General features: G+C 64.2%; 188 protein-coding genes, 2 tRNA genes, 1 pseudogene and 1 riboswitch (2 of these 192 only partly in view). Of the genes and pseudogenes, 91 read left to right on the top strand and 100 right to left on the bottom strand.

Annotated features, from left to right (window positions below):
- From PV760_RS03095 to PV760_RS03120, 6 genes are all read right to left on the bottom strand, one after another.
- Positions 1–4,885, bottom strand: the 5' portion of a protein-coding gene (locus PV760_RS03095) for an Ig-like domain-containing protein (RefSeq protein WP_354627118.1). It extends 1,211 nt beyond the left edge of the window; only the first 4,885 of its 6,096 coding nucleotides appear in the window; its start codon is at positions 4,883–4,885; its stop codon lies off the left edge, out of view.
- Positions 4,886–5,134: 249 nt separating this feature from the next.
- Positions 5,135–11,269 carry an Ig-like domain-containing protein gene (locus PV760_RS03100; protein WP_354627119.1) on the bottom strand — a complete coding sequence of 2,045 codons (6,135 nt, stop codon included), beginning with the start codon at positions 11,267–11,269 and terminating at the stop codon, positions 5,135–5,137.
- A 189-nt stretch (positions 11,270–11,458) separates the two neighbouring features.
- A complete protein-coding gene (locus tag PV760_RS03105; protein ID WP_354627120.1) occupies positions 11,459–12,694 on the bottom strand; it encodes an adenylate/guanylate cyclase domain-containing protein in 1,236 nt (411 codons plus the stop codon).
- 1 nt (position 12,695) lies between these two features.
- Positions 12,696–13,277: a PH domain-containing protein gene (locus PV760_RS03110; RefSeq protein ID WP_354627121.1), complete on the bottom strand. Its 582-nt coding sequence runs from the start codon at positions 13,275–13,277 to the stop codon at positions 12,696–12,698.
- Complete coding sequence (locus PV760_RS03115; protein ID WP_018777400.1) at positions 13,270–14,193, bottom strand: biotin--[acetyl-CoA-carboxylase] ligase; 924 nt, start codon at positions 14,191–14,193, stop codon at positions 13,270–13,272. The genes PV760_RS03110 and PV760_RS03115 overlap by 8 nt, the downstream gene beginning before the upstream one ends.
- A gap of 67 nt (positions 14,194–14,260) precedes the next feature.
- The gene (locus tag PV760_RS03120; RefSeq protein ID WP_354627122.1) at positions 14,261–15,139 is read right to left on the bottom strand and encodes an SDR family oxidoreductase; all 879 of its coding nucleotides are present in this window, start codon (positions 15,137–15,139) and stop codon (positions 14,261–14,263) included.
- A gap of 216 nt (positions 15,140–15,355) precedes the next feature.
- Here PV760_RS03120 and PV760_RS03125 point away from each other — a divergent pair, with 216 nt between their 5' ends.
- From PV760_RS03125 to PV760_RS03165, 9 genes are all read left to right on the top strand, one after another.
- On the top strand, positions 15,356–16,939 hold the full coding sequence (locus PV760_RS03125; protein ID WP_018777398.1) for an acyl-CoA carboxylase subunit beta: 1,584 nt from the start codon (positions 15,356–15,358) through the stop codon (positions 16,937–16,939).
- Complete coding sequence (locus tag PV760_RS03130) at positions 16,936–17,193, top strand: acyl-CoA carboxylase subunit epsilon (protein ID WP_110504490.1); 258 nt, start codon at positions 16,936–16,938, stop codon at positions 17,191–17,193. Before PV760_RS03125 ends, PV760_RS03130 begins: the two co-directional genes overlap by 4 nt.
- Before the next feature lie 65 nt (positions 17,194–17,258).
- Complete coding sequence (locus PV760_RS03135) at positions 17,259–18,941, top strand: DUF885 domain-containing protein (protein ID WP_354627123.1); 1,683 nt, start codon at positions 17,259–17,261, stop codon at positions 18,939–18,941.
- Between the two features lie 128 nt (positions 18,942–19,069).
- Positions 19,070–20,503, top strand: coding sequence for a dicarboxylate/amino acid:cation symporter (locus PV760_RS03140; protein ID WP_064721866.1), 1,434 nt, complete (start codon positions 19,070–19,072; stop codon positions 20,501–20,503).
- 104 nt (positions 20,504–20,607) lie between these two features.
- Complete coding sequence (locus PV760_RS03145; protein WP_064721867.1) at positions 20,608–21,051, top strand: YbjQ family protein; 444 nt, start codon at positions 20,608–20,610, stop codon at positions 21,049–21,051.
- A gap of 104 nt (positions 21,052–21,155) precedes the next feature.
- The gene (locus PV760_RS03150; protein ID WP_039240398.1) at positions 21,156–21,875 is read left to right on the top strand and encodes a TetR family transcriptional regulator; all 720 of its coding nucleotides are present in this window, start codon (positions 21,156–21,158) and stop codon (positions 21,873–21,875) included.
- 1 nt (position 21,876) lies between these two features.
- Positions 21,877–24,402: an MMPL family transporter gene (locus tag PV760_RS03155; RefSeq protein ID WP_306877696.1), complete on the top strand. Its 2,526-nt coding sequence runs from the start codon at positions 21,877–21,879 to the stop codon at positions 24,400–24,402.
- Between the two features lie 215 nt (positions 24,403–24,617).
- Positions 24,618–25,277, top strand: a complete 660-nt coding sequence (locus tag PV760_RS03160) for a Maf family protein (protein WP_275778711.1) — start codon at positions 24,618–24,620, stop codon at positions 25,275–25,277.
- A gap of 117 nt (positions 25,278–25,394) precedes the next feature.
- Entirely contained in the window at positions 25,395–27,209 is a 1,815-nt protein-coding gene (locus PV760_RS03165; RefSeq protein ID WP_189075860.1) for an acetyl/propionyl/methylcrotonyl-CoA carboxylase subunit alpha, read from the top strand.
- Positions 27,210–27,290: 81 nt separating this feature from the next.
- Here PV760_RS03165 and PV760_RS03170 read toward each other — a convergent pair whose 3' ends face one another.
- The gene (locus PV760_RS03170) at positions 27,291–28,700 is read right to left on the bottom strand and encodes an MFS transporter (protein WP_026267117.1); all 1,410 of its coding nucleotides are present in this window, start codon (positions 28,698–28,700) and stop codon (positions 27,291–27,293) included.
- A 294-nt stretch (positions 28,701–28,994) separates the two neighbouring features.
- Between PV760_RS03170 and PV760_RS03175 the strand changes: the two genes are divergently transcribed.
- The 4 genes from PV760_RS03175 to PV760_RS03190 all read left to right on the top strand — a co-directional run bounded on the left by PV760_RS03175 (position 28,995) and on the right by PV760_RS03190 (position 35,012).
- Entirely contained in the window at positions 28,995–30,407 is a 1,413-nt protein-coding gene (locus PV760_RS03175; RefSeq protein ID WP_018777388.1) for an MFS transporter, read from the top strand.
- The gene (locus tag PV760_RS03180) at positions 30,408–32,612 is read left to right on the top strand and encodes a molybdopterin oxidoreductase family protein (protein WP_055974980.1); all 2,205 of its coding nucleotides are present in this window, start codon (positions 30,408–30,410) and stop codon (positions 32,610–32,612) included.
- Positions 32,609–34,171, top strand: a complete 1,563-nt coding sequence (locus PV760_RS03185; RefSeq protein WP_354627124.1) for an FAD-dependent oxidoreductase — start codon at positions 32,609–32,611, stop codon at positions 34,169–34,171. Before PV760_RS03180 ends, PV760_RS03185 begins: the two co-directional genes overlap by 4 nt.
- Before the next feature lie 91 nt (positions 34,172–34,262).
- On the top strand, positions 34,263–35,012 hold the full coding sequence (locus PV760_RS03190) for an MBL fold metallo-hydrolase (protein WP_354627125.1): 750 nt from the start codon (positions 34,263–34,265) through the stop codon (positions 35,010–35,012).
- A 94-nt stretch (positions 35,013–35,106) separates the two neighbouring features.
- Here PV760_RS03190 and PV760_RS03195 read toward each other — a convergent pair whose 3' ends face one another.
- Positions 35,107–36,516, bottom strand: a complete 1,410-nt coding sequence (locus PV760_RS03195) for an NAD(P)H-quinone dehydrogenase (RefSeq protein ID WP_026267116.1) — start codon at positions 36,514–36,516, stop codon at positions 35,107–35,109.
- A gap of 116 nt (positions 36,517–36,632) precedes the next feature.
- Here PV760_RS03195 and PV760_RS03200 point away from each other — a divergent pair, with 116 nt between their 5' ends.
- The 4 genes from PV760_RS03200 to PV760_RS03215 all read left to right on the top strand — a co-directional run bounded on the left by PV760_RS03200 (position 36,633) and on the right by PV760_RS03215 (position 43,103).
- A complete protein-coding gene (locus PV760_RS03200; RefSeq protein WP_018777383.1) occupies positions 36,633–37,433 on the top strand; it encodes a purine-nucleoside phosphorylase in 801 nt (266 codons plus the stop codon).
- A 467-nt stretch (positions 37,434–37,900) separates the two neighbouring features.
- Positions 37,901–39,502 (top strand): glycoside hydrolase family 68 protein, encoded by a 1,602-nt coding sequence (locus PV760_RS03205; protein WP_354627126.1) that lies wholly within the window; start codon positions 37,901–37,903, stop codon positions 39,500–39,502.
- Between the two features lie 93 nt (positions 39,503–39,595).
- Positions 39,596–41,218, top strand: a complete 1,623-nt coding sequence (locus PV760_RS03210; protein WP_354627127.1) for a glycoside hydrolase family 32 protein — start codon at positions 39,596–39,598, stop codon at positions 41,216–41,218.
- A 139-nt stretch (positions 41,219–41,357) separates the two neighbouring features.
- Positions 41,358–43,103 (top strand): phospho-sugar mutase, encoded by a 1,746-nt coding sequence (locus tag PV760_RS03215; RefSeq protein WP_354627128.1) that lies wholly within the window; start codon positions 41,358–41,360, stop codon positions 43,101–43,103.
- A gap of 4 nt (positions 43,104–43,107) precedes the next feature.
- Here PV760_RS03215 and nirD read toward each other — a convergent pair whose 3' ends face one another.
- A complete protein-coding gene (nirD, locus tag PV760_RS03220) occupies positions 43,108–43,488 on the bottom strand; it encodes a nitrite reductase small subunit NirD (RefSeq protein WP_018777379.1) in 381 nt (126 codons plus the stop codon).
- Positions 43,489–43,769: 281 nt separating this feature from the next.
- Between nirD and nirB the strand changes: the two genes are divergently transcribed.
- From nirB to PV760_RS03235, 3 genes are read left to right on the top strand one after another with little or no spacing between them, the layout of a single operon-like run.
- Positions 43,770–46,382 (top strand): nitrite reductase large subunit NirB, encoded by a 2,613-nt coding sequence (gene nirB, locus PV760_RS03225; RefSeq protein WP_055974963.1) that lies wholly within the window; start codon positions 43,770–43,772, stop codon positions 46,380–46,382.
- Between the two features lie 12 nt (positions 46,383–46,394).
- Entirely contained in the window at positions 46,395–47,429 is a 1,035-nt protein-coding gene (gene cobA / locus PV760_RS03230; RefSeq protein ID WP_275778696.1) for a uroporphyrinogen-III C-methyltransferase, read from the top strand.
- A gap of 12 nt (positions 47,430–47,441) precedes the next feature.
- Complete coding sequence (locus PV760_RS03235) at positions 47,442–48,599, top strand: uroporphyrinogen-III synthase (protein ID WP_055974960.1); 1,158 nt, start codon at positions 47,442–47,444, stop codon at positions 48,597–48,599.
- 13 nt (positions 48,600–48,612) lie between these two features.
- Here the strand turns inward: PV760_RS03235 and PV760_RS03240 are convergent, their stop codons facing one another.
- The 3 genes from PV760_RS03240 to PV760_RS03250 form a co-directional block, all read right to left on the bottom strand.
- Positions 48,613–49,911 carry a Y-family DNA polymerase gene (locus tag PV760_RS03240; protein WP_020608514.1) on the bottom strand — a complete coding sequence of 433 codons (1,299 nt, stop codon included), beginning with the start codon at positions 49,909–49,911 and terminating at the stop codon, positions 48,613–48,615.
- A 157-nt stretch (positions 49,912–50,068) separates the two neighbouring features.
- Entirely contained in the window at positions 50,069–50,779 is a 711-nt protein-coding gene (locus PV760_RS03245) for a hypothetical protein (protein WP_354627129.1), read from the bottom strand.
- A 150-nt stretch (positions 50,780–50,929) separates the two neighbouring features.
- Positions 50,930–52,396, bottom strand: coding sequence for a sugar porter family MFS transporter (locus tag PV760_RS03250; protein ID WP_018777373.1), 1,467 nt, complete (start codon positions 52,394–52,396; stop codon positions 50,930–50,932).
- 137 nt (positions 52,397–52,533) lie between these two features.
- Between PV760_RS03250 and PV760_RS03255 the strand changes: the two genes are divergently transcribed.
- Positions 52,534–53,550 (top strand): LacI family DNA-binding transcriptional regulator, encoded by a 1,017-nt coding sequence (locus PV760_RS03255; protein ID WP_055974956.1) that lies wholly within the window; start codon positions 52,534–52,536, stop codon positions 53,548–53,550.
- On the opposite strand, the gene PV760_RS03260 is transcribed toward PV760_RS03255, so the two are convergent.
- Positions 53,541–53,972 carry a LexA family protein gene (locus PV760_RS03260; protein ID WP_018777371.1) on the bottom strand — a complete coding sequence of 144 codons (432 nt, stop codon included), beginning with the start codon at positions 53,970–53,972 and terminating at the stop codon, positions 53,541–53,543. The genes PV760_RS03255 and PV760_RS03260 overlap by 10 nt on opposite strands.
- An 87-nt stretch (positions 53,973–54,059) precedes the next feature.
- Here PV760_RS03260 and PV760_RS03265 point away from each other — a divergent pair, with 87 nt between their 5' ends.
- The gene (locus PV760_RS03265; RefSeq protein ID WP_039240372.1) at positions 54,060–54,500 is read left to right on the top strand and encodes a hypothetical protein; all 441 of its coding nucleotides are present in this window, start codon (positions 54,060–54,062) and stop codon (positions 54,498–54,500) included.
- A 17-nt stretch (positions 54,501–54,517) separates the two neighbouring features.
- Here the strand turns inward: PV760_RS03265 and PV760_RS03270 are convergent, their stop codons facing one another.
- Positions 54,518–55,111, bottom strand: a complete 594-nt coding sequence (locus PV760_RS03270) for a dihydrofolate reductase family protein (RefSeq protein WP_039240371.1) — start codon at positions 55,109–55,111, stop codon at positions 54,518–54,520.
- A 48-nt stretch (positions 55,112–55,159) separates the two neighbouring features.
- The gene (locus tag PV760_RS03275) at positions 55,160–55,936 is read right to left on the bottom strand and encodes an SDR family oxidoreductase (protein WP_354627130.1); all 777 of its coding nucleotides are present in this window, start codon (positions 55,934–55,936) and stop codon (positions 55,160–55,162) included.
- Between the two features lie 85 nt (positions 55,937–56,021).
- On the opposite strand from PV760_RS03275, the gene PV760_RS03280 reads away from it, so the two are divergent.
- The 9 genes from PV760_RS03280 (at position 56,022) to PV760_RS03320 (ending at position 66,505) form a co-directional block, all read left to right on the top strand.
- Entirely contained in the window at positions 56,022–56,453 is a 432-nt protein-coding gene (locus PV760_RS03280; RefSeq protein ID WP_354627131.1) for a hypothetical protein, read from the top strand.
- 151 nt (positions 56,454–56,604) lie between these two features.
- Positions 56,605–59,280, top strand: coding sequence for a GMC oxidoreductase (locus PV760_RS03285; RefSeq protein ID WP_354627132.1), 2,676 nt, complete (start codon positions 56,605–56,607; stop codon positions 59,278–59,280).
- The gene (locus PV760_RS03290; RefSeq protein ID WP_354627133.1) at positions 59,277–61,220 is read left to right on the top strand and encodes a hypothetical protein; all 1,944 of its coding nucleotides are present in this window, start codon (positions 59,277–59,279) and stop codon (positions 61,218–61,220) included. Before PV760_RS03285 ends, PV760_RS03290 begins: the two co-directional genes overlap by 4 nt.
- Positions 61,217–62,272, top strand: a complete 1,056-nt coding sequence (locus PV760_RS03295) for an alpha/beta fold hydrolase (RefSeq protein WP_052247136.1) — start codon at positions 61,217–61,219, stop codon at positions 62,270–62,272. The genes PV760_RS03290 and PV760_RS03295 overlap by 4 nt, the downstream gene beginning before the upstream one ends.
- Positions 62,269–63,243 (top strand): acetoacetate decarboxylase family protein, encoded by a 975-nt coding sequence (locus tag PV760_RS03300; RefSeq protein ID WP_354627134.1) that lies wholly within the window; start codon positions 62,269–62,271, stop codon positions 63,241–63,243. Before PV760_RS03295 ends, PV760_RS03300 begins: the two co-directional genes overlap by 4 nt.
- On the top strand, positions 63,240–63,722 hold the full coding sequence (locus tag PV760_RS03305) for a hypothetical protein (protein WP_354627135.1): 483 nt from the start codon (positions 63,240–63,242) through the stop codon (positions 63,720–63,722). The genes PV760_RS03300 and PV760_RS03305 overlap by 4 nt, the downstream gene beginning before the upstream one ends.
- Positions 63,719–64,132, top strand: coding sequence for a hypothetical protein (locus tag PV760_RS03310; protein WP_354627136.1), 414 nt, complete (start codon positions 63,719–63,721; stop codon positions 64,130–64,132). The genes PV760_RS03305 and PV760_RS03310 overlap by 4 nt, the downstream gene beginning before the upstream one ends.
- Positions 64,129–65,472: a patatin-like phospholipase family protein gene (locus PV760_RS03315; protein ID WP_354627137.1), complete on the top strand. Its 1,344-nt coding sequence runs from the start codon at positions 64,129–64,131 to the stop codon at positions 65,470–65,472. The genes PV760_RS03310 and PV760_RS03315 overlap by 4 nt, the downstream gene beginning before the upstream one ends.
- Before the next feature lie 160 nt (positions 65,473–65,632).
- Positions 65,633–66,505, top strand: a complete 873-nt coding sequence (locus tag PV760_RS03320) for an FAD-dependent oxidoreductase (RefSeq protein WP_354627138.1) — start codon at positions 65,633–65,635, stop codon at positions 66,503–66,505.
- Positions 66,506–66,649: 144 nt separating this feature from the next.
- On the opposite strand, the gene PV760_RS03325 is transcribed toward PV760_RS03320, so the two are convergent.
- Positions 66,650–68,203, bottom strand: a complete 1,554-nt coding sequence (locus tag PV760_RS03325) for an HNH endonuclease (protein WP_354627139.1) — start codon at positions 68,201–68,203, stop codon at positions 66,650–66,652.
- Between the two features lie 216 nt (positions 68,204–68,419).
- Here PV760_RS03325 and deoC point away from each other — a divergent pair, with 216 nt between their 5' ends.
- Positions 68,420–69,112, top strand: coding sequence for a deoxyribose-phosphate aldolase (deoC, locus tag PV760_RS03330; protein WP_354627140.1), 693 nt, complete (start codon positions 68,420–68,422; stop codon positions 69,110–69,112).
- 53 nt (positions 69,113–69,165) lie between these two features.
- Entirely contained in the window at positions 69,166–69,393 is a 228-nt protein-coding gene (locus tag PV760_RS03335) for a hypothetical protein (RefSeq protein WP_018777356.1), read from the top strand.
- Positions 69,394–69,472: 79 nt separating this feature from the next.
- Here the strand turns inward: PV760_RS03335 and PV760_RS03340 are convergent, their stop codons facing one another.
- Together PV760_RS03340 and mfd are read right to left on the bottom strand one after the other, a co-directional pair.
- The gene (locus PV760_RS03340; RefSeq protein ID WP_354627142.1) at positions 69,473–70,267 is read right to left on the bottom strand and encodes a metal-dependent hydrolase; all 795 of its coding nucleotides are present in this window, start codon (positions 70,265–70,267) and stop codon (positions 69,473–69,475) included.
- 4 nt (positions 70,268–70,271) lie between these two features.
- Positions 70,272–73,904, bottom strand: a complete 3,633-nt coding sequence (gene mfd, locus PV760_RS03345; RefSeq protein ID WP_354627143.1) for a transcription-repair coupling factor — start codon at positions 73,902–73,904, stop codon at positions 70,272–70,274.
- Positions 73,905–74,013: 109 nt separating this feature from the next.
- Between mfd and PV760_RS03350 the strand changes: the two genes are divergently transcribed.
- The 4 genes from PV760_RS03350 to nhaA all read left to right on the top strand — a co-directional run bounded on the left by PV760_RS03350 (position 74,014) and on the right by nhaA (position 77,787).
- Entirely contained in the window at positions 74,014–75,543 is a 1,530-nt protein-coding gene (locus PV760_RS03350) for an SDR family oxidoreductase (RefSeq protein WP_354627144.1), read from the top strand.
- Positions 75,544–75,590: 47 nt separating this feature from the next.
- Positions 75,591–76,088: a DUF2505 domain-containing protein gene (locus PV760_RS03355; RefSeq protein ID WP_354627145.1), complete on the top strand. Its 498-nt coding sequence runs from the start codon at positions 75,591–75,593 to the stop codon at positions 76,086–76,088.
- A 1-nt stretch (position 76,089) separates the two neighbouring features.
- On the top strand, positions 76,090–76,311 hold the full coding sequence (locus tag PV760_RS03360) for an SCO4848 family membrane protein (RefSeq protein ID WP_018777351.1): 222 nt from the start codon (positions 76,090–76,092) through the stop codon (positions 76,309–76,311).
- Between the two features lie 162 nt (positions 76,312–76,473).
- Complete coding sequence (gene nhaA, locus PV760_RS03365; protein WP_018777350.1) at positions 76,474–77,787, top strand: Na+/H+ antiporter NhaA; 1,314 nt, start codon at positions 76,474–76,476, stop codon at positions 77,785–77,787.
- A gap of 18 nt (positions 77,788–77,805) precedes the next feature.
- Here the strand turns inward: nhaA and sufU are convergent, their stop codons facing one another.
- The 10 genes from sufU to PV760_RS03415 all read right to left on the bottom strand — a co-directional run bounded on the left by sufU (position 77,806) and on the right by PV760_RS03415 (position 92,510).
- Complete coding sequence (gene sufU, locus PV760_RS03370; RefSeq protein ID WP_354627146.1) at positions 77,806–78,258, bottom strand: Fe-S cluster assembly sulfur transfer protein SufU; 453 nt, start codon at positions 78,256–78,258, stop codon at positions 77,806–77,808.
- A 36-nt stretch (positions 78,259–78,294) separates the two neighbouring features.
- On the bottom strand, positions 78,295–79,620 hold the full coding sequence (locus PV760_RS03375; protein WP_018777348.1) for a SufS family cysteine desulfurase: 1,326 nt from the start codon (positions 79,618–79,620) through the stop codon (positions 78,295–78,297).
- A gap of 79 nt (positions 79,621–79,699) precedes the next feature.
- Positions 79,700–82,195, bottom strand: a complete 2,496-nt coding sequence (locus PV760_RS03380; RefSeq protein ID WP_354627147.1) for an ATP-binding protein — start codon at positions 82,193–82,195, stop codon at positions 79,700–79,702.
- A gap of 467 nt (positions 82,196–82,662) precedes the next feature.
- Entirely contained in the window at positions 82,663–85,320 is a 2,658-nt protein-coding gene (locus tag PV760_RS03385) for an AAA family ATPase (protein ID WP_354627148.1), read from the bottom strand.
- A 41-nt stretch (positions 85,321–85,361) separates the two neighbouring features.
- On the bottom strand, positions 85,362–88,094 hold the full coding sequence (locus tag PV760_RS03390; RefSeq protein WP_026267112.1) for a helix-turn-helix transcriptional regulator: 2,733 nt from the start codon (positions 88,092–88,094) through the stop codon (positions 85,362–85,364).
- Positions 88,095–88,236: 142 nt separating this feature from the next.
- Positions 88,237–88,821: an aminoacyl-tRNA hydrolase gene (pth, locus tag PV760_RS03395; RefSeq protein WP_018777344.1), complete on the bottom strand. Its 585-nt coding sequence runs from the start codon at positions 88,819–88,821 to the stop codon at positions 88,237–88,239.
- A gap of 123 nt (positions 88,822–88,944) precedes the next feature.
- Positions 88,945–89,520, bottom strand: a complete 576-nt coding sequence (locus PV760_RS03400) for a 50S ribosomal protein L25/general stress protein Ctc (protein WP_018777343.1) — start codon at positions 89,518–89,520, stop codon at positions 88,945–88,947.
- 321 nt (positions 89,521–89,841) lie between these two features.
- A complete protein-coding gene (locus tag PV760_RS03405; RefSeq protein ID WP_011774071.1) occupies positions 89,842–90,822 on the bottom strand; it encodes a ribose-phosphate diphosphokinase in 981 nt (326 codons plus the stop codon).
- Positions 90,819–92,315 (bottom strand): bifunctional UDP-N-acetylglucosamine diphosphorylase/glucosamine-1-phosphate N-acetyltransferase GlmU, encoded by a 1,497-nt coding sequence (gene glmU, locus PV760_RS03410; protein WP_354627149.1) that lies wholly within the window; start codon positions 92,313–92,315, stop codon positions 90,819–90,821. Before glmU ends, PV760_RS03405 begins: the two co-directional genes overlap by 4 nt.
- A 123-nt stretch (positions 92,316–92,438) precedes the next feature.
- Positions 92,439–92,510, bottom strand: a tRNA-Gln gene (locus PV760_RS03415).
- Between the two features lie 276 nt (positions 92,511–92,786).
- Between PV760_RS03415 and PV760_RS03420 the strand changes: the two genes are divergently transcribed.
- Both PV760_RS03420 and PV760_RS03425 read left to right on the top strand, forming a co-directional pair.
- Positions 92,787–93,386 carry a TetR/AcrR family transcriptional regulator gene (locus PV760_RS03420; RefSeq protein WP_026267111.1) on the top strand — a complete coding sequence of 200 codons (600 nt, stop codon included), beginning with the start codon at positions 92,787–92,789 and terminating at the stop codon, positions 93,384–93,386.
- A gap of 156 nt (positions 93,387–93,542) precedes the next feature.
- Entirely contained in the window at positions 93,543–93,944 is a 402-nt protein-coding gene (locus PV760_RS03425) for a VOC family protein (RefSeq protein WP_018777340.1), read from the top strand.
- A gap of 240 nt (positions 93,945–94,184) precedes the next feature.
- Here the strand turns inward: PV760_RS03425 and PV760_RS03430 are convergent, their stop codons facing one another.
- The 5 genes from PV760_RS03430 to PV760_RS03450 form a co-directional block, all read right to left on the bottom strand.
- Positions 94,185–96,017 (bottom strand): ABC-F family ATP-binding cassette domain-containing protein, encoded by a 1,833-nt coding sequence (locus PV760_RS03430; RefSeq protein ID WP_354627150.1) that lies wholly within the window; start codon positions 96,015–96,017, stop codon positions 94,185–94,187.
- Between the two features lie 38 nt (positions 96,018–96,055).
- Complete coding sequence (locus PV760_RS03435) at positions 96,056–97,048, bottom strand: 4-(cytidine 5'-diphospho)-2-C-methyl-D-erythritol kinase (RefSeq protein ID WP_064721898.1); 993 nt, start codon at positions 97,046–97,048, stop codon at positions 96,056–96,058.
- Positions 97,045–97,926, bottom strand: coding sequence for a 16S rRNA (adenine(1518)-N(6)/adenine(1519)-N(6))-dimethyltransferase RsmA (gene rsmA, locus PV760_RS03440; protein WP_039240344.1), 882 nt, complete (start codon positions 97,924–97,926; stop codon positions 97,045–97,047). Before rsmA ends, PV760_RS03435 begins: the two co-directional genes overlap by 4 nt.
- Positions 97,927–97,952: 26 nt before the next feature.
- Positions 97,953–99,116, bottom strand: a complete 1,164-nt coding sequence (locus PV760_RS03445; RefSeq protein ID WP_039240342.1) for a resuscitation-promoting factor — start codon at positions 99,114–99,116, stop codon at positions 97,953–97,955.
- A 292-nt stretch (positions 99,117–99,408) separates the two neighbouring features.
- Positions 99,409–100,305 (bottom strand): TatD family hydrolase, encoded by an 897-nt coding sequence (locus PV760_RS03450; RefSeq protein WP_055974914.1) that lies wholly within the window; start codon positions 100,303–100,305, stop codon positions 99,409–99,411.
- A gap of 163 nt (positions 100,306–100,468) precedes the next feature.
- On the opposite strand from PV760_RS03450, the gene PV760_RS03455 reads away from it, so the two are divergent.
- Genes PV760_RS03455 through PV760_RS03465 form a run of 3 tightly spaced genes read left to right on the top strand, consistent with a single transcriptional unit; the run spans position 100,469 to position 105,561 of the window.
- Positions 100,469–101,557: an AAA family ATPase gene (locus tag PV760_RS03455; RefSeq protein WP_354627272.1), complete on the top strand. Its 1,089-nt coding sequence runs from the start codon at positions 100,469–100,471 to the stop codon at positions 101,555–101,557.
- A 12-nt stretch (positions 101,558–101,569) separates the two neighbouring features.
- Positions 101,570–103,063 carry a DUF58 domain-containing protein gene (locus PV760_RS03460; RefSeq protein WP_354627151.1) on the top strand — a complete coding sequence of 498 codons (1,494 nt, stop codon included), beginning with the start codon at positions 101,570–101,572 and terminating at the stop codon, positions 103,061–103,063.
- Entirely contained in the window at positions 103,060–105,561 is a 2,502-nt protein-coding gene (locus PV760_RS03465) for a transglutaminase TgpA family protein (protein WP_354627152.1), read from the top strand. Before PV760_RS03460 ends, PV760_RS03465 begins: the two co-directional genes overlap by 4 nt.
- Before the next feature lie 127 nt (positions 105,562–105,688).
- On the opposite strand, the gene PV760_RS03470 is transcribed toward PV760_RS03465, so the two are convergent.
- Complete coding sequence (locus tag PV760_RS03470; RefSeq protein WP_018777331.1) at positions 105,689–107,170, bottom strand: NAD-dependent succinate-semialdehyde dehydrogenase; 1,482 nt, start codon at positions 107,168–107,170, stop codon at positions 105,689–105,691.
- 160 nt (positions 107,171–107,330) lie between these two features.
- Positions 107,331–108,260, bottom strand: coding sequence for a 16S rRNA (cytidine(1402)-2'-O)-methyltransferase (rsmI, locus tag PV760_RS03475; protein WP_018777330.1), 930 nt, complete (start codon positions 108,258–108,260; stop codon positions 107,331–107,333).
- 209 nt (positions 108,261–108,469) lie between these two features.
- Here rsmI and PV760_RS03480 point away from each other — a divergent pair, with 209 nt between their 5' ends.
- Together PV760_RS03480 and PV760_RS03485 are read left to right on the top strand one after the other, a co-directional pair.
- On the top strand, positions 108,470–110,146 hold the full coding sequence (locus tag PV760_RS03480) for a dolichyl-phosphate-mannose--protein mannosyltransferase (protein WP_502921424.1): 1,677 nt from the start codon (positions 108,470–108,472) through the stop codon (positions 110,144–110,146).
- 10 nt (positions 110,147–110,156) lie between these two features.
- Positions 110,157–111,989: an AMP-dependent synthetase/ligase gene (locus PV760_RS03485; RefSeq protein ID WP_189075884.1), complete on the top strand. Its 1,833-nt coding sequence runs from the start codon at positions 110,157–110,159 to the stop codon at positions 111,987–111,989.
- Between the two features lie 208 nt (positions 111,990–112,197).
- Here the strand turns inward: PV760_RS03485 and PV760_RS03490 are convergent, their stop codons facing one another.
- Positions 112,198–113,364, bottom strand: a complete 1,167-nt coding sequence (locus PV760_RS03490) for a TIGR01906 family membrane protein (protein WP_354627154.1) — start codon at positions 113,362–113,364, stop codon at positions 112,198–112,200.
- Between the two features lie 141 nt (positions 113,365–113,505).
- Positions 113,506–114,501 (bottom strand): stage II sporulation protein M, encoded by a 996-nt coding sequence (locus PV760_RS03495; RefSeq protein WP_354627155.1) that lies wholly within the window; start codon positions 114,499–114,501, stop codon positions 113,506–113,508.
- 126 nt (positions 114,502–114,627) lie between these two features.
- Here PV760_RS03495 and PV760_RS03500 point away from each other — a divergent pair, with 126 nt between their 5' ends.
- Entirely contained in the window at positions 114,628–115,434 is an 807-nt protein-coding gene (locus PV760_RS03500) for an RDD family protein (RefSeq protein ID WP_110504572.1), read from the top strand.
- Here the strand turns inward: PV760_RS03500 and PV760_RS03505 are convergent.
- The 5 genes from PV760_RS03505 to PV760_RS03525 all read right to left on the bottom strand — a co-directional run bounded on the left by PV760_RS03505 (position 115,418) and on the right by PV760_RS03525 (position 120,068).
- Positions 115,418–116,269 carry a pentapeptide repeat-containing protein gene (locus tag PV760_RS03505; protein ID WP_354627156.1) on the bottom strand — a complete coding sequence of 284 codons (852 nt, stop codon included), beginning with the start codon at positions 116,267–116,269 and terminating at the stop codon, positions 115,418–115,420. The two genes, PV760_RS03500 and PV760_RS03505, sit on opposite strands and share 17 nt — an antisense overlap.
- A 201-nt stretch (positions 116,270–116,470) precedes the next feature.
- Positions 116,471–117,703 carry a L,D-transpeptidase gene (locus PV760_RS03510; RefSeq protein WP_026267106.1) on the bottom strand — a complete coding sequence of 411 codons (1,233 nt, stop codon included), beginning with the start codon at positions 117,701–117,703 and terminating at the stop codon, positions 116,471–116,473.
- Between the two features lie 106 nt (positions 117,704–117,809).
- Positions 117,810–119,288, bottom strand: a complete 1,479-nt coding sequence (gene ahcY / locus PV760_RS03515) for an adenosylhomocysteinase (protein ID WP_039240331.1) — start codon at positions 119,286–119,288, stop codon at positions 117,810–117,812.
- 44 nt (positions 119,289–119,332) lie between these two features.
- A complete protein-coding gene (locus tag PV760_RS03520) occupies positions 119,333–119,551 on the bottom strand; it encodes a Trm112 family protein (RefSeq protein ID WP_018777320.1) in 219 nt (72 codons plus the stop codon).
- A gap of 139 nt (positions 119,552–119,690) precedes the next feature.
- Entirely contained in the window at positions 119,691–120,068 is a 378-nt protein-coding gene (locus PV760_RS03525) for a DUF3499 domain-containing protein (protein WP_026267105.1), read from the bottom strand.
- A 141-nt stretch (positions 120,069–120,209) separates the two neighbouring features.
- Here PV760_RS03525 and PV760_RS03530 point away from each other — a divergent pair, with 141 nt between their 5' ends.
- Positions 120,210–120,728: a metallopeptidase family protein gene (locus PV760_RS03530; protein ID WP_018777318.1), complete on the top strand. Its 519-nt coding sequence runs from the start codon at positions 120,210–120,212 to the stop codon at positions 120,726–120,728.
- Between the two features lie 54 nt (positions 120,729–120,782).
- Here PV760_RS03530 and PV760_RS03535 read toward each other — a convergent pair whose 3' ends face one another.
- The 3 genes from PV760_RS03535 to PV760_RS03545 are packed head-to-tail and all read right to left on the bottom strand — an operon-like array spanning position 120,783 to position 126,443.
- Positions 120,783–122,507 (bottom strand): DUF5719 family protein, encoded by a 1,725-nt coding sequence (locus PV760_RS03535; RefSeq protein ID WP_354627157.1) that lies wholly within the window; start codon positions 122,505–122,507, stop codon positions 120,783–120,785.
- The gene (locus PV760_RS03540; RefSeq protein ID WP_354627158.1) at positions 122,500–125,886 is read right to left on the bottom strand and encodes a glycosyltransferase family 2 protein; all 3,387 of its coding nucleotides are present in this window, start codon (positions 125,884–125,886) and stop codon (positions 122,500–122,502) included. The genes PV760_RS03535 and PV760_RS03540 overlap by 8 nt, the downstream gene beginning before the upstream one ends.
- Positions 125,887–125,897: 11 nt before the next feature.
- Positions 125,898–126,443, bottom strand: a complete 546-nt coding sequence (locus PV760_RS03545; RefSeq protein ID WP_110504411.1) for a WhiB family transcriptional regulator — start codon at positions 126,441–126,443, stop codon at positions 125,898–125,900.
- 374 nt (positions 126,444–126,817) lie between these two features.
- Here PV760_RS03545 and PV760_RS03550 point away from each other — a divergent pair, with 374 nt between their 5' ends.
- Positions 126,818–127,513, top strand: coding sequence for a TIGR03089 family protein (locus PV760_RS03550; protein WP_110504409.1), 696 nt, complete (start codon positions 126,818–126,820; stop codon positions 127,511–127,513).
- A 24-nt stretch (positions 127,514–127,537) separates the two neighbouring features.
- On the opposite strand, the gene PV760_RS03555 is transcribed toward PV760_RS03550, so the two are convergent.
- Entirely contained in the window at positions 127,538–128,104 is a 567-nt protein-coding gene (locus tag PV760_RS03555) for a GtrA family protein (protein ID WP_018777313.1), read from the bottom strand.
- A gap of 178 nt (positions 128,105–128,282) precedes the next feature.
- Here PV760_RS03555 and PV760_RS03560 point away from each other — a divergent pair, with 178 nt between their 5' ends.
- From PV760_RS03560 to PV760_RS03580, 5 genes are read left to right on the top strand one after another with little or no spacing between them, the layout of a single operon-like run.
- Complete coding sequence (locus tag PV760_RS03560; protein ID WP_079581090.1) at positions 128,283–129,470, top strand: 5-(carboxyamino)imidazole ribonucleotide synthase; 1,188 nt, start codon at positions 128,283–128,285, stop codon at positions 129,468–129,470.
- Positions 129,467–130,030 (top strand): 5-(carboxyamino)imidazole ribonucleotide mutase, encoded by a 564-nt coding sequence (gene purE / locus PV760_RS03565; protein ID WP_018777311.1) that lies wholly within the window; start codon positions 129,467–129,469, stop codon positions 130,028–130,030. The genes PV760_RS03560 and purE overlap by 4 nt, the downstream gene beginning before the upstream one ends.
- Positions 130,031–130,041: 11 nt before the next feature.
- Positions 130,042–131,667, top strand: coding sequence for an LCP family protein (locus tag PV760_RS03570; RefSeq protein WP_110504404.1), 1,626 nt, complete (start codon positions 130,042–130,044; stop codon positions 131,665–131,667).
- A gap of 54 nt (positions 131,668–131,721) precedes the next feature.
- Positions 131,722–132,972, top strand: coding sequence for a mannose-6-phosphate isomerase, class I (gene manA / locus PV760_RS03575; protein WP_055974875.1), 1,251 nt, complete (start codon positions 131,722–131,724; stop codon positions 132,970–132,972).
- 3 nt (positions 132,973–132,975) lie between these two features.
- Positions 132,976–133,911, top strand: a complete 936-nt coding sequence (locus PV760_RS03580) for a lipid II:glycine glycyltransferase FemX (RefSeq protein ID WP_354627159.1) — start codon at positions 132,976–132,978, stop codon at positions 133,909–133,911.
- 166 nt (positions 133,912–134,077) lie between these two features.
- Here PV760_RS03580 and glpX read toward each other — a convergent pair whose 3' ends face one another.
- Positions 134,078–135,100, bottom strand: a complete 1,023-nt coding sequence (gene glpX, locus PV760_RS03585) for a class II fructose-bisphosphatase (RefSeq protein ID WP_018777307.1) — start codon at positions 135,098–135,100, stop codon at positions 134,078–134,080.
- 200 nt (positions 135,101–135,300) lie between these two features.
- Here glpX and PV760_RS03590 point away from each other — a divergent pair, with 200 nt between their 5' ends.
- The 5 genes from PV760_RS03590 (at position 135,301) to PV760_RS03610 (ending at position 140,686) form a co-directional block, all read left to right on the top strand.
- The gene (locus PV760_RS03590; RefSeq protein ID WP_039240321.1) at positions 135,301–135,975 is read left to right on the top strand and encodes a DUF4245 domain-containing protein; all 675 of its coding nucleotides are present in this window, start codon (positions 135,301–135,303) and stop codon (positions 135,973–135,975) included.
- 57 nt (positions 135,976–136,032) lie between these two features.
- The gene (locus PV760_RS03595; RefSeq protein ID WP_018777305.1) at positions 136,033–136,647 is read left to right on the top strand and encodes a carbonic anhydrase; all 615 of its coding nucleotides are present in this window, start codon (positions 136,033–136,035) and stop codon (positions 136,645–136,647) included.
- An 87-nt stretch (positions 136,648–136,734) separates the two neighbouring features.
- Positions 136,735–138,162, top strand: coding sequence for a class II fumarate hydratase (locus PV760_RS03600; protein WP_193589595.1), 1,428 nt, complete (start codon positions 136,735–136,737; stop codon positions 138,160–138,162).
- 185 nt (positions 138,163–138,347) lie between these two features.
- Positions 138,348–139,016 carry a TetR/AcrR family transcriptional regulator gene (locus tag PV760_RS03605; protein WP_018777303.1) on the top strand — a complete coding sequence of 223 codons (669 nt, stop codon included), beginning with the start codon at positions 138,348–138,350 and terminating at the stop codon, positions 139,014–139,016.
- On the top strand, positions 139,013–140,686 hold the full coding sequence (locus tag PV760_RS03610; RefSeq protein ID WP_354627160.1) for a DHA2 family efflux MFS transporter permease subunit: 1,674 nt from the start codon (positions 139,013–139,015) through the stop codon (positions 140,684–140,686). The genes PV760_RS03605 and PV760_RS03610 overlap by 4 nt, the downstream gene beginning before the upstream one ends.
- Here the strand turns inward: PV760_RS03610 and PV760_RS03615 are convergent.
- The gene (locus tag PV760_RS03615; RefSeq protein WP_018777301.1) at positions 140,683–141,159 is read right to left on the bottom strand and encodes an NUDIX hydrolase; all 477 of its coding nucleotides are present in this window, start codon (positions 141,157–141,159) and stop codon (positions 140,683–140,685) included. The genes PV760_RS03610 and PV760_RS03615 overlap by 4 nt on opposite strands.
- A 66-nt stretch (positions 141,160–141,225) precedes the next feature.
- A complete protein-coding gene (locus PV760_RS03620) occupies positions 141,226–141,777 on the bottom strand; it encodes a prepilin peptidase (protein ID WP_354627161.1) in 552 nt (183 codons plus the stop codon).
- Positions 141,778–141,838: 61 nt separating this feature from the next.
- On the opposite strand from PV760_RS03620, the gene PV760_RS03625 reads away from it, so the two are divergent.
- Both PV760_RS03625 and PV760_RS03630 read left to right on the top strand, forming a co-directional pair.
- Positions 141,839–142,600: a hypothetical protein gene (locus PV760_RS03625; protein ID WP_354627162.1), complete on the top strand. Its 762-nt coding sequence runs from the start codon at positions 141,839–141,841 to the stop codon at positions 142,598–142,600.
- A gap of 31 nt (positions 142,601–142,631) precedes the next feature.
- Positions 142,632–143,276, top strand: coding sequence for a GNAT family N-acetyltransferase (locus PV760_RS03630; protein ID WP_354627163.1), 645 nt, complete (start codon positions 142,632–142,634; stop codon positions 143,274–143,276).
- 101 nt (positions 143,277–143,377) lie between these two features.
- On the opposite strand, the gene phoH2 is transcribed toward PV760_RS03630, so the two are convergent.
- The gene (gene phoH2, locus PV760_RS03635) at positions 143,378–144,772 is read right to left on the bottom strand and encodes an RNA 5'-3' helicase PhoH2 (RefSeq protein ID WP_026267103.1); all 1,395 of its coding nucleotides are present in this window, start codon (positions 144,770–144,772) and stop codon (positions 143,378–143,380) included.
- Positions 144,773–145,009: 237 nt separating this feature from the next.
- Entirely contained in the window at positions 145,010–145,813 is an 804-nt protein-coding gene (locus tag PV760_RS03640; protein WP_052247135.1) for an isoprenyl transferase, read from the bottom strand.
- A gap of 107 nt (positions 145,814–145,920) precedes the next feature.
- On the opposite strand from PV760_RS03640, the gene trhA reads away from it, so the two are divergent.
- Positions 145,921–146,562, top strand: coding sequence for a PAQR family membrane homeostasis protein TrhA (trhA, locus tag PV760_RS03645; RefSeq protein ID WP_354627164.1), 642 nt, complete (start codon positions 145,921–145,923; stop codon positions 146,560–146,562).
- Positions 146,563–146,919: 357 nt separating this feature from the next.
- On the opposite strand, the gene PV760_RS03650 is transcribed toward trhA, so the two are convergent.
- Together PV760_RS03650 and mca are read right to left on the bottom strand one after the other, a co-directional pair.
- The gene (locus PV760_RS03650; RefSeq protein ID WP_354627166.1) at positions 146,920–147,228 is read right to left on the bottom strand and encodes a hypothetical protein; all 309 of its coding nucleotides are present in this window, start codon (positions 147,226–147,228) and stop codon (positions 146,920–146,922) included.
- 106 nt (positions 147,229–147,334) lie between these two features.
- A complete protein-coding gene (mca, locus tag PV760_RS03655) occupies positions 147,335–148,240 on the bottom strand; it encodes a mycothiol conjugate amidase Mca (RefSeq protein WP_039240309.1) in 906 nt (301 codons plus the stop codon).
- A gap of 73 nt (positions 148,241–148,313) precedes the next feature.
- Between mca and PV760_RS03660 the strand changes: the two genes are divergently transcribed.
- Positions 148,314–148,772, top strand: a complete 459-nt coding sequence (locus PV760_RS03660; protein WP_018777292.1) for a DUF4307 domain-containing protein — start codon at positions 148,314–148,316, stop codon at positions 148,770–148,772.
- Positions 148,773–148,924: 152 nt separating this feature from the next.
- Positions 148,925–149,419, top strand: a complete 495-nt coding sequence (gene greA, locus PV760_RS03665) for a transcription elongation factor GreA (protein WP_018777291.1) — start codon at positions 148,925–148,927, stop codon at positions 149,417–149,419.
- Positions 149,420–149,521: 102 nt separating this feature from the next.
- Here greA and PV760_RS03670 read toward each other — a convergent pair whose 3' ends face one another.
- Genes PV760_RS03670 through PV760_RS03685 form a run of 4 tightly spaced genes read right to left on the bottom strand, consistent with a single transcriptional unit; the run spans position 149,522 to position 153,681 of the window.
- Positions 149,522–150,136, bottom strand: a complete 615-nt coding sequence (locus PV760_RS03670) for a rhomboid family intramembrane serine protease (RefSeq protein WP_018777290.1) — start codon at positions 150,134–150,136, stop codon at positions 149,522–149,524.
- Between the two features lie 14 nt (positions 150,137–150,150).
- Positions 150,151–151,389 carry a threonine ammonia-lyase gene (gene ilvA, locus PV760_RS03675; RefSeq protein WP_018777289.1) on the bottom strand — a complete coding sequence of 413 codons (1,239 nt, stop codon included), beginning with the start codon at positions 151,387–151,389 and terminating at the stop codon, positions 150,151–150,153.
- A gap of 3 nt (positions 151,390–151,392) precedes the next feature.
- A complete protein-coding gene (locus PV760_RS03680; RefSeq protein ID WP_018777288.1) occupies positions 151,393–152,670 on the bottom strand; it encodes an AI-2E family transporter in 1,278 nt (425 codons plus the stop codon).
- A 60-nt stretch (positions 152,671–152,730) separates the two neighbouring features.
- Positions 152,731–153,681: an aldose 1-epimerase family protein gene (locus PV760_RS03685; RefSeq protein WP_354627167.1), complete on the bottom strand. Its 951-nt coding sequence runs from the start codon at positions 153,679–153,681 to the stop codon at positions 152,731–152,733.
- A gap of 99 nt (positions 153,682–153,780) precedes the next feature.
- Here PV760_RS03685 and galT point away from each other — a divergent pair, with 99 nt between their 5' ends.
- From galT to PV760_RS03700, 3 genes are read left to right on the top strand one after another with little or no spacing between them, the layout of a single operon-like run.
- The gene (galT, locus tag PV760_RS03690; RefSeq protein ID WP_354627168.1) at positions 153,781–154,932 is read left to right on the top strand and encodes a galactose-1-phosphate uridylyltransferase; all 1,152 of its coding nucleotides are present in this window, start codon (positions 153,781–153,783) and stop codon (positions 154,930–154,932) included.
- Positions 154,929–156,089 carry a galactokinase gene (gene galK / locus PV760_RS03695; RefSeq protein WP_018777285.1) on the top strand — a complete coding sequence of 387 codons (1,161 nt, stop codon included), beginning with the start codon at positions 154,929–154,931 and terminating at the stop codon, positions 156,087–156,089. Before galT ends, galK begins: the two co-directional genes overlap by 4 nt.
- A gap of 53 nt (positions 156,090–156,142) precedes the next feature.
- The gene (locus PV760_RS03700) at positions 156,143–157,381 is read left to right on the top strand and encodes an acetyl-CoA C-acetyltransferase (RefSeq protein ID WP_354627169.1); all 1,239 of its coding nucleotides are present in this window, start codon (positions 156,143–156,145) and stop codon (positions 157,379–157,381) included.
- 111 nt (positions 157,382–157,492) lie between these two features.
- Here PV760_RS03700 and PV760_RS03705 read toward each other — a convergent pair whose 3' ends face one another.
- Positions 157,493–158,401 (bottom strand): Bax inhibitor-1/YccA family protein, encoded by a 909-nt coding sequence (locus PV760_RS03705; protein ID WP_018777283.1) that lies wholly within the window; start codon positions 158,399–158,401, stop codon positions 157,493–157,495.
- A gap of 418 nt (positions 158,402–158,819) precedes the next feature.
- Here PV760_RS03705 and PV760_RS03710 point away from each other — a divergent pair, with 418 nt between their 5' ends.
- The 5 genes from PV760_RS03710 (at position 158,820) to PV760_RS03730 (ending at position 163,922) form a co-directional block, all read left to right on the top strand.
- Positions 158,820–160,154 carry a branched-chain amino acid ABC transporter permease gene (locus PV760_RS03710; RefSeq protein ID WP_227453511.1) on the top strand — a complete coding sequence of 445 codons (1,335 nt, stop codon included), beginning with the start codon at positions 158,820–158,822 and terminating at the stop codon, positions 160,152–160,154.
- Between the two features lie 9 nt (positions 160,155–160,163).
- Complete coding sequence (locus tag PV760_RS03715; RefSeq protein WP_018777281.1) at positions 160,164–161,132, top strand: branched-chain amino acid ABC transporter permease; 969 nt, start codon at positions 160,164–160,166, stop codon at positions 161,130–161,132.
- Positions 161,129–162,205 (top strand): ABC transporter ATP-binding protein, encoded by a 1,077-nt coding sequence (locus PV760_RS03720; protein ID WP_354627170.1) that lies wholly within the window; start codon positions 161,129–161,131, stop codon positions 162,203–162,205. The genes PV760_RS03715 and PV760_RS03720 overlap by 4 nt, the downstream gene beginning before the upstream one ends.
- Positions 162,202–162,972 (top strand): ABC transporter ATP-binding protein, encoded by a 771-nt coding sequence (locus tag PV760_RS03725; protein WP_018777279.1) that lies wholly within the window; start codon positions 162,202–162,204, stop codon positions 162,970–162,972. The genes PV760_RS03720 and PV760_RS03725 overlap by 4 nt, the downstream gene beginning before the upstream one ends.
- A gap of 92 nt (positions 162,973–163,064) precedes the next feature.
- Complete coding sequence (locus PV760_RS03730) at positions 163,065–163,922, top strand: phosphotransferase family protein (RefSeq protein WP_354627171.1); 858 nt, start codon at positions 163,065–163,067, stop codon at positions 163,920–163,922.
- A gap of 87 nt (positions 163,923–164,009) precedes the next feature.
- On the opposite strand, the gene PV760_RS03735 is transcribed toward PV760_RS03730, so the two are convergent.
- The 24 genes from PV760_RS03735 to PV760_RS03850 form a co-directional block, all read right to left on the bottom strand.
- On the bottom strand, positions 164,010–165,368 hold the full coding sequence (locus PV760_RS03735; protein ID WP_018777277.1) for an ABC transporter substrate-binding protein: 1,359 nt from the start codon (positions 165,366–165,368) through the stop codon (positions 164,010–164,012).
- A gap of 212 nt (positions 165,369–165,580) precedes the next feature.
- Positions 165,581–165,654 (bottom strand) — tRNA-Leu (locus tag PV760_RS03740).
- Positions 165,655–165,675: 21 nt separating this feature from the next.
- Positions 165,676–166,596 carry an N-acetyltransferase gene (locus PV760_RS03745; protein ID WP_354627172.1) on the bottom strand — a complete coding sequence of 307 codons (921 nt, stop codon included), beginning with the start codon at positions 166,594–166,596 and terminating at the stop codon, positions 165,676–165,678.
- A gap of 107 nt (positions 166,597–166,703) precedes the next feature.
- Complete coding sequence (locus tag PV760_RS03750) at positions 166,704–168,158, bottom strand: NAD(P)/FAD-dependent oxidoreductase (protein ID WP_018777275.1); 1,455 nt, start codon at positions 168,156–168,158, stop codon at positions 166,704–166,706.
- 38 nt (positions 168,159–168,196) lie between these two features.
- On the bottom strand, positions 168,197–169,600 hold the full coding sequence (locus PV760_RS03755) for a S8 family serine peptidase (protein ID WP_354627173.1): 1,404 nt from the start codon (positions 169,598–169,600) through the stop codon (positions 168,197–168,199).
- Positions 169,597–170,553, bottom strand: coding sequence for a Ppx/GppA phosphatase family protein (locus PV760_RS03760; protein ID WP_354627174.1), 957 nt, complete (start codon positions 170,551–170,553; stop codon positions 169,597–169,599). The genes PV760_RS03755 and PV760_RS03760 overlap by 4 nt, the downstream gene beginning before the upstream one ends.
- The gene (locus tag PV760_RS03765; RefSeq protein ID WP_354627175.1) at positions 170,550–171,230 is read right to left on the bottom strand and encodes a DUF501 domain-containing protein; all 681 of its coding nucleotides are present in this window, start codon (positions 171,228–171,230) and stop codon (positions 170,550–170,552) included. Before PV760_RS03765 ends, PV760_RS03760 begins: the two co-directional genes overlap by 4 nt.
- A 68-nt stretch (positions 171,231–171,298) precedes the next feature.
- The gene (locus PV760_RS03770; RefSeq protein ID WP_354627176.1) at positions 171,299–172,057 is read right to left on the bottom strand and encodes an FtsB family cell division protein; all 759 of its coding nucleotides are present in this window, start codon (positions 172,055–172,057) and stop codon (positions 171,299–171,301) included.
- 146 nt (positions 172,058–172,203) lie between these two features.
- Complete coding sequence (eno, locus tag PV760_RS03775; RefSeq protein WP_039240289.1) at positions 172,204–173,484, bottom strand: phosphopyruvate hydratase; 1,281 nt, start codon at positions 173,482–173,484, stop codon at positions 172,204–172,206.
- Between the two features lie 116 nt (positions 173,485–173,600).
- Positions 173,601–174,200 carry a MazG nucleotide pyrophosphohydrolase domain-containing protein gene (locus tag PV760_RS03780; RefSeq protein ID WP_354627177.1) on the bottom strand — a complete coding sequence of 200 codons (600 nt, stop codon included), beginning with the start codon at positions 174,198–174,200 and terminating at the stop codon, positions 173,601–173,603.
- A gap of 64 nt (positions 174,201–174,264) precedes the next feature.
- Entirely contained in the window at positions 174,265–175,407 is a 1,143-nt protein-coding gene (locus PV760_RS03785) for an adenosine deaminase (protein WP_018777268.1), read from the bottom strand.
- A 28-nt stretch (positions 175,408–175,435) separates the two neighbouring features.
- Positions 175,436–176,119, bottom strand: coding sequence for a DedA family protein (locus PV760_RS03790; RefSeq protein ID WP_035733481.1), 684 nt, complete (start codon positions 176,117–176,119; stop codon positions 175,436–175,438).
- Positions 176,120–176,311: 192 nt separating this feature from the next.
- Entirely contained in the window at positions 176,312–176,962 is a 651-nt protein-coding gene (locus PV760_RS03795) for a DedA family protein (protein ID WP_018777266.1), read from the bottom strand.
- A gap of 85 nt (positions 176,963–177,047) precedes the next feature.
- Entirely contained in the window at positions 177,048–178,358 is a 1,311-nt protein-coding gene (locus PV760_RS03800; RefSeq protein ID WP_018777265.1) for a thymidine phosphorylase, read from the bottom strand.
- Positions 178,355–178,759: a cytidine deaminase gene (locus tag PV760_RS03805; RefSeq protein WP_018777264.1), complete on the bottom strand. Its 405-nt coding sequence runs from the start codon at positions 178,757–178,759 to the stop codon at positions 178,355–178,357. The genes PV760_RS03800 and PV760_RS03805 overlap by 4 nt, the downstream gene beginning before the upstream one ends.
- A gap of 2 nt (positions 178,760–178,761) precedes the next feature.
- On the bottom strand, positions 178,762–180,051 hold the full coding sequence (locus tag PV760_RS03810) for an ABC transporter permease (RefSeq protein WP_018777263.1): 1,290 nt from the start codon (positions 180,049–180,051) through the stop codon (positions 178,762–178,764).
- Positions 180,048–181,397, bottom strand: coding sequence for an ABC transporter permease (locus tag PV760_RS03815; RefSeq protein ID WP_055974671.1), 1,350 nt, complete (start codon positions 181,395–181,397; stop codon positions 180,048–180,050). Before PV760_RS03815 ends, PV760_RS03810 begins: the two co-directional genes overlap by 4 nt.
- Complete coding sequence (locus PV760_RS03820) at positions 181,387–182,907, bottom strand: ABC transporter ATP-binding protein (RefSeq protein ID WP_026267097.1); 1,521 nt, start codon at positions 182,905–182,907, stop codon at positions 181,387–181,389. The genes PV760_RS03815 and PV760_RS03820 overlap by 11 nt, the downstream gene beginning before the upstream one ends.
- 133 nt (positions 182,908–183,040) lie before the next feature.
- Entirely contained in the window at positions 183,041–184,147 is a 1,107-nt protein-coding gene (locus PV760_RS03825) for a BMP family lipoprotein (protein ID WP_018777260.1), read from the bottom strand.
- Between the two features lie 243 nt (positions 184,148–184,390).
- A complete protein-coding gene (locus PV760_RS03830; RefSeq protein ID WP_018777259.1) occupies positions 184,391–185,413 on the bottom strand; it encodes an NADP-dependent oxidoreductase in 1,023 nt (340 codons plus the stop codon).
- On the bottom strand, positions 185,410–185,841 hold the full coding sequence (locus tag PV760_RS03835) for an organic hydroperoxide resistance protein (protein ID WP_018777258.1): 432 nt from the start codon (positions 185,839–185,841) through the stop codon (positions 185,410–185,412). The genes PV760_RS03830 and PV760_RS03835 overlap by 4 nt, the downstream gene beginning before the upstream one ends.
- Before the next feature lie 65 nt (positions 185,842–185,906).
- On the bottom strand, positions 185,907–186,341 hold the full coding sequence (locus tag PV760_RS03840) for a MarR family winged helix-turn-helix transcriptional regulator (protein WP_039240284.1): 435 nt from the start codon (positions 186,339–186,341) through the stop codon (positions 185,907–185,909).
- Positions 186,342–186,462: 121 nt separating this feature from the next.
- Positions 186,463–187,668: an amidohydrolase gene (locus tag PV760_RS03845; protein ID WP_018777256.1), complete on the bottom strand. Its 1,206-nt coding sequence runs from the start codon at positions 187,666–187,668 to the stop codon at positions 186,463–186,465.
- Positions 187,669–187,777: 109 nt separating this feature from the next.
- Entirely contained in the window at positions 187,778–188,875 is a 1,098-nt protein-coding gene (locus PV760_RS03850) for a mannose-1-phosphate guanylyltransferase (RefSeq protein WP_018777255.1), read from the bottom strand.
- A 289-nt stretch (positions 188,876–189,164) separates the two neighbouring features.
- Between PV760_RS03850 and sdhC the strand changes: the two genes are divergently transcribed.
- The 5 genes from sdhC to PV760_RS03875 all read left to right on the top strand — a co-directional run bounded on the left by sdhC (position 189,165) and on the right by PV760_RS03875 (position 193,575).
- Positions 189,165–189,545: a succinate dehydrogenase, cytochrome b556 subunit gene (sdhC, locus tag PV760_RS03855; protein ID WP_018777254.1), complete on the top strand. Its 381-nt coding sequence runs from the start codon at positions 189,165–189,167 to the stop codon at positions 189,543–189,545.
- 3 nt (positions 189,546–189,548) lie between these two features.
- Positions 189,549–190,010, top strand: a complete 462-nt coding sequence (locus tag PV760_RS03860) for a succinate dehydrogenase hydrophobic membrane anchor subunit (RefSeq protein WP_017197835.1) — start codon at positions 189,549–189,551, stop codon at positions 190,008–190,010.
- 100 nt (positions 190,011–190,110) lie between these two features.
- Positions 190,111–191,910, top strand: coding sequence for a succinate dehydrogenase flavoprotein subunit (gene sdhA / locus PV760_RS03865; RefSeq protein ID WP_018777253.1), 1,800 nt, complete (start codon positions 190,111–190,113; stop codon positions 191,908–191,910).
- On the top strand, positions 191,910–192,692 hold the full coding sequence (locus PV760_RS03870; protein WP_018777252.1) for a succinate dehydrogenase iron-sulfur subunit: 783 nt from the start codon (positions 191,910–191,912) through the stop codon (positions 192,690–192,692). The genes sdhA and PV760_RS03870 overlap by 1 nt, the downstream gene beginning before the upstream one ends.
- A gap of 115 nt (positions 192,693–192,807) precedes the next feature.
- Positions 192,808–193,575 carry an alpha/beta hydrolase family protein gene (locus PV760_RS03875; protein WP_018777251.1) on the top strand — a complete coding sequence of 256 codons (768 nt, stop codon included), beginning with the start codon at positions 192,808–192,810 and terminating at the stop codon, positions 193,573–193,575.
- Positions 193,576–193,647: 72 nt separating this feature from the next.
- Here PV760_RS03875 and PV760_RS03880 read toward each other — a convergent pair whose 3' ends face one another.
- Positions 193,648–194,949, bottom strand: a complete 1,302-nt coding sequence (locus tag PV760_RS03880; RefSeq protein WP_354627178.1) for an ABC transporter substrate-binding protein — start codon at positions 194,947–194,949, stop codon at positions 193,648–193,650.
- Positions 194,950–195,058: 109 nt separating this feature from the next.
- Here PV760_RS03880 and PV760_RS21450 point away from each other — a divergent pair.
- Together PV760_RS21450 and PV760_RS03885 are read left to right on the top strand one after the other, a co-directional pair.
- Positions 195,059–195,826: pseudogene (locus PV760_RS21450) on the top strand (glycoside hydrolase family 43 protein); the annotation flags it as partial.
- A gap of 153 nt (positions 195,827–195,979) precedes the next feature.
- Positions 195,980–198,175 (top strand): hypothetical protein, encoded by a 2,196-nt coding sequence (locus PV760_RS03885; RefSeq protein ID WP_502921425.1) that lies wholly within the window; start codon positions 195,980–195,982, stop codon positions 198,173–198,175.
- A 16-nt stretch (positions 198,176–198,191) separates the two neighbouring features.
- On the opposite strand, the gene PV760_RS03890 is transcribed toward PV760_RS03885, so the two are convergent.
- From PV760_RS03890 to PV760_RS03930, 9 genes are all read right to left on the bottom strand, one after another.
- Positions 198,192–198,344, bottom strand: a complete 153-nt coding sequence (locus PV760_RS03890) for a hypothetical protein (protein ID WP_018777248.1) — start codon at positions 198,342–198,344, stop codon at positions 198,192–198,194.
- A gap of 18 nt (positions 198,345–198,362) precedes the next feature.
- On the bottom strand, positions 198,363–199,448 hold the full coding sequence (locus PV760_RS03895; RefSeq protein WP_354627180.1) for a YihY/virulence factor BrkB family protein: 1,086 nt from the start codon (positions 199,446–199,448) through the stop codon (positions 198,363–198,365).
- On the bottom strand, positions 199,375–200,052 hold the full coding sequence (locus PV760_RS03900) for a 2'-5' RNA ligase family protein (RefSeq protein WP_018777246.1): 678 nt from the start codon (positions 200,050–200,052) through the stop codon (positions 199,375–199,377). The genes PV760_RS03895 and PV760_RS03900 overlap by 74 nt, the downstream gene beginning before the upstream one ends.
- A 4-nt stretch (positions 200,053–200,056) precedes the next feature.
- Entirely contained in the window at positions 200,057–201,166 is a 1,110-nt protein-coding gene (gene trpS / locus PV760_RS03905; protein WP_039240278.1) for a tryptophan--tRNA ligase, read from the bottom strand.
- A gap of 20 nt (positions 201,167–201,186) precedes the next feature.
- A complete protein-coding gene (locus tag PV760_RS03910; RefSeq protein WP_055974664.1) occupies positions 201,187–202,020 on the bottom strand; it encodes an exodeoxyribonuclease III in 834 nt (277 codons plus the stop codon).
- Between the two features lie 10 nt (positions 202,021–202,030).
- A complete protein-coding gene (locus PV760_RS03915; RefSeq protein ID WP_018777243.1) occupies positions 202,031–202,597 on the bottom strand; it encodes a hypothetical protein in 567 nt (188 codons plus the stop codon).
- Between the two features lie 139 nt (positions 202,598–202,736).
- Positions 202,737–203,570, bottom strand: coding sequence for an ABC transporter permease (locus PV760_RS03920; protein WP_039240274.1), 834 nt, complete (start codon positions 203,568–203,570; stop codon positions 202,737–202,739).
- The gene (locus PV760_RS03925; RefSeq protein ID WP_354627181.1) at positions 203,567–204,421 is read right to left on the bottom strand and encodes an ABC transporter permease; all 855 of its coding nucleotides are present in this window, start codon (positions 204,419–204,421) and stop codon (positions 203,567–203,569) included. Before PV760_RS03925 ends, PV760_RS03920 begins: the two co-directional genes overlap by 4 nt.
- On the bottom strand, positions 204,414–205,343 hold the full coding sequence (locus PV760_RS03930; protein WP_354627182.1) for an ABC transporter ATP-binding protein: 930 nt from the start codon (positions 205,341–205,343) through the stop codon (positions 204,414–204,416). Before PV760_RS03930 ends, PV760_RS03925 begins: the two co-directional genes overlap by 8 nt.
- 300 nt (positions 205,344–205,643) lie before the next feature.
- Here PV760_RS03930 and aqpZ point away from each other — a divergent pair, with 300 nt between their 5' ends.
- The gene (aqpZ, locus tag PV760_RS03935; protein ID WP_197493540.1) at positions 205,644–206,423 is read left to right on the top strand and encodes an aquaporin Z; all 780 of its coding nucleotides are present in this window, start codon (positions 205,644–205,646) and stop codon (positions 206,421–206,423) included.
- Positions 206,424–206,508: 85 nt separating this feature from the next.
- On the opposite strand, the gene PV760_RS03940 is transcribed toward aqpZ, so the two are convergent.
- The gene (locus tag PV760_RS03940) at positions 206,509–207,402 is read right to left on the bottom strand and encodes a bifunctional methylenetetrahydrofolate dehydrogenase/methenyltetrahydrofolate cyclohydrolase (protein ID WP_018777238.1); all 894 of its coding nucleotides are present in this window, start codon (positions 207,400–207,402) and stop codon (positions 206,509–206,511) included.
- Between the two features lie 133 nt (positions 207,403–207,535).
- Positions 207,536–208,834 (bottom strand): serine hydroxymethyltransferase, encoded by a 1,299-nt coding sequence (glyA, locus tag PV760_RS03945; RefSeq protein ID WP_502921423.1) that lies wholly within the window; start codon positions 208,832–208,834, stop codon positions 207,536–207,538.
- Between the two features lie 116 nt (positions 208,835–208,950).
- A riboswitch (ZMP/ZTP riboswitch) is annotated at positions 208,951–209,036 on the bottom strand.
- 35 nt (positions 209,037–209,071) lie between these two features.
- On the opposite strand from glyA, the gene purU reads away from it, so the two are divergent.
- From purU to PV760_RS03960, 3 genes are read left to right on the top strand one after another with little or no spacing between them, the layout of a single operon-like run.
- Positions 209,072–209,923, top strand: a complete 852-nt coding sequence (purU, locus tag PV760_RS03950; RefSeq protein WP_354627184.1) for a formyltetrahydrofolate deformylase — start codon at positions 209,072–209,074, stop codon at positions 209,921–209,923.
- A gap of 21 nt (positions 209,924–209,944) precedes the next feature.
- On the top strand, positions 209,945–210,604 hold the full coding sequence (locus PV760_RS03955) for a class I SAM-dependent methyltransferase (protein ID WP_039240268.1): 660 nt from the start codon (positions 209,945–209,947) through the stop codon (positions 210,602–210,604).
- 10 nt (positions 210,605–210,614) lie between these two features.
- A complete protein-coding gene (locus PV760_RS03960) occupies positions 210,615–211,133 on the top strand; it encodes a gamma carbonic anhydrase family protein (RefSeq protein ID WP_018777234.1) in 519 nt (172 codons plus the stop codon).
- Between the two features lie 76 nt (positions 211,134–211,209).
- Here the strand turns inward: PV760_RS03960 and PV760_RS03965 are convergent, their stop codons facing one another.
- The gene (locus tag PV760_RS03965; RefSeq protein WP_181423281.1) at positions 211,210–212,913 is read right to left on the bottom strand and encodes a flavin monoamine oxidase family protein; all 1,704 of its coding nucleotides are present in this window, start codon (positions 212,911–212,913) and stop codon (positions 211,210–211,212) included.
- Positions 212,910–214,424 carry an amino acid permease gene (locus tag PV760_RS03970; protein WP_354627185.1) on the bottom strand — a complete coding sequence of 505 codons (1,515 nt, stop codon included), beginning with the start codon at positions 214,422–214,424 and terminating at the stop codon, positions 212,910–212,912. Before PV760_RS03970 ends, PV760_RS03965 begins: the two co-directional genes overlap by 4 nt.
- A 110-nt stretch (positions 214,425–214,534) precedes the next feature.
- Here PV760_RS03970 and alr point away from each other — a divergent pair, with 110 nt between their 5' ends.
- Both alr and PV760_RS03980 read left to right on the top strand, forming a co-directional pair.
- Positions 214,535–215,767: an alanine racemase gene (alr, locus tag PV760_RS03975; RefSeq protein ID WP_354627186.1), complete on the top strand. Its 1,233-nt coding sequence runs from the start codon at positions 214,535–214,537 to the stop codon at positions 215,765–215,767.
- On the top strand, positions 215,757–217,364 hold the full coding sequence (locus PV760_RS03980; protein WP_055974637.1) for a PucR family transcriptional regulator: 1,608 nt from the start codon (positions 215,757–215,759) through the stop codon (positions 217,362–217,364). The genes alr and PV760_RS03980 overlap by 11 nt, the downstream gene beginning before the upstream one ends.
- Here PV760_RS03980 and PV760_RS03985 read toward each other — a convergent pair.
- Complete coding sequence (locus PV760_RS03985; RefSeq protein WP_354627187.1) at positions 217,361–218,206, bottom strand: carbon-nitrogen hydrolase family protein; 846 nt, start codon at positions 218,204–218,206, stop codon at positions 217,361–217,363. The two genes, PV760_RS03980 and PV760_RS03985, sit on opposite strands and share 4 nt — an antisense overlap.
- Positions 218,207–218,511: 305 nt before the next feature.
- On the opposite strand from PV760_RS03985, the gene PV760_RS03990 reads away from it, so the two are divergent.
- From PV760_RS03990 to PV760_RS04020, 7 genes are all read left to right on the top strand, one after another.
- Positions 218,512–219,702 (top strand): ROK family transcriptional regulator, encoded by a 1,191-nt coding sequence (locus PV760_RS03990; RefSeq protein ID WP_354627188.1) that lies wholly within the window; start codon positions 218,512–218,514, stop codon positions 219,700–219,702.
- Between the two features lie 130 nt (positions 219,703–219,832).
- The gene (mmsA, locus tag PV760_RS03995) at positions 219,833–221,389 is read left to right on the top strand and encodes a multiple monosaccharide ABC transporter ATP-binding protein (protein WP_018777227.1); all 1,557 of its coding nucleotides are present in this window, start codon (positions 219,833–219,835) and stop codon (positions 221,387–221,389) included.
- A 45-nt stretch (positions 221,390–221,434) separates the two neighbouring features.
- On the top strand, positions 221,435–222,706 hold the full coding sequence (mmsB, locus tag PV760_RS04000; RefSeq protein ID WP_018777226.1) for a multiple monosaccharide ABC transporter permease: 1,272 nt from the start codon (positions 221,435–221,437) through the stop codon (positions 222,704–222,706).
- A gap of 54 nt (positions 222,707–222,760) precedes the next feature.
- Positions 222,761–223,858, top strand: a complete 1,098-nt coding sequence (locus PV760_RS04005) for a substrate-binding domain-containing protein (RefSeq protein ID WP_035733403.1) — start codon at positions 222,761–222,763, stop codon at positions 223,856–223,858.
- Between the two features lie 287 nt (positions 223,859–224,145).
- Positions 224,146–225,597, top strand: coding sequence for an ABC transporter permease (locus tag PV760_RS04010; RefSeq protein WP_354627189.1), 1,452 nt, complete (start codon positions 224,146–224,148; stop codon positions 225,595–225,597).
- A 2-nt stretch (positions 225,598–225,599) separates the two neighbouring features.
- Positions 225,600–226,292 carry an ABC transporter ATP-binding protein gene (locus PV760_RS04015; RefSeq protein ID WP_110504333.1) on the top strand — a complete coding sequence of 231 codons (693 nt, stop codon included), beginning with the start codon at positions 225,600–225,602 and terminating at the stop codon, positions 226,290–226,292.
- Between the two features lie 108 nt (positions 226,293–226,400).
- On the top strand, positions 226,401–227,471 hold the full coding sequence (locus tag PV760_RS04020; RefSeq protein WP_354627190.1) for a Gfo/Idh/MocA family protein: 1,071 nt from the start codon (positions 226,401–226,403) through the stop codon (positions 227,469–227,471).
- A gap of 15 nt (positions 227,472–227,486) precedes the next feature.
- Here the strand turns inward: PV760_RS04020 and PV760_RS04025 are convergent, their stop codons facing one another.
- The 3 genes from PV760_RS04025 to PV760_RS04035 all read right to left on the bottom strand — a co-directional run bounded on the left by PV760_RS04025 (position 227,487) and on the right by PV760_RS04035 (position 229,432).
- On the bottom strand, positions 227,487–227,927 hold the full coding sequence (locus PV760_RS04025) for a DoxX family protein (RefSeq protein WP_018777221.1): 441 nt from the start codon (positions 227,925–227,927) through the stop codon (positions 227,487–227,489).
- Between the two features lie 69 nt (positions 227,928–227,996).
- Positions 227,997–228,668, bottom strand: coding sequence for a phosphonatase-like hydrolase (locus tag PV760_RS04030; RefSeq protein ID WP_055974627.1), 672 nt, complete (start codon positions 228,666–228,668; stop codon positions 227,997–227,999).
- The gene (locus tag PV760_RS04035; RefSeq protein ID WP_026267088.1) at positions 228,665–229,432 is read right to left on the bottom strand and encodes a GntR family transcriptional regulator; all 768 of its coding nucleotides are present in this window, start codon (positions 229,430–229,432) and stop codon (positions 228,665–228,667) included. Before PV760_RS04035 ends, PV760_RS04030 begins: the two co-directional genes overlap by 4 nt.
- A 163-nt stretch (positions 229,433–229,595) precedes the next feature.
- Between PV760_RS04035 and PV760_RS04040 the strand changes: the two genes are divergently transcribed.
- On the top strand, positions 229,596–230,686 hold the 5' portion of the coding sequence (locus PV760_RS04040; protein ID WP_354627191.1) for a TIGR03364 family FAD-dependent oxidoreductase. Its footprint extends 115 nt past the window's final position; the window shows 1,091 of its 1,206 coding nt (coding positions 1–1,091); the start codon lies at positions 229,596–229,598; the stop codon falls past the right edge of the window.

Consider the following 230,686-nt stretch of genomic DNA (forward strand, 5'->3'; position numbering starts at 1 on the left):
TGTAGGCCACGCCGTTGGTCAGGCCCGTCCAGACGTGGCTGTTGCCCGTCAGGTTCTGGATCTGGGGATTCTGTCCTGCCGGGGCCGGGGAAATCTCAAGGTCGTACGACTTGATGGGCGAACCCTTGCTGCCGGGGGGAACCCATGCAACCGACAATTGCTTGTCGCCGAACTTCAGCGTTGGAGCAACCGGCGTGTCCGGTTTCACGTCCGGCCGGACCTCGGCCGAGACCGGGGATCGTTCGGATTCGTTGATGGCGTTCGTGGCAGTGACCGCAAAGTGGTATTTCACGTTGTTGGTCAGGCCGGTCAAGGTGCACGTGTTGGCCGGGCAATCCTGTTTGAAGCCGTTCTCGCCATAGACCGTGTATTTGGTGATGGGTGAGCCGCGGTCTGCAGGGGCGTTCCACGTGAGCAACGCTGTCTGGTCACCGACGCTTTGAGCCAAGGGTGTGGTGGGCGCCGCTGGTTTGTCCTTGACGGTCAAGCGGATACGCGCTGTGGCGTAGCGGGAAATTTCGCCCGTCTTGTCCTGCACCGTGTAGGCAACCACCATGGTCCCTGTGAAGCCGCCGGCAGGCGTCACGGTCACACTGTCGCCGCTGGCCTCGGCAGTTCCCTGCCCCGTCTCCGTGACCGCCGAGACTATCTTCAGCGGGGTGTCCGGGAACGGATTCGAATCATTGGCCAGCACGTTCACGGTGACAGGCTTCCCGGACTGTGCATCCGGTTCAGCGTCATCGTTGGCAACAGGCTTGGGACGGTTGGACGCCGAGAGCGCGAGCTTGTAGGTAGCAACAGCTTCCAGGCCACGGGGGTCCTTGGCCTTCACCTGGACAGTGCCGGACTGCCCGATCTGCACGGAGTCATCCGCGGAGACCTTCAGGGTTTTGCCGTCCACCGACACCTTGAAGCCACTCGTGGCAGAACCAGTGAGCTCGTACTTCATGTTCTGGACATCGTCGGAGTCAGGATCCGATGTTAGCTTCCCAAGATCCAGGCTTGCGGAATCACCCTTGGGAACTTCCACATCGCTGCCCAGGAGGACAGGCGGGTTGTTCTTGTTGGGATCAGGCAGGACCTTGGTGCGGATGCTCAGGGTGGACTTCAAGCCATTGGGGTCATCCGGCCCGGTTCCGTCTGTAACTTCGAAGCTGATGGAGCCAGGACCCACGTATTCGGCTCCAGCAGTGTATTTCAGGCCGGTACCACCGTTGGCCACGGGATCAGCGCCGTCGGCGCCGATGAGCTTGATGCGGTCAGTCTGCGTCAGCCGTGGCGAGCGGCCCTCACGGACCTTCACCCATTCGGCCAGGTCAACGGTCACCGACTGGCCCGAAACGAGTTCAATGACCTCGTCCTTGGCGAGCGTCGGAACCTGCTGGCCGATGCCGGGAACCCAGATGATGGCCGTGGATTTCTGTCCGTCCACGTCCTCCACGGTGTAGGGCACCAACTGCGGCTGCTCGGTGAGTTCGACGATCACATTGCCCTCGGGACCCGGGCGCGCGGTTGTCACGTCGGTGCTGATCTTCAGGTTCTCCCCCACGCCGTCGGGGTCTTCGTCGTTCTTCAGGACCGGAACATCCACGGCGGTCTTGCCCAGTGTCTGTGCAGACGTCACCCGGTCATCGCGGGCGATCGGTGCCTGGAGCGGGATGTCGTTCTTCACCACCACGCGGATGCTGGCTTGTCCCACTGCGTCACGGTCATCGGCCACGGAGTAGCGGACGTTGACGGTGCCTTCAGCGGCGGGCGCGGTAACCAGTATGCGGCCGCTGGTCTTGCTGACATGGGCGTCGAGGCCCGCATCGGCTTCAATGCTGTCCGTGAGGATACGGATGATGTCACCGTCGGGATCGGTGTCGTTGGCAGTGGCATCAACGGCGATCTGCCGACCGGGGCGAACCTTGACCTCGTCATCGACGGGAGCCGGTTTCTGGTTGTTCTCCCCCCGGGGCGCGACGCCGACCGTGACAGTTCCGGTGTTGACCGCACCCTGCCGGTCAATCACTTTGTACCGGAACGTGTCCGTTCCTGCACCGTCACCAGCGGCGACGAAATCGATGAAGCTGCTTCCCGCCGTCGCGGTTCCCATGGTGGGTGTGCTGTCGATGCCGGTGAGCTGCACCGAGTCGCCGTCGGGATCGATGCCGTCCAGCGGGACCGGGATCCGGACGCTGCCTCCGGCCACGACGCGAGCGGTCAGGTTCTGCGGCTGCGGCCGCGAGTTCTGGGTGCCTTCCAGGGGAAGGATGTGGATGGTTACCGCGGCAGCACTCTTCTGGCCCTGCGGGTCCACTGCGTTATAGATGGCGCGCACCGTTTTCGGCGTGGGTCCGGCGATGAAGCGCAGGGTCTTCTCGGAAATGAAGGCCTTGCCGTCTTCTTCGGGAATGCCCTGGGCCAGGACGGGGTCCACGGAGAGCTCTTCGCCCTGCGGGTGCGTGTCGTTGTCCAGGACTGGAATGGTGACGACGTCGTTCACCCGCACGTTCACTTCGTCCGGTTTCGGTTGGGGAGCTTCGACGACGGCCGGAGCCGGCACCGGGACGACGCCCACCGTTCCGGTCGCTGAGGTGCGTCCGTTGGACATGGTGTAGCTGAAGACGAAGGGGTCCTTGGCACCGAGGACATCGGTGACACGCAGGACACTGTGGTCAATGACGCTGACCGAGGCGGACGAGCCGTCTGGGACCGTCACTGACTGCAGGACCAGTACTCCCCCGGAAGGATCGGAGTCGTTGGCCAAGGGGTCCACCAGGACGCTGCCTCCAACGGGAAGCAAGGCAACGTCATGGACGGCAACGGGAGCTCCTGCGTCCTTGCCGGACTCGACATCGACGCGGATGAGGCCCTGGCTGCTCTGCGGCCCGTTGCTGGCGATGTAAGTCAGGTAGATCGGACCCGGCGTGGTGCTCCGGAAGGTGAAAGTGCCGCCGTCGGTCACCGGTCCCAGCTCAGCGGGTCCGGCAGCCTCAACGTGGGCAACGCGCAAAGCGCCGCCGTTGGGATCGACGTCGTTCTTCAACGGCGCAATGACCAGGTCTTGCCCCACAACGGCTGTCACGTGGTCGGCGTTGACCACGGGTGCCAGCGCGCCCGGGGGCTGTACGTTGACGACGATACGGCCCGTGGTGGTGGCCCTGCCATCCCACACGGTGATGGTGACGTTCTTCTTGCCCGGTGCTGCGCCGGAATCCTGGTAGGTGAGCAGGCCATCGCGGCGAACCTTCACCTGGTCCTGGTCGTTGTCCGTCTTGGCATCGAGCAGGACGAGGTCGTCACCGTCGGGATCCATCCAATCGGTGAGGATGTTCTGGCTGACGGATTTTCCCTGCTCCACGAGCATGGTGGTGGGCTCGCCCCGCTTGAAGAAGGGAGGCTTGTTCTCTTCGGGAGCCACCACATGGAGGGTGACCTTGCCACCGGCCGACAAACTCCGTCCGTCTGCGGCGTTGTAGTCGAAGACTTCCGTTCCCGGTTTGGCATCCGCGGGAACTTTGATCTGGAAAGCGGAGCCCCCGTAGATGTTTTCCAGCGTCCCCATCTTGGGGCCGTTGGGACCCACCGAAGCGGTGAGGACGTCGCCGTCGGGGTCTGAATCGTTGTCCAGCACGCTCAAAATGGAGGTCCGGCCCGGCCTGACGCCGAATTCGTCCGGCTTGGTCTCCGGCGGTCGGTTTGGCTTGGTGCGGTCCGGGAGGACGTTGATGGTGTTGTTGTCCGCGGACTCCTGGTCCTGGTCATCGGACTGGTTCTTGGGCGGGACAACGTCGTCCCAGTTGTTGACCAGCTGCATGTTCTGGTTGACCAGCCATACGCTGCCGGAGTTCACGTCGTTAAGCACCACGAGGTCGCGGTTAACGCGGAACACATAGCTCGGGGAAGCGCTGGCTTTGGGGACGTCGTTCTTCTTGTCGTCGGCGTCGTTCTCGCAGTCGCGGACGTACTTGTTGGCGCCGGACCAGGCGGCGTGGACGCACTTGCTGACCTGGACCGGGGCAGCCGGAACTCCCTCGCCGTCGGCGTTGACTGTTGCGGCCGTGGATCCGTCCAGGGGCTGTTTCAGGAGGGCTTTGCGGGTCGCGATGGCGACGTAGCTGCTCTCCCCGCTGGTCTGCTGGAGTTTGGCTTCGCGGGCATCCTGGAGTTGGAGCTTGCGGCCACCGGGAAGGAAAAGGTTTCCGGAGGCGGCATCGAGGACAACAGGTTTGTCTCCCACCACCGAGATTTGAAGATCGCCTGCGCCCTTGAGCTCGTCCACCTTGGTGACTTCGGAGTTGGTCCGCTGGCCGTCCGCGTCCACGGTGATGGCCGTGATCTCGCCCTTGCCGGGGTCTGCGGTGTAGATGCGGTTATCCGCGCCGACTGCGGAGACGATGCCTTGATCGCCGGTCAGGACGGGTTCGGTGCCTTCCTCGTCGAAGCCGTTGACCGTGGACGGAGAAAGTGCCCACACCTTGCCACGGGCAGGATCGGTCACGGACAGGACCGTGGAACCATAGCTGACTTGCGACGACGACGGCAGCTGCTTATCGCCGCCAAGCTTCAGGTTGGCGGCGGACACCTGGTTGATGGTGGAACCGGATTCGTCATCGACGAAGACGTTGCCGTCGTGCTGCAGGACGTCGAACGTGGTGGTGGCAGGCGTTACGGCACCATCGAGGACGCGGGACGGGTAGTTCAGCCGCCCCACAGCGTTCTTGGTTTTGCTCACAACCCACACGCCGCCGTCGTTCAAGTCCACCTCGGTGGTCTTGAAGCCCGGGTACAGAACAGCACCCGCGACCAGCAAAGCCCCTGCTGCAGTGGCAGCGGTGCCCGCTATGAATTTCTTGTTTTGACGCTTTTTCAGCCCCAGCTTGCCGAAGAAAGTTGTCACAGCCCCAGAATTCCCTTTGTTTGCAGCCGCCCCCCAGTGGCTTCCAAGCCATCCGGCAGGTGCCGGCAGCCGTACAATCCGCAGTACCCCCGAACGGCGGCGGAATTTTCAGTCCCTAAGACTATCCCACGCGCCCCACGGCCAGCCAAGGAAACCCGAGACCGGGCTATCCATTGGCTTTGACAGCGTACTGTCTTGGAGCCGTGAAGCGCGATGGGGACAACTGCCCCGGCCGCGGTGCTGATGGCCTCAACATTGCGGTATCTGGTGGGGTCCGGGATCGCCCAGGGTGGTGTTGCCCTGCGCAATGAAGCGTCCGGCATTGGGACCGCTGGTCAGCCGGTACCACGCCGCGTAGTTCAGGTACGGGGTGCTGCGGTTGACGTAGCAGTTGACCGTGAAGGGGCCGTCGGTCTCATACTGCCAGGGCGCGCCGCGAATCCTGCCACCACAGGTGTGCTCAGAGGGGACTGGGTCCCAGGACGTCTGGCCCGAAGCCGCTGTATCGGTGCACGTGCGGTAACTGCCGGGAGGCAAGGTGGCATCCCACGACGTCTTCTGCGGACCACTCTGGGCACTGGCCGAAGCCACGGCTCCACCCTGGCCCACCGAGTTGAAGGTCTGGACCTCAATGGTCCGTGTCTGGTTGTAGCCGCCCGTGTTCACAACCCGGCTGCCGGAGGCGGATTCGTTGATCCACCCGGTGTCCGTTCCGCCGCCGGTGATCCTGATCTTGGTCGCGGCGACGTCGTTGCTGCCCGTGGAAGGCGAGGACCAGTTAAGGGTCAGCGTGGTTTGGTTCTGGCCACCGTTGGCACCGGACGCCGAGGGGGTGCCAGGCGAACCATACGGTGTGGTGGTGGCGGGTGCACTGGGATTGGAGCTTGGGGCCACCGTGGAAACGGCATTGACCGTGATGGTGGTGGCCTGCCCATTGGTGAAGCCGCTCACCGTCTGCCCTGGGCTGATGGGACCCGACTGTCCGGTACTGGCGACGTAGCGGTAGCTCACTTCGCTTTGGCTGGACCCATTGCGTTGACTTTGGTCGAGAACGGTGAAGTTGATGGTCACCGCACGACCTGCTCCCCCGGTGTTGGCCGGGGTTGCCGACACGTTGTTGACGGTGCCGAGCATGCCCGTGGCACGCCGGGGAGCGGAAGGCGCACTAACGCTTCCCTTTCCGGCCTTGTTCTCCGCTTGAACAGTGAATGTGTAGCCCTTTTCGTCATTCTGTGCGGTAAAGACTGCGGAGCGGACGTTGCCTGGGATCGTTTGCGTCTGGGGCACCCCATTGCCACCACTCATGGTGACGTAGTACGCCTTGATGGGATCACCATTGACATCCGGTTCAGTCCAATCGGCGCGGATCTGGTTTTGGGCTCCCACGGACTGCACCACAGCGGTAGTGGGAGCCGCCGGTGCTCCCGGGAGGCCTGCGGGGTTGTCCTCAACGGAATACATGCCCCAATCGGAGGGCCCGAGCTCATTGACCGCTTGGGCACGCACCTTGTACTTCACACCATTGGTCAGTCCCGGCCAGGTGTATGTGAGGCCTGTGACCTCGTTCTTCACGGCAATGCCGTTGGCCGGAGGCGGTGAGATTTCCAGGTTGTAGTGCTTCACCGGCGACCCCTCCGTCTTGGCAGGGGTCCAGGTGATTGCCATGTTCTTGTCCCCGGCCTTGACCGTGGGGGCATCCGGGGGCGAGGGCTTCTCATCGGGCCGGATTTCGTTGGACGCCGTGGATGCCGGCGAGTCGCCTACCTCGTTCGTGGCGTAAACGGTGAACACGTACTTCACGTTATTGGTCAGTCCGGACAGCGTGCAGGTGGTGGTCGGGCATACCTGCTCGAAACCTGCCGCCTTCACGGTGTATTTGGTGATGGCTGCGCCATTGTCCGACGGCGGCGTCCACTTGAGGACGGCAGTCCGGCTCCTGACGTCGGTCGCTACGGGGGCGGACGGAGCATCGGGCTTGTCCCGCACTGTGATGCGGACACGGCCGGTTGCTTGCCTGGAAGGGTCCTTGGTCTTGTCCAGCACCGTGTACCGGACCACCATGACACCCTTGAAACCATCGGCCGGGGTGACGGTGATCGACTCTCCTGACACCGTCGGCTGGCCGGCGGCGGACCCGGTCTCCACTGCCGCGTTTTCGATCGTCAATGGTGCGTCGTTGAAAGGATTGAAGTCGTTGGCGAGGACGTTCACTGTTTCCGAACGGCCCGCGTTGGCCTTCTCAACGGCGTCGTCGTTGGCAACCGGCCGCGGCCGGTTAGACGAGACGACGGTGGCGGTGACAGTTGCGCGCACCGCGTCGGAGCGGCCATCGGTGACCTTGAGCGGGAACGAGCCTACGGCCCCTGGATTGAGCGAGAGGTCCGGGGTGATCTTAAGGACGGTACCTTCCACTTTGGCCTGGAAACCTGCCGCTTGCTGGCCGTCGAGCTCGAACTTCAGGTTGCCTTGGTCCCTTTCGTCGACGTCCTTGGCCAGGTTGGCCAGTTCAACGTCCGTAGTCTCACCCTTGGGAGCTTCCACGGATGCTCCGCTGAAGGTCGGCGGGTGGTTGGCGTTGGGGTCCGGAATGACCTTGGTAATGATGGTCAACGTGGATTTCAACCCTTGGGAGTCGTCCGGGCCGGAGCCGTCAGTGACCTCGAAGGTGATGGATCCGGGGCCAACGTAGTCGGCTTGGGCTGCGTACCGCAGCGCGTTTCCATCACCGGAGATGACGTTTGAGGGGTCCCCGCCTTGAACGCGGATCTTGTCCGCCACGGTGATGCGGGCCTGGCGGCCTTCCCGGACGCGGACGTATTCCTGCAGCGCCAGCGTGACGTCCTTGCCGGACATCACTTCCACAGGTTCTGTCTTTGCCAGGGTCGGGTACTGGAGGCCCTGGCCTGGAATCCACATCACGGCGGTGGCTGACTGACCGTCCATGTCCGTGACGGTGTACGGGATCAGTTGCTCTTGCGGGACGAGGGTCACTACCACGTTGCCGGCGGTACCTACCCGTGCGTTTGGATTTCCATCCGGCAGTGAAATGGTGAGGTCCTCGGCGACGCCGTCGGGGTCGGAGTCGTTCTTCAATACCGGAACGTCGACGGCGGTCTTGCCCAACGTCTCAGCCAGTGTGACGCGGTCGTCCACAGCCACAGGAACATGGAGGGCTGCCGTTGGACTTGTCTGGACCCTGACCACAGCGCTGGCTTCGGCCTTTTTGTCGTCCTGGATCCGGTAACTGATGCTCTCGGTTCCGGCAACGCCGGGTGCCGTCAGCAGGATCTTGCCGGAGGCAGCTTCCACCTGGAGATCAGGATTGGCTTCGAATGAATTGACCAGGCCGATGGGGTCGCCGTCCGGATCGGAGTCGTTCTTGAGGGCATCCACCGCAATGCGGCGCCCCGGCCGGACATCAATGGCGTCATCGACGGCGATCGGCTTTTGGTTGTTGGCCTCTGCCGGAGCGATCCCCACAATGACGGTGCCTGTGTTTTCGGCGCCGATGCGGTCCCGCACGCGGTAGCTGAAGGTATCCGTGCCGGCAGACTTGCCGCCGGCGGTGAACTCCATGTAGCCGTCCCGCACCACAGCGGTGCCCATCGCGGGTGCTTTGTCCACGCCGATGAGCTGGACGGAGTCGCCGTCGGCGTCAATGCCGTCCAGCGGGACCGGGATCTTGACGGTCATCCCGGCGACGACCCGTGCGGTCAGGTTCCGGGGCTCAGGGCGGGTGTTGGTGGCGTCATCCCTGGCGCGGATGCGTATGGTCACCTGCTGCGAGTCGGTCTGCCCCGAGGAGTTGCTGACCTTGTAGATCGCATACACCGTCTTGGGGACGTCGCCCGCAATGAAGCGCAGGTAATTGCCCGCGATGAACATCCGTCCGTCGGCCGCGTCCGGCTGCTGCGCCAGGACTGGATCGAGGGTCAGCTCACCGCCGTTGGGGTCGGAATCGTTCTCCAGGACGGGGATCGTGACCACATCGCCAACCCGTACTGAAACTTCGTCGGGCTTCGCCTGCGGTGCCTGCAGCTTGCTGGGGGCGGGGACCACCTGGACCGAGATGTCTCCGGTGGCGGAGGCCTTGCCATTCGAAATCGTGTACTTGAGGGAAAGTTGCCCCGTGGCATGGATATCGGTGATCTTGACCACCGAGTGGTCCAGCACCGCCACCGTGACTGGCAGGCCGTCCGAGGCTGTCACGGACTGGACAACCAGCACGCCGCCGGCCGGGTCCGAGTCGTTGCCAAGCACGTCCACCACTGTGCTGCCGCCGCTGGGAAGAAGGGCGATATCGCGCACCGCCACGGGCGCGCCGTCGTTGCTGCCGGACACGACGTCGACGCGCACCAGCTGCTGCGCGCTGGCAGGTCCGTTGGTGACCATGTAGGTGACGTAGTGCGGACCGACACTCGTGGAGTTGAACGAGAAGGTCTGCTGGTCCGGACCTATCACGGCCGTCGCCTGGTCATCCGCCTGCGCCTGAGCCAGGCGGAGCGTGCCTCCCTGTGGATCGGAGTCGTTCTTGAGGGGTGCAATAACCGTGTCCTGGCCGGCGACGGCCACCACGTGGTCTGCGTTGGCAATGGGTGGCAGGGCTCCCGGCGCACGGACATCCACGCTGATCCGCCCCTCGGAGCTCAACGTGCCATCGGAGACCGTCACGGAAATCGTCTTCTTCCCCGGACCGGCCCCCGAGTCCTGGAACGTCAAAAGCCCGTCGGGCCTGATCCGCACCTGGTCCGCGGGATCGCTGCTGCTGGCCGCCACGGCGAACAGGTCATCGCCGTCGGGGTCGATCCAGTCACTGAGGATGTACTGGTTGGCGATCTTTCCGGCCTGCACCACCAAGGCGTTGTTCCGGTTGGGCTTCTGCTGCGGTGCGGCGTTCTCACCGGGGGGAACGATCCTCAGATCCACGGTGGTCGAGGCAGTCCCTCCTCGGCCGTCATCCACGGAGTACTTGAACGATTCGCTCCCGGACTGATCGGCAGGAACCGTGATCTGGAATCCCGTGCCGCCGTAGACGGGGGCCAACGCCCCCGATTTGAGCACCTGGTCGGCCGAGACGGTCAGGACATCGCCGTCGGAGTCGGCGTCGTTGTCAAGCACGGGCAGGAGCGTTGTCTTACCCGCCCGCACGCCAAAAGCGTCCGGCTTCGCGACAGGTGGAGTGTTCGGTTTGCTGCGGTCCGGAAGGACTGTCTGCTGGACTTCGTCCGCGGAGTCCTTGTCGGCGTCGTCGGATGTTTGCTGGGGTGGGATGACGTCGTCCCAGTTGTTGACCAGCTGCATGTTCTGGTTGACCATCCAGACGTTGCCGGAGTTGACGTCGTTCAGTACCACGAGGTCCCGGTTGACCCGGAAAACGTACGACGGCGACGCACTCGCCTTGGGGACGTCGGCGCGGCGGTTGTCAGCCTCGTTCGTGCACTCGCGCAGGTACTTGTTGGCCCCGGACCAGGCCGCGTAGGTGCAGGAGCCCAGATGGACAGGCGCTGCGGGCACGCCTTCGCCGTCAGCTCGGATGGTTTTGGCTGTGCTGCCGTCCAGGGGCTGCAGCAACAGTGCCTTCTTGGTGGCGATGGCCACGAAGTCCGCGTCAGTCCCGCTCTGTTGGAGCTTGGCGTCGCGGGCGTCGTCCAAGTGGACGGTGGCTCCGCCCGGCAGGACGATGTTTCCTGTGGCCTCGTTGAGGACCACAGCCTTGTCCCCCACCGCGGTCAGCTGGAGGTCGCCGGCGCCCTTCAGCGCATCATCCTTGCGGACCTGGGAATCCACCGACTGGCCGTTGGCATCGACTTTGGTGGCCGTCAGGCTGCCGGTCTCCGGATCCACGGTGTGGATGGTGTCGTCGGTGCCAACGACGGACACGATGCCGGTGGACTGTTCCAGGACGGGCTCGGCCTCGTCACTGAATCCGCCGACCGAACCGGCTGTGAGCGCCCAGACTTTGCCCTTGGAGGGATCGGTGACGGCCAGGACCTTGTTGCCGAAGCTTACAGCTGCCGACCCCGGGAGCTTTTGGTCTCCGCCCAGGCGCATGTTGGCGGCGCTGACGGGATTGATGGTGGCGCCGTCGGCATCATCAATGAACACGTCACTGGCCTGCTGAAGGATGTCGAAGTCCTTGCTGGCCGGAGTGACGGCACCATCCAGGGACTTGGACGGATAGTTGAGCCGGCCGGCGGCATTCTTGGACTTGCTGACTACCCAGACACCGCCGTCGTTCAGGTCCACTTCAGTGGTCTTGAACCCGGGGTAGAGAATGGCACCCGTCACGAGCACTGCTGCGGCGGCTGTGAAGGCGGTAGCCGTGATAACCCTCCGCCGCCGGATCTTGCCACGACGATTCCCGGACCCATTGGTCAGAGTCATCCAAATTCCCCACTTTTAGGCAGCCAGCACCGAACCCCGGGCCATCACAACACAAACAAGCTAAGAGTACCGGGTTAATCCATCGATTAGCCAAGAGTGCGCAACATGGGCTGCCAGGAACGCAACAGTCCGTGGGGCCCGCCCATCGATCGGCGGGGAACGTCGGGCATTGCCCGGGAACGAGCAGTCCTAGTCGAGAACCAGGCCCTTGCCACGGCCGCGGGCCAGCATGACCGGATGGATCTCGCCAAAGCCACGGACGTTCTCCGACTTCTGGGGCACCAGCACGAAGCGGTCGTCCTGGCCGAGGGCAGCTGCGGTCATGGCGTCCACCAGCACCGTCCCGGGCTGGGCGAGCGTCGTGAGGCGCGCGGCCAGGTTCACGGTGGGACCATAAATGTCGCCGAGCCGCGAAAGAATGCGTCCCCACACCATGGACACCCGGCATTGGGGCAGGATCTCGTCCTCGGTAAAGGCCTGCGCCAAAGCAAGCGAGATCTCGGCCCCGGCGGCCGGCGTCTCGGCAATGTACAGCACTTCGTCGCCGACAGTCTTGACCAGTCGACCACCGCCAACGGAGATGATTTCGGCGCATTTGTTCTCGAAGCGCTGCACCAACTGGGCCAGCGTCTTCTCGTTCATCCGGCGGGAAAGGCTGGTGTAGGAGACGAGGTCCGCGAAGCCCACTGCGCGCGCCAACGGCAACGGAGAGTCGTCCTCGTCCCCTTCGCGGCCTTCCTCGCTGGCCTGCAAACCGGCTTCGGCCCGGACAGCGAGCCGTTGGACGCCGGCGTTGAGCTGGCGTCGGTAGGAATAGACGAGGATCTCTTCCAGGGAATCCACCAGTGACGGCAAGCGTCCCACCAGTTGCTTCCGCGCGAGGGCATCCGGAATGCCCTGTTCGGATACCATGTCCTCGACCAACGCTTCGATCTGCCAGACAACCATGCGGTCTGTCATCTGGCCGATGGAGCGGGTCACGGAGATCGCGGCTTCTTCGGTCAGGATGCCGGCGCGCACCAGGTCCAGGATGCTGGACAGTGCGGCCTGGTCGCGCTCGGTGAACGCCACGTCCTCGTCATTGAAGTTCGGGAAACCCAGCGCGCGCCACACCTTACGGGCAGACAAAATGGAAACGCCGGCACCAGCGGCCACTTCACGACGACGCAGCTTCCGTTCGCCGCCAAGAAGCTTTGCCTCCAGGGCCTTGATCGCCAAGCGCTCTGCCGACATCACGCCAGTGGGCGGGCCTGTAGGAACGGAGGCCTGGGATGGCCCGGCGGCTGTGCCGTCGTCGGCTGTGTCGTCGTCCGTGTCGTCTTCTTCCGTGTCGTCTTCTTCCGTGTCGTCGTCCACTGAAGGCTCGGGTACGGCGTCGAACTCCTGGTCCAGGTCCTCGCCGGACTGCTGATCCTCAACGCTCATCTCATCCACCTTCTCTCAATTCCCACGGCAATTCTTCATAGTCCCTCAGCAGTTCACCCTCAAAAACCTCACCTTGCGGGAGTTCGTCCAACGCGTCAAGGATGAAGCCCCTGAATTTCCCCACCTCCGGGACATCTGCCAGCAGCGCTGTTCCGGAGTGCCCGGTATCCAAGGATATATTCCCTGAGTGCAATGTCCGTTGGAGCAGGCTCTGATGGACTTCCACATGGCGGATGGCCGCCAGGGAAATCTGCCAGTCGTTGCGCCTGAACATTCCGTATCTGGCAAGTATGCGTCGACTGGTGAGGGTGTATCTGATGGATCGCCATTTCAGTACCCGCTTGATGCTGTAGGCCAGCAGGAACCACGCCGCCAGCACCACGCACGCACCCACGAGCCACGGTGTCCACTCCGTTGATATGAAGGGCACCAGCCGCTGGGCGTTGCCCTTGATGACCCAGGCACAGGCATAGGCAGCGACGGCAGGAACCACAATGAAGGCCAGCACTGGAAAGAAGAGCGAGCGGGCCTGTTGACGCGTGATGGTGATGACCTGCTCCCCCGGAAGCAACTCTTTACGCATAACCGCTTTCTGTGGCGCGGAGGTGCACCACATCGCCGGCAGTTATGACGTGTTCCCGGCCACCGTGGTCCACCACCAGCAACGAACCATGCTCATCCAGGCGGGACGCGTGGCCGACCAGCTCGAGGTCGCCCGGCAGATGCGCGCGCACCTCCCGGCCCAAGGTGACCATGGCCGATTCGACCCGCTTATGCAGGGACGCTCCCCCGGCCAACCCGGCCGAAGGGTCACCCTCGGAGTTGCAGAAGCTGCGGTAGAGCCGGGCGAAACGCGACAGGTAGCTTTTCAGCAGCGTGGTGCGGTCCGTCGTCGTGGCTCCTTCCACGGCGAGCGATGTCGCAGTCGGTACGGGGAGCTCGTCCTCGGCGAGAGAGACATTCAGTCCCACCCCGAGGATCACCGCTGGGACAGATCCGTCCCCGAGAGGCGTCATCTGGGCAAGGATGCCGGCGATCTTCCGCCCGTTAACAAGGACATCATTCGGCCATTTGATGTCGGCCGGCAGCCCGGCCGTTTCCTGCAGGGCTTCGCGCAGGGCAACGGCTGCGAGAAGTGACAGCCACGAGTAGCTTTGGGTCGGAACGGGCATTCCTTGGGACGTCACGGGCCGCAGCACGATCGAGACTGAGACCGCAGAGCGCTCCGGGGCTTCCCAGTGCCGGTCCAGGCGTCCGCGTGCGGCCGTCTGGTGTTCGGCCGTCAGCACCGCGAGATCGGCCCACTTGCCCGGCTCTACCGTCACGGCCCGAACCAGGTCCGCGTTCGTGGACCCTGTGGAGTCGACAATCTTCAGTTGCGAGATGCCGGCGGAGGACAGGAAGTCCGGATCCAGCAGCGCCGCGCGGTCCAGTGCGGGCCGCTCCATGCCGCTGGGCGGGTCAACTGCTTCGCTGCTGTCTGGCTGTTCGGCATCCATAGCTGAATCCTATCCAGTTGTGCCGTCCAGGAATGCCGGCGGCCCTGAAAAGAACCCGTGAAAACGCTTAGAGGAAGATGTCAGGCACCAGGCGGTCTTCCGGCGCACCGAGGCTGTAGGGGGAAAAGTCGGAGACGCCGGCCGCTCGCAGGACCTGCTCATCCGTATAGAAGTTGCCTGTGGCTCCGGACCCCGTCAGCACTGCATGCGCTGCGTCGGCCATGATTTCGGGGCCACGGGCTGCCTGCACCATTTGACGCCCACCGGGCATGTTGCGGATCGCGGCGGTGTCGATCAGGGTGCATGGCCACAACGAGTTGACCGATACGCCGTCGTCCTTCAATTCTTCCGCGAGGCCCAGGGTCGTCAGGCTCATCCCGTACTTGGCCATGGTGTAGGCCAGGTGCATCCCCGCCCACTTCGGGTCGAGGTTCAGTGGCGGGGACAACGTGAGGATGTGGCCGTGGCTGGATTCCCGTAGGGCAGGCAGCGCCAGCTTGGACAACAGGAATGTTCCACGGACGTTGATGTCCTGCATGAGGTCGTACCGCTTCATGTCGACAGCGTCGGTGCGGGACAGGTCGATGGCCGAGGCGTTGTTGACCACGACGTCGATGCCTCCGAAACGCTTGACGGCGGCAGTGACTGCCGCGGCGACGTCGTCGTCATTGCGGACGTCCCCCACCAGCGGCAGGGCCTGGCCGCCGGCAGCGACCAACTGCTCCGCAGCCGTAAAGACCGTACCCTCCAGTTTCGGGTGGGGATCGCCGGTCTTGGCCATCAGGACGATGTTTGCGCCGTCGCGGGCCGCGCGGGTGGCGATGGCCAGCCCGATGCCACGGCTTCCGCCTGACATCAGGATGGTCCGGTCCTTGAGCGAACCCGTGGCGACGTAGGGGCTGCCACTCGGGGAAAGTGTGCTGGAAGCGTCGTTGCTTGAACTCATGGGGACACTCTAACCCAACTATGTTACCGACGGGTAACATAGTGAAGGATTTGGCTACGACGCGGAAAATTGTAGGGTTTCTACAGCGGTTCGCGACAAAGGCGTCACTAGACTGGCCTGCGGGGCCTGTTCTTTGTACGGAAGCTACTTAAGTGAGCTTCTGTCCGCACCCAGGACTGCGCCAGCGAATATCAGCTACAGAGCCGGAGACACTTGATGAGCCACGATCTGACAACGACAGCGGGAAAGATTGCCGACTTCCGCGACCGCCAGGCACGGGCAGAGCAGCCTTCCGGCCCGGAAGCGGTTGAGAAGCAGCACGCACGCGGCAAGAACACCGCCCGTGAGCGCATCGACCTCCTGGTTGACCCGGATTCCTTCGTTGAGTTCGACGCCCTTGCGGTCCACCGTTCCACAGCCTTCGGCATGGAAAAGAAGAAGCCGCTCGGTGATGGCGTGGTCTCCGGTTACGGAACCGTAGATGGCCGCCTGGTGGCCATCTACAGCCAGGACTTCAGCGTCTACGGCGGCTCGCTGAGCCAGGTCAACGGCGAGAAAATCGTCAAGGTCCAGGAATTCGCCCTCCGCAACGGCTGCCCGGTTGTCGGCATCAACGACGGCGGCGGCGCGCGCATCCAGGAAGGCGTGGCCTCACTGGCCATGTTCGCGGACATCTTCCGCAACAACGTCCATGCCTCCGGCGTGGTCCCCCAGATCTCCCTCATCATGGGCCCTTGCGCCGGCGGCGCAGCATACTCCCCCGCCCTGACCGACTACGTGGTGATGGTGGACAAGACCTCGCACATGTTCATTACCGGCCCCGACGTCATCAAGACCGTCACCGGTGAAGACGTTGACATGGAAACCCTGGGTGGCGCACGGCAGCACAACGCCACCACCGGTACCTCCACCTACCTGGCATCCGACGAGGCCGACGCGATCGAATTCGTGCGCGAACTCCTGGACTTCCTTCCGTCCAACAACCTCTCCGAAGCCCCGGTTGTTGAGCACGACCAGGAACTGGAACTCAACGACGACGACCTCGCCCTTGACTCGCTGATTCCGGACTCCGCCAACCAGCCCTACGACATGCGCAAGGTCATTGAGCAGATCGTGGACGATGCCCACTTCCTGGAGATGCAGTCGCTCTACGCGCCCAACGTGATAATTGGCTACGGCCGCGTCGAGGGACACACCGTGGGCATCGTCGCCAACCAGCCGATGCAGTTCGCCGGCACGCTGGACATCTCGGCCTCGGAAAAGGCGGCACGGTTCGTCCGCCATTGCGACGCCTTCAACGTCCCCATCATCACGCTGGTTGACGTCCCCGGCTTCCTGCCCGGCAAGGACCAGGAATTCCAGGGCATCATCCGCCGCGGCGCCAAGCTCCTCTACGCCTACGCCGAAGCCACGGTCCCCAAGCTCACCGTCATCACCCGCAAGGCCTACGGTGGCGCCTACATCGTGATGGGTTCCAAGAAGCTCGGAGCCGACCTCAACCTTGCCTGGCCCACGGCACAGATCGGCGTCATGGGCGCCCAGGGTGCCGTCAACATCCTCTACCGCCGCGATCTCGCTGCTGTCGCCGAGGCCGGTGGAGACGTAGAGGCCAAGCGCGCCGAGATCATCCAGGGCTACGAGGAAGAACTCCTCAATCCTTACCAGGCTGCACAGCTGGGCTACGTTGACGCAGTGATCGCCCCCTCGGACACCCGCCTGCAGATCATCCGCGGCCTGCGGGCCCTCCGCGACAAGCGCGCCAGCCTGCCCACCAAGAAGCACGGAAACATCCCGCTGTGACCGCACCCAAGCACCGCGCCGATTCCGCGCCGGACCAGTTGCCCGCCTCAGCAGCCGCCGAGCCCCTGTTCTCAGTGGTCAAGGGCGAACCGACGGCCGAGGAACTCGCGGCGATTGCCGCCGTCGTGGTTTCCCTCAACGCTCCGCAGGAAGCGGCTCCAACCAAGCCGAACGTCCGGCACTGGGTCCGTCGCCAACAACTGCGCCTGGACCCCAGCCCGGGTCCCGGCGCGTGGCGGCGCAGCCGGGGGTAGTTTTCCTACCGCCCAAGAGTTCAACAACCCTTTCACGTAGACGCGGACGCGGTTAGGCTCTGTGGGTGACTACTGCAAACACCCCCGTACGCCAAAAGTCCGCCATTGATGCCGTCGCTGACGCGTACACAGAAAAGCTGATCGAACTCAATCCCGGTTTCGCCACCACGCTGGGCTTGCCAGGGCACGAAACGGAGTACCAGGACTACTCGCCTGCCGGGGCCGCAGCCCATGCGGAGGCCACAAGGTTGGCCTTGGACGCCCTGGCAGGCCTTGAGCCCTCCGATGATGTGGACGCCGTCACCCTCGACGCCATGCGCGAGCGGCTGGGCCTGGACCTTGAGATCCACGAGTCCGGCTGGGATGCCGCGGACCTGAACAACATCGCCTCTCCTGCCCAGGACATCCGCGCCGTTTTCGACCTCATGCCCACGGACACTGCGGAGCAGTGGGAACACATCGCCGGCCGCGCGGCCAACGTTCCCGGGGCCATCGAGGGCTACATTTCGTCCCTGCGCGCGGCCAAGGAAGACGGCAAGGTGGCCGCAGCCCGCCAGGTCCGGATTGTCATCGAGCAGACCGGCCGGTACGCCGCCGGGGACGGATTCTTCGCCAAGATGGCTGCCAACGCGGCCATTGATGGCGCGCCGCTGCCCGCCGGGGTCCAGGACAAGCTCGACGCCGGCACCGCCGCGGCACGCGCTGCCTACAGCTCTTTGGGTGCTTTCCTGCGGGACGAACTGCTCCCCGCAGCCCCGGAAAATGACGCAGTGGGACGCGAACGCTACGCCCTCGCATCCCGGTCCTTCATCGGCGCCGAAGTGGATCTCGAAGAAACCTACGCCTGGGGTGTCCAGGAGCTTGAGAGGCTCATCGGCGAGCAGGAGAAAGTAGCCGGACAGATCAAGCCCGGCGCGTCGATCGAGGAAGCCAAGAACATCCTCAACAACGATCCTGCCCGCCAGATCAAGGGCACCGACGCTCTCAAGGCCTGGATGCAGGAGCTCTCCGATCGCGCCGTCTCGGAACTCGCCGACGTCCATTTCGACATCCCCGACGTCATGAAGACGCTTGAGTGCATGATCGCCCCTACCGATGAAGGCGGCATCTACTACACCGGCCCGTCCGATGATTTCTCCCGGCCCGGCCGCATGTGGTGGTCCGTACCGGCCGGCGAAGACACTTTCACTACCTGGTCCGAAACCACCACGGTGTTCCACGAGGGCGTCCCCGGCCACCACCTCCAGGTAGCGACGGCAACGTACCGGCGCGAACTCCTGAACAACTGGCGCCGCAACGTGTGCTGGGTCTCCGGGCACGGCGAGGGCTGGGCACTCTACGCCGAGCAGCTCATGCTCGAACTGGGCTACCTCAAAGACCCGGGCGACCACATGGGCATGCTCGATGGCCAGCGCATGCGGGCAGCCCGCGTGGTGTTCGACATCGGCGTCCACCTGGAACTGCCCGTCCCCGAACGCTGGGGCACCGGAACCTGGACCCCGGAAAAGGGCTTCGACTTCCTCAAGGCCAACCTCGACATCAGCGAAGGCCAACTCCAGTTCGAATTCGCGCGCTACCTCGGCTGGCCGGGACAGGCTCCGTCATACAAGGTGGGGCAGCGCCTCTGGGAACAGATCCGCGCTGCACTCGAGTCGCAGGAGGATTTTGACCTGAAATCGTTCCACAGCAAAGCATTGAATATCGGCTCGGTGGGGCTGGACGTCCTGCGCCGGGCATTGCTGGGTTAGCCAAAACCCGCCCGGGACGGGCGTCCGGCGAGACGCACGCCACGTCCCGGGCGGGAATAACTTTCACGCACGTAACATTTCTCAACGTCCGTTCGCTATGTTATTTGAGGTGCACCTACCGTGTTCCGGTGAGCACCTCAACCAACACCTCCCCTTCAGCTGGAAAATCCGGCTTCCGGCTCCCCAAGTGGGCCGGATCCTTCGGCGTCCAGATCATCGCAGCCCTCGTCATCGGCCTCGTTCTCGGCCTGATCGCCAAGTACACGGGCAGCACCAAGACAGCCCCCAACGGTCTCGGCGCAACCCTCCAGACGATCGGCTCCAGCTACGTCTCGTTGCTGCAGACCGCCGTCGTTCCCTTGATTTTCACCGCCGTGGTGAGCTCCATCGCGAACCTGCGCCAGGTCTCCAACGCCGCGCGCCTCGCATGGAACACGCTGCTGTGGTTCGCCATTACCTCGCTGGTTTCGGTGCTCATCGGCATCGGCCTGGGCGTGCTCCTGCAGCCCGGCGCCGCCACGGGCATCACCCAGAAAGCCGAATACGCCGGCAAGACCGGTGACTGGTGGGCCTTCCTGATCGGCCTGTTCCCGAAGAACTTCCTGGGCCTTGGTGCGAGCTCCACCGTCACGGAGAGCGCCAACGCAGCCACCACGGTGAGCACTTCCGTCAGCTTCAACGTCCTCCAGATCCTGGTGGTCGCGATCGCCGTCGGCATCGCAGCCCTCAAGGTGGGCAAGCAGGCTGAGGCCTTCCTGACCTTCAACGCCTCCGCACTGGCCGTCATCCAGAAGGTCCTGTGGTGGATCATCCGCATCGCCCCGCTGGGCACCATCGGCCTGATCGGCAACGCCGTTGCAATCTACGGCTGGGACACCATCGGCTCGCTGGGCAAGTTCACCGCCGCCATCTACATCGGCCTGGCCCTGGTGCTGTTCGTCCTTTACCCCATCCTGGTACGGGCTCACGGACTCTCCATCAAGCAGTACTTCTCCGGCGTCTGGCCGGCAGTGCAACTGGCGTTCGTCTCCCGTTCTTCCATCGGCACGCTGCCGCTCACGCAGCGCGTCACCGAACGGAACCTGGGCGTGCCCTCCGGTTACGCTTCCTTCGCAGTGCCCCTGGGCGCCACCACCAAGATGGACGGTTGCGCTGCCATCTACCCGGCCGTTGCCGCAATCTTCGTAGCGCAGTTCTTCGGCATCAACCTGGACTTCACGCAGTACCTGCTCATCGTGCTGGTCTCCGTCCTCGGTTCCGCCGCTACGGCAGGTACCACCGGCGCCGTCGTCATGCTGACGCTGACCCTGTCCACGCTGGGACTGCCGCTGGCCGGCGTCGGCCTCCTGTTGGCCATCGACCCCATCCTGGACATGGGCCGCACGGCCGTCAACGTGGCAGGCCAGGCCTTGATCCCTGCCATCGTGGCCAAGCGCCAGGGCATCCTGGACGAGTCGCTGTACAACGCGCCGCGCAACGGTGCCGCCTTCGCCGATGAGTACGCGGCAGACAAGGCAGCAGCTGAAGCCGACGAGCGTGAACTGGCCGGTTCCAAGGCCTAACGCCTGCCGTCCTCAGCGCCAGTGCGGACTGACGGAAATCCCCCGGGGAGATCTCCCCGGGGGATTTCCCCGTTAAAGGACCGAAAGCTGGATAGGCTCTGACCATGTTGATCGTCACCTCCAATGAAATCCCGGGCCACCGGATCGACGCCGTTTTCGGCGAAGTCATGGGCCTCACCGTCCGCTCGCGGGACATCGGTTCCCAGATGCTTGCCGGTTTCCGTTCCCTCGGCGGCGGCGAGCTGCCCGAAATGACCAAGGCACTCTACGAAAGCCGCCAGGAAGTCATGGCGAGAATGGTCAACGAGGCACAGCAGCGCGGCGCCAATGCCATCGTTGCCATGCGCTTTGACACCTCCGAAATGGGCACCAACTGGACCGAAGTCTGCGCCTACGGCACGGCCGTCTACGTCCTGCCCCTGGGCGAGGGCGAGCCCGGCGCCACGGGACAGTCGGTGTACCTGACAAAGACGGCCTCCCAGCAGCAGCCAGCCCCCGCGGCCCCGCCGCAGCAGCCGACTCCGCCAGCCCCGCCTCAGCAGTTCTGATCTGAAGCTCCGATAGTCCCGCCCTCGTTCGAACGAGGGCGGGACTTTCCACATTCACCACCTTCAAATTGCGCAGAGTGCAAACTTGCACTTAGTGTAATTACGTGACCCAAAGCAACACCCACGATCCCGCCGCGGATTCCCCTGCCCTTTCCGGCGCCGGCACCCCATCACGGCGCGAGCTGAACAAAGCGGCCACCCGCAGCTCCATCGCGGCCGCAGCCCTGGACCTTCTGCGCAGCCAAGGGTCCGGCAACTTCACCGTCGAAGACATCGCTGCCGCCGCAGGTGTATCGCGGCGCACATTCTTCAACTACTTCCCCACCCTCGAAGCCGCCCTCGCCTCCGTGGCGGACGGCTTCATGGACCACGCATTGGAGCAGTTCCGGCTGCGCCCGGCCGACGAGTCCATCCTCGAATCAGCACAGGCCGCACTGATGGCCCTCGCTGACCCGATGTCCGTTGCCCCCATGGCCGAGTTGTTCAGCCTCACCCAGGACAACCGTTCGCTGGCCCGCTCCGAGCTTGAAGCCTGGGACCACTGCACGGAGCAGATCATCGACGCCGCCCGCACCAGATTGGGTTCCGGCGTCAGCGAGCTGTACCTCCACGCACTGGCGGGCTCGGTCATCTCCTGCGGCAAAGCCGCCATGAATGTCTGGTTCGCCGAACGCGGACCGGACCTCTCCTCCGAATCACTGGCGACCCTGCGCCAGCACCTCATCGATGCGATGGGCCTCCTCGGCGCCGGCTTCGCGCCGCCGTCGGGCGCCTCCCGCCATCCCGTCCCCACCTCCGCCGCAACCACCACAGATCGGTTCTGACATGGCTTCGTTCCTCTACCGTCTCGGCAAGTTTTCGTACCGCCGCCGCTGGCTGGTCATCTCGATATGGCTGGCCGTCCTGGTGGCAGTGGGCGGCTCGGCCGCAGCCTTCCACGGCACCATGTCCAACAACTTCACCATCCCGGGCACCGAAACCCAACGGATGGCCGACAAGCTCAAAGAAGCGCTGCCTGACGCTTCCGGAGGGTCAGCCAGCGTGGTCTTCGACGCCGGGGATGCCGGATTCGACCAGGCCAAGAAGGACGCCGTGTCCGCTGCCCTTGAGAAGCTCAAGAGCCTGCCGGACGTCCAGGGAACGGTCAACCCCTTCACCACGCAGGAGCAGCTGGACAAGGCAGCCGGCGACATCGCCGCCGGTGAAGCCAAAGCCGCCGAAGGCAAGGCCCAGCTGGACGCAGGCCGCGCGCAACTGACCGCAGGCGAAGCACAGCTTGCCGGCGTGGAGCAGCAGCTTGCAGCATCCGGCCTCACGCCCGCCCAGATCGAAGCGCAACTGGCTCCGCAGCGCGCAGAACTTGCCGCAACCAAGGAAAAGCTCGACGCCGGGGCGAAGGAAGCTGCCGACGGCGCCGCGGCATTGGCGCTCGGCAAACGGCAGGCTGAAGCCTCCGAGGGGCTGCGTTTCGTCTCCAACGACAACAAGGCCGCCGTCGCGCAGGTCCAGTTCAAGACCTCCATCAATGCCGTCGATCCCGCTGTTCGCGAAGAAGTCCAGGAGATCGTGCACGGCGTTTCCTCGGCAGGCGTCACAGCCTACGCCAGCAAGGAGATCACCGAGGACGTCTCGGAAATCTTCGGCATCGCTGAAATCGTCGGCGTCGCCGTCGCGGCCCTCGTCCTGATCCTCATGCTCGGCACCCTTATCGCGGCCGGCCTGCCGTTGCTCATGGCCCTGATCGGCGTGGCAGTGGGCGTGGGTGGAACGTTCGCACTCACCGGCGTCATCGACATGAGCTCCATCTCCCCCATGCTCGCGCTGATGCTCGGCCTCGCAGTGGGCATCGACTACTCCCTCTTCATCGTCAACCGTCACCGCACCCAACTCCTCGCCGGCATGGACGGAGAAGAATCGGCCGCACTGGCTACCGGCACATCCGGCAACGCGGTGCTCTTCGCAGGCCTTACCGTGATCATCGCCTTGGCGGCCCTCGTGGTTCCGGGCCTGCCGTTCCTTGCTGTCATGGGTGTTGCCGCCGCAGCGACAGTTGCTGTCGCCGTCGTCGTGGCTTTGACCCTGACGCCCGCCGTCCTCGGCCTGATTGGCCGCAGGCTCATCTCCAAGCGCGCCTGGGCCAAGGCCGCCAAGCACAACGCCGAACCCGGCCACGAAGCTGCCGACCGCGAACTCGAAGAGAAGCGGAGCAGCGGCGGTTGGGGCGGCCTTGTGACGCGCCACCCATGGGTTTCCCTGATCGCAAGCGTCGTGCTGTTGGGCGCTTTGGCGCTGCCGGCTTCGCAGCTCCGCCTGGCCCTGCCCGACGGCGGATCGGAACCCGTCGATTCGCAGGCATACAAGGCCTACGACCTCACCCGCAGCAGCTTCGGCGAAGGCATGACCGGCCCGATCATCGTGGTGGGCGAATTCCCCGAGGGATTGAGCGACAACGACGCCAAGAACAAGCAGTACGACGTCGCCGACCAGCTCCGGAGCGTCGACAACGTGGTTGCGGCCGTTCCGGTTGCGCTGAGCGACGACCACCGCACCGCAGTCTTCCAGGTCATCCCCAAGGAAGGACCTGCCAGCGCCGGGACCGTCCAGGTTGTCTCTGATCTGCGGGCCAAGGGCACGGCCATCCACGACGACCTTGGCGTGACCATCGGCCTGACAGGCCAGACGGCAGGCAACATCGACGTCTCCGCCAAGCTCGGCGCGGCCCTGCCGCCGTACCTCGCGATCGTGGTGGGACTCTCCCTGATCCTGCTGCTCCTAGTGTTCCGCTCCATCGTGGTGCCGCTGCTGGCCACCGGTGGATTCCTGCTCTCCCTCGCCGCCGCCTTCGGCGCAGTGGTCGCCGTTTACCAGTGGGGCTGGCTGGGAGGAATCTTCGACGTCGCCAATCCGGGTGCCGTCCTGAGCTTCCTGCCCATCATCCTGATCGGCGTGCTGTTCGGCCTGGCCATGGACTACCAGGTGTTCATTACGTCCGGCATGCGGGAGTCCTTCATGCACGGTGAGTCAGCCAAGCACGCCGTCCGCTCCGGCTTCAGCCACGCCGCCGCAGTGGTGACCGCGGCCGCCATCATCATGGTCAGTGTGTTCTCCGGCTTCATCTTCAGCCACTTGACCATGGTCCGGCCGCTCGGCTTCGCGATGGCATTTGGCGTGCTGATCGATGCGTTCGTTGTGCGCATGACAATCGTCCCGGCCATCATGTACCTGCTCGGCGAAAAGGCCTGGTGGCTCCCCAAGTGGCTTGGCCGGATCCTGCCGGACGTTGATGTTGAGGGCGCAAAGCTGAACCGCAGCGACCGCTCAAAGGACGGCGCCGAGGAACTGGTGCACTAAACCCTTCCTCACATCACCAGTGATAACCACGGACGCTCCCTCACTTGCTTCTCGCCAGTGAGGGAGCGTCCGGTATTTAAGGCCGGGATGTGAGGGAGGGTTTACGGGAAGCACGCGGGAAGTGAGGGAGGGTCTACGGCAAGCACGCGGGATGTGAGGGAGGGTCCACGGCAAGCACGCGGGATGTGAGGGAGGGTCATATTAGGCTGGGGAGCGTGACCCGATTGATCCTTGCCTCCCAGTCCCCCGCCCGCACCAAACTCCTGGCCGAGGCGGGGATCAGGCACGAGGTCCTGGTTTCGGACGTGGACGAGGACGCCGTACAGGCAAAGTACGGCGTGACCGACGCCCACGACACCGCGCTCCTGCTGGCCAGGGCCAAGGCGGAGGCCGTCGCTGCCCTGCCTGAGGCCGAAGGTGCCCTGGTGATCGGCTGCGACTCCGTGTTCGAGTTCGACGGCGAGTCCCACGGCAAGCCCTACACCGCGGAGGTTGCCCGCGAGCGGATGCTGCGCATGAGCGGCTCCCAAGGCGTGCTGCACACAGGACACTGGCTGGTTGACTGCCGGGACACTGCCGCCAACGTGGAAAACGATGAACCCGCCGAAGGCACGGGCGCTACGGTGGGAGCTGTGTCGAGCGCCGAGGTGCACTTCGCATCGATGAGCGAGAACGAGATCAACGCCTACATCGCCACCGGTGAACCGCTCCACTGCGCTGGCTCGTTCACCATCGACGGATTGGGCGGGGCCTTCATCCGCAAGGTGGACGGGGACCCGCACGCCGTCGTCGGTCTTTCCATCTCCACCCTCCGCGACTTGCTGGTGCATGCCAAGGTGGGCATCACCGAACTGTGGGGCTCGGACAGCCAGTAGGGCAATTTGTAGCAACCCTACAAAGGAACATCACCTCACACACGGAATCCCCCATCAATATGGGCGGAACCCTCACAATCGCGCTAGGCTCCCTGAAGGACAGAAGGAGTCAACAACTTGTCAGCTAACCCGGCGCAGCCCATTTCCAGCCCTCTTACCAAGGTCTTGATTGCCAACCGCGGCGAAATCGCGGTCCGCATCATCCGAGCCGCCCGGGACGAAGGCATTGCCTCCGTAGCCGTCTACGCAGACCCGGACCGCGACGCCCTCCACGTCCGCCTCGCCGACGAAGCGTACGCCCTGGGTGGGAACACGGCCGCTGAGTCGTACCTGGTGATGGACAAGATCATCGACGTCGCCAAGCAGTCGGGCGCGGATGCCATCCACCCCGGCTACGGCTTCCTGGCCGAGAACGCCGAGTTCGCCGCCAAGGTCATCGACGCCGGAATCAACTGGATCGGCCCGTCACCTGAGGCCATTTCGGCTTTGGGCGACAAGGTCCAGGCCCGCCACATTGCCGAAAAGGTGGGCGCACCCTTGGTCCCCGGCACGGCTGATCCCGTGGAATCCGCGGACGAAATCCTCAAGTTTGCCGAAGAATTCGGCCTTCCGGTCGCCATCAAGGCTGCGTTTGGCGGCGGCGGGCGCGGCATCAAAGTTGCGCGCACCATGGAGGAAATTCCGGAGCTTTACGAATCCGCCGTCCGCGAAGCCACTGCAGCCTTCGGCCGCGGCGAATGCTTCATCGAGCGGTTCCTGGACGCCCCCCGCCACGTCGAAACCCAGTGCCTGGCCGACGCCTACGGCAACGTGGTAGTGGTCTCAACCCGCGACTGCTCGTTGCAGCGCCGCAACCAGAAGCTCGTGGAAGAAGCCCCTGCCCCGTACCTGAGCGAAGAGCAGAACAAGCGCCTCTACGAATCCTCCAAGGCCATCCTCAAGGAAGCCAACTACCTGGGTGCCGGAACCTGTGAGTTCCTGGTGGGCCAGGACGGCACCATTTCCTTCCTCGAGGTCAACACGCGCCTCCAGGTGGAGCACTGTGTTTCCGAAGAGGTCACCGGCATTGACCTTGTCCGCGAGCAGTTCCGCATTGCCCGCGGCGAGGCACTTGGCTACGAGGACCCCGAGGTCCGCGGCCACTCCTTCGAGTTCCGCATCACCGGCGAAGACCCGGGCCGGAACTTCATGCCCGCGCCCGGTACGGTCACCACCCTGAAGAACCCCACGGGCCCGGGTGTCCGCGTGGATTCCGGCATCGAGCAGGGCGACGTCATCAGCGGCAACTTCGACTCCATGCTGTCCAAGCTGGTCGTCACCGGCGCTTCCCGCGAGCAAGCACTCCAGCGTTCACGCCGCGCACTGGAAGAAATGGTGGTGGAGGGTATCCCCACCGTCATCCCGTTCGACCTCGCAGTGGTCACCGACCCTGCTTTCGCTCCCGCGGAGGGCCCCTTCTCGGTCCACACCCGCTGGATCGAAACCGAGTTCGTCAACAGCATCCCGGCCTGGTCTGCTGCGGGCGCAGACGCCGGAACGCCCGACGCCGGCGAGCGCCAGCGCGTCGTCGTCGAGGTTGGCGGCAAGCGCCTTGAAGTGGTCCTGCCGTCCGGCCTGGGTGCCGGCGTCGCCACCGCCTCCGCCGGGACGGGTACGAAGTCCGGCAAGTCCAAGAAGCGTTCCCGCTCGGCAGGTGCTGCGGCTGCCGCTGCCGGCGGCGATGCACTGACCTCGCCCATGCAGGGCACCATCGTCAAGGTGGCGGCCTCCGAAGGTGACGTGGTGGCCGAGGGCGATCTGATCGTGGTCCTCGAAGCCATGAAGATGGAACAGCCCCTCACCGCCCACAAGTCGGGCACCGTCCGGGGCCTGTCTGCCAGCGCCGGGGAAACCGTGGCCGCCGGTGCGGTCATCGCGACCATCGAGGACTAGGAACCGACGCTTAACGACGCCGGCCCCGCACCTTTCGGTGCGGGGCCGGCGTCGTTATTGGGCAGCTTGTTCTTAAGGTTCTTAGGCGACGTTGTTCTCGTAGTCCGTGTCCTTGGTCTCCCGGGTGAGGAGCAAGGCAATGAAGGTGACCACGGCAGCGGCGGCCATGTAGACGCCCACCAACCAAGTGCTGCCGTTTGCCGCCGACCACAGGGCGATGGCCACGAAGGACGCAGGGGCCGCTCCGATCATGGACGACAGGTTGTAGGCGACAGCCGAGCCGGTGTAACGCACGTTCGCCGGGAAGAGCTCCGGCAGGATCGCCGCCATCGGGCCGAACGTCAGGCCCATGAGGGTGAAGCCCACGATCAGGCCCACCATGGCTGCGGCCTGGCCGGGTCCAAACATGGTGAACCAGAGGGCACCGAAAACGAAGATTCCGGCCGTGACGCCCAGCAGGAACTTCCGGCGGCCCCACTTCTCGGCCAGCGGGCCCGAAACCACAGTGAAGATGCCGAAGAAGACGACGCCGATGATCAGCATCCAGAGGAAGTCGGAGCGGGTAATGCCCAGCCCGGGGACGAACGCGGCGACCTGCTCGGCCGTCATCGGCTTGCCGGCCTTTTCGGCTGCGGCCTGGGCGCCGGCCAACGTTGGCTTGGTGCCGTAGGACAGCGTGAACGTGGTCATGATGTAGAAGAGCACGTACGTGGCGAACATGATGAACGTACCAGCGAGGACCGGGCGCCAGTGGCTCTTGAGCGTTGCAGCGAGGGGCAGCTTCTGGACCTTCTCCTGCTCGATGACCTTGGTGAAGGACACGCTCTCCACCAGCTTCAGGCGGACGTAGAGACCGACGATGACCAGCACGGCGCTGAGGATGAACGGCACGCGCCAACCCCAGGCAAGGAACTCATCAGCACTGAGCGCCACGTTCATCCAGATGAAGATCACGTTGGCGATGATGAAACCGATCGGCGCACCCAGCTGCGGGAACGTACCGTAAATTGCGCGCTTGCCTTCAGGCGCGTTCTCCGTTGCGAGCAAGGCAGCACCGGACCACTCGCCACCCAGGGCGAGGCCTTGGAAGAAGCGGAGCACGACCAGCATGATCGGCGCGAGGATGGCCCAACCGGGCATGGAGGCGGTGGGCAGGAGGCCGATGAGGAAGGTTGCAATACCCATGGTCAGCAGTGAGGCAACCAGGGTGCCCTTGCGGCCGATCTTGTCACCAAAGTGTCCGAAGACCACTGCCCCGATGGGACGCGCGAAGAAAGCGACACCGAAGATGGCGAAGGCGCTGAGCAGCGCGTTGATGTCGGTGGCGTCCGGGAAGAAGAGCTTGGGGAAGACGAGTACCGACGCGGTGGCATAGGCGTAGAAGTCGTAGAACTCGATCGTCGTGCCGATCAGGCTCGCGAAGATCACCTTGCCCCGCGAGTTCACTGGTTTAGTGGACTCGCCTTCCTTGGATGGTGCGGTGGAAGACATGTAGTTGCAGCTTTCTTTCACGCCGGCCGAAGCCCTAAGAGCCTACCCGGCGAAGGATTATTTGAGAGTTCAATAATAGTTCCCGCCGTCCATTGACTGGACAACCAAGTCCAGTATGCGGACAAACGAGAAAATCCCACCATGTGGTCTGCGCCACATTACCTCACCGCCGTCTCACGCGCTGGTGACCCCGCCGATAGGGAAATGTCACAGGGCGTTTACAAACAGCGACCGTCCGTGAAATGCGCCAAACCTACCTTGGAAGAACAACGTCCCCCACCAAGGAGGCACTCCGTGACTGTTGATAGCACCGCAGATGCACTGGCCCCCATCCAGTCCACCACTGCTGCCACCCCCGCCCTTGAGCACCGCCCCGGCCGCTGGATTGCCAACTGGGATGCCGAGGACAAGGGCCAGTGGGAAGCCGAAGGCCGGTCCATCGCCAAGCGGAATCTGTACTGGTCCATCTTTGCCGAATTCCTCGGCTTCGTCGTCTGGCAGCTGTGGTCCATCGTGGTGGTCCAGCTCCCCGCGGCAGGCTTCACCTTCGATTCCAACCAGATCTTCTGGCTCATCTCCATCCCCAGCCTCGTGGGCGCCACACTCCGCATTCCCTACACCTTCATGGTTCCGAAGTTCGGTGGCCGGAACTGGACCATCGTCTCGGCCCTCCTGCTCCTGATCCCCACCACCGGGCTGGCGATCTGCGTGTCGAACCCCGAAACACCCTTCGGTGTCATGCTCCTCATCGCTGCCCTCGCAGGCTTCGGTGGAGGCAACTTCGCCAGCTCGATGGCGAACATCACTTTCTTCTACCCGGCGCGCGAAAAGGGTTGGGCGCTGGGCCTGAACGCCGCCGGCGGCAACCTCGGTGCCGCCGTCGCACAGCTTGTTGTCCCCATCGCCATCACCCTGCTGGCCGCCGGAACCGTCAACCTGCCCATGGCGGGCATCATCTGGATACCGCTGATCATCATCGCCGCCTTCGGCGCGTACAAATACATGAACAACCTCACCAGCGCCAAAGGTGATGTGGCCGGCTCACTGGCCGCCCTCAAGGAACCTCACCTATGGATCATGGCGTTCCTGTACATCGGAACTTTTGGCTCGTTCATCGGCTTCGCGGGCGTCTTCCCCAAACTGATCAAGGACTACTTCCCGGACTTCTCCTCAATCCACGTTGGCGCTGTGGCCTTGTCCCTGGCTTTCCTCGGCCCGCTGGTCGGTTCCCTGGCCCGACCCTACGGCGGACGCATGGCCGACCGCATGGGCGGGGCACGCATGACCATCGCCTCGTTCGCTTCCATGGCCGTCATCACGTTGACCATGATCTGGACACTGCCGCTGAAGAACTTCTGGCTCTTCCTCAGCCTGTTCCTGCTGCTCTTCCTGGCCAGCGGCTTCGGAAACGGCGCGACGTACCGCATGATCCCGGTCATCTTCGCAACGTCCAGCCGTGCTGCCCGCTCCGGCGCCAGCAGCGCCGCCACAGCACGCCTCGCAGCATCGTCACTCGGCCTGATCTCGGCGATCGGCGCCTATGGCGGCTTCGTCATCCCGCAGGTGCTCAACGCATCCAACACAGCCAGCGGCTCCTACACCCCGGCCTTCTACGGCTTTGTCGGAGCCTACGTCCTGATGCTCACCGTCTGCTGGGTCTGCTACATCCGCCCTGCCCGGAAGCGCAACACGATCGGACACATCTAGATGCCCAACGGCGCCGATACCCACTGCCCCTACTGCGCGCTCCAGTGCGCCATGACGCTGACCCCGGCTGCACCCGCAGTCCAAGGCACAGCGGCAGCGCCCGCCGCAGAACCGGCCACCCCCGTTGTCCCGCTCGAGGTTTCAGGGCGCGACTTCCCCACAAACCGGGGCGGGCTGTGCCGCAAAGGCTGGACATCGGCGTCGTTGTTGCGCCATAGCGGCCGGGTCACGGAGCCGATGCTCAAAGGATCCGACGGCGTCCACCAGCCCATCTCCTGGGACCAGGCCCTCATGCTGATCGCCGCAGCCGTCAAAGACACCCAGCAGCAATACGGGAACGACGCTGTTGGGGTCTTCGGCGGCGGCGGCCTCACCAACGAGAAGGCGTACCTGCTGGGTAAATTCGCCCGCCTGGCACTGCGCACGTCCCGCATCGACTACAACGGCCGGTTCTGCATGTCCTCGGCCGCGGCCGCCGGCAACCGGGCGTTCGGAGTGGACCGCGGGCTCCCCTTCCCCGTGACCGACCTCGATTCGGCGTCGGTCATCCTTATGCTCGGATCCAACGTCGCGGAGACCATGCCCCCGTTCGTCCAGCACCTCCAGGGCGCCCGCGACGCCGGCGGGCTGATCGTGGTGGACCCCCGCCGCTCGGCTACCGCCGCGTTCACGTCCGACGGCGGCGGCCTCCACCTGCAGCCGACGCCCGGCACCGATTTGGCACTGCTGTTGGGCATCTCGCACGTGGTGGTCCACGAAGGGCTCGTGGACGCTGAATACATCGCCGAACGCACCAGCGGATATTCAGCCCTGGTGCGCAGCCTCAACGCGTTCTGGCCGGAGCGGGTCCAGTCCATCACCGGCGTCCCTGCCAACCTCATCCGCGAAACGGCCCGGCGCCTGGCCCAGGGTGCCCGCGCGGGCGGCAGCTACATCCTTAGCGGCCGTGGCGTGGAGCAGCACGTGGACGGCACCGATACCGCCACCGCAGCCATTAATCTAAGCCTCCTCCTCGGACTGCCCGGCTCGGCCCGCAGCGGCTACGGCACCCTCACCGGCCAGGGCAACGGACAAGGCGGCCGGGAACACGGACAGAAAGCCGACCAGCTGCCCGGCTACCGCAAGATCACCGACCCCGCCGCGCGTGCCCATGTGGCCAGCGTCTGGGGCGTTGACGAGTCGCTGATCCCCGGACCCGGCCTGCCCGCCGTCGAACTGCTCAAGTCGCTGGGACAGCCCGACGGCGTCCGCTGCCTTTTCGTGCACGGCGCCAACGTGGTGGTTTCCGCACCGGACACCAACGCCGTGACACAGGGCTTGCGCAGCCTGGATTTCCTGGTGGTGTGCGACTTCTTCATGTCCGAGACGGCCGCCGAAGCGGACCTGGTCCTGCCTGTCACGCAGTGGGCCGAGGAAGAAGGAACCCTGACCAACCTGGAGGGCCGGGTGATCCGCCGTCGCAAGGCACTCACTCCTCCCCCGGGCGTGCGCAGCGAGTTGTGGCTTATGGCCCGGCTCGCCGAGATGCTCGAAGCCCCTTCTACGTTCAGCGATGACCCTGAGACCGTTTTCGAAGAGCTGCGCCTGGCCTCGGCCGGCGGCCTGGCGGACTACTCGGGCATCGACTACGCCATGCTGGACCGTGGCGAGGCAGCCTATTGGCCATATCCAACCGGCAGCACCGGCACTCCGAGGCTCTTCGGTGACGGCTTTGCCCACGCTGATGGCCGGGCCGTGATGGTTCCCGTGACGCCGTCGAAACGGGCTGCGCGTTCATTTGCGGACGACTCCCTGGCGCTCGCTACGGGTCGCCTCCTGGAGCACTACCAGTCCGGCGCCCAGACCCGCCGAGTTGCCGAGCTGCTGGCGGCCCAACCCCAGGCACGGCTCCTCATCCATCCAGGAACCGCGGCAGCACGAGGGATTTCCGACGGCGATTACGCCACAGTGACCAATGAGCGGGGAGAAGTCCTGTGCCGGGCCGAGCTGAGCACCTCGGTCCGCCCCGACACTGTGTTCCTGCCCTTCCATTTCCCCGGCCAGGAAAATGCCAACCGCCTGACTGAGTCGGCCACAGATCCCATCTCCGGCATGCCGGAGTTCAAGACCAGCAGGGTGTGGGTCCGGCGCGCGGTCTCTTCACGAACCCTGGATGGCGTTCCTGCCGGAGCGGGAATTCCACTGCACATCAAGGAGGCTTCATGAGCGAGCGCATTGTCGTCGTAGGATTCGGGCCAGTGGCTGCCCGGCTCGTTGAGGAGCTTCTCCCCGCTGTCCGGACCGGTCTCGTGCAGTTGCTGGTGGTCGGTCAGGAAAGCGACGCTGCGTACAACCGCGTGATGGTGGCAGAACTGGGTGTCGGGCGGACGAGCGCCGAAGCACTGGCCATGGCTGATGTTCCCGGGCTGGAGGCCGACGGCGTGCAGCTCCGCCTGGGCGTCAAGGTCAAGAGGATCGACCGTGCCCGGCAGCACGTGGTCCTCGCCGACGGCACCACGGAGCACTATGACCGCCTGGTGTTCGCAACCGGGTCACGACCCGTCATTCCCAACCTCACAGGGCTCAACCCGGATCCTTCCGGCCCCGTCCTTCCTCCCGGCGTCATCACGCTTCGCGATCTTCAGGACGCCGCCGTGCTTCGTGCGGCGGTTATGCAGCAGAAGCGGGTTGTCGTCCTGGGCGGAGGCGTCCTCGGCCTGGAAACAGCACTGGCAGCCTCGGAGGAGGGCGCCAAGGCCACCGTGGTCCACAACGGCCCCTTCCCCTTGGCCCGCAGCATCGACCGAGGCAGCGGGTCCGTCCTTAGCAACAGCCTGCGTGCAAGTGGCGTCCGGATGGCCGGCAATGCCCGCTCCACCGGGGTGGAGACTGCAGGTCCTGGTGGCTCATTCTCGGCCCTGCTGCTCGATGACGGATCCGCGATTGACGGCGATCTGCTGGTGTTGTCCTGTGGTGTCCGCCCTCGCCTTGAACTCGCCGAGGGCTGCGGGCTTCCCGTGGCGTCCGGCATCCTGGTGGACCACCACCTCCGGACCCATCACGAGCCTCACATGTTCGCGATCGGTGACTGCGCCGAAGTCCATTGCGCCGATCCTTCCTGCAAGGAGTGCCGGACCGCGGGCGGCCCTTCAGGACTGGTGGGGCCGGGCTGGCGACAGGCGGAATGGCTGGCGGAGTACCTGTTGGTCCTGGCCCGCGATGGCCAGTCGGCCGCGGACTCCCTGGAACCCCTGCCCTCGGAAAAGCCCGGCGTTGTGATCCTGAAGGCCCGCGGCATCAACCTGGCCATGGCAGGCGACAACCAAGCCGATCCCTGGGACGAAGAAGTCCTGGAAGCCGGCGCTGCGGCTGGACGTGCACGACGCCAGATCTCCCAATGGGCCGACCCCGAGCACGGCCGCTACGTCAAGATGACCACGCGCGGCGGAGTGCTGGAGGGCCTGGTGGCTGTGGGAATGCCCCGCACCGCCGCTGAACTGGTGATGCTCTTCGAACGCTCCTCGGAGCTGCCCGCGGACCGCTCCCTGCTGCTCCGGCTGGACGGGCCCGACCACCTCGACGCCGGTGCCTCCAGCAACGATCCCCAGCGGACCGTGTGCCGTTGTGCTGGCGTGAATGCGGCCAGCATTGAGGATTCCGTGCTGGCTGGCTGCGGCACCGTAGGAGAGGTTTCCAAGGCCACCCGCGCAGGGACCGGCTGCGGAGGATGCCATGAGGACATCAAAGGGATCATCGAAAAGCACTTCCAGGCCGCAACCGCCTGAATCCGCCATTTCGTGGCCTCGCTGCTCACAGTGCCGCGCCTTCGGCATTGTGCGCAGCGAGGCATCGAAACAGACGGTCTAAACTTCCGGAGTGAACATCTCCGAACCCGCGCCCGGCGTCCACTTCGTCGAAGGACCCGCATCCAACTGGCTCATCGTCCGTAGTGCACCGGCCCCAACGGACGACTCCGGCTTCATCCTGATCGACAGCGGTTACCCCGCCGACCGCGACCTGGTGCTGCAGTCTGTCCGCGAACTCGGCCTGGACCCTGCCGATGCCAAAGCCATGCTCATCACCCATGGACACGTGGACCACACGGGATCGGCCGCCTACTTCTCAAGAACCTTCGGCACAGCCATCCTGTGCTCCCCCGAAGAACTTGCCCACGTCCAAGGCAAGGAGAAGCACCAAGTCACCCTGGGCCAGGTCCTGGCCCAGGTGTGGCGTCCGAAGGTGTTCCGCTGGATGCTCCACGTCATCAAGGCAAAGGCCCTGCAGGCAGAGCCGGCCACGCATGCAGAAGCCTGGACCCAGGACAGGCTCGCCGGCCTTCCGGGCAAACCCACGCCGATTGCAGTGCCGGGCCACACTCCGGGCAACGTAGCGATCCTGCTGCCGGATGCCGGAGCGATTGCCGTAGGAGACACATTTGTCAGCGGGCATCCGATCAGCAGCAGGCAAGGCCCGCAGATGCTGCACAGGATGTTCCACCACGATCCTGCGGCCGCCCTCGAAGCAACCGGCCGGCTGGAGGAAGTCCAAGCACGCGTGGTCCTCCCGGGGCACGGACCCGCGCTGCACCTGCCCGTGGCCGAAGCGGTGAACCAGCTGCGCTCCTAGGAACGCAAAACCCGTTTCGATGGCTCGCTGCGGATCATGCCGCTCGTACGGCATGGCCCGCAGCGAAGCCCCGAAACGGGCGTCTGCGCTGGAATTACATGTGCACGTGAAGGCGTCGTGCAGCTTCCGAGATGGATCCTGTCAGCGACGGGTACACGGTGAAAGCGCTAGCGACGTCGTCAACATGCAGTTTCTGGGTCACGGCCACGGAGATGGGGAAGATCAGTTCCGAAGCGTTCGGCCCCACCACCACGCCACCAATGACGGTGCCGGATCCCTTGCGGGCGATGATCTTGACGAAGCCGTCCTTGGTGTTGCGCATCTTGGCACGGGCGTTGCTGAGCAGGGACAGCATCACGACATCGCCCTGGTACTTACCGGACGCGAGGTCGGCCTCCGAAACGCCCACGGAGGCGATCTCCGGGGACGTGAAGATGTTGGACGCCACCTGGTTGAGCTTGAGCGGCTTCACGCCGTCGCCCATGAAGTGTGCGATCGCGATGCGGCCCTGCATGGCAGCGACGGAAGCCAACGCGAAAACACCCGTGCAGTCGCCGGCAGCGTAGATGTTGGGGGCCGTGGTGCGGGAAACGCCGTCAACCTTGATGTGCCCGGATTCGGTCAGCGTTACGCCGGCTTCCTCGAGTCCGACGCCGGCCGTATTCGGGATGGATCCGACACATACCAGGCAGTGTGAGCCCGTGACGACGGAACCGTCACCCAAGGTGACCTTCACGCCGTCGTCCGTCCGCTCTACCGCGTTGGCCCGCGACTTGGACAAAACGCGCACGCCGCGGCGCTCGAAGACGCCTTCCAGCAGTTTGGCGGCGTCGGTGTCCTCGCCGGGGAGGACCTGGTCGCGGCTGGAGATGAGGGTGACCTTGGAGCCCAGGCCGTTGTAGGCGGAGGCGAATTCGGCGCCGGTCACACCCGAACCCACCACGATCAGTTCCTCGGGCAGTTCGTCCAGGTTGTAGATCTGGGCCCAGTTGAGGATGCGCTCGCCGTCGGGCTTTGCAGTGGGAAGTTCGCGCGGGTGGGCGCCGACGGCCAGGAGGATGGCGTCGGCGTCGATGGTCCGGGTTCCTTCGAGGGTCAGGACCTCAATGGTGTTGTTGTCCAGCAGCCGGCCGGAGCCAATGACGATTTCCACGCCCAAGCGCTCGAGGCCGGCGCGGATGTCGTTGGACTGGCCGTGGGCGAGGTTCAGGACGCGGTCGTTGATGTGCTTGAGGTCGGCGCGGGGCTTGGAGGCCGTGCCGTCGCCGTCGAACTTGACTCCCAGCTCGTCCGCCTCACCCACGCGGGTCATGAGGTCGGCGGTGGCGATCAGGGTCTTGGAAGGCACGACGTCGGTCAGCACGGCGGATCCGCCGAGGCCGGCACGCTCAATGATGGTGACGTGGGCGCCGAGCGAGGCGGCTACCATGGCAGCTTCGTATCCGCCGGGACCACCTCCCAGGATCGCGATACGGGGGGCACTGAAGTCAACTTGGGTGGTCACAATCCTCAATTCTCGCTCATTGCCTCCGTGGCTGCCAGTCAGCCCACCCTCACCTGTGCCCCTACCTGATTCGGCTGGCGGCAAGGTAGCTTGTACCAGTGAGTAACACTGAGCTGATGAACACAGACCCTTTCGAAGCCGCACAGGCCGCCGCAGACTTCATAGCCGCGGAGACCGGCGTCGAGTCCCACGACGTAGCGCTGGTGCTCGGATCCGGCTGGGCCGAAGCCGCCGATCTGATCGGCGAAACGACGGCCACACTGAACGCCTCGGAGGTCCCGGGCTTCCACAAACCAGCCGTGGTGGGGCACGTCGGCACTATCCGCTCCGTCCTCACCAAGGAGGGCAAGCGAGCTTTGGTCCTTGGCGCCAGGACGCACTACTACGAAGGCCGCGGCGTCCGCTCTGTCGTGCACGGCGTACGCACTGCGGCAGCCGCCGGATGCAAGACGCTGGTACTGACCAACGGCTGCGGCGGACTCAACGAGGATTGGACCCCGGGCACTCCGGTACTCATCAGCGACCACATCAACCTCACAGCAACATCGCCGCTGGAGGGCGCCACGTTCGTGGACCTCACGGACCTCTACTCCTCGCGCATCCGTACGCTGGCCCGTGAGGTTGATTCCTCCCTGCAGGAGGGCGTGTACGCGCAGTTCACCGGTCCGCACTACGAGACACCCGCCGAGGTGCAGTACGCCAAGCGGATCGGAGCGGACCTGGTAGGAATGTCCACCGCGCTGGAGGCAATTGCCGGCCGGCACGCGGGCATGGAAGTCTTCGGTATCTCCTTGGTTACCAACCTCGCTGCAGGCATCAGCCCGGTTCCCCTCAGCCACGCCGAGGTACTGGAAGCGGGACAGGCGGCCGGAAAGCGTATCTCCAAGCTCCTGGCGGAAATCATCGCCAAGCTCTGATCCACCAGCAACAATGCGCGGCCACCGCCTGGGTGCCCGCGCATTGTTGTTTAACCGTCAATGGAGTGTGCACGCTAACAGGCACGGCCGAAAGTAAACGCACAGTAAATTCCCGGATTAAATAAGATTTATTGCGCAACATTTGATTCCTGACGCTGGCCTGTGGCACGCGCGCCCGTTGGCAATGTAAGCGCTTGCGCATCTACCGGCGGGTAGCCCGGACGACCCACGAAACACCCTTTGATTTGCGGCCTAACACGTGTCTAGCGTGGAGTGTGCTCCGGTAAGTCGATGTGCCGGAGCCATGTGCGGCGAGCGCCCTGACGGGCTCACCGCCACCTCGAAACGATGGCGTCCCTCGAAGACGCCACCAGCGGATCGAGGGACGCCGGAGTAGAGATCCCCAACCGGGGAACAGGGCATGCGCCCCACTCCACGAAGTCCAACACTCCGCGAGAAGAGCAAGCATGAACACGCACTCAACCCCTCAACGGCCGCGGCGCCGTCTGCGACGGGCAGTAGCCGTCGCAGCAGCAGCCAGCGTGGCGGGCAGCATCCTGCTGGTCACGCCGGCGGCACAGGCAAACCTGCCGGCCGATCCGCCGTCGAGCACCATGCCGGCGCCCACGCCCGGCTTCCCGCTGCCGAGCCAGCACACCCAGCAGGCCTATGACCCGGCCGCGGACTTCACGTCCAAATGGACGCGCGCCGACGCCAAACAGATCATGGCCCAGAGCAACACGAATGTGACACCCGGCCAGAACTCCATGAGCCCCAACGTCACCATGCCGGAAATCCCCAAGGACTTCCCCGCCATGAACGACGACGTCTGGGTTTGGGACACCTGGTCATTGACTGACGAGAACGCCAACCAGATCAGCTACAAGGGCTGGGATGTCATCTTCGCCCTGGTTGCCGACCGGCACGCCGGCTACGGCTTCGACCAACGCCACTGGAACGCCCGGATCGGCTACTTCTTCCGGAAGACCAACGCCGATCCCGCCAAGGACAAGTGGAACTACGGCGGACACCTGTTCCTGGACAACACCTCCATCGGCAACACCGAATGGTCCGGTTCCACCCGCCTTATGCAGGGCAACAAGATCAATGTGTTCTACACGGCCACCACGTTCTACGACGTCGCCGAACGGAACGCAGGCGGTGGCGGGATCGCTCCCGACGCCGCGATCGCCAAAGCCCTGGGCAACATCCACGCCACCAAGAACGGCGTGACCTTCGACGGCTTCCAGCACACCAAGCTGCTGGAACCGGACGGAAAGCTCTACCAGAACAAGGCCCAAAACCCGGGCTTCGCGTTCCGTGATCCGTACACCTTCAGCGACCCTGCGCACCCGGGCAAAACCTACATGGTGTTCGAAGGCAACACCGGCGGCACCCGCGGCTCCTACAAGTGCAAGCAGGAAGACCTGGGCTACCGGCCCGGCGATCCCCACGCCGAGACCGTCCACCAGGTCAACAGCACCACCGGCGCCTGGTACCAGACCGCCAACGTGGGCCTGGCAGTAGCGGACAACAAGGACCTCACAAAGTGGACCTTCCTGCCCCCGATCCTGTCAGCGAACTGCGTCAACGACCAGACTGAGCGTCCGCAGATCTTCATCCAGAACGAGAACGGCAAGAACAAGTACTACCTGTTCACCATCAGCCACCAGTTCACCTATGCCGACGGCATGCGTGGCCCCGACGGCGTCTACGGCTTCGTAGGCGACGGCGTCCGCTCCGACTACCAGCCGGTGAACAACAGCGGGCTGGCCCTGGGCTCGCCCACGGACCTGAACATGCCGGCCAACGCACCGGAGGGTCCCGACCCCCGCCAGAACGGGCGGCAGTTCCAGGCCTACTCGCACTACGTGCAGCCCGGCGGCCTCGTCCAGTCGTTCATCGACAACGTCGACGGCGTCCGCGGCGGCTCCCTGTCACCCACCGTGAAGATGAACTTCAAGGGCGGCGTGACCCAGGTTGACCGCAGCTTCGGCCAGAACGGCCTCGGTCCGTTCGGCTACCTGCCCACCAACGTCCGCGTTGGCGGTGAAGGCCTCTACAAGTAGGCCGGCACACCCCGGCCGTCAGGCCACGGCAGGGGTGCCGGTTCCATAAGAGCCGGCACCCCTGCCACCCCCAACCCTTCAGGATTTCTCCCCATGACTTACCCCAACCCCCTCCTGTCCCGCCGCCGGATGCTGGCCGCAAGTGCCGCCGTCGTGGTCTCTTTCGCTGCTGCCTCCTGCACAGCCGGCCCGACGCCGTCCCCCACCCCGGCGGGCCGGACGCCTACGCCTTCAGACCCGTGGCGTCCCGTGGCGCACCTGACAGCCGAAAAGAACTGGCTCAACGACCCCAACGGACTGGTCTACCACGACGGCACCTACCACGCGTTCTACCAGTACAACCCGCGTGCGAACTCGTGGGGCAACATGTCCTGGGGCCACTCCACCAGCACCGACCTGGTGCACTGGGAGCAGCAGCCTCTGGCCATGGAGGCGAGCGGCGAGGAAGAGATCTTCTCCGGCTGCATGGTGATGGACACCAAGAACGCCTCGGGCCTCGGTTCGGCGGAAAATCCGCCCATGGTTGCCCTTTACACCAGCGCTTACGGCAAGAACGGCGCGCTCCCCCAAGGCGCCCAGGCCCAGTCCGTCGCCTACAGCCTTGACGGCGGCACCAAATGGCAGAAATACCAGGGCAATCCAGTCCTCAACCTCACGCCTACCAACAACAACTTCCGGGACCCCAAGGTCTTCTGGTACGAGCCGGGCCAGTACTGGGTGATGACCACGGTGGTGGCAGACGCCCAGGTGGTCAAGCTCTTCAAGTCCACCGACCTGCTCCACTGGGACTACCTCAGCGATTTCTCCGGCGCGGGTGCGCAAGGAGGACTCTGGGAAGTGCCCGAGCTTGTCAGGATGAACGTGGAAGGCTCAACCGCCAAGAAGTGGGTCATGCTGCTGAGCATCAACCCCGGCGGCATCGCTGGAGGTTCGGGCATGCAGTACTTCGTGGGCGAATTCGACGGCACACACTTCACAGCAGAGAACGCGGCAGCCCCGGACGCACCCCTCAGCGACTCACAATGGCTCGACCACGGCGCGGACTACTACGCGGCGAACTCCATTTCCGGCGCGCCAGGGGAAAAGCCCGTGCTGCTGGGCTGGATGGGCAACTGGGACTACGCCCAGCACGTTCCCACGACACCCTGGCGGGGTTCCATGGCGATTCCCAGGGAGCTGACGCTGGTCCGGGGCGGGCACCGTTACGAGCTGCGCTCGGCCATCGCCACCGCAGCCAGGGAGGCCCTGGAACGCCGCAGCGGTGAGGTCAGAAGGAAAAACCTCACCATCGGCTCCCCAGTCCAGGACCTGGGAGCGGACTTCACGGGACGCAGCCAGCTGATCGAACTGGAGCTGGACCTTGGATCGTCCAAGGAGGCCGGGGTCATCCTGCGCCAATCCCCCGACGGCACCTCCGGCTTGCGCGTCTCCTACACCAACGAAACCCGGACCCTGAAGGTCGACCGTTCGCAGGCGGGAACCACCAACTTCTCAGAGAAATTCAGCCCGTACCACCAAGTCCCGCTTCCTTCTGCCGGGAGCGACGGGAAAGTCCGGCTCACCATCCTCCTCGATGCCTCGTCCGTGGAAGTCTTCGCCCAGGATGGCGTGGCCGTCATATCGGACACGTTCTTCCCGGATTGGGACGCTACGGGATCATCAGTGTTCAGCGTGGACGGCGAATCCACCATCTCGGTGCAATCCCGTCCCCTCTAAAAGCAACGCGGGGTCGGATATGGCCCATTACGACCCTGTTTATGGGCCATATCCGACCCCGCGTTGCCCGACCCTGTTTATGGGCCATATCCGACCCCGCGTTGCCCTTGCTGTGCGCAATGAGGATAGTTTTGACCCTATGACATCCAGCGATGCCGCATTTGAACAGCTGATCACCGACGCCCGCCACTGGGCTTCCCAAGACCCGGACCCGACGACGACGGCGGCGCTCCTGGAGCTCGCCGACCTCGCCGGCGCGGGCGATGCGGGAGCTGCCCAGGAGCTGGGCGACAGCTTCAACGGCACCCTCCAGTTCGGCACGGCAGGCCTCCGCGCAGCCCTCGGTCCAGGTCCGAACCGCATGAACCGCGTGGTCGTCCGACGGGCAGCCGCGGGCCTGGCGGCCTTCCTCACCGAAACCGTCGCCGCGGCGGCCCCGGGAACCCGGCCACGCGCCGTCGTCGGTTTCGACGCCCGCCACAACTCGGACATCTTCGCGGAAGAAACGGCCGCCATATTCACAGCCGCGGGCATCGAAACGTTCCTCATGCCGGCCGCGCTTCCGACGCCGTTGCTCGCCTACGCGGTCAGGAACCTCGACTGCGACGGCGGCGTGATGGTCACTGCCAGCCACAACCCGCCGCAGGACAACGGCTACAAGGTCTACTTGGGCCGCCATGCGGTGTCCGAGAGCGGCCGGGGTGCCCAGATCGTCGCACCGTACGACGCCAAAATCGCGGCGAAGATCGAGGCCGTCGGTGCCTTGGAGTCCATCGAGTTGGCCGATTCCGGCTGGTCAGTACTGCCGACGTCCATCGCCTCGGACTACGAATCCGCAATGGCCGGGCTGGTCGACCGTGAACACTTCCCGGCGCGGGAGCTGAAGATTGTCCTGACTCCGATGCACGGGGTGGGCGGCGGGACGGCCGTCTCCGTCCTGAATGCGGCAGGGTTCAGCGACGTCACCCTGGTGGCCGAGCAGGCCGAGCCGGACCCCGACTTCCCCACCGTCGCTTTTCCGAACCCGGAAGAACCCGGAGCGTTGGACCTGGCGCTCGCTGCGGCGGCTGCTGCCGGCGCGGACATCGTGCTGGCCAATGATCCCGACGCCGACCGCGCCGCCGTCGCTGCCTTGGACCCCGCGACCAATGCCTGGCGCATGCTGCGTGGCGATGAAGTCGGAGCCCTCCTGGGAGCGCACATTGTGGCGCGTTTGGCCGCTGCCGCACCCGACGAGCCGCACGCCGGCGTATTCGCCAACTCGATCGTTTCTTCACGGCTGCTCTCGCGGATTGCAGCCGCCGCAGGCTACGCCCACGAAGAAACACTCACGGGTTTCAAGTGGATTTCCCGCGTGCCGGGCCTCACCTACGGTTACGAGGAAGCCCTGGGCTACTGTGTGGCACCGGAGCTGGTCAGGGACAAGGACGGTATTTCAGCCGCTGTGCTGATCGCCGAGCTGGCGGCAGCCGCCAAAGCTGAAGGCAGGACGATCTTCGACACCCTGGACGACCTCTACCTCGTGCACGGCCTTCACGCGAGCGATCAATTGAGCATCCGGGTTGCTGACCTGGGTCTTCTCGACGCCATGATGAACCGGCTCCGGGTCAACCCGCCTGAAGCGTTCGGAGGGTCCACGGTGGAGGTTTCCGTTGACCTGGCCGAAGGCAGCGACAACCTTCCTCCGACGGATGGGCTGCTGTACATCACTCGCGACCAGAGCCGTGTCATTATCCGGCCCAGCGGCACCGAACCGAAGCTCAAGTGCTACCTCGAAGTGATCCGCCCTGTGGAATCCGCGGCGGAACTCGCGGAAGCACGCCAAGCCGCGCGGACCTCCCTGGACGATGTCCTCAGGGATGTCCGCGAAGCACTGGGACAGTAACTTCCTAGAGCCCGACCTCAACGAAGCCGTCCACCAAGCGTGTAGCGAACGCGTCAAGGCGGAGCTCGGGATTGGTGAAGCACTCCCCCGTTTCAAGGTCGTAAACCTCTTTGTGAAGCGGCGAGGCGATGGTGGGCCGGCTTCCGCGGGACCCGATGATGCCGCGCGCCATGACGTTGGCGAGTGTCGCCGGGTCCTGCTGGGCTACGGCGAAGACTTCCGAAGGCCCGGTGCGGAACAGGGCAACCTGCCGGCCTTCGATCAGTGCTGCTTCTCCCCAGGCGGGCTCAAGTTCGTCCAGCGGGCACACACGGTGCCAGGTGGCGGCTGCGGCCGGGCCCCCGGCACTGTCAAGAGTCTCGGCACGGTCCAGAATTACGGTCATTTCAGCCCCTCTCACTGTGTCCGGGTGCTGGCATATTCGGTCATCACTCCCCGGACCGGGCCACGCTTGCAGCCACTCCTCCACGCTAGGACCGGGGTGTTTCAGCCGGGGTGCTCGTTTGTGTCCGGCGGGTAAAAGACACCTCACACGAGCTGAAACGCGTTCGTGATGCAGAAGTTAAGACCACGAAACAAAAGGGAAACTGAAGCGAAACTGCCCGTCCCTAGGCTGGGATCACAAGTTGCGGAGATCCGTCTGCAACATCTGCGAAAGGCCCACCAGTGACCGGACACACTTCAAGCACAGTGACTCCACGCCGCGTCGTCGTTATCGGCGGCGGACCTGCTGCCCACCGTTTCACCGACGCCATGGTCAATCGCGGTCTTGAAGGTTGGCAGCTCACGGTACTGACCGAGGAGGCACACCTCCCCTACGACCGCGTGGCATTGAGCAAGGCCCTCACCGAAACCGACGTCGACCTCACCTTGGGCGACGCCTCCATGTGGGACCACCAGGCGGTGGAGTTGAAGACCGGCGAGCGCGCGGTCAGGATTGATCCCGTTGCCCGGAACGTGGTGACCGCGGCGGGCAACGTTTACGGATATGACCATTTGGTGGTCGCTACGGGTTCCGATGCCGCCCGGCTCCCCATTCCCGGGTCCGAGCACACCCACGTTTACCGCACGCTTGAGGACGTTTGGTCCATCAACAAGGCCATCGAGGAATTGACCGCGAAACTCGGCCGGAAGGTCAACGCGGTAACCATCGGCGGCGGCCTCCTGGGACTCGAATCGGCTGCCGGCACGGAGCAACTCGGGGCGACGCCTGTGGTCATCAACGGCTCGCCGTGGCTGATGAACACCCAATTGGACGAAGGCGCCGGCCAGGCTTTGGGCCGCTTGATCGCGGCCAAGGGGTTCGAAGTGCACGGCGGTGTCTTCCCCTCCGAAGTGAAAACGGACGACGACGGCCAGGTCACCGGAGTCCTGATGGCTGACGGACGCACCATCGACGCCGACCTCGTGATTGTGGCCATCGGTGTCAGGCCCCGCGACGAACTGTTCCGCGCAGCCGAAGGCGAAGAGCAGCTCTTCAGCCTGGGCCAGCGCGGCGGCGTGGTCATCAACGATTTCTGTGCCACCGAAGTGGAGGGCATCTGGGCCATCGGCGAAGTGGCCAACTTCGAGGGCATGTGCCTGGGCCTCGTGGCTCCCGCCAACACCATGGCCGAGATCGTGGCGGACCGGCTGCACGGCGGTGAGGCGACATTCCCCGGTTTTGACACTGCCACCAAGCTGAAGTTGTCCGGTGTGGACGTTGCCAGCTTCGGCGATGCCTTCGCCAGGACCGAACACGCACTTGAAATCGTCTACGCCGACCCCGCTCGCGGCGTTTACCAGAAGATCGTTACTACCGACGACGCAAAGACCCTCCTGGGTGGCATCTTCGTGGGCGACGCTTCGCCCTACATGAGCCTTCGCCCGCTCCTGGGCCGCGAGCTGTCCGCCGAACCGGGTGCCTACCTGAGCGCCGCCGGTGGTGGCGAGGCTCCGGAGACTGAACTTCCCGATGACGCGATCCTGTGCTCGTGCAACAACGTGGCCGCCGGAACCATCCGTGACACCATCAACGGCTGCGGCGCCTGTGAAGGCAACGCCCCGGTGCAGGAACTCAGCGAACTCAAGGGCTGCACCCGTGCCGGAACCCAGTGCGGTTCCTGCGTTCCGATGCTGAAGAAGCTCCTGGAAGGCGAACTCACCAAGTCCGGCATCGAGGTCTCCAAGGCCCTCTGCGAGCACATCAGCCTTTCCCGCCAGGAACTCTTCGATGCCATCCGTGTCCTGGAGCTCACGTCCTTCGAAGACATCATGGCCAAGTACGGCACTGGTGCCGGTTGCGACATCTGCAAGCCGACCATCGCTTCCATCCTGGCCAGCCAGCACTCCGCCTACGTCCTGGACGCCGGGCGTGGTTCCCTGCAGGACACCAACGACCGCGCCCTTGCGAACATGCAGAAGGACGGCACCTACTCCGTGGTTCCCCGCATCGCCGGCGGCGAGATTACGCCCAAGGGGCTAGGTGTCATCGCTGCGGTGGCTGAGAAGTACAACCTGTACACCAAGATCACCGGCGGCCAGCGCATAGATATGTTCGGTGCCCGCCTTGAGCAACTGCCGGATATCTGGAAGGAACTGGTGGACGCCGGCTTCGAGTCCGGCCAGGCTTACGGCAAGAGCCTGCGCACGGTGAAGTCCTGTGTTGGATCCACGTGGTGCCGCTTCGGTGTCCAGGATTCCGTGGCCATGGCCATCGCACTGGAACTGCGCTACCGGGGCCTGCGCAGCCCGCACAAGCTCAAGATGGGTGTTTCCGGTTGCGCCCGCGAGTGCGCCGAAGCCCGGGGCAAGGACGTCGGCGTGATCGCCACCGCGGACGGCTGGAACCTTTACGTTGGCGGCAACGGTGGTGCCACTCCGGCGCACGCCAAACTGCTTGCCAAGGACCTGGACGACGAAACGCTGCTGAAGTACATCGACCGTTACCTGATGTACTACATCCGGACGGCCGACCGCCTGCAGCGCACTGCCCGCTGGCAGGAAGAACTCGACGGCGACATCAAGCACGTCGAGGACGTGGTGGTCCACGACTCCCTGGGCATTGCCGCTGAGCTCGAGGCCGCCATGGCCAAGCACATCGACACCTACGAGGACGAGTGGGCCGAGACGTTGAAGGATCCCGAGCGCCTCCGCCGTTTCCGTTCCTTCGTCAACGCCCCCAACCAAAAGGACGAGTCCATCTCCTTCGTTCCGGAGCGCGGCCAGATCCGCCCTGCCACGAACGAAGAAAAGGGCGGCGTGCTCATCGCCTCCACCATCCCGGTCCGCAGCGAATAACAAGGGGTCCCCATGCAGCTCACCATTGACCTGACCGACCGTGATGTCCTGGTCACAGGATCCGACAAAACCGCCCGCCAGGCCGTCCGCCGCTATCGGAGCGCCGGAGCCAACGTCTACCGGCTAAGCACGCCCGACGGCGCACCGGCCGACGGCCAGCTCCCCGAGCGTCCGTTCCTGGTGGCGGTAGTGGACGACGGCGACGACGGCTGGGGTGCGCTGGTGGACCGGTGCCGTGAGGCCGGCATCCCTGTTGCGTTCGAGCCGCAGCCGGGCGCCGAGGGCCACGTGACATTGGTGGGCGGAGGGCCCGGAAGCCTTGAGCTGCTTACCGTGGGCGCTGTCGATGCTTTGCGGGATGCAGACGTCGTCTTCTTCGACCGTCTGGCCCCCTACCAGGAGCTGGCGGGCCTGACCTCCGCGGACCTCGTGGATGTGGGGAAGCAGCCCGGCCTGCACAAGGTGACGCAGCGCGACATTGAGAAGCTCATGGTGGAAGCGGCGCTGCTGGGCAAGAACGTGGTCAGGCTCAAGGGCGGTGACCCCTACGTCTTCGGTCGGGGCGGGGAAGAGGTAGCCGCTTGTGTTGCGGCCGGTGTTCCGGTCCGGGTGATTTCCGGCGTCACCAGCGCCATCTCCGTGCCTGCTGCCGCGGGCATCCCGGTGACGCACCGCGAAGTGAGCCACATGTTCACGGTAGTGTCAGGGCACGCGCCCCTGACGGAAAAGGAGCACACCCACCTTGCCGGACTCGGCGGGACGATCATTGTCCTCATGGGCATCGGTACTCTCCCCCAGTTGGCCGCCGGACTGCGTCGAGCAGGGATGGATCGTGAAATGCCGATGGCTGTGGTGGAACGTGGGTATCGGCCCGGCCAACGCACCACAATTGCCGACCTCGGTAGTATCGAAACAGCAGCGACCGGCTGCAGCAACCCTGCCGTGCTGGTGATCGGCGAGGTGGTCCGGGTGGCGGAGGCCAACCGGAACCACGCCGAAGCATCCGCTGAACTGAGCCGACTCGCGGCTTCGCTTCTTGAAGCCTGAAGGTAAGAACACATGACTGTTGCACGTGCCATCGAAAGCCTGGACCCCAATGCCGCTCCGGACACTTCCGAGGCGCCCGAGGCGCCCTTGGACGGATTCCGCATCGGCGTCACCTCGCACCGCCGTTCCCGTGACCTCATCGAGGCCCTGGAGAGGCGCGGCGCCAGTGTCCTGCACGCCCCTGCCCTGAAGATCGCCCCGGTCCAGGAGGACATGATCCTCGTAGAGGACACCCGGACCATCATCGAAGCGAAGCCGGATATTTGCATCGCCACCACCGCCTACGGCATGCGCCGCTGGTGCGAGGCGGCCGATTCTTTTGGCATCGGCGAGCAGCTCCTGGAGACCTTGTCCGCCTGCCGCATGTTCGTCAGGGGGCCCAAGGCCCGCGGTGCAGTCCGCGCGGCCGGGCTTGCCGACGTCGGAATCAGCAGCGACGAAACCACCGCAACCTTGGTGGACATGCTGCTGGTGGAGGGAGTTCGCGGCAAGACCGTGGCTGTGCAGTTGCACGGGTACACGGACGTTCGCCAGCTCGAGCGGCTCCGCATGTCCGGCGCGACCGTGCTGACGGTAACTCCCTACCGGTGGGTGAAGCCCGATGGTGAGGACAAGTTGCCGCGCCTGATCGAGGCCGTGGTCAATGGGAACCTGGACGTCCTGACCTTCACCAGCGCCCCGGCAGTGGACGCCATGTGGAGCACGGCGCATGAGATGGGCCTCTACCGACAGCTCATTGAAGCGCTCAAGGGCCCGGTGACGGTGGCCGCGGTCGGGCCGGTGACTGCCCAGCCCCTGGTCGACGCCGGGCTGACGCCCCTGATCCCCGACCGTTACCGCATGGGTGCGCTTATTCGGCTTGTGACCGAGCACTTGTCCTTGAACCATGTCCGCCGCCTGGAGACGAAGAGTGCCACCATCGAGCTGCGCGGACGGTGCCTGCGGATCAACGGCGAAGTGGTGGAGCTGGCCCCCGCTCCCCTCCTGCTGTTGCGGGCGTTGCTCGGCGCGGGCGGCGCGGTCTTGTCGCGTGAGGCGCTCTCTGACCTGTTGGATCTGCGCGGTTCCGTGCACGCCTTGGACATGACGGTCAGCCGGCTTCGGTCCGCGCTCCCGGACGGCAAGCTCGTGGAAACAGTGGTCAAACGCGGATATCGGCTGCGGGCCTAGGGTTGCGGCCCTGCTACGCCGCTTTCACCAAGGGCAGTTCATCCCAGTTGGTGGTGTAGCGGGGGCTGAGCATATCCCTCTTCATTGACCAGTCCGGGCCGCCCTTGATGCCGGCATGCCCCAATCCGATGGAGCCGCGGCCATAGCGTTTGCTGACCTCCTCCAGCAAGCTTCCGATACCCCGTTCCTCGTGGCGGTTCTCGAAGATCTCCAAGGGCTTCTGGTTGCCGCTGGGACGGAGGTCGGTGACCATGATTCCGGCCTTGGCGTACCTGACGCCCTCCTGGATTTTGGGGACCAGGGCGTGCGCAGCCTTGGTGAGCAGCACGGGATCGGCGGTGGGCATGGGCAGCTTGACGTTCACAGCAGGAAACGATTTGTCGTTCGGGTTGTACACCGACGTTGCTGCGAACGCCGTCAGCAGCTTGGCTTGGAGGTCGTGCTTGGCCAGCCTGGCGCTGGCCATCTGCCCGTAGACGCTGAGCACCTGCCGCAGCTGGGCCGCCGTCGTAATCGGCGTCGAGAACGAACGCGAGAAGATCAGCTGGTCCCGTCCGATCCTTTCCTCTTCCATGGGGATGCACGGCGTTCCCTGCAGTTCCAGGACGGTGCGCATCATGACGATGGAGAACTTGTCCCGGAGGGCCACGGGATCTGCCCGAACCAGGTCCAGGATTGAAAAGATGCCCATCGCATTCAGCCGCTTGGTGAGCCTGGTAGCCACGCCCCAGATCTCGATGACGGACAGCCGGGCCATGAGCGCTTCGCGCCGGGCTTCAGGAACCGAATCCCAACGGCACACGCCGTTGAAAGCCGGATTGTGTTTGGCCCATTTGTTGGCCAGCTTGGCAAGCGTTTTGGTGCGGGCGATTCCGACGCACACCGGAACTCCAACGTTCCTGCGGCAAGCATCCTTGATGGTTCGCCCCAGCTGCAGCAACTCCTCTGGCCGGCCCTTGACGCCCAGGAACGCTTCGTCGATCGAATAGACCTCTTGCCACGCCGAGTAGCGCCGCAATAGCTCCATGACGCGCGAGCTGATGTCTCCGTATAGTTCGTAGTTGCTGGACAGCGCAATGAGCCCCCATTCCTTGGCCCGTGGAGCCAGCTTGAACCATGGGTCGCCCAGCCCGATGCCAAGCTGCTTCGCCTCCGGCGACCTCGTCACGGCGCAACCGTCATTGTTGGAGAGCACGATCAGGGGTTTGCCCTCCAACGCGGGATTGAAGGCCCGTTCTGCTGAGGCATAGAAACAATTGATGTCCACGTGGGCGATCTCCTGCATCGTGTGCATAAGGGCCGGCCTGGACATGATCCTCCTCGATTGGTCACTAACATGCGCGACCTCGGAAAATAGGAGGACACGCCGCTGATTCGAAGATATGTTCGAATAAGTCAACTGTACCGCCACCCACCGACAACGAAACTTCTTTGAGCAATTGAGCCCGCTTCAGGAGGAAAGGGCTTGGCTAATCACCCATGCGCGGCACCACGATGCCATCGGCTCCGCAGTGGAGCACAAGGTTGCTGCTTCCGTCCGTCAGTATGCAGTCATTGGGGTCGAAGACCTCTGTGGCGGACAGCCACGGGACAGTTCGTTGCCAGAGTCCCCACGATTTTTGTGAGTAAACGGAATAGGTTTGTGGATCGAAACCTGATTGTTCGACGACGACACTGTCTCCGCTGCTTGCCGTCACTTGGGCGTATGTTGCCGCCGCGGCGGCTAGCTCCATGCCGGCAGCATAAATAGACCACGGCAGAGCCGCCGTGGCACTGGCCAGAACTGCAAGAACGGCAGTCAGCCGACGGATCCGGCCGCGTGGAATCCGTGCGACCAGCGCCGGTACCAGCAGAACCAGCGCTGCCAAGGCGGCAGCCCCGCTCAGAAGGTGACCACACAGAATGAGCGCCCACCCCGGCATGACGAAGTAGACCAGAACCTCAGGCCATGAATCACTGACCCACGCTGCGGAAGCTTGGGCTGCTACTCCCAGCAGCACCGAGACGAGGGCCAACACGATGCCCCACTTGAGGCGCCGCCGCGCTGCGGTAGATCGCGCCGAGTCCGTTTCCGCGGAAACCTCCGCCCCCATCCGTGAAGCGCCCAACCGGGTCTCCGTTACATCATCGCCCGGCAACCGTTTCTGCACACCGCCATCCAACCACGCTTTTGACGTCATCGTGGAGCTTTGGCCAGCGGAGCCAACGAGGAGCCGGGGCTGTTTGCGCAGGCCTTATTGCGCACGTTACGAAACATCCCGCCCTCCGGACTGCGGAAAAGTCCGAAGAGCGGGATATTTCGCGCTATGAGATTCACACCATGAGCCCGGCTACGGGCGGGCGGCGGCGTCCTTCTTGTGCACCAGATAGATGGCCCCGGTAGTGACGTCCTCTTCAAGCGCTTCCAGGGTGCGCCCACGGGTCTCAGGGACCTGGGTGTAGATGAAGATGAGGGCCGCGATGCCCACGCCGCCGAACAGGAAAAAGGTTCCGGTGATCCCGACGCCGGCCACCAGGGTCGGGAAGAACAGGCCCAGCAGCGCGTTGGCGATCCACAGGCAGAATACCGACAGGCCGATGGCGAAACCACGGACGTGAAGCGGGAAGATCTCCGACAGCATGACCCAGACGGCGATATTCAGGAACGTCTGCATCGAGCCGACGAACGCCACCACCAGGAACAGGATCACGAATGGACGGGCCTCGTTTCCTACGGGAAGGAGGACGGAGGCGATGCCGATCAGGAAGTGGCATGCCGTGGTCAGGGTGAAGCCCAGGAGCAGGGTGGTGCGGCGGTTGACGCGCTGCATCAACGTCAGGGCAATGACGCCCCCGACCACCGCGATCACGCCGGGAGCGATGTTGGCGATCAGGGCTGCGTTGGAGTCGAATCCAGCCTCGACCAGCACTGACTGACCGTAGTACATGATCGAGTTGATGCCGGTCAGCTGCTGGGCCACACCCAAGCCGATGCCGACCAGGATGATGCGAAGGATCCACTTGTCTTTGAGTGCGCCCCACGACGTCGCCTTCGACGCCCGCTCTTCGTCGGCGAGGTGCTTGACGTCGGCCATTTCGGCCTCGGCGCGTTCCACTGACCGGATGGTCTTGAGGACAACGAGGGCTTCTTCCCAACGGCCCTTGGATATCAGCCAGCGCGGCGATTCGGGCATCCGGAGCATGCCGAAGAACAACGCGATGGCAGGCAGTGCGGCAACGGCGAGCATGAGGCGCCATACTCCCCCGAACTCTCCCCAGACGTTACCGATGATGGCATTGACGACAAACGCCGCCAGCTGGCCGATAACGATCATGAGCTCATTCCGGCCGGCCAGCGAGCCCCGGATCTCGTAGGGCGCCAGTTCGGCAAGGAAGACAGGCACCACGGTGGACGCTCCGCCGACGGCAAGTCCGAGAACAACGCGTCCGAGCACCATCACTTCAAAGTTGGGCGCGAAGACGCAGGCGATGGTGCCGGCCAGGAACAGCACCGCGAGCAGGAGGATGGACTTGCGGCGGCCCCACGAATCGGACAGGCGGCCACCTCCCACGGCTCCGGCTGCCGCACCGAACAACAGGGAGCTGGTCACGATCCCTTCCGTCAGGGGCGTCAGGCCGAGATCGGCCGTCATGGGCCTCAGGGCACCGTTGATGACACCAGTGTCATAGCCGAACAGCAGTCCGCCGAAGGTTGCAACCAGGGCTACGAGGCCAAGGCGCTTTCTGTGCGGGCCGTTGGTCAGCGGAGGAAGGGCGGCCGCTTGGGCGCCTTCCCGCTGCATTTGCGTTGCAGACATCAGGACTCCTTTGTCAGTGTGTTGCGGGTCATACTCATCCGCTCTGAGTACAGACTAACGCGCGAAAGGCTTAAATGTAAGGTCAAACTAACAAACACCCGAATTAACCCTTTCTGTGACGTGGGAAGATGGAGGACATGGCCCCCGACCGCCCACTCCGCCCAGCTACGCAAAGTGATGTCGCCCGGGAAGTAGGCGTTTCCCGAACATTGGTGTCTTTCGCCTTCCGGGGCGCTCCTGGAGTCAGCGCCGAAACCAAAGAAGCCATTTTCGAAGCCGCCCGGCGTCTCGGATACCGACCCAACGCCGTAGCCGCCGACCTGGCACGCAAGCACCGCTCCGCCGTCGGGCTTTACCTGATGGATATCCGCAACGAGGTCTATGCCGACATTCTCAGCGGCGTCCGCGTGGCCCTCCCGCAGGACGGCAACCGGCTCATCCTGAGCGTATCCCGCTCGGTTGATGGTGTTGACCGGGGCGCGCTGGAGTCGCTCATAGAGGCCCGGGCCGGGATCATCATCGCCGCCACGCTCCTGGATCCGGACGAACGCGTGCAGGAACTGGCGCAGATCGTGCCGCTGGTCAGCGTCACACGGCCGGTACCGGGCGTGGACAGCGTCTATTCGGATGACGTCGTCGGGGCCAGGGCCGCGACTGAACATCTCCTCACCCTCGGGCACCGGCGCATCGCCCACCTGGCGGGTCCTGTGTACGACGGACACACCGTCCGCAGGCGGAGCTACCAACAAACCATGCGCGACGCCGGGCTGAAGCCCCAAACGCTGGCGGCCGAGGACTTCACGCAGGAAGCCGGGGAACGCGCCACCATGCTCCTCCTCAAACAACCCGAGCGCCCGACGGCGATTTTCACGCACAACGACCAACTGGCCCTGGGCGCCCGCGAAGCCGCCTATTCCCTGGGTTTGTCCATCCCGCAGGACCTGTCGCTGGTGGGCTATGACAATTCGCGGATCGCCAAGCTTCACGGCATTGACCTCACGACAGTGGACCTCCATGCCGCAGTCTTGGGCCAAAGGGCGGGCGCGATAGCGCTGGAACGGCTCGGAAACCCGGAGGGCCCCATCGCCGACGAGCGGCTCACGCCTGAGCTGGTGGTCCGCAACTCAACAGCACCGCCGCCCCTTCAGACGTGATGCAGGCACGTGGTTGCGACGCCCCAAATAGTCAGCTCCGACAAGGCGGCCACCCTGATGTCCGGGAATGCAGGGTTGTCTGCCTGCAGCACCACGCCCGTCGGGGTGATGCGCAAGCGTTTGATGGTCAGCTCACCATCCAGGACAGCCACGACGACGGACCCATCCTTGGGTTCCAGCGCCCGGTTGACGATCAGCTCGTCTCCGTCACTGATGCCGGCGGCCTCCATCGATTGGCCGGTCACCCGGACGACGAACGTGCTGGTGACGTCCTTGATCAGGTGCTCGTTCAGGTCGATGCGGCCATCGAAGTAGTCCTGCGCCGGCGAGGGATACCCCGCGGCCACTGACACGGGAGCCAACAGCACCGACATCAAGGACAAGCCCGCATCTATCACGCGGGGGCCGACTATCACGCCCACAACACACCTTTATTCGAATATATGTTCGATAACTGAGTGTACAGCGAACTGCGGACATTCACGTCGTGGATGAATTACTCTAATGAAATGATTATTTGGCGTGGTTGGGGAATTTTGGTCCTCGTCGTGTTCGGTATTTGCGGTGGTTTGGCGGGCGGCTTGTCGCACGGCAATCCGATCGCAGTAGGTGTGGGCTTCCTGGCCGGTGCAGCCGGGATCTGGTATCTCGGAAACTGGTTCAACCGCACCAGGCCCACAGCGGGCTACGAGGCAGCGGTCAACGCCAGAAGCCAGGAATTGTCCAGAATGGTAGAGGTCGGCGCCTACCAGCACCCCGGCCTTCCCGCTCCTCAATCCTTCGAGGAGGCACGTGCCCTCGCGGATGAGCAACTGAAATACGAGGCCGAGTCCGCCCGGCGCGGGTACTTCAACCGGCACAGCCTCTTCTTCCTGCCCATGCAGTACTGGGCGTTTGTGGCGGCCTTCGCCGGCGTTGCGATGATCATCAGCGGCCTGGTCCGGGGGTGATCCAAGAAGAGACGGGTTCAGCCCACCTTGTACCGCAGATGCGAGACCAGGCTGGTACCACGGACCTCAAGGGGTTCAAGCTTCAGCTCGCCTACACCGTCCAGCAAACGCTCACCTGCGCCCAGGACGATCGGCGCGATATGGAGCCGCAACTCGTCAATGAGGCCAGCGGACAGGAATTGTCTGGCGGTTGAGGCTCCACCGGCGATGGCAACGTTCTTCCCGCCCGCAGCTTCCTTGGCGCGCGAGAGCACTGAGCCGATGTCGTCATTGACGAAATGGAAAGTGGTGCCGCCCTCCATCACCATGGGTTCGTGCGGGTGCGAGCTGAGAACGAACACCGGCGCGTGATACGGGGGTTCTTCGCCCCACCAGCCGCGCCACTGTTCCGGCCACAAGTGCTCGCCCGGCCCGGCGAACATGTTCCGGCCCATGATGTAGGCGCCGGCTTCGAGGATCCCGGCGACCTCGGCGGCGTTGGTATCCCGTTCCTTGAACTGCCAACGGTGCAGCTTCTCACCCCCTTCGCCGAGCGGTTGTTCCATACTCTGGTTCGGTCCGGCAACAAAGCCATCAAGGGACACGGTGAGGTCACACGTAACGAGGGTCATGCGCCCATCCTGCCATCGGGGCACCGGGGCCACCAGAGCACGCCGGCCTCAGGAGACGTTGAATCCGCCATTGCTGTGCAGGACCTGGCCGTTGATCCAGGAACCCGCGTCCGAGAACAGGAACCGCACCAGGTTCGCGGTGTCCGTGGGTGTACCCAGGCGTCCGGTCGGGGTCGCCCGGGTCGTCCAGCCGCGTACGTCGTCGTCCATCCAGCCGGTGTCAATCGGCCCGGGATTGATCACGTTGGCCCGCACCCCTTTGTCCCCGAGTTCGACGGCGGCCGCCGTTACGATCCGGTCCAGGGCACCCTTGCTCGCACCATATGGCAGGTTATGGACGGTGTGGTCGCTGGTCAACGCCACGATCCTGCCGGCCACTTCGCCGGGAGGTACGGCGGGCAGCTGCTCTGCAAACTCCTTGATGAGCAGCCATGGGGCCCTGGCATTGACGGCAAAATGGCGGTCCCAGCTTTCCACCGAAGTAGTGAGGATACTGCTGTCCACAGATTCGCAGTGCGAGACCACCAGCCCGGTCACGGGGCCCAGTTTCCGTCCCGCTGCAACGAGCGCCGCCGGTGCACCAGGGTCGCTGAGGTCCCCGGATACGAGTTCGACGGCGACACCCTCCGCGCGGCACCCGGCGGCTATGGCGGCGGCATCGCCAGGTGACGATTCGAGGCCAAGCCGGTCGTCGTAGGGCTTCCAGTGGTTCAGGACAAGGGACCAGCCGTCGGCTGCCAGGCCCCTGGCCAGTGCTGCCCCGATGGAGCGGCGCCTGCCTACGCCTGTGACAACGGCAACCTTGGCTTCTTTTTCCAACGTCATCCCTTGACCCTATGCCGCGGCCCCGGCGGGTTCTACGCTGGACCTCTTAGCACCCACGAATCAGCACCGCGGAAAGAAGGCGGCCATGGCACGGATACCAGGACCCACGCTTGAGCAACTGAACATCCTCGTGGGCTCGTGGGAGACCACCATCCCCAGTGCCGGAACACAGGGACGGACCACTTTTGAATGGCTGGAAGGTGGCGGCTTCCTCATCCAGCGTTCCACCGTGGCAAGGCCCGAATACCCCAACGCAGTCAGCGTCATCGGTGCAACGGGCTCGGACCGGGCATTCCAACAGCACGACTTCGACTCACGCGGCGTTGCCCGCATCTACGACATGACGCTCAGGGACAATGTCTGGACGCTTTTCAGGGACGGACCGGACTGGCCCCAGCGCTTTGTTGGCCACATCAGCCCGGACGGCAACACCATCACCGCCCGCCTGGAGCGCGGCACCTATCCGGGAGGCCCACTGGAGCACGACTTCGACATGGTTTACTCGCGGATTCATTGAACCCTGTGCACCAACAGCATTACTCCACCTCATTTACAGATCCCTTGCCCGGTGGGAACATAAGGCCCATAGTCCGCGGAGGCAACGCCCGGCCACGCCCGGCATCCTCTGCCGCTGCCATGTAGTCAGCTCTCCTCTGAGAGGAACGGCCATGGGTCGTCTGGGGACCGGGAACAGTGGGGATGCGGGTCCCGAACCCGCTGATGATCCCCGACGCCACAGCCTGGACCGCATCGAAAAGGTGGACGCGGTGGTTGTCGGATCGGGGTTCGGCGGCTCGGTGGCAGCCCTGCGGCTCGCCGAAGCCGGACAGTCCGTGGTGCTCATGGAACGCGGCAAACCGTACCCGCCCGGAAGTTTCGCCCGTACGCCGTCGGAGATGGGCAAGAACTTCTGGGACCCAGACCGTGGGCTGTACGGCCTCTTCGACGCCTGGACCTTCCGCGGGACAGAGGGGCTGGTATCCAGCGGACTCGGCGGCGGCTCCCTCATCTACGCCAACGTGCTCTTGCGCAAGGACGAGAAGTGGTTCGTCAACGAATCCCCCATCCCGGGCGGCGGCTACGAGAATTGGCCGTTTACCCGGGCCGACCTGGACCCCTACTACGACGCCGCCGAAGCCATGCTTCAACCCGTTCCCTACCCCTACCAGGACACCGCCAAGACCGTGGCCATGGAAAAGACGGCAGCGAACCTGGGACTTGCCATCACCCGGCCACCCATTGCGGTCACCTTCTCCGCTGAGCCAGGAGCGGCACCCCGGACCAACCAGGCGCTCCCGCTCCCCCACTACGGCAGCATCCACGGCCCTGATACGGTGCGGACCACCTGCACGCTCAGTGGCGAATGCGACATCGGCTGCAATGCCGGTGCCAAGAACACCCTCGACCACAACTACCTCTCGGCGGCTGCCTTCAAAGGCGCCGATATCCGTACCTTCCACGACGTCCGCGGCATCCGGCCCCTGGACCGGGACGGCGGCGGCTACGAACTCCGCTACGTCATCCACGAACCGGATCGTGGGGGCGGGCTGCTCACCGAACGCATCATCCATTGCCGCCGGCTCATCCTGGGAGCGGGCACCTTCGGCACCAACTTCCTCCTGCTTCGCAACCACGGCTCCCTGCCCGCGCTCAGCGACGCCCTGGGCACCCGCTTCAGCGGCAACGGTGACCTCCTGACGTTCATCATGGATGCCAAGACACCCGCAACCAACGGCTCGCGGCCAGGGGTCAGGGCACTCTCCGGGAGCAAGGGGCCGGTGATCACCACGGCGGTCAGGGTCCCGGATGGGAACGACGACGGTGGCGACGGCCGCGGCTACTACGTGGAGGACGCCGGGTACCCGGCTTTCATGAACTGGCTCATCGAGACGGCCCAGCTGAAGACCGCTGTAAAACGCACGGCGAAGGTGGCGGGTCAGTTGTTCAAGGACCGACTGTTCGACGCCGGCCGCTCCAACGTCTCGGCAGACCTCGCCGCCGCCCTGGGAGACGGGCGCCTGTCATCCAGTTCCGTCCCCTTGCTCGGCATGGGGCGCGACATACCCGACGGCGTCATGACACTGCGCGACGGACGCCTCGCCATCGCCTGGACCATGGCGACGTCCACCGCGTATTTCGACCGTGTCCGCCGAACGATGTCGGATATTGCCAAGGACCTCGACGGCAACTTCATCGACAACCCGCTCTGGTGGGCCAAACGCGTCATCACCGTCCACCCCATTGGCGGAGCCCCCGCCGGGCGGCACCCGGGCGAGGCAGTGTGCGACTCCTACGGTGAAGTTTTCGGCTACCCCGGGCTGTTCGTGGTGGATGGCGCCGCAATGCCCGGACCGGTAGGCGCCAACCCCTCGCTGACCATCGCCGCCTTCGCTGAGCGCACGTGCGCCCACATCGTCGAGACCAGTGACAAAGCCCGCCACAGGGGCATTACCCCCAGAGATGCGGTGACCGTTCAGCAGGAGGCGGCCGGCGCCGTCGTCGACGTCGGAAGTGTGGCTCCGCGCGCTTTGGCCCCCGACGCCACCAAGGGCAAGGCCGCGCTCCCGGAACGGCCTGCGAGCGCCGTCGCCCCGGGCACAGCGCAGCGTCCGGAGGGGCCCGGCACCCGTGGCCTGGCAATGCCCGGGAGCTCAAGGAAGGAAGCGACCTCCGTTCGGTTCACCGAGCAGATGCATGGGTGGTTCAGTCCAGGAGTCAGTGATCCGGAGAAGGGGCGCAGCCTGGGCAGGGACCGGTCCCGGCGGATCATGTTCGAGCTCACGATTACTGCCGAAGACATCGATCAGTTCGCTGCGGATCCTGAGCATCCGGCCAAGGCCGAAGGGTATGTGCTGGCTGATTATTTCGGCGGCCGGATGCCGGTGGAACGTGGATGGTTCAACCTGTTCGTCGCGGACACCTCCGACGACGGCGGGCCGGCCAGGCGCATGCTGTACAGGTTGTGGCTGCGCGACCCCGGCGGTACGCCGTTCACATTCACTGGTCACAAGCTCATCCACAATGAAGCGGGATTCGATCTCTGGCCGGACACGACCACTCTCTACGCAACCATTGCCCGGGGCCATGTCCCACCACCTGAAAGGGACGCGCCACCTGAGGTCCCTGCTGAACCCCCAAGGGTGCGGCAGGAGGGCACCGTGGGCGCCGGCATCCTCTACATCCGGCCTTTGGACTTCGCCCGGCAACTGACCACCTTCCGGGCCGAGGGCGCTGAGCCGGCCGCTGGACTGCTGACGTTCGGGAAGCTGTTCGGGGGCGAACTCTGGCAGGTTTACGGGCGAACACCCCGACGCATATCCTTTCCATTCACGCCGAAGCAATGAAGATCCGGGAGCTCGCGCAACACCACGCCGTCCTGGGTTTCACTCCGCGGACCGCGGTCCGCTGGCTCTCGCCCATGTCGCTGGCGCGTACCGCCCTGAAGGTCATGGCCGCCACCGTCTTCGCCGATTTTGGCGACAAACGAGAGTTGGAGGGCAGCTTCCCGGACGATCCGCTGAGCCTGGACAAGCTGCCCGACGCTGGCCAGCCTGCGCAACCGGTAGTCAGCGAGCGCGGCCTGCCGGATCCCGCTGGCCCGGATCCAGGCAGCCCGGATCAACCCGCCGAACTGTGGCTCGACTTCGCGGCGGACCTCGGCGACGGATTCGATGCCACGTACACGGTTGCCTCCCTGCTGGCCCAGGATGCCCTCAGCGTCGGGGGTCTGGTCCTCCCGAGGGGCCACGTCCTGGTCCTGGGCGGCGACGAGGTCTACCCCGTGGCGTCCCCGGCCGGATATAAGGACCGGATGGTCGGGCCGTACCGGATGGCGCTGCCACGAAACCAGGCGCCATCTCCCGGCATGCCACCGAACCGGGCGCCGATCATGCTGGCCCTCCCCGGAAACCACGATTGGTACGACGGCCTGACCTCCTTCATCCGGGTATTCACGCGGCAACGAAGCATCGGCGGATGGCGGACCATCCAGACCCGCAGCTACTTCGGCCTGCGGCTCACCGGACAACCACCACGGCCCGGCCATCACGGCGTTCCGGGCTGGTGGCTGCTGGGCCTGGACAGCCAACTGGGCCAGTACATCGACGAACCACAACTGGAATACTTCTACCGCAGCGTCACGTCCCAGCTGCAGCCTGGAGACGCGATCATCCTCTGCGTAGCCGCCCCCTTCTGGGTCAAAGGAACCACTGAATTCCAGCAAGTGAGCTTCTTTGAGCAGGACTATCTGCGCCGCCGCTTCAATCCGGCCACGCAGCTGTTCGAGGACACAGGGGCCAACGTCCGGCTCTGGCTCAGCGGGGACCTCCACCACTACTCCCGCTATGAACAAGACACTTCCGGCGCCGATGCAGGGAAGACACAGCTCATCACGTGCGGGCTGGGTGGGGCGTACCTGTCGGACGCCCACTGGCTGCCGGACGAACTCCTCCTGCCTGCACACGCCGTCCCGGGAGACCCGTTCAGTGTGCCCGCCGCCGGGAGCCACCCGGCAGCAGGACGCCGATTCACCAGAAGCTCCACCATCTATCCTGACCAGTCCGACTCACACCTCCTGGGACCACGCCTGGCCAACCCCTTGTCCCCTTCATGGCTACCGGTGCGCAACCCGGGCTTCGGATTGTCCATTGGCCTGCTCCATGTGGTTGCCGCTCTCACGGCATGGACGGTGTTCAGTGCTTTCCGCGGTGAATCGTTCGTGGACGGGCTCCATGGGCTCACGCGCGGAAACACCGTTCTCCTTCTTGCCGTGCTGGTCCTTGTCGTCCCCGTGCTGCTGGGCGTGACCACCCTGGCGGCCCGGACCTTCCGTATCGCCAGTTCCGGCGTTGTCGTCTTCGCCCGGGGAGCGCTCTTCCAACTCGCGGCGCTCGCGGTGAGTGCCGGCGTCGTCATCCTTGTTCCGTGGCCCGGCAATTGGCCGGACGTGGTGGTGGTGCTCCTGGCGCTGGCATTGGTCCACGTTGGCGGGTGGATGCTGGGCAGCGAAGCCTTCGCACTGTACATCCTGGCTACCCCAAGCGGGGAGGTGTCCACCTGGAAAATGTCAGGACAATCCATCGAGGACCACAAAGGCTTCCTCCGCCTCCACCTGGACGCGGACGGCTCATTGACCGTCTACCCCCTGGCCGTGGACACCATCTGCCGCGACTGGCAGCTGACCGGAAACGACGACGGCGCGCGGCTGCTTCCCGAGGCCGGCCTTCCTGCCGTCCGGCTGCTTGAACAGCCCATCACCATCGCACAGGAGGGACCCGCATCATGATCATCACCCGTGCCGGACACCGGACCGAGGTCATCCCGTTCCGTGCCCGGGACAACACTCCGCTCAGCCTGGTCCACGTGACTTCGCCGGCGGAAACCACCAAAGGGCCGGTGCTGCTGGTCCACGGATCCGGCGTCAGGGCAGAACTGTTCAGGCCACCGGTCAGGACCACCATTGTCGATGTACTCCTCGAGGACGGCTGGGACGTGTGGATGCTGAACTGGAGGGCCTCCATCGACCTCGACCCCCTGTCCTGGACGCTCGCCGACGCCGCCGTGTACGACCACCCTGCCGCCGTCGAACACGTCCTGAACGCGACCGGAGCCGAAACGATGAAGGCCGTCATCCACTGCCAAGGCTCGACGTCGTTCACCATGTCCGCCGTCGCCGGGCTGCTGCCCCAGGTGGACACGATCGTCTCCAACGCCGTCTCGCTCCACCCGGTAGTGCCACCTTTCTCCCGCCTCAAGATCGACTACCTCACGCCGGTGGTGAAAGTCTTCACCCCGTATCTCTCGCCCGCTTGGGGATACAAATCCCAGGGCTACTTCACCCGGGCCATCCGCGGCCTGGTCAAAGCGACCCACCACGAGTGCGACAACACCGTTTGCAAAATGGTCAGCTTTACCTACGGCAGCGGACGCCCGGCCCTCTGGTCCCACGAAAACCTCGACGACGCCACCCACCAGTGGCTCAGCGGCGAGTTCGCAGAGGTGCCCGTGACCTTCTTCGAAGAGATGGGCCGAAGCATCAAGGCCGGGCATATGGTGGCTGCCGGCAACCACGCCGAACTCCCCGACAACCTTGTGGCGGAAGCCCCGCAAACGGATGCCCGATTCGCCTTCATAGCCGGCCTGGACAACCGCTGCTTCCTTCCCGAAAGCCAGCAACGTACCTACAACTTCTTCCAGCACCACCGTCCCGGCAAAGATTCGCTCCATCTCATCCCCGGATATGGCCACCTTGATGTCTTCTTTGGCGACCATGCCTGGCGGGACACATTCCCCGTCATCCTCCAGGAGCTGAACGGAACCAAGGAGCCGAACACATGAAAACCCTCACCCAACTGGTCACTCCCCTGCTCAAGCTCATGCCCTCACCGGTTCCCCGCAGACAGGAACGCCTTCGCGGCCAGCATGCTTTCGCCGACGGAATCAAATATGTGATGCCGGTCAATTCCGATGACTCACCAGTGCTGATGGCAGCCTTTCCCATCAACAAACGCGCGGCCGCAGCGGTTCTTCCCGGGACTGAAATGCGCCCCTTCAGCCTGGGCGGCAAAGGGCTGCTGGTAGTCACAGTGGTCAACTACAAATCCACGGACATCGGCAAGTACATCGAATACTCCCTGGCCATTGCCATCACCCATGGCAGCCGGCCGGCGCCGCCCATCCTGCCGTTGCTGTTCCAGAGGACGTTCAAGCTGGGCCAGTTCGTGGTGGACCTGCCAGTCAGCACGGAAGTTTCGGTCAAGGGCGGCAAGGGAATCTGGGGCATGCCCAAGCACCAGGCCAACCTCGACTTCGTCGTCACAGACTCAACCGTCTCAGCGCTCTACGAGAAAGACGGGAAGCTGGGCTGTTACATCGAAATAGAGCGGCCCGCCGCTCCACCACTGGCGCTGCCCCTGAAACTCGCCGCATCCAACTACTGCGTCTTCCGGAACATGCTGTGGAAGTCCGATATCTACTTCGAAGCCATCGGAGACATCGCCCTGGGAGCACAAGCCAAGGCGCGCCTCATCCTCGGCGACGTTCCCGGCGTCGAACCCTTAAAGGAACTGCAAGTGGAGACCAAACCCGTCTTCACAGCCTGGCTGCCCGAGGCCCACGGCATCCTGGACGACCACTACGAAGCCTGGTTCCTCACCGCCCCCACCCCGTTGGAAGCAGCGGCCCTTCAAGGGGGCGACATGCTGGACAGCGTCACGGACCTCGGCCAAAGCCAGGAATGGCTCGCGCCCCCGGACCGCAGCAGGGTACCGGGCGCCGTTTCCAACCCTCATGCCGGCGGCACACCGTGAACTGGCTCCTCCTGATCAACGCCCTCTACTTTCTCTTCGGCGCCACCATGTATGTCGGCACCATGTGGGTTCTCAAGTTCTTCCTCTACCCCACCTGGCACTCGCTGGCACGGGACAACGTGGACATGCATTTCGGCATCCCCACCCGCGCCGCCACGAAGTTCTTTACCGTCGTGGTGCCTGTCATGTTCATCTCCGGAGGCATCCTGGTGTGGTCCGAATGGGGAACCATCCGCGTCGTCTTCGCCATCATCTGCCTGGCAGGAATCATTGCACTGACAGGTGTCGGGCAAGGCCTCATCATCCCCATCAACGTGAGGATCCGCGGCGGCGACTTCGCAGATGACACCGAACTCCGGTCCCTGCTCAAACGGTGGATGATGCTCAACGACATCCGTTTCTACGTCTCCACCTTGACCTGGGCCTCGATGGTGTGGCTGCTCGTTGACCGTGGCCGGCTGCTGGAGTCCTTCACATGAATGATCCCCTCCGTGCCGTCCTCGCGGTCATTGCCGCCATCACCGTCCTCACCGGCGCCGCGCAATTGCCCTTCGGCGGTCCGATCCTTCAATTGCTGGGCTCCGAGGACACTGCAACTACCCGCCAACTGTTCGGGACAGTGGGCATGTTCATGGTGGTGGTGGGCGGGCTGCTCCTCCACACACTCCTCAGCGGCGCCCCCTCACCCGACGTAGTCCTTTGGTCAGGACTGCAGAAGGCCGGAGCCTTCAGCGCGGTGGGCATCGGGGTGCTGAACGGGGTCTTTTCTCCCCTTGCACTCTGGGTCGCGTTCTTTGACCTCGCGACGGCGGGACTCCTGTTCGTCTACTGGCGCAGGATGCGCTTCGCTGCAGCCAGCCCTGGGCTGGCCGGAGGAAGAACACCGTGAAACGCTCCCTGGTCCTTGCCGGCGGAGGGATGCGGGTGGCGTGGCAGGCAGGCGTGGTCAAGGCGCTCGCCGAGGAGGGTTTGGAATTCCAGCACATCGATGGCACCTCCGGCGGCATCCTCACGGCCGGAATGATGCTCTCCGGAATTCCCGCCGAGGAAATGTGCCGCCGCTGGTCCGGCGTGGACGTCAAAGACTTCAGCTCCGCCCTGCCCTTTGCTGATTACGTCAAAGGGCCGTGGTCCCTCCCCGCGCTGGGAGACGCCGACGGCATCCTGGGCAAGATCTTCCCGGCCCTCGGCATCAACGCAAAAAGCATCCGTGACCGCGCGGCCGGACCGGACGCTGTCGAAGGCTCCTTCAACGTAGTGGAGTTCACTTCGAAACAATGCCACGCCATCGATGCCGCGCACATTGACGCCGAACTGATGGCGGCCGGAATGTCGTTGCCCATCTTCCTCAAGCCGCTGCGCCGGGACGGGAAAATCTGGACGGACGCCGTGTGGGTCAGGGATGCCAACATCGGCGAAGCCTTACGGCGGGGGGCCGAGGAAATCTGGTTGATTTGGTGCATCGGCAACTCGCCGTACTGGGGGGACGGGCCGCTGGAACAGTACGTTCACATGATCGAGATGAGTGCCATGGGTGCCCTCCTGGCCGACTTCGAAGCTGCCGCCGCCGCGGGGCGCAAGTTTGTGCTGCATGTAATTCGGCCCGAGCACCCGTTGCCGCTGGATCCGGAGTTTTACCTGGGCCGGATCGACGCCGACACACTGATTGGCATGGGGTACCGCGACGCCAGGGCATATATGGGGACGATGTCGCCGACCGGACTCGCCAAAGACCCCCTCTGCACGGCGATGACCGAGCCGTCGCCAGGTGTCCGTTTCATCGATGTCCTGCACGGCGAACTGGACGGTCAACCGCTGACATTCCGGGCCGCCGTTGTGACGCCCTCCGAGCCCGGAGAAGGACTGGCGCAGCTCAGCGGCCACCTTGACTACCCGCCGTGGGGGCGCGTCTTCCTTGCCGGCGGTCATGTGGAGACCGTGGGGAATGACATGGCCTATCGCTTCCGTTTGCGGCTGAACGGTGGGTGGCGGGATGCGGCTGTCATCCGGACCCTGCACGACGATCCCGGAGCAGATGCGTGGTCAGACAGCCGGAACGCCCGGCTCCACCTGGGCGAACAGGTGGTGGATCTCACTATGAGCCTGATCGATGCGGCCGGCCTCCTGGCTTCTGTTGAACCCGTGGGCGTACACGGCCTGGCCGGGCGGGCACAAGCAATAGCCCGCTTCACAGCCAACGGATTCCGGGAGCTGTTGCGCCGATACTAACCGCGTCCCGGCTTCAATGTGATGCACGTTATTACCGGCGGGTAAACGGCACGCTACGAATGCGCCAAAGATGGCAACAGCGGTGAAACACCCGCGAAAAACCGGCATCCTACGCTGATGAACAACAGCACAAAACAGGTCATCAGCGAAAGGGCCCACCATGTCCTCTACTTCCCTTCACATCGTCATCGCCGGCGCAGGCCCGGCAGCCCAGGCACTGGTGCGGCGATTGGCTGGCAGGACCGACACCCGTCAGCGGCCCTTCGCCGGCACCATCACAGTGCTCAGCAATCGCGACGACTGCCCGGACGCCCTCCTCGAACTTGCCGAACTGCCCCAGGTTTCCGTGCGATTCGGCCAGGCCGCCAGTTTCATCGACGCTGAGGCCAAGGTAGTCACCACGGTGGACGGCATGGAGTTCGCCTACGACCAACTGGTCATCGCCACGGGTTCGGCCCCCCTCCTTCCCCCGGTAGACGGTGCCGAGGCGGTCCTGAGCTACTCCACCATCGACGATGCCGCCTCCATTGGCGAAGCCGTCAAGGACGTCACCCGTTCTGTCGGCCGCCGTCCGCTGGGAATACTCGTCGGCAACGGTCCAGCAGCGGGCCAGGCCGAAGCGGTTCTCCGGGCACGCGGCGTACGTCCCGTCCGAACCACTCTCCGCCCCACAGCTGTGGTTGCCTCCATTGCTGATTCGGCCATCCCCGGGCAAGCCCTGTCCCCCACGGGAATCGTCTTTGAGGACGGCACCAGCATGAAGGGCGACCTCGTGGTCCTGGCCGAGGAACGCACCGCACGCAATGGCCTCGCCGAAAGTGCCGGCCTCCGGATCGCGTCCGACGGCGGGATCGCCGTGGGGCGCGACCTCGCCACGTCCGTCCCTGGCATCTGGGCGATCGGTGATGCCGCTTCCTGCGACGGCCTTCGCTTGGGCCTGCTCCTGTCCGCAGAATCTTCCGCGATGCTCTGCGCTTCCGGCATGCTGCTGGGAGCCGTGAGCAGCGAACCCCAGCCAGCCATGGCTGCGTGATTCGCCGACTACGTAGCTCCCGCCGGGTGTCGGGCATCAGGGAACAGCAGGTGACGATTTCCTACACAAGCAGTCTTCAGGCGCGACGCGTGCGACTCACGGCCTTGACACCTCGGAAACTTCACTCACGGCCGCCAGCGATAACTAATCCCGGCCATCCTTGGTCGACCTGATTCTGTCCGAGCCCCCTGGCAGCGGTGGGGCTTTGGATTCGTAGTTGTGCCCGCTGGGTGTTCGGAGTTTGAGGGTGTGGCGGGTCCTCGTGCCGGGATCTGCCGGGGTGGGGTTACCGGGCCTGGTGTTTGCGGCCTCGGTTGTTATGGGCTGGGTGGTTCCGGCCTCCGTGGTTGCTGCGGTCCAGCCAGGATGTTCTTTGGTGTGGTTGCATGCTTCGCAGAGCCCGGCGCCGTTGTCCACAGTGGTAGGTCCGCCGTGCTGCCAGGGCACCACATGATCGATGTGCCTGATGGGCGCGTCGCAGTAAGGGGTTCGGCAGGTGTAGTCACGGGTTTCGATGAAACGCCGGAGCCGCGGCGGGAACAGCCTGGATTTGGAGTCCGTGGTGAGCAGTTCCCCGGAGGTCGGGGCGGTGTAGAGCCGCCGAAGCCAGAGTCCGTACTCGGAATCCCGAACCGGCGCTACGGTTTGGGAAAGCGTTCCTGCCCGACTCATGCCACCGGTTCTGCGTCCTGAAATCCCGGCCTGTCCAGCGTCAGCGGTTGTGTTCCCCGCCGCCTTCGGGTTTGCAAGTTCGCGCGCCCATTGTGCCGGGACGACGCCATAGCCCTGCAACCGGGCGGGTTCACTGTCGCCTTGGAAAAGGGCCCGATCGGTCATGACGAGCTGGACTTCAACCCCGCTGATCCCGCCGGCCTTGCCTGTGAGACGTTCAACCAAGGTATCTGCCATGACCTGGCCCCGGCCCCGTTCCGCAGCCCATGAGCCAGCACCCCCGCGGGCCCGGACCGAATCCGCGGCACGAGACAACGCCGCGTAAGCTGCAACCCCCTGGGCCGCCGGCAGCAGGGCAGTCAAAACCGTCATTGTCTCCGGCGCCGGTCGCAAAGTCACCGTTCGGTCCGCGGCTGCACGGGCCGCACGCTGGGCAACCGAGCGCGGATCACGCTGATAGGCAGCAGCCCTGGCGGCCGCGATCACGCCCTTATCCCCCACGCCCTCAAAAGTCCCGGTATCCGCGGCCAATTCCGCATCTACCCCAGCCCGGTCCTCCACTGACAAGCACGCTGTTTCCTTCACCAACAACGTCGCCCGCCACTCATTCAACATCCCCGAGTCCAAAGCCGCCATCGTGCGCGGCATCTCGAACACCAGCGCCTTCGCCAGCCCCAGAAGCCGCGCTCCCCGGTTCGGGGATTCCCGCCGCGCCAACGCGATCTCGGCTCCCACATCATCGCCGCGTTCGGACACCGGCACCCCGGCCGCGGCCCGCTCAGCAGACCGGGCTGCCTCAAACGCCGCCGCAACTCTGGCCTGCAATCCGCAAATCGCCGACTTCATTTCCTCCAACACCCGCAACTGCCCAATCAAGTCACCACTTAGGGACCCAGGGCCCTCAACACCCGAGCCGGGAACAGCCGGCCCGGGATCACTCTCAACCACCGACGCCCCAGCAGAACCAACCGGCCCCGCCGCCGACTGTCCTTCCACCGGCTCCCGCCCCTCCCGAATCCACTCCATACCGCAACCCTTCCAGCCACCACCAACAGCCAAAAGACACCGAGCCCCCTATGTGGAAAACCCCGCTCCAGCACCCGCGGAAATCCCCGCGCCCCACCCACCAGCGACCCCCACGGGGCCGCGGGGAGCCCCGCCGGATGTGGCAAGATGGTCCTTTGACGGGCAGTGACAACCCTGCGGCCACCGGGCCGGCCACGCCCTGCACGGAAGGATCCCATGAGCAACGAAGCCGTCGCCCCTGCAAACATCGCCTCCTACATCGACCACACGCTGTTGAAGCCCGAGGCCAGCGAGGCAGACATCCTCAAGGTGTGCGCGGAGGCCGTGGAGTACCGGTTCAAATCTGTCTGCGTGAACCCCGTGTGGGTCAAGACCGTCACCAAAGCGCTCAAGGGCTCAGGAGTCCTGACCTGTTCGGTGATCGGGTTCCCGCTGGGTGCCACGCCCACCGACGTCAAGGTGTTTGAGGCCCGAGGTGCGGTGCTGGATGGTGCCAACGAAATCGACATGGTAATCAACATGGCTTCGGCCCGCGCCAATGACAGGGGCGCGTTGGTGGACGACATCCGAGCTGTGGCCGAAACGGTCCACGCAGGCGAAGCCATCCTTAAGGTGATCATTGAAACATCCATGCTCAATGACGAGCAGAAGGTCATCGCCTGCGAGGCAGCAGCGGAGGCAGGCGCGGACTTCGTCAAAACGTCCACGGGATTCAACGGCGGTGGTGCCACGGTTGAAGACGTTGCCCTGATGCGCAAGACCGTTGGGCCCGGCCTCGGCGTCAAGGCCTCCGGTGGCGTGCGCTCCCTGGCCGACGCACAGGCTATGATTGCTGCTGGTGCAACGCGTATCGGAGCGAGTTCCGGAATTGCCATCGTCAAAGGTGAACAGGGTTCATCTGCCTACTAAGGCTTCCGCTACCGCCAGAGATTTTTGAGCCCTGCGGGGCCGAGGAGGAATGAATGTCCAAGAACACCACAAGTGCCCCCATTGAAAAAGAGAACAATCTCGGCACGAGCATTGTCTTGTTCCTGGTCATGATCGTGCTCTTCCTGGGCGCCATCTACTCGCTCTCCTTCCTGAGCCTGGACAACCCGTGGCCGATGGCCGTGTGCCTTGGCCTCTTCGCCCTGGCTTTCTGGATCCCCCAGACCATTCTCGGCCGGTCGGACTCCGCCGGCGAAAGCTAAACCTCAAACAGCAACGCGGTGTGACTTACGGCCCATCCCGAAGGGGACCATGGGCCGTAAGTCACACCGCGTTTGGCTTTTAAAGCGCGAGCGCGGCAAGGAACGCGGGCCAGTGCAGCTTCGCCAGTGTCCAGGCAGCGGCCCCCATCCCCACCATGGCGTAGCCGCTCACAGGAATCAGCACCAACCATTCCCGCCGTGACCCCGCCCTGCCCAACAGCGGCAGGGAGAAAGCCCCGTTCGCCCGCCAGATTCCACTGACAACGGATTTCCGCAAAAATTTCGGTGGTTTGATGACGATCGGCCACAAGAGCGGCACCCCGCCAACGGTGATCATGTCCCCCACAATGTGGACCACCACGCCCGTCAGCATGGACAACGGGAGCCAACCCCATTGGGCCGGGGCGAACCAGGTCACCAGGCCGGCCATGAGCAGGGCGAACAGCCAGTTGGTGATCCACCCGGATTTGGGGAACAGGTTCAGCGCCTTGGCGGCCAGGTTGATCATGAACATGCACAAGAGTCCGGCACCCACCGACAGTTTTCCCACCGGCGTCACCATCTGGAATTGCGCCGCCATGGCGGCCAGCACCACGAAGGCCGAGGCGCCGAGCAGTGAGTGCGTCCCTTGCCGGTGCCCACCGCTGGCTTTCTCGATGCCCACGGCAATCACATTGGACAGTGGCGGCAGCGAGTTGGCGATGGTGCTGTGCCGGTGGTCCCAGTCGCATACCAAGGCCGTTCCCGCCGTCGCCACGGCGCCAATCAGGATTCCAGTGGCGTCCAGCGGGTACCAGCCGAGCGCGTAGGGGCCGGTTGAGGCAATAGCTATCCACGCCGCGGCTCCCGACGCGGCGTGGTGTCCTCCCATCATTCGCCTAGCCTGCCTTCACGGGGGCTTCGGCGAAGATCGCTTCAATGACGTTGTTGGCCCACTGCAGGATCTCGGCGTCCTGGAGGTCACGTCCGCCGATCCGGGCGGTCTTGGGCTTGGGGATCAGCACGGCGTCGAGCGCAGGCTTGACCTGGGAGCCCGGGTACATGCGGTTGAGGCGCATTGTTTTGGATTCGGGCAGTTGCGCCGGCGAGAAGCGGATGAAGTTGCCTTGGAGCGCGACGTCGGACAGGCCGGCTTCGCGGGCACCCACCCGGAAGCGCGCCACGGCAATGAGGTTTTGGGCCGGCAGCGGCGGCTCACCGTAACGGTCCACGAGTTCGGCCAGGACTTCATCAATGGCCTCATATGTGGTGGCGGCAGCGAGCTTCCGGTACGCCTCAAGACGCAGCCTCTCCCCGGGAACATAGTCATGGGGCAGGTGCGCGTTGACCGGCAGCTCGATCTTCATCTCGGCGGCCTTCTCTTCAGCCTCACCGCGGTACTCGGCCACGGCCTCGCCCACAAGCCGGATGTAGAGGTCGAAGCCGACACCTTGGATGTGGCCGGACTGTTCTCCGCCGAGCAGATTGCCTGCGCCGCGGATTTCCAGGTCCTTCATGGCCAGCTGCATGCCGGCGCCGAGCTCGTTGTGCGCCGCCACTGCCTTGAGCCGTTCCAGCGCCACCTCACCCAAGGGTTTCTCGGAAGGGTAGAGGAAGTAGGCGTAGGCGCGCTCACGGCCACGGCCTACGCGGCCTCGGAGCTGGTGCAGCTGCGAGAGGCCATACTTGTCGGCCCCGTCCACAATCAAGGTGTTGGCGTTGGAGATGTCCAGGCCGGTTTCGATGATGGTGGTGCACACCAGGACGTCGAAGCGTTTTTCCCAGAAGTCCACGATGATTTTTTCCAGGCGGCTCTCGGACATCTGGCCGTGGGCAACTTCCACCCGGGCTTCGGGAACCAGTTCACGGATCTGCGCTGCAATCCGTTCAATCGAGGACACCCGGTTGTGGACGAAGAACACCTGCCCTTCGCGCATGAGTTCACGGCGGATCGCGGCGGAGGTTTGCTTGTTGGTGTACGGACCTACATAGGTCAGCACCGGGTGGCGTTCCTCCGGCGGTGTGGCCAGTGTGGACGTTTCGCGGATTCCCGTCAGGGACATCTCCAGTGTTCGCGGAATAGGCGTGGCACTCATCGCCAGGACGTCCACGTTGGTGCGCATCTTCTTCAGCGCTTCCTTGTGTTCCACGCCGAAGCGCTGCTCTTCGTCCACGATCACCAGGCCGAGGTCCTTGAACTCGAAGTCCTTGGACAGCAGCCGGTGGGTACCGATCACGACGTCGACAGCGCCGCTCTTGACGCCCTCGGCCGTTTCCTTGGCTTCCTTGCTGGTCTGGAACCGGGACAGCGGCTTCACGCGCAGCGGGAAGCCGGAGAACCGTTCAGTGAAGGTTTCGTAGTGCTGCTGCGCCAACAGGGTGGTTGGCACGAGCACCGCCACCTGCTTGCCGTCCTGGACAGCCTTGAAGGCGGCGCGGACGGCGATTTCGGTCTTGCCGTAGCCGACGTCGCCCGATACCAACCGGTCCATGGGGATTTCCCGCTCCATGTCGGCTTTGACCTCGTTGATGGTGGTCAACTGGTCGGGTGTTTCCACGTAGGGGAACGCTTCTTCGAGCTCGCGCTGCCACGGTGTGTCCGGTGCAAAAGCGTGGCCGCGGGATGCCATGCGGGCAGAGTACAGCCGGATCAGTTCCCCGGCGATTTCCTTGACGGCCTTGCGTGCCCTGGACTTGGTGCTGGCCCAGTCCGCGCCGCCCATTTTGCTCAGCGCAGGCGTGTCCCCGCCCACGTAGCGGGTCACCTGGTCCAGCTGGTCCGTCGGTACGAACAGCCGGTCGCCAGGGGCACCGCGCTTGGACGGCGCGTACTCCAGCACCAGATACTCGCGCAGCCCGGCGTCGGACGACGACGTCCCGGTCACCTTGCGCTGGATCAGCTCCACAAACCGGCCGATTCCGTGCTGTTCGTGGACCACGAAGTCACCCGCGTGCAGCTGCAAAGGATCCACGGCGTTTCGCCGTTTGGACGGCATGCGCCGCATGTCTTTGGTGGAGCTGGCTGTCGCCCGTCCCAGCAGGTCGGCTTCGGTCAGCAGCCCCAGTTTGAGGCCGTCCAGGACAAAACCGCGTCCGACGGCGGCAGTGGTCACCTCGATGATGCCCGGTTGGGGTTCCTGATCCAGGGAGTCGACGCGGGAACAGGGAATCTCTGCGTCGTGGAACAGTTCAGCCAGGCGCTGCGCGGGACCCGGGCCGTCCGTAACCACTACGACGCGCCACTGCTCGCGGACACGGGAGCCGATGAACTCCAGCATCTCGGCCACATCGCCCTGGTAGCCACGCGGTTCGCGGGCACGCATGTTGAGGACATCGATGTCCAGGACCAGGTCCTCGTCAGAGGCGAGGGAGGTGATGGACCACCAGGACACGCCGTGTTCCAGCGCTGCCGAGCGGGTGTCGGTCAGTGAGCGGAAACTGGCGGCGTGCAAGTCAGTGGACGCCTGTGACGACAAATCAAGGGGCGCCGCACCGCCGTCGGACGCCGTGGACCAGGCCGCTTCCAGGAACTCTTCGTTGGTCGCCGCGAGGTCGTGCGCCCGCGTGCGCACCTTCTCGGGTTCGATCACAACGGACAGGGAGCCGGCCGGGAGCTGGTCCACGAACGGAACCATGGCATCCACCAGCACCGGGGCCAGGGATTCCATGCCTTCCACCGCAATGCCCCCTGCGATCTTCTCCAGCATGTCGGCCGCCGCGGGCATGTCTGCCTTCAGCTTCGCCGCACGGGACATTACCGAGGGTGTGATCAGGATTTCCCGGCACGGAGGGGCATGCAGTTCCGTGGGGTGGTGGATCCCGGGTGCACTCAAGGAACGCTGGTCGGCCACGGCGAACCAGCGCATCTGATCCACCTCGTCGCCGAAGAACTCCACCCGGATCGGGTGGTCCTCGGTGGGTGGGAAGACATCGAGGATTCCGCCACGGACGGCGAATTCGCCGCGGTGCGTCACCATGTCGACGCGCGCGTAGGCGGCGTCGGAGAGGGCCCGGACAACGTCGGTGAAGGAGCGTTCCTGGCCTACTTGCAGGGTGACCGGCACCAGGTCACCCAAGCCGGCCACGATCGGCTGGACCACAGCGCGGACCGGAGCCACCACCACACGCAACGGGGCCGCCGTCGAGGTTTCCGGATGGGTCAGGCGGCGCAGAACGGACAGGCGGCGTCCCACGGTGTCCGACCGCGGCGAAAGGCGCTCGTGCGGGAGGGTTTCCCAGCTGGGGAAGGTGGCCACAGAGTCCGCGGGGAGGTAGGAGCAGAGCGCCGCGGTGAGGTCTTCGGCTTCACGGCCGGTGGCGGTCACGGCCAGGACCACCGGGGCTGCCGCGTCATCGGCGCCGGTGTCCGCCAGGGCATCGGCCATTTCGGCGAGCAACACCGCACGCATCCCCGTGGGGGCGCTGATCTGGTAGTCGGCGTTCCGGTCGCTGAAGGACCGCTCCGCCTCGGTACGAACGCGCGCGAAAGTCTTGTCCTCCGCCAGTGCGCGGCGCAGACCGTTGAGGCTCATGGCAGAAACTCCTAGGGTGGGTCCAAGGGCAGGCAACACAAATGCCCGGAAATTCAGATGAATGCCGGGTCATTCCAGCCTACCTCCACCCCCAGCCACAGGAGTTCCTTTGCAGCCTTCGGAAGCTACGCATTCCAACACCACGCAGGACACCAGGACAGTACTGGTGACCGGCGCCACCGGTTACATCGGCGGTCGGCTGGTCCCCCGGCTCCTCGAAGCCGGCCACAAGGTCAAAGTCCTGGTCCGCACGCCCCAAAAAATCGCAGACGTTCCGTGGCATGACGACGTCGACATCATTGAGGACAGCCTGTCCGACGCCGACGGCCTCTCCGAGGCGCTCAACGGGGTGGACGTCCTGTACTACCTGGTCCATTCCATGGCCTCGGGCAGCGGTTTCGAGGCCAAGGAAGAAGCCATGGCCCGCCTCGTCGCCGGGGCAGCTGCGGAGGCCGGAGTGGACAGGATCGTGTACCTCGGCGGACTGCACCCGGAGAACACGGAACTGTCCACACACATGCGTTCCCGCGAAACCGTGGGCAAAGTCTTCCTCGAATCACCCGTGGACTCGATCGTGTTCCAGGCGGGCGTGGTGATTGGTTCCGGCTCCGCATCCTTCGAAATGATCCGGCACCTGGCCGACACCCTCCCGGTCATGCCCGCGCCGAGCTGGGTCAACAACCGGATTGAGGCGATCGCGGTGCGCGACGTCCTGCACTATCTCGTGGCGGCGGCGGCCCTGCCGGACAAGCTGAACCGCTCGTTCGACATCGGCTCACGGGAGGTCCTGAAGTACAAGGAGATGATGAACGAGTACGCCGTGGAACGTGGCCTGCCTCGGCGGCTGGTCATCGCGCTTCCCGTTCCCGCGCCGAAACTCGCCGGACTGTGGGTCGCCTTGGTAACACCGATTCCGCTGTCCATGTCGCTGCCGCTGGTGCAGTCACTGCAGCACGACGCCGTATCGCGGGAGCACGACGTCGACCGTTACATCAAGCAGCCCGACGGCGGCCTGACCTCCTACCGGCGAGCCGTAGCCTTGGCGCTGGGCAAGGAACGGGACGGTCAGGTGGAGACCACCTGGGCCAACGCCGGTATCGACGCCGATCCCCTGCCCAGCGACCCCGATTGGGCCGGCTACAAAGTGTTCCTGGACGAGCGGACCTTCCATAGCGAAGCCAAGCCGGAGCATGTGTGGACCATCATCGAGGGCATCGGCGGCAAGAACGGCTGGTACTCGCTGCCTTTGGCGTGGCGGGTGCGCGGCTGGCTGGACAAGCTGCAGGGCGGCGCCGGGCTGCTGCGCGGCCGCAGGCACCCCAAGACGCTGAACACCGGCGAAGTGGTGGACTGGTGGCGGGTTGAAGCCATCGACCGCGGCCACCTGCTGCGGTTGCGCGCCGAAATGCGCGCCCCGGGTGGTGCCTGGCTTGAGTTGTCGGTGGAGCCCGACGGCGACGGGAGCCTCTATAAGCAGCGCGCGATTTTCTTCCCCCGCGGCTTGGCCGGACGGCTGTACTGGCTGGGCGTGTATCCGTTCCACGGCTTCATCTTCCCGTCCATGGCCCGCAACATTTCGGCAGCCGCGACCACCCTTCAGGAGGAATCGGGTTCAAGTGTGTCCACCCGGACCCCGTAGGATGTTGGGAGCTAAAAAGCTTCACCACCACCATCCACGGAGGACCCATGGCCCTGAGTGCATCCACCACCCTGCCCCACAGCGTTGACCGCGTAGCGGCCGTCTTTGTCGACGAGGATTTCCTGCGCCACACGAGCGAATACGTGGGCGGCTCGCTGGAATCGTTCACCGTTGACGGCGACACTGCCGGCGCTTTCAACACCACCACCGTCCGCACATTGCCCACCACCCGCCTGCCGGAGATCGCCCGCAAGTTCGTCGGCGAAACCTTGAAGGTCACCCAGACCGAGCAGTGGGAAGCCCCGGCTGCCGACGGCTCGCGCGCCAGCACCATCGCGCTGAAGATCGCCGGCGCACCGTTGGATGTCACCGCGGTCCAACGGCTCGTGGCCGAGGGCGGCAGCACCCGGATCGAACTCGAAGGCAATGTGACGTCCTCGGTTCCGTTCCTGGGTGGAAAGATCGCTGACGCTGCCGAGCCCATGGTGGGCAAGGCCTTGGGCATCCAGTCGCAGCAGGCCCAGGCCTGGCTCGAAAGCCACTAGCATGCAGATTCCCGCAATCCTTGCGGTGGTCCTGATTGTGGCCGGCGTGTGGTCGCTGGCTGTGTGGCCGCAGTTCCTCAAGCGCGTCATGAAGGATCCCCGGGCCCGCGACGCCGCAGGCAAGGCCACAAAGTTCCTGACGGTCCACGTCGTCCTGGTCACCATCTCCATGGTGCTGGGACTGGCGACGGCGGTCATCGGAATCGCGGGCCTCGTCGCCTGAGCTTCGTCCCACCCGACTGGGGACGGCAAACGCTCCACTGAGCCCTCAGTGGAGCGTTTGCCGTCCCCAGGTTGGGTAAGATGGACATTGGTGTGCCGGGAAGTCTGGTCGGCGTGTATTTGCTGTACCCGCCCTATGACCGCCCACTGTTAGGAGCCCTCAGTGGCCCAACTGCCTCCCGTCCCGCCCAAAACCCCCTCCAGCAAAGTCTTCACCCGCTCCAGCTACCCGGAGTATCGCAGGATCCTCTCGATCCTGCGTACGGAAACCGTGGGCGGAGCACTTCTCCTGGCCGCAACAGTGATAGCCCTCATCTGGGCAAACTCCCCCGCAGCCGACGGCTACTTCGCACTCCGCGACCTCAAGATAGGCTACGAACCCTGGCACCTTGAGCTCAGTCTGGGCCACTGGGCCTCCGACGGACTGCTGGCGGTGTTCTTCTTCCTGGCGGGACTGGAGCTCAAACGCGAATTCGTGGCCGGGGAACTCCGCAAACCAGCGCGGGCTGTTGTTCCTGTGGCTGCAGCGATCGGCGGCGTCGCAGTCCCTGCGCTGATTTTTGTTCTCTTCAACCTCGGTTCCCCTGAAACCCTCAAGGGCTGGGCCATTCCCACCGCGACGGACATTGCCTTCGCACTGGCGGTCCTGGCTGTGATCAACACGCACCTTCCCGCCGCGCTCCGGACGTTCCTGCTGACGCTTGCCGTGGTGGACGACCTCATCGCCATCGGCATCATCGCCTTCTTCTACTCCACTGGGCTCCAGCCGCTCATGCTGCTGGCCGCGCTCGTCCCGTTGGCGCTCTTCACGTTCTTGGTACAGAAGCGGATCCGCAGCTGGTACCTCCTGGTGCCGCTGGCCCTGGCGACGTGGGGGTTCGTTCACGCATCCGGCATCCACGCCACCGTGGCAGGGGTGTTGCTGGGCTTCGCTGTCCCTGTGTTTGCCAGTGGGAAGAAGGGCGAGCCCGCCGAGGGCCTCGCCGAGCACTTTGAGCACCGCCTGCGCCCGTTCTCGGCAGGTTTTGCCGTTCCGGTGTTCGCGTTCTTCTCCGCCGGCGTGGCCCTGGGCGGGCTGGACGGCATGGGCGCGGCGTTGCGGGATCCCGTGGCGCTGGGCATCGTGGCCGCGTTGGTGCTCGGCAAGGCTGTGGGCGTCTTCGGCACGACGTTCCTGGTCACCAAGACCACGCGCGCCAGCCTGGATTCCGGCATCGCATGGATCGACCTTTTCGGGCTGGCGCTTCTGGCCGGTATCGGCTTCACCGTCTCGCTGCTCATCGGGGAGCTGAGCTTCGGTGCAGGTTCAGCCCACAACGACCACGCCAAGGTGGCCATCTTGGCGGGTTCCTTGATCTCGGCGCTGCTGGCCGCCGTCGTCCTTAAGGCCCGTAACCGGCGGTACCGGCAGGTGCAGGCGGACGAAGAACGGGACGACGACGGCGACGGCGTACCTGATGTCTTTGCCCGCAGCTGACGCGGAGGTGCCTCGGAGCTAGGCCGTTGCCTGGTTGAGGGCGTCCTCGGCAGCCACCCACGAGATCATGGCGCACTTGACCCTGGCTGCGTAGCGGGCTACTCCCTCGAACGCTGCGGCGTCGCCCAGGATCTCCGGGTCTGCCTGCACCTTCCCGCGGGAACGCAGGACCTCCCGGAAGTTGTTGATCACGGAATGCAGTTCCGCCACGGACATCCCCTCACCCATCTCGCTGAGCACGGAGGCCGAGGCCATGGAAATGGAACAGCCGGCACCGTCCCAACGGATCTGCTGGACTGTTCCGTCCGCGACGGCGAGCCGCAACGTCACTTCGTCCCCGCACACGGGGTTCAGCTGGTGCGATTGACCGGTGGAGGCACCCGCAGGGGCCAGTGTTTCGGCGAGCCCGCTGCCGTGCCGCTGCTTGGAATGGTCCAGGATGATCTGCTGGTAAAGCTGGTCAAGACTCATGGTGCTGATGCCCGTTTCTTTGCAAAGTCAGTGTGATCAGGCCTGGAAGTAGGCCCGCACGCCCGAGACGGCGTCGAGGAAAGCATCGACGTCGTCCGTGGTGTTGTAGAGGTAGGTGCTGGCCCGGGTGGTGGCCGTTAGGCCGAGGCGCCGGTGGAGCGGCTGGGCGCAGTGATGGCCGACGCGAACAGCGATGCCGCGGTCGTCGAGGAACTGCCCGACGTCGTGGGCGTGGACACCGGCGACGTCGAAGGCTGCCAAACCGATCCGCTCAGCGCCGGACGCAGGACCAACGACGCGGATACCCTCGATGCTCTCGAGTCCCTTGACCAGGCGCTGGCCCAGGGTGGCCTCCCAGGCATGGATGCGGTCGATTCCCGTTTCGGAAAGGTAATTGACGGCTGTTGCCAACGCCACAGCCTGGGAGATGCGCTGCGTTCCGGCTTCGAACCGCTGCGGCGCGGGCAGGTATTCCGCACGTTCCATGGTGACTGTGGTGATCATGGAGCCACCCGTGAGGAAAGGCGGCAGCACGTCCAGGAGCTCCTGCTTTCCATACAGCACCCCGACTCCGGTGGGAGCCAGCATCTTGTGCCCGGAGAACACGGCGAAGTCGACGTCGAGCTTTTTCACGTCCACCGCCATGTGGGGAACCGACTGGCAAGCGTCCAGCACTACGAGCGCCCCGACATGGCGTGCCATGGCCACAAGATCGGCAACGGGATTGATGGTGCCCAGGACGTTCGAGGCGTGGGTGAAAGCAAGGAGCCGGGTCCGGTTCCCGATGATCTCTCCGGCGGCATCAAGGCGAAGCGCGCCGTCGTCGGTAATGGGGATGTGCTTGAGCGTGGCACCGGTGCGGAAGGCGAGTTCCTGCCAGGGAATGAGATTGGCGTGGTGTTCCATCTCCGTGACCACGATTTCGTCGCCGGGACCGATGGCCAGTTCCTTCAAGGCGGAGCTGCCGCGGCCCTGGGCTGCCCACAGCGCCGCGTTGGACAGGGCATAGCTGATGAGGTTCAGACCCTCGGTGGCGTTGGAGGTCCATACGGTTTCCTCGTAGCGGGCACCGATGAAGTCCGCCACGGTCTGGCGTGCGTCTTCAAAGGCTTCGGTCGCTTCGACAGCCAGGTGGTGGGCGCCACGGTGTACGGCAGCATTGCGTTGCTCGTAGAACTCCTGCTCGGCTTCGATGACGCTGAGCGGATTCTGCGAGGTGGCACCGGAATCAAGGTAGATCAGCGGTTTACCGTTGACCAGTTGGTCCAGCACCGGGAAGTCGTTCCGGATCCGCAACACCTCCGCGTTGTCCATGGCATGCATGGACTGTTGCAGTGAGGCTGGAGTTGATACGGCAGTCAAGGGGCGCTCCTTGGGAATCCTTCAGGGACTCCTCATTATCCCACGTGGGCCCGGATCGGGCGGTGTGCCGTACAGCACGTCAGTTCCCGGCCCTCCCCGGAACCCAACCCAGGGGTGGCACGGCCTCGCTCTCCGTGACACCGCGGAGCCGCTCAACGAGGACCGATACCCGCCGGGCCGCCGCAGTGCGGACCTTCGCCTGGTAACCGGCAGCCGCACGTGCGTAGCAAAGTGCTGCGTGGGCGAATTGCCGGTCTGCTGACAGTGAGCGGCCGGCCGCCTCCAGCGACTTGGGGTCGTCTTCCACCATGGCGGCCGCAAAAGTCCGCAACGCCGCACCACCGGTACCTTCGACGCCGGAAGCCGCGGCGGCCAGCCGCGGCAGGATGGCCGGATCCACGACGCCGGCACGGCCTGCGTTGAGCGCCAGGAGGGACAGCGCCTCAGCTTCCAACAAGACACTTCCCGAGGATTGGGCTTCGTCCGCGAGCGCCATCAGGTGGGTGAAGGTACCGGACGAAACGTCCCTGGCCGCGGCACAGTAGAGGGCACTCATCCGCGACAGGAGATCGTCAGGCGACCCCCCAGTCAACCCTGTTTCGGCTCCCGAGGTGCTTTGCGCGGCCAGTTCCAGTGCCTCACCAGGGTTTCCGCTGAGCGCCTCGCAGTAGGCCATCATGGCCGCAGCCAAGGATCGCACCGGCGGCAGCCCGGCGTCGGACAGTTCTGCCAGTACCGCCTCAAGCGTGACGCGCGCCGCACGAGGGAATCCCTGGCCGAGCTGGGCGTAGGCCCGTGCTGTTTCTGAACATGCGGCCAGGTGGCTGGGCACCCCGTAGGCGGAGTACTCCAAGAGCGGGACCAGGGCACTCCACCCCAGATTGTGCCGCAGGCAGATCACGTGCCGAAGTGCCGCGCCCGCACGGAACGTCGCCATGGACGGATCACCACCGACGACTTTCATTGCCTCAGTGGTCTTTTCCAGGGCCTCGACGGCCGCGCCGGACAGGAGCAAGCGTTCGGCCTCCCGCACCTTTCCTGCGATCCGCGCGGCGGGGTCGGCAACCACGTCCCCTGCAGTCAGCCCGCCGTGCGCTGCGCCGAGCAGCTCCAGCGCCATGAGCCGCCCACCGGCGTCGGCCTTCACCTCCGCCGAGCTCGCCGCCGTGGCCAAGTGACGGAGGACAGGTGCGGCCTCAGCCAGTTGGCCTTCGGCAATCAATGCCCTGGCCCTGAGCATTCCTGCTTCGTCCAGGTGGCCCGGAGACTTCACAGCCGAGGCAGCCTGGAGGGCAAGTTCGGCGGTTACGGGCCGGTCGGCTGCCGGCGCCGCCGCCAGCAGGAGCTCATCCGGCAGGCCCAGCCCGCAGTCCAGGGTCCAGGTCATCCACCGCAACATGCTCGGTGCCGTCTCGAGCGTGAGCCCGGGGTCCTCGATCCGTTGATGAAGGGCAAGGCTCCGGGACCTCGGAACTGCAAGCCGGAGGCCCTCCCCCCGCAACCACGAGCCCATCCGGACCATCGGAGACCTGCCGGGCAACAGCCTGATCTGGCCTTCGGACAGTAGGTTCTCTACGGCTTTGCGACCGCAATGGCGCTCCAAAACCTCGACGGCGACCGGCTCGGCCAGCGCTGTCAGCTCCAGTGCCAGCCGCTCTTCAGGCAGCCGGGCAGCGTATTCCGCCTGGACGCGATCCACGACGCCAGGCCACTGGCAATGCGCCCGGGTGTTGATCGTCCAATACCCTTCCCTCTGCACCAGGAGCCCGGCGCGGCGTGCGTCCTCCACGGCGAGGCACAGGATGCCCACGTTGAAGCCGCTGATGACTGCCAGAAGGCTGCTGGCCCGGCGTTGGACCTTTCCGCCAAGGAGGGAAACACACAGGGCGTGCGCCTCCCTAAAGGTGAAAGGCGGAAGAAGGTACTGCTCCATGAAGCCGTCTTCCCAGAGCTGATAGAGATCCTGCGGCAGCGGGCTCCGGCTGTCAGCCGTGGCAACGAGTTTGGCACCGAATCCAGGGATGAGCTGGAGCAGCACACCCAGGGAGGCAGGATCCACGTAGTGGATGTCGTCCACCAGCAGCACCAGCTGGGGACGGGCCTGGTGGTTCCGGCGTTTGTTGCCTCGCCGCGCGACGGGAGGCGAATACAGGTAGCTGGCCGGTCCGAGTGTGCTGGTCAGGGCGCGCAGGACATGGAGCCCTGGGAGCAAGCCCTCGCCGGTCCCCTCGGTGCCGGTCCCCCCGGTGCTGGTCCCCTCGGTGCTGGTCCCCAAGACACGCGCGGCGCCACCCAGGACGCCTGTTGAGGCAGCCAGGACACCGTATTGGGTCGCCGTCAGGTCCAGGCTTCCGGCAAAGGTCCTGACATCCATGGTCCCGGGAAGTCCGGCTTTGAGGGAGAGCAACATGTGGCTCTTGCCCGAGCCCTTCTCCCCTGCCACCAGGATGCCGCTCTTGGAAGATGACCGTACGGCGGAAAAGACGAGTTCCAGCAATTGCGCCCTATCGGGCAGTGCCGGAGATCCCAGCCTGGCTGCGACGGTGTCTTCGTCCAGCCAAGGGTCCGGCAGCATGCACACTCCAATAGCAGCAGTCCCATGTCCGGGAAGTTTGATGTCCGCGATTCGCGGGGTCCCTGGCTTAGAAGCCGGCGGCGGCTGGGGGGAGAGTCTCGGTCTCAGAAGACTCTGTCGCCGCCGGCTTCGTTCAGGGCCGGACCACCTTCCGGTGGCCGGGGCATCGGCTGAAGAGACCACCGATGCGGTTGATGCGACTTTCGGAATCCCGGTGATGCTTGGGGCTGAACCGTTCTTCCAAGATCAATACTGCCGGGGGCGCAAAAGCCAAACACCAGTAATCGGTACTCGATTACTGGGGGGCTTTTCAGGGCTGGATACTGTGTTGTACTCAGTACGGGGAAGGGGCACTACTTGGTTCCGACACGAAAAACCCGCGAATTACTCCATTGATTGGTTAAATAGGGCAGGATTCCGCGTCAGAGCGCTAAAGGGAGTTTTCGGGTACTCGATCGGGCTCCGCGTCAGTGACGGACAGCAGCGCCAAGATCTTCACGACGCCGGATGCCCAGCTTCGCGTAGCTGCGGTACAAGTGGCCTTCCACGGTGCGAACCGAGACCATGAGTTTTTCGGCGATCTGGCGATCCGTGAGACCTGATACGGCCAGCGCCACAATGTCCTGCTCACGCCGGGTCAGGGGCACGGCGTGATCGGTCTCGGTGTTGGGGTCATGGACTACGGAGTCGCCCAGGCTGGCCTGGTTGACGTCCCGCATGACGGCGGCCTGCCGCGCTTCCGGACGCTTGCCTTCGGCGTCGAAGGTTGCCGCCGCCTTGTCGAACGCTGCTGCAGCAGGCCCCGGCATCCCGGCCGCGGACAGCAGGTTTCCTGCGTTCACGAAGGCCTGGCCGCCACCCTTCAATTGGGCTGCGGCGAGCGATTGCCATCCGGCCGCCCAGGCGCCCGTCATCAGGGATGCGGTCTCCTCGATGGACTCCACTGCAGCGACGTCCCCGAGTTCAGTCCTCAGGATGAGGTTCTGCAGGTGCAGGCCCGGCAACGTGTGCAAACGGCCGGTCTCCGGCAGGTCCCGCAGTTTTGGAAGTCCGGATCCTTTGCTGAGGAGTTCTTGGCCGGCCAGCGTGAACAGCCCGGCAAGCGCCTCAACGTAGTTGCTCCCCCTGCCAGGGACCTGTTCGCTTGCCAGCCGTTGTGCGAGCGCAGTGTTTCCGGTTTTGCCGGCCGCGTAGAACGCCAGGGCGTGCCCCAGGCTCCTGAGCAGTTGCGGGTCCTTCACCCGGAGGGCTTCGACTGCAGGGGTCAGGAGTTCCGTGGCCTGCTCCGTGCGTCCTTGCCGCAGCAGGGCCAACCCCTTGAGCGCCTGGATGTCTCCGCCGAAGGTGATGAGCCCCATGGCTGAGCTTGCCGCATACCGGTCCAGGGCAGCATCGGCTGCACCCCAGTCCCCCGATTCCAAGGCCGCCAACGCGTATCGGACCAAGACGAAGTCGCCGAAGTACAGCAGGTTGTCGCTGTGTTCATCCACGAGGACCATGGCTTCGCGGCCGGCGTCGAAGGCTTGCTCCGGCTGGCCCTCAACGGTGAGGAGCTCGCATTTCATGGCCAGGAGGAAAATCCGGTTCATCACGCTGTCCGGCTCGTCGGTCCGGAGTCCTTCGGCAAACAGCTCCAGCCCCTCGCGAAGTTCACCGTAACGGCCTTCGTGGGCCAGTGCGGCCAGTTCCAGGGCCGAGGCATGCCTGTTGACCTGCGCGGCCATGGGGTCCGACGGCGCTGACCCGTCCCTCAGGGATTTGGCGGCGTTGCGGGCGTCCGCTGCGATGCTGGACGCCGAATCGCCTTTGGCCGAGCGGGCGGCAGCCCACAACAAGCCTGCGCCCGTCGGTCCCAGCGGATCGGCGTCCAGGAACCCGTTTCCCTCCTCCAGCAGACGCACGGCACTGCTGTAATCGCCGTCGTTATAGCTGACCATGGCCATCACAGCGCGAGCCCGCGGCCGCAGCGCCTCTGAGCGGACTCTGCTGGCGGCGGCAACCGCCAAGGGATTCTGCAGGAGTTTGGCCGCAAGGAAAGCTGCCTGCAGCAGCTGTTCATCGGCGACGTCGGCACCACAGTCAAGCGCCCAGCTCACCATGCGGAGCAGCCCCTCAGCCGTGGCCGGTTCCACCGCAAGATGCTGCACCATCCGCTGGCGGATCTGGAGGCTGCGGGCAGGCGAAACGATCTGGCGCAGGGCCTCGCTGTACATCGGATGCCACATCTTCAATGGGCTGCCGGGGCCGTTCGTGGGGATCACGAGCCTGTTGTCCATCAAAGCCCGAACAGTGTCCCTGCCGACCTCCGCGTCCAGCAAAGCGGCAGGGACGGGCTCGGACAAGGCAATGACGAACATCGCCTCCCGTTCGGCCTCACTGGTTCGCAGCACCCTGTTCCGGACAACCTCGGCCAGGTTTTCGCCACTGCCCGAGGGTTCCCGTGTCAGGAGCCAGACGCCGTTTCGCCGCACCAGGTTCCCGTCCGCCCTGGTGTCATCCAGGAGACAGCGCAACAGCAGCGGATTGCCCTCGGACAATCCATGCAGCACGTCCACCGCGCTTGCCATGACCGTCCCGCCCAAGGTCTTCTCCACAAGTTCCGTGGCTGTTTCCTTGTCCAGGGGATGAAGCTCCAACCGCTCGGCCAAACCGTCGTACCAAAGTTGGAGCAGTGCCGCCGGAAGGCCAGGCCTGGGCCTGCTGGTTGCGACCAACCGGGCCCAGCCTGCAGTAACCAGTTCAGCCAGGATCTGCGTGCTGCCTTCGTCGAGCTCGTGGGCGTCGTCAACGATGAGCAGAAGGCGCGCACCTTCGCCGCCACGCCGCTTCTCGAACTGCGACCAGAATTCACGGAGGATGGCCACCGGCGATGTGGCCTGCTCCACCGGAAGGTCCAGCAAATAGGGCGCCAGGACACCATAGGGAACGGCGGACAGCGCAGGGCTGCCATGGACCCGCATCACCACCATTTCCGATGCCAGGCGGGCGGCTATCTCATCGGAAAGGGCGGTTTTACCGATGCCGGGATCTGCCACGACCAGAACGGCCCCGGCACCTTCCTGACGCAATATCTCCAGGGCCAGCTCCAATTCGGAGTCCCGGCCAACAAGGTGCTCAGCCTGCATGTGCAGCCCGTGCCGGAGTTGCGGATACTGCCCGCCCTACCTCACAGGAGCCCATTTAGCTCGCCCCGAGACGACACACCGAGCTTGGTGAATACCTGGTACAAATGGCCTTCTACTGTTCGCACAGACACCCCAATATCCATCGCGATTTCGCGGTTACTGACACCCTTTCCGGCGAGTTTAGCAATTTGGCGTTCCCGCTCGGTCAATACCGGCGCGTCGCTTCTTGGCTGGATGGGAAGAGCGGAGACGGAATGCTCCAGGCGTTCCAGCCTCAACTGGGCCGTCCGCGCTGTTGTCGTCTCGCCGGCATCGCGGGCGAAGTCCAATGCCATGGCCACGCACCGTGCTTCGACTACCAGCAAATCCAAGGAGGCGGCGGCGTCGGCGGCTGCCAACAGGGACCGTGAGCTCTTGCTCAACGAGCCACGGGCAAGGTCGCCGGAGATTTTCGCGAGCGGCCCTTGGCGGCGGCCGGCAATGTCCTTAAGCAGCCTGTACTCCTCATCGGAGCCTTCCACCGTGGCGCCGAAAAGGCAGATGCCCGCCGTCGTGTACCGCTGTTGCCCGATGTCGTCGTGGACCCTGGCAAGAAGCCTCTCCTTGACGTCGGAGTCGCCCATCCACCTGCCCGCCATCTCGGCGCAAAACTCCGCCACGGACTCGGAGAAGTACATCCCCACGCCCCGGCAGGTCCTGTACAGGTCCAGGTAGCGGCCTGCCTCGGCGGAATTGCCCAGTTGGGCGTAAGCGAACGCAGTGGCAGCGTAGGCCACCTTGTTCATGTTCATGGCGGGTCGGAGCTCGAGCTGGGCAACAGCGGAACGCAGCGGTTCGATCGCGCTGGCGGGCTTGCCGGCGTAGGCGTACGCCAAACCAACGCCCAGCTCAGTAAGTGCTCCGCGGTACTGGAGGCGGGACGGCCTTGACGGTGTGCGCCGCATCAGTTCGATGCATTTGCGCCACTGGCCGGACAGCAGGAGAACCAGGAAAGCGTGTTTAGCGAACGCCTCCTCCAGTTGGGCGGGCCTGTCCGTGTCCCCCAGATGCCGTGAAACACGTCGGGCGAGCTCCTGCGCTTCCAGCTCCCTTCCCAGAATGCACCGCGCTTCCATGAGGAAGAACGAGGACCTCAGCCAGTGCTCACGGTCCTCGCCGGGGTCCTTGGCCAGTTCCCGTTCCAGGTCCTCGATCATGGACGCGTACTCGCCCATGAATGTCTTGTACTCGTAGCTGCACAGCTGCAGACGGTTACGGGCCTTTGACAGTTCTTCTGCCGGATAATCGGCGGACTTCGCCTCGAGCGTTTCGAAGGCATCTGCGATGACACTCGGAACCATCCCGGACCGGCCGTCAATACAGGTCATGGCCTGGCATTGTGCTGCCGTGACCTCGGCGAACTCCAACGGGTCCAGCCCGGCGAGGTGGGACTCGGAGATTTCATCCAACGCCTGGGCAGCGTGCAGCGGCAGGTCCAGCATCAGGTAGGCAGCGGCTTTGAGCCGCTGGCCACGGACCCATTCACTGTCCTTGGGGTCCAGGGATGCGATGCACTGGATGGCGAAGTTGGGGTCGTAATCGTTCAACGCGGCGCGGCCTGCCGCAAGGGCCAACGCCGGTGAAGGCTGCGGTTCGTCCTCGCAGGCATGCATCCATGCGGCATAGCTCAACAGGTCCTGTGGAGCCAGTCCGCTGAGCTCCGGCTCTTTGGGGCCGTACAGCATCGTCTTGAGTTCCTTGGTGCGGCGCGTGCTCAGCCAGCTACGCACTACCTCGCCCACGTAGGGATCCCGCAAGGAGACCCAGTGTTCACCGTTCCTCTGGACGGTGAGCAGCCCGGATTCTTCCATCTCCACCAGGACCTGTGTCCCAAAGATGGCCGCAAGATCCACCAGAGTAGCGCGCTGCGCGCAAGCCAGGACTTCGACGACCGTCCTGCTGGCCTGCGGTTCGCGCGCCAATCTGGAACGGACGAAGTCCTCCACCACCGTGGCTCCCTCCAGTGTGATCCGGTCACGGAGGGTCCACACGGAGTCGTTGAGAACCAGGTTGCCCCTGTGGCGCTGATCCTCCAGGAGCGCGTGCAGCAGCATGGGGTTGCCGCCTACGGCCGCGTGCAGCGACCCCGCCAGGGTGGTTGATACGTAGTGGCCCAAAACCGAACCAAGCACCTGCTTTGCCTGTTCTTCGCTGAGCGTGTTCAAGTGAACCTCGCCCAGCTCACCGTCCAGGACCATGCGGTGGAAATCCGCCGGGAGATCGCTGGCCCGCTGCACCGTGGCCACCACTTTGGCCGTGCCCGTGGCCATGAGGTTCAACAGCACGCCGGTACTCATCGGATCCATGCCGCCCGCGTTGTCAACGATGAAGACCGTTTCACGTCCGGCGGCTTCGGTCCTGATCAGATTGGTGACCGCGTGCAGGATGCCTGTCGGGGAACCCACGGCTTCCGAGGGCAAACGGGCCAGCAGGAAACCCAGGCATCCATAGGGGGTTTGGCCGTTCGCAACGGTATTGCGGAGCTGCAGGCTGTGGACCTTGGGGCCGAGGGATGACACCACTGCCCTGGCCAGCCCCGATTTGCCGATCCCCCGTTCGCCGGTGAGGACCACTCCGAAGGTCAGTGGCGATTCAAGGTACTTGATGGCCTTGGACAGGTCGTGGCTGCGGGCCAGAAGCGACCAGGTCTGGCGATCGCTGGGTCCGCCCACAAGATCGGGAGCCGCAGCCCTCGCTGCGCCTCCACCGCTCCTGTTTAGCAACTCCGACGACATCCGCATCCTTAGCTAACACATTCGCGATAGTCCCCCACCGCTCATCTGCGTACCATGCACACTACCTTCGGGCGCCGACAGTTTGTAGGCCTTAAGGTCCTCCGGACCGTCAGTCTTTGATCAGGCTTTACTCAAGATTTGCTCAAGCTTTGGCCGGGTGGTGCTTCTGCTGGGCCGCCAACAGGCCCTGGCTGATAAGCAACTCCACAGCGTCAGCTGACTCGTCGAGGAGGAAGGGCAGCTCTTTCTTCTCCGCGGTGGCGAAATCCCGCAGCACGTAGTCGGCCGTATCCATCCGTCCAGGAGGCCTTCCAACGCCCACACGGACACGCAGATAGTCCTTTGTAGCCAGGGCCTTCGAAATGTCCCGGAGACCGTTGTGGCCTCCCTCGCCTCCGCCAATTTTTAACTTGACTGTGTTAAAAGGGATGTCAATCTCATCATGGACAGCAATCACATGGTCCGGGGCGATGTCGAAGAACTTGCACAGCCCCGCCACAGGACCTCCGGAAACGTTCATGTAAGTCATCGGTTTGGCCAGCACCACGCGGGGACCGCCGATGCCCAGGCGTCCCTCCACTACCTGTGCGCGGGCCTTGTGGACCTTGAACTTTCCACCCATGCGGGAAGCCAGTTCGTCCAGCACCATCTGGCCAACATTGTGCCGGTTGTTGCTGTACTCACTGCCGGGGTTGCCGAGGCCGACGATCAGCCAGGTGTCAGTCATGGGTCTCATCCTAGGGAACGTAGTTGGGAGGAGCGGAGATGCGGAGGGCTGGAGCAAAGGAAAGTGGCCGGGACCCAAAGGGACCCGGCCACTGAACGGCGTCAGCCTCAAGCGGTCAAAAGACTACTCGGCAGCTGCTTCCGTGGTCTCTTCTTCTTCGGTGCTTGCCTCTTCAGCAACGCGGACCACCAGGGTGTCACCTTCGGTGAGGAGGGTGGAACCCTTCGGCAGTTCGAGGTCCGAAGCGTGGATGTTCTCGCCGGCCTTGCGGCCTTCGATGTTGACCTCGACGGCGGTGGGCACGTGGGTTGCCTCGGCTTCGAGGGAAACCGTGGTGGCTTCGAGGCTGGCAACAGCACCCGGAGCAACTTCACCGGAAACGTGGATGGCGATGTCGACGGTAACCTTCTCGCCGGCCTTCACGGTCTGGAGGTCAACGTGCTCGATGATCTGCTTTACGGGATCGCGCTGGATGTCCTTCACGAGCGTCAGGTGCTGCTCGCCGTCGACGTCGATTGCGAGGAGGGCGTTGGAAACGCGCACGGCCAGCGTGGTGGCGCGGCCCGGCAGGTTGATGTGGATCGGCTCTGCGCCGTGGCCGTAGATGACAGCCGGGATCTGGCCGGCCATGCGTGCACGGCGGGCGAAACCCTTGCCGAATTCGGTGCGCAGTTCTGCGGTGAGCTTCTGCTCAGACATGTGTACTCCTTGATTACTGTGGCGCCCGGAAGGATCCGGGCTGGTATTTCAGCAAGGGCGGAGGTCTGGAGACCTTCTACGCCCGGCTGAAGCCGGCCGCGGAGCAGCCGTTCTGCCTGTGTTGAAGGAGATGCAGACCCAGTCGATAACGGAGACCCGCAATCTGGTCCACGAACTGCGGACCGGATGTGCTCTCCCTCGCCAAGGTATCCCCAAGAGTTTAGCAGCGGAACGTCCGCTTTCTGAAAACGGGCATGAAAAAACGGGCCACCCACTCGCCCGGAGGCGGCGGATGGCCCGTTCAGTCAGCTGGCTTCAGGCCTAAGCTTTGCCGTCGAACAGGCTGGTGACCGAACCGTCGTCGAACACTTCACGGATGGCGCGTGCAATCAAGGGTGCGATCGACAGAACCGTGAGCGACGGGAATCGCTTCTCAGCCGGGATGGGCAGGGTGTTGGTGACCACAACTTCGCGGGCGCCGGAATCGGCCAGGCGCTGCGCTGCGGGATCGGAGAAAACAGCGTGGGTGCAGGCAATGATGACATCCTTGGCGCCGGCGTTCTTCAGCACCTGGACAGCGCCGGAGATGGTTCCACCGGTGTCGATCATGTCGTCGATCAGCACGCAGGTACGGCCTTCGACCTGGCCCACGACCGTCTTGGAGACGGCCTGGTTGGGCACCGTGAGGTCGCGGCTCTTGTGAACGAACGCGAGCGGGGCGCCGCCCAGGCGTTCGGCCCACTGCTCGGCAACGCGGACACGTCCGGTGTCGGGGGAAACCACAGTGATGTTGTCGGCTTCAACCTTGGTCCGGATGTAATCAGCCAGCAGCGGGATGGCCATCAAGTGGTCAACGGGGCCATCGAAGAAGCCCTGGATCTGCGAGGTGTGCAGGTCCACGGACATGATGCGGTCCGCGCCGGCCGTCTTGTACAGGTCCGCGACGAGGCGGGCCGAGATCGGCTCGCGGCCGCGGCCCTTCTTGTCCTGGCGGGAGTACGGGTAGAACGGCGAGACAACCGTGATCCTCTTGGCAGAGGCGCGCTTGAGGGAATCGATCATGATCAACTGCTCCATGAGCCAGTTGTTCAGCGGTGCCGGGTGCGCCTGGATGACGAAGGCATCGGTGCCTCGCACGCTCTCGGCCGAACGGACATAGATTTCACCGTTGGCGAAGTCGTAGGCGTCGATGGGCAGGAGCTCGGTCTCCAGCTCCTTCGCGATTTCCTGCGCCAGCTCCGGATGCGCCCTTCCGGCGGCGAGAATCAGTTTCTTCTCACCGTGTGCGGTAATTTCGCTCATGCCTGATTGCCTTCTTCTGTGGTTGCCGGGGATTGTGAGGGAATGGAGGAGGTCTTCTCTTGCGCGGCCTCGGCCAGCTTTGCGGAGCCGCTGCCGGGACGGTTCGCGATGACCCAGCCTTCAGCGTTGCGCTGGGCGGCCAGGCTGACGGCCAGGGCGCCTGCCGGCACGTCCTTGCGGATGACTGCCCCGGCACCGCTGTAGGCGCCGTCACCAACGGTGACAGGGGCGACGAAGACGGTGTTGGAACCGGTGCGGACGCCCGAGCCGATCACCGTGCGGTGCTTCTTCTCGCCGTCGTAGTTTGCGGTGATGTTGCCGCAGCCGATGTTGGTGTCCTCACCGATTTCGGCGTCACCGGCGTAGCCCAGGTGGGAAAGCTTGGAACCGCGGCCGATGGTCACGTTCTTGGTTTCGTAGAACGCGCCGATCTTGCCGGTCTCGCCCAGCACGGTGCCCGGGCGGAGGTACGTGAAAGGTCCCACGCTTGCCTTGGCGCCGATCGTGGAACCGGAACCGTGCGTTCGGGTCACCTTGGCGCCCTCCCCCACGTTCACATCGGTGAGCGTCGTGTCAGGACCCACGACGGCGTCGCGCGCCACGGTGGTGGAACCGTGAAGTTGCGTGTTGGGCAGCAAACGGACGTCTTCGTCGAGGGTGACAGTGGAGTCGATCCACGTGGTAGCGGGATCCACCACGGTCACTCCGGCGCGCATCCAGGCTTCGATGATGCGGCGGTTGTGCTCGGCGCCGAGCGCCGAAAGCTGGATGCGGTCGTTGGCACCCTCCACCTGCCAACGGTCTTCGGTCACGACGGCGGCAACCCGGCCGCCGGCGTCGCGCGCCAAACCGAGGACATCGGTCAGGTACATCTCGCCTTGGGCGTTGTCAGTGGTCACCTTGGCCAAGGCGGTCCGGAGCACTGCAGCGTCGAAGGCGTAGATACCGGAGTTCACCTCGCGGATGCTGCGCTCAGCATCGCTGGCGTCCTTGTGTTCGCGGATGCCCGTAACGGTGCCGTCAGCGGCGCGAAGAATGCGGCCGTAACCGGTGGCGTCATCCAGGACTGCAGTGAGAACGGTGACGGCGTTGGCTTCGGACTCGTGAGTGGTGACCAGTTCGGCCAGGAGCTCGCCGGTCAGGAGGGGAACATCGCCGTAAGTGACCACCACGGTGCCCGTGAGTTCGCCTTCGGTATCCAGGGCGTTCAGCGCGACTTCCACTGCACGGCCTGTGCCGGGAACCTCGTCCTGGTCAACAATGAGGGCCTCGGGGTCCAGTGCAGAGACGTGCTCGGCTACCCGGTCCCGCTCGTGCCGGACAACCAGAGCGAGCTTCAAAGGGTTGATGGCCCGGGCTGCGAGGAGGGCGTGGCCAACCATTGACCGGCCGCCGATTTCGTGGAGGATCTTGGGAGTGCGCGACTTCATGCGCGTTCCGGCGCCTGCGGCCAAGACGATCACCGCTGCGGGACCGTTGGTTTCGGGGCTCACGTACTGGCTCTCCTTGCTCGGTATGTCCCGGGTAACCCGGCTTCGGAATGCTGCCATCCAACAATGGACCCAGGCACCGTTAGAGCCGTCGCAGGTACAGAGAAGGAGCGCGTTTTCCGACCGTTCCGCCCATAGGATTCGAACCTATACTCCACGGCTCCAAAGGCCGGGGTGCTGCCGTTACACCAGAGCGGACCGTGCATGGTTCATCCTTAGGACCAGCGGCCCGTAAGGTCTCCCGGCTCACCGGGTTCCACACACAAGAAACTAGTTTGCCATGACCTTTGCATGCTTCGCGACTTGACCCCTCGGCAAACGCTTCGCGACGCACCATTGCACGGTGCGTTCACCCGCACCACCGGCCATCTGGGGCATGATGGTCACGTGAGCAAGCGCACTGATCTTTCCCGGCCTGTGGGCACCTCTGCCCCGCTCGACCAAGCGTCCGAAGGCCAGCCAGTGCGCGTCAGGATGACGGGCCAACAGCGCAAGTCGCAGTTGATCGGCATCGGCCGTGCGCTGTTTGCCAGCCGGGGCCTGGACGGCACCACCATCGAGGAAATTGCCGCTTCTGCCGGTGTTTCCAAGCCCGTGATCTATGAACATTTTGGCTCCAAGGAAGGGCTGTACCGGCAAGTCGTCGAGACCGAGTTCCGGATCCTCCTGGACTCCATCACCGAGGCCCTCAGCACCGAAGCCAAGCCCCGCGTGCTGGTTGAGCGGGCCGCTTTGGCTCTCCTCGGTTACATCGAGGACCGCACGGACGGCTTCCGGATCCTGATGCGCGACGCCCCGCCGTCGCAGCCCGAGGGAGCTTTCTCCACTCTGCTATCGCATGTCACCGCACGGGTGGAGCACCTGCTCTCCGACGAGTTCGCCCGCCGCGGCTTCAGCGCAGCCGACGGAGCAATGTACGCCCAGATGCTGGTGGGGATGGTAGCGATGACCGGCCAGTGGTGGCTCGACAGCCGCGAGCCCGATAAACGCGCCGTTGCAGCCCACTTGGTGAACCTTGCCTGGAACGGGTTGACGGGGCTCCAGAAGGAACCCGGACTGCGCTCCGAGGACTGACCCTCCCTCACATCCCTCAAGCTTCACCCCACCCCTCCCTCACACCCCTCAAGCTTCACCCCAACCCTCCCTCACATCCCACGGGCTTGAACCCAACCCTCCCTCACATCCCACGCCCTTCAACCTATCCCTCCGCGGCATGAGTAGGATGTGCGCATGACAGCACCCCAGCTCTATCTCAGCTTTCCCGGCACAGCACGCGAAGCTCTGGGTTTCTACGCAGAAGTGTTCGGTGGAGAACTTGCTCTTCACTCCTATGAGGACTTTTCGCGCACCGACGGTCCCGCCGACGCCGTCGCCCACGGAGTCCTCACCGGCGTCGTTGCCCTATACGGAGCCGATGCAGCCGCGGACCAAATGCCTGTCCGGATCGAAGGCGCCATGCTCTCGCTGCTGGGCACGGCGGAGCCTCGGATCCTCCACGAGTGGTTCGACAAGCTCGCCGACGGCGGCCGCATCGTGGACCCCCTGGCCAAGAAACCGTGGGGAGCTTCGGATGGTCAAGTTATCGACCGTTATGGTTTGCACTGGCTGATTGGCTACGAACCCACGCCGTGATGTGAGCAAGCGCCACACCCAAACCCCAGGAACGTGAGCAAGCGCCACACCCAAACCCCAGGAACGTGAGCAAGCGCCACGCCCAAACCCCAGGAACGTGAGCAAGCGTCACGCTCAAACCCTAGGGATGTGAGGGAGCGTCGTGGCCAAGCGACGGCGGGACCCCGCGGACGCAACACACGACGGCGGACCCCGCCGCCGCAGCCGACGAGATTGCCGCCGGACGCACCAAGGCGCGGACTACTCGCCCAGGATCTCAGCGGCCTCGAGCCACTCCAGTTCCAGGCCCTCTTTTTCGTCGAGCAACTCGCGGAGCTTGGTATTGAGTTCTCCCAGGGCGTCAAAGTCACCGGATTCGGACTTCGCCGCCATCTGGGCGTGGAGTTTCTCTTCCTGCTGCGCGATCTTGCCGAGCTGCCGGTCGATCCTGTTGAGGTCCTTGCGGGCTTCACGCTTCTCGGCTTCACTGGCACCGGACGGAGCGGCAGCGGACGAAGAAGACCCGCTGGCAGAAGTCGGCGCACCGGATCCCCCACCAACAGCGCCCGACGCCAGGGCGGCTTCACGCAGTTCGAGGTATTGGTCCACCCCACCGGGCAGACCACGGAGTTGGCCGTCACCCAGCAATGCCATCTGGTTGTCGGTGACGCGTTCCAGGAGGTAGCGGTCGTGGCTGACGACCACCAGGGTTCCCGGCCAGCCATCAAGAACGTCTTCGACGGCGGCAAGAGTGTCGGTATCGAGGTCGTTGGTGGGTTCGTCGAGCATGAGGACGTTGGGCTCCCCTACCAGCAGGCGCAGCAACTGGAGCCGCCGCCGTTCGCCACCTGAAAGGTCGCTCACGGGCGTCCACTGCTTCTCCTTCGTGAACCCCAACTGCTCGACCAACTGTCCGGCGGTAAACTCCTTGCCGCCAACACTGAATGACCGCTTTTCGCGTTCGATGACTTCGATCACACGCAAGTCCGACACGTCATCGAGCTCTTTGACGTCCTGGGTCAGCACTGCCGTCACTACGGTTTTGCCGCGTTTGACCTTGCCGGAAGTCGGCTGGATCTCGCCGTTGAGCAGTTTCAGGAGTGTGGACTTGCCGGCTCCGTTGACACCGACCAGGCCGAGCCGTTCGCCCGGCGCGAGCCGGAGGGTGATGTTGTCAAACAGTTTTTGACCGCTCTGGCCACCCTCGAAGTCCAGGGTGACGTTTTCAAGGTCCAGCACGTCCTTGCCCAAGCGGGCTGTTGCCATCTTGCTGAGCGCCACGGAGTCGCGGGGGTCCGGCACGTCGGCGATGAGGTCGTTGGCAGCTTCGATGCGGAACTTCGGTTTCGCTGTCCGGGCGGGCGCACCGCGGCGCAGCCAGGCAAGTTCCTTCTTGACGAGCTGCTGGCGTTTACCTTCGACGACGGCGGCCATGCGGTCGCGCTCGGCGCGCGCCAGAACGTAGGCGGCGTAACCGCCGTCGAACATGTCCACCATGGCGTCGTGGACTTCCCAGGTGTAGTTGCAGACTTCATCCAGGAACCAACGGTCATGGGTTACCACCAGGAAGGCGCCCTGGTTGGCACGCCACCGCGTCTTCAGGTGCCGGGCCAGCCAGGCGACCCCTTCGACGTCGAGGTGGTTGGTGGGCTCGTCCAGCATGATGACGTCGTGGTCTTCAATGAGGAGCTTGGCCAGGGCCACACGGCGCTTCTGGCCACCGGAGAGGGCGTGGACGTTGGCATGCCAGTCGACGTCCCCCACCAGGCCGCCCATGACTTCGCGGATCTTGGCGTTGGCCGCCCATTCGTGATCTGCGCGGTCGCCGACAATCGCAGCGCCTACCGTCAGGTCGCCGTCGAGCACGTCTCCCTGGTCCAGGTAGCCCACAGTGACGTCACCGCGCTTGGTGACGCGGCCGGAATCCGGGGTGGATCGCAGGGCCAGAAGCCGCATGAGCGTGGACTTGCCGTCGCCGTTGCGGCCCACCATGCCGATCCGGTCGCCATCCTCCAAACCGAGGGTGACGCCGTCAAGGACAGTGCGGGTCGCGAACGAAACGGTGAGGTTTTCGCCGCCAAGCAGGTGGGCCAATGGGTACTACTTTCTACTGCCGGGAATGCGGAGAGGTACTAAAGGAGGGTATCGGAGATGATCCGGGCTCCGGGAACGGGGCCGTGGACGGCCACCGCGGTGTGCCCGCGGTGGGTCAGCTCCTCGGCGAGGACGCTGGCGGAGACGGAGTCCCGGGCCAACAGGGCGATGGTAGGGCCGGAACCGGAGACCATGCCGGCGAGGGCGCCGCGTGCTTCGCCCAAGCCGATGGTGTCGCGCAGTTGCGGCGCAAGGGCGATCGAAGCCCGCTGGAGATCGTTGATGAGGACACGGCTCAGGGTTTCGGGATCCCCGTTGCGCAGGGCCTGCAAAATGGTGGGATCCACGGCAACCGGCTCGGGAATGTCCGCACCTTCGGAGTCACGCAAGCCATCCAGGGTACGGAAGACGTCCGGGGTGGAGAGCCCGTAATCGGCGAAGACGAGCACCCAGTCCATTTGGGCCTTGGCCAGAGCCGGCGACAGTTTGTCGCCCACGCCGAGCCCGACGGCGGTGCCGCCAAGGAGCGAAAACGGCACGTCTGCGCCCAGTTCAGCCGCCAGATGCGCGAGTTCCTCGCGGGAAAGGCCGCTGTTCCACAGCGCATCGCAGGCCAGGAGCGTGGCCGCCGCGTCCGCGGAACCGCCGCCCATGCCGCCGGCGACCGGGACCCGCTTGGTGATCTCAAGGTGCACACCCGTGGGCTTTTCGGAGACCTCGGCCATGATTGCTGCAGCCTTGTAGGCGAGGTTTCGTTCGTCCAGGGGAATATCCACGCCGTCCAGGTCCAGCGTGCTATCCGGACTGATGCTGACGGTGATTCCAGGGCCTTCGGTGCTGGTGGCCGCAACTTCTTCGTACAGGGAGACGGCCAGGTAGACGCTCGCCACGGAGTGGTAGCCGTCTGGCCTGAGCGGACCAACGCTTAGGGAGACGTTGACCTTGCCGGGTGCCTTGACGCGGACTGTCCGGGCGTGGAAGCGGTCTCCCGCGAATGGGAGACCGCCCGGTCTGCTGGTTCCCGGATTCATGCGCCCACGGGGTGGCGGGCTTCGGCAATCCTGACATAGGCGGAGATATCCAGGACTTCGCCGCGTGCTGTGGGGTCAACGCCGGCCGCCACGAGGCAGCGTTCAGCCTCTGCGGCGCTTCCGGCCCAGCCCGCCAAGGCGGCGCGCAGGGTCTTCCTGCGCTGGGCGAAGGCAGCGTCGATGACGGCGAAGACCTGCTCGCGGGTGGCGTGCGTAACGGGAGGTTCGTGCCGGGTGAAGGCGACCAGTCCGGAGTGGATTTTCGGTGCGGGCCAAAAAACGTTCATCCCGATAACGCCGGCCTTGCGCATGTGCCCGTACCAGGCTGCCTTGACCGACGGAACGCCGTAGATCTTGGAGCCCGGGCTTGCAGCAAGGCGGTCGGCCACTTCGTCCTGCACCATGACCAGGCCATGTTGCAGGGTGGGGAAATGCTGGAGGAGGTGCAGGACTACGGGAACGGCCACGTTGTACGGGAGGTTGGCCACCAACGCCGTCGGATCGACGGGCAGCTCCGTGACCTTCATGGCGTCGGAGAGCACCAGGTGGAAGTTGTCCTGGGCCTCCGGGCGCCATTCCCGCACCGTCTCGGGCAGTTTTCCTGCCAGGACGGGGTCGATCTCCACGGCCACGACATTCTTGGCCGCATCCAGGAGTCCGAGCGTCAGGGAACCCAGTCCGGGTCCCACTTCCAGTACGGTCTCGTCGGCATCGATAGCGGCCGCTGTCACGATCCTGCGGATGGTGTTTCCATCGATCACAAAGTTCTGCCCCAGTGTTTTCGTGGGGCGTACACCGATTTCCTCGGCGAGCCGTCGGATGTCGGTTGCGCCCATCAAAGGCGCGACGGCGGCGGGTTCGGAATTCGGTTCAGTCACCTAGGTATCGTATCGCCTGTCCGGGGTCAGGCTGCGTGCGCGCAGCCCCAGTCGCTGAGGCCGTTCTTGGCGTACAGGCGGTTGGCGATCTCGATTTGCTGGGCCTTGGTGGCGAGGTTTGCGGTCGGAGCGTAGGCGCCACCACCGTTGGCAAGCCAGGTGGGGCCGGAGAACTGGAGTCCACCGTAGTAGCCGTTACCGGTGTTGATGGCCCAGTTTCCACCGGACTCGCACTGGGCGATCCTGTCCCACATGGCCTCGTTCGGAGCACCGGTGGGACCGCTTGATACAGGGGCTGCTGCAGCAGCAGCGGCTGCGGGTGCTGCCACGGGGCGGGCCTTGGTGCCTACGCTGATCTTTTCTGCGACCGGCGGGGTGGCCACGTTGCTGGAGACCAGGGTTCGCGACGCTTCGCGCCCATCCACGAGAACCAGCTTGAAGGTCTTGACCAGGGAACCGGCGACGCCTTCCTGGGTGACTTTTTCCTCACCCTTGAAGAGATCGGCGCTTTCGGTCTTGACGCTGTCGAACGGCACTTCTTCAGTGGCCTCGGCCGTCTTGCTGGTGTCCACGCGGGAAACCTTGATGACCATGTCCTGGATGACGGGGGCGTTGCCGGGCTGGGACAGGCGGTCGTTGGCGCCTACCGTGACACCGGCGTCCTTGAGGACGGTGGCAACGTCAGCAGCTGTGGTGGTGGTGCTGGTGCTCTTGCCGTCGGCAACCACGCTGATGGTCTTGGGGGTGGAAATGGAGACGAAGGAGCCCGTAACTTCCAGGGCAGCTTCCTTCGGCTGGGAAACCTGCGAGGAACTGGCTACACCAAGTTCACTGACCAGTCCGGCGACGTCGGAGGCGGTGGTGTTGACCGTCTTGCGGGCGCCGTCCAGTTCAATGGAGACCGCCTTGGCCAGGTTGATGTTCACCACGGAGCCGTTATCGACACGCGCGTCCAGGGCCGGTGAAACGCGGTCTGCGTCCTTCAGCTCGACCTTGGCTGCCTTGACTACTTCGTCAACAGTGCCGCCAAAGGTCTGGATGGAGCTTACCTTTCCGTCAACGTTGAGGGTGACGGTCTTGTTGTTGCCGACGAAGGCGACCACACCGACCACCAGTGCTGCAACTACCAGCAACTGGGCACCTACTTTGAGGAAGCTGAACTTGCCATCCGTTGTGAAGAACTTGATCACGATTGCCCATAACTCTCAGACCATCCGGGCACGGGGAAAAGCACAGAAATAATGCCAGCCGCAAAACCGAGGGGCCAGGCAAAACTGCCTGGTCCCACTCTTGCTGCCGGCATCTGTGCCGCCAAAAAACATTCAACTGAACGGTCCGGAATCAACTGGACCAGTTGTCCGAAGGCCTTCCCCGACCCCGGCTACTTGTTTAACACAGTAACCGATCTGTTATAAACGAACCAAGACTTCTGCATACCGGGTATCCATCCCGAACGCCCGCTGCGCGCAAATCACTACTGGTTCAGGCCCAGGAACCGTAGGCTTCCAAGGTATTTTCGGCCAAGCGCGAACAGAGTTCGGCCAAGTCACTTTCTGTCACCTCGGCCATGGACCGGACGGTGTACGGGACCATGTAGCTCGCGTTCGGACGGCCGCGGTGCGGGTGGGGCGTCAGGAAGGGCGAGTCGGTTTCAACCAATATCCGGCTTGGCTCGGCGATGGCCAGCGCCGATCGCAGGTTTCCGGCATTCTTGAAGGTCATGGTGCCGGCGAAGGACATGTACCAACCGTTGTCATTGCAGATCCGTGCGAGTCCCTCGTCCCCCGAGAAGCAATGGAACACTACGCGTTCCGGTGCTCCTTCTTCCCGCAGTACCTGCACCACGTCGTCGTGCGCGTCGCGGTCATGGATCTGCAAGGTCAGTCCCAGGCGCTTGGCGATGTCGATGTGGCGACGGAAGGAATAGCGCTGGTGGGCCAGCCCCTCACCGTGGGTGCGGAAAAAGTCCAAACCGGTCTCGCCGATGGCCCGGACTCGGGGATGTGCTGCCAGTTCCTCAATTTCCGCGAGCGCGGCATCCAATTCACCGCGGCCCGCATAAACGGGAGCATCGTTGGGGTGGATTGCCACTGCCCCCAGCAACCGCGGATCAGCGTCCACGGCCTGCACAGTGAAGCGCGAAGACTCAAGGTCGCAGCCAACCTGCACAGCTCCCTGCACGCCAACTGCCTCTGCGGAGTCCATCGCATCCCGGACCGATACCTCGATCAATCCGTGCCGGAAGTCCAGATGTGTGTGGTTGTCCATCACCGGTACGGGCAGGGGTTCGGGCGCGGGCGGGTATTCCCGGCGGGCGTCCGGCTTTTCGTCAGCGCCCGGTGACGCGCGGTAAGGGGCAGGAGCAAGGGAATTGCACATGCTCCCACCTTAATCGGACTGCGGTCCTCCTGCAGTCCGGATAAATTCCAGTTGGCACATAAATTCCGGGAGCACTATGTCAGGGACGGCCAAAGTCTGGGTAGTCTGGAACGGACAGGCGGCCAGCACCGGCGGTGCCGCGGCGAAGGCTGAAGGGCATTCCATGGAGTCAAAGCGACAAGCCACCGTTGAATCCTCGCCTCTTCAGGGCGAGGATTACAGTTCGCTGCCCCGTGATGGCGCAGGACTGAACGGGCACAGGCCGCAGGTCCTGGACCAGGACAGGTTCCATGATGCCAGCGAGCGCATCCTTGGATCCATTAACAAAGTCATCGACGGCAAGGCCGATGCCGCCAAGCTCGCGCTCACTGTCCTGCTCGCCCAAGGCCATCTGCTGCTGGAGGACGTACCCGGCGTCGGAAAGACCCTGCTGGCGAAGACGCTGGCCCGCACCGTGGACTGCACCGTCTCCCGTATCCAGTTCACCCCGGACCTGTTGCCCTCGGATGTGACCGGCGTTTCCATCTACAACCAGTCGTCACGGCAGTTCGAGTTCCGCCCCGGAGCGGTGTTCGCGAACATCGTGATCGGCGACGAAATCAACCGGGCATCGGCCAAAACCCAGTCTGCTCTGCTGGAATGCATGGAAGAGCACCAAGTCACTGTGGACGGCCATTCGTACCAGCTGGGTTTGCCGTTCATGGTGGTGGCAACCCAGAATCCGATCGAGATGGAGGGCACCTATCCGTTGCCCGAGGCCCAGCGCGACAGGTTCATGGCCAGAATCTCGATGGGGTATCCGGACAAGGACGCAGAAATCGAGATGCTGGAAACGCACCAGGCCACTTCTCCCCTGGCCAAAGTGACCCCGGTGGTCACGGCCAGCGACGTCGCGGCAATGATCGCCACAGTCCAACAGGTCCATGTCTCCACTGCGATCAAGGAATATACGGTGGCAATCGGCAGGGCCACCCGGGACAGTGCCCGCCTTCGCCTGGGTGCCAGTCCGCGGTCCCTGTTGCAGCTGCTGCGCGCGGCGAAGGCCACAGCCGCTCTGGATGGCCGGGATTTCGTCCTTCCGGATGACGTGGTGGATGTCGCTGAACCAGTGCTCGCCCACCGGATCATCCTGGACCGCAAGGCGGCCAGTTCCGGTGATACGCCGCAGAGCGTCCTTCGTGGAATCCTGGGGTCGCTGCCGGTGGCCCAGGACCCGCCCGGTGCGTGGCGCAGGGACCGCCACGCCGTTTAGGAGGTACCCGCAATGGCACTCATGGACCGGCTTCCCAAACACCTGTTCACTTCCCGGGGCTGGGGTCTGCTGGCCGCGGGCGCAATCTCCCTTGGGGCCGCCTACGTGATGGGCCGGCGCGATCTTCTGACCCTTTCGGTACTTCTGCTCCTGCTCCCCCTGGTTGCCCTTGCCGGAGTACGGGTCCTCAAGCCCAAGTTCCAGGTGTACAGGGAGTTCAATCCGTCCACGGTGGAAACATCCAGCACCACCACAGTCCGCCTGGCTGTTGCGCGGACGTCCTATTCCACGGGGCATGTGATCATGGAGGAACAATTGCCGCCCCGTTTCGGCCAGCCGCCTGCCTTCCGTTTCCCCGCCCGCTCCGCTTCGGGAGGCACAAGCCGCTACGAGTACCACCTCCGATCCGGTAAGCGCGGACAGTTCCGGATCGGTCCGGTCACCGCAGAGTTCAGCGATCCCTTCGGCCTTTCCTTGCGGCGGCACTCAATCGACGACGGCGACCTCCTCACCGTGACGCCGGCCGCCGTCGAGCTTCCGGTCACCGGACTCGCCGGGGCCCGCGGGAACGACGGCGTGACGGCGACGCGGATCCGCGCCAACCCCAGCGACGACGACATCATGACCCGCGAATACCGGCACGGCGACCCCATGCGCCGCGTCCATTGGGCTGCCACGGCACGTCACGGCCAGCTCATGGTCCGCCAAGAGGAATCCGTGACCACCCCGGAGGCCACCATTGTCCTGGATCAGCGCTTCTCGGCCTTCGCTGCCGGCGCTGGTTCCGTTTTTGGCGGCCATGACGAAGACTCCGACCTGGTGACTGGCCCGGATTTTGAATGGATGGTGACCGCTGCCGTATCGATCGCGGCGCATCTGTCGGAGCGGAACTATTCGCTGCGGATTCTGGATGTGTTCGGCGCACCGGCATTCCTCCGTTCCCGCTCGGCACCGGATCCCGACGCGGAGGAATTCTCCGGTGTTGGCGGCCTCCAGGCCATCGCGGAAGGGTTGGCGGCCATCGAGCTCAGCGGTCCCCGGCACGCCAGGGCGGAGCATCACCGGCCGGAGAACGGTTCCGGTCGCCCGAGGCCCCGGCCTGCACGCACCGAACATCCGGCACCAGGGCAACGCGACGTCAGGACGGTCCAGGCACCGGCCGACGCTGCAGATTCAGTCTTCGACGACAGGCTTATGGACAAGCTGGCGGCACACCGTTTGCGGGGACCGCTTCTGGCGTTGTTGGGTGCGCTGACACCCGCGGAAGCCAGGGCGCTGGCCCCTGCGGCCGCCTATGGCGCCAACGCCTTCGCCCTGGTGGTCAGCGATTCTTCGCGAAGCAGCGAGGATGCCCTGGAGATCCTGCGCCAGGCGGGCTGGCGGGTTGCCGCCGTGACCTCGAAGACCCAGTTGGCGTCTGCCTGGTCCTCCTTCGATGAAGGTGGAATAGTCGCCGCCGCAGGGGCTGCCATGGATGTCAGGCGTGGAGCGGCGGTGCCCCGATGACGACTACTTCCCACCGGAACTCCCCGGCCTCAAACCCGGCGAACGGAACGCCAGGCCAGAAGCAGCCAACACCACCGTCCCGCCCAAGGACTGCGGGTCCGGGACCCTACCCATGGGTCATGGCCGCTGCCATTTCCGTAGCCGTCCTGGGCGCCGCGTTGTCGCTGAACGGTGTCCTCAGGGGCTGGGCCTGGTTCCTGCCGCTGATCACCACTGTCCTGGTGGTTTCCCTGACCCTGGCCGTCCTTCGGGCCCTCCGCGCCCAGCCCTTGCTGGCCACGCTTGGATCCTTTGTCTCCCTGGCAGCCGTGCTCACCTTCACTTTCTGCCGCCAGGACAGCCTGGCCGGCTTTATCCCCACTACCAGTACCTTTACCGCCGTCGGGCGCCTGATCAAACGAGCGGCCGAGACGGTGGTCTCGGAGAGCGCGCCGGTGGCACCGAACGCCGGGATCGTATTTGTCATGTGTGCGTGCCTGGGGCTCCTGGTGATCCTCATTGACGCTTTGGCGGTTCCTTTGTCCATGCCTGCTGCCAGTGGCATCGGGATCCTGGCGGTGATGGTGGTCCCGGCCACCATCAAACCCCAGAGCGTGGGCGTTGCCGGTTTCCTTGGTGCCGCCGTGGGATACCTGCTGATTCTCGGGTGCAGCCACTGGTTCGCGCCCGATGCCCGCCTGCAGTCCGGGGCGGGGCGGGGCGCCGGGCAGTTCCGGCGGTCGTTGGTGACCGGCGGCCTGGCGCTGGCCTTGACCATGGTGGTGCCCCTGGCGATTCCGGGATTCGAAACGGGAACGTTTCCTGAGGGTTCGCGGCTGAGTCCCTGGGGTGCTTCCAACGGACTAAACCCGATGATCACCTTGGGCAACAGCCTTCGGAGCCCCACCGGATCAGGCCGGATCACTTACTCAACCAGCTCCAGCGCACCGCTTTACCTGCGCTCGGTCACCATTGACCACTTCGACGGCGAAACCTGGGCGCCGGATGACCGCACAGCGCAGCGCCGCGCAGGTGCGGACAGGATCGAAACGGGCTATGCAGTCCAGGGTGAAATCGTTAATGCCGTTACTTCCGTCAGCGCCGGCCAGTTCACCAGCCCCTACCTCCCCGCACCGTTCGCCCCTGCCTCCGTCAACGGCCTCAACGGTCGATGGACCTGGGACCCTGACACCCTGAGCATCATGAGCACGGAAACCACCACGCGAGCACAGCGCTACGTGGTTTTCTCGGCCGCACCCAAAGTCACGGCAGCGGCCCTGGCCCAAGCTACCGCGCCACCCCGCTCCATCTCCGATGATTTCCTCCGGGTTCCCGGCAACCTGCCGGACATCGTCCGGCAAACCGCAGACTCCGTTACGGCGCCCGCGGGCAACAACAATTACGCCAAGGCGTTGGCCATTCAGAAGTACCTGAGGTCGGGCGCGTTCACCTATTCCCTGCAAGCACCCGTCCAGAACGGCTACGACGGCAACGGCCTCTCTGTCCTGGCCGATTTCCTCACGGTCAAGAGCGGCTATTGCGTCCACTTCTCCTCAGCCATGGCCGTCATGGCGCGCGCCGAAGGCATCCCGAGCCGCATCGCGGTTGGCTACGCTCCCGGCCGCCTCACGGGAGAATCGGTTGCCCTGGTCGGACAGGGTTCGTTCCCTGAATATGAGGTGGACGCCAGGGACGCCCACGCATGGCCTGAACTCTACTTTGAAGGTCTTGGCTGGGTCCCGTTCGAGCCCACACCCTCGCGCGGCGTGGTACCCGACTATGCAACGGAAAGCTCCGTTGCCGGCAACCTCAGCACCAACACTGACGAGAAAGAAACCCTCACCACTCCCGCCCCGGTGGCTACCGCTCCCGTCCCAATCCCGGAGGTGGGCACACCCGCAGCAGGGTCCCCCGGCGTCAATCCCCTTCCTGCGATCGCAGCCGCGACGGCAGGGGTGTTGTTGCTGCTCGCTTTCCTGTGCTCGCCGAGGCTCAGCAGAATTGCCCTTCGACGACGCCGGTTGAGCATCAAACCCAGGGCTGACTCGGACATTCTGCCGCCCGGATTCAAGGATCCCGCCCCGGAACTGGCATGGGCCGAACTGCAGGATCTTGCCAGCGACTACGGGGTTCCTTCGACCTCCAGCGAGACGCCCCGGCACTTCTCCAGCAAATTGCGTTCCAGCGCCGCTTTGGGCGAGTCGGGAGGGCTCGACGACGCCGCGCACCAGGCCGTTGCGTCCCTCACCTCGGACTTTGAACGGCAACGCTACGGCCGCCTTACGGTGGCGGCCCCGGCGGCCGCGCCCCGCATCGCCGTCGTGCGTGAGTCGTTGCGGAACAATGCACGCTGGCTGGTCCGGTTCCGCGCGGACTGGCTCCCCCCGTCGATGATGCGGCGCTGGGCCCGGGCACTCGGTGCGCCGTTCCGGGCCGTGGCTGCGCTGGGCAAGACTGTGGCTTGGGCAGCCGTCCGCGGGTGGCGGTCCCTGCGCGGGGTCCTCCCCCAGCGGCGCTGACGCAGCGCCGGCGGTCTACGTCACTGAACGTCAAAGGGCCCGGCAGCGGAACTTGTGGTTCCGCTGCCGGGCCCTTCAATCGTCAACCGTCTTGTTGCGAGAGCGGTGGACGGGATCCCTGCGCAGTTTAGTCGGCGTACGGGTCCGCGATACCTACGTACTGGGTGTAGAGGTACTCTTCGATGCCTTCGGAGCCGCCTTCGCGGCCCAGGCCGGACTGCTTGACGCCACCGAACGGTGCGGCGGCATTGGAGATCACGCCGGCGTTGAGGCCAAGCATGCCCGTCTCGAGGCGTTCGCTGATCCGCAGGCCACGGTTCAGGTCCTTGGTGAAGACGTAGGCCACCAGGCCATATTCGGTGTTGTTGGCCAGGCGGACGGCATCGTCTTCCGTGGAGAAGGTGATGATCGGGGCTACCGGTCCGAAGATCTCTTCCTGCAGGATGCGGGCATCAGCAGCAACGTTCTTCAGCACCGTGGGCTTGTAGAAGTAGCCGGGACCATCCACGTGCGCACCACCGGTAACCGCCGTGGCGCCACCTTCGACAGCTTCGGTGACGAGGGCGTGCACGCCGTCGCGGGCCTTGCCGTCAATCAGCGGACCAACCTTGGACTCAGGCTCGGTACCACGGGCGGTGGTCAGCGAACCGATCTTCGCGGCGAACTTCTCAGCGAAGGAATCCGCGATGGACTCGTGCACGATGAAGCGGTTGGCCGCCGTGCATGCCTCGCCCATGTTGCGCATCTTCGCGGCGATGGCGCCTTCAACGGCTTTGTCCAGGTCCGCGTCCTCGAAGACAACGAACGGGGCGTTGCCACCGAGTTCCATTGAGGTACGCAGGACCTTGTCCGCAGCTTCACGGATGAGGGCCTGGCCCACCGGGGTGGAGCCGGTGAAGGAGATCTTGCGGAGGCGGTCGTCCTTGATCAGCGGACCCGTCACGGCACCGGCCGTGGAGGTCTGGATGACGTTCAGGACGCCGGCCGGGAGGCCTGCTTCCTGCATGACCTGGGCGAACAACAGGCTGGTCAGCGGGGTCAGGTTGGCGGGCTTGAGCACCATGGTGCAACCGGCAGCGACGGCGGGGGCAACCTTGCGGGTGGCCATGGCCAGCGGGAAGTTCCACGGGGTGATCAGCAGGCAGGGACCAACCGGCTTCTTCTGCACGAGCAGGCGGTTCTTGCCATCCGGGGCTGCGGAATAGCGGCCGGAAACACGCACCGCTTCTTCGGAGAACCAGCGCAGGAACTCGGCACCATAGGTCACTTCACCACGTGCCTCGGCCAACGGCTTGCCCATTTCCAGGGTCATGAGGAGGGCGAAGTCCTCGGCGCGCTCAGTCACCAGCTCGAAGGCGCGGCGCAGGATCTCGCCGCGTTCGCGCGGGGCCGTGCGGGCCCAGTCAGCCTGGGCGGCAGCAGCGGCGTCGAGTGCGGCGGCGCCGTCCTCAGCACCGGCGTCGGAGATGCTGAGCAGGACCTTGCCGGTGGCCGGGTCCTCAACATCGAAAGTTTTTCCCGATCCGGCCGGACGCCACTGACCGTTGATCAGCAGGCCGGTGGGAACGGAAGCCAGCAGTTCGCTTTCGCGTTCAACCGTGACAGTCATGGCGACTCCTTCGTCTAGGGTGCTTTGGAGATTTGCACCACTGGGGGTTCCTTGCCAGAAGTGGCTTGAATTACTGCCACGGTACTGCCCGGCCGGAAGCAGTGTCTACGCCTTGACGCACTGCCATACGGATGCCAATTTGTGCAGGTGCACAGCCATGTCAGCGGGCAGCAAGGACCGCCGAGTACAGCTCCCGTTTGCTGACCCGGGCGTCCTCGGCTACTGCCGCAACCGCTTCCTTGAGGCGGATCCCCTGCGATATGAGCTCGTTGACTGCCGCAACGTGGTCTTCGGGTTTGCCGGGCTCCTGTTCAGGCGCACCACCGACTACCACTGCTATTTCGCCGCGGACTTCGTTGTTCTCGGCCCACTCCAGCAGCTCACGGAGGGTTCCGCGGATGACTTCCTCGTAGGTCTTGGTGAGTTCCCGGCAGACAGCAACCCGGCGTTCGGCGCCGAAACGCTCGTGCAACGCGCGCAGCATGACCTCAAGCCGGTGCGGAGCCTCGAAGAAGACCATGGTGCGGCGTTCATCAGCGAGGTCGGCCAGGCGCGAGTTCCGCTCTCCCGACTTCCGGGGCAGGAAGCCTTCAAAGCAGAAGCGGTCCGTGGGTAGCCCGGACAGGGCAAGGGCGGTCAGAACGGCCGAAGGACCAGGGACCGCAGTGACCGTCAACCCGGCCGCAACAGCGCCTTCCACCAAACGGAACCCGGGGTCCGAGACTGCCGGCATGCCGGCGTCGCTGACCATCAGGATGGTTTTTCCGGCGCGGACATGGTCCAGGAGTTCGCCTGTCTTGGCTACTTCATTGTGCTCGTGGTAGCTGATGACGCGTCCGGAAACCTCCACGCCCAGTGCTGTCACCAGACGGTGCAGGCGGCGGGTGTCCTCTGCCGCCACGATGTCGGACGTAGCCAGGAGCTCCACCAAACGGGTGGACGCATCGCCGACGTTCCCTATGGGAGTCGCCGCCAGGACGATCCTGCCGACCCCCGGTGCCGCACCGGAACCCGGGGCTAGCGGAGGAAGCGCCCCGTCCTCGTCGTCGCTGAAGCGGGCCTCGTCCGGGGTATTGCGCTGTTCGTCCACCTGCCAAGCCTAATGCCGCGATGCCTGCAACGCCTCACCTCAACGCTGCGGCAAGCATGGAAAGGTAGCATGGGCGGGTGAACCAGTCGCCCGTTCCTGCCGCCGCTTCCGGCACTCCTGTGGCGTCGTCCGCCGTAGCCGAAACGGATGAGCCCGCAGTCCAACGTCCAGCCGACCACCTCGACGACGCCGCGAAAGCACATAACGCAGTGCGCGGCGGCACGAGGCAGGCCGGCACCGGATACCTGCCGGGCCGGGGCCTTGAACGCCACCGTTGGATAGAGCGGCCCGCAGAGGCTTTCAGCGTGGAGGCCCTGCGCACCCGCCTGATCGGCGGCATCCAGAGCTGGCGCGACTACCCTGCGTCCCTGCGGTTGTGGTTCTGGCTGATTCCCACCATCACCGCCGTCCTGGGCGGAATTCTCCGCTTCTTCAGGCTCGACGCCCCGCACAGCCTGGTTTTTGACGAAACCTACTACGTCAAGGACGCGTACTCCTACTTGGTGAGCGGCTATGAACGAAGCTGGCCGTCCAACGCCAACGACTCCTTCAATGCCGGCAATCCCGATGTCCTCCTGAACACCCCCGAGTATGTGGTCCATCCACCGGTGGGCAAATGGATGATCGCTTTCGGAATGTGGCTGTTCGGCGGAGACAACCCCTTTGGCTGGCGCTTCAGCGCGGCACTGACCGGCACGCTGACGGTATTCCTCGTGGCGCTCATCGCCATGAAGCTTTTCCGCTCCCACACGCTCGGGGCGGTTGCGGGCCTGCTGCTCGCCGTTGACGGACACCACCTGGTGCTCTCCCGGACAGCCCTGCTGGATGTCTTCCTCGCGTTCTGGATCTTCGCCGCCTTCGGTGCCCTGCTGTTGGACCGCGACGACGGCCGCCGTCGTCTGGCTTCCCGGCTCGCCGCGCAGGCGGCTGCTTCACCAAGCGGCATCCCGTTGACCAGCCAGCTGGTGGCAGGTCCTTGGCTGGGCATGCGCTGGTGGCGCCTCGTTGCCGGCATCTGCCTCGGACTCGCTGTGGGCACCAAATGGTCGGCGCTGTTCTTCGTGGCTGCCTTCGGCGTGATGACTGTGCTCTGGGATCTGAACGCCCGCCGGATTGCCGGGATCCGGAATTGGTTCAGCGCAGGCATCATCAAGGACGGGATCCCGGCGTTCTTCACCATCATTCCGGTTGCCGTTGTCACCTATATCGCCAGCTGGACCGGCTGGTTCCTGTCCAAGGACGCCTACTACAGGCAATGGGCCGCCACCAACCCCGCATCTGGCTGGGACTGGCTGCCTGACCCGGTAAGGTCCCTGGCCCACTACCACCTGGAAGCCTACAAATTCCACCAGGGGCTCAGCTCAGACCACCCCTATGAATCCAGCCCGTGGACGTGGCTGGTCATGGGCCGTCCCACGTCGTTCTATTACCAGTCCCCCAAACAGGGAACCTCGGGTTGCCTCGTGGAGACCTGCTCCTCGGCGATCCTGCCCGTGGGAAATCCCGTGGTCTGGTGGGGCGGAACCATTGCCCTGGTCATCCTCTTGTTCTGGTGGGCGGGACGTCGCGACTGGCGGGCCGGTGCCATCCTCGCCGGTGTTGCTGCCGGCTATCTGCCCTGGTTCATGTACCCCGAACGCACCATGTTCATCTTCTATGCGGTCTCCTTTGAGCCCTTCCTCGTGCTTGGCCTGACGTACGTGTTGGGATTGGTGCTGGGCCGCAGCAGCGATCCGCCGTGGCGGCGACGGTCAGGACTCTACGTCGTGGCCGTGGTCCTGGTGCTGGCTGTCCTCGCAACGGCTTTCTTCTATCCGGTGCTCACGGCAGAAGTCATCAGTTACCAGGAATGGCGCATGAGAATGTGGATGCCATCGTGGATCTAGGAGGCAAGCAGTGAGGGAAGCAAGCACGGAGCTCCTCTTCGAAGCCGACACGGACTCCAACGTCACCGACCTCCTTCTGGAGCGGTGCGCCAAGGATCCGTTCGGCGTCCTGTACGCGCACAACACCCCCAACGGGTGGCTGAACGTGTCAGCTGCCAGGTTCCTGGCGGACGTCACCGCCCTGGCCAAGGGCCTCATCGCAGGCGGCCTCACCCCAGGTGACCCTGTGGCGGTGCTGTCACGTTCGAGCTTCGAATGGACCTTGGTGGACTTCGCCATCTGGATGGCGGGTGGCGTCACGGTGCCCATCTACGAGACCTCCTCTGCCAGCCAGATCGAATGGATCCTGGCTGATTCCGGAGCCCGCCGCATCTTCGTGGAGGACGCCGCGAAGGCCGCGCTCGTCCATTCCGTCGTGGAAAAGTCAGGCCTCCTCGGCGAGGACCCCGTCGCCATCATCCGGATGGAGCACGACGGTGACGCACCCAACCTGACCAGTGTGTCCGCCGTCGGCATCGGCGTCATGGACGCTGAGCTGGAGCGGCAACGCAGCACGGCAAAACTGGCCGACATCGCCTCCATCGTTTACACCTCAGGCACCACAGGCAAACCCAAAGGGTGCGAAATCACCCACGGCAACTTTGTGCTGGTGGCCAGGAACGTTATTCCGTTCCTCCCGGAGCTTTTGATGCAGCCCGGCGCGCGGACCCTCATGTTCCTTCCGCTTGCCCATGTCCTGGCCAGGGCTGTGCAGGTTGTTTGCCTCACTGCCGGTATCACCCTGGGCCACAGCGCCGGTGCCAGCGGGCTGATGGCGGACCTGGGTTCGTTCAAACCGACGTTCCTGCTTGCGGTTCCCCGGATCTTCGAGAAGGTCTACGCCGGGGCCAGCCACAAGGCCGCAATGTCAGGCAAGTCCGCCCTCTTCTCGGCGGCTTCTTCAACAGCGGTGGAATATTCGACGGCGGTGGACCTGGCCTCCCGCGGTGAGGGGCCGGGTCCGGGTTGGCTGCTGAGAACCAAGCACAGGACCTTCGACAAACTCCTGTATCCCAGGGTGCGGGAAGTCTTTGGCGGCGATGTCGGCTACACGGTGTCCGGCGCCAGTCCCCTGAGCCCACGGGACAACCACTTCTTCCACGGTGCCGGGGTGCCCGTCCTGGAGGGCTACGGGCTGACCGAGACCACGGCGCCCTGCACAGTGAACACCCCCACCATGTCCCGGATCGGAACCGTCGGCATCCCGTTGCCGGGCACCACCATCCGCGTGGCCGACGACGGTGAGGTGCTGGTCAAGGGCATCGGAGTGTTCAAGGGCTACCACGGAAACCCGGAGGCCACGGAGGCCGCCTTTGTGGACGGGTTCTTCCGCACAGGGGACCTGGGCGAGCTCGACTCCGACGGCTTCCTGACCATCACCGGCCGCAAGAAGGATCTCCTGGTGACGGCCGGCGGCAAGAACGTCGCTCCCGGCCCCCTGGAAGAAAAGTTGCGCGAGCATCCGTTGGTGGGTCAGGCCGTGGTGGTCGGAGACGGGCGTCCTTTTGTGGCGGCGTTGATCAGTCTCGACCCCGAGGGCCTTGCGGATTGGTGCTCGGAGAATAAAACCGGTGCCCTGTCCCTCGAAGAAGCAGTCCACGACGACCGTGTCAAGGCGGCCGTGCAGTCTGCTGTTGATGAGGCCAACAAGCTCGTCTCGGCCGCCGAATCCATCAGGAAGTTCGCTTTCATCACGGCGGAGCTCAGCGTCGAGTCCGGACACCTGACGCCGTCGCTCAAGCTCAAGCGGGCGGCTGTGGTGGGAGACTTCGCGTCGGTTGTCGAAAAGCTGTACGCCAAGTAGGCCCACCACCTAGCAGCTCGTGGCCACCACCTGGTTCTGCCCTTTTCAGCACCTAATTTTGCCCAATCACCACCTAGCCAGGCCAATCTCTGCCTAGGTGGTCCTGGTGCACCCGTAGCGTTTCCTTCACGAACCAACGTTCAAAAGGGATCTCATGACACGTCCATCACGCATACCAACACCCGCGCTCCCCTCCGGGACAGTAGGGCTAGCGCTTTGAGCTCGTCGTTTCCTTGGAAAGGGCATCATCGTCTTCGGCTGCGCCGTCAACCGCACCATCAGAATCCTCGTCATCGAGCTTCTCCTGGGAAACGGCAACGCCGCGGCGCCGCTTCGTGGGCCACGTGAAGATGAACGTCAACGTCGCCGCGATGAACACCAAAGCACCGATAACGATGCCCGCGTCAACCCAGAACTGTCCCGGGAAGAGCCGGATCAGGGTGTCCTCCAAGGAGAACGTCCATGTGCCATTGGCAAAGAAGATCCGGTGGAATTCGGTGAAGAACTGCTGCCAGCTCAAAGCTGCCAGAACCGCAAGGCCGATGATGACGACAAGCGTGACAATAGAGCCGGCGAACAAGCCGCGGCGTATCCCGCCATTGCTGCGCTTTCGCAGGTACACAATGGCGATAATGCTGAGGATGATGAGCAGGACTCCCGCACCGAATGAGGACAGAATCACCATCTTGACGTCCGCCATGTGCGCGACTTCGCTGTCCTTGAACAGCTTGGCGCCGTCTTGGTTGACCAAGCCTCCCAGGTACCGGGGACCCGCCCAGTTGCTGAGGTAGTCAACGGCATAGGAGCCATAGGTCATACGGTCGTCAGTGTTGAAGCCATAGCCGTCACCGGGGAAACCGGGACGGTTGTACTCCACCCACAGGAACAGTGGACTCGTGACCGCCCTGACTGCCAGAACCAGGAGGATCACGGGGTAGAAGACAGCCAACAGCACTTGGAAAACCCGGGGCCCTACAGGCTTGACCTTTGCCGCCTGCTCCCGTTCAGCATTGCGCCTGGCCACCTCATCTTCCGGCGGCCGGACCTGGAGGGCCGACGTCGGCAGAGGTTCGGAATAGTGCGACGGCTGCTTGCCGGAAGAGGCATTCGCAAGTGTGTCAGCGAACAGCGGCGGCTCCGTGTCGGCGTCGGCGGCTTCTGCAGCCTTGCGGTCTGCGCGGCTCTCCGGCTGGGCCGTTCCGGGCGCAGCTGACGCTTTTCCAGGCGCTCCAGACGCCGGTGCAGGCGCGGCGGTTGAGGCCGCGGATGAGGCACCACTGGACGTCTTTGGCTTCATCCAGTCGAAGGCCGGTTCGTTGGGGTCCTCGTGGACGTCCGTGTCCGGTTCTTGTGGTTTTGGGCTCTTGTCGCTCACAGCGGGGGTTCACTTCCGTAGGCATCCACCGGCGATTGCGTGCTGCCGGCTCTCTTGTCTGCCTTCGAGCCTACCGCCCGGCTTTGCGCCGACACGAGGAACTACCCCGCCTTGGAGCAGATTGAAACGCAACTGTAAGGTCTACGCGGCGATGCTTCTGTAACCGCCATCGTTGGCGTCCAAGTCACCTGTCTCCCCCGCACGGACAGCCCGGCCGCCAACAAGCAGCGTGTACGTCCAATAGCCGGCCAGCACCAGCGCGCCGATGGTGATCTTGGCCCAGACGGGGAGCTGGCTCGGAGTGACGAATCCTTCAACGATGCCGGAAACCAGGAGGACCAGCACCAGGCCCAGTGCAATGGTGATCAAGGACCGCCCTTCATCCGCAACAGCCTGCATCCGGGTCCTGGGGCCGGGCCGCACCATGGCCCAGAAAATCCTGAGCCCTGCGGCGCATGCAATGAACACAGCCGTGAGTTCCATCAGGCCGTGGGGCAGGATGTAGCTGAAGAAGACGTCGATCTTGCCCGTTGCCAGGAAGACACCGGCGGCAACTCCCACGCCCTGGGCATTCATGAAAAGAATGTAGGGCACCCAGAATCCTGTGATGCCGAAGGCCACGGCTTGGGCGGAAATCCAGGCGTTGTTGGTCCACACGGCGCCGGCGAAGGAAGCCGCCGGATTCTCGGAGTAGTAATCGATGAAGTCTTCCTCGACGTACCTGCGCACCCTCTCGTCGCTGCCGAAGACGGCTCGAAGCGCATCCGGGGAGGTACCTATCCAGAAGGCATAGGCGGCACCGACAACCGTGAAGGCAAGCCCGCACCAAAGGGTCAGCCATCTGATCCGGTAGAAGGCGGCCGGCAACGAGATGACGAAGAAGCGGGCCAGGTCTTCCATGAAGTTCGAGCGGGCACCGGTAAACCTGGTGCGCGCCTGCGCCAACGCGGCGGACAACGACGACGACAGACCGGTTTCAGGAGCCACCGAACGGATCAGGGACAGGTGCCCGGAAACTGTTTGGTACAAGCGCAGCAGTTCATCCGCCTCGCCTCCCGTCAACCGACGCTTGTGCGCCAGGAAATGAAGCCGCGACCATTTGTCCCCATGTACGGCCGAGAAGGCATCGATGTCCACGGCACCACCCTAATGCCTGAGGCCCGCGCGAGCGCCTGATCGGCGTCGTTTTGGCCTGTCACGCCGCTAGACTCGTTGTGCAGGCGCTGCTGGGCGCCGCATTGTCCGGAAGGCGTGGGGGCTGGCTTGAGTTCGATCATCACAGGCGAGGCAGTGGTCCTCGAGTTGCGCTCAGCGTCTTTTGCGGCCCGGGGGCTGGGCCTGATCCTCGACGTCATCTCGCAGGTGGTCCTCGCGATACTCCTGATCATCCTGGTCCTGATGGCTTCTTCGGACCTGGACGAGTCGGCCATCCGCGCTCTGGTCCTCAGCAGCGTCGTTTTCTCTGTGGTGGTCGTCCCTGTCACTGTGGAAACCCTCACCCGAGGCCGGTCGCTGGGTAAGCTCGCCACGGGTTTGCGGATCGTCCGTGACGACGGCGGTTCCATCCGTTTCCGGCACGCCCTTATCCGCGGGCTCCTCGGTTTCCTGGAAATCTACCTGACCTTCGGCGGACTGGCCATCGGAGTGGCGCTGTTCAACGAGAAATCGAAGCGGCTGGGCGATATCGTTGCCGGCACGTATTCGCTCCGCCTGCGTGTTCCCTCGAAACCCCGTATCGTGCCCAACGCACCGCACTATCTGCAGGGGTGGATTGCCATGGCGGACATCGGCAGGGTGCCGGACGCCACCGCGCGCCGGGCAGGGACGTTTGTACAGCAGGCTTACCTGATGGCTCCCGCCTCACGCCTGGCCATGGCGATGTCCCTGGCCACGGAACTCGCACGCTATGTCGCACCGCCACCGCCGCCCGGCACGATCCCCGAGGACTACATCGGCGCAGTCCTCGGGGAACGACGCAACCGGGAGCTGGCGCGCCTGCGTCAGGCCGAACAGCGGAACGCCACGGTGGGCGCCCGCTTGCGCAAGCTGCCGTTTACCCAGGAGCCCTAGTTCCGGGCTGCCGGAGCCAGTGATCCGGTCTGGTGAGTTCCGTGGGCAGGAGCGTCCGTGCATCGCCTTCGGCAGCATTGACCTGCGGTTGAGTCAGGTAGAGGGCCCTGGACAGGTCCGCCCCCGCCAGCTCTGCACCACGAAGATCCGCCCCCAGAAGATCCACGGCAGCCAGGTCGCTGCCTGCCAGGTTGGCCCCTATCAGGTACGAACCCCGCAGATCTGCTCCACAGAGGCGCTGGTTCCCCAGGTCTGCGCCCATCAGGTCGGCACCCGGCTGGAGGCCGCCGTCGTGACTTTGCCGGTCTTCCGCGCCGTAGGACGCGCGGACTTCTTCGCTGACCTCCATCAGGAGGGCCCGCACCTGCCCGTGGTAGGTTTCGACGTCGGCACCCAGGACCGTGGCTGCGTCACCCACGGCGGTGGCCGCCAGCCGTTCCGCAAGGTGGGCGGCTGCAGAGGCGAGCTCGGGGTCGAACGTCCGTTGCCGGGCCTCGTTCAGGTACCAGAGCATCTCGTGGAGTTGCCTGACCCTTTTGAAAACGTCGAACATCGCCGACGCGGAGGCAGGGTTGTCCCGCCAGCTGTTTCCGCCGAAAGTGTGCTGGGAAACGAGCTGGCCGGCGCCGAAGCAATCGAAAACTGTGCAGCCACGGAAACCGCGGGGGCGCAGCCGTTGGTGAATGGCACAGGAAAAGTCCCCGGCCAGGTTTGGGCACGCCGAGGCGGCAGGCTTGTCGATGGCAAAGTCCGCTGAGCGGGTAAATCCCAGTGCGGTGCAGCACAGCGCAAAGCAGTTGCTGCAGTCAGGGCGAAGAATTGGTGTGATAGTCATGCGGTGCTCCAAATGATGAAGAGGGTCCGGGGTGAGGAGCCGGGGAACCCGTCAGCGGGTTCCCCTGAGGGACACCCGTGATCACCAGAGGGCAGCACAAAGTGGAGGCCAACACATGGTCGGCACAAATAGTCCGGGTCAAAGCGAAGTCCGGGTCAAAGCGCGCAGGAAATAATCACTGCGGCCATCTTAACAGCAGGTCTACCTTTGGGCGTAGCTGGCCCAGGGAATGTTCCAGTCGCCGAAACCCTCCAGTGGCTCGACAGCCGGGGCTCCCGTGTTCAGGATCTGCACCACGTCGCCGGTCTTCATGTTGTTGAAGAACCAAGCGGCATCATCCGGCAGCAGGCCGACACAGCCGTGCGAGACGTTGACGCGGCCGATGGCTCCCCACGCTGATTCCAGCGCCTGGTGGACGTAGACTCCGGACCACGTGAGGCGGTTGGCGTAGTCCACCACCATTGGGGCGTAGTAGCCCTTGTCGCCGGGCTTCAGGCCGATGCTGCCGGCGTTGAAATTGGATTTGCGTTCCTGCTCCAGGATCACTGCGTAACCGGTGGGCGAGAGCCAGTCTTCGCCGCCGAGAGACACGGGCGCGGTGTGGAGCAGTTGGCCGTCGGAGTACACGTTCATGGTCTTGGTGGTGTCATCCACCACGGCAATCCGCTGCGGACCCGTCGTAAAGGTGGAGACAACGTCCCCATTACCGATCATGTTGTTGCCGAAATCCACACCAAGCAGCTTCATGTCCACTGTGACAGTAGTGCCGGAGGCCCAGAATGCCTCGGGCCGGATCCGCACTTTCTTGTCGGAGTACCAGTGCCATGCCACAGGTTGGCCGGACGACACAGTGATGGCCACCCGCTTCTCCATGGCCACCTTGTCCACGACGGGTTCGCTGAAGTTGATTTCGATGGGCTGGCCTGAGCCTGCCGTGGTGCCGTTGCGGGGGTAGATGGACGCGTCTGCCTCGTACGCGGCGGAAACCGTGGTGAAGGTCTGGGTCTTCTTGGTTTCCTTGCCGGCGGTGTCCACGACGGTGAAGGAGTAGTTGTACTGCGTCTTGAACTTCAGGACTTCCTGGGTAGTCCAGGTAGAGCCGTCAGGACTGATCTTGCCCACCACGGGCGCCCCGCCACCGGCAGGGGTCAAAACGACATCCTTGACCTTGCCGTTGACCGCCTTGATCTGGGGACCCACCACGGGATTCCATTCAACAGCCCCATCCAGCGGAGTGATGCCCAGTTCCACGGGCTTGGCCTCGATGGTGGGAGTCGGGGAAGGTGCAGCAGCGTTGTTCTGCGTAGAACCGGGGAGCAATCCGGGTACGGTGGCCACGCCGATTCCGCCTGCCACAATGGCGGCGCAAATCCCTATGATGGCAAGGACCTTGCCCGTTTTCCGTTTGGCGGCCTGTGTCATGGTTCCCGTCATCCTGTCCCCCGGCAAGCTATACCGAACACCCAATTCTAGCCGAAAGGCCGGCCACGCTGTTCGCGTGTCCGGCCTTTCGCCATCGAATGTTCTTTGCGGAGGGCTGCTAGTAGCGGTAGTGCTCCGGCTTGTACGGACCCGCGACGTCCAGGTCCAGGTAGTCTGCCTGGTCCTTGCTCAGCTCGGTCAATTCCACTCCCAGGGCGTCCAGGTGCAGGCGCGCCACCTTCTCGTCCAGAATCTTCGGCAGAACGTAAACCTGCTTCTGGTACTCGCGCTCCCCGGCTGGCTGGTCCTTCTTGGTCCAGAGTTCGATCTGCGCGATGGTCTGGTTGGCGAACGAGTTGCTCATCACGAAGGACGGGTGGCCCGTGGCGTTGCCCAGGTTCAGCAGGCGGCCTTCGGACAGGACGATGATGGACCGCTCGGAGGCTGTCCCGGAGTCGAAGACCCACTCGTGGACCTGCGGCTTGATCTCGACCTTCTTGACGCCGGCAACCTTGGCAAGACCTGCGATGTCGATCTCGTTGTCGAAGTGGCCGATGTTGCCCACGATTGCTTTGTTCTTCATGCCAAGCATGTGCTCGGCCATGATGACGTCCTTGTTGCCGGTGGTCGTGATGAAGATGTCGCCTTGCGCCAGCACCGTCTCAAGCCTGGCCACCTGGTAGCCGTCCATTGCTGCCTGGAGGGCGCAGATGGGGTCGATCTCAGTAACGATGACCCGCGAACCCTGGCCACGCAACGCCTCGGCGGCGCCCTTGCCGACGTCGCCATAACCGCAGACGACGGCGACCTTGCCGCCCATCAGCACGTCCGTGGCCCTGTTGATGCCGTCCGGGAGCGAGTGGCGGATGCCGTACTTGTTGTCGAACTTGCTCTTGGTGACGGAGTCGTTGACGTTGATGGCCGGGAACAGCAGCTTGCCCTGCTCGGCGAGCTGGTACAGGCGGTGGACACCGGTGGTGGTTTCCTCGGTGACACCCTCGATGCGTGCTGCCAGGCGGGTCCACTTCTGCGGGTCGGCTGCGAGGGTCCTCCGGAGGAGGTTCAGGATGTGGACGTACTCTTCGGGATCGTCCTCGGTGGCGGCAGGAACTGCGCCGGCTGCCTCGAAGTCCACGCCCTTGTGCAGCAGCAGTGTTGCGTCGCCGCCGTCGTCGAGAATCATGTTGGGACCCAGCTCGGGGTTGGTCTCAGCGCCGGGCCAGGTAAGGATCTGCTCGGCAGTCCACCAGTACTCTTCAAGGGTTTCGCCCTTCCAGGCGAAAACCGGAACACCCTGGGGATCTTCCGGGGTGCCCTTGCCCACAACGACGGCAGCCGCGGCTTCGTCCTGGGTGGAGAAGATGTTGCAGGAGGCCCAACGCACCTCTGCGCCCAACGCGGTGAGGGTCTCGATGAGAACGGCGGTCTGGACCGTCATGTGCAGCGAACCCGCGATCCGTGCACCCCTGAGCGGCTGCGAAGCACCGAACTCGGCCCGAAGCGACATGAGGCCGGGCATTTCGTGCTCGGCAAGGCGGATCTGGTGGCGGCCTGCCTCGGCGAGGGAAATATCAGCCACTTTGTAGTCGAAAGTCATGGAAGTCCTTAGGGTACCGTGCGGGTGTTGAGAAAAAGGGGCTGCTAGGCCTTGGCATCATGCTGGCTGGAGCCGGCCGCGTTGGCCGCTGCCAGGAGTTCCGGCGGCAGGAGCAGCGGAATGCCGTCCTCGATCGAGTAGCGGAGCTTTTCGCCGTCCGCGGCGGCAGCTGTCGATACCAGCTCCTCGCCCTCCTGGACCAGCGGTGAACCCGTCACGGGGCAGCGCAGGATGGACAACAGTTCAGGACTGACCTTTGGCATGAATGATGCTCCCTGGGTGGCGCCGGCCTGGCGCCGCTGGCGGATTTATCTGCAGATTCCAGACTACCGCGCAAGATCGCAGGGTTTTGATCACGACGCCGCTTTGAGTCACGACGCCGGTGCAGTCACCTTCGGTGGCTTAGGACGGTTCGCGGAGGATCCGCAGGTGTCCCCGGCGGGTACCTTCGACGCTTGCGGGCGGCTCCATCTGCGTGTGGTTGTGGCGGGCCGGCGTTTCGGGTGCCGCGGAGGCAGCCTCACGGACGGCGTTGGCCAGAGCGAGCAGATCGTCGGGTCCGGGCTGCGGTGGCGTGCTGGGCATGGCCAGGCGCAGCACTTCCCAACCCCGGGGAACGGTGAGGCTCTCGGCGTGCTGCGTGCAGAGGTCGTAGGCGTGCGGTTCGGCGTACGTGGCTAGGGGACCCAGGACGGCCGTTGAATCGGCGTACACGTACGTCAAAGTGGCCACCGCAGACTGGCGGCAGGCTGATCTTGAACACTGACGAATAGCACCCACAACATCCCAGATTAGCGCCACTTGGCTCCCGTGGCGCGCATTGAGCGTCCGTGGCTGCCCGGGAGGGGCTGGTATCGGCAGCACCGGCGCGGTGCGCACGATGATGTCGCGCTGGCGGTTCCTCAGGACTAAAGTCGATATATGCAGTCACAGCCACATGTTCCCGGGTTTACCGTCCGGTGGACTGACGCCGATGGCGATCAGACAGAGGAACACGCCGTACCGGGCGTGCGGGGGTTCCGGAAACGCCGCCGCAACCGTCATGGCAGGGGACTGCGTGGCGAGCTGATGCTGCCCAATCTTCCGGGTTTCCGGACGCGTTCCGAGCGTTTCGACGACATGGTGCTTGACTCCGCCGAACGCCTCCAGGACATGTGGGGCAAACAATTGGACGGCGTTCTCTTCGCCGTTGATGAGATCCCGCCGAACCTGGAACAGCTCGTTGCCACCGGCAACCCTGCACCCATGGGGTCCTACACTCCCGGCGGCCGTGGAGAACCGCCGATGATCACGGTCTACCGCCGGGTGGTGGAGCAGGGCTCCAACACCAGGGAAGAGTTGCAGGATCTCGTCCATGACGTCGTGGTGGAATACACCGCGGAAATGTTGGGCGTACCGCCGGAGACACTGGACCCGGTGTACCGGCGCCGGTACCAATAGGACGACGCCGGTCACCCGGCTGGCCGGTGAGGCCTGTAGCGGACCGAACCGCCGCTAGTAGCCGACGGAAACGGGAACCTTTTCAAGTCCCGCCGCAGCATCCTGGATCGCGACAACAGACACATCGTTGCGGCCCTGTTTTCCAAGGACCAGCGCGCCGTAGACGGGATCGCCGGATGCGGAAACAACGTATCCCGCTATGACCGCGTCCCCGGCCTTTGCAGGGAGCTCAATGACTGACGTGGTTCCACCGGCAAGGTCCATGTCAACAGCCTTGCCTACTTTGCCGTCGGCCGTGACCGGGGCGTAGCTGACGGTAGCGCGGCCTTCGGGCACCCCGAAGCTCAGGGAACGCAGGCCATCGCGGGGAACGGCCACCAGGTGCTGGCTGCCAAGCCGGGCCGATGCTGGAGACCAGGCAAAATCGGTGGCCTCTTCGGCCTTTGAGCCGCGGGTGACCCTGGCCGATGCCACGAAGGAAACGTCCGAGCTGGCACGGATTGTGTAACTGCCGGCCGGAACTCCGTCGAGGCTCAGCGAGGCAACCGATCCACCCTTGACCGTCACCACTCCCCCGTTGGGAAGCTTTCGCTCGCCGTTCGCACCATACAACTTGACCTGGACCACGGCGTCCGTTGAGCCCGGAACAGCGATCTGGAGTGCCGGCACAGCGTCCGCGAATCCTGACTTGGCGGCGAGTGCCTTGATGCCTTCCGAGTCCTGGATGTCGACGCCGGACATCACCTGGAGGTTCGACGGTCCTTCGCCCGGTGAGAGGTATTCGACTCCCCCGGGAGCCAGCCCGCGCAGTACGCTCTGCTGGATGGTCCCGGCCACCGGACCGCCAGTGCTGCGCACGCGGATGCCCAGCTGGGATTGGCCCGGAGCGAGCCCGGCGAGGTTCACGGAGCGGGTGGTTCCCGGCGCCACCAGAAGCCCCCTGGCACCCGGAGCCTGAATCTGACCTTCGTACCCGTAGAGATCAAGGCTCACCGTGGCGGGCGTCTCTGATGAATTGCTGAGATTGAGGACAGCTGTGCGGCCGACAGCCGTGTTCGCGCCCAGCACCCACGCATCGTTGCTCGGCGGCTGGCATTGTGCGGAAGCGAGGCCACGGAGGTCGCCGTCGGTTGCCGAGTAACTGAGGTGGGCTGCCAAGGATGCTTGCTCGTTTCCGATGGGCCCGGCTTCCACCACCGTGGGCGAGGTTACCGGACTGATGGAAGCCACGCCCGCAGCAAGCACAGGGGGACCCGCCGTCGGCGTAGGAGTGCTCGTGGGAGTCTTGGCGATTTCCGCGACGTTCCCGCCTCCAAGGGAAGTGACCTTGCTGCCGGGAACGGTGCCGGCCGGATTGCTCAGCACCACAGCGTTGAGCGCGCTGGTAGCCGTCGTCGATACGGGGCTGAAGTCAGCATCCGTGCCCACCACTGTCCCATTGACCAGGCGGGCCGGTTCCGGGCAGACGCCCAAGGCCCTGCCGGCGGGAACATCCGCCTGCTGCACGTCGGTGCTCGTGCCGCCGGAGGGACCAGGAACCATCGAGCTGGCAGCCACAGCGCCTCCCCCGGCAGCCAGGATGACCACTGCCGACAGAACACCGGTGACCATGCCTTTGCTGGAGCTTCGGGACCCCCGCATGCTGCGGGAAGACTGTTCGCTGCGGGAAGACTTTTCGCCGCGGCGAGACTTTCCTGTGGACGTTGGCTTGTCCTCGACCGGCGTTTCGCCGGCCGTCTGCGGTGCGTCGTCGGCGTTTTTCTTCTGCTCGTCAGACACTGCTGTACTCCTTACGGAGGGAGACTTCGTCCCTCGACATGCCGGTACGGGACCGGCGGGCAGGCATCGGGATCGCCAGCAGGACCGTCAAGGCGATCACTACGGCCTGCAGGATCTCGAGCCACAGGGCCCACGGGTTCGTGTAGCGGATCTCCAACTGTCCGCCACCGGCCGGCAGGTCGAACGCCTGTGACCACCCGGATGTTGTTGCCTGCAGCTGCTTACCGTCCAACGTGGCCGTCCAACCGGGATCGGATCGCTCAGCCACGACCACTTTCCTGCCCTCATCACCGGATGGGACGCTGGCGTTGACGTTCACATCCTCCGAAGGCAAGGTGCCCACAGTGCTTCCTTGGGCGTCGATGATACGGACACGATGCGCCGTTTCTGCGGCGCCCGCCGAGGGCTGGTTCCGCGGAGTTACGCGCCACAACCACCCGGCGTCGGTCTGGCCGACAGCCACCAACCCTGGGACGGCGTCGATTCTGCTTGCCGTCAGTTGGGCAGCATTGTCCGCGGCCTTGAGGACCACGAAACCGGCACCGAGTTGCTCGAGGTCGGGACGAGGGTCAACGCCGGTGCTCGCCACGATAGTGGCCACTGCCCGCCGCAAAGACGCTGTAGCAGCGTCATCGCTCGTGATTTCCTCGCGTCCGGGAGCGCCAATGATGGTCCTCGCCGAGGCGATGGTGGACAAGCTGTCCAGGGTTGTTCCGGCCCCTCGCATGAGCGAGGAGGTAAACGCACCTTGCTCGCCGCTGGTGATCACCAATGTCCGCGTCCGCTCGGGTCCCTGGCCGCGGTCGACGGCGGTAGCAGGCAGCGTGCCTGATTCCATCGGCCGGACCTGACGCGGGCTACCCAATGACGAGGCCGCTTGCCGGGCTGCCGGGGCAGCCGGTGAATCCGTCGACGTCGAGGGCTGCAGGACGTTCTGCGCAGCCCAGGCACCCATTCCGGCCACGGGCCCGGCGACGAGGAGAGCAACCACCACACCGGAAGCGACGCGACGCATCTGGAACTTCCGGCGGGCAGGATCGGATGCCCGACGGCTCGCCGAAAAGAGCTTCTCCGCTCCGAGCAGGGCAGCACCGAGCAGCAACATGCCTGATGCTGAAACCGCCGGACCGGTAAACGGCCCGACAATGACGTTGTTGTTGACGCCGGTGGCTACATGCCCCACCAACCAGGCGCTGGCCAAGGTGGCCAGCGCAGCCAACCAGAACACCCTGGCCAATGCTGTGCGTTTGCCGGGGAGGAACAGCGAGGCCACCGCAAGCAGCAACACCGGAGCACCAATCAGCAAAGCCAGGATCAAAGCCCACGGAACAGCACCGGGACCGAACACCGACAGTCCTGTCAGGCCGCCGTCGATACTGAAAGCCAGCGGTTGGCCGAGAAGCTGCTGCCACAAGGGAGCCGCATCAAAAGCAAGGGGAAGTCCAGGATCAGCCAGCAGGGACCGGGGCCTGTCGAGGACGGAAATGCCGTACGGAAGGAACAAGGCAAGAGTCGGCAGCAACGACCACCACATGGTTTTGCCGCGCTGTCCCAGAACTACGGCAGCGAGGATCACTGCAACGGCAATAGGGCCCAGCAACGACGGTGCTGAGGCGGTGACGACGGCCATCACCAGGCCGGCGGCCGCTGCAGCCGTCCAGGAGGGTGTCCCGTTGATGCCGGGCTTACCGCGAAGAGCGGCCGGGAACCGGCCCGCAACGGCTGACGCGCTTCGCTGCACGCCCGCCGTGCTTGATTGTGCCGTGCTCGTTTGACCGATGGCAGATCCGGACGCCCGCACCAAGGCCAGGAGCAGCAACGGCATCATGATGTGCGCCACGAGGGCACCGACGCGGCCTTCGTTGATGGCGATCAGGAGACTCGGCGCACCGGCCCACAGCAGGGCTGCCACGGTCCGGAACCGGCGCTTGGTGGTCAAGGCACCCGATGCGAACCACGCTCCGACAGCGGACAAAGGCATGGCCAGGACGAGGAGCCACGCCATGGATGCATTCGCATCCCCGCCACCGAGGAGCGACAGCACCCATAAGACGTAGCCAAAGGGATCACCGTGGCCCGGAAGTCCGGCGCCCAGGGAAATCCACCACGTGGAGGCGTTGGCCCAGATCCCGGCCGGTGTCGCGGAAAGCGGGAGAAGCCCACCACCGGTGATCGCGCCGGAACGGAGCAGACCCAGCAAACCCACGAGGGCCGCGGCCAGGGCAACGCATGCGGCGGCAACAGCACCCGTTCCCACCCAACCACGTTCGTTCGTGGCCAGGGCGGCGAAGTCGTCGGCGGCGTCGCCACTTGGTTCGGGAGCCAGCAGGTCGCTCACGGGCGCGGCGTCATCGGCAGGCCGGATGGCTTCCAGCAAGGACCGCCGGTTGGCCCGGACCTCGCGTGTTGGTGTCTGGAGGCCCCGGACGACGGAACGATGGACCCGTCGCGTTTTCGCAGCTGTGCGGCGCCCCCTCGCGATTGCGACAGGACGCATCAAAGCGGCAAGTGTGGCAGTGAACTGGGAGAAGCCATAGCCTGGCTCCTTCACCAGGATGCTCAGCACCAGGCGGACAACCGCGCCAAAAAGTGCTCCCAAAGCCTGGAAGGGAACGTTCCACCAGGGCGTGTGCTTCAGGCGCAGGTGGATCTGGGCCTTGCGCGCTGCCGAGGACGTTCCCAGGCCATGGGGACGGTGCTCAACGTGAAACATCCGGGCGCTGGGCACAACCACCACGCGGTTCCCGGCGAGCCAGTTCCGCCAGCAAAAATCGACGTCGTCGCCGCTGCCGGGCAGCGCGGGGTCGAACCCGTCCAACTGTTCCCAGACATCGCGTCGGATCAGCATGCCCGCCGAATTGACCGCGAATGTGTCGGAGCGGGCGTCGTACTGCCCTTGGTCGACTTCGTCGGCGTCAATCAGGGTGAGTCGCTCAGCCCAGCGGCTCGTTGAGAGGCCCACATCCACCAAGTGCCGGTCGTTGTCCCAGCCGAGCTGCTTGCAACCAGCGACGGTTACCGACGGCGCGCGCTCAACGGCATGGAGCAGCTCCGCCAACGCGTCAGGCGCGGGCGCCGCATCATCATGCAGGAGCCAGATCCACTCCACGGTCCGGCTGTCACCGGTCGCAGCAGCGGCGGGAGCGAGCTCCTGCAACCCCGCACGGACAGCCGCGCCAAAGCCTGACTTGGCTTGGTGGAAGGTGGTGGCATTGCCTTGGCCAAAGGCCTCCCGGAGCAGGTCCAGGGAGTTGTCCGTGGAACCTGTATCAACGCCAATGGCGGCATCTGCCGAACGCGTCTGGTCCGACAATGCCGCCAATGTCCTGGGCAGATAGTTGCCGCCGTCGTGGGAAACCACGACGGCGGTAACGTGCACTTCCTTGAGAATTAGACCGCTCGCTTCCTTAGCCGACGGCGCTCCCGCTCGGAAAGCCCGCCCCAAATACCGAACCGCTCGTCATTGGCGAGGGCATACTCCAAGCACTGCGAGCGAACGTTGCACGCTCCGCACACTTTCTTGGCATCCCGGGTCGATCCGCCCTTTTCAGGGAAAAACGCTTCAGGATCGGTCTGCGCGCACAGCGCGTCCGTCTGCCAGCCAAGTTCACCTTCGTCATCGAAATCCCCTTGGCCGGGGAGACCGATCCACACAGGCTGTCCGGGCGCCTCAAGCGGACGGCGCAGCTCCATGGGAGGATCGTCGAGGTCTTCTTCCGGACCAGCCGGCAGGTCGCCAATCAATGCCTCATGTGCCGCGAGGAGGGCTGTCGCCTGATCCTCCAAAGACTGCTGCACATTCTGGTTGTATCGGTCTGCCGCTTCCGGATCCGCAGGATCTACGTACCAGTCTCCCGGCACCTCCCGCGAACGGTATTTCACCGACGCATGTTCTGCGACGACTGCATCTTCCTGGATACGCAACGCTTGCCCCATGGCGTCCCTCCTGAGTTTGCAGCTGCTGCTTGGATGTGTTTCCGATTCCCGGTGTCCCGGTTGTCTGCGCAGCGGCGTTGATTACTAATTACACGCGTGTAACTACCCGCCAGTCAAGCCGCGCCGGGATAATAATCAAGAAGCTGTGGAAAAGTGGGATGCGCCACGCCCAACATCCAGGCCGCGGCTTCCGCGGATTGCCGCGGGAAATGGAAGCACAGGATCGGTTGAGGTTAACTTTCGTTGAATTTCCGCGGAAATAGCAGCGGCACCCTCCCGAAGCCCAGCGAATGGACAAACTTTGATGTGTCGCAATTCACATCCAAGGGGTTGCTGCCCGGAGTGGCGCGGGACCTGCGTGGCAAGATTGATCCATGAGCATTCCGGCAGTGAACTTGATGACCGCCCTGAGGTCCGGGCATTCCACCTCGCCCAGGCTCACCTGGTACGGCCCCGGCTCCGAGCGTGTTGAACTCTCCGGACGGGTCTTCGACAACTGGGTGGCCAAGACTGGCAACCTGCTGCAGGACGAACTCGATGCCGAGCCGGGAATGGCCGTCCGGCTGGACCTCCCCGCGCACTGGAAGTCCTTTGTATGGGCCCTTGCCGCCTGGCAACTGGGCATGGAAGTCGTGCTTGACGGCACCTCGGCGGAGCTGCTGGTAACCGACAAGCCCGACGACGGCGCCGAGTCGGGCTTCGACGCGGTCGTCGCCGTGCCGCTCGCAGCGCTTGCGATGCGCTGGCCGGGCGAGCTGCCGTCCGGCGTCGTGGATTACGCGGCGGAAGTCCGCTCCCATGGCGACGTGTTCATGGCGCATGACGAACCCGGGGCGGAAAACCCCGCGGTACGTGGCACGGCCGGATACGCGCACTCGGCTCTCCTCGAGGGATTCGCGGCTGCGCAGGAACCGGGTGTCCGCCTCCTGGTCCGCGCCGGCGATGGCTTGGAATCAGGCCTCTCGGCCGCCCTGGGAGCATGGAAAGAAGACGGCTCCGTAGTGCTGGTGCACGAAGATGTCGAGGTCACCGCGCATCTTCTGGACAACGAGCGCGTCAGCCGGCCATAGCGTTTGTGCCGGCCTTAGCGTTTGTCAGGGCTTCTTGACCGAAGGAAACTCGCCGGTCGACGGGTTGCCGGCGCCGGCTTCCGCCCCCGCCTTGGCCTTGGGATGCATGTCCAGAAGTTCGTGGTCGTGCGAGAACTCGGGTTCCTGGTCGAGTTCCTTGTTGAAGACCAGGAAGCGGTAGGCAAAGAAGCGGACCACTGTCGCCACCAGGATGCCGACCACGCCGGCCGCGAAAAGCATGTTCTTGTCAGTGATGTTCAACCAGTAGTTGGCGATGAACGTGAAGCCGGTGGAGATACCGATGCCGATACCGTTGATGATGACGAACATCACGAACTCGCGCACAACGTTGTCCTGCCGGCGGTGCCGGAAGGTCCAGAACCGGTTGGCAATCCACGAGAAGATCGTCGCCACCACGGCACCGACAAAACGTGCCTTGGACGGGCTGTCGGTCATGGGGCCATGCATCAGGTAGTACGTGAGGCCGTTGTCGATAACGAACGCAACACCACCAACAGCGCCGAACTTGGCTACTTCGCGCCAGAAAAGCGAAGCAAGTCCGCGGATGCGATCTGCGAGTGTGGTGATCATGACCCTCCATGGCCGTTGAAAGTGGGCCGATGGGCCTCGACCATTTTAGCGCCGATTTCCAAGCGCTGCCCGGGAGTACGCTGTGAGAACGCCAATAAGTGGCCGCAACTGACGATAAATGGCGCCAAAAGGGCGGCAGAATCAGTGATCCCCCTGCCGGTTCGGTAGGCTGAACCTTGTGACTTTTCCAGTAATTGGCGTTGTTGGCGGCGGCCAACTCGCACGAATGATGGCTCCGCCCGCTACCGCACTGGGCTTTGAACTCCGCGTTTTGGCCGAAGGCGAGGACGTTTCGGCTGTGGCTGCCGTAGCCACGGCCCCCATTGGCGACTACAAGGACCTCGAGGCCCTCCTTGAGTTCTCAAAAGGCCTGGACGTACTGACGTTCGATCACGAACACGTCCCCACCGGGCACCTGAGGGCGCTGTTGGACGCAGGCGTCAATGTCCAGCCCGGCCCCGATGCCCTGGTCAACGCCCAGGACAAGCTCGTGATGCGGGCCGCCATCGACCGTCTGGGCCTGCCCAACCCCGAATGGTCTGCCGTGCACACGGTTGACGAACTGGTCGCCTTCGGTGACAGGATCGGCTGGCCCGTAGTGCTGAAGACACCTCGTGGCGGCTACGACGGCAAGGGCGTCAGAATTGTCGACTCCGCCCAGGAGGCCCTGGAGACCAACGATTGGTTCCAGGCCATGAGCCCCCTGCTGGCCGAAGCGAAGGTGGAGTTCAGCCGTGAACTCTCAGCCCTGGTGGCACGCACGCCCAGCGGCGAGTCCCGGGCCTGGCCGGTGGTCCACACCATCCAGGTGGACGGAGTCTGCGACGAAGTCATCGCCCCGGCACAGAACATTCCCGTGGAAGTAGCTGCCGCTGCCGAGGAAGCTGCGCTCCGCATCGCCAATGAGCTCGGCGTCACAGGCGTGATGGCGGCAGAGTTGTTCGAAACTCCCGGCGTCGGCGCGGGCTTCCTGATCAATGAACTTGCCATGCGTCCGCACAACACCGGCCACTGGACCCAGGATGGTTCCATCACCAGCCAGTTCGAACAGCACCTGCGTGCAGTTCTGGACCTGCCGCTGGGCGCCACCGATGCGCTCGCTCCGGTAGTGGTGATGAAGAACTTCCTCGGGGGCGAAAACCAGGACCTCTTCAAGGCCTTCCCCCAGGCGCTGGCCTATGAGCCCGCGGCCAAGGTGCATTCCTACGGCAAGTCCGTCCGCCCCGGCCGCAAGATCGGTCACGTCAACCTCGTGGGCACCTCTGCCTCCGACGTCGACTCGGTGCGCCAGCGCGCGACCACCGTGGCCAACATCATCCGCGACGGCCGCAAGCCTGAGCAGCCCACTCTGGAGGAGACCGTATGACGACAACACCGCAGGCCCCGCTGGTAGGACTCGTCATGGGCTCGGACTCCGACTGGCCCGTCATGGAGGCCGCGGCCGATGCCCTGGCCGAGTTCGGCATACCTTTTGAAGCGGACGTCGTTTCGGCCCACCGTATGCCCACGGAAATGATCAGCTACGGACAGAACGCCCACCAGCGCGGTCTCCGCGTCATCATTGCCGGAGCCGGCGGCGCGGCCCACCTTCCGGGCATGCTGGCCTCGGTGACCCCCCTTCCGGTAATCGGCGTTCCGGTTCCGCTCAAGACACTGGACGGCATGGACTCCTTGCTGTCCATCGTGCAGATGCCGGCCGGCGTCCCCGTCGCCACGGTGTCGATTGCAGGGGCCCGCAACGCCGGCCTCCTGGCCGTGCGGATGCTGGCCTCCGGTACTGATGAACTTGCCGCCAAGCTTCGTGGCGACCTCCTGGCTTTCGCCCAGGAACTCAACGATGTGGCCACCAAAAAAGGGGAGAACCTTCGCCACAAGGTTGAGGAAGTCTTCTCCCCTGCCAACCCGTCAGCCCGGAGCCCCCGCTAGGAAGGCAGCGGATGACTACCATGCACAAGAACACGAATCAGCCCGGTTCCGCCCTGACTGATCCTGTCCGCTATCCATCCGGCGCCAGTGCGCCGGTGCGGACCAAACGCGCCTTCGTGCTGGTCCTCCTCACGCTCCTGGTCCCCGGCAGCGCACAAATCGTTGCGGGCGACCGCAAACTTGGCCGCATCGCGCTACGCGTTACGCTCACGGTGTGGGCGCTGGCGCTGATAACCATCGTCATCGCAGTCACCAACCGGACCATGCTGCTGAGCATTGTCACCCACCCCGTGGGGTCGCTGTTCATTATCGTGGTCCTCGTGGCGCTGGCCCTGGGATGGGCCTACCTGTTCCTCAACACCCTGCGGATCATCAGGCCGACACTCCTGGCACCCGGCATGCGTCCCATCATTGCCGTCGTGGTGGCCATCACCACCGTGCTGGCGAGCGGATCGCTGGGCTACATTGCCTATGTCCTGAACGTCAGCCGCAACGCAATCGGCAGTATTTTCGACGCCGGTCCCGCGATCGATCCCGTGGACGGGCGTTACAACTTCCTGATGATGGGTGGCGACGCCGGCGACGACAGGACGGGACGCCGTCCCGATAGCCTGTCCGTGATCAGCGTCGATGCGAAAACGGGCGAAAGCGCCATCATTTCAGTCCCCCGCAACCTCCAGAACGCACAGTTCAGCGAGAGTTCGCCCATGCGGAAGATCTACCCCGAGGGCTACAACTGCGGCGACGAGTGCCTCATCAACGCCGTCAACACCGAGGTGACCAACAAGTACCAGGACCTGTATCCGGGCGTTCAGGATCCGGGCGCACAGGCGACCCTGGAAGCTGTGTCCGGAACCCTCGGAATCACGGTCCAGGCCTATGTCCTGGTGGACATGGACGGGTTCGCCAAACTCATCGACGCCATGGGCGGCATCCGCATCAAGGCCGGCGGTTGGGTACCCATCAGCGGCCCCGTCACCGATGAGGCCAACGGAATCCATGGCATGCCCGACGGCTGGATCCCTGCCGGCGACCAGCATCTGGACGGCTTCCACGCCCTCTGGTACGGCCGCTCCCGCGAATTCGTGGACGACTACGCCCGCATTGCACGCCAGCAATGCGTGCAGCAGGCCATGCTCAAGCAGCTGGACCCCGCCACTCTCCTGACCAAGTTCGAGGACATCGCCAATGCCGGGACCAAGGTGGTCGATTCCAACATCTCGTCCAACCAGCTGGGCAGCTTTGTGGACCTCGCCTTGAAGTCCAAGAACCAGCCCGTCAAACGCCTCACCATCGGGCCGCCGGACTTCGACGCATCGTTCTCCACGGTGCCTGACTTTGACCTGATCCACTCCAAGGTCCAGGAAGTCCTCGCCTCGTCCAACAGCCCCAAGGCAAGTGACGCCGTCGTGACCCATGACCGTCCGGGCGCCGGGCCCGTCATGGCCGCCGGTCCGGTTACTGGCCTGCTGCCCGCAAGCCAACTGCCTTCACCCTCTGCGGACTTCACTCCGGTGACCACAACCCCCGACGGCACGCCGATCACCATTGAGTTGTTGAACGGCCTCAAAGCCCAGGGCGATGAGCAAGGCATCCGCGACCTCGTGGCCACCAACGGCCAGTGCGCACCACTGTAAATTCCCCCTTTGAGCTCCATCCCACGTCCAGCGCAACGATAAGGACTTTCTTTCGTGTACCAGATTGAGAATGTTTTGCGGCCCTATGCGTGGGGTTCGACGACGGCCATCGCCGGACTGCTGGGCCGGCAGGCCTCGGGCGGCCCGGAGGCTGAAATGTGGATCGGGGCCCACCCGGACTCCCCTTCGACGGCCATCCACCCCAACGGTGTCACCCAGCCCCTGGATGCCTTGATCGCCTCGGATCCGCAGCGCTTCCTTGGCTCCGAAAGCCTCGCCGGATTTGGTCCCCGCCTGCCCTTCCTCACCAAGCTCCTGGCGGCCGAAAAGCCGCTTTCCCTCCAGGTCCATCCGAGCCTGGAGCAGGCCCGTGAAGGATTTGCCCGCGAGAACGCCGCCGGGATCGCCCCCGACGCCGCTGAACGCAACTACCGCGATGACAACCACAAGCCGGAAATGATCTTCGCCCTCACGCCCTTCAAGGCGTTGTGCGGCTTCCGCTCCCCTGCTGACTCCCGCGGCATCTTTGAACACCTGGCGCACGTCCTTGACTCCGCCGCCATCGACGTTCCCGCCGTTATCGCCGACGTCGTCACCGACCTTGCGCAAGCTGATGCTTCCGCTGCGCTGAAGGCTGCCTTCAGCCGGCTCATCCAGGGCGGCAGTGACGTCTCCGATGCCATTAACGAGGTAGTCGCGGTACTTTCTGCCGGGGCACCGCTGGAGCCGCACCGGGAAGCGCTGACCGCAATGCTGGACATCAATGAAGCCTTCCCCGGCGACCCCGGCGTCCTCATTTCCCTGCTCCTGAACCATTTGTCCCTCGAACCCGGTGAAGTGGTCTACCTCCCTGCGGGGAACATCCACGCCTATCTGCACGGCCTGGGCGTCGAGGTCATGGCGTCCTCGGACAATGTCCTTCGCGGTGGGCTCACGCCCAAGCACGTGGACGTTCCGGAACTGTTGAAGACCGTACGTTTCGAATCCCTCGGGGTTCCGCGCGTCGAGGCCAGCGGGACGGAGTTCGGACAGGAGCTGTACCGCCCGCCGTTCAAGGAGTTCCAGCTCCAGCGCATCGAGCTCGGCCCTGACGCAGCACCGGTGCCGCTGGCGCAGACCGGGCCCGCCGTCGTCGTGGTTGTTTCCGGCGCCGTGCTTCTCGACTCGCCCAAGAGCGACCTCCAGCTTGGACGTGGCGCTGCAGCGTTCATCCCCGACGTCGAAGCCCCGGTCAACGTCCACCCGGTCCAGGGCGCGACGGACACCAGCATTGCCTTCGCAGTCACGACAGGCTTGGGGAACTGAACCGTGGAATTCTTCCTCCAAACGCCCGCATGGGCGGCAGTCCAGCGTTCCCTGGGGCGCCGCGTCCACGAAAAAACCGGCCCCGGATGGAGTTTCCTCGCTATTGAGGAGAAGAACCCCGCCGGCAAAGTCATCTACGCGCCCTATGGGCCTGTGGCTGATTCCGTCGAAGCATTCGACGCCGCCACGGCGGCTTTGGTGGCGCTGGCCAAGGCGGAGCACGCCGTCTTCGTCCGGATGGAACCTGCTGCGGCAGGTTTTACCGCGTCCGACGCCGGTCCCCTGCTCCGCGCGCGGGGCTTACGGCCCGCGCCGGTCAACCAGCAGCCGGAACTCAGCTGGATTGTGGATCTGGACGGGGATTTCAAGGACGTCCTCGCGGGCATGAAGCCAACAAACCGGAACCTGTACCGGAACATCCACAAAAAGGGAGTGGCGTTCCGGACCTCCCAGGACCCGGCGGACATCTCCATCCTGCTGCACTTCCTCCACCTGACGGCGGCGCGGAATGGCTTCAAGCCGCAAAGCGACGAATACCTGACCCAGGTGGCGGCGTCATTGCTGCCTGCAGGGGCCGGAACCTTGTTCATCGCCGAACTGGAAGGTGAGCCCATCGCGGCCGCCTTCGCCTACGATTCGGCAGATACCCGGGTCTACGCGCACGCGGCACTCGATGACACGCACCGCAAGCTCAGCGCAGGCATCCCCCTCCTGGTAACCCTCATGGCAGACGCCAAGGAAAAGGGTCTCAAGCACGTTGACCTCTGGGGCGTCGCACCCGAGGACCAGCCGGACCACAAGTGGGCGGGCTTCACGGCGTTCAAGAAATCCTTCGGAGGCCGCGAAGTCTCCTACCCCGGCACCTGGGACCTCCCGGTCAACAAACTCCGCTACGGCGCCTACCAGCTGGCCAGGAAGCTCCGCGACAAACTCCGCTAAGCCTTTCCCGCGCCACCCGCGCCCGGCACACCCCACAACAGCGCGAAGCGGAAGCCGGCCGGACACAGAGAAGGACGGCGGGTATCGCGACAGCGGCATCAAATCGACGAGGTACGAGGAGATAGCCGCCGAGCGATGCTCGCCGTCCTTCTGTGAGCTGCGGAGGTTACGCCTTGCGCGCGTACGTCTCCCACTTGGATGCGTGGTGCTCAGCATCAACGAAGCGGACGGTGCCGGACTTCGAGCGCATCACGATGGACTGGGTCAGGACGCGGTCCTTCTGGTAGCGGACGCCGTGCAGGAGGTCGCCGTCGGTGATGCCGGTGGCTGCGAAGTAGCAGTTGTCCGAGGTGACGAGGTCGTTGGTGGACAGGACGCGGTCGAGGTCGTGTCCGGCGTCGATGGCCTTCTGCTTCTCGTCGTCCGACGTCGGCCAGAGGCGGCCCTGGATGACGCCGCCGAGGGACTTGATGGCGCAGGCTGCAACGATGCCTTCCGGGGTGCCGCCGATGCCCATGAGGGCGTCGACGCCGGTGCCGGTACGGGCTGCTGCGATGGCGCCTGCGACGTCGCCATCCATGATGAACTTGGTGCGCGCGCCGGCTTCGCGGATTTCTTCAACCAGCGGGCGGTGGCGGTCACGGTCAAGGATCATGACGTTGAGCTGGTTGACCTTGACGCCCTTGGCCTTGGCGATGAGGTGCAGGTTCTGCTTGACGGGCAGGCGCAGATCCACCATGTCGGCGGCCTCGGGACCCGTGACGAGCTTCTCCATGTAGAAAACAGCGGAGGGGTCGAACATGGAGCCGCGCTCAGCGACTGCCAGCACTGCGAGGGCGTTGTTGATGCCCAGGGCGGTGAGGCGGGTTCCGTCGATGGGATCGACGGCGACGTCGCACTCGGGACCGGTGCCGTCACCAACCTGCTCGCCGTTGAACAGCATGGGGGCTTCGTCTTTTTCGCCTTCACCAATCACCACGACGCCGTTGAAGTGGACGGTGTGAAGGAACGAACGCATGGCGTCGACGGCGGCACCGTCGGCTTTGTTCTTGTCGCCGAAACCTACCCAGTGGCCGCCGGCAATTGCCGCGGCTTCGGTGACGCGGACGAGTTCAAGCGCAAGGTTGCGGTCGGGTTCGTCGATGCCGACGGCGAGCGACGGCGAAATCGTGGAATACTGCTGGGTCATTGGTGCAGGAGACACTTGAACCTCTTCTTCGAGTGACGATTCACGGGACCGGACATGGTTGCGCGGGGCAACCCGGGGTTCCTCTACCAACGATCATAGTCGCCACGTCCACTCCGGGTGGTTGAATGACCACCGGCCGCAATACCGGCGGTGAGGTTGCCCGATGTGTGTTCCCTGCCCCGATAAGGGATCATGGAAGGGTGAGTGAAACGCAGGACAAGCCCGCTGCCGGCAACCAACCGGATGCTGCCGCGGCTGAGCCAACCAGTGCCCCGGATGCCCCCTTCAAGCCCGTCATCGCGGCGAAAGCTGCCAAACGGGCCAACGCGTCCGTGATTGGCATGGTCATTGCCCTTTTGGTCTGCGTGCTGGCTTTCCTCCCCATCGTCCTGATGAATCCGGCTCCGAAGGGCGACGGCTTCAGGCCTCCCATCGATGTCTCCTCCATCGCCAGGAACGCCGAAGGTGTGGCGGGATTCACACCTGTCACTCCCGATACCGGCGACACATTTACCCCGAATTACGCGCGGTGGGAATCGGGCAGCGGGACAGGCGTGCCCACTTGGGAGGTCGGTTTCCTGACTCCCAAGGAAGCTTTCATCGGCCTCACCCAGACCAATAAGGCCAATCCCACCTGGGTATTGCAGCAGACGGGCAACCTCCCGGTCACCGGCACGCGCAACGCCGGCGGGCAGGAGTGGGAACTGCGCGATTCGGGCAAGGAAAAGCGCAGCATGGTCCTGGACTACAAGGGCACCACCATCATCCTGAGCGGCACGGCAAGCCTCGAGGAATTCGCGACGTTGGCCACCGCCGTCGTCAAGTCAGCGGACCAGAGCACCGCACCTTCGGCCTCAGCTGCCCCGTCCGCCTGACCGATTGGCGCGCAACAGTTTCACTGACTGCTGCCTCTGCGTCGTAAAGTAAGGTTCGTGCCTACTTACCTGACTCCAGCCCTGGCGTGGCGCCGTCTCCGCGAGGGCAACGAACGCTTTGTCTCCGGCGAATCCCTGCACCCCAACCAGGATGCCGCCCGTCGCTCGTCCCTCATCGAGGACCAAAACCCCTTCGCCGTCATCTTCGGTTGTTCCGATTCCCGGCTCGCTGCAGAGATCATTTTCGACCTCGGCCTTGGTGATGCTTTTGTCGTGCGGACCGCCGGCCAGGTGATTGACGATGCCGTCCTCGGTTCCCTGGAATACAGCATCAGCCAACTCCGGGTTCCGTTGATCGTCATCCTCGGCCACGACAGCTGTGGTGCGGTGAAGGCCACCAAGGCAGCTGTCGAGACCGGTGAGATGCCTGCGGGCTTCATCCGGGACCTCGTCGAACGCATCACCCCCTCCGTCCTGACTGCCAAGCGCAACGAGCAGGAAGACGTCAACGACATGGTGGTGGAGCACGTGAAGCAGACCGCCGCACGCCTGGCTGACAGCTCCCGTGTGATTTCCGACGCCATCGACGACGGCCGCGTCGCCGTCATCGGCCTGTCGTACAAGCTCGATGAGGGCCGCGCGGCCCTCGTTTCCGGGATCGGCAAGCTCTAAGAGGACGTGCTCCGGCGGCAACGCCGGAGCACGTAGCACTCTCCTCCGGGTTTTCTGTGAGGCGTCGGATCGCCATAAGCTAGCCCCATGACTTCCACCACTGAGTTCCGTATTGAACATGACACGATGGGCGAAGTTCGCGTCCCCGTGAACGCCCTGTACCGCGCCCAGACGCAGCGTGCTGTGGAGAACTTCCCCATCTCCGGCAAAACGCTCGAGCGCACACACATTGAAGCCCTTGCCCGGGTCAAGAAGGCCGCCGCACTGGCGAACGCCGAACTGGGGGTGCTCGATGGCGAGCTCGCCGAGGCCATCGCCGCAGCTGCCGATGAGGTTGCAACGGGCAAGTACGACGGCGACTTCCCGATCGACGTTTTCCAGACCGGCTCGGGTACCTCGTCCAACATGAACACCAACGAGGTCATCGCGGAACTGGCTTCCCGCGCCCTCTCGGCCGCCGGCAGCGACAAGGTGGTCCACCCCAACGACCACGTCAACGCTTCCCAGTCCTCCAACGACGTCTTCCCGACTTCCGTCCACGTAGCCGCCACCTCGGCCCTGATCAATGACCTGATCCCGGCCCTTGAGTACCTGGCAGCTTCCCTGGACCGCAAGGCCGTGGAGTTCAAGGACGTCGTCAAGTCCGGCCGTACGCACCTCATGGATGCGACCCCGGTCATGCTTGGCCAGGAATTCGGCGGTTACGCAGCGCAGGTGCGCTACGGCATCGAGCGCATCAACGCCGCTCTCCCCCGCGTAGCCGAGGTCCCCCTGGGCGGTACCGCTGTTGGTACCGGCATCAACACCCCGGCAGGCTTCCCGGAGCGCGTCATCGAACTCCTCGCAGCCGACACCGGCCTCCCGCTGACCGAAGCCCGCGACCACTTTGAGGCACAGGCGAACCGCGACGGCCTGATCGAGGGCTCCAGCCAGCTGCGCAACATCGCGATCTCCTTCATGAAGATCAACAACGACCTCCGCTGGATGGGCTCGGGCCCCAACACGGGCCTGGGCGAAATCGCCCTTCCGGACCTCCAGCCCGGCTCCTCGATCATGCCCGGCAAGGTCAACCCGGTCATCTGCGAAGCGTCCATCATGGTGTGCGCCCAGGTCATCGGCAACGACACCGCCATCGCCTGGTCCGGCACCAACGGCGCCTTCGAACTCAACGTCGGCATCCCCGTCATGGCCGCCAACCTCCTCGAGTCCATCCGCCTGCTGGCCAACACCAGCCGCGTCATGGCCGACAAGATGATCGACGGCATCACCGCCAACGTCGAGCGCGCCCGGTTCCTGGCCGAGGCCTCCCCCTCGATCGTGACGCCGCTGAACAAGTACATCGGCTACGAAAACGCCGCCAAGATCGCCAAGACCGCCGTCAAGGAGGGCCTGACCATCCGCCAGGCTACCCAGCAGCTCGGCTTCGTTGGCGAAGGCGAAGGCAAGGTCTCCGAGGCCGACCTCGACAAGGCTTTGGACGTCACCACCATGACGTCGCCGGCCCACAAGGCCTGACCCTTGGCTTAAACCCAAAGCACGACGACGGCCGGTACCTTTCGCACGAGAGGTACCGGCCGTCGTCGTACCCGGGAGTTTTTGTACAGCAGGTGCCCTCAAGAAACCTCCTTAGCGGCATCAGGTGTACAAAACCTCCAAGCGATATTTTGCACCCTACGGCGAAAAGTGCAAAACTTTACTTTGTGAGTAATAGTGCAAATATCGACGGCGGCCTCCGCGAGCGCAAGCGCGCTGCCACGCGGCTGGCCATCACGGCAGTCGCACGAACCCTGACCGCCGAACGCGGCCTGAATGGCTACACCGTGGAAGAGGTGTGCGAAGAGGCGGGCATCTCCCGCCGGACCTTCTTCAACTACTTCCACTCCAAGGAAGACGCAGTCATCGGAGCATTCTCCGATGACCTGCCCCAGGATTCGCTGGATAACTTCAACCGGGATCCTGAACGGCTGCCAGACGGCATCTCCGCCACGTTGCTCGCTGCCCTGTACCACCTCACCGTGGACATCGTGGAGCGTTCCACCATCAGCCGTACCGAGATCCAGCAACTGATTGCTGCCATCAAGGCCGAGCCCCAGCTCCTGGGCCGCATGACCCTTGAAGGCGAGGCCAGGGAGCGGCAGTTCATGGAACTGATCGCCGCCCGTGAGGGCCTCTCCCCCGGACATCCGGAGATCATCATGGCCTCAGCCGTGTTCGGCGCTGTTTCCAAGAAGACATCCCATCAGTTCTTCTCGGAGGACAACACGCGGCCTTACCGCGAGCTCCTGGACCAGAACCTTGCCGCAGCCCGGAAACTCTTATCGCAACCGCTGGACACCACTCCTGCACAGACACCGAAGGACCCCGCATGAGTACACTCTCGAAGGCGGCAGAACCACTGCTGCTGACCCAGAAACGGATCTGGATCATCTTCTCGGCGCTGATCGCAGGCATGCTCCTGTCCAGCCTCGACCAAACCATCGTTTCCACCGCCATGCCCACCATCGTGGGAAAGCTCGGCGGTGTCGAGCACCAGGCCTGGATCACCACGGCCTATCTCCTGGCCACCACGATCGTCATGCCCATCTACGGCAAGTTCGGTGACATCCTGGGCCGGCGCAACCTGTTCCTGGTTGCCATCGCCCTGTTTACCCTCGCTTCGGTGGGCTGCGCTTTCGCCACCGACTTCTGGGGCTTCGTGATCTTCCGCGCCATCCAGGGTCTGGGCGGCGGCGGCCTGATGATCCTCTCGCAGGCCATCATCGCCGACATCGTTCCCGCCAAGGAGCGCGGCAAGTACATGGGTCCGCTGGGCGCCATCTTCGGTCTCTCCGCCGTCGCCGGACCGCTGCTGGGCGGCTTCTTCGTGGACCATCTCACGTGGGAATGGGCGTTCTACATCAACATCCCCATCGGAATCGCGGCCTTTATCACCGCATGGTTCACCTTGACGCTTCCCAACAAAAAGGCCGAAAAGAAGATCGACATCCTGGGAGTCATCTTCCTCTCTGCCGCCACCACGTGCCTTATCTTCTTCACCGACTTCGGCGGCAAGAAGGACGAAGGCTGGGATTCGCCCCTCACCTGGGCCTTTGGCGCCGGCATGGTGCTGGCCGCCTTTGCCTTCGTCATGGTTGAACGGCGCGCCGAGGACCCCATCATTCCGCTGAGCCTGTTCAAGAACCCGATCTTCATCAACGCGACCGCCATCGGCTTCACGCTCGGCCTGGGCATGTTCGCTGCCATCGCGTTCGTTCCCACCTTCCTGCAGATGTCCTCCGGTACTTCAGCAGCCGAATCCGGGCTGCTCATGCTGCCGATGATGGTTGGCCTGATGGGCACGTCCATCTACTCCGGTATCCGTATTTCCAAGACCGGCAAGTACAAGATGTTCCCGATCCTGGGTGCGGCGTTGACCATTGCGGCCATGCTGTGGCTGACCACCCTGACGGCAGCAACCCCGATCTGGGTCATCTGCGTGCAGCTGTTCATCTTCGGTGCCGGCCTGGGGCTGATCATGCAGGTCATCGTCCTGGTGGTGCAGAACTCCGTTCCGGCGGACCAGATCGGCACGGCAACCAGCACCAACAACTACTTCCGCGAGGTCGGTGCATCACTGGGTGTCGCAGTGTTTGGTTCCATCTTCACCAACCGCCTGGCTGAATCGCTCAGGGAGGCATTCACCGGTGCCGGCGCTTCTGCGGAGCAGGCTTCGCAGTCCACCAGCACGCTTGATCCCCAAGCCCTGGCGCAGCTGCCTGAGCAGTTGCGGGATGCGATTGTGAACGCGTACGCCAATTCCCTGGCTCCAGTGTTCTGGTACCTGGTGCCGTTCATCGCCATCGCCCTGGTTTTGGCCATCACGCTGAAGCAGATCCCACTCTCCGACACCGCCGGCATGGTGGCCCGTGGTGAAGCAATCGGGGGCGCGGAGGCTGACAGGCTTGAGGCTGAGCGCCGTGAAACCACGCAGACGGTGCCGGACGAGGACGACCTCGGGACGGATCGCCCGACAGCGGACGCCGGAAGCCAACGGCACTAATCCTCCATTTGGTAAGCCACGGGGCCTTCGGGCTCCGTGGCAAGCCTGATGGCTTCAAGGTTGCCGGCGCTCATCTCCGGAAGATCGTCCAAGGCGAACCAGCCCACGGCCAGTGATTCGTCGTCATTGACCCTGGCGTCTCCCGAGACATACCTGCACCGGAAGGTGATGTCCAGGAAGTCGCACACGTCGCCGTTCGGGAAGGTCACGGGACCTACAACGCCGACGCCGACAATCCGTTCCGTTTCCGCCACCACCGCAGTCTCCTCGAAGATCTCGCGCACCAGCCCGGGGGCGGGGTGTTCGCCCGGTTCGAGCATTCCGGTGATGAGGGCCCAGTGCCCGTTGTCGGCCCGCTGGCCCAGCAGCACCCTGCCTTCGTCGTCGAAGACCACTCCCCTGACGGCCGGCAGCCAGAGGGGGTCATGGCCGATCTTCTCCCGCAGTCTGAGCACAAAATCCGGGGCACCCATGGTTCAGCGTTCCTCACAAGAATGGTCGGTCCCGGCGCGGTTTGCAGCCTTGCAGACAGGCTAGCCTCATGCGGGCAGCAGCACCATCGCACCAGCTGCTCCGGCCAGCATGAAAGGACCGAACGGAATGGCCGACCGCAGCGTTCCCCGCCGTGCGGCAAGGATGAACAAGCTCCACAGCCCTCCCAGGAGGAAGGCCGCAAAGGTTCCGGCAAAGATGTGGCTCCAGCCCAAATAGCCCAGGTAGAGGCCCAGCACCCCGGCCAGCTTCACGTCGCCAAAGCCCATCCCTGGTGGATGGATGAATCGCAGCACGAAATAGAAGAACCAGAGGGCCGCGCCGCCGGCAAGAACCGCCAGCCCTGGCACCCCCAACAGAGTGGCGGATGCTGCCCCTTGCGTAGGGGTACCGGGGAGCGACGCCGCGATCGCGGCAGCGAGCAACAGCACTCCGGCCACACCGTAGGACGGAAGCACAATCCGGTTGGGCAGCAAGTGGCTGCGGACGTCGATGACCGTGAGCCGGACAGCCATCACCACGAAATACAGGCAGGCTGCCGCCACCAGCCAAAAACCCAGCGGGCTGGCTGTCCAGAGCTCGGAGAGTCGTCGGATCACCCTCGGATGCTACCCCGTTTTGCTCGTCCGACCCGTTTGAACGCTTGGGTAAACTGTGGATATGGGGCGCTACAGTGCAGACGAACCGGGCTTTGACTTGTCCTCCACATTCCGGAATCTATGCCGTTCTTCGCCATGGAAATGGACCACCCTGCGATTTGAGTATCTTGAGCGGCCCGGCAGTGGCGCCAATATTGTCCGTGCCTGGCTGCGACGCCCGGGCGCCCTCCGCCTTGAGACGGCTGACGGTCAACTGCTACACAGCACCACCGGCATCAACGACTCCCGGGATGACCTGTACGTCAGCTCCACGCGACGGTCCTGGCTGCTGCCGGCGCATCTGGTGACGCCCGTCTACGACGACGCCGGGCTGGTGCGCAGGCGTCCCGAGGCGGCGTATGGTGAGCCGTCCTTCGGCAATGGCCGCCTGGCTGCAGCCTTGGATCCAGTGGAGTTGGCCGGCAACGCGCCGGTTCCCATCGAATTCCCGGACACCAACCGCGTCTTGTTCGAACCCCCCAGGGAGGTGGACCACGAGGGCCGTCCTGCCCTGGAAACCATCGTCACGCCCAGCCGGACCTACGTTCCTTCCGATCCCGCCCAGCCCTTGGTCCATCCCGGCCGGACGCTGATCAGGATCGACACCGGAACAGGGGTCTGCGTGGCCAGCCAGAGCCTGGATGGCGACACTTCCGGTACGGGCCACTGGTTGAAGATCCTGGGTGTCGATGAGTACATGCTCGATGACCTGTTCCTGGCGGAGTCCATGAATCTCACGGACGTCCGGCGGCACATTCCGTGGGACATCGGCCCGGCCGCCTGACCGCGCCGGCTTTTCGGGCTAAGCTACGGCGATGACATCGCTGGCAGACATCTGGCCCCCGTTCGCACTCATTCTCACCACCCCGAGGCTGACCGTCCGTCCGATTCTCGACGACGACATCCCCGCCGCTGTGGACGCGGCCCGCTCAGGTATCCACGAACCCGGCAAGAGCCCCTTCAGCACGCCGTGGGCTGAAATGACGGCGGACGAGCTGGCACCGAACATGGCCCAGTGGTACTGGCGGTGCCGTGCCAATTTCACGCCGGACTCCTGGACGCTCCTCTTGGCCGTTTGGCACCACGAAGAATTCCTCGGCGTCCAGGACATCGGTGCCAAGAACTTCGCGACGCTCAAAACAGTAGGCACGGGTTCCTGGCTCAAGCAGTCCGCGCAAGGCCAGGGCTTCGGCAAAGAGATGCGCGCCGCCGTCGTCAGCTACGCCTTCGATTACCTTGGCGCCGAAGTGGCCGAATCCGACGCCGCCGTCTGGAACCGGAAGTCGCTGGGCGTCTCCGCCAGCCTGGGCTACGAACTCAATGGCATCTTCCGCGACGGCTGGGGCGACACGGTCCAGGAAGTCCAAAGAGTCCGCCTCACCCCCACCACCTTCAAACGCCCCGACTGGACCCTCAAAGTCCAGGGCCACGAAGAACTAAAGAACTACCTGAAGCTGTAACTGCACCTGCACCTGCACCTGCGTCGTGTCTAAGCGACGGCGAAGGGCCGTGGCCCGGCGAACCGGACCACGGCCCTGGACACCACGTTCCAAGGAGATGCTTAGATCTCGGCGCCCTCCAGCAATTCCGTAACAAGGGCAGCAATCGGCGAACGCTCGGACCGGGTCAGCGTGATGTGCCCGAACAGCGGATGTCCCTTGAGGGTCTCCACGACGGCGGCAACGCCGTCGTGCCGTCCCACGCGCAGGTTGTCGCGCTGGGCAACATCGTGGGTGAGGACGATCTTGGAGTTTTGACCGATGCGGCTCATGACGGTCAGCAGGACGTTCTTTTCGAGCGACTGGGCTTCATCCACGATGACGAAGGCGTCGTGCAGCGAACGCCCGCGGATGTGGGTCAGGGGCAGGACTTCCAGCATGCCGCGGTCCATGACTTCTTCCACGACTTCCTGGCTGACCAACGCGCCGAGGGTATCGAACACGGCCTGGGCCCACGGGTTCATTTTTTCGGACTCGGATCCGGGAAGGTAGCCGAGCTCCTGGCCGCCCACTGCGTACAGGGGCCGGAAGACGACCACCTTCCGGTGCTCACGGCGCTCCAGTACGGCTTCAAGGCCTGCGCAGAGGGCGAGCGCGGACTTGCCTGTGCCGGCCCGTCCGCCGATGGACACGATGCCCACGGAAGGGTCCATGAGCATGTCGATGGCCAGCCGCTGTTCGGCGGAGCGTCCGTGGAGGCCAAAGACGTCCCGGTCGCCCTTGACCAGACGGACCTGCTTGTCGGCTCCCACGCGACCCAGAGCGGATCCCCTGTTCGACAGAAGCACCAGTCCGGTGTTCACGGGGAGTTCGGCGGCTGCGGGAATGAAGACAGGTTCATGGCCGTAGAGCGTGGTGATTTCGTCGTCGTTGGCTTCTATTTCCGCCATGCCGGTCCAGCCGGAGTCCTTGACGAGTTCGTTGCGGTACTCGTCCGCCTGGAGTCCCATGGCAGACGCCTTGACCCGCATCGGGAGGTCTTTGGAGACCACCGTGACGTTGTGGCCCTCGTTGGCCAGGTTCTTGGCCACGGCCAGGATCCGGCTGTCGTTGTCGCCACCGCGGAAGCCCGCAGGAAGCACGTCCGGGGAAATGTGGTTCATTTCCACCCTGAGCAGCCCGCCGTCGTTCCCCAGGGGAATGGCCCTGTCCAGTCCGCCGTGTTCAATCCTGAGGTCGTCGAGGAGACGCAGGGCTTTCCTGGCGAAGTAGCCAAGTTCCGGATCGTGGCGCTTTCCCTCGAGTTCACTGATGACCACGATGGGAACGATGACCTCATGTTCTGCGAACCGCAGGAGTGCGTGGGGATCGGAAAGCAGGACGGATGTATCGATCACATAGCTGCGGCCCGTGGCGGACGCTGTTGCCCGCGCTTTTTGTGGGACCCGCTTGGCGCGAGAGGTAGCTGCACTTTCCCCGTCGGAAACCATTGCGGGCAGTTGCTCAGAAATAGCCACATCGACTCCAGCCCCGGGCGGTCGCCCGGCCTAATGGTGAAGCGGCTCGGCCGGAAGGCCGGGCGTGGCCTCCCATGTAACTGGTGCGATGTTCCGCTCCATATACTGGCCTCCCCGATCAGCGGGCGGTTTTGCCTGCTGATGGGATTAACGTAATCCCCGACACATTCATTTCCGCAATCCGTCGTCGGCAAGTCGCATGTCGGGCTCGTTAATTTTCGGTGAACCGCGCCTGGGCTAGGTTCCGTAGCGGCGCTGCCGCCCGGCATAATCCCTGAGCGCACGGAGGAAATCGACCTTGCGGAAGGCGGGCCACAGGGCTTCGCAGAAGTAGAACTCGCTGTAAGCGCTTTGCCACATGAGGAATCCGGAGAGCCGCTGCTCGCCTGAAGTGCGGATCACCAGGTCCGGATCGGGTTGGCCCCGGGTGTAGAGGAACCGGGAGATGTCGTCCACTGAAAGTTCATCTGCCACCTCGGACATGGTGCGTCCTTTGGAGGCGGCGTCGTGCAGGAGTTCCCTGACGGCGTCGACAATTTCGCGGCGGCCACCGTAGCCGACTGCGACGTTGACGTGGATCTTTTCGTGGACCGGCGTCCGGGACGTGAGTTTGTTCAGCCGGTCAGCCAGGTAGTCCGGCAAAAGTTCCGGTGCTCCCATGGCATGAACAGACACGTCTTCGTCTTCGTCGAGCCGGTCCATGGTGTTGGCGATGATGCCCATGAGCAGGTCCAGTTCCTCACCGGAGCGGTTCATGTTGTCCGTGGAGAGCATGTAGAGCGTGACGACCTTGACGCCCAGTTCCTGGCACCATCCCAGAAATTCGTGGATTTTGTCTGCGCCGGCCTGGTGTCCTTGGCTGGTGGGGGCATTGAACTGGCGCGCCCAGCGCCGGTTGCCGTCCACCATGACGCCGATGTGCCGTGGGATCTGGTCCTGCTTGAGTGAGCGCAGGAGTTTGCGCTCGTAGAAGCCATAGAGGAAACCGGGCAGCTCCACCGGACTCTCACCTGACTTCCTTGCTTGTACGACGACGCACATCCAAGGCTACCTTCCCGAGCTGCCGGGGCGGTGCAGTGGACAGTCAAAAACCGCCCAACACTTGTTACCCAGAAGTAACTTACCGAAACGTAGGTTATTCTTGGAGCATGGCTGAGCTCCTCGAAACCAAGCCCCGCTGGCGTGGATGGATCCACGCAGTTGCCGCTCCTTTTGCACTTGCAGCAGGGATAGTCCTGGTGACGGTTGCTCCCACTCCGGACCGCAAAGTCACGTCCACCATCTATGCCCTGACCGGTTTCCTGCTGTTTGGCGTCAGCGCCGTGTACCACCGGGGAAACTGGTCCCCCAAGGTCCGCATGCTCCTCAAACGGCTGGACCATACCAACATCATGCTCGTGATCGCCGGGAGCTACACGCCCCTGGCATGGTCCCTGCTGGAACGCTCTGAAGCTGTCACCTTGCTATGGCTTGTGTGGTCCGGGGCGATCGTCGGCGTCTTGTTCCGGATTCTGTGGACCCATGCTCCGCGCTGGCTCTACGTCCCGGTTTACATCGCCCTCGGTTGCGGGGCCCTGTTCTACCTGCCGCAGTTTTTCGCCGCGAATGCCGCCGCAGCCATCCTCATATGCGTCGGCGGCGCCCTGTACATTGCCGGCGCAGTGTTCTACGCCCTCAAGAAGCCAAACTTCAGCGCCCGGAACTTTGGTTTCCACGAACTGTTCCACGCCTTCACCGTGCTGGCCTTCGCCGCGCACTTCATCGCCATCATGATGGCCGTCCTGAGCTAGCCCGGACAAACGCTAGCCCGGAAAGACGGGTTCACCGCCCACAGCCATGGCCGCCAGCCGCGCCCCAGCCATGGAGGCAGCAACGGGACGTCACTCCGGGGGCCGGGGACGCGTCGTCGTACGTTTGATGGGCGACCACCACCCCTGGGCGGGCGACGTCAGCAACGCGCCGCACAGTTCGCGGCGATGCCGCGAGCCAGGACCGGCGACGGCGGCCGCAACCCGGCAGCGGCAAACGCCAAGCCGTCATCCCCGAACGGACGGCAGTGGACGGGATTGCCCGCGTGTTGCCGGAGATAGGCAGAGGGTTCCGAACCCAAGGCATCGCTTGCCCCGGGACAGCCGGTTCCGCCCGTTTTAGCGGGCTCCGGGGCCGCCATTGCCGATCTCGTCAGTGGGACCGCCGCTTTGTGCCGGATTCCCGTTCGCGGACGGCTCACCCGCTTCAGCAGCCAGACGGGCTTCCTCTACCTGTGCGCGATAGCGGACGCGTCGGATCCTCCGGACCATGTCCACGATCAGGAAGGTAGTGAGGATCACGATGAAGGCCGTGAGGACGAAACCCCACGTGCCCGGCGTCACCTGATCCTCGGACAGGCCGGGCCGCAGCGTGCCCGTGGGATCGGGCGACGGAGTGACGGTCAGGGCGAGAATCAAGTGGTGCACGGTCAAACCTTCTATGGGAACTGGTGCGCGCCGGCCGGCAAAGCGTAACCGGGATGCTGATGGGCCATCCGGTAATTTCTACGAACGATAGAAACTACCGGCGTTCTTATCTTATCCCTGCGAAGAGATCCTTTTCCGGCAGCTCGGAAGGCACACGGGACTTGATCAGGGTGTAGTCCTCCCAAGGCCATGTGGTCCGCTGCAGTTCCGGCGATACGGCAAAGAAGAAGCCCAAAGGGTCGATCTGGGTGCGGTGGGCCCGCAGGGCGTCGTCGCGGACCTCGAAGTAGTCGCCGCAGTCGATCTGGGTTGTGGTCTGGTGACCGCCGGCGGGTGGCGTGTGTCCCTCGGCGTCGGCCTCCAACCACGCCGCCAGCCGCTCGGCGTACGGAGACTGCAGCCCTGCTTCCTCCAACGCGAAATGGAGGGCACGGAAACGTGCGGGGCTGAAAGCACGGTCGTAGTAGAGCTTGTCCGGGGCCCACGGCTCGCCCATGCCGGGATAGCGTTCGGGATCGCCCGCGGCTTCATAAGCTTCAACCGCCACCTTGTGGGCCATGATGTGGTCCGGATGCGGATAACCGCCGTTTTCGTCGTAGCTGAGGATGACGTGAGGCTTGAACTGACGAACCAGGCGCACCAGTGGAGCTGAAGCCCGTTCCAGCGGCTGCAACGCGAAGCATCCCGGCGGCAGCGGCGGGAGGGGATCTCCTTCCGGCAGGCCTGAGTCCACGAATCCGAGCCAGCGCTGTTTGATTCCCAGCACCGCTGCCGCGTTGGCCATTTCCAGCCGGCGCGCACCGGCCATGTCACGCTTGGGATGCGGGGCATCCTCCATGGCGGGGTTCTGGATGTCTCCACGTGATCCGTCCGTGCACGTGGCGACCATGACGTCCACGCCTGCGGCGGCGTACATCGCCATGGTTGCTGCACCCTTGCTGGACTCATCATCCGGGTGGGCGTGGACGGCGAGCAGCCGCAGCTGCTGGTCGGAACTGCTGGACGCTGTCACGTGACGGCTCCTCTTTCATGGATCTGCTTCAGGGGCGGCAAAGTGCCACCGGGATCGGCACTAAACTGGATGGGTGACTTCAGAGGACCTTTCGGCCACCCAAGTACCGGCAAGCACCAGCCTAGCCAATCGCTACGGCGGTCAAAAGCGCGCCATGACAGGCAAAACCAAGCGGAACATCATCATCGCCGCGCTGGTGGTCGCCATTGGCTTGGCCGGGTATGTCGCGACAGGGTCCGCGCAGGCTCCGGTCACGTTCAAGGACATTGGCTACAGCACGGTGGACGACACCCAGGCCGAGGTCGATTACCAAGTCACCAAGTCCCCTCGCGCCACCGCGAAATGCGCCATCAAGGCCCTGGACTCGAAGTTCGCAGTAGTGGGTTGGAAGGTGGTCGAGATCGGCGCCAACGAGCCCCAGGACGACCCCGACGGCGGGAGGACCACTGTCCAGCGGACCACCCTGAGGACCGAGTCCCCGTCCGTCTCCGGCGTCGTGGATAACTGCTGGATTGTGGACAGCGGCAAATAACAAACGTGTGACCTACGGCTCAACCGGTTTGGGTTCGTCCAGAGGATTTACTACAATGGATGAAACCTTCACCCCGTTAAGTTGGTTACTGAGTTTTACGAGTGGCCACCTCGGCGGGGTCTTTTGCATTGTCAGATCTAGAGGAGAAATCCGTGTCTACCACCAACAGCGCCACTGCGGCTTGGCTTACCCAGGAAGCTTTCGACCGCTTGAAGGCTGAGCTGGACCACCTTTCCGGCGCTGGCCGGGCGGAAATCGTCCAGAAGATCGAAGCTGCCCGCCAGGAAGGCGACCTCAAGGAAAACGGCGGCTACCACGCAGCCAAGGAGGAGCAAGGCAAGATCGAAGCCCGTATCCGCCAGCTGACCGCCCTTCTGCGCGATGCACATGTGGGCGAGGCCCCGGCCGATGACGGAATCGTCGAGCCCGGCATGCTGGTTGTTGCCCGCATCGCCGGTGACGAAGAGACGTTCCTGCTGGGCTCGCGCGAAATCGCCGGAGATTCCGATCTGGATGTCTTCAGCGAGAAGTCGCCCCTCGGTGCAGCCATCATCGGCCACAAGGAAGGCGACAGCCTCAGCTACGTCGCTCCCAACGGCAAGGAAATCGCGGTAGAGATCGTCTCCGCCAAGCCGTACGTCGCCTAGGTATCAGCCCGGGCACCACAAGCACGACGCCGGCCCCTCCTTTGTGGAGGTGCCGGCGTTTTTGTGCCCGGCCCAGCTTTGGGACTTACTGTCCCCGTTGGGTCAGGGGGTGATGGCGGGCTTGGGCCGTAGCAAGAGGGCCGCGATGATGCCACCGATCGCGCCACCCAGGTGGGCCTGCCAGGAGATGTAGCCCATCACCGTAGGCAACACCCCGAAGAGGATGCTGCCGTAGGCCATGAACAGCACCACGGACAGCAGGATCTGCCACCAGCTCCGGTTGAAGAAACCCCGGACCAGCAGGAACGCGAAGAAGCCGAACACCAACCCGGAGGCCCCGACCGTCACCCCTCCCCCGCCGATGAGCCACACAGTCAACCCCGAGCCCAGCCAACTGAACGCCAGGGCCGTGATGAACACGCGGATGCCGGACAGGAACACCAGGAAACCGAAGATGATCAGCGGCAGGGTGTTCGAGATCAGGTGGTTGAAGTTTGCGTGAAGCAAAGGAAAGGTGAGGATGTCCAGGACACCGTCCATGGAGCGGGGGCGGAGTCCGAAAGTGGCGTTCAGGGCGTGCCGCATCAGCGTATTGAGAATCTCGATGACGTAGAGCAGGACCACGAACCCGCCCATGAAGAGCAGGCCGCCCTTCGCCCGTCCGGCCAGCGATTCCTCGGCTTCGGCTCTTGATCCTTCAGGCGTTCCAAGCACCATGGGCGCTCCTCCCGTCAGTGCACCACGATCGGCTGGAAGCCCTCGGCCCGCAAGGCGCCAAGGACCTGTTCGCCGTGTTCGTGGCCCTTCGTTTCCAGGTTGATGGTGATGGAGACATCGCCCATGCTGATGGAACCGCCCAGGCGCGTGTGGTCCAGGCCGGTCACGTTGGCATCGTTCTCTGCGATGATCCGGGCGATCGTAGCCAATGAGCCGGGACGGTCATCGAGCATCATACGGACCGTCATGAAGCGGCCTGCAGCCGACAAACCGCGCTGGATGACCTTCAGCATCAGCATGGGATCGATGTTGCCGCCGGAAAGCACGACGGCGGTGTTCCCTGGGTTTTCGATCTTGCCGTCCATCAGTGCGGCTACTCCCACCGCGCCGGCGGGCTCAACGACCATCTTTGCGCGTTCCAGCAGGAAAATGAGCGCACGGGCCAATGAGTCTTCGCTGACGGTGACAACGTCGTCCACAAGCTCGCGGATGATGCTGAACGGCAGCTGTCCCGGTCGTCCCACTGCGATGCCGTCAGCCATCGTGGATACCTTCTTGAGCGGCACCAGGGCATCGGCAGCCAGGGAGGGCGGGTACGCCGCGGCGTTTTCTGCCTGCACGCCAATGACCCTGATCTCACGGCCAAGCTCCTTGGCGCGGGCTTTGATGGCCACAGCCACGCCGGCCAGCAGTCCACCACCGCCGACGCCCATAAGGATGGTGTCCACATTGGGGATCTGTTCCAGGATCTCCAGACCGATGGTGCCTTGACCCGCTACGACATCCACGTTGTCAAAGGGGTGCACGAAGACGGCACCGGTTTCGTTGGCGTAGCGTTGCGCTTCGGCCAGTGCCTCGTCCACATTGTGGCCGTGAAGGATGACCTCGGCCCCGTGGCTGCGCGTGGCGGCGAGTTTGGGGAGGGCGACGCCCAGCGGCATGTAGATCCGGGCGTTGATGCCCAGGCTCTTGGCGGCCACTGCGACACCTTGGGCGTGGTTGCCGGCGGAGGCCGCCACTACACCGCGCTTCTTTTCGTCGGCAGTGAGGCGGGCCATGCGTACATAGGCACCACGGACTTTGAACGAGCCGGCGCGCTGCAGGTTCTCACACTTGAAGAAGACATTTCCGCCCACAAGGTGGCCCAGCGCCCGCGACGACTCCACCGGAGTCTTGGTAATAATGCCCTCGAGCAGCTCCTGCGCCTTGAGGACATCGTCCAGGGTGACGGGCAGGGTATCGAGGGTATTCACTGACTATTCTCCTTTGTTGGTGTCGGCCTCGGGGCCCTCAGCAGAGGTGCTCCCCGGAGCCTTGGTCGTGCCGGCGCCGCCCCTGGCGAGACGGGATTCGGACTTTGGAAGGTGCACTTCCTTGAAGTTGGCGTCGCCGGAACCCGCGGAAGCGGCCGCCGGTTGGAGTCCGGCGCCACCCAATCCTTCATCATGTTCCCACGTCCGGCCGGCAATGTAGCGAACTGCCGTGTTTACTACGGCGAGCAGGGGAACTGCGAACAGGGCTCCCGGGATGCCTGCCAGATAAGAGCCTGCAGCCACCGAGAGGATGACGGCCACCGGGTGCAGGGCAACAGCCTTGCCCATGACCAGCGGCTGCAGGATGTGACTCTCAAGCTGCTGCACCAGCAGGACGATGGCCAGCATGATCAGGGCATTGACGGGCCCATTGGCGACGAGGGCCAGCAGCACCGCGATGGCACCGGTGACCAGCGCGCCCACAACAGGGATGAACGAGCCGATGAAAACAAGGACGGCGAGGGGCAGTGCCAAGGGGACCTGGATGATCGCAGCACCGACACCAATGCCTACGGCGTCCACGAAGGCAACAAACATCTGGATACGGACGTAGCTGACCATCGAGGTCCAACCCCGCCGGCCTGCACCGTCAGTTGCCCTCCGCGCCGTTTTAGGCAGAAGGCGTACCAGGAAGGCCCAGATCCGGCTTCCCTCCAGCAGGAAGAAGATCAGGATGAACAGCGCCAGCACCAGGCCGGCCGCGAAGTGTCCTGCGGTACTGCCAAAGGACAAGGCACCGCTGAGGATGCTGCTGCTGTTGTTCTGCAGGGCGTTGGCACCATCGGCGATGTACTGGTCGATCTGGTCGGCGGTGAGATGGAGGGGGCCGTCGGCCAGCCAGGTCTGGATCTGCTGGATTCCGGCGAGGGCTTCCTGCCACAGTGCGCCGAAGCCGGACACCAACTGCCGGCCCACAAGAGCCAGGGCGCCGGCAATGACGCCGATGAACCCGACTACGGTAATGGCGACGGCAGCGCCATTGGGAAGTTTGCGGCTCCGCAACCAGGCCACCACCGGATAGAGCAGACCGGCCAGCAGCGCTGCCACCATGACGGGGATGATGAGGAAGCTGACCTTCCCCAGCAGCCACACCAGAGCACCGATCATGAGCAGTATCAGACCTGCCCGCCACGACCAGGCTGCAGCAATGCGCACCCCATAGGGGATGTCCTCGGCGATTTGGCGGTCAGAACGGGGCTTGGCGTCCGGTGTTGGCGTCATGAACCCATAATTCCGTAGCCCGCTCCGTATGGGAAACCGACCCGCAGGCAGCGCCGCGGACTAAAGGGAAGCAGTAATGCCCCAGTTCATGGTGAACGCCTCCCCCGGCGCCAACCAGCGGAGGCCGTCACCACTATTGAAGGCGTTCGCCGGGCCAGTCATCGGTTCGATGGCCACTGCCCTGGAACGTCCAGGAAAGGTGTCAGTGATGAAGACATGGACATACTGGCAGTTCGTGTCCTGCTCCAGGCTTACACTGCGGCCATCAGGTGCGGTGAGCGTATGGCGGGCCGCGCCGCCGTCGAACTCCAGGTCCGTTAACGCGACGTCCACCAATGACGGGCCAACCGCGATGCCTGATGAAAAGTCGTACGGCCCGTCCGCCGGGGCCGTGCTGCGCGGGATCAGGCGCTCATCCGCCACAAGCCGGGTCCGGGCGTTGACGGTAAGGATGAGGTCTTCGGGGGCAGTGTCGCCCAAGCGCAAGTAAGGGTGGGCGCCAAGGACAAAAGGAGCCGGGCTCTGCGCCTGGTTGATCAAGGTCTGGGAAACACGGAGGTCCAGGGCGTCGTCGAGTTCGTAGCGCACCCGGTGAAGCACCAGAAACGGGTAGCCGTGCTGGGGAAAAACAGTGGCTTCCAGGGTGACGGAGAATTCGGACTCATCCACCAGCGCATAGCCGGTGTTGCGCAATAGTCCGTGGCTGGCGTTGTTGCGTGAAACTTCCGTGATGTCGAGCTGCTGCTTCTTGCCGTCGAGGTACCAGATTCCGTCTTCCACCCGGTTGGCCCACGGCGCAAGGGTGATGCCGGTGGCCCCTGGAGAGATTTCAGCGTCGCCGTAGCTCTCGGTCAGCTGGATGCCGCCGCGGGAGTACAGCCGCAGTCCCGCAGCCAGTTCCGTGACGACAGCAACGGCGTTGTCCCGTCGCAGCTCGAACTGCCGCCCCGTGGCGAAACGGCGGGATTCGGGGTGGTGGGCGCTGTCGGCTGGCATCGAAGAGGCATGCATGGCATTACCGTACTGCATTCGGAAGGTCGGACCGGACCCGGCAATGTTTGCTTTTGTTAGAAACTATGCGCTTTTGGTCATTTGTGGAACAATGAAGTCATGAGCCGCATCACCACAACCCGCCTGGCGGACAGCCGGGAGCTGATCTACTTTGACGACCCCGGAACGCCGGAACGGTCACCGGAATCACTGGTTGACCATCGCCAGCTCCCCGCACGGGGCGAGCCCGGCGAAGTCAGGTACGACGCATTGTCAGGAGACTGGGTGGCTGTGGCAGCCCACCGGCAAACACGGACGCATCTCCCCCCGGCTGATCAGTGCCCCATCTGCCCCACCACTGCCGCGAACCCCTCGGAGATTCCGGCGCCGGACTACGACGTCGTGGTGTTTGAAAACCGCTTCCCGTCCCTGGGACCGGCCCTGGGCGACATCCCTCCGCTGCCTGCAGCGGGACAGAACGCCCACGGCATCACAGGTCCCGCTTTTGGCCGCTGTGAGGTCGTGGCTTTCACGCCGCAGCATACTGGCTCCTTCGCAGGGTTGGGCGAGACCCGCGCCCGGACAGTGATCGAAGCGTGGGCACAGCGGACCGAGGCGCTGAGCGCCCTGCCCGGCATCAAGCAGGTCTTTCCCTTCGAGAACCGCGGCGCCGACATCGGCGTCACCCTGCACCACCCGCACGGCCAGATCTACGCCTACCCGTACGTGACGCCGCGGGCCGCCCAGCTCGGTGCCGTGGCCCGCAAGTATTACGACGACGTCGACGCGAAGGAAACGCTCGGGGCCTCGCTCCTGAAGGCAGAACGTGAAGACGGCAGCCGCATGGTCCTGGAGGCCGAGCACTTTAGCGCCTATGTTCCCTTCGCCGCGCGCTGGCCCTTGGAAATCCACCTGGTGCCCCACCGCAGCGTGCCTGACCTTGCGGCGCTCACAGGCGCCGAGCGGGACGAGCTCTCGCACGTCTACCTGGACCTGCTCAAGCGCCTCGACGCCCTGTACCCCACTCCCATGCCGTACATCTCCGCGTGGCACCAGGCCCCGCTGGATCCCTCGCTTCGTTCGGCGGGGCAACTGCACCTGCAGCTCACCTCCCCCCGGCGCGCGGCCGATAAGCTCAAGTACCTGGCCGGATCGGAAGCGGCCATGGGAGCGTTCATCAACGACACCACCCCCGAAGCCGTGGCCGAGCGGCTCCGCAACGTCGCCGCTGCACCGGCCACCGACAAAACCATGGAAGGCATCCGAGCATGACCACCACCACGGACGCCAGCGTCCTCACCGCCCGTTTCCAGGAAACGTTCGGAGCAGCTCCCGACGGCGTGTGGCAGGCTCCGGGACGCGTCAACCTGATCGGCGAACATACCGATTACAACGAAGGCTTTGTGCTTCCCTTCGCCATCGACAGGACGGCGAAGGTGGCCCTGCGCGTCCGCGACGATTCGACGGTGCGCATGCTGTCCACGTTCGGCGGCCACGGGATGGTGGAAGCCAGTCTCGTGGAGCTGGAACCCGGCTCGGGCGAAGGCTGGTCCCGTTATCCCCTGGGAGTCGCCTGGGCCTTGCAGGAGCGCGGCATCACCGTACCCGGCTTTGACCTGCTGCTCGATTCCGACGTCCCCTCGGGCGCCGGGCTGTCTTCCTCCCACGCCATCGAGTGCGCCGTCATCTCCGCACTCAACGAACTCACGGGTGCCGGCTTTGCGGCGGAGGAGCTGGTCCTGGCCACCCAGCGCGCCGAAAACATCTTTGTCGGAGCTCCCACGGGAATCATGGACCAGTCGGCATCCCTGCGTGGCGCCAAGGGACACGCTGTCTTCCTCGATTGCCGCGACCAACACGTTGAGTTGGTCCCGTTCGACGCCGAGGCCTCGGGCCTGGTCCTGCTGGTTATCGACACCAAGGTCTCACACTCACACGCCGACGGCGGATACGCCTCGCGCCGCGCGTCCTGCGAGCTGGGAGCCGAAATCCTCGGCGTTAAAGCACTGCGCGACGTCGGCGTCGAGGATTTGGAGGAAGCTTCCGGGCTGCTGGATGAGACCACGCTTCGGCGGGTGCGTCACGTGGTCACCGAAAACGACCGCGTTCTCCAAACCGTCGAGATACTTGGCACCCGGGGACCTGCGAGCATTGGAGCCCTGCTGGACGCCAGCCATGTTTCCATGCGCGACGACTTCGAGATCTCCTGCCCGGAGCTCGATCTGGCCGTGGATACCTCCCGTGCCAGCGGCGCAATCGGTGCGCGAATGACCGGCGGCGGTTTCGGTGGTTCTGCCATCGCCCTGACGCCGGTGGGCCAGGAACAGCAGGTGAGGGACGCCGTCGTGCGTTCCTTTGCGGAGGCGGGCTTCACCGCACCGGACATCTTCACTGTCACCCCCGCTGCAGGCGCCTTCCGCCTGGCCTGACGCGCCCGGCCTGCGCCCGGTAAGCACAGCGATGCCGGGCGTAAGCTGGGGCCATGACTGAGGCTGTCATTGTTTCCACTGCCAGAAGCCCGATCGGGCGCGCCTTCAAAGGCTCCCTGAAGGATGAACGACCCGACGACCTCGCCACTGCCATGGTGCAGGCGGCACTGGCCAAGGTTCCTGGCTTCGACCCTGGCGCGGAGGACGGGCGCGGCCTCGACGACATCCTCCTGGGCTGCGCGGAACCCAGCGGCGAAGCCGGCTCGAACATGGCCCGCGTCGTGGCGGTGCTGGCCGGATTGGACCAGGTTCCGGCAGCCACCATCAACCGCTTCTGCGCATCGAGCCTCCAAACCCTGAGGATGGCCTTCCATGCCATCAAATCCGGGGAGGCCCACGCGGTGGTTTCCGCCGGGGTGGAGAGCGTTTCCCGCTACCGGAACTGGGTGGGCGCCGGCGAAACCGACACCGCCGACCACAATCCGCGCTTCGAAGCAGCCGCCCAGCGCACCGCAGCCCGCGCCGCTTCCAACATCCCGTGGACGGACCCCCGTTTTGGCGGCCGCTTGCCGGACATCTACATCTCCATGGGCCAGACCGCGGAGAACGTCGCCACGAGCTACGGCATCAGCCGCGCCGAGCAGGACGAATGGGGCGTCCTGAGCCAGAACCGTGCCGAGGCGGCAATTGCCTCCGGGTTCTACGCCCGGGACATCACACCCTTCACGCGCAAGGACGGAGTGGTGGTTGACCGTGACGACTCCCCCCGGCCGGGGGTGACCCTGGAGGCGGTGTCGGCACTGCAGCCCGTGTTCCGCCCAGGGGGCACTGTCACGGCAGGTAATGCCTGTCCCCTCAACGACGGCGCGGCGGCCGTGGTGGTCATGAGCGATACCCGGGCACGCGAACTCAGCCTGGAACCCTTGGCGCGGGTGGTATCAACAGGCGTCAGCGCACTCTCACCCGAACTGATGGGCATGGGGCCGGTGGAGTCCACCCGGCGGGCACTTTCCCTCGCTGGCCTGACCATGGACGACATCGATCTGGTGGAGCTTAACGAGGCCTTCGCCGTGCAGGTGGTGGCAAGTGCCAGGGAGTTGGACATCGATCCTGCAAAACTCAACGTTCACGGCGGCGCCATCGCCCTGGGCCATCCATTCGGCATGACTGGCGCACGCATGACCAGCACGCTGCTGAACGGGTTGAAGGACCGGGACGGGACACTGGGGCTGGCAACACTCTGCGTGGGTGGCGGCCAGGGCATGGCCGTGGTGTTCGAACGCCTGAGCTGACGCGAGGGGTTGGATCCCACCCCTTTGACACACCCTTTCCCCCCGAAACCTCGCCCCTCGAAGACACGAAAAAGCCCCGAAGACGAATCTTCGGGGCTTTTTGCTTTGTAGCTAGTCGTCGCCTCGCAGGATGGCGAGCAGTCGAATGATCTCGACGTAGAGCCAGACCAGCGTGACTGTCAGGCCGAATGCTGCAACCCAGGAGTAACGCTCCGGGGCACCGGCGCGGACGCCTTCTTCGATGCTGGTGAAGTCCATGATGAGCGAGAACGCTGCCAGGCCGATGGCCAGGATACCGATGAAGACACCCAGCGGGATGCCGGCAATGGTGATGCTGGTGCGGAGACCGAAGGGCTCCTGCACGGCACCCGTCCACATCATGACCAGGTTGATCAGCGCGAAGACCGCATAGCCGATGGTCGCGATCATGAAGAAGCGCACCATCTTCGGCGTAGCGCGAACCTTGCCGCTCTTGAACAGCACGAGTGTCACACCGAAGACTGCAAGGGTACCGATGACGGCCTGCAGGCCGACGCCCGGGTACATGCCATCGAGGATCCGGGTCAGGCCACCGAGGAACAGGCCCTCGAGTCCGGCGTAGGCCAGGATCAAGGCCGGTGACGGCTGCTTCTTGAAGGTGTTGACCAGGGCCAGGACGAATCCGCCCAAGGCGCCAACGATCATCAGCAGGCTGGACAGGCCAGGTGCCACAAACAGCGTCACGGCTGCGCCGATCACGAGGACCACCAAGCAGGCAACGGTCTTCATAATGACATCGTCATAAGTCATGCGGCCGGTGTCAGCGGGGCCTGCTGCCGGCTGGTTGTACATCTGCTGCAGTTGTTCGTTGGTCATGCCCTGCTGCTGGGCTGACCATGCGGCCTGGCCGTCCATGACCTGTCCGGGCGCCCGGCCAGCCTGGTTAAACTGCTGGCCGTACGGATTTTGCGGTACAGGCGGGGCCTGCTTTGCTCCACGGAAATTCTTTCCGTTGAAGACTGGGTTTCCGCCAAGTGCCATTACGGGTGTCCTCCTGAAAAAGGGCTAAGTGATAGTTCACGGTACCAATTACCACGCGTGCGCGGCAGGGAAAGTTCCCCTGTTCACCCAGACGAAACGCAACCGTGACACGGCAGGGGACGAATCCGGGACGCGTTTCGGCCCGCGAAACTTAAGTGACACTGCCACACAACAAATTTTTTGTTTAGGAATCCTGCATTAATAGTTGCCTATAGCTTCACAGTTGTTATCTGATCGCGATCTTCGCACCCCCGAACTGGGCATTCATTCGGTCCGTCGAGCGGTAACATAGGCCACACATGGGTGACTTAGATCACAATCGAGGCAGCTAGGCAAGAACTGTTCACAAGCCCCATGACCCGTTCGCACCGGCTGCAATGGCGCAGTCGGGACCACCCCCACTGTGGAGGTTTCCATTTTGAGAAGCACACTGCGCGACCCGTCCAAGAGACGGTCCAAGGGACTGCAGAGAGTCGTGGGGGCACTGTTCGCAGCCCTGATCGCAACTCTGTTGATCGCCGCCCCTTCGGCACAGGCAACCACCCCCTCGCCTTCGCCATCACCCACCAATTTCCAAAACAACATCAGCGGGTTCCTCCGCGATGACGCCCGGGCCCCCATACCCGGCGTCAAGATCAAGGCCTCGGGCAACGGATTCGAAGGTGAAGCCACCTCCGGAGCCAACGGTGCGTGGAGCATCGGCGTACCAGTCCAAGGCACCTATACCGTTGAGCTCGATACCTCGACCTTGCCCGATGGCATCAAGCTCGCGGATGGCCAGGACAACCCCAGGGATGTCACCTTCAGCCAGACATCCAACTTGTCGGTGATCTTCGCCTTCGGCAAAGGCATCGTGGTCCAGCAGCAGGACTTCGGCCAGAACCTCTTGAACCGCCTGGTGGCGGGTTTGAGCTTCGGCCTCCTCCTCGCATTGGCTGCAGTGGGACTTTCGCTGATCTTCGGAACCACCGGCCTCACCAACTTCGCCCACGGCGAGATGGTGACCCTCGGCGCAGTCCTCGTCTTCATGTTCAACGGCTTCGGCCTCCCCTTCTGGCTGGCGATCCTGCTGGCCCTCGTAGGCGGTGGGCTCTTCGGCTACGTCCAGGACGCAGGACTTTGGCGTCCCCTGAGGCGGCGCGGTTCCGGACTGGTCCCCATGATGATCGTCAGCATCGGCCTCGCCCTTGCCATCCGGTACGTCATCCAGTTCTTCTTTGGCGGTGCTACACAGCAGCTGCCGGGAGCACAGAGCGCTGAGATCCAGATCGGCCCCGTGTCCATCTCCCCCAACAACCTGTGGTCGTTGCTCATCAGTGCCGTGGTGATCGCCTTGATTGGGTTCATCCTGTTGAAGACCCGACTGGGCAAGGCGACCCGCGCGGTCGCCGACAACCCGGCGCTGGCAGCAGCCTCCGGCATCGACGTCGACTCCGTCATCCGGATCGTGTGGATCGTCGGCGGCGTCCTGGCCTCCCTGGGCGGCATCCTCTGGGCCTACTACCGCCCGGGTGTCACCTTCGATATGGGTTCACAGATCCTGCTGCTCATCTTTGCGGGCGTGACGCTCGGTGGATTGGGCACAGTATTCGGTGCGCTGATCGGTTCGATCGTCGTAGGCATCTTCGTGGAACTGACAACAGTCTTCGGCCTTCCCGCCGACCTCAAATACGTCGGTGCCCTTTTCATCATGATCGTTGTTCTTCTGTTCCGACCGCAGGGTATCCTCGGCCGGCGTGAGCGTGTGGGTTAGGAGCGGGCCATGGATTTCGGATTTATTTTCTCCAGCGCCCTTGGTGAATTGTTCAGCCCGACGACGGCGGCCTACGCGCTTGCCGCTTTGGGCCTTGCCGTGCACTTCGGCTACTCGGGCCTCCTGAACTTCGGCCAGGCAGGCTTCATGGCTGTCGGCGCCTACGGTTTCGCCATCTCCACTCTCACCTTCGATGCCCCGTTCTTTGTAGCCCTGCTCGTTTCGGTCATCTGTTCGGTCATCTTCGCCTTCATTCTGGGTATCCCAACGCTGCGGCTTCGAGCCGACTACCTGGCAATCGTCACCATCGCAGCCGCGGAAATTGTCCGCTACGTGGTCACCACCAACCAGCTCACCAAAGTCACCGGTTCCGCCAACGGCCTGGCTGCCTTCGAGAACACGTTCTACGCCATGAATCCCTTCCCCGAAGGGTCCTACATGGGTATGAACAACCGCGATTTCTTCATCCGCGTCGTGGGCTGGGGCCTGGTTATCGTCTGCTGCGTCCTGGTGTGGCTGCTGATGCGCAGCCCGTGGGGCCGCGTCCTGAAGGGCATTCGTGAGGATGAGAACGCTGTCCGATCCCTGGGCAAGAACGTTTACGCCTACAAGATGCAGGCACTCGTCATCGGTGGTGTCCTTGGCGCCCTGGCCGGCATGATCTTCACGCTTCCCCGCGGTGCTGTCCAGCCGTCCAACTACGGAACAGAACTGACGTTCTTCCTCTGGACATGCCTCCTGCTCGGCGGCATGGCCACCGTACTGGGGCCCGTTATCGGAGCAATGATCTTCTGGGTTGTCCTTTCCCTGACCCAGAGCCTGCTCTATGGCCTCATCGAATCAGGGGCGGTCACCTGGCTGACAACGGTCCAGGCGGGCCAGCTGCGCTACATCCTTGTGGGCGTGGCGCTGATGCTCCTGATGATCTTCCGCCCACAAGGCGTGTTCGGCAATAAGAAGGAGCTTGCTTTCGCATGAGTGAGACCAACGACAGCAATATCGGCAACAGCGAAAATATTGATTACATGACAGATTCGCGCCCGATCGCAGTTGGGGAAAACACACCCGGTTGCAAGAAACGCGATCCGATCGTGGTGGCAGAGGACGTGACCCGCTCCTTTGGCGGCATCAATGCTGTGGATGTCGAGTACCTCGAAATCCCCCGCCACAAGATCACCGCATTGATCGGACCCAACGGTGCGGGCAAAACCACCCTGTTCAACCTGCTGACGGGCTTTGACACTCCCAACTCCGGGAAGTGGCAGTTCGAAGGCAACAGCCTTGCCGGTGTTTCCTCCTACAAAGTGGCACGCATGGGCATGGTCCGGACCTTCCAGCTCACCAAGGTCATGGGCAAGCTGACCGTTATGGAAAACATGCGCCTGGGGGCAGCAGACCAACCGGGCGAGCGGCTCTCCAGGGCTCTGTTCAAGGGCATGTGGGGCGGCCGTGAAAAGGAGATCACCGCCCAGGCCAACATCCTGCTGGAGAAGTTCAAGCTGGATGCCAAGAAGGACGATTATGCTGCGTCGCTTTCCGGCGGCCAGCGCAAGCTCCTGGAGATGGCCCGCTCCTTGATGGTCAAGCCCAAACTGGTCATGCTCGATGAGCCGATGGCAGGCGTGAACCCGGCACTGACGCAGTCGCTGCTGGACCACATCAAGAACCTTAAGGCCGAGGGAATGACCGTACTCTTCGTCGAGCACGACATGAACATGGTCCGCCACATCGCTGACTGGGTGGTGGTCATGGCCGAAGGCAAGGTAGTGGCCGAGGGACCTCCTGGCGAAGTGATGAAGAACCCTGCCGTCATCGATGCCTACCTTGGCGCCCACCACGACGTCGATCTCGGCGACGCTGAAGGCATCAAGGAACTCGAGGCCGAGCTGGAGGCCGACGACGAGTCGGTGGTCGGCACGGAAGACGCCGGCATTCTGTCGGACATCGTCGAACCCAGGATCGTTGAACCGAAACACGCTGACCCGAAACACGCTGAACCGAAACACGTTGAACCCAATCATGTTGAACCCAGGAATGAGGAGGGGAAATGAGCAGCACCAGCGCCATGCCGGCTCCGGCTCCGGCCCCCACAGGCGATTCAGTGGTGAAGGTCACCAACCTCGTTGCAGGTTACATCCCGGGCGTCAACATCCTGAACGGCTGCAGCATCGAAGCCCGCAAAGGTGAACTCATCGGCATCATTGGCCCCAACGGCGCCGGCAAGTCCACGCTGCTGAAAGCCATGTTCGGTTTGGTCAAGGTCCACTCGGGCACCGTTGTGGTGCGAGGACAGGACCTCACCGGGTTGAAGGCCAACAAGCTGGTCACCCAGGGCGTTGGTTTCGTACCGCAGACCAACAACGTTTTTGCCACGCTGACCATCGAGGAAAACCTCCAGATGGGTATGTTCCAGCGGCCCAAGGTGTTCGCGGAACGCTTTGACTTCGTCACCAGCCTCTTCCCGGAGCTGGCCAAGCGGCGCGCCCAGCGTGCAGGGTCACTTTCCGGAGGTGAACGCCAGATGGTGGCCATGGGCCGGGCACTGATGATGGATCCCGCAGTGCTGCTCCTGGACGAGCCATCCGCTGGCCTCTCCCCCGTCAAACAGGACGAGACCTTCCTTCGGGTCCACGAAATCAACCGGGCCGGAGTGTCCGTGATCATGGTGGAGCAGAACGCCCGCCGCTGTCTCCAGATCTGCGACCGCGGCTACGTCCTGGACCAGGGCAAGGACGCCTACACAGGCACCGGCCGGGAGCTCATGAAGGACCCCAAAGTCATCCAGCTCTACTTGGGAACCTTGGCGGACGAGGTCTAGCGAAAAACAAAGCGGGGTCACTTCCTGCCCATGTTGGGTCTCCCAACGGGCCGGAAGTGACCCCGCTTTGTTGTTGCTGGCATGCTGGACGGATGACTGAAGGCCTCACTGAAGAACAGCGCGCCTTGCTGGAGTCCTGGCTGGGCCACTACCGGGTGGTGCGGGATCATTCCTGGCCACTCCAGGACACCACCGTGCTGCAGTTGGAAACCGCCTACGGAGACCAGGTCATCATCAAGGCGAGTGAGACCAGCCACCATATCCGCCGCGAGATTGCAGCCTATTCCCGTGGATTACCCGGGCTTGATGGCAACGTCCCTGTCATGCTCCACGCCGCCCCTGGCGCCGGTCTCCTGGTCACGCGCTACCTTCCGGGGGCGGTGGTGGCAGGTACGCCGGCAGAGGACGATGCGCAGACCTATCGGCAGGCCGGGGAACTCCTGCGCCTTTTGCATCAGCCGGCAGGAACGTCGGGCAGCTATCTGCGGTCACTCAGCATCAGAACCAGCTCGATGCTGGACAAGGCGCACGGGCTATTGGCGCGGCCCGTGCTGCGCGCCCTGGCTTCGGCGATTGCCGCCGTCGAACATCTTCCCGTCGAGGTGGTGACCACCCATGGCGACTATCAGCCCCGGAACTGGCTCCACGATGCCGGGACCATCCGCGTCATCGACTTCGGGCGGGCCGAGCTGCGCCCTTGGGTCCATGACCTGGTTCGTCTCGGCCATCAGCAGTTCCTGGAGCAACCCGGGCTGTCAGCGCCCTTCCATGAGGGTTTGGGCAGGCTTGTGGACACAGAAGAGGAATGGCATTCGTGGCGGCTGGAGAACCTCAACCAGGCGGTCGGAACAGTGGTCTGGGCACACCACGTGGGAGACCGGGACTTTGAACAACAGGGCGTCCGGATGGTGGAAAGAGTGCTTGACGGTTTCGAACCCTATCCCGGTTGACGCAGCAAATCCGGGTTGACGCGGAACAGGCCCCCTTCCTGGTGTGGAAGGGGACCTGTTGCAGACCGTGGTCTGTCGGTGTTCGGCTTAGAGCTTGCCGAACTCCTCACGAACCGGCTTGTAGGTGTTGTCGTCCTGGTACTCGTAGATACCGATGTACGCCTCGGTGGGGTCACCGGCGTCGGAGAACGTCACCGGACCCGACTGGCCGTCATAGTCGATGTCCTTGCCCTCGCGGAGCAGAGTGACGCAGGCGGGGTAGCTGGTGCACTTCTCGCCACCTTCGGAGACTTCCTTCAGCTTGGCTGCGATATCCGTGCCCTTGGTGCTCTTTGCGGCTTCGGAAGCCAGCGCGATCAGGTTCACGGCGTCGTAGGATTCACCTGCGTAGCTGTAGTCCTTCAGCGCGGGATCGATGGCCAGGAGCTTCTTCTTGAAGTCGTCCTTGGCGAACGTACCGGGAATCGTTCCCTGTGCACCCTTCAAGGTGCCTGCCTGGAAGTCCTTGCTGTAGTCCGAGGTGTTGCCGTCGACCATGAACAGCTGCGTGGGCTTGATGCCCTTGCCGGTGATCAGGGGGACGATGCTCTTGGCCTGGTCAAAGGTGATCAGGGCAATGGCATCCGGCTTTGCGGCCAGGACCTTGTCAACCTGGCTGCTGAACTGTGAGTCGCCTTCGTTGAAGAGTTCCTCAGCTACAACCTTGCCGCCGGCCGCCTCGAAGGCCTCCTTGACGTTCTTCTGAAGGCCGGTGCCGTAAGCGTCGTTGAGAACGATCATGCCAACGGTCTGGGCGCCACAGGTAGCCATGTAGTTACCAAGGACCTTGCCCTGCAGGACGTCTGACGGTGCAGTACGCCAGTACAGTCCCTTGTCATCCCAGGTGGTGAAATCGGGCGAGGTGTTCGCGGGCGAGAACTGGATGACGCCGGCACCCGTGATCTGGTTGATGACAGTCTTGGAAACACCCGAAGACGCCGCACCGATAACCGCGCTGACCCCCTGGCCCAGAAGTGCAGTGGTGGACTGCGTCGCGATGTCGGTCTTGGTGTCGCCGGAGTCACGGTGAACTACGGAAACCGGAGCGCCAAGGACGCCGCCGGCATCATTGACTTCCTTGATACCAAGGTTCACACCAGCGATTTCGGGTGGGCCGAGGAACGCCAGCGACCCCGTTGTCGGCAGGAGCGAACCAATCTTGAGCGGTGTGGACGTTGTGGTGGTCGAGGGGGGTACAGGTCCCGTGTTGGTGGCAGCCTGGCTGTTGCCGGCTCCCGCTCCGCCGCTCGGTGCCGGGCAGGAGATGCCTGCCGCCGCGGAAGCGGAGGAAGACCCAGTCTGTGTCGGCGTCGAAGACCCGCCACAAGCTGTGGCCAAAAGGGCGACCCCAATGCCAAGCGCTGTTAGCTTGGCGGCTCGGGGCGCCGCTGGGGAAAGATCAAACATTCGTTGTCTCCTCGATCGAAAGGTGCGAACTGCCTTTGATGCGATTACTCAGGTGTTCCTGATTAAGACTCAAACTAGTGCAATTGATCGGCGAACATAAGTGATTCAGGTCACATCCCTATAACACTCGTTGCCTGTGGGGAATCTACGAGGTCACTGGGAATTTTCACTGAAGAGGGGGGAAGGGAGAATGTGCTCCCACTTGCCCTGTGTGCCCCAGGTGGGACTCGAACCCACAACACGCGGATTTTAAGTCCGCTGCCTCTGCCAATTGGGCTACTGGGGCGCCCGGACCATGGTATCCCAGCTACAGCCGGTTGAAGGGTTCGGCGTACCGGAAGGTGCCGTGAACGCCGTCGGGCCAGTCCGGCAGTGCCAGCAGCTGGAAGTGATCTCCCCACCCCGTTTCCGGTGGTGCCACGCCCAGGGACCTTGCCGGCACGAAGCCGAACCGCTGGTAGTAGCCCGGGCTGCCCAGCAGCGCGATCCCCGGTTCCCCCATGGCGGTGGCACGGGCCACCGTCTCGCGCATGAGGGCAGAACCGACACCACGGCCCTGGAACTGCGGAAGCACGCCGATCGGCCCCAGCCCAAGGAGCTCCAGGTCTCCCACCCACCCCCGGGTTGAGATCGCATGGCCCACTATTTCGCCGCCTGCCTCAGCCACCACACTGAGTTCCGGAAGGTACCCGCTGCAGTCAAAGAGTTCCCGGAGCAGCCCTGCTTCAATCGGAACGCCCTCCACCGGCTCGCCCGTCACCGGCGAAATGGCGAAAGCGCGCGCGGTCAGTTCCAGGATCTCCGGGCGGTCTGCCGGCCGCTCAGTGCGCAGGACCAGACCCTGCGCCAGCAGCCGCAACACACCCATCGCCCGCGGCGCGTCCGCCACCGGCACCAGCAGGTGGTCGTGGTGGAAACCGGCAAGGACGTTGCAGCTGATGCCGGCGTGCGTGAGCGCTGCGCTGACTGCAGCTGTCAGCCCCACGGCTTCCAGCGCGGAGTGGACCTGCAGCGTAATCCACGAGGCCACAAAGTCGTAGCTGAGGCCGAGCCTGTCCGCCTCAGCGCGGTGCAGCACCACCGTCAGGCCCTCGGCCTCCCGGACAGCGGCCTCGATGGCACCTTCCAATGGCCGCCCGTGGGGCCAGAGCGCGTACACATACTCGCCGTCGCGGAATACGGGGTGCAGGGATTCCAGCAGGGTGGTCAAATCTGTTTCACCGGGCATGGCTTCAGTCTAGAAGACGGATTAAACGACGACGGCGGCCACTCCCCGCAGGGGGCGGCCGCCGTCGTGCTTGTACTGCTTGGTGCTTGTGCTACTTGGCGCTTGTACTACTTGGCGTCAGCAGTCACCGGGGTCTTGTCCTCGACAGGCTTCCCGGGCGCAGGAGCGGGCGCCGGAGCTGCGGCAGGCTTGGGAGCCGGCGTTGCTGCGGCCACGAACGCACCGCGCGGGTTGTCGAGGTCGATCAGCTGGGTGGTGTCGCGGCCTGCGAAGAAGGACAGGATCCAGCCAAAGATCACACGGAACTTGCGCTCAACCGTCGGCATGGCCATGCCGTGGTAGCCACGGTGTGCAAGCCAGGCGAGGCCGCCCTTGAGGCCGATGCGGCCCAGCAGGTTGATGTTGGCAACGCCCTTCCACTCGCCGAAGCCGGCAACAGCACCAAGGTTCTTGTGCTTGTAGTCGTGGAGCGGCTTGTCCCAGCGGGAAGCCCACAGGTTCTTGGCAAGCTTCTTGGCCTGGCGGAGTGCGTGCTGGGCGTTGGGGACGCAGGTGCCGTCCGGCAGGCCCTTGCCCGTGAGGTCCGGAACAGCGGCGATGTCGCCGGCCGCCCAGGCGTTCTCCACGATGCCTTCGTCGCCTGCGATGCGCAGGTCCGGGAGGACGCGGACGCGGCCGCGCGGTTCCAGCGGGAAGTCGGTGGACCGGATCATCGGGTTGGCCTGCACACCGGCAGCCCAAACGAGCGTGTCTGCTTCGACTTCACCGGCAGAGGTCTTGTCCGGCAGGTTGATGAGCTTGAGGTTGCCCTCGGCGCTGTCCAGGGAGGTGTTGAGCAGAACTTCGATGCCACGGCTGCGGAGGTGCTCCACGACCCACTCGGCCTGCGAGGCGGTGACCTCGGGCATGATGCGGCCCATGGCTTCAACCAGGATGAAGCGGACTTCTTCCTGGCGGACGCGCGGGTTGTTGCGGACTGCTGCGCGGGCGAGGTCTTCCATTTCGGTGAGGCACTCGATGCCTGCGAAGCCGCCACCGACCACTACGAAGGTCAGTGCCTTGGCGCGCTCTGCGGGGTCGGTCATGGTGGAAGCGGCTTCAATGCGCTCCAGGACCTTGTTGCGCAGCGCAACGGCTTCTTCGATGGTCTTCAGGCCGATGCCCTTGTCCGCGAGGCCCTTGATGGGGAAGGTGCGGGTGATGGCGCCGGCTGCGATCACGACGTCGAAGTACGGGATCTCGAAAGGCTCGCCGCCATCGGAAGGAGCCACGACCGCAGTGCGGTTGGCGTGGTCGATGCTGGTGACGCGGCCCTGGATGAGCTCAGTCTGCTTCAGGTGCTGACGGTGGGAGACGACGGCGTGGCGTGCCTCGATGTTGCCACCTGCCACCTCGGGGAGGAACGGCTGGTAAGTCATGTAGGGCAGCGGATCCACGACGGTGACGATGCCACCGGCATTCGCGATCTTCTTCTGCAGTTTGAGTGCTACGTACAGGCCGACGTAGCCGCCGCCGACGACGAGAACCCGGGGACGGTCAATGAGCTCTGGGGTGGTTGCCATGGATCCAGAGTACAACACTTTGTGAAAATCTTCACTAACTACGTTTTGCCGGGCGGATCCACCGTCTCCAAGGTGCCGGTTTCAACCTCTTCAGGCACGGCGGGAGGATACTTCGACACCCGCCGCAGCTGGATGGCGGCGCCGGCCACCAAGGCGATGAAAAGCGCGCCAAAGCCCAGTACGACGGCGGCGGGCAAGGCATCGTCGACGGTCGCCGGAGACTTGGCGACAGGAACGGTGGGGTCGGCCAGGGTGGGCACAGCACTGGTCGGGCTGGCTACCGGTGCTTGTGAAGGCTCACTGAGCACCCCGCGGCGATGCACCCGGATCCAGTCCGCGATGGATCCCAGCGGATTGCTGCTGGTGGTGGGAACATCGGCCTTAAGCGCAGCCTCGGCGTCGAGGACGCCATAGCCGTACAGCGGATCCTTCCCAGGCGCTCCGGCATCCTTGGCCGTACTGACAATCCGGTTGATGACCTGGCTGGCACTCATCTCCGGCCATTTGGAGCGGATGAGGACCGCCACGCCGGAAACGATGGGAGCGGCGCCCGAGGTTCCGGCCCATTCGGCGTAGCCGCCGCCGGGAATGCCTCCCACAAGGTTCTCCGCCGGTGCGGCCACCCCGATGCTGATGCCCTGTGACGACGAGTCCACGCTGGCGCGGCCTTCGCCGTCGAGCCCGGCAACGGTAAGGACGCCCGGGATGGTGGCCGGGGCCCCTACCTGGACGTTTCCGCCCACGCGGTTCCCTGCGGCAGCGACAATGACGACATCCTTCTGCTCCGCATAGAGGAAAGCCGCGTCCCAGCTCTGCGGCCAGTCCGGTGACGTACTGCCGAGGGAAATGTTGATGACCTTCGCGCCGTTGTCCACGGCCCAACGAACGGCGTCGGGAATTTGCTCCTGATCGGTCTTCCCGCCGGGGTTGGGCGAACCAAGCCAGGTGGACACCGACAGGATCTGGGCTTCCGGTGCCACGCCGGTGATCCCGTCCGGTCCCTCGGCAGGAGGAGTCGTGGGGACAGGCGGGGACGAGGGTGTCGCGGAGGCCGAAGCCGACGCCGACGGTGGCGGCGTGGGCGTCGCATGCCCTCGCCCTGCCAGCATGGTAGCCACCAGCGTTCCGTGCTCGGTCTTGGCACCGATGCTCTTTTGCCCGTCGGGGGTACCGGCTCCGGAGACATCCGTACCGCCCACCACGGCACCCTTGAGGTCGGGGTGGTTTCCATCGACGCCGCTGTCGATGATCGCCACTTTGACCCCTGCCCCCTTGGAGACCTGCCAGGCGTTGGCAACCCCGGAATCCTTGATCCAGAACTCCTTGTCACGCCAGGCGTCCGCCACCGCGGCCGGAGCCGTCACGACGGCACCCAGCAGCACACCGCCGGCCAGCACGGAGGCAAGGGCGGCGGAGAGGGTACGGCGGCGCAGCACCGTCATTCAGCGTCCCGGATGCTCAGGGCAATGCCGTCCAGGATGTCGTGCTCGCTCGAAACGGCTCCACGGATCCTCCCGTTGCCGGCCTCAGCCAGCCGGGCCAGGATCCGGCGCCACACCAAGGCTCCGGCCCCGATGACATCCACGCGTCCGGGATGCATGTAGGGAAGCGCTGCGCGTTCGGCCCGGGTCATTTCCAGCAGGCTGGTGCAGGCGTCGCTGATGGTCACAAGGTCCAGGGATGCGCCGTGGATCCGCTCGGGCTGGTATTCGCTCAGGCCCAACGCGTGCGCGGTGATGGTGGTGATGGAGCCCGCCACTCCAACCACGGCTGTGGCGCGGTCAAACGGGACCGTCCGGGCCGCGAGGTCGATCGCGGCATCGACGTCGGCCTCTGCGGCAGCGATTTGAGCGGCAGTGGGCGGATCGTTGCGAAGGTGGCGTTCGGTGAGCCGCACGCAGCCGATGTCCACGGATCGGGCGGCGATCACGCCGCCAGGGTCGCCCAGGACAAACTCCGTGCTCCCGCCGCCGAGGTCCACCACCAGGATGGCGTCCTCCCCCGTGACGGGCAGGACGCTGCTTGCGCCGGCGAAGGACAAGGCAGCTTCCTCGTCACCGGAGATGACCTCGGGCTCAACTCCCAGCAGCTCCCGGATCCCGTCCACGAAAACCTGCCGGTTACGGGCATCGCGGGTAGCCGAAGTTGCTGCGAAACGGACCCGCCGGGCGCCATGGTCCTCGATCAGGCGCGCGTAATCGCGGGCGGCTGCGAAGGTACGCTCAAGGGCTTCCGGAGCAAGCTCGCCGGTGGCATCCACGCCCTGGCCCAGCCGCACCACGCGCATCTCTCGCACGACGTCGGTAAGCGGCCCCGGTGCGCCGCTCGCCGAAGCGTCGGCGATGAGGAGCCGGATGGAGTTGGTTCCGCAGTCGATGGCGGCCACACGGCTCATGCGTTTCCCTCTTCTGCAGGGGTTGCGGACTGGGCCTTGCGCACCGGCGCCGGGCGTCCCACGATCTCCGGAAGACCCTGGGGTCCGTGTCGGCTCAAGTCCCGGGAGGGCGCCTCCCCCGCAGTGTCCCATGCTCCGTCGCAGTAACAACGGTCCTTGGTCCACCACTCGGAGATGGCTTCGATGGCCTCGTCGCCGAGCGGATTGACGCCCGGACCAGCGGCCAGGGCGTGGCCCACCAGCACGTGCAGGCATTTCACGCGGGTCGGCATGCCCCCGGCGGAGATTCCGTCGATCTCGGGGACGGCACCGGTGCCGGAGCGGCCGGCGATGTCGTTTCGAGCCTGCAGATACGCCTCATGGGCGCCCCGGTAGGCGTCAGCAAGGTCCTGCTCACCGGTCAGGCGCTGGTTCATTTCGTTCATGAGCCCACCTGCTTCAAGCCGCGAAACAGCGGAGGTGATGACCGGGTGGGTCAGGTAGAACGTGGTGGGAAACGGGGTCCCGTTGCTGAGCCGCGGCGCGGTCGCCGCCACCAGCGGGTTGCCGCACACACAGCGTGCCGGGATCTCCACGACGTCCCGGACCGGCCTGCCGAGCTGGCGGCTGAGGACCTCGAGGTCGTGTGCTGATGGCTGGCGGGATTCCTGCGGCACGGCTGCCGTGTTCTCTTCCACTTGCGCTGCCAACCTTCCTGCCCTTGTTGCCGTGTCCCATGCGGACACGACGGCGGTGGGCGCCGCGTCTAGTCTGTTGCCGATCGTCTGATGGACTCCCAGAGAGCATCCACCCAGGGCAGATTCTCCGGGTTTGCAGTTGATCCGGAGCCGGTGCGGCCACCCGGCGTGCCGGCGGCATCTTCCCCGCCAAACACCCAGTAACCTGTTTCACCCGGCATAACCATGTTAATGCGGTCGCGGGCCTGCTGTTTCACATAGTTGGGATCCTGCCACCGTGAGATCTGCTTGTTCAGCTCAGTTTGCTCCGCCTTGCGGCTGGCAATTTCGGCCTCCAGGGCTGAGATTTCAGCACGCTTCTCCAGGAAGATCTTCACGGTGGGCGCCAACAGGATGGTGATGGCAATCATCACCACGGCCAGCGCCAGCATCCTGCCTGAGAAGGCTTTTGCGGGCACGGGATCGAGATTGTCGGAGTCCTTGTCCGTCTTGCCTGCGGTGTCGCCCGCCTTTGCTGACGCACCTTTGCCGCCGGAGCCCGTCTTGCTGCCGCCTGCTTTGCCGGAACCTGTTCCGGCCTTGCCGGTGCCTGGCGCGGGGGTGCCGGGCGCTGTGGTGCGTGGCGCCGTCGGTTTGTCAGAGGTGCGCGGCTTATCAGCAGCGCGTGGGGCACCCAGGGAAATGACGTCGGCGTCCTCGGAGGCCTGCGGGGTGGCATGGCCGCCAGCGGACGTCCCGGGACGGCGTGTTGCGCCTGCGGGGCGGGCTGTGCCTGAAGGACGGCCAAGGGCGTCGGCCCTGGGTACTTTTGGACGACGGGTGGCCATGACACTCCTGTAATGCCCGGTGCTTGCCTGGCGGGGTTGCTGCACTTGCTTGTCGAAACTTGCTTGTCGAATCTGGCCAGCTTTAAACAGAACCGGTGGCCATGGTCTTTCCACCATAGCCACCGGTCAACTGATTTCGCTGAAGGCTAGCCCTTGAAACGCGGGAAAGCGCTGCGGCCGGCGTAGCGTGCGGCGTCGTCGAGTTCTTCTTCGATGCGCAGCAGCTGGTTGTACTTTGCGACACGCTCGGAGCGGGCCGGGGCACCGGTCTTGATCTGGCCGGCGTTGGTGGCAACGGCGATATCGGCGATCGTGGTGTCCTCGGTTTCGCCGGAGCGGTGCGAGGTGATGGTGGTGTAGCCGGAGCGCTGGGCCAGGGAAACGGCGTCCAGCGTCTCGGTCAGGGAACCGATCTGGTTGACCTTGACCAGCAAGGAGTTGGCCGTGGCGGCGTCGATGCCCTGCTGCAGGCGGACCGGGTTGGTGACGAAGAGGTCGTCGCCCACCAGCTGGACCTTGTCACCGATGGTGTCGGTAAGGGTCTTCCAGCCTTCCCAGTCGTTCTCGTCCAGCGGGTCCTCGATGGAGACCAGCGGGTAGTCGGCAACGAGTTCGGCGTAGTAGGCGCTCATCTCGGTGGCGGAGAGTGCTTTGCCTTCGAACTGGTAGGCGCCGTCCTTGAAGAACTCGGAGGAGGCAACGTCCAAGGCCAGTGCGATGTCCGTACCCGGGGTGTAGCCGGCGTTCTTGATGGCTTCCTGGATCAGGTCCAGTGCAGCGCGGTTGGACGGCAGGTTGGGGGCGAAGCCGCCTTCGTCGCCGAGGCCGGTGGAGAGGCCCTTTTCCTGGAGGACAGCCTTGAGGTTGTGGTAGACCTCAACGCCCCAGCGGAGGCCTTCGGAGAAGGTCTCGGCGCCGATCGGGGCGATCATGAATTCCTGGATGTCGACGTCCGAGTCGGCGTGCGAGCCACCGTTGAGGATGTTCATCAGGGGAACCGGAAGCACGTGGGCGTTCGGGCCGCCGAGGTACTTGTACAGCGGCAGGTCAGCCGAAGCTGCTGCAGCGTTGGCCACGGCCAGGGAAACACCAAGGATGGCGTTGGCGCCCAGCTTGCCCTTGTTGGGCGTGCCGTCGAGGTCGATCATGGCCTGGTCGATGCTGCGCTGGTCAGTGGCGTCGAAGCCAATGAGTGCCGGGGAGATCTCGTCGATGACGGCGTCTACGGCCTTCTGGACACCCTTGCCGAGGTAACGGCCTTTGTCTCCGTCGCGGAGTTCGACAGCTTCGTGCTCGCCGGTGGAAGCACCGGAGGGAACTGCTGCGCGGCCGATCTGGCCGTCGGAGAGCAGGACCTCAACTTCTACGGTCGGGTTTCCGCGGGAATCAAGGATCTCGCGTGCGTGGATGGCATCGATAAGCGCCATGGATGTGCTCCTTATGGGCAAATTACAGGAATGAGGAGGGAAATTCTCAACGTCCTCGTCGCTACTAGCGTAGTCCAGAGTGGCTCAGGTTACGGAACGACTTCCAACCTTTCACGTCATGAAGGCCGGGCCTGGCTGTTCTGAAACGATCGAACTGCGGCGCGAAGGGCGCGTTCGGCGTCGAGTCCCTGCTCCCTGGCCCCGGCGACGACCGCCAGCAGCAACTCGCCGAGCGCCTCTTCCGTGGCAGGGATGACGGGAACAACGACGCCGGCCGGCGCGCCTTGCGCGTCGACGTCCAAGCCTGCACGGACCGCCCGGTCCAGGGACTTCTGCGCCGCCGCCAACGCCGGAAGGTGGGGCGGAATGCCCTCGAAGGGGTCCTTCCGCTCCGGTTTCTCCGCACGCTTGGCCGCGTCCCACTTGAGGATGATTTCCTCGACACTGGCCGGAAAGCTTTCCTGGAGGGAACCGTCGGGCTTGAAGACGTGCCGGTTCCGCCGGATCATCTTGGCATTGATGTCCGCGGCCACGGCCTCGAAGTCGAAGCTGCCGCGCTCCTCGGCGAGCCGGGCGTGAAGTACTACCTGAAGCAGTACATCGCCCAGCTCGCCGCGAAGCTCATCGTCAACAGCACCCGCCTCGATCGAGTCCACCACTTCATAGGCTTCCTCGATCAGGTACTCCACCAGCGACTCATGAGTCAGGGCACCCATCCAGGGGCAATGCTCACGTAATGCGGCGATCGTCCCGATGAGCTCTGTGAGCCCGTAGCAATTGTCAGCCGAGGTTGGCGTAGGCATCGTTGATGTACTCGACCAGCGCCTCGCGCTCATCCAGCGGCAGGAAGGCCGCTTCGGCTGCGTTGAGTGTCAGTTCCAGCAGGTCATCGAGGTCATAGTCGAACGTCTCCACCAGGAGCTCGAACTCATCCGTCAGGGTGACGCCGCTCATGAGGCGGTTATCGGTGTTGATGGTCACGTTGAAGCCGAGCTGGAAGAGCATGTCCACCGGGTGGCTTTCAATGCCCTCGCCAAAACCGGAAATGGCGCCGGTCTGGAGGTTGGACGACGGGCAGATCTCCAGGGCGATGCCGCGGTCGCGGACCCAGGCAGCCACGCTGCCGATGGTCACCATGCCCACGGTGTCTTCGCCGTCGTCGTCCGAGTTGTCCTCGAACTCAACCGAGATGTCCTCGGCGATCCGCACGCCATGGCCAAGGCGCAGTGCCCGGCCGTCCACGAGTGCGGACTGGATGCTTTCGAGTCCGGCTGCCTCTCCTGCGTGGACTGTGGCGGGGAAGTTGTTCTCCGCCAGGTAGGTGAACGCATCCTTGAAGCGCGAGGGCAGGAAACCGTCCTCGGCCCCGGCGATATCGAAGCCGACGGCTCCATTGGCCCGGTGACGGACGGCGAGCTCAGCGATTTCCTGGCCACGGTCGGCGTGGCGCATGGCGGTGATTAGTTGCCCGACCTGGATCTGCTGGCCACGCTCTTCTGCTGCATCCACGCCCGCTTCGAGGCCGGTCTGGACGGCTTCCACCACTTCGTCCAGGGTCAGGCCCTTCTGGAGGTGCTGTTCCGGGGCCCAACGGACTTCGCCGTACACCACGCCGTCTTCAGCCAGGTCCTCAACGAATTCCTTGGCGACCCGGAACAGGCCTTCCTTGGTCTGCATAACCGCGATGGTGTGGTCGAACGTTTCGAGGTAACGGACCAGCGAGCCGGAGTCGGCGGACTCGCGGAACCATTCACCGAGGGCGACAGCATCGGTGGATGGCAGCGTGTGGCCTACGGCTTCGGCCAGTTCGATGATGGTGGCGGGGCGCAGGCCTCCATCCAGGTGGTCGTGGAGGGAAACTTTGGGGAGGCTCTTCAGATCGAAGTCGAGGGCAGGGGCGGCGTCAAGTATGGGCTCAGTCACGTACTAAGACTAGGGCGACGGCGGGACCTTAGCCAGCAGGCTTTGAACGGTCGACGCCGACAACCGCCTTTTGGGACTTTTCCACCGCAGGTGCCTCGGCACTCGCGGCGGCGTCCTTGGAGTGATCCTTCTTCTCGAGGTACTTGTGCCACCAGCGGAGCGCGTGATCGACGACGATACCCAGGACCACGGCAAAGGCAACCGCAATGCCAACGCCCAGGAGTGGGTTGTTGTGGACCCACTGCCCGGCGAGCAGACCGATCCCGATGGAATAGGCCACCCACGTGATGCAGGCGAAGGCGTCCAGCAGGAAGAAGGTCCGGTGCCGGAATCCGGTCTGCCCGGCGACGTAGTTGACAGCTACGCGGCCCCACGGGATGTAGCGTGCCGTGAAGATGAGCACCGCGCCGCGCTTGTCCAGTTCGTACTGGGCCCACGCGAACATCTTCTGCACCTTGGGGCGGCGCATCCACTTCCACCGTGTGAGGCCGATCTTGCGGCCGAGCATGTAGGCCATGTTGTCGCCCGCCATGGCTCCCACCAGGGCGGTTGCCCCCAATATCCACAGGTTGGGCTCTCCGCTGTGAAGGGACAGCGCCGAGAGGCCAACGATGGCTGTTTCGCTGGGAAGGATGGTGGCAAATCCGTCGATGAAGAAAAAGACCAGAAGTACCGGATATATCCAGGGCTGCCCGGCTGCATGCTCGAGCATTTGGTTCAAAAACTCCACGCGGCGGTAGCTCCTAGATGAATATGACTTGACAGTGTGACCGAAGTCGCTCTTAGTGTCCCATGGCCGGGACGTCGTTCGCTACGCCCCAGCCCCGGGATCACACGCTTAACGCTATCGGTCACGCTTCGTGGAGGCGTCAACCGGCGGACTGATCTTGGGAGGCCGTGAGTGTCATACCGTGGGTGGAGGCGGGACGTCCTGCCCGGGAATGTTCTTGCCGTCCAGGGGCACGGATCCGCGCACCCGGCTGATGATGCGGTCAATGATGATGCCGAGGATCACTGCCACCACAATCGCTATGACGGCACCCAGCAGATGGTTGTGCTCGAACCAGACGCCGAAGAAGTATCCGAGCACCACTGAGTAGCTGGCCCAGAGAACTGCCGAGGCTGCGGTCAGGAGAACAAAGCGGCGGTGATTGAAATGCGTGGCTCCGGCGGTGAGGTTGACCGCCACCCTGCCGATGGGAATGAACCTGGCGACCATGATGAGCGAAGCAGCACGCCTGCGCAGTTCCTTGCCGGCCCAGCGGAAGGCGCCCTGCATCCGTTGCCTCCGCATCCAGCGCCAGCGCTGCGTGCCGATCCGCTGGCCGATGATGTAGGCAATGTTGTCGCCGGCGAAAGCCCCCAGTGCCGCCATCAAGCCCAGCAGCCAGATGTTCGGCGAACCGCTGCTGCCCGAGACCGCGCTCAGGCCCACCACCACGGACTCACTGGGGATCGGTGGGAAGAAGCCGTCAATGAGGCAACAGGCGAGCACCAGGAACAACACCCACGGCTGTTCCGCCGCGGCGAGGATGAAGTCGTTGATGCCCTGCACGGTTTCCTTCGAGTAGCGGCTCCCCCACAGGCGCCGGACGACGATTATTCCGGGCCATCCGCAGGACGGCCCGGAATAATCCAGCCTAGGCGATGCGGCTGATAATTAGCTGACGGGCGGGACGTGAACCCTCAGGGGCAATGACCACCGCGTCCTGCAGGGCTTCCTTGGCACGATCAAACTTCTCCGGAGTGTCCGTCAGGAGCGTCATGAGCGGCTCGCCGGCGCGGACCAAAGCGCCGGGCTTGGCGTGCATGCGCACGCCTGCCCCGGCCTGGACCTGGTCCTCTTTACGTGCCCTGCCGGCGCCCAAGCGCCAGGCTGCGACGCCCACGGAAAGAGCGTCCAATTCCACCAGGACCCCATCTGCCGGGGCGTAGACAACCTCGGATTCCTTGGCTACCGGCAGTGCGGCCCGGGGATCGCCGCCCTGGGCTTCGATCATCCGGTTCCAGACATCCATGGCCCTGCCGTCCTTCAGCGCCGCTGCCGGATCAGCATCGTGGATACCGGCACCGGCCAGCATTTCCTCAGCCAGGCGCACCGTCAGTTCGACGACGTCTTCCGGACCGCCGCCGGCCAGGACCTCCACGGATTCCTCTACCTCGATGGCGTTTCCGGCTGTCAATCCGAGCGGGGTGGACATGTCCGTTATCAGCGCCACGGTGTGCACGCCGGCGTCCTTGCCCAGGGCCACCATGGTTTCGGCAAGCTCCCGGGCCCGGGCTTCATCCTTCATGAAAGCACCCGAACCAACCTTGACGTCCAACACCAGCGATCCCGTGCCCTCCGCGATCTTCTTGCTCATGATCGAGGAAGCAATCAGCGGAATCGCCTCCACCGTTCCGGTGACGTCGCGGAGTGCGTACAGCTTCTTGTCCGCAGGCGCCAGCCCCGAACCTGCCGCGCAAATGACCGCTCCCACGTCCTGGAGCTGGGACATGATCTCGTCATTGCTGAGGTTGGCCCGCCATCCGGGAATAGCCTCAAGCTTGTCCAGGGTCCCGCCGGTGTGGCCAAGTCCGCGGCCCGACAACTGCGGTACCGCGACGCCGAAGACGGCCACGAGAGGTGCCAGCGGCAGCGTGATCTTGTCCCCGACCCCGCCGGTGGAGTGCTTGTCGCTCGTAGCCTTCATGCCGCCGTCGGGCCTTGTGAGGGACGAAAAGTCCATCCGCTCGCCCGAGGCGATCATGGCGGAAGTCCACCGCGATATTTCGGCGCGGTCCATGCCGTTGAGGAGGATGGCCATGTTGAGCGCTGCCATCTGTTCCTCGGCGATCACGCCACGGGTGTACGCGTCGATTGTCCAATCGATCTGCTCAGGCGTGAGCGTGCCCTTGTCCCGCTTGATGGTGATGATCTGAACGGCGTCGAACGCTTCGGTACTGGTCACGTGGTTTCCTCCAGGTGTTCCGGACCAAAGGCGTCGGGCAGTACCTGGTCCATGGTTTTGATGCCTTGGGTGGTCATGAGCTGCATGCCGGGGGCCCTGAATTCATAAAGCAACTGGCGGCAGCGGCCACACGGCATGAGGATGTTGCCTTGCCCGTCCACGCAATAGAACGCGGCAAGCCTTCCGCCACCGGTCATGTGGAGTTGGCCCACCAGCGCGCACTCGGCACAGAGGGTCAGCCCGTAGCTGGCGTTCTCGACGTTGCAGCCGCTGACGATCCTGCCGTCGTCGGTGAGGGCAGCAGCCCCCACCGGGAACTTCGAGTACGGAGCGTAGGCGTTTTCCATGGCCTGTTTCGCGGCTGCTTCCAGGGCGGGCCAGTCGACGTCGTTTTCCGGCATCGTCAACCCTTCACGTACGGTATGCCGCTTGCGGCCGGTGGCCGCGACTTACCCACCAAACCGGCGACGGCGAAGATGGTCACCAGGTACGGCAGCATGGCCATGAACTGGCTGGGCACCGGGGTACCGATGATGCCCAGGATCGACTGCAGGTTGTACGCGAAACCAAAGAGCAGCGACGCCAGGAACGCGCCGATCGGATTCCAACGGCCAAAGATCAGGGCAGCGAGGGCAATGAAGCCGCGGCCACCAGAGATGTCCTTGGTGAAGGAATCGATGGTCACCAGGGTGAACACAGCCCCGCCGATACCGGCGATCGCACCGCCCAGGGTGACATTCCAGAATCGGGTGGCGTTGACGTTGATGCCCAGGGTATCGGCCGCTTGCGGGTGCTCACCGACAGCGCGGACGCGCAAGCCCCAGCGGGTCTTGAACAAGCCGAACCACACCACGGCCACTGCGATGTACATGAGGTAGCCCGCGATGGACTGCTCGAACAGGATGGGCCCGATGATGGGGATATCCGAGAGCAGCGGGATCGGCAGGATGTCCAGGCGGCCCGGGGTGTTGAACTGCTCCTTGTTGGGAACCATGAGGGTGCCGTACAGGAAGCCCGTGAGGCCCGAGACCAGGACGTTGAGCACCACGCCGACGATGATCTGGTTGACGAGGTACTTGATGCTGAAGACCGCGAGGACCATGGACACCACCGCGCCGGCGGCAGCAGCCGCAATCAGGCCGATGTACGGGCTGCCGGTCATGGTGGCTACGAGCGCCGCCGTGAAAGCGCCGCCCAGAAGCTGGCCTTCGATGGCGATGTTGACGACGCCGACGCGCTCACATAAAACACCGGACAGCGAGCCGAAAACCAACGGAACAGCGAGGGTCACCGACCCGGCGACCAGGCCCGCCAATGAGATGGATGGCTGGCGGGCCCCGGCCACGATCCACACCAGGAGGGCGAAGACAAAGACCACGGCAAAGGCAATGGGGAGCCACTTCGGCGATTTTTCCCCCTGCGTCCAGAGGTAGATCGAGTAGGCAGCCATGGCCAGCAGCAGGATGCCGAAGACAATGCCGCCCACCTGTCCCGGAATCATGAGGGCAGGAACGGCAACGGCGTCACCGGCGTCGCTGATTTTCATCTCCGCGGTCTTGTCCGAGCCCAGGAAGCCGAAGAACACCAGCGCGATGAGGGCGAGGACGCCCAGCGAAACCGGAACCTTCAGTGAGGGCCGGAACCCCGGCAGGGCCGTGGACCCGGGCGTTGGAGCGGTGGTTGTCGCGCTCATTTGGCACCTCCGGTGGCATTGGCAAGGGCAGCTTCAGGAGCCGCCTTCGGTGTCTTGTTCTTCTTCTTTTTCTTGCCCTCGAGCCGGAAGATCGACCTGATCAGGGGCGGTGCGGCGATGAACAGGACGATCAGGGATTGGACCACGAGCACGATGTCGATGGGGGTTCCCGTCTGGATCTGCATCTGCACGGCACCGGCACGGAAAGCCCCGAACAACAGTCCGGCGAAGAACGTGCCCCACGGTGTACTGCGGCCCAGCAGGGCAACAGTGATGGAGTCGAATCCGATCTGTGCGGCCACGCCGCCGGTGAGGACTTTCTCCGTTCCCGCAACCTGTGCGACACCGCCGAACGCCGCCAGGGCACCGGCCAAGGCCATCACCATGATGGTGGCGCGTGGCACCTTCACCCCGGCCGTACGCGCGGCCACGGGGTTGGCGCCGACGGCACGGAATTCGAAACCGATGGTGGAGCGGTTCAGCAGCCACCACACGCCATAGGTCAGCGCGATGGCCACCAGGAAGCCCAGGTGGAGCCGGGATCCCGGGATCAGCACCGGATAGGTGGCCGATTCATCCAGACGCGGCGAAATGGGGCTGTTGTCCCCAGGGCGCCGGAAGGCGGCGGTGTTCAGGAGGAAGTCCAGCAGGAACAGCGCCACGTAGTTCAGCATGATGGTCACGATGACCTCGTGCGCGCCGGTCCTGGCCTTAAGGATCCCAACGATTGCGCCCCATGCGGCGCCACCGAGGACACCCATGATGATCACCAGGAGGAGGTGCAGGCCAAACGGCAGGTGCCAGGTGAAACCAACATAGGCGGCCAGGGTGGCACTGATGATGATCTGCCCCTGCGCACCGATGTTGAACAGGCCTGCGCGGAACGCCAGGGCCACGCCCAGGCCCGCGCAAATGAGCGGCGTCGCCACTGTCATGGTTTCAAGCAGCGGAGCGAACCCCTGGCGGCTGTTGAACACCGCACCTTGGAAGAGGGCCACGTAGCTGTCCGTCATGGCAGACCACAGCGCACTCAGGAAGTCGCTGGGGCGGGCGAACAGGTACCCTGCGGTCTTGGCTACCTGGGTGTCCGTACTGGCAATCAGCAGTCCACCGAGGAAAAGGGCCACGATCACGGCCAGGACCGAAACGAAGCCATTGCCCATCACGATCCGACGCATGACGCTGCCCTGTTGGTGCCCCGGTTCGCCGCTCTGGGAGGAGACAGGAACGATGGACGGCTCCAACGCGCCGCCGGCAGTATCCAAGGCAACGTCAGCTGCCCGGACTTCCGCGGTGGATTCTTCAGGTCTCTGGTCCTTGGCGGACCCGTCGCTGCTACTGGTCATCGGAGCCTCCTTCGGGGCCGACGCCGGCCATCATCAAGCCGAGCGTGTCGCGTGGTGTTCCCGCCGGGACGATGCCCACGAGTTTGCCCTTGTAGAGCACGGCTATCCTGTCTGCGAGCTCAATGACTTCATCAAGCTCTGTGGAAACGATCATGACCGGCGTTCCGACATCCCGCTCGGCGACGATGCGCTTATGCAGGAACTCGATGGAACCGACGTCCACACCGCGTGTGGGTTGGCTTGCAATGAACAACCGCAGCGGACGCGAAAGTTCCCTGGCCATGACCACTTTTTGCTGGTTACCGCCGGACAGGGTCCCCGCAGCCGACCCCGCGGAGGGGGTACGGATATCGAATTCCGCGATCTTGGCCTTGGCATGCTCTGCAACCTTGGCAGGCTTCATGCTGATGCCGCTGGCAAACGGTGCTTGGTCGTAGAGGTCAAGCACCAGGTTTTCGGCCACGGAGAACGGGCCCACCAGGCCGTCCACGGTGCGGTCTTCGGGAACGAAGCCGACGCCGGAACGCAGGACTTCCTTGACGGGCAGTCCGAGAAGCTGCTTCCCGTCCAGGACCACCGAACCTGTGACATGTTCCTGGATGCCGAGGATGGCTTCCGTCAGTTCCGTTTGGCCGTTGCCCTGGACACCGGCGACGGCGAGGATCTCACCTTGGGCGATATCGAAGCTGATGCCGTCCACGACGTTGGTGCCGTTTGCGGCGCGGACAGTGAGGTTTTCGACGACGAACGTGGTTTCCTTCGGCTGCGCGGCAGCCTTGTTCAGGCTCAGGCTGACCGGCCGGCCCACCATCATGGAGGCAAGCTCCGTGGCCGATGCCGTAGGAGGGGCGTCGCCTACCACTTTGCCGCGGCGGACCACGGTAATGACGTCGGAAACAGCCTTCACTTCCCGCAGCTTGTGCGAAATGAAGACGATGGACGTGCCGCCGGCTTTGAGCTGGCGCATGATGTCCAGGAGCTCATCGGTTTCCTGCGGGGTGAGCACGGCTGTGGGCTCGTCCAAGATGAGGACCTTGGCTTCCCGTACCAGCGCCTTGATGATCTCCACGCGCTGCTGGACGCCCACGGGGAGGTCCTCCACCAGGGCATCGGGATCGACGTCGAAGCCGTACTTGTCGGAGATTTCCCGGATCTTCTTCCGGGTTTCATCGATGCTGAGGACACCGCCGAACGACGTCGGTTCAGCACCGAGCGCAACGTTCTCGGCGACCGTGAAGACCGGGACCAGCATGAAGTGCTGGTGCACCATGCCGATGCCCGCCGCCATGGCATCGCCGGGGCCGCGGAAGTTGACGGGCTGGTCATCTACCAGGATCTGGCCGGCGGTGGGCTCGTAGAGCCCGTACAGCACGTTCATGAGGGTTGATTTGCCGGCACCGTTTTCGCCTAGAAGGCAGTGGATCTGGCCGGATTCGACCACGAGGTCGATGTCTTGGTTGGCGTAGAAGGTCCCGAAGGCTTTCGAGATCCCCTTCAATTCGAGTTTCACAACTCCCACCGTTCTGTGAGTCCGAGGGACAGCTGAACAGCTCCAAAGCTACGAGCTTTGGGTTCAGCCTAGTCAGGGCAAAAACGCGCCGCCAGTACCGGGGCTCGGTACTGGCGGCGCGTCCAGGAATTGCTTACTTCTTGGGGCTTGCCTTCGATTCGACCACGAGCTTGCCGGAGACGATATCCGCCTTCAGAGCGTCAAGTTCGGACTTGGTTTCTGCAGAAACAGCCGAGTCGAGATCGTGGAACGGGGCAATGGCCACGCCGTCGTTCTCCAACGTGCCAACGTAGGCTTTGTTGCTGAACTTGCCGTCCTTGTCGTCCTTCACCACGGTTTCGACGGCCTCGCCCATCTGCTTGACCACGGAGGTCAGCATGAGGTCCTTGTATTCGGGAGCCGTCAGGTAGCCGTCGGAGTCAACCCAGATCAGCTTGACGTCCTTACCGGCGGCTTTGGCTTCCTTAAGCGCGGCACCGGCACCCTTGCCAACCGGACCGGCGACGGGCATGACGATGTCCGCGCCCTGGTCCAGGAGGTTGATGGTGACCTGCTTGCCGGTGTCCTGCTTCTCGAAGTCGCCGGTGAAGGAGCCGTCCTGGGTGTTCTTGTCCCAGCCGACAACCTGGACGTTCTTGTTCTTGGCCTTGTTGTAGGCCTGGACGCCGTCGTAGAAACCATCCATGAAGATCGTCACCGTGGGGATCTTGATGCCGCCGAAGGTTCCCACCTTGCCGGTCTTGGTGGTTGCAGCAGCGGCGTAGCCCGCAAGGTATGCAGCCTGGGCGGTGTCGTAGACGACGGGCTTGACGTTGGCGATCGGGGCGTCGTACGCGAAGTCGATGATCGCGAAGTGCTTGTCGGTGTTCTTTTCGGCAGCGGCCTTGGTGGCGTCGCCCAGGAGGAAGCCCACCGTGACAGTCAGGTTGCAGCCTGCGGAGACCATGCCGTTGAGGTTGGTCTCAAAGTCGCTGTTCGCCTTGGATTCGGCCGACTTGGTCTGGATGCCCAGATCTGCTTCGGCCTTCTTCAGTCCCTCGAAGGAGGACTGGTTAAACGACTGGTCGTCGAATCCGCCGGAGTCGGAAACGATGCATCCGAGGAAGTCGCTCTTGGTGGCGGCGCCGGATCCGGCGTCGGGGGCCTGGCCACAGCCGGTCAGCAGGAGCGCTGCTGCGCCGACGGTTGCAACACCGGCCATTGAACCGCGCTTCAGGGTGGCACGCAGTGGTTTCTTCAATTTTCCTCCAGGAAGAAAGTGATTGGCGCTACGACGGATGGTCAATGAGTGTCCGTTTCCTATACCTGAGGCAGAAATTCTGTTTTCACTGATGCTCGCAGCTGCGCCGAAGCGCATTGATGACACCACCCTAGTGGCCTGGAACACACCCGGATAGCACAAAGGCGGCCTGCCGCTCAGATTGTTGACTTTTTGTTACCAAGCAGTAGCCGGGTGTGCAAGTCACACCCGGCTACTGTCGCATCACAGGCGGACGAGCATCTTTCCTGTGTTCGCTCCATCCAGCAAATCAATGAACGCCTGGGGCGCATTTTCCAAGCCGTCAACGATCGTCTCGTCGTAGCTGATGGTGCCGTCGGCAAGCCATCCGGCCATCTTTTGGGCAAACTCGGCAGCATGCTGGCGCTGCCCGCCGACGAGGAACCCGCGAAGGGTCAGCTGCTTGCCGATCGCCACTGCCATGTTCCGCGGCGCTGCCGGAGGTTCGGTGGAGTTGTACTGGGCGATCGCACCGCACATTGCCACGCGTCCGCCTACCGTGAGCGTTGCCAGGGCGGCCTCGAGGTGTTCCCCGCCAACGTTGTCGAAGTACACATCGATGCCTCGCTCCCCCGCAGCTTCCTGGAGCTGCTCGAGGACGGGACCATCGTTGTAGTTGAACGCGGAGTCGAAGCCTAGTTCCAGCAGCCGTGCGACCTTTTCCGGCGAACCGGCGCTGCCGATGACCTTGGAGGCGCCCATGGCCTTGGCAATCTGGCCCACCATGGAACCGACGGCACCGGCCGCTCCGGAGACGAACACGACGTCGCCCTCTTTGAACTCGGCAACCTTCAGCAGGCCGGCATAGGCCGTGAGGCCGGTCATGCCCAGCGCGCCGAGGAAGGCCGAGGTGGGAGCGAGTCCGCCCGGCACCGGCGTGGTGGCAGCAGCGTCAACCACCGCGTGTTCGCGCCACCCCAGTTGATGCACGACGACGTCACCCACCTTGTGCGCGTCCGAACGGGACGCGATCACCTCACCTACGGCACCGCCGTCGAGCGCTGCATCGAGGCGGAACGGCGCCGAGTACGACTTGACGTCGTTCATCCGGCCGCGCATGTAAGGATCCACGGACATGAACTGGTTCTTTACCAGGAGCTGGCCTTCAGCGAGCTCCGGCAGTTCAGCCTGTGCCAGACGGAAGTTCTCCGGCGCCGGACGGCCGACGGGGCGGGAGGCAAGGTGGATTTCGCGGGTCTGCACCGGGGTGCCTGCTACGGCGCTCATGCTGCGAACTCCACGAGCTTGAGGTCAACGTTCATGTTGCCGCGGGTGGCGTTGGAATAGGGGCAGATCTGGTGCGCCTTGGCCATCAGGGCTTCGGCGGTTTCGCGGTCCAGGGCAGGCAAGGCGATCTCGAGTTCGGCAGCGAGGCCGTAGCCTTCGCTGTCGGTCAGCGCGCCAAAGTGGATCTTCGCCGCAACGGCAGAGTCGCTGACGTCGGCACGCTCCTTGCGGCCAACCAGCCGCAGCGCCGAGTGGAAGCAGGCTGCATAGCCGGCCGCGAACAGCTGCTCGGGGTTGGTTCCCTGGCCGTTGCCACCGAGTTCCACCGGGCTGGCGAGGGCTACATCCAGCTTGCCGTCCTTGGTGCGGGCGTTGCCGTCACGGCCTTCGCCGGAGGCAAGCGCCTCTGCTGTGTAGAGAGTCTTCATGGTGTTTCCGTTTCTCTTCGGGAATGGGATGGCATGGAAAAATTCAGAGTGAGCTGTTCAGGGCCTCAAAGTGAGCTGTTCAGGGCTGCGGTGAGCTTGCCGAGGGTTGCGTGGAGCTGCTCGATTTCGGCTGCGGAAAGTCCGGCGGCGTCGGCCAACCGTTGGGGCACTGCCTGGGCCTTGGCGCTCAGCGCTGTTCCGGCGTCGGTCAGGACCACATCCACGCGGCGTTCGTCCTCGGCGGAGCGTTTCCGCTCAACGAGCCCCAGGCCTTCAAGCCGTTTTAGCAACGGCGACAATGTTCCGGAATCCAGCCCCAGTTCGGCACCGAGTTCCCGGACGCTTCGCGGCTCCTGCTCCCACAACACCAGCATCACCAGGTACTGCGGGTAGGTCAGGCCGAGGTCGTCGAGGACGGGGCGGTAGACCGCCGTCGCGGCCTTTGATGCCGAGTACAGCGCAAAGCAGACCTGGTGGCGGAGGCGGGGTGCATCACTCATGGATAAAACGATAGTGCACAATTCAATTGTGCACAACTCAATTAGAGGCAGGCTGCCCAAGCAAGGGACAGCGAATGCTCCAAAGAGGGCTCAACGGGACATCTGCTGTCCCCCGGTTGGACTACTGGGGAAGGTCGCGGATGGTACGGAGTGCAGCCGCAGTGAGGACGCGGACGGCGTAGCCAAGGGCGCGCTCATCAACGATGAAGTCGCCGCGGTGAAGATCGTATTCCTCGCCGCCGGGGGTATGCGTCCCCAGGCGCATCATGGCGCCGGGCAGGTCCGCCAGGAACCACGCAAAATCTTCGCCGCCCATGGACTGCGGGGTGAGCACAACAGCGTTCTCCCCCAGTTCCGCGCGGGCAGAGGCTTCGATGAGGGCCGTCTCATGCTCGGAGTTCACCACGGGAGGCACGCCGCGGGTGTGCTCCAGGTGCACGTCCACGCCGTAGGGCGCAGCGACCTGCCTGACGACGTCGTCCAGCAACTCGCCCGCACTGTGCCAGGCATCGCGGTCCAGGCAACGCATGGTGCCGGCCATGTAGCCCGTACCGGGAATGGCGTTCGGCGCCGAACCTGCCGAAATCTGTCCCCACACCACGGAGACGCCGCTGCGGACGTCCACCCTGCGGGACAGCACTGCGGGAACATTCACCGCTATCTGGGCCAACGCGAACACCAGATCCTCGGTCAGGTGCGGCCTGGAGGTGTGGCCGCCGCGGCCGGAAAGCTCGATTTTGATGGTGTCCGACGCTGACGTGATGGCGCCTATGCGCGTGCCGATCTGGCCCACGTTGATCCTCGGGTCGCAGTGCAGTGCCAGGATGCGCGGCACGCCCTCAAGCACCCCCTGCTCGATGCAGGACAACGCGCCGCCTGGCATCGTTTCCTCGGCGGGCTGGAAAATGATCCGCACCGTGCCGCCCAGCGGGTTGTTCTTGTGCATCCGCTGGAGTGTCAGGGCAATGCCCAGCATCGCAGTGGTGTGGACATCATGTCCGCAGGCATGCGTCACGCCGTGGTTCTTGGAGGCGAACGGCAGGCCGGTTTCCTCGATAATCGGCAAAGCGTCAATGTCCCCGCGAAGAGCCGTGGCGATGGGACCCTCCCCCACGTCGACGGTGAGCCCGGTTCCTTCGAGCCGGCGCGGCTTGAGTCCGGCTGCTTCGAGCCGCTCCACCAGTTTGTCCGTGGTGCGGAATTCCTTGAACGACAGTTCCGGGTGCGCATGGAGGTCCCGGCGGAACTCAATGAGCCCGGGGAGCAGTTCATCAACCCAGGGACTCACAACGGGGGCGGGCTCGGTTTCAGTCGTGTAATTGCGCACGTCACAACTCTAGCCATCCGGGGCACCCGAAGACCGAAAGCCACCTCTTGGTTACGCCACGTTCAGACGCAGGACAAGCAAAGAGGTGGCTCACGGTATAAGGCTCGCGCTACAGGACGTCCGTGTCGCCGCTGGCTTTCAGGGCGTCAACGGTGCCTTTCACCAGTTGGGCATGCTCTTTCGTGGTGACCAGCAGGGCATCCGGGGTGTCCACGATGACCACGTCTTTGATACCGATCAGGGCGATCACACGCTTGGTGTCCGAGACCACCACGCCGCTGGCATCCTCCGCGAACACGCGTGCGCCCTCGCCGAGAACCGTCACTTCGTCGACGTCGCCGGCGTTGTTCAGGCGACCGATCGCGGCAAAGTCGCCAACGTCGTCCCACCGGAAGGTGCCAGGCACGACGGCGACGTCGCCGGCTGCCGCTGCGGGCTCGGCTACTGCATAGTCAATCGCAATCTTGGGCAGGGTGGGCCACACACGGGCGGTAACCTCAGCCCGCTGCGGGGTGTCCCAGGCCTCGGCGATCTCCTGGAGGCCGGCGAAGAGTACGGGCTGGTTGGCCTCGAGGTGCTTGAGCATCAACGCGACGGGAGCCACGAACATGCCTGCGTTCCAAACGTAGTCCCCTGCTTCGACGTACTTATTGGCAACTTCCTGGCTGGGCTTCTCCACGAATTCGGCCACCGCCAGCGCGTTCGGAGCGCCGTCAACGTTGAGCGCAGCGCCCGAACGGATGTAGCCGAAGCCCGTGGAGGCGTGGGTGGGCTTGATGCCGATGGTGACAATCTTGCCCGTGGCTGCGGTGTAGATCGCCTCCCGGACAGTCTCCTGGAACAGGTCGTCGGGGCTGATCACGTGGTCAGCGGCGAAGGACCCCATGATGGTCTCCGGATCGCGGCGGTAAAGGATGGCAGCGGCCAGGCCGATCGCCGCACCCGAATCCTTGGGCTCGCTTTCGAGCACCAATTCGTCGTCCCCTACTTCCGGGAGCTGGCGGCAGACAGCCGCACGGTGGGCCTCGCCCGTCACTACCAGTACGCGTTCGCCGGCCAGTGGCTCCAGGCGGTCGTAGGTAGCCCTCAACAAGGTGCTGCCGGACCCGGTCAGGTCGTGCAGGAACTTAGGCGCGGCGGCACGCGAGAGCGGCCATAGCCGGGTCCCCACACCGCCCGCCGGAATAACCGCATGGAAGCGGTTCATGGGCGATTCCGGGTATTTCGCGTCTTCTGTACTCACCGCAACACTTTATCCGACGCAAGCGGTAAGCTCCGCAGAACGCCACGCATGTGGCGTTCGTCTCAGACAGTATCCAAAATCGCCTGAATCCGGGCAGGAAACATGGAATTAACACGCAGAGAAGCCCGTCCTAAATTGAATATGCTGTGAGCGAAGCCTAGATTTAGGCGTGAGCTACGAGTGCTCTCGCAGCAGGCGTTCCCCCCGCGTGGATCCCATGCCAGCGCCGCTGTGTTGCAGGAAGGTTTAATCAGTGCCGACAAAACCAGCTGGCACCTTGTACCGCGGCCGTGAAGGCATGTGGTCCTGGGTTGGACATCGTATTACCGGTGTAGTGATCTTTTTCTTCTTGTTGGTCCATGTGTTGGACACCTCATTGGTGCGCGTGTCCCCTGAGGCCTACACGGCCGTCATTGGTGCTTACAAGAACCCCCTCATGGCCCTGGGGGAAACGGGCCTGGTCGCCGCGATCATCTTCCACGCCTTCAATGGCCTGCGTGTGATCGCGATCGACTTCTGGAAGAAGGGCGCAAAGTACCAGCGCCAGATGCTCTGGGTCGTGCTTGCGCTGTGGCTGGTCACGTTCGCCGGCTTCGCCATCCGCCACCTTTCCCTCGCGCTGGGAGGCCACTAAGCCATGACAACCATCGAATCTCCGCGCAGCGGAAAGATCGCCCCGAAGTACAACCGCACCGGCTCCAGCCGTGGCAACTTCGAGATGATCGCCTGGCTCTTCATGCGCCTCTCCGGCATCGTCCTGGTGGTGCTGATCTTCGGCCACCTCTTCGTTAACCTGCTGGTAGGCGAAGGCATCCACGCCATCGATTTCGGTTTCGTCGCCGGCAAGTGGGCCGATCCCTTCTGGCAGTTCTGGGACCTGGCCATGCTGTGGCTTGCCATGCTGCACGGCACCAACGGTGTCCGCACCATCATCAACGACTACGCCGAGAAGGATTCCACGCGCTTCTGGCTCAAGATGGTTCTCTACGCAGCCACGCTGGTCATCATCATCCTCGGCACCCTGGTGATCTTCACGTTCAACCCGTGCCCCGTCGTCGACGGCGTTCAGCTTCCTGGCGGATTCTGCCCGGCCCCGTAGCGGCCCGTGCCGCATTGGCGTGGCCGGCTTGCCGGCCCGCCTGACGTAGCGGAGCAGCCTCCGCCGACCATCTGAATTTTTGAAAGAGAGAGCATCTGGTATGCAGGTCCATAAGTACGACGTCGTCATTGTCGGTGCAGGTGGCGCCGGCATGCGCGCCGCGATCGAGTCCGGTCAGCGTGCACGCACAGCGGTACTGACCAAGCTCTACCCCACCCGCTCGCACACCGGTGCGGCCCAGGGTGGTATGTGCGCAGCACTGGCCAACGTCGAAGAAGACAACTGGGAATGGCACACCTTCGACACCATCAAGGGTGGCGACTACCTGGTTGACCAGGACGCAGCCGAGGTCATGGCGAAGGAAGCCATTGACGCCGTGCTGGACCTGGAAAAGATGGGTCTGCCATTCAACCGCACGCCTGAAGGGCGCATCGACCAGCGCCGCTTCGGTGGCCACACCCGTGACCACGGCAAGGCTCCTGTCCGTCGCGCTTGCTATGCAGCCGACCGCACGGGCCACATGATCCTGCAGACCCTGTACCAAAACTGCGTCAAGCACAACGTTGAGTTCTACAACGAGTACTACGTCCTTGACCTGCTGATCGTCGAGGAAGACGCCGTCCGCGAAGACGGCACGCCCTACAAGCAGAAGCGTGTGGCCGGTGTGGTCTCCTACGACCTCGCCTCGGGCGAGCTGCACGTCTTCCAGGCCAAGTCCGTCGTGTTCGCCTCCGGTGGCGCGGGCAAGGTCTTCAAGACCACATCCAACGCCCACACCCTCACGGGCGACGGCATGGGCATCGCCTTCCGCCGCGGCATTCCGCTGGAAGACATGGAGTTCTTCCAGTTCCACCCGACAGGTCTTGCAGGCCTGGGCATCCTCCTCACCGAAGGTGCACGCGGTGAAGGTGCCATCCTGCGTAACTCGGAAGGTGAGCGCTTCATGGAGCGCTACGCCCCCACCATCAAGGACCTCGCTCCCCGTGACATCGTGGCCCGCGCCATGGCCAACGAGGTGCGTGAGGGCCGCGGTTGTGGTCCGAACAAGGACTACGTCCTCCTGGACCTGACCCACCTCGAGCCGGCCCACATCGAAGCCAAGCTCCCGGACATCACGGAGTTCGCCCGCACCTACCTGGGTGTGGAACCGTTCACCGATCCCGTCCCCGTGTTCCCCACAGCGCACTACGCCATGGGCGGCATTCCCACCAACATCACCACCGAGGTACTCCAGGACAACGACACGATCGTTCCCGGACTGTACGCCGCCGGTGAGGTTGCCTGTGTTTCCGTGCACGGCTCCAACCGCCTTGGCACCAACTCGCTCCTGGACATCAACGTCTTCGGCAAGCGTGCAGGCATTGCAGCTGCCGAGTACTCCAAGACGGCCGACTTCGTCGAGCTGCCCGAGGACCCGGAAGCAATGACCCGCGGCATCCTGGATGGCCTGCTCAGCGGCACCGGCACCGAGCGTGTTGCCCAGATCCGCAAGGAACTGCAGGACACCATGGACGCCAACATGCAGGTGTTCCGTACCAAGGAATCCCTGGAGCAGGTCCTTCGTGACATCGCATCCTTCGAAGAGCGGTACAAGAACGTCACCGTCCAGGACAAGGGCAAGCGCTTCAACCTGGACCTCCTCGAAGCAGTGGAGCTGGGCTTCCTGCTGGACATGGCCAAGGTCATGACCGTCGGTGCTCTGCACCGTGAAGAGTCCCGCGGTGGCCACTACCGCGAGGACTTCCCGGACCGCGACGACGAAAAGTTCATGAAGCACTCCATGGCTTACCTGGACACGTCCGTCACTGCCGCCTCCTCGGCGGAATCCGTTGCGGGCATCCGTCTGGAGACGAAGCCCGTGATCTTCACCCGTTACGAGCCGATGGAGCGTAAGTACTAATGACGACCGAAATGGCAGAGCCCGCATCAAAGATCGAGCTTCCGGCGAGTGTTGCCGGCGACGGTGAAATTCCCACGTTCCACATCACGCTCCGCGTGCGCCGCTACGACCCCGAGATCTCGGAAGAAGCGCGCTGGGACGACTACAAGCTGACCATGTACGGCACGGACCGTGTGCTGGACGCCCTGCACAAGGTCAAGTGGGAAATCGACGGCAGCGTCTCCTTCCGTCGCTCCTGCGCCCACGGCGTCTGTGGATCCGACGCCATGCGCATCAACGGCCGCAACCGCCTCGCCTGCAAGACGCTGCTGAAGGACCTGGACACGTCCAAGCCCATCACCGTCGAGCCGATCAAGGGCCTCCCGGTGGAGAAGGACCTGATCGTGGACATGGAACCCTTCTTCCAGTCCTTCCGCGAAGTTATGCCCTTCCTGATCAACAAGGGCCACGAGCCCACCAAGGAGCGCCTGCAGTCCGTTGAGGACCGTGAGCGTTTTGACGACACCACCAAGTGCATCCTCTGCGCAGCCTGCACCTCGTCCTGCCCGGTCTTCTGGACCGATGGCCAGTACTTCGGCCCGGCAGCAATCGTCAACGCACACCGCTTCATCTTCGATTCCCGTGATGACGCCGGCGACATGCGCCTTGAGATCCTCAACGACAAAGAAGGCGTGTGGCGCTGCCGCACCACCTTCAACTGCTCGGAAGCATGCCCCCGCGGCATCCAGGTGACCAAGGCAATCGCTGAGGTCAAGCAAGCCATCCTGGCCCGCAAGATCTAACCAGCCGTTCCTCGAAGAACAGCACGTCGACGGCGCCGCTCACCTCTGCAGGTGAGGGGCGCCGTCGTCGTTAATCAACTCCCGCAACCACACATCGCAACGCAAGGAGACCAGCGTGTCACGCTCTGAGAAGATCACCTTCACGGGAAGCACCGGCGATACGCTGGCCGGAATCGTGGACGTGCCCGAGGGACCGGTACGCGGCTGGGGCCTCTACTCGCATGGTCTTACCCTGGGTAAGGACAGCCCGGCCGCTTCACGGATCTGCAAGGGCCTGGCTGAGCAGGGAGTAGGGATGCTCCGGTTCGACAACCTCGGCCTTGGCGGCTCGGGTGGCGAATGGTCCGCCGGCTCGTTCAGCGTCAAGGTGGCCGACACGATCCTGGCGGCAGCCTTCATGCGTGAGCAGGGACGCGCGATTTCCCTGCTGGTGGGTCATTCCTTCGGTGGCGCAGCCGTCCTCGCCGCTGCCCGCGACATCCCCGGCCTCAACGCTGTCGTGACCGTGGCGGCGCCCTACGAGCCCAAGCACGTGGAGCACATGTTCGACACTGAGATTGACTCCATCCTGCGCGACGGCAGCGCCGTGGTTGACCTGGGAGGGCGTCCGATGGAGGTTCGCCGCCACTTTGTGGAGGACGTCGAAAGCGCTGACCTGCGCGACTGCATCCGGACGCTCCACAAGCCGCTGATGGTGATGCACTCCCCCACGGACAATACGGTGGGTATCGACAACGCCAGCGAGATCTTCCAAACCGCCCGGCACCCTCGGAGTTTCATCTCCCTGGAGGGCAGCGAGCACCTCCTCACGGGGAAGGGCCAGGCTGCGCGCGTGGCGCGGATCATCGGCGCGTGGGCCGACCCCTACCTGGAAGTCTCCTAAAGCAACGCGGGGTCACTTGTGGCCCGTGTTCCACCCCTGGACGGGCCAAAAGTGACCCCGCGTTGCTCCTGGCTACTTGCCGATGGCCGCTTTGCTCTCGCTGAGCCACTGCTCGGCAGCCTTCTCAGGAGTCAGGCGCTTGAACAGGACATCGGTGTTGATGCGCGCAGTGATCTCCGAAACCGCCGTGGAACCGGTGGGGCCGATGAACGTCGGCGCGAAGTCCATCTTGCCGATCTGGTCGATGTAGGCGGCCTCAACCTTACCTTGGGGAGTGAGCAGGTCCTGGATGGCCGTGCGCATGCCCGGGTTGCTGGGCACCCCGCGGTCGCTCTGGATGATCTTGGCGGCGGCCTCGTTGTTGACCAGGAAGCTCACCAGTTTGGCGGCGGCATCAGTGTGCTTGCTGCGGGCCGAAATCGTGTAGAACTGCGAAGACTGGAGCCAGATGCCCGGGGTGGGAGTTTCGCCCGGGAGCTTGAGCAGCTTCAGCTCCGCGCCGGAAGCCTTGCTCAGTGCTGAAAGGGAGTTGCTCCAGGTAAGCATCATGCCAGCCTGCCCCATGCCCATCAGCGTCTGCTCCGTGCTGACATTGAGCTTCTCCACGGTCTCCGAAGCGCTGGGGGCCGCGCCGGATTCGCTGAGCTTCAGCGAGAAGTCGAAGTAGTCCTGCACAGTGTCCTTGTCGAGCCCCAGCTGGCCATCCTGGGTGTACAGGGACTTGCCGCGTTGACGGGCGAAGGCGTCCAGGGAGTCGTGCGTGAGGACGGTGGCCGTGCCGTACGTTCCCTTGGGACTCTTGGCCGTCACTTCCGAGGCGGTCTTGGCGAAGTCGTCCCAGGACCAGCTGCTGTCATCCGGAACGGCTACGCCGGCTGCCTGGAAGACAGCAGGATTCACTACAACCGCCAGCGCGTTGGCACCTGTGGAGACACCATACTGCTTGCCCTGGACCTGGCCGTTTTCCAGGGCGCCCTGGTCCAGCTTCGACAGATCCAGCGAGCCATGGACCTTTGACAGATCCAGGAGAGCACCCCGGTTGGCGTATTCGGCCGGGTAGGCGCCACCCATGGTGATCACATCGGGAGCATCGTTGGCAGCCACTTGCGTGGCCAGTTTGTCGAAGTAGCCACTGATGTCGCCATACTCGGGCTTGACCTTGATATTGGGGTTGGCGGCCTCGAATTCCTGGATTGCCTTGTTGGTCAGTTCGGCGCGGGACGCATTGCCCCACCACGAAAAGCGGATCTCCACGGGCCCGTCTTCGGGCTGGTTTGATGAGGGGCTGGAGCAGGCCGCGGTCAGGCCCAGCATGCCCACGGCCGTCACGAAGGCCAGGGATTTGCGAATACTTCGGAGGGATTTACGCGTCATTGGGTAAGCTTCTTTCAACCTTGAGAAAACGGTTCCTGAAACGTATCAAGACGGTGTATATTCGTCAATAGTTTTGAGCTTGAACTATTCATTCCCAGAGGAGCCCGCCGTGTCACAGCCCTTGGAACAGATCCAGATCCGGGATCCCTACGTCCTGACGCTGCCCGGCTCGCAGGAGTATCTGCTCTTCGGCAGCACGGACCGGAACATCTGGTCCGGACCAGCAACCGGGTTCGACTGTTACCGAAGCAGCAACCTCGTGGACTGGGAGGGCCCGTACCCGGCTTTCCGTCCTGCTCCGGACTTCTGGAGCAAGGAGCAGTACTGGGCGCCGGAAGTCCATGAGTACAAGGGCCGCTACTTCATGTTCGCCACCTTCACCGCTCCGGGTCACACCCGTGGGACCCAAATACTGTCGGCTGCGGCCCCGCACGGACCCTATGAACCATGGAGCGACGGCCCCGTCACGCCCCGGGATTGGGAGTGCCTCGACGGGACGCTTCATGTTGATGACGACGGCGTCCCCTGGATGGTTTTCTGCCACGAATGGAAGCAGGTCAACGACGGCGGGATGGTCGCCCAACGCCTCAGTCCGGACCTGCGTACATCCGAGGGAGAACCGGTGGTGCTGTTCACCGCCTCCGAGGCTCCATGGTCGCGAGCCTTGGAGCAGGCATCCGGCGCAGCCAAGGAAGGCCCCGTGTACGTCACCGACGGTCCGTTCCTCCATAGGCTCGCCACAGGCAAGCTCATCATGTTGTGGTCCAGCTTTGCCCACAACGGATATGCCATGGGCATCGCGCGCAGCGAATCCGGGACCGTCCTTGGCCCGTGGATCCAGGAGGTGGAACCCCTGTGGAGCACCGACGGCGGCCACGGCATGATCGGCCGGAAACTGGACGGCAGCCTGTTCCTGACATTGCACCAGCCCAACAAAAGCCCCCATGAGCGGGCGGCGTTCTTCCCGCTGCGGGAACTGGAAAACACAGTGGTGCTGGAGCCTGTGGGTGGGCCGCACTCCCCCGGCGGTATCGACCGGAAATCACTGGTGCGGCGCCATAACGTCCACCAACAGGAACTGGATCCCCGGAGCCCCGTATCCGTGGGCAACGGCGAATTTGCCTTCACCATGGACCTCACCGGTTTCCAGACGCTGCCCGATGCCTACCCGGTTGCTTCCCGCGATAACCTTCCGGCAGGCACACTACTGGGCACGCAATCGCAGTGGGGCTGGCACACCATTCCGCCGGCGGAACCCTACGACCTCGCCGGGTCCACCGTCCTCTACGATTCGCCGCGCGGGCCCGTCCCTTACGTCGACATGGTGGGCGACATCGTCAACGACCGCGAGACCAACACATCCGCAGCCGAAGATTGGCTCCGTGCCAACTCCCACAGGCTCGATCTGGGCCGCGTCAGCCTCCGCTGGCTCGAGAACGGTGTGGAGCGCGAGGTACAGCCCGGGGAACTCACGCGTACCGTGCAGACGCTGGACCTGTGGACCGGAGTGGTCACCAGCCGCTTCTTCCTCGCCGGGCACCCCGTCAAGGTCACGACGGCGTGCCACCCGGACCGCGACGAGCTCGGCTTCCGTGTGGAGTCGCCTGCCCTCGGGGCCGGTTTGGTCGTGGGCGTCGCATTCCCTTACGGCTCGGGTGCCTGGCATGACGCGGCCGATTGGAACAACCCGGGGGCACACCGGACCGTCCTGGCTGGTGGGACGCCATCCGATCTACATGCTGGTTCCACTGTGTGGACGGCTGACCGGGAGCTGGACGAATCGCGCTACCAGGTCCTGATCACCGGCCCGGACCTCACGGTGGAGCAATCGGAGGAGCACCGGCTGCAGGTGCTCCCGGGAAGTCCAGCCCACCCCGTCACCAACGGCGTCCTCGACTTCAGCATCTCCTTCCGCTCTTCCGGCGACGGCGACTGCCTTCCGCGGGGTGACCACAGCTCCGGTGACCGTGCGCCGGACCCGGGCGGCGCCGCCACGGCACGTACCGGCGTCGTGCTTTCTCCGGGCAGCAGCGTTGCCGCGGCCTCCTCGGCCCATTGGTCGGGGTTCTGGTCCACGGGAGGTGCCGTGGAACTCCATGCCACGGAGGATCCACGGGCCAAGGAGCTGGAACGCAGGATCGTGCTGTCCCAGTACCTGACGGCGATCAACTGTTCGGGTTCGCTGCCGCCGCAGGAGACGGGACTCGTCTGTAATTCCTGGCGCGGCCGCTTCCACCTGGAAATGCACTGGTGGCATGCGGCGCATTTCGCACACTGGAACCGGGTGGAGCTGCTTCTGCCTTCCCTGCGCTGGTACGCAAGCATCCTGGAGGTGTCGCGGCAAACGGCCAAGGCGCAAGGATTCGACGGCGTCCGCTGGCCCAAGCAGGTAGGTCCGGACGGGCGGGAGAGCCCCAGCCCGATCGGCACCTTCCTGATCTGGCAGCAGCCGCATCCGATCTACCTTGCCGAACTGGTGTACCGGGCCAATCCCAGCCGTGATGTGCTGGAGGAGTTCGCGGAGATCGTGTTCGAATCGGCCGCGTTCATGGCCGGCTTCGCACACCCGACCCAGCGGGGCTTCGAGCTGGGTCCACCCCTGATCCCGGCACAGGAGAGTTACGGCTCCATCAGGGCATCGGTCACCAACCCAACTTTTGAGCTGGCGTACTGGCAATGGGGCCTGGAAACAGCTGCTGCCTGGCGCGAACGGCTGGGATTGGACCCTGTGGAGGAATGGTCCGTCGTAGCGAAGGCGATGGTGAAACCCAGGGTGGTGGACGGCGTCTACGCAGCCATCGACGTGGAACCCTTCACCATCCGCACAGACCACCCGTCAATGCTGTGCGCAATGGGTGTCCTCCCCCGGACCGAGCTGATCGATCCTGACATCATGCGGGCCACCTTGAAGGACGTGCTGGCGGATTGGGACTGGGCGAGTACCTGGGGGTGGGACTATCCAGTGATGGCGATGACCGCTGCGCGCTTGGGAGATCCCGAGGCCGCGGTGGAGGCGCTGCTGTTTGATGCGGGAAAGAACACCGTGCTTCCCAACGGCCACAACCGCCAGACTGATTCGTTGCCGCTGTACTTGCCGGGCAACGGCGGTCTCCTGGCCGCTGTGGCACTGATGGCGGCCGGCTGGGACAACGGACCCGGGCGGAACGCTCCCGGGTTCCCCGAAGACTGGACCGTGGCGTGGGAAGGGCTGGTGCAATCGCCCTAGCTGGAGGGCACTGCTCCTAACCGCGGCGGGGGCCCACTGCTGCGCCCACGAGCGCTCCGAGGCCAACGCCGATCAGGATGCCGAGGAAAGGCGAATTGAAGATCAGCTGCCCTGTTATCAAGCCCGCGGCAGCGCCCAGGAGGCAGGCGATCCACAGCTGATTGTTCATTGCGCCTCCACTGGATGCTCAGGTGCGCGGTGCTACGCGACGCGAACCGAGGACTTTCTTGCGCGGGGTCTCCCCCGATGCGAGGTCGGCCTCGCGGATGGCTGACCAGGACGCTGAAACGAGGTAGACCTGGCTCACCAGGTTGAACCAGATCAGCAAGCCGATGATGATGGCGAACGAAGCCAGGACAGGGTTGTTGCCGGAGCGGGCCAGAAGTTCCGTACTGAAGAATTGCAGAACCGTTGTCCCGACGCCGGCCAGCACCACGCCTTCGAGGAACGCCCGGCGCGTCAACGCCAGGCTGCCGGCGACGCGGAACAGGACGGCCGCCGTCGCGCAGTTCAGAAGGAGGGGGACGACGATCTTTACGACCGCCGCGATGGGGGCCGCGACGGTTTCGTCGAGCTTCAGGAGGTCGAAGAACCAGTCGGCCGCGGTGCCGAAAATCAGGGATGCCCCGGCGCTGACCACCAGGATCACGCCAAGGAGCAGCAGGGTTCCGGCGTCGATGAGTTTTTGAAGGATGGCGTTGCGGACCAATGGGCCCAAACCCATGACTCCGCGCAACCCCTCCCTGACGCTTGCTATCCAACCCAGCGACGTGAAGATCGTGACGGCGGCGGCGATGACCGCGGTCCAGCCCAGGCCGGAGGGGTTCAGCAGGGATTGTGGATCCACCAAGCCCTCACCGCCATTGACCTGAAGCAAGCCGGGCGCCGCGGATGCAACGCTGCCGATCACGGCGTCCTCCAGAACCGGATTTCCGCCCAGGACAATGCCTGCGACGGCAAAGCCCGTGGTGAGCAAACCTGTCACCGAGAAGAACATGTTGAAACCGATGCCCGCACTCAACAGGGGGCCGTGCTGTCGGGTGTAGTGCTGGAAGGAGCGCATGACGCGATTGGTGTTCAGCCGCGCCATGAACAACGCAAAGAAGGCGCCGGCCTTCTTCAGTGCGCCGTCGCCGGCACGCTTGGCATGGGCCCAGTCCTGCCGCTTCCGGAGCAGCTCAAGCTTGAGCTTTGCCAGCTCAGTTGGCAGTGGAGGAGTGTCCGCCTCCGTGGCCTGAATCCGCTTGCTGTTCTTCGTCAGTATCGCCGCCAAAGTCGAGCTCTTCCCGTAGCTGCCATATTCCGTTGGTGTCGTGCTCGTAAAGTCCCATGCTAACCACAGGGAAGGTGGCCCGGTAATCTCTGAGGACCGTTTCGGCCTCATCAAGATTTTCCTGGGCGACATCGTGAGCCACAGTGACGTGCGGGTGATAGGGGAAGGGCAGCCGCCGCTCAAGGGGACCGGTTTGAAGTTTCTCGTGCAACTGCACGCATTCTTCAAAGCCCTGTTCGACGTTGACGAACACTACCGGCGACACCGGACGGAACGAACCAGTGCCGGAAATCGTAATGTGGAACGGCTCCTGTGTGCGGGCTACTTCCCTGACGTGTTCCCGGGTGGCGTCCCAGTCCTGGGTGGGAGTGGTGGTGATCAAGGTGATGTGGGCCGGGATGACTTCGGCCATGGGATCGCCGAAGGAAGCCCGCCATTCCTGGAGTTCGCGGGCTATCTCCGGGGGGAAGCCAAGGATCACTCCAACGCACATGGCGTCACCGGCGCCGCAGTCGGCGCCGGTGACAGCAGGCTGGCGAGAGTCGTCAGGACCAACACCCTTACGGGTGTCGGTCTTGACGTTGAGCTGGCCAGCAGAGCACATGGAGTTAGCGGACCCCTTGCTCACCGTTGGCAGTCCCGCGGTACGGCAGGAAGCCGACCTTGGAGTAGACGTCAGTCAGGGTGGCGGAGGCGATTTCCCGTGCCTTGTCCGCACCGTGTGCCAGGAGCCGGTCCAGTTCCGCGGGATCGGCCAGGAGTTCGTTGGCGCGTTCACGGATGGGAGCGAGGTGCCCCGAGACCAGTTCCGCGAGGTCGACCTTCAGGTGGCCGTACATCTTGCCCTGGTAGTCGGCCACGATCTTCTCCACCGGCGTACCACTGATGGCCGAGTAGATGGTCAGCAGGTTGGAAACGCCGGGCTTGTTCTCGCGGTCATAGCGGATCTCGGTTTCGGTGTCCGTGACGGCGGATTTGATCCGCTTGGCCACGGTCTTGGGGTCGTCCAGCAGGTTAATGAGTCCCGCCGGTGATTCCGCGGACTTGGACATCTTGGCCGTGGGGTTCTGGAGATCGTAGATCTTGGCCGATTCCTTCTGGATGAAGGCCTCGGGGACCTGGAACGTTTCCCCGAACCGGCTGTTGAAGCGGTTGGCGAGGTCGCGGCTGAGTTCCACGTGCTGGCGCTGGTCTTCGCCCACCGGTACGCCGTGCGGCTGGTACAGGAGGATGTCGGCCGCCTGCAGGATGGGGTAGGTGAACAGGCCGACACTGGCGTGGTCTGATCCCTGCTTCTGGGCTTTGTCCTTGAACTGGGTCATCCGGGCGGCCTCGCCCATGCCCGTGATGCAGTTCAGGACCCATGCCAGCTGCGCATGCTCGGGTACCTGTGACTGGACGAACAAGGTGCACTTGTCCACGTCCACGCCACCGGCGATGTACTGGGCGGCAGTAACCCGGGTGCGTCGTGCGAGTTCCGCAGGATCCTGGGGCACGGTGATGGCGTGCAGGTCCGGGATGAAGAAGACGGCGTCGTACTCATCCTGCATGCGGACCCAGTTGACCAAGGCGCCGAGATAGTTGCCCAGGTGCAGGGAGTCCGCGGAGGGCTGCATGCCGGACAGGACACGGTGCTTGGCGCCGACTGCCGGTTTGGTGGACGTGGCGGCTTCCGGTGCGGCCACCGGATCGGTTTCAGTCGTGGTGGAACTTGTCATGGAGAAATACCTTAGGGAGCTCAGAGCCGGTAGTCGACTACCAGCGGTGCGTGGTCGGAGAAACGGGTGTCCCACGAAGGCGCCCGGTCCACCACAGCGGAGAAAGCAGCTGCAGCAAGGTCCGGCGTAGCCAGGTGGTAGTCGATGCGCCAGCCAGTGTCAGTGTCAAAGGCCTTACCGCGCTGGGACCACCAGGTGTAGGGGCCGGCGACATTTCCTGCCAGGCCCCTGTGGACATCCCTCCATCCGATTTCTTCGCCGAGGAAGCGGTCAAAGTAGGCGCGCTCCTCCGGGAGGAAGCCGGCACGCTTGACGTTGCCCTTCCAGTTCTTGATGTCGAGTTCCGTGTGTCCGACGTTGAGGTCGCCGACCACCAAGGCGTGGTCGCTGTGCTTGGCGAGCTCAGGGAGCCGGGTGATCATGGCGTCCAGGAAACGGAATTTGTCGTCCTGCTTCGGGGTTCCCACTTCGCCGGAGTGCACATAGGCGCTGACCACGGAGAGGGTGGTGGACTCCCCCGCACTGTTCTTGACGTTGAAGTCCGCTTCGACCCAACGACCGGACGTGTCGAAGTAGGAATCTCCGATGCCGATCCGGGTGGCCGTGGGCTCTTCGCGGGATGCAATGGCAACACCGGCACGGCCCTTGGCTTCAGCTTCGGTGTGGAGGATGTGCCAGCCTTCGCCGATCAGCTTCCGGACGATGTCATCGGGGGCGCGGACTTCCTGCAGGCAGAGAATGTCAACCTCGCGGGGCTCCAGCCATTCCGCCATGCCGTTCTTGTAGGCAGCCCTGAGGCCGTTGACGTTGACTGATGCGATGCGAAGGAAGTCCTTCTTCAATGCCGTACTCACCCGCTCTACTCTAGTCGATGATGGTGCCGGCAACGGGCTCGTCCGAGCCGCCGGAAGACTTGATCATATCCCTGGCGTTGGTGGCCGTAATGGCGATGGTTTCCAACGCGCGGTCGATGGTGTCCTGGTCCGCGGCAGCGCCCTTTGCACGCTCCCCGTCAACCACGCGCACCTGCACCTGCACGATCTTGAACGAGTGGTCCAGCTTGAGGTCACGAACCTCATCGGCCTGGCTGCGCTCGGCCACCACCCGCGTGCCACCGTTGTCCGCAACGTTCGACGACGGCGCGCGGCCGGTTGCCGAGTTGAAGGCGGCTTGGGCTTCGCTCAGTTTTGCCCCGGCCCGCTGTGCAGCCCTGCGGATGCTCAACACGACGAAGGTGGCAAGGGCCAGCCAACCGAAGGCGACGACGGCAACTACCCAGCCCACCACGTCGTTCTGGTTTGCCGCGAAGATAACGGCCACCAGGAAAGCGATGATGACAACGGTCATCCCCAGGCCGCCGATGCGGAAGCCCTTGAACATGCCTTTGCCGGCGGGGGACGTGGACGGGTGCGGGTCACCGAGAGATTGCATGAGCCCATTCTCTCAAACCCGGAAAGGTGCCCGGGACTCTTCCACGGACGGCGAACACGAGCCCCCATCCGTGGGAGTTTTTGTACACCAGATGCCCTCAACACGCCCTTTTACGGGCAGGAGGTGTACAAAAACTCCATCACTTGAGGAACAGCCGGCGCAGCCTTCCGGTGGTCAGCATGATGCCGAGCGCAATCATCACGACGTAGTAGCCCACATGGATGGCCGTGGCCGGGCTGAAAGACCCCACGCTGATCTGCCGCAGCAACTCCACACCGTGCCACAACGGCATGGCCTGGATAAGCCACTGGATGACCTGCGGGTAGACGCTGAGCGGGTAGAAGGTGGCGCTGAACAGGAACATGGGCAGCAGGAAGAAGTTGATCCAGTCCATTTGCTGGAACGTCTTCATGAAGCTGGTGATGCCCATGCCGAAGCTTGCGAATCCGAAGGCGATCAACACCGACGCCGGGATGACCAGGAGGGACCACCAACTGGTGAGCAGGCCCATGACACCCATGACCGCAGTGAACCCTGTGGCATAGAGAAGTCCCCGCAGCAACGCCAGGAAGATCTCGCCAATGGCGACATCCAGCGGCCCCAAGGAGGTGTAGAGCATCCCCTGGTAGAGCTTTGCGAAGTTCATCTTGAAGAAGACGTTCCAGGTGGAGTCGTAAATGGCACCGTTCATGGCGGACACGGCGAGGAGTGCCGGTGCGATGTAGGCCGCGTAACTGATTTCCTGGCCGCCTGGGCCTTCGACTGTTCCGACGATCGAGCCCATGCCCACTCCCATGGCCAGCAGGAACAGCACGGGCTCAAAGAACCCGGACACCAGGACCAGCCAGGTACTGCTCTTGGCCGCCATCAGCCCACGGCCCACAACAGCCCTTGCGTTGCGGGAGTACAGGGAACCAAACTTGCGTTCGCGGGCAAGGTCGGTGGCGCTGTGGCCGCCCGTGAGGACACTCATGAACCCATCCTTTTCACGAACTGCCGGCGCACGAGCACCCAGCCCCCAACGGCAGCCGCCACCAGGAACGCCACGTGGGTGATGGTCAGCAACGGCGGTTCATCCAGTCCGTACGTGAACACCCTGCCCAGCTCGGTTCCATGCCAGACCGGCGAAATCCAGCCGATCCAGCGGACAGCCAACGGCAGGGTATCCAGCGGGAAGAAGGTCCCGGAGAACAGGAACAAGGGCATCACAATGAACCGCTGCACCAGCGCGAACTGCCCTTTGTCCTGGGTGATGCTTGCCGCATAGGCCATCAGGGGCAGGCCAAAGGACAGCGCCGCCACGGTCGCCACCAGCGCAGAGACCCAGCCCCACGGACTCGGTGAAGCTCCAAAGATGGCCACTACCGCGAAGTAGACCACTGATTGGAGGAGGAAGCGCAGGGAGCTCGCCATGATGTGCCCGCTGGCGATTTGCTGCGGAATCAACGGCGAGGCGTGCGGGCCATAGAACACCCGGCGCCATTTGAAGCCATCCATGACGGGGTACGAGAACTCACCGGACGCCGTCATCACCGCTGCGGAGACCAGCAGCGCCGGCGCAACGAATTCCAGGTAGCTGACGCCGCCGAACGCCGACACGCTGTTGGCGTCCACCAACGTGGCCAGCCCGACTCCCATGGCGAACAAGTACGCAACGGGCTGCCCCACGCTGTAGAGGACCACGGACCAGCCGTAGTTGCGCATCACGCGGAGGACTTGCTCCGCATAGTAGAAGGAACCCCAGCGGCGAGCCCTGGCGGCCGAAACCTGCGGCGAGTGGGCCCGCAAAGGCTGCTCCGTCGTCGTGCTTTGCTTCTCAGTCAACGAGGCTCCTGCCGGTCAACCGGAGGAACACGTCCTCCAGCGACGAGCGGCGGACCAGCGAGGTCATGGGCCGCAGTCCGCGGGCGGACAACTGCTCCAGCGCGGCCTCGCCGTCGTGCGCGTAGATCAGTACGCGGTCCGGGAGGGTCTCCAGCCGCTCACCGATGCCTTCAAGTTCGACGCCGATGGTCGCGTTCCGCTCGGACCCGAACCTGAGCTCGAGTACTTCGCGCGAGGAGTGCTCGCGGATGAGGTTGGCAGGCGAACCCTCCGCCATGATCCGGCCCTTGTCCACCACGATCAGACGGTCACAGAGTTGCTCCGCCTCGTCCATGTAGTGGGTGGTCAGGATGAGGGTGACGCCGCTTTCCTTGAGCCGGAACAACCGGTCCCAGAGGATGTGGCGGGCCTGCGGATCAAGGCCGGTGGTGGGTTCGTCCAGGAGGAGTATGCGGGGCTCGTTGATCAGCGAGCGGGCGATGGTCAATCGCCGCTTCATGCCGCCGGAGAGCGCGTCCACCTTGGAATTGGCCTTGTCAGTCAATTGCGCGAACTCGAGCAACTCGTCCGCCTTCGGACGCAAGTAGCGCAGGGGCAGGCCGAAATAGCGGCCGTACACGATCAGGTTCTCGCGGACCTTGAGTTCTTCGTCCAGGTTGTCCTGCTGCGGCACCACGCCCAGATGCGCCCGTACCTCGGGGCCGTGCGTTTCGGGGTCCAGGCCCATGATGCTCAGCGAGCCCGACGTGCGCTGGGAGACGCCACCGATCATTTTCATGGTGGTGGACTTGCCTGCGCCGTTGGGCCCGAGCAGGCCGAAGGACTCCCCCGCCGGAACGTCGAAGGAGATGTTGTCGACGGCGGTGAGGTCACCGTAGGCCTTGGTGAGGTTCCGGGCACTGATGACGGTGGGTCGGTTCATGTCGAAGCCGGGTTGCAGTGATTCTGACTGTGTTGGTGACTGTGTTGGAGACGGTGACGGGGAGCGGATTGCTTCATTGTGCACCCTCAGCAGACTAGTAGCGCCCGCCGACATGTGAAAGATGTGTTCCGCAACTTTCTGGATTTAGCCGATGCAGGCACCGGGGACCTGCGCCCGCAACCAGCTGTCCTTTCCGAAAGACAGGCCCGGAATCGCGTCACAAACACGGGAGCAGCCGCACGACGTTCTTGGGGTGAACCGCCCCCAACGCAAACAACCTCCAAAACTGAAAGGCTCAGCATGGCCAGCCGCAATACCAAGACCATCCCACGACCCACGGATCCCGGTGCCGGCCCGGCTTTGGTCTCCAGGCTCGGCGCTGAAGCTTTGGGCACATTTATTTTGGTTTTCGGTGGCGTGGGAACTGCGCTGTTCGCAGCAAGCTTCCCGGATCCTGCTAACGCCGTGGGGGTCGGATTCCTGGGCGTGTCCCTGGCTTTCGGCCTGACGGTCGTCGCCGGTGCCTACGCTTTCGGTCATGTCTCAGGCGGGCACTTCAACCCCGCGGTGACGATCGGCCTGGCAGTCGCCGGGCGTTTTCCGGCCAAGGACATAGCGGCCTACATTGGGGCGCAGCTTGTGGGCGGCGCGGCAGGCTCCAGCGTGCTGGCCGTCATCGCTGCCGGCGGCTCCGACGGCTTCTTCACTGCCGCCCGGGCAGCCGGATTCGCCTCCAATGGTTTCGGCGACCACTCCCCCGGGGGCTTTGGCCTTGGTTCGGCGCTGATGACCGAATTCGTCCTGACCGCTGTCTTCGTCCTGGTCATCCTTGGCGTCACTGACCGGCGTGCACAGGCCGGATTCGCCGCACTTGCCATCGGGTTCAGCCTGACCCTCATCCACCTCATCAGCATTCCCGTGACCAACACCTCGGTGAACCCGGCCCGTTCCATCGCCACGGCCCTGTATGCCGACAACTGGGCGCTGGGCCAGCTCTGGGTCTTCATCGTTGCCCCCATCGCCGGAGCCATCGCTGCAGCCGCCCTGTACCGCGTCGTATTCGCAGCGAAAACACCATGACCGAGGTCCACTAGGGCGCTCCCCGCGGGACGGAAAAGGGCGCCCGCTCCCAACGGAGCGGGCGCCCTTTCTGCATTCAGCGAGGTTACGCGATGCCGGCCTGGCGTTCGGCGCTCTCCACGACGTTGGCAAGCAGCATGGCGCGGGTCATCGGACCCACGCCGCCCGGATTCGGGGACAACCAGGCGGCGACGTCGGCAGCTGCCGGGTCCACATCGCCGGTGACAACAGCCTTGCCGTTGCCGTCGTCCACGCGGCTGACGCCGACGTCGAGCACGATTGCGCCCGGTTTGAGGTCTTCTGCCTTGATCATGTGCGGCACGCCGGCGGCGGCAATCACGACGTCGGCCTGCTTGAGTTCCGCGGGCAGGTCCACGGTTCCGGTGTGGGCCAGGATCACCGTTGCGTTGACTTCCTTGCGGGTCAGCAGCAGTCCGATGGGACGGCCGATGGTCACGCCGCGGCCAACCACCAGGACGCGCTTGCCCTTGAGGTCGATGTCGTGGCGGCGAAGCAGCTCCACACAGCCCTTGGGCGTGCAGGGCAGCGGCGACTTCATTTCACCGTTCACGTTGGCCACCAGGCGGCCAAGGTTCATGGGGTGCAGGCCGTCGGCGTCCTTCTCCGGGTCCATGGCTTCCAGGATGACGTCCTGGTCGATGTGCTTGGGAAGCGGGAGCTGGACGATGTAGCCGGTGCACTCGGGGTTCTCGTTGAGTTCCTGGACGACCTTCAGGAGGTCTTCCTGGGAGATGTCCTCGGGGAGGTCGCGGCGGATGGACTGGATGCCCACCTCTGCGCAGTCCTTGTGCTTGCCGCCGACATACCAGGTGCTGCCGGGGTCGGAGCCCACCAGGATGGTGCCCAGGCCGGGGACGATGCCCTTGGCGGCAAGGGCAGAAACGCGGGTGGTCAGTTCTGCCTTGATGGCGGCGGCGGTGGCCTTGCCGTCAAGGATCTGTGCGGTGGACTGTGTCATTCCATCTGCTCTTTCTGCTGGGAGGCTCATGCCAACGGGACCCGCCGCCGTAGGTGTGGCGGCGGATCCCGTTGGCTCCGGTTCAGTGCCGGGGTAATGCGTGTTCAGCGCTTGTTGTCGCAGGAACCGCTGGTTACCACTGCTCGTGCTGCGGGTACAGCGGGAAGTTGTCGGCGAGCTTGTCGACGCGTGCCTGAAGGGCCTCTGCATCAACGCTGCCGGCGGCGCCCTTTACGAGTGCGGTGGCGATGATGTCGGCAACCTCGGTGAACTCGTTGGCACCGAAACCGCGGGTAGCCAGGGCGGGCGTACCGATGCGGAGGCCGGAGGTGACCATCGGCGGGCGGGGGTCGAACGGAACAGAGTTCCGGTTCACGGTGATGCCCACCGAGTGCAGGAGGTCTTCGGCCTGCTGGCCGTCCAGCTGGGAGTTGCGCAGGTCAACCAGGACCAGGTGGACGTCGGTGCCGCCGGTGAGGACCGAGACGCCGGCTTCGGCGACGTCGGCCTGGTTGAGGCGGTCAGCGATGATCTTGGCGCCCTCAAGGACGCGCTCCTGGCGTTCCTTGAACTCCTCGCTGCCGGCGATCTTGAATGCAACGGCCTTGGCTGCGATGACGTGCATGAGCGGGCCGCCCTGCTGGCCCGGGAAGACGCTGGAGTTGAGCTTCTTGGCCCACTCCTGCTTGCCCAGGATCACGCCGGAACGCGGACCTGCCAGGGTCTTGTGGACCGTGGAGGTGACGACGTCGGAGTGCGGCACCGGGCTCGGGTGCAGTCCTGCTGCTACAAGACCTGCGAAGTGCGCCATGTCGGTCCACAGGAGCGCACCGACTTCGTCGGCGATGGAACGGAAAGCTGCGAAATCGAGGTGGCGCGGGTAGGCGGACCAGCCTGCGATGATGACCTGCGGCTTCTCGGCGATGGCCTGCTCGCGGAGCTTGTCCATGTCGATGCGGAAGTTGTCTTCTTCAACCTGGTAAGCCGCTACATTGTAGAGCTTGCCGGAGAAGTTGAGCTTCATGCCGTGGGTCAGGTGTCCGCCGTGGGCCAGGGACAGGCCGAGGATTTTGTCGCCCGGGTTGATCATGGCGGACAGTGCTGCAGCGTTTGCCTGGGCACCGGAGTGGGGCTGGACGTTGGCGTATTCGGCGCCGAAGAGTTCCTTGACCCGGTCGATGGCGAGCTGCTCAGCGACGTCGACGTATTCACAACCGCCGTAGTAGCGGCGGCCCGGGTAACCCTCGGCATACTTGTTGGTCAGGACGGAGCCCTGGGCTTCCATCACGGCGCGGGGGGCGAAGTTTTCGGAGGCAATCATTTCCAGGGTGCCGCGCTGGCGGCCAAGCTCCTGGTCGAGGACTGCTGCGATCTCGGGATCGAGTTCGGCGAGCGACTGGTTGCTGACAGACGCTGAAGTGGTGGTAGTCACGGAGATCTCCTGGCTAGGGAACGGGTGGTGCTACAGGTCAGGCTACCGGCAGCAGCATTCCCGCGTCCCCTTGATGACAGGAGGCATCGGTCACTTGCGTGCGACGGTAAGACATGACCCTCGGCCCAGGCGTACGATCCGTGGTCTTCGTGATTGCCGCTCCCTGGTGGTAGTCCACCCAACGCCAGTTGCGACCCGTTAACAGTACAACAAGGCAGCACCGGTAGGCTTGTCCGTGTGACTGACTCCACCGCTTTTGTTGTGACCCTCTCCTGCCCCGACCGCCCCGGCATCGTGCACGCTGTTGCCGGCGCACTCCTTGACGCCGGGTGCAATATCGCCGATTCGCAACAATACGGAAGCCCCACCACCGGCAACTTCTTCATGCGCGTGGAGGCGACGACGTCGAGCACCCAGGCGGAACTGGCCGCCGCCTTGCAGCCGGTGGCGGACACCTTCGGCATGACGTGGCAGATCAACCCCGTTGGCCGGAAGGTGCGCACCATCATCCTGTGCTCCAAGGACGCCCACTGCCTCAACGACCTGCTGTTCCAGCAGCGCACGGGCACCCTGCCCATCGAGGTTCCGGCCATTGTCTCCAACCACCGCGATCTGGAGGAACTGGCCAACTTCTACGGCATCCCGTTCCACCACATCCCCGTGACACCGGAAACCAAGCCGCAGGCGGAGGCTGAGCTCCTGAAGCTGATCGCCGAGCACGACGTCGAATTGACCGTCCTGGCCCGGTACATGCAGGTCCTCTCCAACGAACTCTGCACGGAGTTGAACGGCAAAGCCATCAACATCCACCACTCGTTCCTCCCCTCTTTCAAGGGCGCAAAGCCTTACCACCAGGCGCACGCCCGCGGAGTGAAGATCATCGGCGCCACGGCGCACTATGTGACCGCAGACCTGGACGAGGGGCCGATCATCGAACAGGAGGTCATCCGAGTGGACCATGCGCGCACGGCGGCCCAGTTCGTCCAGATGGGCCGAGACGTGGAGGGCCGCACGCTGGCCCAGGCAGTGCAGTGGCACGCCGAGCACCGCGTCCTCCTGGATGGCACCCGGACCGTGGTGTTCAACTAACACCACTCCTAAGCTGGGGGTATGCAGGGCCTTCCTGATCCGGAGCGCGACCTCGCCGTCTATTACGACCGCCATGCCGCCGCACGGAATACCCGCTCGCTGACTCCCCACCGGGTTGAGTGCCGGGAGTGGTTCATCCGGCTGCTCAAGTCCGAACACCGTCGTTCCTTGCTGGAGCTCGGCTGTGGCACCGGTGTTGAAGGCGTGGAGTTCGTCCGCGCCGGGCTGCACTACACGGGTGTGGACCTGTCGCCGGAGAGCGTCCACGTGGCCCGCGCCGCAGGACTCGACGCGTCGGTTGCGAGCGGGCGGGACCTGCCGTTTGCGGATTCAGCCTTCGAAGCGGCGTGGACCATGAGCACGCTGTTACATGTCCCCAACAGCGGGATTCACGACGTCGTCCGCGAACTCGTGCGGGTCACCGCACCGGGTGCGCCAATCGCCGTCGGACTCTGGTCCGGTGACGACGACGAAGTTCTGAACCCGGAGGACCTGGAAGAACCGCGGCGTTTCTTCAGCCGCCGCAGTGACGAAACCGTGCGGCGGATTTTTGGGGAACACGGCGTGGTGGAGCATTTCCGAACGTGGCCGGAAGGTGTGGGCGTTGAGTCCGGCCCCGGCGCGGGAAACTGGGAGCAGCACTACCAATTCCTGGTGCTCCGCACCCCTTCAGCCAACTAGGCTGGGCTTCATGGCTCCTTCTTACACTTTTGCCGGGGACACTCCGGACATCCATGAAACCGCCTTCGTGGCGCCCACCGCGTCCATTATCGGCAAAGCCACCTTGGCCCAGGATTCCAGCGCTTTCTACGGCGTCTCCGTCCGCGCTGATACAGCCGCGATCAAGGTGGGGGCGGGTTCCAACCTGCAGGACAACGTGGTCCTTCACGCCGATCCCGGTTTTCCCTGCACCGTCGGCGAGCGCGTCTCCGTCGGGCACAGCGCTGTGGTCCACGGCTGCACAGTGGAGGACGACTGCCTCATCGGCATGAGTGCCACCATCCTCAACGGCGCGGTGATCGGCACGGGTTCCCTCATTGCTGCCGGCGCCGTCGTGTTGGAAGGCACCGTCATTCCCCCGCGCTCCCTCGTAGCGGGCGTTCCTGCCAAAGTCCGCCGCGAATTGACGGACGAAGAATTCGAGGGCGTGAAGCACAACGCCGCCCACTACAAGGAACTCGCAGCGGCGCACCGGGACATGCACGCTTAACGCCGAATGCGAGGCCCGCTCTGCGTCCCCTGCGGTGGGTTTGGGGCGTAGAGCGGGCCTCGCAATGCAAAAGGGACTAGTCCAAGCTGATCGGGCCGAGCTCGTCCAGCAGGTCACCCGGGCCGGGGTTTCCGGCGGCGGACGAGCCACCCAGGTGGTTCACCACGCCCCAGACGGCATTCAGGCCCGTGGTGACGGCGCCCTCGGCCCACCCGGCGGTGAAGGACACGTCATCACCGGCGAGGAAGATGCCGCGCTGGTTCCCGGGCAGTTTGTCCTGCTTGAAGTGCGTGAACAGCCGCTGCTGGTAGCGGTAGTGTCCGGGCAGGTTGGCCTTGAAGGCCCCCATGAAGTTGGGGTCCGCTTCCCAGGAGACGGTGATCGGCTGCCCCACAATGTGGCTCGCGATGTCAACGCCCGGATAGATCTGCTCCAGCGAGTGGAGCATCAACTTGACGCGCTCCTCCGCAGTGAGGGCGAGCCACTTCAGGGCGTCGTCGTTCCACGTGTAGGACAGGAGGATGACGGCGGGCTTGTCCGGGCCGTCGTCGAGCAAGTACGTTGCCCGGTTGAGGCGGTCGGTGAGGGTCATGGACAAGACTTCACGCCCGGTCTCCGGGTCGATGTCCTTCCAGAACGGCCGGTCCACCATCACGAAGGTCTTGGACGACTGCATGTAGTGCGAGCGTTCGATCGCGGTCCACATCTCCGCGGGGAACAGTGCCTCTTCGGTATGGATGCGGGTGGAGAGCAGCCACGACTGGCATGTGGTGACCACGGCCTGGTAGCTGGCTTCGCGTCCCCAGTTTTCCCGCACCACGAGGTCGCCGTTCTCTGCCCGGCGGATGTTGTCCACGGCACCGCGCGGCGAACCTGAGTGCAGGGAGGCCAGCGAGGTTCCTTCCGGCCAGTGCTTCAGGCCCGACGGCGCGTGGTTCCAGAGTGCCTCCGGGAGCCTTTGCGCGCCGCCCGAAATGGAGCGGTGCTGGTCGTCGGCGTCGGTGTACACGACGCGCAGGATCTCAAGGATGGAGTTGGGGAAGTCGGTGTCCCAACCGCCCGTGCCGAAGCCGACCTGGCCGAATGCCTCGCGGTGGGCGAAGCCGGCTTCCTTGAAGGACTTGCTGGCAGCGATGAAGCCGTAGAAGGTCTGCTCGTCCAGTTCGGGCAGGAGCGCGTTCCAGAGTTCCTTGATCCGCTTGGTGTCACGGGCCTTGATGGCTTCCTGCATCTCCGCGAACGCGGCACCGTCGTTGACTGCGGCTTTCCAGGCGTCGGCCACTTCACGGAAGAACACGGGCAGTTCGTCGGCGGTGGTGGCGTAATGCTTCTTGCCCGCGAGCTCGATCACGGTGCTGGATGTTGCCGGTGCCATGGGGTTGGGGAATTCGTTGGTGTCCAGCCCCAGGAGGTCCACGTAGTGGTAGAACGCCTTGCCGGAAACCGGGAAGCGCATGCCGCCGAGGTCGGCTACGACGCCGGGCGCGGACGGGAAGCTCGCGGTCCGGAGCCGGCCACCGATCTGGTCGGCCTCGTAAATGACCGGTTTGAGTCCAAGCTTCATGAGTTCGTAGGCGGTCACGAGTCCGGAGAGGCCCGCACCGATGACAGCGACTTCGGTGCCGTACATTTCCTCCGGGACGGAGCCAAGCCCGTCCGGGTGTGCCAGGTAGTGGTCGTAGCTGAAGGGGAAGTCCGGGTTCAGCATGGTGATCGGCGCTTCACTGGCGCCCGGTGCTGCGGGTTCCCCGGCGACGGGAAGTTCGGTGGCGATGGTCATGGTTTTGCTGCTTTCACAGGTTCCGGGCTCATGGCCCTGGTGGTCATTTCACGGTAGTCCTGCTCGCTGAGCGCGGCTACCTTGGAGTTCCGGCGTCCATAGCCGAAGTAGACGGCGATGCCCACCAGCATCCACACCCCAAAGGTGATCCAGGTATCTGCGCCGAGGTTGAGCATCAGGTAGGCGCACATCAGGGCGCCCAGGATCGGCGTGACCGGGTATAGGGGAACGCGGAAGCTTCGCTCGAGGTCCGGGCGGTTGCGTCGCAGGTAGATCACGGCGACGTTGACCAGGGCAAAGGCAAACAACGTGCCGATGCTGGTGGCGTCCGCCAGCGCGCCCAGCGGGACAAGGCCCGCAGTGAGGGCGACGGCGGTGCCGATGATGAGCGTTCCCGCCACCGGAGTGCCGGTCCGCGGGGAGACGCGGCCGAAGATTTTGGGCACCATGCCGTCGCGGGACATGGACAGCATGATGCGCGTCTGGCCGTAGAGGACCGTCAGGACGATGCTGGCGATGGCGAGCACAGCACCGATGGAGAAGACCAGGGCGATCCAGGGCTGGCCGGTGATCTCGTGCAGGATCTGCACCAGGGCCGCTTCTGTACCGTCGAACCATCCCCACGGGCGGGCGCCGATGGCGGCCACGGATACGAGGACGTAGATGCTGGTGACGATCACCATGGACAGCATGATGGCCCTGGGAAGGTCACGCTTGGGGTTCCTGGCCTCTTCCCCTGCCGTGGAGGCGGCGTCAAAGCCGATGTAGGAGAAGAAGACGCTGGAGGCCGCTGCCGAAACACCCGCGGCGCCCATGGGCAGCAGGGGCTCGAAGTTGCCGGCATTGAAAGCCGAGAAAGCCACTGCGCAGAAGAAGATCAGGATGCCCACCTTGATGATGACAATCGCTGTGTTGATCCACGCACTCTCGCGGGCGCCCCGGACCAGCAGGATCATGGCGAAGACCACGATCACCACGGCCGGCACGTTGACCACCCCGCCGTCCCCGGGAGGTTGGGACAACGCGTCCGGAAGTACCTGCCCAAAGGCGGCCAGGGTCTCATTGACGTACTGTCCGGCGCCGACGGCAACTGCTGCCACGGAGACGGCATACTCCAGCACCAGGCACCAGCCGCAGATCCACGCCATGCCCTCACCCATGGTGGCGTAGGAGTACGAGTAGCTTGACCCGGCAACCGGCACGAGGCCCGCCATCTCGGCATAGGAAACAGCGGAGAGGAGCGCAGCAAGGCCTGCGATGACAAAGGAGATCCAGATGGCCGGACCTGCCAGCGGAACGGATTCGCCGAGAATGACGAGGATGCCGGTGCCGAGCGTGGCACCAACGCTGATCATGGTCAGCTGCAGCACGCCGAAGCTGCGGACCAGCGGAGTGCCGCCTTCGCCGCTGCCGGACTCGCTGACCATCTGCCCAATGGGCTTTCGGCGCAGCAACTGGGCTCCGAGGCTCGGCCTCGCAGCGCCCACCGCCGCTGGATTTTCGGTGTTCACAGGCACAGTCACCCTTGACGTCCCTTCAAAGTAGTTTCGATTTCCCCTCCACAAGACTGGCATGTGAGCCACCTCTCACCACGGTGCAAAATGACCTATAGTGTTCAACCATGAGACGTAATGCACACTATCAAGAGGCTGCCCCAGCGACCCTCTCCGGACAGGTCACCGTTGACCTGTCCGCCATTTCAGACAACGTCAAGGCCCTGAAACAGCGCACCGAGGCGCCGTTCTTCATGGCCGTGGTGAAGGGCAACGCCTATGGGCACGGCCTGGTGGAAGTGGCCCGAACTGCTGCCGATGCCGGGGCCGATTGGTTGGGAACAGCCCAACTCACGGAAGCCATCGCCCTCCGCAAAGCAGGCATCACCCTGCCCATCCTTTCCTGGCTCTATCTGGCATCCCAGACAAGTGCCACCATTCTCGAAGCGCTGGAGAACGACATCGACGTGTCCCTCGGGAGCGTTGGCCAACTGGAAGTCCTGGCGGGCATCGCCGGCCGCCTTGGCCGCCCCGCCGTCGTCCATCTCGAACTGGACAGCGGCCTCAGCCGTGGCGGCGCGCGCAAGGAAGACTGGGCGGAACTCGTGGCGCACGCGCGGCAAGCCGAAATCGACGGAACCCTCCGCGTCCGCGGCCTCTGGACCCACCTGGCCTGGGCCGATGTCCCGGCACACCCTGGCAACGCAGCCGCCGTCGCCGAGTTCGAGGATGCCGTCCGTGAAGCCCGTGACGCCGGGCTGGCCCCCGAACTGCGGCACGTTTCCAGCTCCGCCAACATCCTGGACCGCCCCGAATTCCACTTCGACATGGTCCGCGCAGGGCTGGCAATCTATGGCCTCGCTCCGGCGGACCACCTCAACCCGGCGGACTTCGGGCTGCGCCCGGCGCTGAGCGTTACTGCGCCGCTGGTCATGGTGAAAAAGGTCCCAGCGGGCACCGGGGTCAGCTACGAACACCAGGCCATCACCTACGAACCCCGGTACCTGGGGCTCATCCCGCTCGGCTACGCGGACGGCATTCCCAAGGGCATCAGCGGACGCTCGGTGGTGAACATCGCTGGCCGCAGCGTGCCGGTAATCGGCAAGGTCTGCATGGACCAGTTCATGGTGGACCTCGGGCCGGATGCGTCCGGAATCGCCGTGGGAGACACCGCCGTACTGTTCGGCGATCCCTCCAGCGGAGCGGCGAGCGCCGACGACTGGGGTGCCGCGATCGGCAGCCATGGAGACGAGATCATCAACAGGATCGCACCGCGCCTCCCCCGCGCCTACTCGACTACCGCCTACCAATGCCCCGACTACCAGGAGCCGGCAGCCGCCGGGCATGGCAATGTCGCCTGAGCCCGCCACCGCCCGCCTGAGCTTCGTCACGCTTGAGCAGTTCCTGGAGCAGCTGCCGCCCGAGTTGAAAATGATTCACGACGGCGGCAGCGGCGGCTCGCTGCTGCGGTGGGTGGAACCCAGTGAGCTCGAAGACCCCACGCCCTACCTGCCCGAGGGCGAATTCCTCCTCACCGCCGGGCTGCCCTTCCTTGGGGAGGGCGGCACGGCGGCGAAGGTGGACGCCTACGTCCGCCGGCTCGTGGACGCCAAGGTCGCTGCACTGGGGTTCGGCATCAGACCCTACTTCGACGCCGTACCTGAGGCCCTGGTCGAAGCGTGCCGCACCCACGACCTCACCCTTTTCGAGGTACCGGAGTCCGTCCCGTTCGCCGCGATCGGTCTTGAATTCTCGCAGCTTCTGGAGACAGACAACGCACGCGTTTTCCGGCAGCTCGCCGAGACCAACCGGCAGCTCATGCGCGCGGTCCTCTCCCCCAGGCCGGAACACGAACTGCTGGCAGCCCTCGTCCAGCGCGTACCGGTGTGGGCGCTGCTGGTGGGGGCGGACGGGCGGGTCAGGGCACGCGGGCACAATGCCGGCGGCAGCAACGGCGTCGAGCATTCACTGCTGGCACCGATGCTGGAGCGGCTGCTGTCCGGCAGCGGTCCCCGCGTGGAGATGGACGGCTTTGAGCAGCCGGGATCGGCGCTGGTGTTCGGGCACCCCCTGCGGAGTACCAAAGACGCGAACCTTGGCGCGTTGATCCTCGGTTCGGACGCGCCGCTGACACCTGCGCAGAACAACGTGGTGCAGTCGGCCGTGGGATTGCTGGAACTGCTGGTGCGGCAACGAACCAGCGGATCCCTGGCTCCGAGCCAGCTCGCCACCGCGGTGTTGCTTCATCCGGACTCCCTGGCTACCGGCGGGACCAAGCACGTCAACGGCCTCAAGGACCTGCTGGCACAGAGTTTGTCGTCCACCAGGTCGGCGCAGATGCGGGTGGTGCAGGGTGTCCGGGTGGATGGGGCGGCCGACGACGGTCCCGTCCGCGAGGTGCTCCAATGGCGGCGTCTGCTCGACACCAAGCTGGTGGAGATCACCGAGTACGGTTTCGCGGCGATCACCCGTTTGAGGGTCGATGATTCGCTGCTGGCCGACATCGAAAAACTGGGCTGGCGCCTGGTGATTGGCGAACCGACGGAACTTCACGGGCTCTCAGCGGCCTACCAGCGGGCAAGCTCCCTGCGGTCCCGGGTTGTCTCCAGTGGCATGAGCGCACGCGTGGACGAAGTGACGTGGTCGGTCACCGGCCTTCTGGGACGCGAAGCGGGGACCATGCTGGCCGAGCGGCTTCTGGCGCCCGTGCTGGCGTTGGAACCGGACCGCAGGGATCCGCTGCTGTCCGTGCTGCGGGGATGGCTCAGCGAAAACGGAAGTTGGGACGGCTCCGCCAAATTGCTCGGCCTGCACCGGAACAGTGTGCGTCGGCAGATCGGCGTCCTCGGGGAGCTGCTGGACATGGACCTCAACCAGGCGCAGGTACGGGCAGAGTTGTGGTTCGCGCTGCAGTACGTGGACGGGTTGGTGACGGCGGACCGGGAGGCCACTGCCTAGGCCTGCTGCTCCCACTCGGTGTACAGTTCCGGCCTGCGTTCGCGCAGGTACGGGACTTCGTCACGGGCGGCCTTGACCGTTTCCGTACCGACCTCCGCGAACAACAACGCTGCGCCCTCCCCTGCGGCGGCGAGCAGCGAACCGTCAGGACCGGCCACCACGCTGCCGCCCAGGAAGTTGTAGATGTCCTCGTGGCCGGAATGGTTGGCGTAGGCCACGTTGAGCTGGCTTTCCAATGCCCTGGCGCGGATGAGCACTTGCGGCACGTTCTCGAACCCGGCGGAAAGGGCTGTCGGCACCAGCAGGAGTTCAGCACCGCGGGTGGCTGCTGCACGCACTGCCTCAGGGAACTCGACGTCGTAGCAGATCAGCATCGACGTGCGGATTCCGTTGAAATCCACGACGGCGGGAGGTACTTGGGCGCCGACGAACGCCTTGTGTTCCTCCGGACCGAAGAGGTGGACCTTGGCGTAATTGAGGATTTCATCGCCCGAAGCGTCCAGCAAAGTGGCCGTGATGTGCCAGGCGTCGCCGGCCAAAGCCGGCTGCGCGGCGTCGTCGTGTGCTGCCTCCTTGGGGGCGACGGCCGGCAGGCTGTAGACCAAGCCAATGCCGTGAGTGCGCGCGATCCCGGCCAAGCGTTCGCGAACGGCCGGCAAAGTGGCGGGGTCCAACTCGGCATGCAGGCGCAGTGGCGCGTAACCAACAGGGAACAGCTCCGGGGTGAGCAGCAGAGCAGCTCCCGCGCTGGAAGCACGCTGGGCTGCGTCCTCGATTGTGCGCAGGTTGGCGTCCACGTCCATGACGGAGGCGTTCGCCTGCAGGATTGCGAGCAGCATCATTACCACCTTGTTTCACCTGATCCCTGCCGTCCGTGGGCATGGGACATCTTCTTGGTTCAAGCCTAGGCTTCGCTCCGTTGCATACGGCGATGCAATTGGACCTGCGGGCCGCGAACCCGGGACGCATTGCACGCGCCTCCCTGTTGCGGGGCCCGCTCTGCGCCTAAAAAGTTGGGGATAGGGCGCATATCGGGCCTCACAGGGGGTACTTAGAGAGTGTCCTTGCGTTGGAGTATGTCAGTGATACTTGACTCACTGTGTTCACTTCTTGACTACAACGCATCTTCTGGGGCAATCTTCTTGTCATGCCCGCTACGCAGCGCTCAACGAAGAGCCATCCAAGAAAACCCGGCTCGCAGTCCGCGCTCCGCCACCTCAATCAGCAGCGCATCATCGAGTGCTTGCTGAGCGGACCGTCCACGCAAGCCGAGCTTTCGCGGCAGACCGGCCTCTCCACCGCCACGATCTCGAACATCGTCAAAATCATGCAGGACGCCGGCCTGGTGTCCACCGAACCGACCACGAGCTCCGGCCGCCGCGCAACCAACGTACGGCTGAACAGCAACGGGGCTGTCGCCGTCGGAATCGACTTCGGACGCCGCCACCTGCGGGTGGTTCTGGCCTCGCTGGGTTACCACGTTATTGCCGAGGACTACATCGAGTTGCCCTTGGGTCACCAGGCGGAAGAGGGCATCGCCGCTGCGGTCCGCCTGCTGGAGAAACTGCTCCGTGAGAACGGCATCGACCGAACGGCCGTAGTCGGAGCAGGAGCCGGCATTCCCGGCCCGATCGACCGCAGATCCGGCACCGTCGCGCAAGGCGCCATCCTTCCCGAATGGGTGGGCATCGACATCCTCCACAGGCTGGAGGAAGCACTGAATTGCCCCGTCTTTGTTGACAACGACGCCAATCTTGGCGCGCTGTCCGAAGTGACCTGGGGACCGCACAGCGGAGTCTCCAACCTCATGTTCCTCAAGATCGGTTCGGGCATTGGCGCCGGCCTGATCCTCAACGGATTCCCGTACTACGGCAACGTCGGCATCACCGGTGAAATCGGCCACGCGACGATCCATGAACACGGCCTCGTGTGCCGCTGCGGGAACCGGGGTTGCCTGGAAACGATAGCGTCCACCACCACCATGATCGAGCTGTTGGGCCGCGGCCAGGAGACATTGCTGACGCCCCAGGACATCGTGCGCAATTGCCTCGCCGGGGACTCCGCGACACAGCGCGTCGTGGACGACGCCGGCCTGGCCGTGGGACGTGCACTGGGGAACGTTTCCAACCTGATCAACCCCGAGGTCATCGTTGTCGGTGGCCCGCTGGCTGGTCTTGGCGACCTGCTCCTGGACCCCATCCGCAGGGGCCTGGTACGCCATGCCGTGCCCGTCGTGGGCGAAACGACGCACCTGGCAATGTCCTCCCTCGGCGCCCGGGCAGAGGCCCTCGGAGCGGCCGCTTTGGTGTTCCAGCACGCCGGTGTTACTGGTAGGTAACGAAATCGTTAGCTGGATCATGCGTTCAAGTCTTGACGACAAGATAGGTGATCCAGTTTACTTTTTCATCAGACAGCTCCGCCGTTTGCGGGGCCGACAACGAAGTCATGCATTGGAGGCGTAAGGGCTGATGACAACCCTCGACACGCAAGGCGAGCCCATCCTTTTGGAGATGCGCTCCATCACCAAGGAATTCCCTGGAGTGAAAGCCTTGTCGAACGTAAGCCTGCGCGTAATGGCCGGCGAGATCCACGCAATCTGTGGTGAGAACGGTGCAGGCAAATCCACGCTGATGAAGGTCCTGTCCGGGGTCTACCCCTACGGCAGCTACACCGGCGACATCGTGTACCAGGCCGAGACGCAGCAGTTCAAGGACATCCGCGCCAGTGAAGCGGCCGGCATCGTGATCATCCACCAGGAACTGGCACTGATCCCGGAACTGTCCATCATGGAGAACATCTTCCTGGGCAACGAACCGACGAAGTGGGGTGTCATTGACTGGGCCGAGGCCCGTAAGCGTTCCCTCGAACTCCTTGCCCGGGTAGGCCTCCGGGAAGACCCGGACACCCCCATCAAGGAAATCGGTGTCGGCAAGCAGCAGCTGGTGGAAATCGCCAAGGCGCTGAACAAGTCCGTGAAGCTCCTGATCCTGGACGAGCCCACCGCAGCACTGAACGAATCGGACTCCCAGCACCTGCTGGACCTGATCCTTGGCCTCAAAGGCCGCGGCATCACCTCGATCATCATTTCCCACAAGCTCAACGAGATCGAACAGATCGCGGACGAGATCACCATCATCCGCGACGGTAAGTCGATCGAAACGCTGAACGTCAAACGCGATGGCGTGGATGAGGACCGCATCATCAAAGGCATGGTCGGCCGGACGCTCGAGTCCCGCTTCCCGGACCACGAGCCCAAGATCGGCGAAGTCTTCTTCGAGGTCAAGGACTGGACAGTGGGTCACCCCCAGATCCAGGACCGCCTCATCTGCAAGGGATCCAACTTCTTTGTACGCCGCGGTGAGATCGTCGGCTTCGCAGGCCTTATGGGTGCCGGCCGCACGGAACTTGCCAGGTCGGTCTTCGGCCACTCCTACGGCCGGTTCATCAAGGGCCAGATCTACAAGGACGGCAAGCCGATCCAGCTCCGCAGCGTCAGGGCAGCGATCGACGCCGGACTCGGCTACGTGACCGAAGACCGGAAGTCGCTCGGGCTGAACCTGCTGGACGACATCAAGACGACCACCGTTGCGGCCAACCTTCGCGCCATCAGCAACTACACCGTAGTTGATGACCGCAAGGAGTTCAGCGTCGCGGAGGAATACCGGAAGTCGCTTCGGACCAAGACCCCATCGGTTGAAGAGGGCGTAGCCAAACTCTCCGGTGGCAACCAGCAAAAGGTGGTGCTGGCCAAGTGGATGTTCACCGACCCGGACCTCCTGATCCTGGATGAACCCACCCGCGGCATTGACGTGGGCGCCAAATACGAGATCTACGGCATCATCCAAAGGCTGGCCGACCAGGGCAAGGGAGTGATTGTCATTTCCTCGGAGCTTCCGGAGCTCCTGGGCCTGTCCGACCGTATCTACACCATCTTCGAAGGCGCCATCACCGGCGTCCTGGACAAGAACGAAGCAAGCCAGGAAAGCCTCATGAAGCTGATGACTTCCTCCCGCAAAGCAGCCTGACCCTTTGGCCCAGCCCCGCCCCTTCCTGACACAAGGACCAAAACAATGAACGCGCTCAAGAAGCTATTTGGTGGCAATACCCGCCAGTTCGGCATGATCTTCGCCCTGGTGGCACTTATCGTCTTCTTCCAGATCTTCACGGACGGCCGCACGTTGACGCCCGGCAACGTGATCAACCTGTTCAACGGCAACTCTTACATCCTCATCCTGGCCATCGGCATGGTCCTGGTTATCATCGCCGGCCACATCGACCTCTCCGTGGGATCCGTGGCAGCATTCGTGGGCGTGTTCGTGGCCCTCGCAATGCGTGACTGGGGCCTGCCCTGGTGGGCCGGTGTGCTCTTCGGGCTGCTCCTTGGTGCCGTGATCGGTGCCTGGCAAGGGTTCTGGGTGGCATACGTCGGCATACCCGCGTTCATCGTGACGCTGGCCGGCATGCTCCTGTTCCGCGGCTTCAACCAGTTTGTCGGCAAGTCCAACACCATCCCGGTCTCCAAGGACTTCCAGTACCTCGGTTCCGGCTACCTTCCGGAGATCGGCCCGAACACCGGCTTCAACAACCTCACCTTGCTCCTGGGCATCGTTGCTGCAGCATTCGTCGTCATCATGTCGCTGCGTGCCCGCGCTGCCAACAAGGCTTTGGGCGCAGACGTTCCCGAGCTCTGGGTTGAGGTCACCAAGCTGGTCCTCATCTGCGGAGCGATCCTCTACGCCACGTACTTGTTCGCCACCGGCCGCCCCGGAACGTCCTTCCCCATCCCCGGCCTGATCCTGGCCGTCCTGGTCCTCATCTACGGTTTCATCGCAGACAAGACGGTCCTTGGCCGCCACGTCTACGCTGTGGGTGGCAACCGCCACGCAGCCGAGCTGTCCGGCGTGCAGTCCAAGAAGGTCAACTTCATGGTCATGATGAACATGTCCGTCCTGGCAGGCCTGGCCGGCATGATCTTCGTTGGCCGCTCCACGGCATCGGGCCCGTTCGATGGCGTTGGCTGGGAACTGGATGCCATCGCAGCCGTCTTCATCGGTGGCGCAGCCGTTACCGGTGGCGTCGGTACCGTGATCGGCTCGATCGTCGGTGGCCTTGTCATGGCCGTCCTCAACAACGGCCTGCAGCTTCTGGGCGTCGGCGCCGACCTCACCCAGATCATCAAGGGCCTGGTGCTTCTGGCCGCCGTTGCCTTCGACGTCTACAACAAGTCCCAGGGCAAGCGTTCGATCACCGGTTTGCTGCTGAAGAACTTCCAGCGCAACAACAACGAACTCAAGCCCGACGAAACCACCTCCACCAAAGAGGTCATCTCCAAGGAAGCGTAATCCCGCTTCCGCTCGACTCGCTCCACCCCACCCACACAGAAAGTGAACCAAGATATGCGAATGTTTGGTAAAGCAGGAAAGGCAGCAGCAGTCGCTGCCATCGCGGCACTGGCGCTGACAGCCTGCGGCCGCACTGACAGCGGCTCAAGCAGCAGCACGGCAGGCGGGGAAGCGTTCCCCAAGGACTCGCTGATCGGCGTCGCACTTCCGCAGAAGACCAGTGAAAACTGGGTCCTCGCGGAGAAGCTGTTCAACGATGGCCTCTCCGGCGCCGGCTTCAAGGCCGACGTCCAGTTCGCCAACGGCGGCGTGTCCGAGCAGCAGAACCAGATCAGCGCCATGGTCACCAAGGGTGCCAAGGTCATCATCGTGGGAGCCATCGACGGCGCCCAGCTGGGTACCCAGCTTCAGCAGGCCAAGGACTCCGGCGCCACCGTTATCGCCTACGACCGTCTGCTCCTGAACACGGACAACGTGGACTACTACGTGGCATACGACAACTTCAAGGTCGGTGTCCTGCAGGGCCAGGCGTTGCTGGACGGACTGAAGGCCAAGAAGCCTTCCGGCCCGTACAACATCGAGCTCTTCGCTGGTTCCCCTGATGACGCCAACGCCAAGGTCTTCTTCGACGGCGCCATGAGCGTCCTGAAGCCGAAGATCGACGACGGCACCCTCAAGGTTGTCTCCGGCCAGACCTCCTTCGAGCAGGCCGTTACCCAGGGCTGGAAGGCAGAGAACGCTCAGCGTCGCGCTGACACGCTGCTCACCGGCAGCTACGGCACCGCTTCGCTCGACGGCGTCCTGTCCCCGAACGACACCCTGGCCCGTGCAGTGCTGACGTCCGTCAAGGCCGCCGGCAAGCCGCTCCCCGTGGTCACCGGCCAGGACTCCGAAGTTGAGTCCGTGAAGTCCATCATGGCCGGCGAGCAGTACTCCACCATCAATAAGGACACCCGCAAGCTCGTTGAGCACGCCATCACCATGGTGAAGGACCTCCAGGCCGGCAAGCAGCTGGAGATCAACGACAAGGACTCCTACAACAACGGCGTCAAGACTGTTCCTGCGTTCCTCCTGCCGCCGCAGATCGTTACGGCTGAGAACGTCAAGACGGCTTACGTCGACGATCCGGTACTCGGCCCGATCACCAAGTAACACCCGAGCACCAAGTAATACAGCAAGCCCCGGTCCGCCAGCAGGCGGGCCGGGGCTTTCGCTTGCTCAGGTTCTGCTGGATCATCGAGCCCCCAGGGCGGGCCAGAACTCCGTAATTCGGGGTTCCGGGTAACAGCGAAAGTGAATGATCCAGCAGAATTTCGTGACCCAAGGCTTTCACAGCCCACACATAGCTTCGGCTGGAGTGCCGCACAGCAGCGCTCAGCAATGTTGGACCTGCAGCCCGCGTCCCGTGGGCCACGAACTTGCAGGTCCAGAGGAGAAACGTGAGCGTCCTTGCCCGAAGCGTAGGCAATGCCTTCCGCAACAAAATCAGAACAGCGGCGGTGGTCGCCGTCCTCGCCGTAGCGATCGGGCTGGCTTTGGCCATGCTCGTGGCCAACCAGGCGGTGGGCGCCAAAGTGCAGGAGCTCAACGCCTCCGTAGGCACTACCCTGACGGTCAACCCGGCGGGCGGGCAAGGCTTCGAAGGCGGCGGCGAACCCCTCACGACGGCGGAAGCCGGGACCGTGGCGTCGGTCGCCAATGTCACCTCGGTAGTCGGAACCAAGGCCCTGCGCCTGCAGACTGCAACGACAGGAACCACAGGAACCACGCAGCAGGCGGCTCCTGGAGGCGGCTTCGGCCCTGGCGGCCAGCAGGCTACGGTCAGCACCAACCTGACAGCGGCCATCGACGCCGGCACCCTGGGCAACCGCAACAATGCCAACGGAAATTCGGGAACGGGCACCACCGCCCTGCCCGCCCGGGCCCTTCCGATCACGGCAACGGGCATCGGTGCGGAGGTCGACAGCACCGGCAAAGCACTGAATATCACCAGCGGCACCGGGCTGGGCGATTACACGGCTGCCGGTGGGAAGGCCCTGGTAGGCACGTCCTTGGCAGAAAAGAACAGCCTGAGTGTCGGGTCCACCTTCACCGTGCAGGACAAGACGTTCACAGTGGCCGGTATCTTCGACGCCGGCACCGCGTTCGGCAACAATGCCGTCTACCTGACGCTCCCCGAAGCCCAGACCCTGGCGTCAACACCGGACGAGCTCTCCAGCATGATCGTCACGGTCAACAGCATGGAGAACGTCGACAGCACCAAAACGGCCGTCCAATCGGCTCTCGGCACGGATAAAGCCGACGTCACCCAAGGCCAGCGCAACCTTGAAACAGCCGTCAGCTCCTTGGACAGTGTGAAGAACATTTCCATGGTCGCCTTCATTGCGGCCCTCGCCACGGCGGGGATCATCATCCTGCTCATCATGGTCATGCTGGTCCGTGAACGCCGCCGCGAAATCGGCGTGCTGAAAGCCATCGGTGCTCCCAACCGCACCATCGGCCTGCAATTTGTCCTCGAGTCCCTGGTTCTCGTTGCCATGGGCAGCGTAGTGGGCGCGGTGATTGCATCGTTCGCCAGTGGCGGCATCGCCTCGGCACTGATCAGTTCAAACACAACCACGACGGCGGCCCCCACCAACCAGCGCGGCGGCGGCCTTGCCGGCGCCATGCCAAACGGGGCGGTACCCGGTGGTGGCGGCTTCCCCGGCGGCGGGCAGGGAGGTCCGTTTGGCGGGGCCTCACAGTTGCTCAGCTCCGTCACGGCCAGCGTCTCCCCCGGCGTCCTCGCGGCCGGCATCGCCGCGGTGTTCGCCGTCGCCATCATCGGTGCGCTGGTTCCGGCGCTGCTGACCGCCCGCATCCGTCCCATCGAAGTACTCCGAGGAGAATAGCCGTGATTGAAGTCAAGGACCTTGTCCGTCAGTTCAAGTCCGGTGACCGGACCATCAAGCCAGTCAACGGCGTGAGCTTCGAGCTCGAAAAGGGTTCGTTGTCGTCCATCGTGGGCAAGAGCGGCAGCGGCAAGAGCACACTGTTGTCCCTCCTGGGTGCTTTGGACAAGCCCACCTCAGGGGACGTCGTCGTCGATGGCGTGAGCCTGGCGGGGCTGCCGGACGGCAAGCTGACCGAGTACCGCCGCCGCGACATCGGTTTCGTCTTCCAGCAATTCAACCTGATCCCCAACCTCAGTGCCGTGGACAATGTCATGCTGCCCATGGAGTTCGCCGGAGTCCGCAAAGCGACCAGGCTGAAGCGGGCCAAGGAACTGCTTGAGCAGGTTCAGCTGGATCCGGAGAAGCATTCGCGGCGGACCAACCGGTTGTCCGGTGGGGAGCAGCAGCGTGTGGCGATTGCCCGGGCGCTGGCCAACGAGCCCAAGCTGATCCTCGCCGATGAGCCCACCGGAAACCTCGATGAGCAGACCGGCGAGCACATCATCGAACTCCTGAGCTCCCTGAGCCGCGACCACAACACCACCATCCTGGTGGTCACGCACGACCGCAGCCTGGCTCAGAAAACCGAACGCTGCTTCCGCCTCCAGCAGGGCCGGCTGACCGAGGAGCTCAGAACCGGATCGCGTCGATGACCTTGACGCGCACCGCCACGAGCGCCGGAATGGCTCCGCCGAGTGCGCCCACAAGGACGGCTGTGCCCCTGTCCGCCAACGCCTGCGCGGAATGAGAGGATGGCTGGCATGACTCTTCCTATTGCCGTGCCGTGGCTCACAACCCAGGACAACCAGGATCCTCGCGCTGCCACCGGGCGGCCTTTGCGGTGGGGCGTGGTGTCCACGGGCAATATCGCCAAGAGCGTCTCCCAGGACCTGGCCCTCTTGGAGGACGCGGAACTCTACGCCGTGAGTTCCCGGACCCAGGCTGCCGCGGATGCCTTCGCCAACGCTTCGGGTTTCGCCAAGGGATATGGGGACGACGCCGGTCTTCCCGGCTACCAGCGTCTGTTCGAGGATCCTGCGGTGGACGTGGTCTACGTGGCGACACCCCACGCCCAGCACTTCCAGATCGCCTCTGCGGCTTTGCGGGCCGGGAAGCACGTCTTATGCGAGAAGGCCCTCACCATCAATGCCCGTGAGGCCATGGAACTGGTGAAGATCGCGCGTGAGCAGAACGTGTTCTTCATGGAGGCGGTGTGGAGCCGCTTCCTGCCGAGCATGCAGCGGGCTTTCGAGATCGCAGCGTCCGGTGAGCTGGGGCAAATCCAGTGGGTTACCGCGGATCTCGGATTCCCGGCACCGTACGATCCTTCGGCCCGCATCTGGGCCCTGAACGACGGTGGCGGAGCGCTCTTGGACATCACGGTGTATCCCTTGCTCTGGGCCTTGGGGACGCTGGGCTTCCCGCAGTCGGTCACGGCGATCGGATCGCTGAATGAGGACGGCGTGGACACGCAGAACGCACTGACGCTGGGCTATGACACGGGCGCACAGGCGCAATTGACGTCGTCCCTGATGGCCCATGGGCCAAGGACAGCCACCGTTGCCGGCGGCCTTGGCTACTTGCAGACAGTGGGATCGGTGAACAATCCGCGTGAGCTGCTGGTCAGGGTCGGCTGGGACGAGCCCCGTCACGAGCACTTCGACGTTGCAGGCATCGGCTACACCTATGAACTGCGCGAGGTGACCCGCTGTGTTCAGCAAGGACTCCTCGAGAGCCCGGTGATGCCGCTGGAAGATTCCATCAATGTGATGCGCCTCTTCGACGGCGTCCGTTCACAGTTGGGTGTCCGTTATCCCAATGACGCCCGGTGATTTAACCAGGACGGGTTAAGACCCCTTGCGGCCTGGCTGCCTGGCCAGTTTGCGGTCCAGCGAGAAGGCCCCGGAGCCCAGGAAAACGAAGGCCACGGACACGGCGAAGTAGATGATGAGCAGCTCCGCCGTCACGCCCGCTTTGTCCGTGAGCAGGGGCTTGCCCGCTTCCGTCACGAACCAGATCGAGGCGAACATCAAAGCCGACAGGAATCCGGCCACCCGGGTCAGCGCTCCGAGGACCAGCAGCAGCCCCAGTCCCAGCTCACCGGCGATCACCAGCCACGCAACGATTTCCGGCTTCTGCACACCCATGGCAGCAACGGATGCTGCGAACGCGGCATGGCCGGCCATGAACTTCTGGAAGCCGTGGACCATGATGAGCGCGCCGAAGACCACGCGCAGGATCGTGACGCCACGGGCGGAGGACTTGGGTGAAGGGTGAAGGAATTTCACGCAGTCCAATCTTCCATGCCCGGCGCTCCCGGCCAAACGCCCGCAATCCGGCGACCTTGGAAAGAGAAGCTAGGACAGCAGCGCCGGGATGTCCTTCACTCCGGCCAGGATGTGGTGATGCGGGTGCGCGGCAAGCTCGTCGCGCCCGAGCTTGCCGGTTATTACGCCGACGGCCAGGACCCCTGCGTTGTTGGCCGCAGCGAGGTCGTTGACGGTGTCGCCCGCTGCCATGACCGAGCGGACATCCTGGACCCCCGTCAGCTCCATGGCGCGGTGGATCATGAACGGCGCCGGACGCCCGGCGGCTACTTCGTCGGAGCACACGACGGCGTCCAGCAGGTTGCCGTCGCCGACGCCCCACCCCAGCCGCTCAAGAAGCGGCTCGGCGACGTCGCGTGAAAAGCCTGTCGTCAGGGCCACCTTGACGCCCTGGCGGCGGAGTTCGCGGAACGCGTCTTCCACGCCCTCCAGCGGGACCGGCGGGTTGGCATCGTAGAACCCGCCCAGGATTTCCTTGAACCGCGCGAACGCTGCGGTCACTGCGTCCTCCGTTGCGGCTCCTCCCCCGGCTTCGATCAAAGCGGTAATGGCCTCCACTTTGTCCGCACCCATCCACTCCTGGACGGCCTCGGGGCTGGTGGCGGCTCCGGTTTCTTCGACGCAGCGGGCCAGGGCAACATAGACGTCACCGTGTTCGTCGATGGTGGTTCCGGCCATATCGCAGGCTACGAGCTTGATCATGGGGTGGCTCCTTCGGTGTGGATGCGGACCAGGGCTGCCCTGCGCTCCACGGTGTTGTCGATGGTGAAGTTGGTAAGGGCCGGCAGGTAGCGGTCCTCTGAGTATTCAAGGGGCTGACCGTCACCGGAACGGGTGATGCGGCGTTCGCGCAGGAGCGGAATTCCTTCGGGTTGCTCCAGGAGTTCGGCGTCCTCGTCGCTGGCCGCTACTGCGTCGATGGTGTGCCGTGCGCTGTGCAGATCCACGCCTTGGTCCTTGAGGAACGCAAAAATGGATCCCGAGTCGGTGTCGAAGTCGAACAGTTTCCGGCCTACGTCCAGGACGAACGTGGTGCGCTCAATCATGGCCGGAGCTTCATCCAGATAGCGGACCCGCAGGACTTCCACAACCGTTGTTCCCGGCACCAGTCCGAGCGCTTCCGCAGCTTCCGGGCTCGCTTCGCGTCGTGCCACCTCCAGGGTTCGCTGGCCGGGCTTCTTGCCGATCCCCAGCGCCCACTCGGTGAACGAGTTGAAGGTGGAGAACGACTGCGACGGCACGGACGAGCGGACCATCGGGGGACGGCCCCGGCCGCCTGTAACCGCGCCTTCGGAACGGAGGAAGGCGAGCGCCTGGCGGATCGGTCCGCGGGAGGTTCCGAACTCCCGGCACAGCTCCGCCTCGCTTGGAAGCTGGAAACCGGGCGGCCACTCGCCGTCAGTGATGCGGCGCATGAATTCCTCGCTGAGCCGGACATGGAGGGGTGCGTTTTGCTGAGTGCTCACCAGTTGATAATACAAGTTGCCAGCATCAAGAGAGCCTCTTTCGCTGCATCCCACATGAATCCGGCGTGAACAAACATGAACGGAGGTTAAATTCTGATTAACTTGTATATACAAGTGGCGATGTAGCTTGATTCACCTCTTGCGTGCCGTCAAGGTCGATAGTGTGAACAACGCAGGCAACCCCACCTCAGCCACCGGCAACAGCCCCGGCCAAGCCGTCGACGTCGTCGTCGTCGGCGCCGGCATCATCGGCCTGGCGCATGCCGCCCACGCTGTTGCCAACGGACTGACTGTCACCATCATCGAACGCGACCACCACGCCGCCGGCGCCTCGGTACGGAATTTCGGCCACTGCTGCATCACGGCGCAGTCCGGCGATCTGTACGAGCTCGCAAGGACGTCCCGGAGGTACTGGCTCGAGTTCGCCGAGCAGGCAGGTTTTTGGGCCGTTGAATCCGGAGCAGTGGTCCTTGCCCGTACCGATGCAGAGATGGCTGTCCTGCGCGAACTCTCCGCAGCCCGGGAGCCCGGCCAAGTGCAACTGCTCTCCCCTGACGCGACACGGGAGCGCCTGGACCCGGTTGCGGCCGGACTGCAAGACGGCGGCACCCCCCAAGGCGATTGGCCCGGCCTGATCGGCGGAGCCTTCCTCCGCGACGACCTCCGCGTCGATCCCCGGACCACCGTCGCAAAGTTGGCCGAATGGCTGAGCCGGCAGCCCGGCGTCGAACTTCACTGGAACACCGCGGCACTGGGCTTCAGCCAATCGCCGGACGGCGTGACCGTGCAGACATCGCGCGGCGCGCTGCAGGCGAAGCAAGTGTTCGTGTGCGTGGGCCACGACGTCGACTACCTGTTCCCGGACCTCGCTGCGGAACACAGGATCCAGCGGTGCGCGCTCCAGATGTCATTGGCTGCCGGGCCAGCCGGAGTCCGCTTCACACCGGCTGTGCTCACCGCAACGTCCATGCTCCGCTACCCGGCTTTCACCGATATGCCCGCGGCGGAGGCCCTGCGCTCCGAAGTGGAAGCCAAGCAGCCGGAACTGTTGGACATCGGCGCCAACGTCATGTTCACCCAACGCCCGGACGGCACCATCATCCTGGGCGACTCGCACCACTACCACCGCACCGCCGACCCGTTCCTGGACGAGACAGTCACCGACGCCCTGAACAACGACATCAGCGGCAGGATCGGCCGGCCCCTGGAAATCATCGAACGCTGGCAAGGCATTTACGCGTCCTCGGACGTTGC

It is taken from the genome of Paenarthrobacter sp. CC6, from assembly GCF_040560085.1.
Taxonomy (GTDB): Bacteria; Actinomycetota; Actinomycetes; order Actinomycetales; family Micrococcaceae; genus Arthrobacter; species Arthrobacter nicotinovorans.

Bases quoted from the DNA above. Each gene is read 5' to 3' on its own strand.
- PV760_RS03720 (WP_354627170.1), top strand. From the start codon at position 161,129: ATGAGTGAGACCAACGACAGCAATATCGGCAACAGCGAAAATATTGAT.
- PV760_RS03730 (WP_354627171.1), top strand. From the start codon at position 163,065: ATGACTGAAGGCCTCACTGAAGAACAGCGCGCCTTGCTGGAGTCCTGG.
- PV760_RS03405 (WP_011774071.1), bottom strand. From the start codon at position 90,822: ATGAGCGAAATTACCGCACACGGTGAGAAGAAACTGATTCTCGCCGCC.
- PV760_RS03830 (WP_018777259.1), bottom strand. From the start codon at position 185,413: ATGAGCGCCGTAGCAGGCACCCCGGTGCAGACCCGCGAAATCCACCTT.
- PV760_RS03300 (WP_354627134.1), top strand. From the start codon at position 62,269: ATGAAAACCCTCACCCAACTGGTCACTCCCCTGCTCAAGCTCATGCCC.
- PV760_RS03360 (WP_018777351.1), top strand. From the start codon at position 76,090: ATGCAGATTCCCGCAATCCTTGCGGTGGTCCTGATTGTGGCCGGCGTG.
- PV760_RS03550 (WP_110504409.1), top strand. From the start codon at position 126,818: ATGAGCATTCCGGCAGTGAACTTGATGACCGCCCTGAGGTCCGGGCAT.
- PV760_RS04020 (WP_354627190.1), top strand. From the start codon at position 226,401: ATGACTCTTCCTATTGCCGTGCCGTGGCTCACAACCCAGGACAACCAG.
- PV760_RS03510 (WP_026267106.1), bottom strand. From the start codon at position 117,703: ATGACGGGAACCATGACACAGGCCGCCAAACGGAAAACGGGCAAGGTC.
- PV760_RS03915 (WP_018777243.1), bottom strand. From the start codon at position 202,597: ATGCAATCTCTCGGTGACCCGCACCCGTCCACGTCCCCCGCCGGCAAA.
- aqpZ (WP_197493540.1), top strand. From the start codon at position 205,644: ATGGCCAGCCGCAATACCAAGACCATCCCACGACCCACGGATCCCGGT.
- PV760_RS03870 (WP_018777252.1), top strand. From the start codon at position 191,910: ATGACGACCGAAATGGCAGAGCCCGCATCAAAGATCGAGCTTCCGGCG.
- PV760_RS03390 (WP_026267112.1), bottom strand. From the start codon at position 88,094: ATGTCGTCGGAGTTGCTAAACAGGAGCGGTGGAGGCGCAGCGAGGGCT.
- PV760_RS03705 (WP_018777283.1), bottom strand. From the start codon at position 158,401: ATGGCACTTGGCGGAAACCCAGTCTTCAACGGAAAGAATTTCCGTGGA.
- PV760_RS03100 (WP_354627119.1), bottom strand. From the start codon at position 11,269: ATGACTCTGACCAATGGGTCCGGGAATCGTCGTGGCAAGATCCGGCGG.
- PV760_RS03890 (WP_018777248.1), bottom strand. From the start codon at position 198,344: ATGAACAATCAGCTGTGGATCGCCTGCCTCCTGGGCGCTGCCGCGGGC.
- purE (WP_018777311.1), top strand. From the start codon at position 129,467: ATGACGACAACACCGCAGGCCCCGCTGGTAGGACTCGTCATGGGCTCG.
- PV760_RS03615 (WP_018777301.1), bottom strand. From the start codon at position 141,159: ATGGGTGCCCCGGATTTTGTGCTCAGACTGCGGGAGAAGATCGGCCAT.
- sdhA (WP_018777253.1), top strand. From the start codon at position 190,111: ATGCAGGTCCATAAGTACGACGTCGTCATTGTCGGTGCAGGTGGCGCC.
- PV760_RS03965 (WP_181423281.1), bottom strand. From the start codon at position 212,913: ATGACCATCGCCACCGAACTTCCCGTCGCCGGGGAACCCGCAGCACCG.
- PV760_RS03700 (WP_354627169.1), top strand. From the start codon at position 156,143: ATGACTGAGGCTGTCATTGTTTCCACTGCCAGAAGCCCGATCGGGCGC.
- PV760_RS03340 (WP_354627142.1), bottom strand. From the start codon at position 70,267: ATGATGGGAGGACACCACGCCGCGTCGGGAGCCGCGGCGTGGATAGCT.
- mmsB (WP_018777226.1), top strand. From the start codon at position 221,435: ATGAACGCGCTCAAGAAGCTATTTGGTGGCAATACCCGCCAGTTCGGC.
- PV760_RS03290 (WP_354627133.1), top strand. From the start codon at position 59,277: ATGAAGATCCGGGAGCTCGCGCAACACCACGCCGTCCTGGGTTTCACT.
- PV760_RS03985 (WP_354627187.1), bottom strand. From the start codon at position 218,206: ATGATGCTGCTCGCAATCCTGCAGGCGAACGCCTCCGTCATGGACGTG.
- PV760_RS03265 (WP_039240372.1), top strand. From the start codon at position 54,060: ATGATTATTTGGCGTGGTTGGGGAATTTTGGTCCTCGTCGTGTTCGGT.
- PV760_RS03435 (WP_064721898.1), bottom strand. From the start codon at position 97,048: ATGAATCCGGGAACCAGCAGACCGGGCGGTCTCCCATTCGCGGGAGAC.
- PV760_RS03770 (WP_354627176.1), bottom strand. From the start codon at position 172,057: ATGGCCACCCGTCGTCCAAAAGTACCCAGGGCCGACGCCCTTGGCCGT.
- PV760_RS03280 (WP_354627131.1), top strand. From the start codon at position 56,022: ATGGCACGGATACCAGGACCCACGCTTGAGCAACTGAACATCCTCGTG.
- PV760_RS03505 (WP_354627156.1), bottom strand. From the start codon at position 116,269: ATGACTATCACACCAATTCTTCGCCCTGACTGCAGCAACTGCTTTGCG.
- PV760_RS03335 (WP_018777356.1), top strand. From the start codon at position 69,166: ATGTCCAAGAACACCACAAGTGCCCCCATTGAAAAAGAGAACAATCTC.
- PV760_RS03520 (WP_018777320.1), bottom strand. From the start codon at position 119,551: ATGCCAAAGGTCAGTCCTGAACTGTTGTCCATCCTGCGCTGCCCCGTG.
- alr (WP_354627186.1), top strand. From the start codon at position 214,535: ATGAGACGTAATGCACACTATCAAGAGGCTGCCCCAGCGACCCTCTCC.
- PV760_RS03235 (WP_055974960.1), top strand. From the start codon at position 47,442: ATGACTGTTGCACGTGCCATCGAAAGCCTGGACCCCAATGCCGCTCCG.
- PV760_RS03555 (WP_018777313.1), bottom strand. From the start codon at position 128,104: ATGATCACCACACTCGCAGATCGCATCCGCGGACTTGCTTCGCTTTTC.
- PV760_RS03275 (WP_354627130.1), bottom strand. From the start codon at position 55,936: ATGACGTTGGAAAAAGAAGCCAAGGTTGCCGTTGTCACAGGCGTAGGC.
- PV760_RS03545 (WP_110504411.1), bottom strand. From the start codon at position 126,443: ATGGGGCAAGCGTTGCGTATCCAGGAAGATGCAGTCGTCGCAGAACAT.
- galK (WP_018777285.1), top strand. From the start codon at position 154,929: ATGACCACCACCACGGACGCCAGCGTCCTCACCGCCCGTTTCCAGGAA.
- PV760_RS03790 (WP_035733481.1), bottom strand. From the start codon at position 176,119: ATGCTCGAGCATGCAGCCGGGCAGCCCTGGATATATCCGGTACTTCTG.
- PV760_RS03180 (WP_055974980.1), top strand. From the start codon at position 30,408: ATGCCCAACGGCGCCGATACCCACTGCCCCTACTGCGCGCTCCAGTGC.
- PV760_RS03630 (WP_354627163.1), top strand. From the start codon at position 142,632: ATGACATCGCTGGCAGACATCTGGCCCCCGTTCGCACTCATTCTCACC.
- nirD (WP_018777379.1), bottom strand. From the start codon at position 43,488: ATGACCGTAATTCTGGACCGTGCCGAGACTCTTGACAGTGCCGGGGGC.
- PV760_RS03210 (WP_354627127.1), top strand. From the start codon at position 39,596: ATGACTTACCCCAACCCCCTCCTGTCCCGCCGCCGGATGCTGGCCGCA.
- ahcY (WP_039240331.1), bottom strand. From the start codon at position 119,288: ATGACTTTCGACTACAAAGTGGCTGATATTTCCCTCGCCGAGGCAGGC.
- glpX (WP_018777307.1), bottom strand. From the start codon at position 135,100: ATGACCCAGCAGTATTCCACGATTTCGCCGTCGCTCGCCGTCGGCATC.
- PV760_RS03835 (WP_018777258.1), bottom strand. From the start codon at position 185,841: ATGAAGACTCTCTACACAGCAGAGGCGCTTGCCTCCGGCGAAGGCCGT.
- PV760_RS03105 (WP_354627120.1), bottom strand. From the start codon at position 12,694: ATGAGCGTTGAGGATCAGCAGTCCGGCGAGGACCTGGACCAGGAGTTC.
- PV760_RS03200 (WP_018777383.1), top strand. From the start codon at position 36,633: ATGAACACAGACCCTTTCGAAGCCGCACAGGCCGCCGCAGACTTCATA.
- PV760_RS03420 (WP_026267111.1), top strand. From the start codon at position 92,787: ATGACGGGCCAACAGCGCAAGTCGCAGTTGATCGGCATCGGCCGTGCG.
- PV760_RS03570 (WP_110504404.1), top strand. From the start codon at position 130,042: ATGACTACCATGCACAAGAACACGAATCAGCCCGGTTCCGCCCTGACT.
- PV760_RS03245 (WP_354627129.1), bottom strand. From the start codon at position 50,779: ATGACGTCAAAAGCGTGGTTGGATGGCGGTGTGCAGAAACGGTTGCCG.
- PV760_RS04005 (WP_035733403.1), top strand. From the start codon at position 222,761: ATGCGAATGTTTGGTAAAGCAGGAAAGGCAGCAGCAGTCGCTGCCATC.
- PV760_RS03920 (WP_039240274.1), bottom strand. From the start codon at position 203,570: ATGAGTGTCCTCACGGGCGGCCACAGCGCCACCGACCTTGCCCGCGAA.
- PV760_RS03110 (WP_354627121.1), bottom strand. From the start codon at position 13,277: ATGCGTAAAGAGTTGCTTCCGGGGGAGCAGGTCATCACCATCACGCGT.
- PV760_RS03325 (WP_354627139.1), bottom strand. From the start codon at position 68,203: ATGGAGTGGATTCGGGAGGGGCGGGAGCCGGTGGAAGGACAGTCGGCG.
- PV760_RS03380 (WP_354627147.1), bottom strand. From the start codon at position 82,195: ATGCTGCCGGACCCTTGGCTGGACGAAGACACCGTCGCAGCCAGGCTG.
- PV760_RS03745 (WP_354627172.1), bottom strand. From the start codon at position 166,596: ATGCCCGGTGAAACAGATTTGACCACCCTGCTGGAATCCCTGCACCCC.
- PV760_RS03400 (WP_018777343.1), bottom strand. From the start codon at position 89,520: ATGTCTGAGCAGAAGCTCACCGCAGAACTGCGCACCGAATTCGGCAAG.
- PV760_RS03955 (WP_039240268.1), top strand. From the start codon at position 209,945: ATGCAGGGCCTTCCTGATCCGGAGCGCGACCTCGCCGTCTATTACGAC.
- PV760_RS03240 (WP_020608514.1), bottom strand. From the start codon at position 49,911: ATGTCCAGGCCGGCCCTTATGCACACGATGCAGGAGATCGCCCACGTG.
- PV760_RS03980 (WP_055974637.1), top strand. From the start codon at position 215,757: ATGTCGCCTGAGCCCGCCACCGCCCGCCTGAGCTTCGTCACGCTTGAG.
- PV760_RS04030 (WP_055974627.1), bottom strand. From the start codon at position 228,668: ATGATCAAGCTCGTAGCCTGCGATATGGCCGGAACCACCATCGACGAA.
- PV760_RS03640 (WP_052247135.1), bottom strand. From the start codon at position 145,813: ATGTGCGTCGTCGTACAAGCAAGGAAGTCAGGTGAGAGTCCGGTGGAG.
- PV760_RS03900 (WP_018777246.1), bottom strand. From the start codon at position 200,052: ATGTGCTCTGCTGGCCAGCTCAACGTCAAGACCGACACCCGTAAGGGT.
- PV760_RS03215 (WP_354627128.1), top strand. From the start codon at position 41,358: ATGACATCCAGCGATGCCGCATTTGAACAGCTGATCACCGACGCCCGC.
- PV760_RS03810 (WP_018777263.1), bottom strand. From the start codon at position 180,051: ATGAGCGCGACAACCACCGCTCCAACGCCCGGGTCCACGGCCCTGCCG.
- PV760_RS03715 (WP_018777281.1), top strand. From the start codon at position 160,164: ATGGATTTCGGATTTATTTTCTCCAGCGCCCTTGGTGAATTGTTCAGC.
- PV760_RS03930 (WP_354627182.1), bottom strand. From the start codon at position 205,343: ATGAACCGACCCACCGTCATCAGTGCCCGGAACCTCACCAAGGCCTAC.
- pth (WP_018777344.1), bottom strand. From the start codon at position 88,821: ATGACTGACACCTGGCTGATCGTCGGCCTCGGCAACCCCGGCAGTGAG.
- galT (WP_354627168.1), top strand. From the start codon at position 153,781: ATGAGCCGCATCACCACAACCCGCCTGGCGGACAGCCGGGAGCTGATC.
- PV760_RS03205 (WP_354627126.1), top strand. From the start codon at position 37,901: ATGAACACGCACTCAACCCCTCAACGGCCGCGGCGCCGTCTGCGACGG.
- PV760_RS03735 (WP_018777277.1), bottom strand. From the start codon at position 165,368: ATGTTTGATCTTTCCCCAGCGGCGCCCCGAGCCGCCAAGCTAACAGCG.
- PV760_RS03470 (WP_018777331.1), bottom strand. From the start codon at position 107,170: ATGACTGTCACGGTTGAACGCGAAAGCGAACTGCTGGCTTCCGTTCCC.
- PV760_RS03880 (WP_354627178.1), bottom strand. From the start codon at position 194,949: ATGACGCGTAAATCCCTCCGAAGTATTCGCAAATCCCTGGCCTTCGTG.
- PV760_RS03125 (WP_018777398.1), top strand. From the start codon at position 15,356: ATGAGCCACGATCTGACAACGACAGCGGGAAAGATTGCCGACTTCCGC.
- PV760_RS03310 (WP_354627136.1), top strand. From the start codon at position 63,719: ATGAATGATCCCCTCCGTGCCGTCCTCGCGGTCATTGCCGCCATCACC.
- PV760_RS03450 (WP_055974914.1), bottom strand. From the start codon at position 100,305: ATGTGCAATTCCCTTGCTCCTGCCCCTTACCGCGCGTCACCGGGCGCT.
- PV760_RS03425 (WP_018777340.1), top strand. From the start codon at position 93,543: ATGACAGCACCCCAGCTCTATCTCAGCTTTCCCGGCACAGCACGCGAA.
- PV760_RS03250 (WP_018777373.1), bottom strand. From the start codon at position 52,396: ATGTCTGCAACGCAAATGCAGCGGGAAGGCGCCCAAGCGGCCGCCCTT.
- PV760_RS03295 (WP_052247136.1), top strand. From the start codon at position 61,217: ATGATCATCACCCGTGCCGGACACCGGACCGAGGTCATCCCGTTCCGT.
- PV760_RS03385 (WP_354627148.1), bottom strand. From the start codon at position 85,320: ATGCAGGCTGAGCACCTTGTTGGCCGGGACTCCGAATTGGAGCTGGCC.
- trpS (WP_039240278.1), bottom strand. From the start codon at position 201,166: ATGACAAGTTCCACCACGACTGAAACCGATCCGGTGGCCGCACCGGAA.
- PV760_RS03755 (WP_354627173.1), bottom strand. From the start codon at position 169,600: ATGACGGTGCTGCGCCGCCGTACCCTCTCCGCCGCCCTTGCCTCCGTG.
- PV760_RS03840 (WP_039240284.1), bottom strand. From the start codon at position 186,341: ATGAGTGATGCACCCCGCCTCCGCCACCAGGTCTGCTTTGCGCTGTAC.
- sufU (WP_354627146.1), bottom strand. From the start codon at position 78,258: ATGAGTCTTGACCAGCTTTACCAGCAGATCATCCTGGACCATTCCAAG.
- PV760_RS03780 (WP_354627177.1), bottom strand. From the start codon at position 174,200: ATGGGTGCCCTGACTCATGAGTCGCTGGTGGAGTACCTGATCGAGGAA.
- PV760_RS03850 (WP_018777255.1), bottom strand. From the start codon at position 188,875: ATGAACCGCTTCCATGCGGTTATTCCGGCGGGCGGTGTGGGGACCCGG.
- eno (WP_039240289.1), bottom strand. From the start codon at position 173,484: ATGGCGCTTATCGATGCCATCCACGCACGCGAGATCCTTGATTCCCGC.
- PV760_RS03805 (WP_018777264.1), bottom strand. From the start codon at position 178,759: ATGCCGGAAAACGACGTCGACTGGCCCGCCCTGGAAGCAGCCGCGAAA.
- PV760_RS03600 (WP_193589595.1), top strand. From the start codon at position 136,735: ATGACTTCCACCACTGAGTTCCGTATTGAACATGACACGATGGGCGAA.
- PV760_RS03860 (WP_017197835.1), top strand. From the start codon at position 189,549: ATGACAACCATCGAATCTCCGCGCAGCGGAAAGATCGCCCCGAAGTAC.
- PV760_RS03680 (WP_018777288.1), bottom strand. From the start codon at position 152,670: ATGACGCCAACACCGGACGCCAAGCCCCGTTCTGACCGCCAAATCGCC.
- PV760_RS03115 (WP_018777400.1), bottom strand. From the start codon at position 14,193: ATGGATGCCGAACAGCCAGACAGCAGCGAAGCAGTTGACCCGCCCAGC.
- PV760_RS03155 (WP_306877696.1), top strand. From the start codon at position 21,877: ATGGCTTCGTTCCTCTACCGTCTCGGCAAGTTTTCGTACCGCCGCCGC.
- PV760_RS03355 (WP_354627145.1), top strand. From the start codon at position 75,591: ATGGCCCTGAGTGCATCCACCACCCTGCCCCACAGCGTTGACCGCGTA.
- PV760_RS03750 (WP_018777275.1), bottom strand. From the start codon at position 168,158: ATGGCAACCACCCCAGAGCTCATTGACCGTCCCCGGGTTCTCGTCGTC.
- PV760_RS03670 (WP_018777290.1), bottom strand. From the start codon at position 150,136: ATGGTGCTTGGAACGCCTGAAGGATCAAGAGCCGAAGCCGAGGAATCG.
- PV760_RS03255 (WP_055974956.1), top strand. From the start codon at position 52,534: ATGGCCCCCGACCGCCCACTCCGCCCAGCTACGCAAAGTGATGTCGCC.
- PV760_RS03120 (WP_354627122.1), bottom strand. From the start codon at position 15,139: ATGAGTTCAAGCAACGACGCTTCCAGCACACTTTCCCCGAGTGGCAGC.
- PV760_RS03285 (WP_354627132.1), top strand. From the start codon at position 56,605: ATGGGTCGTCTGGGGACCGGGAACAGTGGGGATGCGGGTCCCGAACCC.
- PV760_RS03465 (WP_354627152.1), top strand. From the start codon at position 103,060: ATGACGACTACTTCCCACCGGAACTCCCCGGCCTCAAACCCGGCGAAC.
- deoC (WP_354627140.1), top strand. From the start codon at position 68,420: ATGAGCAACGAAGCCGTCGCCCCTGCAAACATCGCCTCCTACATCGAC.
- PV760_RS03940 (WP_018777238.1), bottom strand. From the start codon at position 207,402: ATGACACAGTCCACCGCACAGATCCTTGACGGCAAGGCCACCGCCGCC.
- PV760_RS03990 (WP_354627188.1), top strand. From the start codon at position 218,512: ATGCCCGCTACGCAGCGCTCAACGAAGAGCCATCCAAGAAAACCCGGC.
- PV760_RS03460 (WP_354627151.1), top strand. From the start codon at position 101,570: ATGGCACTCATGGACCGGCTTCCCAAACACCTGTTCACTTCCCGGGGC.
- PV760_RS03170 (WP_026267117.1), bottom strand. From the start codon at position 28,700: ATGTCTTCCACCGCACCATCCAAGGAAGGCGAGTCCACTAAACCAGTG.
- PV760_RS03530 (WP_018777318.1), top strand. From the start codon at position 120,210: ATGCAGTCACAGCCACATGTTCCCGGGTTTACCGTCCGGTGGACTGAC.
- mmsA (WP_018777227.1), top strand. From the start codon at position 219,833: ATGACAACCCTCGACACGCAAGGCGAGCCCATCCTTTTGGAGATGCGC.
- PV760_RS03625 (WP_354627162.1), top strand. From the start codon at position 141,839: ATGGGGCGCTACAGTGCAGACGAACCGGGCTTTGACTTGTCCTCCACA.
- PV760_RS03815 (WP_055974671.1), bottom strand. From the start codon at position 181,397: ATGACCAGTAGCAGCGACGGGTCCGCCAAGGACCAGAGACCTGAAGAA.
- PV760_RS03145 (WP_064721867.1), top strand. From the start codon at position 20,608: ATGTTGATCGTCACCTCCAATGAAATCCCGGGCCACCGGATCGACGCC.
- PV760_RS03725 (WP_018777279.1), top strand. From the start codon at position 162,202: ATGAGCAGCACCAGCGCCATGCCGGCTCCGGCTCCGGCCCCCACAGGC.
- cobA (WP_275778696.1), top strand. From the start codon at position 46,395: ATGCAGCTCACCATTGACCTGACCGACCGTGATGTCCTGGTCACAGGA.
- mfd (WP_354627143.1), bottom strand. From the start codon at position 73,904: ATGAGCCTCAACGGTCTGCGCCGCGCACTGGCGGAGGACAAGACTTTC.
- PV760_RS03760 (WP_354627174.1), bottom strand. From the start codon at position 170,553: ATGAGCCGTGTGGCCGCCATCGACTGCGGAACCAACTCCATCCGGCTC.
- PV760_RS03320 (WP_354627138.1), top strand. From the start codon at position 65,633: ATGTCCTCTACTTCCCTTCACATCGTCATCGCCGGCGCAGGCCCGGCA.
- trhA (WP_354627164.1), top strand. From the start codon at position 145,921: ATGGCTGAGCTCCTCGAAACCAAGCCCCGCTGGCGTGGATGGATCCAC.
- PV760_RS03185 (WP_354627124.1), top strand. From the start codon at position 32,609: ATGAGCGAGCGCATTGTCGTCGTAGGATTCGGGCCAGTGGCTGCCCGG.
- PV760_RS03960 (WP_018777234.1), top strand. From the start codon at position 210,615: ATGGCTCCTTCTTACACTTTTGCCGGGGACACTCCGGACATCCATGAA.
- PV760_RS03610 (WP_354627160.1), top strand. From the start codon at position 139,013: ATGAGTACACTCTCGAAGGCGGCAGAACCACTGCTGCTGACCCAGAAA.
- PV760_RS03685 (WP_354627167.1), bottom strand. From the start codon at position 153,681: ATGCATGCCTCTTCGATGCCAGCCGACAGCGCCCACCACCCCGAATCC.
- PV760_RS03270 (WP_039240371.1), bottom strand. From the start codon at position 55,111: ATGACCCTCGTTACGTGTGACCTCACCGTGTCCCTTGATGGCTTTGTT.
- PV760_RS03455 (WP_354627272.1), top strand. From the start codon at position 100,469: ATGGAGTCAAAGCGACAAGCCACCGTTGAATCCTCGCCTCTTCAGGGC.